Raw genomic sequence first — 228,461 nt, 5'->3', positions numbered from 1 at the left:
CCGCAGCCGGACGGTCCGACCATGACGATGAACTCGCCTTTTTGGACGGTGAGGTTCACGGACTTCAGCGCGTGGTAGCTGCCGTAGTATTTGTCCACATTGATCAATTGGACGTGGGTCATTTGGATCTGCTCCGAGTGATTTAGCGGACGGGTGAGGGCAACGATTGGTCAGCCCTTCACCGCGCCCATGGTCAGGCCGGCAATGAAGTGTTTCTGCATCAGGAAGAACATCACGACCGGCGGTATCGCCACGAACATCGTCGCAGCCGCCACGATGTTCCATGCCGAGGTCCATTCGCCGCGAAGATTGTTGAGGCCCGCTGTCACCGGTTTGACCGCATCGCTCTGGGTCAGCACGATCGCCCAGAAATAATCGTTCCAGATGAAAGTGAAGGTGAGGATAGCAAGTGCGGCAAGCGCCGGGCGCATCAACGGTACGACCACATGCCAGAGCGTCTGCCAGGGAGAGGCACCTTCCGAGCGCGCCGCCTGAAACAGGTCTCCCGGCAGTGCCGCGATGAAATTGCGCATGAACAAAGTCGCAAATCCGGTCTGGAAGGCGACATGAAAGATGATGAGGGCATAGAATGTGTCATAGAGATTGAGCCACACCATCAGGTCGCGGACCGGGATCATCATGATTTGTGCCGGCAAGAAGTTGCCGCCGACGAATAGCGCGAAGACCAGCCCGTTGCCTGGGAACGGATAGCGGGACAGCACGAAGCCGGTCAGCGTCGAGAGCAACAGCACCAGAGCGACCGAAGGAAGCGTGATGATCAGGCTGTTGATGAAGAAGCGGAACATCGCCGTCTGCTGGAACACGGCCGTGTAATTCTCGATCAGGCTGAATTTTTCCGGCCAGGACCAGTATTTTCCGGCCATGATCTCGTCAACAGATTTGATCGAGGTCAGCATCACCGCAAACAGCGGCAGCAGCCACAGGATCAGGATCAGGATGACGCCGGCCACGTAAAGTGCGCGCAGGCCGGGGCGGTCCTCCGGGATGGGACGAGGATACATCAGCCGGTCTCCCTTTCCATTTTGGCCATGACGCGCATGTACCAGGTTATGAACAGCGCCATGACGACGAACAGGACGGTGGCGATCGCCGCGCCATAGCCAAAGCGATAGGAGAATATGGATTGCTCATACATCTGGTATGCGAGCACGCTGGAGGATCCGAACGGTCCGCCCGAAGTCATGACGGCGATCATGTCGAAGGAGCGCAGAGCACCGATGACGGTGACCGCAAGCGCGATGAATCCCACTTGCGTCAATTGCGGCAACACGACATGCCGAAGCATCTGCCAGCCACGCGCGCCGTCCACCCGGCCCGCACCGATGAGGTCGGGGGAAAGATTGTTGAGCCCCGCAAGAAACAGCACCATGCAAAAGGCAATCTGGGGCCAGAGGCCGGCGACGACGATCGCGTAGGTGACATAAGTCTCATCCGAGAGCAGCGCGGGAGCCGTGGCTCCGAAAACCGAAAAAATCAGCGCTAGCAGCCCATAGTTGGGATCATAGACCCAGCCGAACACCACGCCGACAGTGACCGTGGCGAGCACCAGCGGAATGAAGAACATCGATTTGAGAAACCGCATGCCGCTGATCTGCTGGTTGACGAGCAGCGCAAGAGCGAGTCCGATCGGTGGCGCAGCCATGAAGAGCACGAGCCAGATCAGATTGTTCTTGAGCGAAACGTAGAATTGCGGGTCGTTGTAGAGCTCCACATAGTTCTGCAGCCCCACCCAGACCTTCGGCCCCATTCCGTCCCACTCGAAGAACGAGATCCACACCGTCTCGAAAGACGAGAGAATGATGATGACACCGAACAGGATCGCGCCAGGGACGATGAAGAAAAGCGGCGCCAACCAGTGCCTGTTCCTTCGCCAAACGGTTTTCATCGGGAAACCTTCCAAAAGCATAGGCTATGTCGCATCCCGACTCGACACCGGAGATGGCGATGAAGCGGTCGACGGAGCGAAACAGGCCGGATAGACCTGCCTGCCCCGCCAGTCCGCCCGGGAGAACTTACTTGAAGATGCGCTCGCGCGTCTTTTCGAGGCGGGCGAGGATCTGCTCGCGCCGTTCGGGTTTCACCGTGAACTCCTGGAAGCCCTTCATGCCTTCCTGAGCCATGTCGGGATCGGTATCGCGATCGTAATACTGCGACGTGCCTTGGACTTTCTTGAGTTCCTCGACGGCAATGTTGACGAGCGGATCCTTGCTCGGCGGGCAATCATTGCGCGGTGGGATCGCCCCTTCGGCTTCGAGAAAGGCGCCGAGATTGTCCGGCTGATAGAAATAGGCGAGGAAATCGCGGGCGCCCTGCTTGTTCTTGCCATTCTTGGGGATGTGGATGGAGTTGACCGCGAAGTCCTCGTAGCGAGCCATGCCGGGCACGATTTCCGGGAAGGGTGCATAGGCGAGTTGCGGCCGCTCGGCCTCCGGGACGGCGTATTTGATGAAGCCGCCGAGATCCATCATCGCCGCCTTTTTCTGCGCGAGTGCTGCGCCGGCCTGCTCCCAGCCGAAAGACGTGCCGTTCGGCGAGAAGAAGCCGGCATTGATCAGTTCTTCCCACTTGTCGAACACCGGCTTCAGCATCGGATCAGTATAGGACACCTTGCCGTCCATCAGCGCGATATGCTTCTCGAGCCCGTTGATACGCAGGTTCATGTGATCGAACCAGCCGCCAGTCGGCCACAACTCCTTCGTGCCCATGCTCATCGGGATCATGCCGGCCGATTTCGCGCTTTCGCCGAGCTTGACCATGTCGTCCCAGGTTTTCGGCGGGGTCCAGCCCTTTTCCTCGAATACGTCCTTGCGATAGAAAAGGCCCCAGAGCAGGCCGCCCATCGGCAAACCATATTGCTTGCCGTCGACCGTCACGGCCGTAATGGTGGCACCGAGCTTATCCTTCAGGCCTTCGCGCTCGACGAGGTCTGAAATGTCATCGAACATGTCACGGTTGACGAACGCCTTCATCCGGTTGCCCGAAAACCAGAAGCAGATATCCGGCGCACTGACGGCGAGGTAGCTGCGGATCGCCGTCTTGTGGGCTTCGTGATCCATGTTGTTGATCACGATCTTGGTGCCGGTCTTCTTCTCATATTCGGCTGCCAGCCGCGCCAGCACGGCGCGCTGATCGGCATTGCCGAGATCGGAGATGATCTGGACTTCGCCACCTGCGGCGATAGCCGGCGCAAAGAGGCCGCCCGACGCCGTCGCGGCGAGCGCACTTGCCGTCTGCTTCAGAAAGGTGCGACGCGTGGGCGCAAAAATAGCCGGAATGCGGGTGTGCATGATTGTCTCCTCCATCGATCAACCCTAGGGTCCTCTCCCCGTGATCTCGACAAAAACGCTAGCGTAATGTCCGCCGAAATGCAATAGTTAATTCACTAAATAAACTATCGAGGAATTATGACTCTTAAAGGCGACCAAAGCACCACCCGGGCACTCAACCGGCGCGTCTTGCTAAACCTCCTGCGTCGCGAGGGCCCGATGAGCCGTGCCGATCTTGCCGTGCGTATTGGGCTCAGCCCGGCGGCGGTCACCTCCGTATGTGCTGACCTCCTGGAGGAGGACATCATCATCGAGGGTGTGACGAGCAAGGGGACGAGCGGCCGCCGCCCCGTGCCGATCGACATCAATTATGCCGGCCGCTGGGCCATCGGCATCAAGCTGCACTTGGGCAGGATCGATTGCGTGCTGACCGATCTTGCGACCACTCCACTCGTCTCGCTGGAAGTGCCGGTGTCCGACACCAGCCCGGAAGGCATGCTGGACGCGATCACGGCAACGATACCCAGGCTTCTTGCCGAAGCCGATCGCCCGGAACGGGCGATCATGGGAATTGGCCTATCAATCCCCGGCGAAATAGACGCCCGCAACGGGATTTGCCTTCAGAGCCCTCGGTTTGGATGGCGGGACCTTCCGATCGCACAGCTGCTGGCCGAGCGCGTCCACGTTCCCGTGTGGATCGACGACGACGTCAACGCATTTGCAGTTGCGCAAAAATTGTTCGGAGCGGGTCGCAACCATCGCAACTTCGCGGCTCTGGCAGTTGGCGCGGGCATCGGCTGTTCGCTGGTGATCAACGGCGAAATTTACCACGGCAGCAAAGGTGTTGCCGGTAAGATAGGGCACACGATTTCCGTTCCGGGCGGACGGCTTTGCGAATGCGGCCGGCACGGATGCCTCATGGCACACGCCGCGGAACCGTTCATGCTGGAAGAGTGGCGAAAGAAAACTGGCACTGCAACGGCAACACGAGCCGATCTGGTCGCCGCCGTCCACGCCGGCCTGGAACCGGCCACGGCAATACTGACGGAAGCGGGATCGAGAATCGGGCGTCATCTTGCGGATCTGGTCAATCTTTTCGATCCGGAAATGATCGTTATCGGCGGTGAATCCGTGCAGTTCGGCGAGGCACTTTTCGGGCCCATTCGGAAGACGATGGAGGAATTCACGTTTTTCACGAAGCCGCCGCTTCTGCCAGACTGGGTGCCGGGTTCCTGGGCTCGCGGTGCCGCAGCACTCGCTACACAGAGGTTTTTCAACTTCGAGATTGCGGGATAGCAAACTAAGCATCAGTCATATGACCTTATCGTCCAAGACCTGGACGAGATCGTCCGACTGGGCGGTAAGGTATCAGGAGATCAACGGCATTGGTGAAAAAGGACGAACTGCAATCGGTTCAGGCAAGGTCCCTGCCGCCATTGAACGCGCTTCGCGCTTTCGACGCGCTTGCCCGGTCTGGAAGTCTGCGCGCTGCTGCGGGTGATCTCGGTGTGGTGCCCGGAGCTGTCCGGCAGCAGCTGGCAAGCCTTGAGGACTATTTCGGTTTTCCGCTTTCGACCAAGGATGCCGGCCGTGTCGCACTCAACCCGGCAGGGCGCCGATTGGCCGACGCGGTCGGCGTCGCATTCGCCATCGTGTCGCGCGCGGCTGAAGAGATTTCCTCCACCAGCCAAATGGTGCGCCTTCGGCTCGGTGTTCCCATGCCCATGGCCACGACCTGGTTCTTCCCACGATTGCCGCGCATACAAGCCGCGACACCGTCACTCGAGATCGATGTCGTCCCGGTGCCCGTAGCGCAATCCTTATCCGACATGCCGGACATAGACGCCATGATCGTCGGCGGCGAATACAAACCTTTGCCGGATATCGCTGCGACGACCTTCATGGCGGATGAATTCGGTCCGGTCGCTGCACCTCAAGCCATGAGCATCGTCGGCCCTGCCCCACCTCTCGGCAGCCTGGAAAATACCAATGCCTTGATCGCGCGCAACGTCCCTTATCTCTGGGACGACTGGTTCCGGGAAAGCGGGCATGCGCCCGTACGGTTCGGCAGGCGCATCGAGGTCGAGGACCTGACCCTGGCACTCAGCGCGGCCAAGGCAGGGCTCGGGATGACGATCGCGCCGCGCGCATCCATCGAAGCTGAGCTGGCATCCGGAGCTCTGTTGGCGCCCTTTGGTTTTGTAGCGCGACCGGCAGGCTACCGACTCTGTTGCCGGGTGGCGGACCGCAATCGCAAACCGATTGCGGCGTTGCGCGCGTGGCTTGTCGAGGAAGGAACCAAGCCGCTTGCACGGGAAGGAAAACTACCCGGATCATCAGTTTAATGTCCCTGTGCCGGGCAGGATCATCCCGTCTATCATGGACCTGAAAACTCCGGAGCATCAGGACCTGCCATGACGATCTCGCCTTCGCTTTCCCGTATCGACTGGGTCGGACACAGCTGCAGCCTGTTGCAGCAAACCGCTGCCGAATTCGAAAACACCCGTCCCTTCTCTGGCCTGACCATCGGCACGGCAATTCATCTCGAGCCGAAAACCGTGGCTTTGCTGATGACGCTGAAAGCGGGAGGCGCGCATCTCGTCGCCACCGGCAATCTCAACAGCACCCAGCCTGAAACGGTCGCCTATCTCAATGCCCACGACATCGAGGTCATCGGTGGGCAGACGACGGATGAAGTGGCACATCGCGGCTTCATCGATACATTGCTCGCCCGGCAGCCTGAGCTACTTCTCGACAATGGAGGCGATCTTTTTGCACGCGTGGCCGAGCGGCCCTACGGGAAACTGCTTGGCGGCACCGAGGAAACGACATCCGGGCGCACACGGCTCGAACCCATGCGCGCTGCAATCAATCTGCCGATTCTCGTCATCAACGATAGCCCGATCAAACAATTCGCCGAAAACCGCCATGCGGTCGGCCAGAGCCTGTTCGAAAGCTACATGCGCTTCACCAATCGCTCGACCAACGGCAAGCGGGTGACGGTTTTCGGTTATGGTGCCTGCGGAAAGGGCACCGCGGCATGCTTCAGAAATGCGCATAGCGTCGTCAGCGTGGTCGACATCGATCCGGTGACGACACTTGAGGCGCATCTCGACGGATTTTCCACGCCCCGGCGCAACGATGCAATAGGTGCGGCTGACATCATCATCACTGCGACAGGTTATCCGGACATCCTGACGACGGCCGACCTGGGGCTCCTCAAGGATGGCGTCGTCCTGATCAATGGTGGCCACTTCCCTCGCGAAATCGACGTCGCAGGCTTGCGGGCGGTTGCGTCCGTGACCAAGGTTGACAGATATGGAGATGACGGGATCGAGACGATCCACCTAAACGACGGACGTCGGATTCATGTGCTGGGCGGCGGCCATATGGCCAATCTCGCCGGGCCGCGACCGCTCGGAAATTCGGTGGAATCGATGGACCTCGGCTTCACCCTGCAGGCGCGATGCCTGGAACGCGTTGCAACCGGCAACCTCGATGCGTCGATGTGCGTGGTGCCCGTGCCGGACGACATCGATGCGCGGGTCGCCTCCGCATATCTCGATCTGCATCGATAAAAACAAGGCACCGCGATGCTACGCTGGGCAATCATCGGCACGGGCTTCATTTCTGACACCATGGCAGCGGCTATAACGGCCAGCGACCGTCGCCGCGCCTGTCGGATTCGCTTGAGATCATGGCCATGCTGACGACATGGGAAGAGCATTGCCGCGCGGCCCTTCCGCGCGCGGTCTGAGAGCTCTGACAAGGTTAGTGGAGAGTGGGATGAGAAAAGACGACATCATGAAGACGCTCGGCCTCGTGGGGCATTTCGAGGGCGGCTATTTCAAGGAAACGTTCCGCGCTGATCACCGGGACCGCGTGCAGACGCCGAGGGGGTTACGTTCCACCATGACGGCGATCTACTACATGCTGGCGAGCGATTCACCGATCGATGTCTTCCACACCAAGCACTCCGACGGCATCCAGTTCTACCATCTGGGTGCGCCGTTGACCTATCACCTGATCCATCCGGATGGTCGATATGAAAAGGTTGTGTTGGGGCCGGACATCACAGCGGGGCATCAGCTCCAATTGGCTGTGGCCGGCGGCACATGGAAGGCTGCGGAGCTAGAAACCGGAGAGTTCGGCCTTGTCAGCGAGGTCGTTGCGCCAGGCTGGGAAATGGAGGACATGATCCTCGCATCCCGCACCGAACTGGTGGCGCTGTTTCCGCAGCATACGATGTTGCTCACACGGCTTGCTTCAACAGCCGGCCACGCCTGAACAGGGCATCAGACTCCCCCGGCCTTCCTGCCCGTATCCGCGACAAGTGGCACGCGCCGCTCTTCGTTGCCTCATCGGCGCCCAGCACTATTCGAGAAACCGCCTCGCGACGCGCATCGCGCCTCTCAATTCCGCGAGCCCCTTCAGCCGGCCAATCAGTGAATAGCCCGGATTGATGCGCGACTTGCCGATGTCGTCGGCGAGAAGGTGGCCGTGATCCGGTCGCATGGGAATTCTCCAGTCGCTGCGTCCCGCCTGCTGACGGCGGATTTCCTCGCGTGTCAGCGCAATGACGACGGCCACCATGTCCGTCGACCCATCCAGATGATCGGCCTCGAAGAACGAGCCATCAGGCTCGAGCATCACGTTGCGCAGATGCGTGAAGTGAATGCGGTCGGCAAACTCCGTCACCATGGCTGGAAGGTCATTGTCCGGGCGCGCGCCGTAGGAGCCGGTGCAAAACGTCAGGCCGTTTTGAGGCAGATCGACTGCCGCCAGGATCGCTCGCGCATCCTCCGCCGTCGAGACGACACGCGGCAGGCCGAACAGCGAGAACGGCGGATCGTCAGGATGGATGCACATATTGACACCGCATTCCGCAGCGACAGGAATGATCTCGGAAAGAAAATAGAATAGATTGGCGCGCAAGGTGTCGGCATCGATACCGTCATAGTCAGCAAGCGCCTTGCGGAAGGCAGGCCGGTCATAGGCTCGCTCGGTGGCCGGCAGGCCGGCAATCAGATTCTTCTCGATCCTGGCCGCGGTCTCGGCATCCATCGCCTTGAAGCGCGCCTTCGCCTCGGCAACCTGTGCACCGGAATATGAATCGGCGGCATGCTGCCGCTCGAGGATGAAGATATCGTAGGCTGCGAAATCCACGGCATCGAAACGCAAGGCATAGCCGGTGGAAGGCAGTCGATACATCAGATCGGTGCGGGTCCAGTCGACCACAGGCATGAAATTGTAGCAGACGGTGCGGATACCGGCATCGCCGAGCGCGCGGATCGTTTGCGTGTACTGTTCGATGTAGCGCGATCGCTCGGCCGAACCGATCTTGATGGAATTGTGAACCGGAATGCTTTCGACGACCGACCATGTCAGTCCCGACGCTTCAATGCCCGCGCGGTAGGCGGCGATCTCATCTGCCGGCCACGCCGAGCCATCATAGATGTAATGCAGCGCCGAGACGATACCGGTTGCACCCGCCTGTCTGATGTGGTCGAGCGGCACCGGATCAGTCGGTCCATACCAGCGAAAGCACTCTTCCATCATTTCCTCCACTTTTCATTTGTTGGACCACAATTCGTCATGAATGACAATATCGACGTTGTGGGGACTCAGTGATTGACAAAATCGGCGATCTAGCCCAACAATTCACCGAATTGGGGGACCACGAGTAGCACGCATGGAAACTGTCGAAGCGGAGATATCGAAAAGCTCCCCGCGCGGCTCTGCCGTCGAGCGGCTTGTCGAACACGTCCAGACGATGATCGCGGAGCGCGGCCTGGCATTCGGCGACCCGCTGCCGACCGAGCGCGAACTCGGCCAGTTGTTCGGCAGCAGCCGCAACACCGTGCGCGAAGCATTGCAGTATCTTCGCGCCTACGGCGTCATCGACATCAAGCCCAAGACGGGCGCGGTTCTTGCCAATCGGCAAAATCATGCCGTATCGCAATTGATGACGCTGCATCACAAGATTTCGCCCGCCTCCTTTCGTGAGGTTCAGGGCTTCCGCAAGATCATCGAGATCGGCGCCGGCGACGCTGTGATGCTGACCCTGAGCGAAGAAGATCTGCAGAGGCTCGAAGAGACCAATCGGCACATCCTCTCGGCTCAGAATGTGACCGAAGCCGCCCAGCGAGATTTCGCCTTCCACGATCAACTGGTCGGCCTGGCCGGCAATAGCGTGCTGCTGGCGAGCTTTCGTTACCAGCGCGACGCGGTGATGGATATCATGACGCTCGGCAAGGAAGAACGGCCAATCAAGGAAGCGACGTTCACCGCACATCAGGAAATCATCGACGCGTTGAGAGCGCGCGACCGCATCGCCTATGCCTATCTGGTCGGCCGCCATCTGGATTATGGCATGCGGTTCGTGCCGGGAGCAGCGCTTTCTCGAGGAGGAATTGATGGGGGAGTTTGACGGCAAGGTGGCGCTGGTCACCGGCACATCGGGAATTGGCCGTGCGTCCGCGCTGGAACTAGCAAGAGCTGGTGCGCGTGTGCTTAGCCTGGGCATCGACGACAAATCCAACACTGAACTCAATGAGATTGCCGGCCGCGATCGGCTTGATATCGTGGTGCGCAAGACCGACGTGTCATTAGCGGACGAGATCAAGGCTGCGACCGATATGCTCGCCACCGAATTCGGCGGCCTCGACATTATCGTCAATTCGGCGGCTATCCACCCCTATGGCACAGTCGTGACGACCGAGTCGGACGTGTTTCTTCGCGCCTATGCTGTCAATGTCGGATCGATCCAACTGACGGCGCATTTCGGTATTCCGTTGATGGTGAAGCGCGGCGGCGGTGCCATCGTTAACATCGCCTCGGTCCAGGGACACGCATGCCAGAAGAATGTTGCCGCCTATGTAGCAACCAAGGGCGCAATCCATGCGCTGACGCGCGCAATGGCACTCGACCATGCCGGCGACAAGATCAGGGTCAATTCCATAAGCCCCGGTTCAGTGCGCACCCCAATACTCGAACTCGCTGCCCGCACGTTCGACGGCGAGAGTGCCGATGTCGATGATGTCTTCAAGCGATTTGGCGCCGCCCATCCGATCGGCCGCATCGGCGAGCCGGAAGAGGTCGCCGGTCTCGTGGCGTTCCTCGCCTCCGACCGCGCCGGTTTCATTACCGGTTCAGATTACAGAATAGATGGAGGCTTGCTGGCCGGACTTGGCGTTCAATAGCTCTCACCGATGTCGATGAAAGACGGCAAGCGCATTGCGTTTCTTTGCGCTTGTTTGCGTATATATGCATTTTTGTATTGACATACAGCACGAAAACGCTGACCAATATCTGCGCCAATGGCGTAGGAGGAAGCGTTGAAAAAACAGGAACGGCAGTTGCGTGTCGGCGTTCTCGGTTGCGGACCGATCGCGCAATTTGCGCATTTTGAATCGAGCGTTAAAGCGCGCAATGCCTGCCTCTACGCGATCTGCGACGCCGCCCCTGATCTGGCCGCCCGAATGGGCGCGACCTATCAGCCGGAGAAGATCTATCTCGATTACGATGAAATGCTGGCGGACCCGGCGCTGGAGGCGGTGATCATCGCCATATCGGATGCATTCCATGTCCCAACCGCCATCAAGGCACTGGAGGCGGGAAAACACGTGCTGTGCGAAAAGCCGATCGGCGTCAATGTCGAGGAAGTTGAGGCGCTTGCCGAGACGGTTCGAAAGACCGGCAAGGTGCTGCAGATCGGCAATATGAAGCGCTTCGACCCGGGCATCGAGGCTGCCAAGCAATTCATCGATGAGGAAATGGGCGCCCGGATGGCGCTTAAGGCATGGTATTGCGACAGCACCCATCGCTACACGATGACGGATGCCGTGCAGCCGCTGCCGATCCTCAGCAGGGCAGCGCTAAAGCCCGCCGGCAATCCGAAGGCCGACCTCAAGCGCTATTACATGCTGGCGCATGGCAGCCATCTGGTCGATCTGGCACGGCATCTCTGCGGCGAGATCGAGTGGGTGCGGGCCCGCCTGCTGGAGCGGTTCGGCGCCTATTGCTGGTTCGTGGAAACGGGTTTTTCCGACGGCACGCTCGGTCATCTCGATCTGACTGTCGCGGTGCGGATGGATTGGCACGAGGGCTTCCAGCTCTATGGCGAGAATGGCAGCGTGGTCGCCAAGACCTATAACCCCTGGTATTATCGCTCAAGCGACGTTGAGATCTTCCGTGAAAAGACGGCCACTTACGAACGCCCGCTGGGGGCCGATGGTCATTTCTATCGCCGCCAGCTCGAAGGTTTCGCCGACGTTATCCTGGATGGCGTGCCGATGCGCGGCGCCAATATCGACGATGGTCTGGCTTCAGTGAAGGCGATGGCCGCGATTGCCCGGTCCGTGGAAACCGGGCAGAGCATTGATGTCGCTGGTATGCAGGGTTCGGTGTGATGCGCGCAGGGATATTCGCCAAGACCTTTGCAGGAACGGATCCACAAGCCGTGTTGGCGCGCGCCGCAGCGTCCGGTTATGCCTGCGTGCAGTACAATTTCGCCTGCTCCGGGCTGCCTCCCATGCCGGATGCCGTCGAGGAATCGGCCATCCTCGCCATCGTTGCCGCCCGACAAGCAACCGGCGTCGAGATCGCAGCACTGTCCGCCACATACAACATGATCCATCCCGACAGGGCTGTCCGCGACGCCGGCATGAGGCGGCTCGAACTCTCCCTCAAGATCGCCGCTCGGCTGGCGATACCGCTGGTAACGCTCTGCACCGGGACACGCGATGCCGATGACCAATGGCGCCATCATCCAGACAATAGCAGCCCGCACGCGTGGCGAGACCTGGTGACGGAGATGGAAAGGGCGGCAGCCTTTGCCGAGGCTCACGGCATTTCTCTCGGCATCGAGCCCGAGCAGGCCAATGTGGTACAGGACGCCGACAGTGCACTGCGGCTGATGCGCGACGTGCCTTCCCGCGCCATCAGGATCGTGCTCGACCCCGCCAATCTCTTTGAACGGGCAACGCCGGCTGAAGCCCGCGATATCGTGGCGCGTTCGGTCGAGCGACTGGGCGACCGCATTTCCATGGCACACGCGAAGGATCGCGACGCCGATGGACAATTTGTCACGGCTGGACGTGGCGTCGTTGATTTTCCCGACTTCATCGACCGCCTGAGAGAAGTGGGATTTGACGGCGCAGTCGTCACTCACGGGTTGGAAGAGCGCGAGGCGCCGGATGTGGCGCGCTTCCTGGCCGGGCTGCTCGCATGAGTGAGACGTCTGTGCCTCTGCAGGACGGCACTCTGGTCAATGTCGTGGATCAGGGCCAAGGCTATCCGGTCGTTTTCCAGCATGGCCTGGGCGGCGATAGACATCAGGTGGCTGACAGTTTCCCGGACAATGTGCCTTGCCTGCGCATCACGGTGGAATGCCGTGGCCATGGGCTTTCGCCCCATGGATCGCGTGATCGATATTCGATTGGTGGATTTGCCGAAGACGTACTGGCCGTTGCGGACAGGCTCGGCGTATCGCACTTCGCTGTCGGCGGCATTTCCATGGGCGCGGCCATCGCGCTGAGGCTGGCCATCGCCTACCCCAAACGCATCTCGGCGCTCATGCTCGTGCGGCCAGCATGGATGACCCAACCGGCGCCGGACAACATGCGCCCTTTTGCCGAAGCCGCGCAGCTTTTGCGGAGATATGGACGGGATGGAAGGGAGATGTTTGCCAGCTCGCCAACCGGTCTCCGGCTCTCATCCGAGGCGCCAGACAATTTGGCATCGCTAGTAGGCTTTTTCGATCGTGATGATCCCACTCGACTTGCCGATCTCCTGGAAGCAATCGCGCTCGATGGGCCGGGGATCACCGAAACACAATTGCGCGCATTGGATATCCCGATTCTGATCGTCGGTCATGGCCATGACCTGGTGCACCCACTCGACCATGCCCGCCGTCTGGCCGAGATGATCCCTCATGCCCACCTCGCCGAGATCACACCCAAGGCTGTCGACAAGACCCGCTATACCGCGGAACTGCGTGCCACGATGGGCGCATTCCTGCGAAAATACGCCATCACTGAGGAACCCGCTCGATGAACACAGCTTCAAACCCGCAAGCCGCCTGGCTGCAAGCACTGCCCCGCGACCGGCTGCTCGGGGAGTTCTCGCTCTGGTCCGCCGATCTTGCAAATCTCGAAGGCGACATCAGTCGCGTCGATGAATTCGTCGATCTCTATCATGCCGACGTTGCCGATGGCCGGTTTGCACCGTCATTCCTGTTTTTTCCCGATCAGATGGCGCGCATCCGCAAGCTGACCAAGAAGCCGATCCATGTGCATTTGATGGTGGAGGGCGACATCGTGCTCAGCCAGGTCAGGCAATTTGCCGAGGCCGGCGCCGATCTGATCTCGGTCCATCCTGAAAATGGGCCAGTGACTGTCGAAGCACTGACGTTGATCAGGTCGCTTGGTCTTGAGGCGGGTGTCGTGTTGCGGATTGAAACGCCCGTGGAGACGATCCGGCCGCTGATCGATTGGCTGTCCTTCGTCACTTTGCTTGGCACTGCCATCGGCGTTAAGGGACAGGGATTGTCAGATAGCGCATGCGCACGCCTTCAGCAGGCTCGTCGCATTCTCAACGACGCGGGCCGCAAGGACATCGTGCTGGCCGCAGACGGCGGCATTCGCGACAATACCGTTCCCGCCCTTCGCAGCGCCGGCGCAGAAACGGTAGTACTCGGCTCGCTGGCCTTTGGAGATCCGGATCTGGCCGCGAGAATTGCCTGGCTTCGAGGTCTCTAGCAAACGATCAGTTGGGTTCCGGCCTTCTTGAGAGCCGTCACTATGGCGTCGGGCGGCCAGGCGTCCGTCACCACAAAGGTGATCTGGCTGAATGTCGCGATGCGGGCGAAGGCCGTGACATTGAATTTGCTTTGATCGAGCAGCGCGATCGTTCGCGAGGCAACCTTGATCATCGCGGTCGTTTCCGACGCTTCTTCCAGCCGGCCCATCGAAACCCCACCGGCGGATATGCCGGTGGCGCCGATCACGGCAGTGTCGGCGCTGATACCGGCGACTTCGGGAAAGCCGACTGGACCGATCGTCACCTGTGACACCGGCCAATAGGCCCCGCCCAGAATATGGACCGAGCGCAGGCAGCTTTCCGGCGTCACCGGTGGCAGGCGGAGATTGTTGGTGATAACAGTCAGATTCTGCCGGTCGCCGAGCGCGGCGGCGAAAAAACAAGTGCTCGAGCCGCCATTGATGATCAACGTCTCGCCATCGCGGATCAGGGCCGCAGCCGCCTTGCCCATCCTCTGCTTGGCAGATGTGAAAGCATCCATGCGCGAGCCGAGCGTGGTGTCGACCCGAACGAGCGTGTCATTGTAAATTGCACCGCCGTGTGTCCTCAGCAGCAGGCCCCTGCCCTCGAGCTGGTCGAGGTCGCGGCGTATCGTGTCGCGAGAAACCGAGAGCTGCTCGACCATCTCGTTGACGGTCATCTGGCCGTGCTCGCGCAGAAGCTCCACAAGCCGGTTGTGACGAACGGCTGGCATCGCGGCACTGCCCGATGTCTGCGATGGCGATCTGGCGCTATCAGACTGGTCTTCCATGGTCTCCCGTCACAACAGATAGAGGGCCGATCAACCGACCGACCCTTCTCTAACAGGCACGTATGTGGGTTGCCAAGGCGGAACCTCAGCCGCCGATCATCAGCTTGACGACTTCGTCATGTGTCGTCTCGGTAATCAATCTTTCACCGGCGACGACACCTCGCCGCAGCACCACGATCCTGTCGGATACCGCGAAAATATCCTGGAGATTATGGGAGATGAAGATGACCCCACGCCCTTGCGCCTTCAGCGACTTGATCAGCGAAATCACCTTGCGCTGCTCCGGCACGCCGAGCGCTGCCGTCGGCTCGTCCATAATCAGGATCTTGGCATTCCAATAGACGGCGCGGCCGATGGCAACTGCCTGACGCTGACCGCCGGAGAAATTGCTGACCGGCGCATCAAGGCGCTTCACATGGAAATCCAGAAGCGCCATCGTCTCGCCGGCTGCCTTGGCCATAGCCTTGCGGTCGATGACAGGCAGGAAGCCGAAAGCCTTGCGCATCGGTTCACGGCCGAGGAAAATGTTGGCGCCGATGGTGAGATTGTCGGCAAGCGCCAGATCCTGGTAGATCGTTTCGATGCCAAGCTCCCGTGCCTCCTGCGGCGAAGAGAAGGTCACCGGCTTGCCCTCAATCAGGATTTCGCCCGATGTCGGCGGATAGACGCCCGAGATGGCCTTGATCATCGTCGTCTTGCCAGCGCCGTTGTCACCGGCCAAGGCCACGACTTCACCCGGATGGACAACCAGCGAGCAATCATCGAGCGCACGCACCGCGCCGAAGTGACGGGACAGATTGCGGACCTCGAGAAGCGGGGTTTGACTATTCATCTTGCTTGCCTCCGCTGAAGCGGCGCTGGGCCTGGTCGATCAGCACGGAAATGATAATGACGACACCAACGGCAATGAATTGCCAGAAGGGTTCGACATCGAGAAACACCAGCCCATACTGGATGACCGCGATGACGAGCGCACCGGCAACGGTGCCGATGATCGAGCCCGAGCCGCCGAACAGGCTTGCGCCACCGATGACGACGGCCGCCACGCTATCGAGCAGCAGTGGTTCGCCGGCTTGTGCCGCGCCAGCCGTGAAGCGGGCAGCATAGAGCGCGCCACCCAGCCCCGCACACATTGCCGACAGGACGTAAAGCCGCAGGATATGCGCCTTGATGTCGATACCGGCGCGGCGTGCCGCCTGCACATTGGCGCCGATTGCGTAATTGTGCTGGCCGAACCGCGTCTGGCTGAGAAGATAGTGCATCAGCAACACGAAGATGCCGGTGACGATGACCAGATAGGGGATGCCGAAAAAGCGGCCGTTGCCGAGCGCGGCAAAATAGGAATTGGACACCGGAACTGTGGTGCCGCCGGCGAGCAGGAATGCCGCGCCGCGCGCCACACCGAACATGCCGAGCGTGCCAATGAACGGCGGCACCTTAAGCCGCGAGATCAGCAACCCATTGACGATGCCTGGAATGCCCGCGGCGAGGATCGCGCAGAAAATGCCAACGAGCATAGCGAAGGGCAGCGGCATATAGAGCCCGGCAATATTGGTGAGATGGGCCGCAACCACCGCCGCAAGCCCCATGATGAAGCCCGTGGAAAGGTCGATGCCGCCCGAAATGATGACGAAGGTCTGGCCGACGGCGATCAGCAGGGGCGCGACCGCAAAGACGGCGACCGATTGCCAGTTATAGGAAGAGAAAATGAATGTGCCGCCGAAATCGACGCGGGCCCATATTTCGAACGTCACCAGCAGGCCGGCGAGAAACAGCCATGCTCGCAATTGCGCGATGCGCTGGACCACGGACTTGGCCACTTCGCCGTGATCGGCCTGGGGCGCCACGTGTTTGGTCGCATCATCTAGGGATACTTGTTGTTCTGACATCACGGTTTCCGGACAGCGGGGCGCGGCTGAGCGACACGCCTCCGTCTGAAAGAGCCAAAAGAAAGAGGCATCCGGCACTAAGCCGGATGCCTGAGTCGTTGGGAGGACTTAGTCGGAATAGATGAACCGGGCGACGTTCGGGTCGGCCACATTGCTCTTGTCGATGACCGTAAAGCCGGTGCCGATCGCAGTTGGTACCGAATTGCCGGTCAGGTGGGCATAAGCGGCCATGACGCCGAAGTAGCCGATTTCGGCGGGATGCTGGGCAATCGCCAGGTCAACCAGGCCGGAATTGATATTGTCGACGATGCTGGTAGGCGCATCGAAGGCAACGACACGCACCTTGCCTGTCTGCCCAGCCTGCTGCACGCCATTGGCTGCGCCGAGCGCCGAGAACAGGTTGGCGCCGAACACGCCAGCGAGGTCGGGATTGCGCGCGAACACCGCCTGAAGCTGCGACGCTGCCTTGTTGGCATCGTCTTCGTTGAACTGGGTTTCCAGCACCTCGATGCCAGGATGCTTGGCCATTTCGCGCTTGAAGCCTTCTTCGCGCTGGTCGGTGGTGGAAATGCCAGGCTTGACGTTGGACACGTAGACCTTGCCCTTGTCGCCGATCGCGTTTGCCAGCGCGCGCGCAGCAATCTCGCCGCCAAGGATGTTGTCAGAGGCAATGTAGGAAAGCGGGAAGTCCGCATCGCCAGCGCCCGTCTGGTAGACGCCGGTGCCAATGAAGGTGTCGACGGTGAACACCGGGATACCGGCATCGGCAGCCTTCTTGAGCGGCTGGACGAGCTGGGTCTTATCGGTCGGCGCGATCAGGATCGCGTCGGGATGCTTGGCAATGACGGCATCGAGAACAGGAACCTGGGTTACCGGGTTGAAGTCCGGAGCGCCCTGGAAAACCAGATCAGCGCCCACGGCCTTGGCAGCGGCTTCGGCGCCCTTGCGCATGGTGATGTAGAATGCGTCGGTCGTCAGGCCGGGCACAAGTGCGATGGTGAATTTCTTGTCTGCAGCACTTGCATGACCTGCGGTCAATGCAGCCGAAGCTGCAATCGTCGCTGCTGCGGCAATCTTGAAGAATGAACGGCGCTCCATGGTCTCCTCCTTATGTGAGCTGGTTCCTCTATCGGTACCCGGTCAACTCCTCCAGGAACCGGTTGAAACCATATCACGCCGAGAATGCCTGTTCGTCAAGCGAAATATATTCCTGTAACGAATTTCTTGCGTTTTTTTGCGTTTATTGCAAATGGCCTAGCGGCCGCACAAAATTCAATTTCGTGGCGATGCCCGAACGATGTCCAGAATCGCCTGCGCAGTCGCGGTATCCGTCACCACGGCGTTGATCATGCCGGAACGCACGGCGCCGACGATCCCGGCCGCCTTCTCGACAGTCGCCGCGACACCGATCGAAAGCTTGGTGCGCCGCAGTTGATCCGGCGATGCAGCGATCATGCGCTGCTCACCGTCCCAATTGAGAATTGTGCCCTCAGCATCAACGTAGTGGCGGATGACATCGCCAACCGCACTGAGCGCTTGCTCGTTCAAGGTCGCGGCGCTGGCCTCCGGCGGATTGATCGCATGCGGCAGCCCGATGCCAACGATGCAACAGTCCATGCGATCCCAGAGCCCGGTCGTTTCCTGGACGAACGGATCACTGAGGAAAGCCTCCCGTAATTCGGTCGAAGACAGGTAGGGCGCATGCAGGAAGTGCGGTACGCCGCCCATCTGCTCGGCCGCCTGTCGGGCGAACTCGTTGATCTGAAAATGCGGCGCAGCCTGCTGCATGCCACCATTCAGCGGTACTGCGAGCACGCCGGGAATGCGCGGCAAGCCCGCCTCCAGCACTTCACGCACCGCGCGGCCCCAGCCAATGCCCAGAATGGATCCTGTGCCCAAGCCTTCTTCCTTCAGCAGATTGCCGAGCGGCGCAGCAAGCGCACCCAGAACACCCGAGGCCGGCGTGTCGATGACGGCAGCACGCCTGACACCCAGGGCTTCGACCAGATCGAGCACGATCTCCTCGGGTGACGCAAGGTCCAGCACCTCGATCCTGACGATGCCGACGGAACGCGCTTTCTGCAGCAGGCGGGAGACGGTTGCCGTCGACACACCCAGCTTCCGGGCAATATCCACCTGTGCCATATCGCCCTCATAATGCAGCTTGGCGACCATGTGCAGCATCGCCCGCGAAGCAGGTGTTTCCTGGGTGGGTTGCGGAGGCAGCTTGCAATTCCTTTCTGAAACGTGTTACATGAACGCGACTTGGAGGAGTTATCGCTGAAAAACAGCAAAATCGCAATGCGCTAAAGATGCCTAATTTCCGGCTTGTTCAGACGCGTCTCACATGAGGCCGCGAGGCGCTACGATATTGTCTTTTTTCCGAGCTCCGCCGGGCATTCGATCAACAGCCGCCAGATATCGGGCGGAGCAGGAGTATACACGATGGCAGCAATGACGACAGCGGAACGGCGCGGGTACCAACAGATCTGCGGCGCCAGCGGGGCAATGATGGTGATCGCCTGCGATCAACGCGGAGGCATGCGCACGCTTCTCGCCTCCACGCCGGAAGAACAGGCCAAGATCGGCAACGATGTGTTGGGCGACGTCAAGGCCGATATCACCCTGCACCTCGCCTCTCATGCCGGCTGCGTGCTGGTCGATCCGATGTGCGCGGTGCCCAAGCTCGTCGACGGCGACATCCTGCCCCGTGATACAGCGCTGCTGATCGGCATTGACGCCTCGGGTTGGGATACTTCGCCCGAAGGCTACCGCATTTCCAAGATGGTCGAGGGCGTCAATGCCCGCCGCGTTCGCGAACTCGGTGGCACCGGCGGCAAGATCATGGTCTACCTGCGCATGGACGTGCCGGAAGCCAATACCAAGAACCTGGAAACGCTGAAGAACAGCATCGAGGATTTCGCTCGCGAAGACCTGCTGCTCGTGGTCGAGTTCCTGACCTACCGTCTCGAAGGCGAGAGCGTCGAAGACTATGAAGCCAAGATCCCGATGCTGATCCAGGAAGGATCGCGCGCCTGCCTCGATCTCGGTTCCAAGGTGCTGAAGATCCCTTATCCCGGCTCGGAAGAATCCTGTGCCGAGATCACCCGCATCGCCGGCAACGTCCCATGGGCGGTCCTGTCCGCCGGCGTCGATCACCAGACCTTCCTCGGCCAGGTCGAGGCCGCCATGAAGAATGGCGCATCCGGCGTCATCGCCGGCCGTTCGCTGTGGAAGGATTGCATCTCGCTCGACCGTGAAGTTTCTGCCACGAAACTATCGACAATCGCGGTTTCCAGATTGCGGGATATTCAGGCGCTGATTGCGCGCTATTATCGCGCGAGCCATAGCAAGGCAGCATGAGGCCAAGCCGCACAGATGGAAACGCAACAATACACAATCGGCGTGGATATCGGCGGCACCAATATCCGCGCCGCGCGGATCTCCGCTGCCGGAGACATCATCTGCAAGAAGATCGTTGCCGGCAGCCGTGATCGCCAGACGGCGGTCGGTCTGATCTTCGATCTCATCGGCGAGATGGACGGACCGGACGCCATCGCCATCGGTATCGGCGTTCCGGGGCGGGTCGATGCCGTCACCGGCGCGGTTCTGTCCGGCGGATATCTCGACCTCTCCGGTTGCGATTTCAAGGCGCTGATCGAGAAGACCTTCGCCAGACCCGTCGCGCTTGCCAATGATTGCAGCATGGCACTGCTCGGCGAGACAGGCGTCGGCGCGGCACGCAGCGTCGAGAACGTCGTGATGCTGACGATCGGCACCGGCATCGGCGGCGCGGCGATGGAAAAAGGCAGGATCGTCAATGGCAAGCAAAGCGCCGGCCAGCTCGGTCACCTGATCGTCAACCACACCGGCCGCCTGTGCGTTTGCGGGCAACGCGGCTGCGTGGAAACAGAGTCTTCCGGCAGCGCCCTTCGCCGCCATCTCGACGAAGCCGGCTATTCCGAAAATACGCGCTTCGAGGACATCCTGCCGCTGGCCCGAGCCGGTGACGAGCGCGCGTTGGGCGTCATGCGGAACTGGGCCGCACCCTTGAGAGCGGCCATCGGCACCCTGTCTGCCACCTTCGACCCCGCGGTGCTCTTGCTCGGCGGAGGCATGGGACATGCGGCAATCGAGGCGCTTGGCTTTCTTCCTCCTCCCCAAGGCTGGTACTGCACAGAAGTGCGAGGGGCCGCTCTTGGCGACGATGCCGGCGTGATCGGTGCCGGTCTCGCCGCCTTTGACGCTGCAGGCCGTCAGCCTCGCACCCAAACGGCCGGCAAGCGTATCCTCATGGTCAACGGCATTCCCGCTTCGGGAAAGAGCCGGCTGTCACACGTGTTGTCGGAGCGCACGGGATGGCCGATCCTTGCGCTGGACACGGTCAAGAATCCGTTCCTTGAACATATCGAAGGCGTCGACCGGTTGTTCAATCGAACGCTGGGGAAGGCAAGCTACCAGGCAATCTTCTCCGTGGTCCGCGATGCGCCGGCCGGCTCGACCTTCATCGTCGACGCATGGTTTGGCTTCCAGCCGATCGAGTTGCTGCAGCAACATCTCGCCACCGCTGGCGTGACGGATATCGCCGAAATCTGGTGCCATGCGCCCGGAGAGGTCTTGGCAGAACGCTACGCCGCGCGGCTCGAACAGCGCCTGCCCGGCCATCCCGGTGCAGCCTATATTCCCGAACTTGTGGAACTCGCCGCACGGGCCTCGCCGGCGCGGCTCGGACCAGTCTATGATGTCGACACAACCCTGCCGCCGGCCGATGAGGCGGTCATCGCATGGGTAGGGAAGACATTGCCTGGAGAGACTGCATGAGCCAAGCCGAAAGACCCGCAATAGCACCGGAATCACTCGGCCCGGCGATCACAATCGGTGAAATCCTCGTCGAGATCATGGCCGATTTGCCTGGCGAGGGTTTTCTGGAACCTTTGGCGCTGAGGGGGCCATATCCCTCTGGCGCACCGGCAATCTTCATCGACCAGCTTGCCCGCACGGGTGCCTCGGCCGGGATCATTGCCTCGGTCGGTGCCGACGATTTCGGAGAGGTCAACATAAGGCGGCTGCAAGACGACGGCGTCGATGTATCGGCAATTGCAGTTGCTCCCAAACACCCCACAGGAACGGCTTTCGTGCGCTACAAACCGGATGGCGGCCGCGATTTCGTCTTTAACATTGCGCTCAGCGCCGCGGGCGAACTCCATCTCACCGAACAGGCCCGCGCATTGATCGACCGGGCCGGCCACCTGCATTTGATGGGGACGGCGTTGACGATCCCCAATGCCTGGCCGGTCATCAAGCATGCGATGGACGTCATCCGCGAGCGCGGCGGCAGCTTTTCCTTCGATCCGAATGTCCGCAAGGAATTGCTGGCCAGCCTGGACTTTCGTGAACGATTTGCCGCCGTCCTTGGCCGCGTCGATATATTGCTGCCATCGGGCGACGAATTGTTTGCCGCAGCGCCGACGAAGAGCGAAGCCGTTGCGGTCGACTATCTCCTCGGTCTCGGCATCAGCGAAATCGTCCTGAAGCGCGGTGCCGACGGAGCGACGGCGTTTACCAAGGCCGGCCGCATCGACGCACCGGGCTTTGCGGTGGACGAAGTGGATCCGACTGGCGCCGGTGACTGCTTCGGCGGCGCCTATGTGGCCTGCCGCAGGCTCGGACTGCCAATAGAGCAGGCACTTGAATACGCCAATGCTGCTGGCGCGCTGGCGGTTACGGTTCGCGGCCCAATGGAAGGTGCATCGACACTTCAGACGCTGGATGCCTTTATCGCTCAAGCCGGCAGGAGATGACATGCATCCCGCGTTGAAAAACCTGGCAGAAAGCCGACGCACTGGCGCACCACGCGGGATTACCTCAGTCTGCTCCGCCCATCCGCTAGTCATCCGGGCAGCCATCCGCCGCGGCGTGGCCACAGATACGGCGGTGCTGATCGAAGCGACCTGCAATCAGGTAAACCAGGAAGGTGGCTACACCGGAATGACACCGGCCGATTTCCGACGACTGGTGCTTGGAATTGCTGAAGAAGAGGGGCTGGATCCAGCAAACCTCATTCTCGGCGGCGACCATCTCGGGCCCAATCCCTGGAAGTCGCTCGCCCCCAAGGTCGCGCTCGAGAAAGCCGGAGCGATGATGCGCGCGTTCGTCGAGGCCGGCTTCGAAAAACTTCATCTCGATGCGAGCATGGGCTGCGCGGGCGAGCCAGCAGCACTCGAAGATGGCGTGGTTGCCGAGCGTGCCGCAGCGCTCGCGGCCATCGCCGAAAGATATGCATCGGATAACAGCCGCCTCGCCTATATCATCGGCACCGAAGTTCCTGTTCCGGGAGGTGCTGACCATGTACTGGATGTGGTTACGCCCACCAGTGCAGCGGCAGCGAGAGCGACGATCGGCATCCATCGCGAGGTGTTTCACAAAGCCAGGCTGGCCGATGCATTCTCCCGCGTGATCGCAGCCGTTGTCCAACCCGGCGTCGAGTTCGGCCATGAAAATGTCATCGCCTATCAACCGGGCAAGGCCGCAGCGTTGAGTGCGGTCCTCGACGAGAGCGATGGCCTGGTTTTCGAGGCGCATTCCACCGATTACCAGACAGTGGATGCGCTCTCGGCTTTGGTGCGCGATGGATATCCGATCCTGAAGGTTGGCCCGGGACTGACATTTGCGCTTCGAGAAGCGCTCTACGGGCTCGATATCATTGCCGGAGAGTTAGCAACTACTTACGGAGTGCGACCGTTAGCCCGAACCATGGAAGAAATCCTGCTCGTCGAGCCCGGCCACTGGCAGGGGCACTATCGGGGAGCTGAGGAGCAATTGCGCGTGCTGCGCCATTATTCCTATTCGGACCGGATCCGTTACTATTGGCCGCATGCCAAGGCACAGTCGGCGATCGCGCGGCTGACGGAGACTCTCAGGCACACAACAATTCCGGATACGTTGTTCAGCCAGTTTCTTCCCGGATTGCCAGCGGGATTGAACACCGCCTCGGTGGACGAGATCGTGATGGCGGCCGTTGACGAGGTGCTCGCGAACTATGCCGCAGCGACCTCGGTCAAGCTGTGACATTTTGCATCCAACGTTTCCGCATGTCCGATTGACGGGCTGCAGCCCGAACGCTATTGACCGAGCACCTGCCTGAGCAAAACCGGTTGCGTTCGACAGCCGGAACAGGCAGCAATGCTGCGCTTGGCTGACACTTACAAGGGAGACCGCCTTGCCCCTCTCGCCAGCCATGAACCGGCACCTGACGCATCCCGAACTCTTCGCAAAGCTGGAGGAGGTCGCCGATATCGGCGACAACTGGCAGGGACCCACATTCGACATCTTCAATCCCTCGACCGGCGAGTTGCTCGCGACGCTGCCCGATATGGGCGTTGCCGAGACAAGCCGGGCGATCGATCGCGCCGCAATTGCACAAGTCGAATGGGCGGCACTTCCCGCTAAGGACAAGAGCGAGATCATGCGCCGCTGGCATCAGCTGATCGTCGCTCACACCGCCGATCTCTCAGCAATCCTGACGGCGGAAATGGGCAAGCCGCTGGCCGAGGCGAAGTCCGAGGTCGCCCATGCGGCAGCCTATGTGCAGTGGTATGCGGAAGAAGCCAACCGCATTTACGGCGAGACGATTTCTGCACCTTCCAACGACCGGCGCATGCTCGTCATCAAGCAGCCGGTCGGTGTCGTCGGCACGATCACGCCGTGGAATTTCCCGGCATCGATGGTGGCACGCAAGATCTCGCCGGCACTTGCCGCCGGATGCACGATCATTCTCAAGCCGGCTGAGCAGACTCCACTTGTGGCAGGCGCCCTGTTTGCGCTCGCCGCGATGGCAGGTTTCCCTGCGGGCACACTCAACCTCATCTACGCGTCCGAGGGCAGCGCAGTCGGCCGAGAGCTCTGCAGCAATGCAAAGGTCCGCAAGATCAGCTTCACCGGCTCGACGGAAGTGGGTCGGCTGCTGATGCGGCAATGCTCCGACCAGATCAAGAAGGTCAGCCTCGAGCTCGGCGGCAATGCGCCGTTTATTGTCTTCGACGACGCCGATATCGATGAGGCAGTCGATGGTGCGATCCAGGCGAAATTCCGCAATGCCGGCCAGACCTGCGTATCGGCCAACCGCATTTATGTGCAGTCGGCCGTCCATGACGCATTTGCTGAAAAATTCGTCGCGCGCGTCGCCGAATTGAAAGTAGGAGACGGATTCGAGCCCGGCGCCACGATCGGCCCGATGATCGATAGCCATGCAATCCTCAAGGTCGAGGCCCACGTTGCCGACGCCAAAGCGAAAGGCGCCGAGATTCGTTGTGGAGGACGCCGCATCGGCGAGACCGGCACGTTCTTCGAACCGACCGTTTTGACCGGAATCTCTCACGATATGCGCGCAGCTCAGGAAGAGACGTTCGGCCCGATCGCACCGATCATCCGGTTTGACGACGCGGAGCAAGTCGTGCGCGAGGCCAACGACACGATCTATGGGCTGGCCGCCTATTTCTACGCCTCGAACCTGAAGCGTGTCTGGCGTGTCGCCGAAGCGCTGGAATATGGCATGGTCGGTATCAATACAGGTCGCATGTCATCGGAAGCCGCGCCATTCGGTGGCATCAAGCAATCCGGCATCGGTCGGGAAGGCTCTCGTCACGGCCTCGAAGATTACCTGGAGATGAAATATCTCTGCATGGGCGGGATATGATCAGACCATCTGAATTATGATCTCTTGGCGGCAAGGGGCTGTCAGGGTCGGCCAGCCAATTGCGCACAAGCTTCCCCGTCTCGGCGCGCTTAGCCCACTGGACAGTAGCGGGACTAATCGGCTGCCCGCAGCAAGGCCTCAGCCAACCGCGCAGCCTGGGCAACGTGCTCGCGGCAGGCTGCTGCGGCGGCCTCGGGGTCGTTGCGCTCAATTGCCGAGAAAATCTCGCGCAGTTGCGCCGGCCCGGAAACGCTGCGGTTGGTGGTGCTCAGCGTCATGACGCGCAGACGTGAGATACGGCTGTTAAGGCGTGAGACGATTTCCCAAGCGATATCATGGCCTGCAGCGGCAAAGATGATCTCGTAGAAGCGCGTCGTCACATCGAGGACAGTCGGCGGCTCGTTTTTCAACGAGTTCTGGTCGAGTTCATCGAGCACGGCCCGCAACTGGCTCTTCGTCGCCTCAGTCGCCATGCGGGCACAATCGGCAACCGCTGAAGATTCAAGCCCGGCACGAATATCGTAGATCTGCCGCGCGCCGTCCCAGTCCATGCTGGCAACGACGGGTCCTTGCTTGGATATATCCACCAATCCTTCGGCCTGGAGATGGCGGATGACCTCGCGGATAACGGAACGGCTGACGCCAAGCTGATCGCAGAGCGTGCGCTCCACAAGCCTCTGCCCCGGAGAAAACAAGCCAGAGATAATCGCATCGCGGATGCGCTCCAGCGCCATTTCACGCAGGGTCACGGGCGGGCTGACGATCTTGAGAGATTCGATATCTTGGACTGCTCTGTTCATGCGCCTTCATAAGCTCAGAAAAAGAAATTAACAAGAGCTTGACACGCGATATGTTGGTATACCATGATACCATCACTTAATTGGACAAGGACGTGCCTGATGTCGATCGCCATTCGCAAGACGCTGCTGACAGTGGAAAAGACCTTTATCGAGGGCGGCAAAGAAGCTCCCACGCCACTGACGCTCTATGCCGCGATGGCCGTCGTCACCAATCCCTGGGCGGGCCGCGGCTTTGTCGAAGACCTGAAGCCGGAGATCCACGCCGCTGCCCCGGTCCTCGGCAAGCTGTTGACATCAATGATCCTGGATGCGGTCGGCTCGGGCGAAGCTGTGGAGGCCTACGGCAAGGCCGCGGTGGTTGGCCTGTCCGGCGAAATCGAGCACGCCTCGGCACTGATCCACACGCTGCGCTTCGGAAATCACTACCGCGAGGCCGTTGGCGCCAAGTCCTATCTGGCATTCTGCAACACCCGTGGCCCAGCCAATGCGCCCGTCATGATCCCGCTGATGGACAAGAACGACGAGGGCCGTCGCTCGCATTATCTCACCATCCAGACGGCAATTTCCGATGCGCCCGCCGCCGACGAGATCGTTATCGCGCTCGGCGCCTCGGTCGGCGGCCGCCCACATCATCGCATCGGCAATCGCTACCAGGACCTCAAGGAACTCGGCCACAATGTCGACAATCCCGCAGCGGTCTAAGACCCGTCGAGGCAGCGCCTACATCGAGACCGGCTCTGGCGAACCGCTCGTGCTGATCCACGGCGTCGGCATGCGGCTGGAAGCCTGGGCGCCGCAGATTGCGGCACTGCAAGAAACACACCGCGTGATCGCGGTCGACATGCCCGGCCACGGCGCCAGCGAACGGATCCCATCCTCCTCCACGCTCGCTGATTTTGTCGCCTGGTTCGGTGCTTTCCTGGATGAACTCGAGATCGAGCATGCCAATGTGGCCGGGCATTCGATGGGCGCCCTGATCGCAGGTGGTGCTGCGGCAACATTTAGCAACACCATCCGTCGGGCAGCTCTCCTCAACGCTGTCTACAAGCGTGACCCTGCCGCCCGTGATGCGGTGATGCAGCGGGCGGCCCAGATCGAGAAGGGCGAAATGGACCCGACGGGACCGCTCAAGCGCTGGTTCTCCGAAGACGAGGCTGACGGCGAAGCCTATAGATTGACGGATTCCTGGCTCAGCCAAGTGGATCCGCAGGGCTATGCGACTGCCTATTCCGCGTTTGCCGGCGGTGACGCCACCTATGCCGACGCGTGGCCGCGGATTTCTTGCCCTGCCCTTTTCCTCACGGGAGAGGACGACCCGAATTCTACGGCTGAGATGACCGTCGCGATGGCAAAGGCGGCGCAACATGGCGTGGCCAAGGTCATTGCCGGCCACCGTCACATGGTCAACCTGACCGCCCCCAACGCGGTCAACGAAGTCCTTTCACAATGGCTTGCCAGGGAGGTGGTGCCATCATGAACGCGATGATCGATCCGAGAAACTTGCGAGATGCATTCGGTGCTTTCCTGACCGGCGTGACCGTGGTTACGACCAACAGCATCGAAAACGGCCCGGTCGGCTTCACCGCCAACTCCTTTGCCAGCGTCTCGCTCGATCCGCCATTGCTGCTGGTCTGTCTTGCTCGCACATCGCGCAATTTCGAGAATTTCACCAAGGCCGGTGGCTTTGCCATCAACATCCTGGCGGAACATCAGAAGGACATTTCCAACACCTTCGCCCGGCCCTCCGAAGATCGCTTCGCCAATCTGACCTGGAGGAACGGACCGCACGGCTCGCCGGTATTTGCAGATGTGGCGGCCTGGTTCGATTGCTCCACCCACAGTGTTGTCGACGGTGGCGACCATGTGATCCTGATCGGTAAGATCGAAGCTTTCGAAAACAACAAGGCCAACGGCCTGGGTTATGCACGCGGCGGCTATTTCACCCCCGCCCTTGCACAAAGGGCGTTGTCGGCAGCGGCATCCGATCTGCCGCTTGTGGTCAGCGCAGTCGCCGAGCAGGATGGCAAGGTGCTGTTGGTCCGTGACGCATCAGGCAAACTGACGCTACCCTCCTGCCCTTTGCTGGCTGGAGAGGGTCCCGATGTTCTTCAGTCCTATCTCTCCGAAGTCGCCGGATTGCCCGCATCGGTGGGCTTTATCTACTCGGTCTACGAGGATCGCGGCAATGGCACGCAGCACATCGTCTATCGCTCGACGCTGGGGCAAGGCGATGTTGTCGGCGGGCAGCTCTTCGCACTCGATGCCTTGCCGATGGAAGAAATTGCAAAGCCTGCCATCCTTGACGTGCTGAAGCGCTATGCGACCGAGAGTGTGCTCGGTAACTTCGGCGTCTACGTTGGCAACGAACATACCGGCAAGGTCCATCCTCTTGCCAGAAAGGCCTGACCCATGAAGTTCTCGCTGTTTGTCCATATGGAGCGGCTGACCGCGGAGCAGACACACGCGAGCCTCTATCACGAGTTCCTCGAACTCTGCAAGATCGCCGATCGTGGAGGCATGCATGCCATCTGGACGGGCGAGCATCACGGCATGGATTTCACCATCGCCCCCAATCCATTCATCAATCTCGCCGACCTTGCCGGCCGCATCAAGCAGGCTCGCCTCGGCACCGGCACGATCGTTGCGCCCTTCTGGAACCCTATCAAGCTGGCGGGCGAAGCCGCGATGACGGATATCATCACCGATGGACGGCTCGACATCGGGATTGCGCGCGGCGCCTATAACTTCGAATACCAGCGCCTGTCGCCCGGCCTCGACGCGTGGCATGCCGGCCAGCGGATGCGCGAGATGATCCCGGCGATCAAGGGTCTCTGGGCTGGCGACTATGCCCATGAGGGCGAATACTGGAATTTCCCCTCGACCACGTCGGCCCCCAAGCCGCTACAGCAGCCGCATCCGCCGATCTGGGTGGCGGCACGCGACCCCAACAGCCATGAATTCGCTGTCGCCAATGGCTGCAACGTACAGGTGACCCCGCTCTGGTTCGGCGACGAGGAAGTCGAAAGCCTGATGGGCCGCTTCAACGATGCCTGCGCCAAGTATCCGGAGACGCCGCGCCCGAAGATCATGGTTTTGCGCCACACCTATGTCGGCACTACGGAAGCCGATATCGAACAGGCGGCCCGCGAGATCAGCGTCTACTACAATTACTTCGGCGCCTGGTTCAAGAACGAGAAACCGATCACGCAAGGGCTGATCGAGCGCCTCACCGAAGAGGAAATGGCTGCCAATGCCATGTATGCGCCTGACGCCATGCGAAAGAACAACATCGTCGGCACGCCAGACGAGGTGATTGAGCGCGTCCGGAAGTACGAGGCGCTCGGCTACGACGAATATTCCTTCTGGATCGACACCGGCATGAGCTTCGAGCGCAAGAAAGCGTCGCTCGAACGCTTCATCGCTGACGTCATGCCGGCATTCGGGAGCTGATCACATGAGGCAATTCCAGCACTATATCGACAGCGCATTCGAGGATGGCGAGGCCCGTTTCCGGAGCGTGGATCCTGCAACGGGCGCGCCATGGGCGGAAATGCCGGAGGCCCGCGAAGCCGATGTGAACCGCGCGGTCGAGGCAGCCTATCGCGCGCTCCACAAGGGTCCGTGGCCTGCAATGACGGCAACCGCACGCGGCAAACTGCTCTACAAACTGGCGGATCTGGTGGCCGAAAACGCCCAGAAACTCGCCGAGATCGAAACCCGGGATACAGGCAAGATCATCCGCGAAACCTCCGCTCAGATCGCCTATGTCGCCGACTACTACCGCTATTATGCCGGCCTCGCCGACAAGATCGAAGGTGCGCACCTTTCGATCGACAAGCCCGACATGGACGTCTGGCTGCGCCGCGAGCCGATCGGCGTTGTCGCCGCGATCGTACCATGGAACAGCCAACTGTTTCTCGCAGCCGTCAAGATCGGCCCGGCGCTGGCGGCTGGTTGCACGCTGGTGGTCAAGGCATCGGAAGACGGCCCTGCTCCGCTGCTCGAGTTTGCACGCCTGATCCACGAGGCAGGCTTTCCGGCCGGTGTCGTCAATATCATCACCGGCTTCGGGGCCACCTGCGGCGCGACGCTGACCAAACATTCGAAGATCGCCCATGTCGCCTTCACAGGCGGCCCGGCGACGGCACGGCAGGTCGTGCGCAACTCGGCTGAAAATCTCGCCAGCACGTCGCTCGAACTCGGGGGTAAGTCACCCTTCATCGTCTTTGCCGACGCCGACCTCGAAAGTGCCGCCAATGCCCAGGTCGCCGGCATTTTCGCAGCCACCGGCCAAAGCTGCGTTGCCGGCTCCCGCCTGATCGTCGAAGCGTCGGTCAAGGATCGCTTCCTCGCTATCCTCAAGGCGAAGGCGGAAGCCGTGGCCATCGGCTCGCCGCTGGATCGCGCGACCGAGGTCGGGCCGCTGTGTACCGACCGCCAGCGCAAGCTGATCGAAACGGTCGTCGCGGACTCCGTCAGTGCAGGCGCGAAACTGATAACCGGCGGCAAGGCGCTCGATCGCGCCGGCTTCTATTACCCGCCGACCATCCTCGACTGCACCGGTGTCACCTCGCCTTCAGTGGAGACCGAACTGTTTGGTCCGGTGCTCTCGGTACTGACCTTCGAGACCGAGGAACAGGCGCTCGAACTCGCCAATGACACGCCCTTCGGACTGGCGTCCGGGCTGTTCACCCAGAACCTGACCCGCGCCCACCGCATGATCAAGCGCATCCATGCCGGCGTGGTCTGGGTCAACACCTACCGCGCCGTCTCGCCGATCGCGCCGTTCGGTGGCTATGGTCAGTCCGGGCAAGGTCGCGAAGGCGGGCTCGCCGCAGCACTCGACTACACCAAGACCAAGACGGTGTGGCTCAGGACATCGGACGACCCGATCCCCGACCCTTTCGTGATGCGGTGATGGCGATGTTCTACGAGATCCGCACCTACAGGCTCAAGAATGGCGCGATCCCTGAATATCTGCGCGTCGTCGAGGACGAAGGCATAGAGATCCAGAAAAGGCATCTCGGGACGCTGGTTGGATATTTCTCGTCCGAAATTGGTCCGATCAACGAAATCGTCCACATCTGGGCCTTCAAGAGCCTGGATGACCGCGCCGAACGCCGCGCCCGACTGATGGCGGATGCGCGTTGGCAGGCCTTCCTGCCGAAGATTCGCGATCTCATCGAGGTCGCTGAAAACAAGATCATGAAACCGGCAGCCTTCTCCCCGACCCATGGGTGATCTCTGCCTTTGAAATGATGCCAAACAAAAACAAGGAGAACGGGAACATGCGTAAATTCATTCTGACGGCGGTCGCATCGGTGACCATTGGCATGAGCGGTTCGGCAAGCGCTGCCGACCTGGTCTTTTCGAGCTGGGGCGGAACGACACAGGATGCCCAGAAGGCTTCCTGGGCCGAGGCTTTCACCAAGGCCACGGGCATCAACGTGCTCCAGGACGGCCCCACCGACTACGGCAAGATCAAAGCCATGGTGGATGCAGGCTCAACCACGTGGGATGTGGTCGACGTCGAAGGCGATTATGCTGTGCAGGCGGGCCAGGCCGGGTTGCTCGAAAAGCTCGATTTCTCCGTCATAGACAAGGACAAGCTCGATCCGCGCTTCGTCACCGACTACTCCGTCGGCAGCTTCTACTATTCCTTCGTCATCGGCTGCAACAAGGATGCCGCGGCGGCATGCCCGAAGACCTGGGCCGACCTGTTCGACACTGCAAAATTTCCGGGTAAGCGCGCCTTCTACAAGTGGTCGGCGCCGGGCGTCATAGAGGCGGCCTTGCTGGCTGACGGCGTGCCTGCCGACAAGCTCTATCCGCTCGATCTCGACCGTGCCTTCAAGAAGCTCGACACGATCAAATCAGACATCATCTGGTGGACAGGTGGCGCCCAGTCGCAGCAGTTGCTGGCTTCTGCCGAAACACCCTTCGGTTCATTCTGGAACGGCCGCCTGACCGCACTGACCGATACCGGCGTCAATGTCGAAACCTCGTGGGATCAGAACATCACAGCCGCCGATGCACTCGTCGTCCCCAAGGGTACGAAGAACAAGGAAGCGGCGATGAAGTTCATCGCCCAGGCCACTGGTGCCGTCGAGCAGGCGAGCTTCGCCATGGCGACCGGCTATGCGCCGATCAATCTGGAATCCGATACCATCCTCGATGAGAAGGCCCGCAACGCCCTGCCGGACAAGCAGTCTGCCAGCCAGGTCAACGCCGACATGACCTACTGGGCCGCCAATCGCGACGCCATCGGCGAGCGCTGGTATGCCTGGCAGGCAAAGTAACATTTGCACAAACATCCCGGCCGGCCAAACCCCGCCGGGATGCTCCATATCTCTCGACTACACCACGAGTTAACGACCTTGACCGACACGGCAATCGCATCTCCATACGCCACACGGCGCCCCAACGGCTTTGCCAACGCACTGCCGGCGCTGCTGCTTATTGCGCTGTTCTTCGTCGTGCCGGTCGTCTCGCTTCTGATGAGAAGTGTCATGGAGCCGCAGCCCGGCTTGCAGAATTATGCGGCGCTGCTGGGATCGTCGACCTACCTGAAGATTTTCCTCAACACATTCCTGGTCGCAGGCGTCGTCACCCTGCTCTCCGTGGTCATCGGCTTTCCGGTCGCCTGGACATTGGCGATCATGCCGGCCTTCTGGTCGAAGATCGTCTTTGCCATCATCCTGCTGTCGATGTGGACTAACCTCCTGGCCCGCACCTATGCATGGATGGTGCTTCTCCAGCGGACCGGCGTCATCAACAAGACTCTGATGGGACTGGGCCTGATCGACCAGCCGCTTGTCATGGTCAACAACCTTTTCGGCGTCACGGTCGGCATGACCTACATCATGCTGCCCTTCATCATACTTCCGCTGACCGGCGTGATCCGCGCTATCGATCCTGCCATATTGCAAGCCGCTGCCCTCTGCGGCGCCACTCGTTGGCAGGCACTCTGGCGCGTGCTGATCCCGCTGGCGCTGCCCGGCATGGCATCCGGCGGGCTGATGGTGTTTGTCATGTCGCTCGGCTACTTCGTCACGCCGGCGCTGCTCGGCGGCACGTCCAACATGATGCTCGCCGAGATGATCGCGCAGTTTGTCCAGTCGCTCGTCAACTGGGGTATGGGTGGCGCCGCAGCGTTCCTCCTGCTGGTCATCACCCTTTCACTCTACGCGTTGCAGCTGAGGCTGTTCGGCGCGAGAAAGCTGGGATAGTGCCATGCTGCTTGACTTCAATCGTCTCGGTGCGTGGAAATGGATCTTGGTTGGCGTGACCACGCTGGTGGCGATCTTCCTGCTGATGCCCATCGTCTTCATCGCTGCCCTTTCCTTCGGCTCGTCACAGTGGCTGATCTTTCCGCCGCCAAGCTGGACGCTGCGCTGGTACCAGGAATTGTTCGCCGATCCACGCTGGCTGGAATCAGCTCTGACGAGCGCCAAGGTGGCCGCCATCGTCACGGTCCTTTCCGTCGTCATCGGCCTGTTTGCCTCGCTGGCGCTGACGCGCGGCACGTTTCGCGGCAAGGAGACGCTGCGCGCGCTGTTCCTGACGCCGATGATCCTGCCGGTGGTCGTGCTCGCCGTCGGCCTCTACGCCTTCTTCCTCAAGATCGGCCTGAACGGCACGCTTACCGGCTTCGTCATCGCCCATCTCGTCATCGCCTTGCCCTTCTCGATTATTTCGATCGGCAATGCGCTTGAAGGCTTCGACAAGTCGATCGAGGACGCCGCCGTGCTGTGTGGCGCAAGTCCGTGGGAGGCGCGCCTGCGCGTGACGCTCCCGGCGATCAAGCACGGATTGTTCGCCGCCGCGATCTTCTCCTTCCTCGTCTCCTGGGACGAAGTCGTGCTGGCGATTTTCATGGCCAGCCCGACGCTGCAGACCCTGCCCGTCAAGATATGGGCGACACTCAGGCAGGACCTGACGCCCGTCGTGGCTGCGGCCTCCACCCTTCTCGTTCTTTTCACCATCGTGTTGATGCTGCTGGTCGCACTGGTGCGCAAAGGATTCAAGCAATGAACAAACCATTCCTGCAGATCCAGGGTATCCGCAAGCAATATGGCCCCGTGACCGCCGTCAGCGACGTGACCCTCGATGTTCGGCAAGGCGAGTTCCTGACCTTTCTCGGTCCATCTGGCTCGGGCAAGTCAACGACACTCTACATTCTCGCCGGTTTTCAAGATCCGACCGCGGGCGACATTCTGCTCGAAGGCAAGAGCCTGCTTTCCACACCTTCGCACAAGCGCAACATCGGCATGGTGTTCCAGCGCTACACGCTGTTTCCACACCTCTCGGTCGGCGAGAACGTCGCCTTCCCTCTTCGCGTCCGTCGTGAACCAAAGGCGGAAATCACGGCAAAAGTCCGCGAGGCGTTGCGGCTCGTTCGGCTTGAAGGCTATGAAGACCGGATGCCAACGCATATGTCCGGCGGTCAGCAGCAGCGTGTGGCATTGGCCCGGGCACTGGTCTACAATCCCCCTGTCCTGCTGATGGACGAGCCGCTCTCGGCGCTCGACAAGAAGCTGCGCGAGGAAATCCAGTACGAAATCCGCCGCATCCACCAGGAGACATCGGTGACGATCCTCTATGTCACCCACGACCAGGAGGAGGCGCTGCGGCTTTCCGACCGGATCGCCGTGTTCAGCAAGGGGGTCATCGACCAGATCGGCACAGGCCCCGAGCTCTACGCAAATCCGGCGACCCGCTTCGTGGCGGAGTTCATCGGCGACAGCAATTTTCTCGATGGCGAGATCATTTCCGTCGATGGCAAGCTCGCCGAGTTGAAGCTTGCGAATGGTGAATTGTTCAGCGGTATTCCCATTCACGGAAAAGCGGGCACTGGAGCACATGTATCGCTGATGCTGCGGCCGGAACGCATCGACCTTGCCCGCTCATCGCAGAACGATCGGCCGGCACTGTCGGGCAAGGTCAAGGACATCACTTTCCTTGGCAACAACACGCATGTGCTGGTCGAGGGAGCGGGACAGACTGCCCTTGCCGTGCGGGTTCCCTTCGGCAATCCCGAGCTTCAGGGATTGGCGAAGGGAGACGATGTCCTGTTGCGCTGGAAGGCAGAAACGGCACATGCCTTCTGCCGCTGACGTGCGCTAGCTTGCAACAAAACACCTCACGTCTCGTTCAAACGCCATCCCGCCAGAAGTTTGACCAGCCAATCGACGAAAACTCTAACCTTGTTGCTCAAGTGCCGGTTTGATGGATAGACGATGTACAAGGGTATCGGTTCGACATTCCACTTCGATAACACCTGCACCAGTTGGCCGCTGGCCAGTTCATCGGGAACCATGAAGCGGGGGAGTTGGGCGATGCCGAGGCCTGCACGTGCCGCGGCCACGTAGCTCCGGGCGTCGTTGACCGAGACGATATAGCGGCCGGAAGTCTCGATTGCCTGGCCATCCCTACTAAATTCGAACGGCAATGTCCTGTTGGTTTGGGCGCGGAAATAGTTCACGCAATAATGGTTTGTCTCGAGTTCCTCAGGAGATGCTGGCACACCGAATTTCTCGACATAGGTTGGCGAAACGCAGGTGATCAGGCCAACTTCGGAAACGCGTCGCGCGATCAGCGATTGGTCGCCGGGTGGTCCGCCGCGGAGCGCGCAGTCGACGTTTTCGGCCAGGTAGTCGACGGTACGGTCGCCGACCCCAAGGTCTATGCGGATATCGGGGAATTTCGTGTAGAAATCGCAGAGCGCCGGGATGACGATCCAGTCCGCGAATGCGCCCGCCATCTCGACCCTCAGCCGTCCGCTCGGATTGCTCTGCGAGTTGGAGAGGCTACCGTCGAGTTCCTCGACTTCGGACACGATGCGGGCTGCTCGCTCGTAGTAAAGGGCGCCGTCGGTGGTCACCACCACCCGCCGGGTCGTACGGTTGAGGAGCTGGGTGTGGAGATGTGCCTCGAGGCCCTGGATGAGATTGGTCACGGTCGCCTTGGGCATGCGAAGCGCGTCGGCGGCGCGTGTGAAGTTGCCCGTTTCAACGACGCGTATGAAGGCGCGCATGGCCGAAAGCTGGTCCATCGAAAATCACCCTGATTGCCGCAGTGCGGTATTGTTCGAAATTTCGAATAGTGTGATCGTATTTGGCTATCTTGTTCCGCCATGTGAACAACAATATGTTTTTCTCAGAGATTGCAAGCATTCTCGGCATGAGATGTGCTAATCGAGATATATGGACGCGAAGACGATGTCGGTAGAAGTGAAAGACATGATGCTGGATAAGGTGGCCATCGGCCCCGTATCCGCACGCGTCTATCAGGGCGCCGATTTTGGCAAGGGTCCGCCGATTGTGCTGTTCTTCGGTGGTGGCGCGTTTTTGGACGAGGGTCTGCGCGATTGCCCAGTGGCCGAGTGTCTGGCGAGCATCGGTGCGATCGTCGTGGTGCCTGACTATATCGCGCCGCTTGGCAATGCGTTCCCGAAACCGCTGGAAGTCGGGTTTTCGATTTTCTCATACCTTGCCAACAAGCGCGCAGGTCTTGGCGATCGCAAGTCGCTGTTGCTGGTTGGCGGCGAGGAGGCTGGTGGCAATGTTGCCGCAGCCGTGGCTCTGAAGGCGCGGGATCACTTTGCCAAGGAGCTTGATGGGCAAGTCCTGCTTTCGCCGCTGGTGGACCCATTCATGGGCGCGGCCTCGATGCGCGAGGCAGATGCAATCGGCATGCGTGAGCGCTGGGCCGACGGCTGGAGCCGCTATCTGAGCGCCGGCGTTTGCCACCCTTATGCCGCGCCGTGCCTCTGTTCGCGTGTCGCCGGTTTGGCCCCGACGCTGCTACTGACAGCAACTGACGATCCATTGCGCGATGAAGCGCTCGGCTATGCAGATCGCCTGCAACAGGCAGGCAACAAGGTTCGTCAACATGTCCTTCCCGCTGGGACAGGTTGGCCTTCGATTTATGGCGGGAAATCCGAGCATGCTCCGACGTGGCAAGACAGCGTTCGCTCCCAGTTCGCAAGCTTCGTCGGTGAAATCGGCATTCAGTAATTTGCATTGAAACAAGATTGATCATGCGCGTCCGCTTGGGACCGCAAGGAGATAGAACAATGACATCGAAAAGCAAACGCTGGGCCCTGCTGGGCGCCGGCCTGGGATTGGCTGCGTCTTTTGGTGCTGTGGCGATGTTCGTGGACCTGCCGACAAAAGCGGTCGCTGCGGCATCCGCGGCACCGGCAGCGGCACCCGCAATACCGGTGACGGTGGCCATGGTCACCAGCCGAAACATCACGACCTGGGAAGAATTTTCCGGGCGCCTCGAAGCGGTCGACAGGGTGCAGATACGGTCGCGCGTCGCCGGAGCCATCCAGGCCGTCAGTTTCCGCGAAGGTGCGCTGGTGAAGGCGGGCGACCTGTTGTTCACCATCGACCCGCAACCCTATCAGGCGGCCGTCGCCCAAGCAGAGGGTCAGCTCGCTTCCGCCAAAGCCAAGGTCAGTCTTGCCCAGCTGGAGCTGGACCGAGGCCTGAAGCTTTCCCAAAGCAACGCGATCTCCCAAAGCGACATGGATCAGCGGCAGAATGCCTTCACCGAGGCTGAGGCCGGCCTGCGCACCGCAGAGGCTGCCCTGCAGACGGTCAAGCTCGATCTCGGTTATACCCAGGTCCGCGCGCCTGTCGCCGGGCGGGTGGGCAAGGTGGAAATCACGGTCGGTAACCTCGTTGCTGCCGGCTCGACCTCGCCGGCACTGACGACGCTCGTGTCGGTCGACCCGATTTATGCCAGCTTCAGCGCGAGCGAGGAGATGGTGACCACGGCACTCGCGCAGCTTCCGGCTTCCACTAGCGCGACACCGGCCCTCGATCAAATTCCGGTCGAGATCGGTACGATTGCCGATAGCGGCACACCGATCAAGGGCAAGCTGCAGTTGATCGACAACCAGGTCGATGCGGCCAGCGGCACGATCGGCGTCCGCGCCGTGTTCGATAATCCGGGCGGCAGGCTGATCCCCGGCCAATTCGTCAAGGTCCGCATGGGCCAGCCGAAGGCAGAGGACAAGATCCTCGTCAGCGAGCGTGCGATCGGCACCGATCAGGACAAGAAGTTCGTCTTCGTGGTCGACGCCGAGAACAAGGTCGTCTACCGGCCGGTCCAGCTTGGGACGACCGCTGAAGGACAGCGCGTGGTCGAAGGCGGCCTGAAGGTCGGCGACAAGATCGTCGTCAACGGCCTGCAGCGCATCCGTCCCGGTGCGGTCGTCGCACCGCAACTGGAAGAGAAAGTCGCAGCCGCGCAGTAAGCAGCTGCATAGGCCTCCTCCCTTCCTCCAGGGGGAGGAGGCCTTGATAACCGAGACATGACCTGACCCACCGGCGGCATCCCAACCGCCGGAGAGGGTCTTTGCATCCCAATTTCATGCCGAAGAGGGCCTTGAAATGAATATTTCCAGATTCTTTATCGACCGCCCGGTGTTTGCCGGAGTTCTATCGGTCGTCATCGTGGTCGCCGGCCTGATCGGTATGCGATCGCTGCCGATTTCCGAGTACCCTGACGTCGTGCCCCCATCGATCGTCGTGCGCGCCGCCTATCCCGGCGCCAATCCGAAGGTGATTGCCGAGACCGTGGCGACGCCGCTCGAAGAGCAGATCAACGGCGTCGAGGGCATGCTCTACATGTCCAGCCAGGCGACGTCCGACGGAGTGATGACGCTGACCGTCACCTTCAAGCTCGGCACCGACCCTGACCAGGCGCAACAGCTTGTTCAGAACCGGGTCTCGCAGGCCGAACCACGCCTGCCGGAAGAGGTGAAGAATATCGGTGTCACCACGGTCAAGAGTTCGCCAGACCTGATGATGGTCGTCAACTTGACCTCGCCTGATAACCGCTACGACATTACCTATCTGCGCAACTACGGCGTCCTCAACATCAAGGACCGGCTGGCGCGCATCCAGGGGGTGGGCCAGGTGCAGGTCTTCGGCTCGGGCGATTATTCGATGCGCGTCTGGATCGATCCGCAGAAGGCGGCCGAGCATGGCCTTGCCGCAAGCGACATCACCAATGCCATCCGCCAGCAGAACGTTCAGGCCGCAGCCGGCATCATCGGCGCCTCGCCGAGCCTGCCGGGCGTTGACGTGCAGCTGAACGTCAATGCGCAGGGCCGCCTGCAGACGCCGGAGGAATTCGGCAACATCATCGTCAAGAGCGGCGCCGAGGGCGAGATCACCCGCCTGCGCGACGTTGCCCGCGTCGAGCTCGGTGCCGCCGACTATTCGCTTCGGTCGCTGCTCGACGGCAAAGCCGCAGTGGCAATTCCGGTTTTCCAGGCACCCGGCTCCAACGCCATCACCATCTCGGACGAGGTCGTCAAGACCATGAACGAGCTGCAACTGGCCATGCCCGAAGGCGTGAAATACGAGATCGTCTACGACACCACCAAGTTCGTCCGGTCCTCGATCGAAAAGGTCGTGGATACGCTGCTGGAAGCCATCGCGCTCGTCGTGCTCGTTGTCATTCTGTTCCTGCAGACGTGGCGGGCGTCGATCATTCCGCTGATCGCCGTGCCCGTATCGATCATTGGCACGTTCGGGGTGATGTATGCGTTTGGCTTCTCGATCAATGCGCTCAGTCTGTTCGGGCTGGTGCTGGCGATCGGCATCGTCGTCGATGACGCGATCGTCGTCGTCGAAAATGTCGAGCGCAATATCGAGAACGGGCTGTCTCCGCGGCAGGCGACCTATCGTGCCATGAAGGAAGTGTCCGGCCCGATCGTTGCGATCGCACTGGTGCTGGTTGCCGTTTTCGTGCCGCTGGCCTTTATCACCGGTCTCTCCGGCCAGTTCTATCGACAGTTCGCGCTGACGATCGCGATTTCGACCGTCATCTCCGCCATTAACTCGCTTACCCTGTCCCCGGCTTTGGCAGCGCTGCTGCTGAAGGACCATCATACGCCGAAGGATTGGCTGACGCGGGGCATGGACTTCGTCTTCGGCTGGTTCTTCCGTGGCTTCAACCGCGCCTTCGGCGCCAGCTCCAACGCCTACGGAAAGAGCGTCGGCGGGCTGCTGTCGCGCAAGAGCATCGTCATGGTGATCTACCTGGCGCTGGCCGGCGCCACTTACGGCGTGTTCAACACGGTGCCGGGCGGTTTCGTGCCGGCGCAGGACAAGCAATATCTGATCGGTTTTGCGCAGCTGCCGGATGCGGCCACGCTGGACCGGACCGAGGATGTCATCAAGCGCATGAGCGACATCGCGCTGGCTGAACCAGGCGTCGAGCATGCCATCGCATTCCCCGGCCTGTCGATCAACGGTTTTACCAACTCGTCGAATGCCGGCATCGTCTTCGTGACGCTGAAGGACTTCGACGAGCGCCGGACGCCGGATCTCTCCGGTGGCGCGATCGCCATGAAGCTGAACCAGAAGTTCGGCGCCATCCAGGATGCCTTTATCGCCATGTTCCCGCCGCCGCCCGTCCAGGGTCTCGGGACCACTGGCGGCTTCAAATTGCAGCTCGAAGACCGCGCCGGTCTCGGCTATCAGGCGCTTGACGAGGCCAACAAGGCATTCCTTGCCAAGGCCTATCAGACGCCGGAACTGGCAGGGCTGTTCTCCAGCTATCAGATCAACGTGCCGCAGCTCTATGCCGACCTCGATCGCGCCAAGGCCGAACAACTCGGCGTCTCGGTGACCGATGTGTTCGAGACGTTGCAGATCTATCTGGGCTCGCTCTATGTCAACGACTTCAATGCCTTCGGTCGCACCTACAGCGTCCGGGTGCAAGCCGACGCCAAGTTCCGCGCCACGGCGGATGACATCGGCCAGTTGAAAGTTCGCTCGGCATCGGGCCAGATGATCCCGCTGTCGGCCCTGCTGAAGGTCGATGCCACGACCGGTCCGGAGCGCACCAACCGCTACAACGGCTTCCTTGCCGCCGATATCAATGGCGGTCCGGCGCCGGGTTTCTCCTCCGGCCAAGCCCAGGCAGCCGTCGAAAGGATCGCAGCCGAGGTGCTACCAAAGGGCATCGGCTACGAATGGACGGATCTGACCTATCAGCAGATCCTTGCCGGAAGCTCGGGCATGCTGGTGTTCCCGCTGGCTCTGCTGCTGGTCTACCTCGTGCTGGCTGCCCAGTATGAAAGCCTGACGCTGCCGCTGGCGATCATCATGATCGTGCCGATGGGTGTTCTGGCGGCTCTGGCGGGCGTATGGCTGACCGGTGGAGACAACAATATCTTCACGCAGATCGGCCTGATCGTCCTTGTCGGGCTGTCGGCGAAGAACGCGATCCTGATCGTGGAGTTTGCCCGCGAGCTCGAATTCGAGGGCAGAACGCCGGTGCAGGCTGCGATTGAATCGAGCCGGCTGCGCCTGCGCCCGATCCTGATGACCTCCATGGCCTTCATCATGGGCGTCATTCCGCTGGTCATCTCGACTGGTGCGGGTGCGGAAATGCGTGCGGCGATGGGTGTCGCCGTGTTCTCCGGCATGATCGGCGTCACCTTCTTCGGCATCTTCATGACGCCGGTCTTCTATGTGTTGGCTCGCAAGCTGACGGGCAATCGCCCGCTGGTACAGCACAGCGAGGCGGCGCAAACAGGGAAGGACGCAGAAGCGATCGGCGTGGTTGCGGCACGCTAGCTGGTTGACCCAGCCCGATTGTCGCCGCTTGGATGGCGTTCCGCCGGAGTTTGGAGGGCGGCACGTCCATCTCTGCGAGCGAGCCTGCCAACTGTTCGGATCAACTCGCTCAAGCTGTCCGGCCCAAATCCACCGAGCCAAAGGCGACGGAGCGCATCGGGCAATGCGCTCCAGATGTGCTCGCTGCAACTCATTTGAGCCCGCTCATGGCAATGCCCGAGATGAACTGTTTCTGTGCCAGGAAGAATACAAGCACGATCGGGGCGATCGAGATCACCGAAGCGGCCATCATCAGCGTCCAATGGCCGGAATACTGGGTTTGGAACAGCGCCAGGCCCACCGTCAGCGTGGTCTTTTCGACATCCGACGGCAGATAAATCAGCGCCGAGAACAAGTCATTCCACGAGAACATGAAGGCGATGATGGCAAAGGCCGCCAACGCCGGCTTGGATAGCGGCAGGTAGATCGTGAAGAAAATCCGCGACAGCGAGGCACCATCGATCCGCGCCGCTTCGGCCAGTTCCAGCGGGATGGTCTGAAAATACTGGCGCATCAGGAATGTGCCGAAGGCCCCGCCCAGGAACGACGGAATGTAGAGCGGCGCCTGCGTGCCGTAGAGACCGAGATATTTGAAGATGATGAATTGCGGAATGACGGTGACTTGCGCCGGCACCATCAGCGTCAGGATAAGCAGCACGAACAGCGAGTTGCGGCCGGGAAACCGCACCACCGCGAAAATGAAGGCCGCCATCGAACAGGTCAGCAACTGGCCGAGCGTCGAGATGACGGAGATTTTCAGGCTGTTCCAGATCAACAGATGAAAGGGCATGATTTCGAACAATTTGACGTAGTTGCCAAGCGTCGGCGCACGCGGCAACAGCGTCATTTCGAACTGTTCGGCCATCGGTTTGAGGCTGGTCGACAGCAGCCAGATGAACGGCCCGACCATGGCAATCGCGCCGATCGCCAATGCCAGGAAGGCACCCCAGTCTGCGCGTCTTGAGCGGGTCATGCCTCACCCCATTTCTTTTGCAGCCGGAAATAGACGAGGGTGAGAATGAAAATCATCGCGGTCAACACCACAGCCTGCGCCGCCGCATCGCCCATCCGGAAGAAGCGGAAGCCGCTCCGATAGATCGAGAACACCAGCGTCGGCATGGTTGAATTGCCGCTGCCGCTGCGGGTAAGGACGTAGATGTAGTCAAAGGCCTGGAACGCATTGATCGTCGTCAGCACACTCTGGAAGAAGATGCTGGGCGCGAGCGCCGGAATGGTCACGTAGCGCAGCCTTTGCCAGGCGGTCGCGCCATCAAGCCGGGTGACTTCGTAGAATTCCCGCGGAATGGCCTGAAGGCCGGCCAGGAAGATGATCATGCCACCGCCGATCGCGCCCCAGACATTGACGATGACGATGGAGTAGAGCGCCATGCGCGGCCCCAGCCAGCTCACCGGCGTGACGCCAACGGCCGAAATCGCCGCATTCAGCACCCCATTGTCCGGCGCATAGATCCAGTTCCACAGCAGGCCGGTGGCTGTCGGCGAGCAGACAGCGGGCAGGAAATACATCACCCGGAACCAGCCGATGGCCCTAATCCTCCTGTTCAGCCCCATCGCCACCAGCAGCGACAGGATGACTGTCAGCGGCACATAGAGCGCCGAAAAGGCCAGCGTATTCCAAAGCGCCCTGGTGAACATGCGATCACCCGGAAGCGCCGCGTAGTTGCTGGCGCCGGCCCATTTGGGCGGCGTCAGCAGATCCCAGTCGGTAAAGCTCAGCCCGATCGTGGCGAAGATCGATCCGAAGGTCCCGAGCGCCAATCCCAGCAGGGTTGGCATCAGGAAAAGGACAACCCACCATCGTTCTGAGCCCATCGGCCGGAGCGAGCCCATGCTACTTGTTCCGCGCCAGCGCTTCGTCGCCGTTGGCGACAGCTTCGGCCAGTCCATCCGCGACCGACATTTCTCCCGACCAGACCATGTTCAGCGCATCACCCACGGCACTGGACCATTCGTCATAGCCCTTGAAGACGGGCTTCATATGCGCATAGTCGAGCGCCTTGACGTAGAGCGAATGATCGATCTTGGTCGCCTGATCGAGATAAGCCGGGCTTTCGGCGATCGACTTGCGCACCGGAATGGCCAGGCCCACCTTGGCAAGCTCGGCTTGCCCCTTGTCGCCAATGGCATATTTGACGAATTCCCAGGCCTCGTCAGGGTGCTTGCTGTCCTTGGCGATGACGAACCCTGCCGAGTTCACCGAAGTGGCGCGGCCCGCCGGTCCCTTCGGCATCGGCGCGATGTCCCATTTGAAGGTCTGCGGGGCATAATCCGGCACCGACCAATGGCCCGAAACCCCCATGGCCGAAATGCCCGCAAAGAACCCGTCGGTGCCATATTGCTGCAGCTGCAGGCTGGTCGGCAGGGATTTGTCGGTCAACCACATGTCGGAAAGGAATTGAAATGCAGCTGTCGCCTCAGGCGACGAAATCAGCGTCTTGCCGGCGTCGGCGTCAAGAACCTCGCCGCCGAAGGACCAGACCAACGCGCCCCAAAGCGGCTCCATGTCATAGGCTTCGGCCCAGAAACCCCATTGATCGGTCTTGCCGTCGCCGTTCTTGTCGAGCGTGAGCTTGGCAGCGGTCTTGCGCAGGTCGTCCCACGTCCAGCTGTCATTGGGATAGGCGACCTTGGCAGCGTCGAACATGTCCTTGTTGTAGTAGAGGACGATGGTCTGGAAATCGCGCGGCAGGCCGTAGTAGCCGTCGGCGGTCTCATAGGCTTTCAGCGTGATCGGGTAGACACCATGGAGCAGGCCGGGTGTCTTGTCGATAAACGGCTTGAGATTGAGCAGCACGCCGCGCGACTGCCAGTCCCGGTAAAGCGGTGCATCCATGGCGAACACATCCGGTGGCGAGCCACCCGCCATCTTGACCTTGAGTTTTTCCCAGTAGCTGTCCCAGTCGGAGACCTCAACCTTGACCTTGATGCCGGGGTGATCGGCCTCGAAAGACCGTGCGACAGCGTTCCAGGCACTGGCCTCCTGCGGGCTGCCCCAGAACTGATAGGTGATTTCGGTATCGGCGCGCGCAGCAGTGACCGAGAGCAGCACGGCAAGCAGGGTAGCGTTCAGCATTCTCATGGCAATGGTTCCCTTTTTCTGGTCCCGTGCCGCGGCCCTTTCCTCCGGACCGTGCCTGGGAGATGGATCGTTCCTTATGCTTTCCGGCGCTTCGGCTGATTATTCTTGTGCCTGAAGCTCCAAAATTCCGGTTCAGTCGATGCGGCCCCCGCTGGCTGCAGCGAAAACGTGCTGCTTGTCGGTGCGAGGCTTGAGATGAATGATGTCACCCTTGGACAGCCGGGGACGATCGGTAAACAGCGCGGTGACGGCAATGTCGTCCACCTTGCCCATGACGAAAGTGGCGTGGCCTGTGCCTTCCACCGCAGTCACCCGCAATCCGATCGCGCCTTCTGTTTCGGCAGGGACGAGATCGAGATGCTCCGGCCTCACACCCCAGACGACCGGCCCGCTGGCAGTAACCGGTAGCGGCACCGATAGCGTTGGCGAGAGGGAAATGCGGCCGTCTTGCGCTTGTCCCTTGAGCAGATTCATGGCCGGCGAGCCGATGAAGCCGGCAACGAAAACATTGGCCGGCCGGTCGTAGAGATCGAGCGGTGCACCGGCCTGTTCCAGCCGCCCTGCCCTCAGCACGACAATGCGATCGGCCATGGTCATCGCCTCGACCTGGTCGTGGGTCACGAAGATTGAGGTGGATTGCAGCCGGTCGTGCAATGCGCGGATCTCGGCGCGCATCTGCACGCGCAGCGCCGCGTCGAGATTGGACAACGGCTCGTCGAACAGGAACACGGCAGGCTGCCGCACGATCGCCCTGCCCATTGCTACACGCTGGCGCTGGCCACCCGACAATTGCTTCGGATAGCGGTCGAGATATTCGCCGAGGCCGAGAATGCCGGCCGCTTCGGCGACCCGCACATCGATCTCCGCCTTGGGCGAGCGGCGCAGTTTCAGCGAGAATCCCATGTTCTCACGCACCGTCATATGCGGGTAGAGCGCATAGTTCTGGAACACCATGGCGAGATCCCGTTCCTTGGGCTCGACGTCGTTGACGACCCTTCCAGCTATCGAGATAGTGCCGCCGCTGATGTCCTCGAGGCCAGCGACCATGCGCAGCAGCGTGGACTTTCCGCAGCCGGACGGCCCGACCAGTGCCACGAACTCGCCATCGGCGACCTCGATATCGACACCATGCATGACGGGCACGTTGCCGTAGGATTTCTTGAGATCGCGGAGTAATACCTGGGCCATGAATTTCCTCTCAGAGCATGCCGAGTGCGTTAGACAGCACTGGACCCGACTGCTCGGGGTGATGTGAAGCAAGAGTTGGCTGCAGGCTCCATCTTCTCCCCTCGGGGAGAAGATGTCCGCAGGACAGATGAGGGGGCGACGGTGTGGCATGGGAAGACGGCAATGAACGATGTGCCGTGCGGCACCCCCTCATCCGGCCCTCCGGGCCACCTTCTCCCCGCTGGGGAGAAGAGGGAGCCAGGCCATTCGCCCTGAATACAGCCGTAAAGACCATGCTCACACCTCCTTAGTGATAGGCGGGTAAGTAATTGCCGTGGGCGGCAATCAGCTTGTCGCAAAGGTCGCGGATTTCATCGAGCGACAGCTCTGCGCCAGTGTGCGGATCGAGTGCTGCGGCGTGATAGATGTGCTCGCGCTTGCCGGTCAGCGCTGCCTGCACCGTGAGTTCCTGCACATTCAGCGACATGCGCATGATGCCGGCGAGTTGCGGCGGCACCGAGCCGACCCGAACCGGCTGGATGCCGTTGCGATCGACGTGGCACGGCACTTCGACGGCAGCATTGCGCGGCAGGTTGTCGATCAGGCCATCGTTGCGGACATTGCCGTAGATCAAATAATTCGTGCCGGTAACCATGCCATGAATGATCGCAGAGGCATACTCGTTGGAACGGCAAACCTGGAGCGGCCTGCCGGCGTCTTCAAGCTCCTTGCGCAGCACATGCCAGTCGGCAATCTGCTCCTCGCAGCGGGTGATGTATTCATCGAGTGGCAGCTGGTACTGTTTGAGCAGGTCTTCGCGGCCGCGCTTGATGAACCATGGCGTATATTCGCTGAAATGGATCGAGCTTTCGGTGACGAAGTGGCCGAAATGCTTCATGGTCTCCCAGCGTACCGCCTCGTCCTTGTCGTAGGTGCCGCTTGCAGCCAGCGCGCGCAGGCGCGGATAGAGATCCTCGCGGCTGCCGTCCTTGTGGCGCTTCTCGAACTTGGTGAAGAAGGCGACATGGTTGAGACCGGCGCAACGGAAATCGACATCCGCGATATCCTCGCCCAGCGACCGTGCCAGATAGCCCGACGTTTCCTGCACGGAGTGGCACAGGCCGACATAGCGGATATCCGGAAATGCCTCTGCCATCGCCCAGGAATTCATCGCCATCGGATTGACGTAGTTCATCATCAGCGCATCCGGGCAAACGTCGCGCATGTCGCGGGCGATGTCGAAGATCACCGGAATGGTGCGCAAGGCGCGGAAAATGCCACCGACGCCCAAAGTGTCGGCGATCGTCTGCCGCAGGCCGAACTGCTTGGGAATCTCGAAGTCGACGACGGTCGCCGGCTTGTAGCCCCCGACCTGCATCATCAAGACAACGAAATCGGCATGCTTCATGGCCGCGCGTCGGTCGGTGTGGGAGGTGATCCTGAGATCTTTCAGTCCCAGCGTGTCGCCAATCCGTCGCGCCATGATCTCCGATGTCGACAGTCGTTCGGCATCGATATCCATCAGCGAAATCTCGCTGTCTGCGAGGTCAGGGTTGGACAGCACATCCGACAGGATGTTCTGGGCAAAGACGGTGCTGCCGGCACCAATAAGACTGATCTTGGCCATCGCTGGGCTCCCTCGTTATTGCAAAACGACCACTTTGCTCAGGTGGCGCGGCTGGGCGGTGTCCATGTTCTTCTGGTTGGCGACCCGCTCTCCCAGAATCTGCAGGGCGGGCAGGACTTCAAGCGCACGTGCGGCACCGGATTGCGAAAGCGGGATTGATAGGTCGCCGGGGCCGCCAAGCCCGATGACGTGCGCGCCCTTGGCCTGGACGTCGCGCGCCACCTTGCTCTCGTCTTCCAACGTCTTGGGCGAATAGAGGATAACGACGACGGATTTGTCATCGATCAGGCTGATGGGACCATGCCGGTATTCCAGGGGATGAAAGGCCTGGCTGAAGGTGATCGACATCTCTTGCAACTTGAGGCAGCCCTCGGTCGCCATGCCATAGAGTACGCCGGCACCGAGATAGACGAAGTGCGAGCGGTCCTTGATGAGGGGAACGGCCTGTTCGGCGGCGGCCAATGCAGCCTGCGCCTCGCCGACGGAGCCGAGCTTGACGCCCGCCATCCGCAATCCTGCCAGCAGCATGAGGGAGGCTGATGCGGTCATGACAATGCCCTCCTCCTTATGCGTTTCGAGATAGACGCCGGTATCGGCCGCGGCGAGGATCGTCGTGTCCGGCTCGCAGGAAATCGCGATCGTCTTCATGCCGGCTCTGGCCGAGGCCTGCACGGCCTGCACGGTTTCCGTGGTGGTGCCGGAACGCGAAATGCCGATGACGCAAATGTCGGATAGGTCGGCCAGATAATCGCCCGGCCGCACGGCCCATTCCGCCCCCGGAACGGCAATCGCCTGACGGCCATTCTGGTTGAAGGCGACGGCGATGCTTTGCGCGAGATAGAAGGATGTGCCGCAACCGACGACGACAACCGTCTTGCCCGGCACTGGGGGCAGTTCTTGGACAAGCGCCTTTTCCCAGAAGGGAAACTGTTCCTTGATGACTTTTTCGGTGAGGTTCATTGTATGCGTATCCTTTATTTGCTTGCGCCGGCCATCAGGCCTTGCACGAGGAAGCGGTTGAGGAAGATCACCAGCAGGATGGGCGGTACGATCGCCACGATCCCGGCCGCATTCATGAGGCCGTAATCCACGTAGTTGCGGGTGACGAATTCGGGGATGAGGACAGTAAGGGGTTTGGTGCTCAATGTCGGCGAAAACACCAGCGGCACCATGAACTGGCCCCAAGCGGACAGGAATGTCAGGATCGCAGTGGCCACCAGACCGGGGCCGGCAAGCGGCAGCACGATGCGAACCAGCGTGTAGAGTTTTGACGCCCCATCCAGCCATGCCGCCTCTTCCAGCGACAGTGGCATCGCTTGGTAGACGCTGCGCATCAACCAGAGTGCCAGCGGCAGGAATGCCGAGATATAGATGAGCGTCACGCCGAGATAGGTATCGACGAGACCGGCCCCGATCATGATCCGGTAAAGCGGGATCATCACCGTGTAGGCGGGAACGCCAAGCGTTGCGACGATCGCCACGAACATGATATCGCGTCCGGGAAAACGCAGGCGGACAAACGCCCATGCACCGAAGGCCGCGATGATCACCGTCAGCAACGTCGCCGCGAGCGAAGTCACGAGGCTGTTTACAAAGGCGCGCGAGAATTGCGGCCAGACCGACTGCACTTCATTGCCCTGGCTGGTCGAGGTCGAGCCGAACAGCTTGGCGTAGTGCTCGAGCGTCGCATGTTCAGGCCACAGGCGAAGCTCGTCGGTCACAAGCGCATTCGGCGGTGTGAACGAGGTGGCGAGCGACCAGTAGACCGGGCCGAGCGACCAGATCAGCAGCACCGCAACGGCGGCGTAAAATCCGAGACGGCGCATCAGTCGAACCTCGTCTCTTTGTAGACCCGAAGGACGTAGATCGCCGAGACGATCAGCGAGGCGATCATCGCCAGGATCGACAGAGCCATACCGAGCGAAAATTTCATGTTCTGGAACGCCATCATGTAGACCTGAACCATGAGGCTGCGTGTGCCGAGCGAACTGCCATTCAGGATCCAGGCTTCATCGAAAAGGTTGAACGCGAAAACTGTCGACTGGCTGAGCGCGATCGCCAGCCCGCCCGAAATCAGCGGCAGCGTAATCAGCGTGAACTGGCGCCACTTCGTCGCACCATCAAGCCTCGCGGCCTCATAGAGATTGGCGGGAATCGACTGCAACGCCGCGAGCAAGATGATCGCCGTTAGCGGCATCATCCGCCAGGCATGCACGATCGACACCAGCAGGAGACCCGTGAAGCGATCATTGAACCAGACATGATTTTCGGAAATGATCCCGACGGAGCGAAGCAGGCCGTTGAGCAGGCCGTAACTGGGATTGTAGATCCACAGCCAGATGATCGCATTGACCACCGGCGGCAGGCACCACGGCAGAATGACGGCGGCCAGCAGCCATCTTCGCCCGATCTTTGCCTTGTGCAGCACCAGCGCCGCGCCCAGCCCACCAACCGTCTCGATCGTCACCGCCAGCAGCACGTAAAGGAACGTGTTCTTCCAGCTCTCCAGCACGTTGCTGTCAAATATCAGGTTGATGTAGTTCTTCAACCCGACGAAGGGCGTACCCATCTTCATCGGCTCGATGCGGAAGAAGCTCTCGAAGAGAGTCACCATGAGCGGCAGGATGACCAGCCCGCCCATGATGAGGATGATCGGGGCGGAAAGCATCAACCCCAGCCGCGCCTCCCGCCCCAGCAGGAAGCGCTTCGAAATGAAGCCAGTGGTCATTACTGCTGCGCCTCGACAGCAGCGGCCGCGATTGCCTTGACTGCATCGTCCACGGACAGCTGCCCCTTGGCAGCGGCATTCAGATTTGTGGCGACGGCACTTGAAAACTCCGGATACCAGCCGGGCGTTCCGCCGGCAAACAATGGCTCCACCAGCGCGGCCTGTTCGATCAGAACATCGCCCTGCTTGAGCTTGCCGTCGTTGTTGAGCAGTGCCAGTACCGAAATGCGGGTCGGCAGATTGCCCAGCTTCTCATAGTTGTCGACCATTGTGTCGGGATCGAGCATCCAGTTGATGAAGGCATGCGCCGTTTCCTTGTCGGTGGCGGACACTGGAACGCCGAGCGCACCCGGCAGGCCGATAGTGCGCGAGGTACCGCTGACATTCGGAATGAGTGCCGCTGCCGCGTCCGCTGCCACCTGCGACTTCGCAGGATCGGTATAGACAGCGAGGTTGCCCGCCCAGCCGGCGACATCGAACGAGATCTTGCCGGACTTGAAAAGCTCCTGGATCTCGACGTCCTTGAGCGACGTCGAAGCCGGATCGATCAATCCATCCTTGAGTGCAGCAATTTCGAACGCCATCGCCTTGTAGCCGGCGCTGTCCGGCTCGATGAACAGCGGTTTGAAATCAGCATCGAACAAATCGCCGCCAAATGCCTTGGTGAGTAGATACCAAGCTGTAGCCGAACCCTCGGTGGCCGACAGTGGCAGGCCGATCGGATGCTCCGCGATGCCCTTTTCCTTGATCGCCTTGGCTGCGGCGAGCAATTCGTCCGGCGTCTTCGGAGCATTGGCGATCCCGGCCTTTGTCAGATGTGCCTTGTTGTAGATCAGCACGCGGAAATCGTTGTTGTAGGGTACGCCGATCAGCTTGCCGTCGAAGGTGAAGATCGTGGTGGTCGGCAGATCGGCTTTCAGCTCCTCGGACAGAATGCCCGACAGATCGTCGTACCAGCCGGCACTGCCGAACTGGCCGACCCAGGACCAATCCATTTCGGTTGCTGATGCGGGCGCCGTTTTGGCCATCATCGATGTGACGATCTTGGTTCGGATTTCGTCCCAGCCGAGCGTCTGGACATCGAGCGCACCGCCAGTCTTGGCGGTATATTTATCCGTCATTTCCTTGGGAAGCGTGACCCACGGCGGCAACAGGACAGCGAGCGCCTCGGCAGCGCGAACGCTGAACGGCTTGAGCGCGGTGCTGACCGTGAGAGCCATGGCGGCAGAAAGCAATGTACGACGTTTCATCTTATGTGTTCCCTTTTTTGGTCTTGAAATTCTGAAGCGAATTGGCGAGCGACGCGATAAACTGCGCGCCCGTATCCCAGCCCGCGAGCCTGGCCGCCCGCCAGAGCGCCCCGCCCACCGGCGGCAGTTTGGCGGCAACCGGCCGGCCGAGTAGCAGGGCGATTTCTTCACCAACGATGCGAGATTGGAAAACTCCGCCGGCATGAGACCAGGCAAGCGATGGCTGCCCGAGCCTTTGGCGCGCGGCCTCTCCATGATCGGCGAGCGATCGCGCCGCCGACCTCAAGAGATTGATCGCCGCCGCATCGCCAGCCTCCGCAAGCAAACTCACGCGTTCGGCCAAGGCGGCAAACCGCGCCCGCGCATTCGGTTGGTCGTAGGCCCAGGCGATCAGCCGAGGGGCATCAACACCGCAGGTGTCGAGTATTGCCGCTGCAAAGCCCGGTGCGTCTCTCCGCCCGTCAAGCGCTTGCGAGGTTAGCGACAACGCTGTTCGCCCTATCCAGAAGGCAGATCCCTCGTCGCCAAAAGCTTCACCCCAGCCGCCGACGCGCAGGCTTTTACCGCCGACCTTTGCCCAGGCCATGCTGCCAGTCCCGGCGAGCAGGAGAACCCCATCGTCGCCCGCAAAGGCGCCGTCACAGGCCACCTCGACATCGTTCAACACCAGATGCGGACAATCGAGAATGGCCTTTGCCGCCTCGCGCTGCGCCTCGCTGATGCTTGCGACCTCACCATGGCAAGGCAGACCAAGCACGGCAGCGGCAGGCAGAGTGCCGTTGCAAAGTTGACTGACGGCATCGGCAAGCTCGCCACGCCATCCCTCGCTGGCAATCGGGTCAAATCCCGGCCCGGTCCACTGGCTGAGAACTTGACCGCTCTCATCGACGATCGCGGCAAGCGTCTTGGTCCCTCCCGAATCCAGTCCGAGAACAAAGCTCATTGGGCGGCCCCATTCGGCAAATCCGCCTTGCGCAATCCCACGCCCAGGGACGCGATCCGCTCCATCCATTCCGCCGACAGGGCAGTATCGGTGACCACCGACTGCAAATCGGACAATGGCGCTACCCGATAGGTCAGACGCTGGCCGAACTTGCTCGCGTCTGCCAGCAGAATCCGTTGTTCCGACCGGGCAATCATTACCGAGTTCAGCCGAGCCTCGTTCTCGTCGATTGACGTCATGGCACCGTCATCGCCAATCGCACCGGCACCGAGAAACAACTGCTTGAACCACAAGCCTTGCAGCATCTCCTCGGCCAACGGCCCGACAACGGAAGAGTTTTCCTTGCGCAACTGGCCCCCAAGCAGCGTGACCTTCACTCCGGTGACATCGATCAGCATCTGCGCCGCAGGCAGGCAATTGGTGAAGACGTTGAGGGGCAGCGGATTGACGCGGATCTTGCGCGCAAGCTGCAGGACGGTGGTGCCGGAATCCAAAAACACCGAAGTACCCGGCTGCAGCATCTCGTAGGCAAGATCGCCGATTGCGCGCTTGGCCATAAGCGACTGTGCTTCACGTTGCTCGAAAGCCACCTCGACCTCAAACTGATCCGCGAGCCGGGCACCGCCATGGGTACGGACCACGACGCCCATATCTTCGAGCTCGACCAGATCCCGCCGCAAGGTTGGCACCGACGCCCCAACCGCTTGCGCGATAGCCGCAATCGACGATGACCCGTTCGAAAACAGAAACTGGCGGATGGCTTGGGCGCGGTCGTTTTTCATTTGGAAGCACATTCATTCGTTCACTATGGCGCAAACATTCCGCATAAAAGAATCATTGTCAATCATAAAAATGATCGTTATTGATCGTTTAGTTTCTCATTTGGAGGCAGAAAGTGTCCACGAACCTTCTTCTCACGCTCCCCCATCTCCATCGGCAGGGAAAGACGACCGGCATCACGTCGGTATGCTCGGCCCATCCCGACGTGATCCTCGCCGCGCTGACGCTTGGGCGGGACATGGGCCAACAGGTGCTGATCGAAGCGACCTGCAATCAGGTCAATCAAGACGGCGGCTACACCGGCATGACACCGGTCGATTTCCGGCGGTTCGTAGAGGGGATCGCCGCTGAAACCGGTTTCGATCCCCGCAAGATCACTCTCGGAGGCGATCACCTCGGACCCAATCCGTGGAAACATCTGCCGGCAGAACAGGCCATCGAGAAGGCGCGCACGATGGTCGCGGCCTATGCGGCGGCGGGCTTTGAGAAAATCCACCTCGATTGCTCGATGGGATGCGCGGGTGAGCCGATCGCACTCGACGACGAGACAACGGCACATCGCGCGGCAGACCTGGCCTCTATTGCCGAACGAAGCGCACACACACCGCCGGTTTACGTCATCGGCACCGAAGTCCCCATCCCAGGCGGCGCGCTCGAAGAGGTCGAGCATCTGCAGGTGACATCACCGGAGGCTGCCCGCGAGACGGTGGAAGTCCATGCCGCAGCCTTTGCCACCCGGAATTTGCAGAGCGCGTTCGAACGCGTCGTCGGACTGGTCGTGCAGCCGGGCGTCGAATTCGGCAACCAGAATGTCGTCGCCTATGAACCACAGGCAGCACATGCTCTGTCGCAAAGCCTGCATCTGCTCCCCCATCTGGTTTTCGAAGCCCATTCCACCGACTACCAGACGCCTGCAGCACTCAAGGCATTGGTTCAGGACGGGTTCTCAATCCTCAAGGTCGGACCGGGCCTGACATTCGCGCTGCGGGAGGCTCTTTATGGGCTGGATCTGATAGAAGCCGAGCTGAATGGCGGCGCCCCGCACCTGAAGCCGGCCATGGAAGCTCTCATGACAGCCGAGCCGCAACATTGGCAAAGGTACTATCCGGGCACGACGGACGAACAGCGAATCCAGCGCCATTTCAGCTACTCGGACCGGATTCGTTATTACTGGACTCATCCCACGGCGCAACAGGCCGTTGCAGGACTTCTGGCGCGGCTGGGCAACAAGCGCCTGCCAGAACCGTTGATCAGCCAATATCTCGGATCGGCCTGGCCGGAAGTGATGGAGGGAACGACCAAGCCAACGGCGCATGGCCTGCTTCAGGCCGCCATTACGCGAGTGCTCCGAAACTATGCGGCTGCCTGCGGATAGCGCATTGCGAGTCTCGTGCTCTAAAAACTCAAGGGCGGCTTCGACTCCAAAACGGCCAGCGCCGTCGCCTCGTCAGTGATCAGCACATTGACATACTTGGCGCGCAGGCAGGAAAGGATCGCATCGCGCTTGGCAAGCCCGGCGGCAACGCCAATCGAGAGCGTACGATTCCGGCAGGATTCCAAGCTGATGCCAATGGTTCGGGCGTCGAGTTCGGCATCGACGATCCTGCCTTCAGCGTCGATATAGCGGCTGAGGATATCCCCCACAGCACCCTTCTGCCTGAGTTGTTCATGCTCCTCCAGCGACACGTAACCGGACTGGATCAGCACCGAATCCGGCACCATGGCGCCGATACCGAAACATATGACCGGGACGCGCGCAGCGAAATCCAGTACGGCGGCAATGGTCGGATCATGCTCCAGCGCTTCTTTGGTGGCAGCATGGCCGAACATGGCGGGCACGGGCAGCAGCATCGCCGTGCCCTTGCCGGCACTGGCGAAAAGCTCGGCGACATTGTTGGTCTGCGGCCCCGAGGAACGGACATTCATGGAGCCGTTCAGCAGAACGACCTCGACGCCTTCATTCCAATAGGGAGGGAGGCGACGGGCGACCGCCGTCATTGTCCGCCCCCAGGAGACGCCGACGGCGGGGACATTGCCCAAGCCCGAGAGATATTGCCCGGCGGCGCGCGCGACGGCATCGAGCACCAGGGCCGCATCCTCATCACTGCTGCACGGGACGATGACCGCTTCCTTCAGCCCGAAGGCGGCTTCAAGCCGGCTTTCAAGCCCGGGCAAGCGCGGCGTATGCGGCACGATTTCGATCCGCACAAGCCCGATCTCCTTGGCTTCCGTGAGCAACCGGCTCGCCTGCCAGCGGGTCAGGCCCAGCTCGGCGGACAGGTCGCTCATCGTCATGTCGAGGTGATAATAGCGCTTGGCAACCTGGATCATCAATTGTTCGCGCTGCTCGGCGGAGAGCGAGCGAAACTGAATATCGCGTTCCAGCCGATCTGGCTTCATTGCGGCCTACCCCTCCAGCTGGCTGGTGGCCAGCCGCCGCGATTGCGGCATCAGCAGTTTTGTAGCCTCGAGATATTCGTCAAGCAAATGCTTGTAGATCACATGTGCGTCAAGATCCGGCTCGATGACGGTCGTTTCCTGCCGCACGGCGTCGGCGGCGGCAAACAGATCGCCTACCAGGCCCGAACCTGCGGCAGCCGCGGCCGCAGCACCGATAATGGTCAAATTTGCCTCGCGAGGCAATTCGACTGGAAGTCCAATGGCGTCAACGGTCGCCTGCAGCCACAGCCTGTTCTTGGCGTAGCCACCCGAACTGACGATGCGGTCGACGGGCACTTCCAACTCATGCACCCGCTTCAGCACATTGGCGGATGCCAGTGCAACACTCTCGATCGCCGACCTGTACATGCTCGCCCGATCGTGGCCGAGCGAAAGGCCGATGATCGCGCCGCGCAACAGCGGCTCGCGATAAGGCGTCCGGTTGCCCATGAAATAGTCGAGCGTCAGCAGGCCAGTGCCACCGACCGGAATGGCGGCGGCCTTCTCCCGCAGGGCTATGCGGCCCACCGCGTCGAGCTCGAACAGGTTCTTCTCGTACCAGGTAAGCACCGACCCGGCAGAGACCTGGCCTGCTTCGACCAGCCAGTGATCGTCGACCAGGGCATGCGGATAGGGACCCCAGAAGCCATCCATCGGCCGCTGGCGATCGAGCTGGAAAAGCTGGACGACCGAGGTGCCGCCGATCATCAGCATTTCCCCCGGCTTCATGGTTCCGGCGCCCAGCATGCCGATATGCGCATCGATGCCGCCCTGCGACAGGATGGGGCGATTGTCGAGGCCGAGATGGGCGGCAGCCGTCGCGCTGATCCGGTCGATCGGGGCGCCCACAGCGAAGATGTCGGGCGGCAGCTTGGCTTCAAGTCCGTCCACGCCGAACTCGGCGTAGAGTTCCGTGGGAAAGCGCTTCCGCACGGAATCATAATTCCACTTGCAGGTCGCGTTCATCCGCGAGCCAACCCACCGACCAGTCAGCATGTAATTGATGTAGTCTAGGCACTCGCAGATGATATCGGCTTCGGCATAGACTTGGCGTTCGTGGCCAGCGAGCCACATCGCTTTCGAGATCAGCCATTCCGACGCATTGGCGCCGCCAACATAATCCATGATCGAGTTCTTCGACTTGCCGCTGCGCTCCGCCTCCTCGGCGGCACGGCAATCCATCCACAAGAGCGCAGGCCGAAGCGGCGTGCCATCACTCTTGCAGGCCACAACGGTGGATGCCGTGGTGGCAACGCAAATTCCCGATATCTCCGGCGAACGGAGATCCTGCATCAGCGCTCGGCAGGTGCTACCCAGTGCGTCCCACCAATCGAGCGGGGATTGCTCGGCCCAGCCCGGACGCGGATAGGCGGTCTCGTATTGCTCCTCGCGCTCGCCCAGCATGGAGCGCGTTTCGAGATCGAAGACGCCAACGCGAATGCCGCCGGTGCCGAAATCCAGACCGAGGAGTTTGGCCATGCGAAGTGCTCCGATTCTCGGGATTTATGGGCGGAACATGATCTTCGAGAAGAATTCGGATTTGTTTTTGATTTTCTCGAACATCGCGGGCAGCTCCTCCAAGCCAAGCTCATGGGTGATCATGAATTCCCACTTGAGCCTTCCGCTCGCCAGGCTGTCAAGCGTCACCGTCCACTGCTTGCCGGGATAGGGCGCGCCGAAGGAATTCCAGGCGCCGTGCAGGGAAACTTCCTGGCGCAGGAAATGCTGGAAGGTCTTGTTTTCCAAGGTGATGTCGCCGACCGGAATGCCGATGAACACGACATGGCCGCCGGGTGCGGCAAGTTTTGCAGCGACGTTGATGGACGAATTGTGCCCGGCCGCCTCGATGATGATATCGCATTTGATCTCAGCCGGAATGGCATCGGTGACCAGGAATGTGTGATCGGCACCCGCTTCCCGCGCCTGGGCCAATTTTTCCTCCGACACATCGATGGCGACGACTTCCGAGCAGCCCATCAGCTTCATCCACTGAATGGCGAAAAGCCCGATCGGGCCGCAGCCGATGACAGCACCGCGCTGGCCGGCGGTCGGCGGTGCCTTCCAGATTGCATGCAAAGCGATCGAGGCGGGGTCTATCATCGCCGTTGCGCGGGGATCCATGCCCTTCGGTGTCCGCAGCAGGTTGCCGACCGGCACGGCGACGAATTCCGTATAGGCGCCGTCACGGCGCGAGCCGAAGTAATCATAGTCACGGCAGCGGGAGAAATTGCCGGTCATGCATTGGTCGCAGACGTAGCATGGCAGCATTGGCGGGACGCCCATCAACTCGCCAACCGAGAAGCCTTCGACGCCCTCTCCGATCTCGGTGATGTGGCCCGAAAATTCGTGGCCGCAGACGATCGGCATCTTGTGCGCACCCTTGATCAGCATGCGCGGAATGTCCGAGCCGCAGACGCCGACAGCGGCGACCCTGAGCATGACGTGACCTGGCTTGAGCTCGGGCTTGGGAATATCTTCGAGGCGAATATCGCCGGGCGAATACATGACGGCTGCGCGCATTTGTGTGGTCCTGTCTTTGGATGAATACTCAGCCTGGGAAGCTGCTGGTGAAGGCGTCGGTGGCGATGATCGCATCGCGGACAATCGGCACGGAAAGCGGCACTGCCACGTTCCAGGTCGGTGAGCCCTCAGCGAGTGCGGCTACCGCCACACGCTCCAGATCGGCCTTGCTGACGGTGGCAAGATTGAGATCGGCAAGCCGGGTCGGCAGGCCGAGACTGCGGCAGAACGCCGTCATTTCGCTGATCTCGGCGAGCGGCCTGCCTTCGAGCATCAATAGGCACAGCACGCCAAAGGCGACCTTCTCGCCGTGGAAGAAGGAATGAGTCTCGTCCAGCACGGTCAATCCGTCATGAATGCCGTGCGCGGCGGACACCCCGCAATTCTCGAAGCCGAGGCCCGACAGTAGCGTATTGGCCTCGATGATATTCTCGACGGCGGGGGTTAGCGCCCCCTTCTCGGCCGCAAATTTGGCTGCCAGGGCATCGCGCATCAGCACATCATGGCAGGCGCGGGCAATGGCAACGCCAGCGGCCGGCGGCAACATGTTGGGCCTGACCAGATTGGTGGAGTTCGAGTCGAGATTGGAACGCGCCTCGAACCAAGTGGAAAGCGCGTCGCCGATCCCCGACACCAGAAAGCGTACAGGTGCCCTGACGATCACCTCGCTGTCGACGATGACCATATCGGGATTGCGGCCCAGCGAATGCGCTTCCTGATAGACGCCATCGTCGGTGTAACGGACAGCGATGGCACTACAGGGTGCATCAGTCGAGGCGATGGTCGGAACGATGACGATCCGGCCGTCGGTTGCGATTGCCGCCATCTTGGCGGTGTCGGCCGTCTTGCCGCCGCCGATGCCGACGACCACGCCGGTTCCCGAACTCTTCACCAGCCCAGTGATACGATCGATCTCGCCGCTCGAACATTCGCCGTTGAAACGTTCCAACTGAAAGTCGAGGCCCGCCTTCTCCATGCTCTGCTTCAGCGCCGGACCATATTGATCGAGCACGAAGGGATCGGCGAGCAGGAACGCCCTCTCGCCGAGGCGCGAAATATGCTCGCCCAGCCGGGCCAGTTCGCCGGCGCGCTGGATGTACTTGTTCGGTCCGCCGAAGGAGCGTCCGCCTGAATTTTCCGTTGTCATGGCAAAATCCCTTTCGCACAATCGTGCATGAACTTTACATTTGTAGGCATCTGGACGCAGTTCTGCCCAAATGCCTCCTGCTTGCGGCTACCAGCCGCCGTTTACATAACCGCCATCGACGGGCAGCGTCGTACCGGTGACATAAGCTGCAGCCGGAGAGGCCAGGAACAGGCATGTGCCAACCAGGTCATCGACCGTGCCCCATCTTTTCAACGCCGTGCGATGTTCAATCTTGCCGGCCAGTTCCGGCACCGACCAAATATCCCGCGTCATCGCAGTCTTGTGATAGCCCGGCGCGATGGCGTTGACGCGGATGCCGTCCGGGCCAAACTTGTGAGCCAGCGCGCGCGTCAGGCCGACAATGCCGGTTTTCGAGGCGCAATAGGCAGGCACGCGGTCGTCGGCGAGATAGGAGAGCATCGACGCCGTGTTGATGATCGCGCCCCTGGACTGCTTGAGCAGCGGATGCGCCGCCATCGCCAGCCGCATGGCGCTGTTCATGTTGACGTCGATCACTTCCATATAGGCGTCTTCATTGAACTCCTCGTCCGGCTTGACGATGCCGGCGGCGTTGACCAGCACGGAAAGCGACCCGAGCGACGGCACGAATGTGTCGATCGCCGCCCGATCGCGAACATCAAGCTGCTCGAAGCGAATGCCAGCAAGCGCCGGGTCCTTGCGCGCCTTGTGGATCTTCGCCTCGGACGTGCCGGTCGCCACGACATCGGCTCCCATGCCGGCAAAACCCTGGGCAATTGCCAGTCCGATGCCGCTCGTGGCACCCGAGACCAATACCTTATGGCCGGCATAGAGATCCTTACGGAAGGTATCCAATATGGCTTTCATCAAACTCTCCCTTGTTTCCTAATGCCGGAGCAACTGATTGCACGGCGCTGATTGCCTGGCTCCCTCTTCTCCCCAGCGGGGAGAAGGTGGCCCGAAGGGTCGGATGAGGGGGCTTCCTGCGCCGTCATCGGTTGCCGTCCCCCTCATCGCCTCGCTCTGCTCGGCACTTCTCCCCGCTGGGGAGAAGAGGGAGCGAGTTGCAAACGCTCCTCTCCAACGTTCGATGCTCACAGACGTTCATCCCTCTCACCAGACCGTATAGCCGCCATCGGCGGCGACGATGGAACCGGTCATCAGGCTCGAGGCGTCCGACGCCAGGAACAGGATGACGGCGGCGATTTCCGGCGGCTGGCCCATGCGGTTCATCGGCGTGTTGCCGACCCAGTGCTTCATCATGTCCGGATCGTCATAGACATAGCGGGTCAGCTCGGTCTCGATATAGGTCGGCGCCACCGCATTGACGCGAACGTTGCGCGTCGCCCATTCCGCCGCCAGCGACCGCGTCAGGTGGTGAACGCCAGCCTTGGAGGCATTGTACTGCGACTGCTCCTGCGGCCGGTTGACGATGTCGGCCGACATCGAGCCGACATTGACGATGTTGCCGCCGCCCTGCTCCAGCATCGCCTTGCCAAACGTCCGGCAGCACCAGAAGACACCGTTGAGATTGACGTCGAGCACCTTCAGCCAGGTCGGATCGTCCATCGTTTCGGCCGGGCGATTGGAGATGGCGATGCCGGCATTGTTGACGAGGATATCGACGCGGCCATGTCGGGCCGTGATATCAGCATGCACCCCCTCCACCGCACGCGGGTCGGTGACATCCAGCACTTCGCTGAACACTTCGCGCCCCTTGGCACTGAGTTCGGCCGCTGCCTTGGCGGCGGCCTCGCCATTCATGTCCGTGATGATGACTTTGGCGCCGGCCTCGCTCAGCGCATCGGCCGTGGCAAAGCCGATGCCGCGCGCAGCCCCCGTGATAACCGCCGTCTTGCCCTTCAGGCTGAACAGTTCGAGATACATGGCTTCCTCATTCATTCCCGGATTCTGCGGCAGCCAGCGCGTCGAGATCGTCATAGAGGGACTGGCTGTTGAAATAGAGCTTGTCGAAAACCGGCTGCATGCGGCGGTACTTTTCCTGCCACGCCGGATCAGGCTTGATCTCGTCGGCATAGCGAACGAAGGCGGAGACCGCTTCACCGAGCGAGTTGAACCGGCCTGTTGCCACGGCACCCATTGCCGCGCAGCCGAGAATGCCGCATTCCTGCTCCTCCGGCACGACGATCGGCACGCCATAGACGCTTGCCTTGATGCGCAGCCAGAGCTCTGTCTTGGCCCCGCCGCCGGAGGCGATGACGCGCTCGATCTTCTGGCCGGACGCTTTTTCCATGATCCTGAGATGGCGTGCACCGGCGAAGGCGACGCCTTCGAGGACCGCCCGGTTCATATGCGAGAGTGTGTGGGCAGCGCCGAGCCCGAAGAATTGCGCCCGTGCATTGCGATGCGCGCCGAGACGCTCGCCGGTCAGGAACGGCAGGAAGAACAAGCCATCGGAACCGACAGGCGCATCTGCCGCGCGCGCCACCAGCTGATCATAGCTTTCACGGCCTTCATGCAGGGCGCGGCGGGCCCAGCGCATCGCATCACCACCGCTTTCGAGCAGCGCAAACGGCCCCCAATTGCCTTCGACCGTGGCGACATTGGAGATTTCCGGATCGAGAAGCGGTGCTGGCGCGATCAGCGTCAGAATGCAGGAAGTACCGGTGACATCCGAAACCAGCCCGGGCCGGCAAGTGCCCGAACCCAGCAGTGCTACGGGATAATCCGCACCGCCAACCAGCACCGGAGTACCGGAGGCAAGCCCCGTGTCCAGGGCCGCGGCCTCTGTGATATGGCCGAGGATTTCCAGCGGATTGCGGATCGGCGGCAGTTTCGTGCCATCAAGACCCAGTCGCTGGACCATAGCCGCAGACCATTGACGGGTGGCAGGGTTCATCAGGAACGAGCAGGATGCGTCACCCTCATCCATAGCGATTTCGCCAGTCAGCCGCAGATTGATGTAGTCCTTCGGCATGATGACATAGGCCGCGCGGGCATAAGCATCCGGATCATTATCGCGCAACCATGCGAGCTTGAAGCCCGGCCAGGCGGGCGTCGGCGGGTTGCCGCTTTCGGCGAGATAGGTTTCGGGTGCATTGGCGCGCTCGAAGTCGCGGACGAGGCCGATGGTGCGCTTGTCGTTCCAGAGCGGCACGAGGTCGCGGGTCAGCTTGCCCTTTTCATCGACCAGTACCGTGCCATGCATCTGACCGCAGGCGACCACCGCTGAGATGCGCGACTTGGCATCAGGGACATCAGCGAGCACCGTTCGGATCGAAACCACGACGCCAGTCCACCAGTCTTCCGGACGTTGTTCGGCCCAGCCGAAGCGCGGCACGATCTGGTCGTGCTCGCGTGCGGCGATGGTCACGATCCGGCCCGCGCCATCGACAAGGGCGGCGCGAACGCTTCCCGTGCCGACATCGATGGCAAGCGTGAGGGCATTGGTCATTTTCAGCCTGCCCCTGTTCAGCGCTTCAGCGAGCCGGTGCCGTATTGCAGAAGCATGGCAACGACGATGATTGCGCCCATATAGACCTGCTGGTGATAGCCCGGAACGCCGGCAAGGTTCATGATATTGGCGATGATGCCCATCACCAGCGCGCCCAACAGCGTGTTGATCACGCCCCCCTTGCCGCCCATGAGGCTGGCGCCGCCGATGACCACGGCCGCAATGACATTGAGCTCCGCGCCGACGCCAACCTGGGCCGAGCCGACGCCGGTGCGGCTGGCCGAGATAATGCCGGCCACTGCAGCCAGGACCCCGGAAATCACATAAACCGCCAGGATATAGCGCGGCACGGCGATACCGGAGAGACGCACGGCCTCTTCATTCGAGCCGATCGCCGTGATGACGCGGCCGAAGCGGGTGTAATTGAGCACGATGCCGCCGACGATAAACACAGCAAACATCAAGATGACCGGCTGCGGGATGCCGAACAGGAAGCCCGAACCGAACCGGCTGAACGCATCGCCGGCATCATCGAGCGGGATTGGCCGTCCCTCCGAAGTGATCAGCGAAAGGCCTCGCGCGATCGCCATCATCGCCAACGACATCACGAAGGAGGGCAGCCGGAGATAGGCGATGAAGCCTCCTGTCACCAAGCCGCAAACAGCGCCAGACAGCAGAACCAGCAGGATAGTCACGAACGTACCATAGCCCGATATGGCGCAGAAATAGCCCGTCAACACCGAACCCAACGCCATGACCGAGCCGACCGACAGATCGATGCCGCGCGTCAGGATCACGAAGAGCATGCCGACCGCCATGATGCCAGCGCTCGATGCCACCTGTCGCAGCACGTTGAGGATGTTGCCACGACTGAGGAAGCTGTCGGACCACAGGGTGGCGACGATAACGAGGACCAGGAAAATTGCGAGCGTTCCGAAGCGCTGGATGATCGAACGATAATCGACGGTGCGCTTTTCTTCCGGCTGTGTTGCAGTGTCTGTCGTGCTGGTCATGCCTGGATACCCTGATTTGCAGTTATGGTTCCGCCCGTCATCGACAGGCCAAGCAGGTTCTCTTCGCTGTAGTTGTCGGGCATCAGTTCGCCACGGATCTGCCCCTGCCCCATCGCGAGCACCCGATCACAGAGGCCGAACAGTTCCTGGTGTTCCGACGAAATCACCAAAACAGCCTTGCCATCCTCCGCGAGCTTGTTGACGAGCGCGTAGATCTCGGTTTTCGCGCCAACGTCGACGCCACGCGTCGGCTCATCGAGGATGATGACATCGCCATCGGCGTGAAACCACTTGGCCAGCACGACTTTCTGCTGGTTGCCGCCAGAGAGGCTGGATACCGGCGCATCGACGCTCGACGCCTTCAGCCGCAGGCTCTTGCCGAGCGCTGTGACATCGGCGCGCTCCTGGCTCCGCTTGAGGAAGCCGAACGCGTTTACCACCGAGGACATCCTGGCCATGGTGGAATTGACGCGGATCGGTTTGTCCAGAATGACACCCTGCTGTTTGCGGTCCTCCGGTACTAGGCCGATGCCGGCTTCAACCGCATCCTTCGGCGATCGGGGCTTCAGCACCTTGCCTCTGAGGGTAATCGTGCCGCTTTCGAGTGGATCGGCTCCGAAGATGACGCGCGCGACTTCGGTACGACCGGAACCGATCAGGCCACCGAGACCAACGATTTCTCCTGCCCTGACGGAAAAGCTGATGTCGCGCACCATGCGACCAGCATTCAGGTTTTCGACCTTGAGCAGTTCCGTGCCGATCACGCGCTTGGCGCGTTCGGGGAACATCGTTGCGATCGGCCGGCCGACCATCATGCGGATGATTTCGTCGACCTTGACGTCTCCCGTATTGACCGTGCCGACGGTCTGGCCATCCTTCATGACAGTCATGCGGTCGGCGATATCGAACACTTCGTCAAGGCGGTGGGAAATATAGACCACGCCGACACCGCGGTCGCGCAGGCCACGGATGATCTGGTGCAGCTTCATCGCATCCTGCGCGCCCAGCACAGCCGTGGGCTCGTCGAAGACGATGATCTTGATGTCCTGCGAAAGGGCCTTGGCGATCTCGACCACCTGCTGATGGGCGACCGCAAGTGTGCCGGCGATCCGGCCCGGATCGATCTTGAAGCCGAGGCGATCGATCAGCTCCCTTGCCCGCTTGCGCAGGCTGGAATGGGAAATAAGGCCCGGCAGTTCGCCGAGGAAGATGTTCTCCGCCACCGTCAGATCCGGCGCCAGCGCCAGTTCCTGGTGGATGACGACGATGCCAAGTGCCCGGGCATCGCGCGGATCGCGGAAATGGACCGGCTTGCCGTCAATGACGACTTCACCGTGGCTGGGTGTCATTTCGCCGCCAAGAACGCGCATGAGTGTGGATTTGCCTGCACCGTTCTCGCCGAGCAGCGCATGCACCTCACCCGGGCGCACGTCGAAATTCACCGATTTCAGTGCGTGGATACCTCCAAACGACTTGGAGATTGACTTGAGATTGACGAGTTCGGTCACCATGGCTCTCCGGACAGATGGCAATGAGGCGACGGAGGTTTGCCCCGCCGTCTCATCTCTACAGCTTTTCAGCCGTCTCGGGAGGAACAGTATTAAAAGACAGCGTCGGCGCGGTAGTACTTGTCGACGTTTTCCTTGGTAATGACCGCAGGCGTCGTCAGTTCGAGCTTCGGGAAGTCCTTGGGCAGCTCGCCCTTCATAGCCTTGAGACCGATGTCGACGGCCGTGCGGGCAACGAGATCGGGATCGTTCAGACCCGTAGCGCCGTACTTGCCTTCCTTGATCAGCGCGAGCGCTTCCTTCTGGCCGTCAGCGGCGGCGAGCGCCAGCACGTCGGTCTTGCCCTGAGCGTCGAGAGCCTTCATGGCGCCGAGCACCATCGAGTCATTCTCGCCGAGCACGACATTGGCATCGGGATGCGCCGTCAGCAGGTCTTCCATGGCAGCAAGACCGCCTTCATGGGCCCAGCCGCCCCAACCCTGGCCGACCACTTCGAAGCTGACCTTGCCGTCATTGACGAGCTGGCCTTCGACAAGACCCTTGAAGACGCCGAGGCGGCGGTCGCGGCCGACTTCATTGCCCTTGTCGCCGGAGAGCAGGATGATCTTCATCGGCTTGCCCTTCATGGTGTTGGCGAGCCACTGGCCGACGAGGTAACCATTCTGGTCGTTGGACGAACGAACCTGGGTGATGACATTGGCCTTGGTGCTGATCGACGAATCCATCACCACCACCTTGACGCCGGCAGCAGTCGCGGCATCGGCGGCGGCGACCAGGCCTTCCGGATCGCGCGGATTGAGGATCAGCAGGTTGACGCCCTTGGCGACCATGTCTTCGACGTCGGCGATCTGCTTGGCCATGTCGTTCTGGCCGTCAGCGCTGGTGACTTCGCAGCCCGCCTTCTTGGCCTGATCTTCTGCGGCGGCGACCTGTGCAGCGAAATAAGGTGCTCCAAGCGTATACATCGCAATGCCGACTTTGCAGTCAGCCGCATTCGCTGCGCCGAAAGACGCGACACTCATCGCGACAGCCAACACGCATCCTGAAAGTGTGATCTTCATGGGTTACTCCTCCGATTTCCATGACGTGGGAAGCATGTTTGGCTCCCATTCTTGTAGTTAAAATACATTTTCGGATGGCGGTCAAGGATTATTTCGTTCCCATATTTGCGATTAAGACACATTTGTAACGTACATTGCGCCGCAATGGACCCATGTTGCGCCGCAACGACGCTAGTGAGCCAGATTTTGACCCCTTCGCACTTGTGCTGGGCAAGCTTTTGTGTAGTATTACTACATTGATGAATCGCAGGGAGAATAGCAATGGCTTTGCTCGAACCGGGCGTCGGCTACGTCGACATCGCGGCCGGACAATTGAAAGGTGCGACCAACCGCTATGTGAAAACATTCCGGGATCTGGATGGTCTTTACGAAGATGCAGCGGCTTTCGCTGATCTGATCTCCGCCCGCGGCAGCGAGGTCGCCTATGAGGTCACCGACTACAAACCCTCTGCAAATTCGGGCGATATCATCATCGGCGTGACCCGCATGGAGCCTGGCAAGGTGGGTAACGAGTACTATATGACGCGCGGGCACATTCATGCGCGACCGAACCGGCCGGAAATGTATTATGGCGAAAGCGGCCTTGGCGTCATGCTGCTTGAAGCCCCCGACGGCCAGGTGCGTACGATCGAGATCGGCCCGAAGACGATGTGCTATGTGCCGCCCTTCTGGATTCACCGCTCGGTCAATGTCGGCAGCGAACCTCTGGTCATGACATTCTCCTACCCTGCTGATTCCGGCCAGGATTACGATATCATCGCCAAGGCTGGCGGCATGCGCAGCCGCATCATCGACGACGGCAAGGGCGGCTGGAAGGCTGTCGAAAACAAGAGCTATGTCGCCCGGCCAAAGGCTTTGGTCGATAGCATCATGGCGATGGTCGACTGAAGCAGCCGGGAGGAGAGGAAGAATGACGGATTATGCTCCGGCGGCCCAGCCGACGCTGTATTTCATCGGCGTCACAACTGGTAAAAGCTCGATCATGAAGGTGTTTCCTGCCTGGGCCAAGTATCTCGGGCTCGAAAATGCCGTCATCAAGGGCATCGATTTTCCCCTGCATGCGGAACCGGATGCCTATCGCCGCGCGGTCGCCTTCATCCGAGACGATCCGATGTCGCTGGGGGGCCTGGTGACCACCCACAAGATCGACCTCTTCAACGCGTGCAAGGACATGTTCGACGAGATCGACCCTCACGCGCAGCTGATGGATGAGACGAGCTGCATTTCCAAGCGCGACAGCAAACTTGTCTGTCATGCCAAGGACCCGATTTCCTCAGGCCTTGCACTGGATGCGTTCCTGCCGGACGGCTACTTTACACGCACAGGCGCAGAACTTTTCTCGATAGGTGCCGGCGGTTCGACCATCGCGCTGACCTGGCACATGATGCATGCGCGGCGCACAGGCGACCGGCCCTCCCGGATCGTGGTTTCCAACCGCAGCCAGCACCGACTGGACGAGATCAAGCGAATCCATGATGCGATGCACACGACGGTGCCGGTCGACTATCTGCTGGCGCCTCGGCCAACGGACAATGACGCCATCGTAGCATCCCTCAAGCCGGATTCCGTGGTGATCAACGCGACCGGTCTCGGCAAGGATGCGCCGGGCTCGCCACTGTCCGATGCGGTGCAATTTCCGCAAGGCGCTATCGTCTGGGATCTCAACTATCGCGGCGAGCTGATCTTTCTCGATCAGGCGCGGGCGCAAGAAGCGGCAAAGGAGCTGCAGATCGAGGATGGCTGGATCTACTTCATCCATGGCTGGACGCAGGTGATTGCGGAAGTCTTCCATATCGACATTCCCGCCAGCGGACCAAGATTCGATGAAATCTCCCGCATCGCGCAGCAAGTCTCGAAGGGTTGAACCATGGGTCACAAAGTGCTTGTCACGCCGCGCTCGCTGACGGAAGCGCCCCATCCCGCCGTCGAGGCAATGATCGGTCACGGGGTCGAGATTGTCTATGCGACACCGGGCAAGCTGCCGGATGAGGCCGAACTGCTGCGGCTGGTGCCCGAGGTCACAGGCTGGCTGGCCGGTGTCGAACCAGTCTCGCCGAAGGTCATTGCCGCTGCCACCAGACTAAGGGTCGTCAGCCGCAACGGCACAGGCCTTGATAACCTGCCGCTCGGCGAGATGAAGGCGCGAGGCATCACGGTGCGTACCGCCGATGGTGCCAATGCACGCGGAGTGGCGGAGCTGGCGATCGCGATGATCTTTTCGGCCATGCGCCACCTTCCCTATACCGATCAGGGCCTGAAGGTGGGCGGCTGGCCCCGCCGTCGCGGCATCGAGTTCTTCGGCCGCACCGTGGGCGTCATTGGCTGCGGCGCAGTTGGCGGCTCCGTGGCGCGGCTGGCCTCGGCGATGGGCGCGCATGTGTTAGCTTACGACCCGGCGCGACCGGAACTCGGGATCGACCCGGCACGATTCCGTTGGGCGGAGCATGCGGAGATTTTCCGCGAAACCGATATATTGACGCTGCATTGTCCACCGAGCCGGGATGGCAAGGCATTAATCAATGCCGACATGCTGAAGACCGTCAAACCCGGCCTGATACTCGTCAACACAGCAAGGGCGTCGCTTGTGGATGAAGCGGCTGTGATCACAGCGCTCGATGAAAGGCGACTGCAGACCTATTGCGTCGATGTGTTCGACCCCGAGCCCCCGACATATCCCGGCCTTGCCTCGCGACCGGATGTGATCGCCAGTTCCCATATCGGCGGCTATACCGAGGAAAGCGTCAATCGCGCCACCGAAATGGCAATCTTCAACCTGCTGGAATCACTCGGTCTCGAACAACGCGCCCTGACGGCGTAAGGCATGGCTGTGTCTCATCTCAACCCGATCTCCTTCGAAGAACCGCTCGCCCAGAAGCTCAGCATTGGGCCGGGCAATGGCATCTCGCTGTTCTGGCTGGGGCAGGCCGGCTTCGTTGTTGAAGCGCGTGGCCAGCGCATCGTCATTGATCCCTATCTCTCGGACTCGCTTGCCGACAAGTACCGCAGCACCCGCTACCCGCACGAGCGAATGGCGCCGGCGCCACTGACGCCGGATCAGCTGGGCAAGGTCGATCTGGTGCTCTGCACCCATCAGCATACCGACCATATGGATGCCGAGACGCTCAAGCCACTGGCAAACCGCCTGCCGTTGCTGAAATTCGTGGTACCCGCTGCATCGTGCGAACTGGCCATGCAGCGGATCGGCGTCAATAGCGACCGGCTGATTTTGGTCGATGCAGGGGAAAGAATACAGTTCAGTGGCTTCGAGCTCCATGTTCTACGCGCCGCGCATGAAACCCTGGAACAGGATGAAAGCGGCCACCACAGATTCCTTGGCTACGGGCTGGACTTTGGCTCCGCCCGCATCTTTCACTCGGGCGACACAATCCCGTTCGAAGGCCAGGATGAGGAAATCAGGGGGTTCGCCCCCGATCTGGCGCTACTGCCGGTCAATGGCCGTTCAGCGACCTTGAAGGCAGCCGGGTTTGCCGGAAATCTCACGATGTCTGAAGCGATCGCAGTTTGCCAGCGCTGCGGGATCGGCACCATGATTGCGCACCACTACGATATGTTCGCCTTCAACACGATATCGGCTACCGAGATCGAGCGCGCCGCGCGGGACGCTCCAATGGAGGTGCTGCGCGCCCGCTACCACACAGAGTTTCGCCTTGACGGTGGATAGCGGGCAATGGCAGGAATCGGCCATGGCGTATGAAGACATCTCAGCCCGGAATGCCGGGCAGAATATCCTCGAAATCGTGCGGCAGGCGCTGCCCGACCTTCGCAAGTCCGAGCGTAAGGTTGCCAATCGCGTGCTCGAAGACCCTAATCGGATCCTGAATGCGGCTCTGTCGGAGGCTGCAGCGCTTTCCGATGTCAGCGAACCCACCGTGATCCGCTTCTGCGTGGCAATAGGCTGCACCGGCTACCAGGAGTTCAAGCTCAGGCTCGCCCACAGCCTGGCGCTCGGCACGACTGCCACCCACTCCGTGCTCTCCAAGGATGACTCGACGGCCGAACTGGTCGAGAAAATTTTCGGCTACACGATGACCAGCCTCGACTGGGCGCGCAGCCACCTCGATACCGAGGCACTCGGACAGGCGATCGCACTGCTGAGCGAGGCCCGCAGCATCGAATTCTTCGGACTCGGTGCCTCCGGGATCGTGGCGCTGGACGCGCAGCAGAAGTTTCCCCTATTCGGTGTACCCTGTGGTGCGCAGGCCGACACGCACCAGCAATTGATGACAGCGTCGATGATGCAGGCGGGCGACGTCGCCGTGATCTTCTCCAATACCGGCCACACGATCGCAATGATTGAGGTCGCGGAAGTCGCGCGCAACGGCGGCGCCAAGGTCATCGGGGTCTCGGGCTCGCGCGCGCCGCTTCTCGACCATTGCGACGTTGCGATTCTCGTCGAGACGCTGGACAACACCGATATCTACACGCCGACGATTTCGCGTATTGCGGCCCTCGTGGTGGTCGACATCCTCTGCTCGGCAGTGGGTCTGCGCCGGGACGCCGAACACGGCCAACGCTTCGAGAACATGAAGCAACTGCTTCGAAACCAGCGCATCAACGGCCCCGCAAGGCCCCGCTAAACCAGCATGTCGTGACCTATGCGGCGTCCAGCGCGAGCGTCAGGTCGGCAATCAGGTCATCGGGGTGTTCGATGCCGATCGACAGGCGGATGGTCGATTCCAGCACGCCGATCCGCTGGCGGACACCCACAGGCACACCGGAATGGGTCATCGTCGCGGGGTGGCTGGCCAGCGACTCGGTGCCGCCGAGGCTGACGGCCAGCTTGAAGATCTGCAGCGCGTTCAGAAACCGGAACGAGGCGGGCTGGCCGCCGCGAATGTCGAATGAAAATGTCGATCCCGCGCCACTGCATTGAGCGGCAAATGTCCTGCCCAGCGGCGATTGGGCGTCGTGATAGGGAAGATAATGGATTTTCTCGACCTTGGGATGGTCGCGCAGGAAGTCGGCGACGGCATGCGCATTGCTGTCGGCCTTCTCCATGCGGATCGAAAGCGTCTCGAGCGACCGGCCGAGCATCCAGCACGAATGCGGGTCGAGCTGCGTGCCGATGGCGCCACGCAGGGCCTTGATCTGCTTCATCACCGATTTCGCGCCAAGCGCCGCCCCCGCGATCAGGTCGGAGTGGCCACCAACGTACTTCGTCAGCGAGTAAAGCGAGATGTCGGCGCCGTGTTCGATCGGCCGCTGGAAAACCGGGCCGAGCAGCGTGTTGTCACAAGCGACAACCGGTATGTGCCCCTGTTTCTCACCGATCGCGTCGGCGACCCTGCGGATCTTTGCCACGTCAACCAGGCTATTGGTCGGGTTGGCGGGCGTTTCGATCAGGACTACCGACACCCTGCCTTTGGCCATGGCCGCTTCCGCCGCTGCCTGGATGGAGGCTTCGTTGACGCCATCGGTAAAGCCGACAGCCGCGACGCCCATGTTGAGGAACGTCTTGGCGAGAAGCGTTTCCGTGCCGCCATAAAGCGGCTGCGAATGCAGGATCGCATCTCCCGGGCGGACGAAGGCGAGCAGCGTGGTGGCGATCGCCGACATGCCGGAGGAGAACAGCGCGCAGCTTTCCGTGCGTTCGTAGACGGCAAGCCGATCCTCGACGATCTCGCTGTTTGGGTGGTTGAAGCGGGAATAGACCAGTCCGGCGCCGGTGCCCGCAGGCGGTTCGCGCCGGCCAGAGACGAAATCGAAGAAATCGCGGCCTTCCTCGGCGGATTTGAAAACGAAGGTCGAGGTGAGGAAGACGGGCGGCTTGACGGCCCCCTCCGACAGTTCCGGATCATAGCCGTAATTCAGCATCAGCGTCTCGGGATGGAGCTTGTGGTTGCCGATATGGGTCTTGGATGGATGTGGAACGGTCATGACGAATCTCCTCGCATGATGACTGGTCTGCCTGAGGCAGATTACAACAAATTCGACGGTCCGTTGCCCGAATCGTTCACCGCGCCTGTTAGCGGAAGACGCTATTCATGACGAACCGGTAGCGCTCGGGGCGAACATAGAAGGTCGACCGCTCGGCCGGTGTGTTGTCGGTGAACCAGGATGTCCGCTCCATGGTGAGAAGTGCGGCGCCCTTGGGAATCTTCAGGATCGCTTCGAGATCGGGATCGGCGGTTTGCGCGCCGATGGTGACATGAGCGCGCTCGACATCGAGCCCGGCAAGGGCGGAAACGATCGCGTAGGTCGGGCGGCTTTCCATCTCCTCGCGAGACAAATCAGCCAATGCCGCCGGCAGGAAACTGCGCCCGAGCGCGATCGGCTCATTGTCGACGAGGTGAAGGCGCTCCAGAAACAGGCATGTCTCCCAGCCCGCGCCGAGCGCTGCGGCAATCCTGTCAGGCGTCCGCACCGTCTCCAAGGCAAGAATGCGCATCCCCGCATTCAGCCCCTGCAGCAGCAGCGATTCGTGGAAGCTCCTGAGCGTATCGAGCTCATGGCGCACCTCCTTGCCCGCGACATAGGTGCCCTTGCCTTTGCGCCGCTCGATCAGACCGCTTTTGGCAAGTTCTTCCAACGCCAACCGAACAGTGACCCGGCTGACAGCGAAGCGCGCACCGATCTCCGCCTCGGACGGCAGCCTGCCGGACGGTTCGAAGCGGCCGCCGGCGATTTCATCGCGCAGCCTCGCCGCGATCTGCCGGTAGAGCGAGGTGGCATTGTCCCTGACGATTGACATTCAACAACTTCGATCATGTGAGGAGTTCCAGCGTTTCATACAGGTCATTTTTTGCTCTGTCGATTCAGGGCTTGCGGTACTTGTATTAAAATGTATTATCAATCGCGTGTTTGTCTATGGAATTAGTCGTCAATGAAGATTATCAGCCCTCTCCGCTCGCCGCCAGTTCTCTCCGCAGATGCCGTCGGCTTTGCCTACAAGAACGGCCGCCAAGTGTTCCGAGACTTTTCGCTGACGGTGAAAAGGGGCGAGTTCACCGCCCTCCTCGGCCCCTCCGGCTGCGGCAAATCCACCATGCTCAATCTGCTGTCGGGCTTTCTCAAGCCGAGCAACGGGACGATACGCATCAACGGCCAGCCGGTGTTTCCGGAAATGCCGGCACTCGGCTATGTCTTTCAATCGCCGAACCTGTTTCCCTGGCTTTCGGTCGAGGACAATGTGCGCTTCGGCCTTAAAATGGCCGGCAAGACCAGCCCGGCCGAACAGCTCGAAAAAGCCCGCCATTATCTCGCGCTGGTCGGATTGGAGAAGTCGGCAACCGATCTTCCGCACCAGCTGTCCGGCGGCATGCGCCAGCGCGTGGCGCTGGCCCGTACGCTGGCGCTCGAGCCCGATATCCTGCTGATGGACGAACCGTTCGCGGCGCTCGACGCCATCACTCGCATCCACATGAACGAGGAATTGCTGCGGCTATGGTCGGATCTCGGCCAGACCATCGTCTTCATCACCCATGATATCGATGAAGCCGTGTTCCTCGCCGACCGCGTCGTGGTTCTCGGCCTTCCGCCGAATGGCATCGACAGCGAAACCCTCATCGACCTGCCACGCCCCCGCGACCGCCAGAAAACCCGCAGCTCGGCGCGGTTTGCCGACTACGGCGAACAACTGATGGGCCGGATCGGCGCAATCACTCAACCTGGACGGCCTGCGTCCCTCGAACAATCAGGAGCACGTCACTATGCAAGCGTTTAAGACGATGAAGGGTAGCATTCTGGCCGCAGCGATGGCGCTGATGGCCGCGGCCCCAGCCTTTGCCGAAGATCAGCATCCCCTCCGTATCGGCTGGGTTTCGGCGATGGCCAATGCCCCGGCTGTCATCGCCGACAAGAAGGGTTTCTTCAAGCAGGAAGGACTGAACGTCGAACTCAAGCCGTTCGGCGATGGTCCGGTGATCCAGCAGGCCGTGGCGTCGGGCGACGTCGATGTCGCCTATGTCGGTGCTCCGCCGGTCTATCAATGGTTCGCGCGCGGCCTCGACAGCGTCATCCTCGCCAAGGTCAATTTCGGCCAGGCGGCACTGGTCGCCAAGGCATCCGGCCCGATCCGCACGCTTGCCGATCTCAAGGGGCAGCGGCTGGCCGGCGTCAATCGCGGCAGCGGCATGGACGTGTTGCTGCGCGGCTATGTGCTTGGGGAGGTGGCCAAGCTCGACCCGGACGCCGATCTCCAGCTTTCCCAGATGCCGGCCGGCAACATGAATGCGGCACTCGACACGGGTGTCGTCGATGCGGTTTTCGAATGGGAACCCTTCGTCAGCCAGTCGGTGCTGCGCGGCGCGGGCCGGGTCGTCTTCGACGTCAACGAAGCCCTGCCGCGCTATCCCTGGTATGTCATCGCTGCGACGCGCAAGACCGTCGGCGCACGCCCGGATGATATCGTCAAGCTGTTGCGCGCCCATCGCAAGGCGATCGCCTTCCTGCACGATCATCCCGAAGAATCCGACCGGATCATCGCCGCGGCCTTCAAACTGCAAGCCGTCCAATCGCCTGATGGCAAGACGGTGCCGGCCGAAGCCATTGTTGCGGAAGCCCGCAAGCGGCTGGGCTGGTCCGATGCCATCGAAGACAGCGACCGCGCCTTCATCCAGCGGCTGATGGACTATTCCCTGGCGCTCGGTTTCCTGTCCAAGCCCCTGAAAGCCGATGATGTCATCGACACCAGCCTCTGGGTACGGGCAACCGGCGCGCAGAACTGAGCAGAGCTGAAATGTCCGCATTGATCACGTCACTGAAGCCCTCCTGGAGTTGGGCGTCGCTACCGGCCCTCCTAGTCGTCTGGTGCCTGGCCGCAAGCCAGGTCCCGTCCTATGTCCTGCCACAGCCGTGGGAGGTCGTGCTGGAGGCCGGGCACTGGATCCGTTCCGGCGATCTCTGGCACCAGATGGGGGCGAGCCTGCTGCGCGAGATCGGCGGCTTTTCGGCGGCGACGGTTGCCGCGCTGGCGCTCGGCACGGCCGGCGCGCTTTCCACCCGGTTTCGGGAATTTGCGAGCCCCCTCAACAGCCTGTTCATGGCGATACCGCCGATTGCCTGGGCGCCGCTGTCGATGATCTTCTTCGGTCTCGGCTATCTATCGATTGCCGTGGTGATCTTCATCGCCGCCGTGTTCCCGATGGCAGCGACGATCCAGGAAGGCGTGCTCGCCATCCAGGGTGGCGAAGTTCGCGCCGCAAGAACATTGGGCGCCAGCAGGTTTCAGCTCCTGCGGCATATCTACCTGCCGGCCTCGCTGCCGTTCATCACCACCGCTCTGCGCATCGGCTTTTCGCAAGCCTGGCGGGCTCTGGTGGCCGCCGAAATGATCGGCGCCTCCCAAGGCATCGGCTGGATGGTGGCGATGGGCGGCCAGACCGGCAATTCCAGCGAGGTGCTTCTCGGCGTCTCGTTGATTGGACTGATCGCCTGGCTCATGGAGAGCCTGGTTTTCCGACGTATCGAGCGCCGCTACGAAAGCTGGCGCGGACAGCAATGAGGTCACTATCCATGTTGACGAATTCGAGCGGCCTGCCCTCGGCAGTTGGCTCCGTTGCGCCCACCGGTCTGCATGCCCACATCAAGTCGTTACCGTTTCTCGGCCGACTGACGTGTGACCGCACGACACTGACGGCCGGCGAATGGACCGAACTGACGCTTACCTATGAGATCGGCGGGGTCGGGCTTGCCGATGGCGCATGGCTCAAACTCGCCTTCAAATTCTATTCGGACTGGGCACTGTTCCAGACTTCGGATCCCACGGGCGCCAATTATGTCTCGGCGGAATATCATGCGCGAGCGCTGCTGGCGGGCCAGGGTCCGTCGACCGTCAGGGCGCTGAAGGTGCGGTTCGACCAGAAGGGCCATGAACGTCCCTTCCAGAAAGCTGTGATCATCGACGTGGTTGATGGCTATCTCAATGCCGGTGACCGTATCGTCATCCGGCTTGGTGACCGGCGGCAAGGCGGCGCTGGCACGCGTGTGCAAACCTTCGTCGAGAAGAACTTCCGTTTCCGAATGTTCGTCGATCCGCTTGGCAGCTCCAAATTCGCCGAGGTTCCAGGCGATTGCGCCCTCGATATCGTTGCCGGCGCGCCGCATGCGGTCACCCTCATCGCCCCACGCCTGGCCGGCCCGGACCAGACGCTGCGGGTGCTCGCCCGCATTGACGACATTTGGGGTAATACCTGCCGTGACCGGCAGGTCGTCGGACAGCTTCTGTTGACCGGCCCGGATGGAAACGCCCGGAAAGAGCGTCTGACATTCGCATCGGACGGCTGGACGGCGACACAATTGCAGCTGTCGCTTGGGCAAAACGGCGAATGGCAACTGCAGGCGGAAGCCGATGGCATAGCGATCGAGCCGGCAACTGCCTATGTCCAGGTCGAGCCAACCGCGGGCGGTCTGCATTCTTATTATGCCGATCTTCACGTGCATTCCGAAGACACAGTCGGCACCAACGACACCTACTACAATCTCAGCTACGGCCGCGACATCGCCGGCCTCGATGTGGTCGGCTATACCGTCAACGACTTCAACATCACCGAAGCCAAGTGGAATGAAGCGGTCGGGTTGATCGGCGAACTGAACGAGCCCGGCCGCTTCGTCTGCTATCCCGGCACCGAATGGTGCGGCAATTCAGCCGCCGGCGGCGATCGCAATGTCGTCTTCCTGCGCGACGGCAAGCCCCGCTTTCCCTTCGACGAACAGGGGCGCTCCGTACGCTCCTTCGAATGGAACGAATTTACAGCCGGCACGATCCGGCCGGGCGTCTGGCCGGTGGACGAACTCTGGGCCGCCTATGAAAATGACCCCGAAGGCCATCTGCTGATCCCGCATGTCGGCGGCCGCCGCTGCATCTTCGACTGGCATCACCCCGAACTCGAACGCCTGACCGAAATCACCTCTGCCTGGGGGCAATTCCACTGGAACTACATCGATGCGCTAAGCCGCGGCCACCGGTTGGGCGCATCGGCCGCCAGCGACGAGCATCAGGGCCGCTGCGGCGGTGGCGCACCGGCCACCGCGGTGTTCGGCTCGCGCGGTGGGCTGACCGGCGTGTTCGCCGAAACGCTCGACCGCGCCTCTGTCGGCAAGGCTCTCAGGGCGCGGCGCACATTCGCCACGACAGGTGAACGCAGCTCTGCCAGCCTGCGACTGGGCGAGAGCTGGATGGGAGAGGTCGTCAACGCCGACCTCGCCCATCCGCTCGTCTACCGCTTGCTGGGCGACCGGGGTTGGGAGGAAGTCAGCCTCTACGATGCCGATCGCCTGATATGGACGCGTAATCTGCACAGTGAGGCAGGCTTTTCGAACCGGCGTGTACGCGTCAGGTTCGGCGGCGCGCGCGTCAAGGACCGCTATCGTGCCGCTTATTGGCAGGGCGAGATCTCGGTAACCGGGGCAGCACTCCTCGGCCATGACGGCATCGGGTTTGACCATCCCGAACAATGTGCTTGGCGAAAGGACGCGACGACTGTCGGGTTCAACTCCGCCACCCATGGCGATGTCGATGGCGTGGAACTATCGCTGTCGCAACTCGCCGGCAGCCGCATAGAGATCCGGACCGACCTCTACGGCTATGTCAAGGTCGGCGACCCCTTGCAGCCACCACCGCATGTCGATGCACCTACCGCTCGACTTGTCGTCTCCGGTGACGAACTGCTTGCCTCGGGAGCGGTCTCGCTCGACATTCCGGGGGTCGAACTCCGGCTTATAGTCGAGCAAATCACCGAAGCCGCACTCCCGCGTGATCTCGGCGGCGAGATCGACATCAGTGCCTTGAAGCTGGAAAAGGGACGTGAACACCCGCTGTTCATCACCGCCCGACAGATCGATCAGTCGCGCGTCTGGACGTCGCCGCTGTTTCTCAATCTGTGATCGGATAGCGACTTGTTGGGCGCGGCATTGCCGCGCCTCACCGTTCCGCGCTTTTAAGAAGAGGAAGCCTGTATACGGGGCCGCACCTTCCGATAGCACGGCCACTGCAACCAGACGAGCATGTTCATGGGATCGCGGCCAATTGTCATTTGGCCGGCGCGTCCGTCTTGGCAGCCAGGAGGTGAGCGAGCTCGATCGGGAACGGGAATATGATCGTTGAGCTGTTTTCTCCGGCAATGACATTCAACGTGCTCAAGTAGCGCAGTTGCATGGACAGAGGTTGCCTGGCCAGCATTTCGGCTGCTTCCACCAGCTTCGCCGCGGCCTGCTGCTCACCCTCGGCATTGATGATTTTCGCGCGCCGCTCACGTTCAGCCTCCGCCTGGCGGGCGATCGCACGGATCATCGATTCGTTGATGTCGACATGTTTGATCTCGACATTGGCAACTTTTATGCCCCACGCATCTGTTTGGGCATCGAGCATTCTCTGGATATCTTCGTTGAGCTTGTCGCGTTCCGCGAGCATCTCATCGAGATCGTGCTTACCGAGCACCGAGCGCAACGTCGTCTGGGCGAGTTGGCTCGTGGCTGCCATGAAATCCTCGACCTGAATCGTCGACTTCTCCGGATCGATGACCCTAAAGTAAATCACCGCGCTGACGCGAACCGAAACGTTGTCATGCGAGATGACATCCTGGCTGGGGACATCGAGCACGCGCGTGCGCAGGTCAATCCGCACCATTTGCTGCACGTAGGGAACGAGCAGGATCAATCCAGGCCCCTTCACGCCGGTAAATCGGCCAAGCGTGAAAACGACCGCCCGCTGATACTCCCGCAGAATCTTGATCGCGTTCGCCAGGATGACCAACAACAGGACAACCGCGACGATATAGAAGATGAAACCTCCGAGCATGGTCATGTGTGCTCCTCCCTGCCTTCCGAAGGTCGCCGATCCTTGCGGGCATCGCGGGCGACCTTGAGCGTTAGCCCATCCCTAGCAATCACCGTTACGTCGTCTCCGTCCGTGAGCGGTTCGGCGGAGACGGCGCTCCAGCGCTCTCCATGGGTGACAACGTAGCCGGTTGTGTCGGCCCAGCTGGAAACTTTACCTGAAATGCCGATCATCTGTTCCGCACCTGTCACGACGGCGCGCCGGCGGGCGGCGAATGCGAGTCGAACGACAATGAGGCTGAAGACGAGAGCCGAGATGCCGATGCCAACCAGGACTTGTCGGCTCACTTGCAGATCAGGCACATCCGTATCGAAAAGAATAGTTGCGCCCAGGACGAGCGCGACCGCGCCACCAAGGCCCAGGACCCCGAATGTCGGCGTATGCGCTTCCGCGACAAGCAGAGCAACCGCAAGCACGATGAGACCGACGCCGGCGTAGCTGACCGGCAGCATGGCCAGAGCATAAAGACCGAGCAGGAGGCATATACCGCCGACTGTCCCCGGTATCACCGCTCCCGGAGTAAGAAACTCGAATATCAGGCCGTAGATACCAATCATCATCAGGATGAGTGCGACGTTCGGGTCGGCGATGACCGACAGCAGCCGGGTTCTCCAGTCAGGCTCGATGTTCTGGACGACGAGACCGGTCGTATCGAGCCTTATGTCCGTCTCTCCTACTCGTACCGTGCGACCATTGGCTTGCGCCATCAGGTCATCAACAGTGGTTGCGGTGAAATCGATGACTTTTTCACGTACGGCAGCGGTCGATGAAAGGCTGGCTGCGTCGCGCACCGCCTTCTCTGCCCAGTCGGCATTGCGATTGCGCAGTTCGGCCAGCCCCCGAAGATAGGCAGCCGCGTCGTTCACTGCTTTGGCCTCTCCGGCGTTGCGCGGCTGTTGTTTCTTACTGTCGCGGCCTTGGTCGTTGTCTTCTCCGCCGCCGCCGAGAGCAATGGGCGTTGCGGCGCCCAGATTGGTGCCCGGCGCCATGGCGGCAATATGGCTGGCATAGAGAATGTAGGTGCCGGCGCTGGCCGCGCGAGCGCCGCTCGGGGCAACGTAGCTCGCGACGGGCACGGACGAGGCAAGGATTGCGCGAATGATGTCCCGCATTGACGTATCAAGGCCGCCGGGAGTGTCCATTTGCAGAACGACCAGCGCGACTTTACGCTCGTTGGCCAGCTGAATACCGCGTATCACATAGTCAGCGGAAGCCGGGCTGACGGCGCCATTCAAGCGCAGCAACAAAGCGACACGCTCCGAGCCCGTTGTCGGTACGACGGAAAACAGGAATATCGAACCCAAGATGAGTGCCAGAGCGAACATTCGGATTGCTTGTTGGCAAAACCTCCGGGGTCGCACGATCACCCGATTAATATTCATAATTCCAAATATACGCCAGAATTGCCAAAAGAATAAGAGAGAAGTTTCCTGGCCAGCTGCGGCTGTCGCAACGCACAAAGAGGACAAATCGTATAGGAACCAGTCTACGCTACTGGGTTGCGTAGATGCTGGGCCTGCAGCCGATGGATCAAATGGCTCTTGCCTCATCGGCCGTCAGCGCGCGCTCTCGCGTGCCGGAAACGATGATCTCCAGCACTTCATGCTCGTCCGTGTTCTTGACGTAGCGGTCGCCGACATACTCGCCGCGCTTGAGAACCATGACACGATCACCCACTGCAAAAATGTCGACAAGGCGGTGTGAGATGATGATTTGGGCAACACCTTGCTTCTTCAGCTCCAGCATGGTTTCGAGCAGCCGTTCGGTCGCCATTACGGAAAGGTTGGCGGTCGGTTCGTCGAGGATCACGACGCGCGGCTCGAACGAGATCGCGCGGGCAATCGCAACAGACTGCTGGCGGCCGCCCGACAGGCTTTCGACCTTCTGATAGACAGAGTTCACATCGACTTTGAGGCGTTTCAGCACGCTGTCGGCTTCCGTATACATCTTCCGCCGATTGACGAAGGGGCCTTTGAGCGGCCAGCGGCCAAGAAAAATGTTCTGGCCGACGTCCATGTTTCCGCAAAGCGCGAAATCCTGGTAGATCATCTCGATGCCAACGTCGCGGCTCTCGTGCGGGCTCTTGAAGCGCACCGGTTGCCCGGCAACCAGGATATCACCCGCATCGCGTTGATAAGCTCCGGTCAGGATCTTCATGAGTGTCGATTTGCCGGCCGAATTGTCGCCGACCAAGCCAAGAATTTCGCCTGGATAGAGCGTCAGATCGACATTACGAAGCGCCTGCACCGCTCCGAAGGCCTTTTGGATGCCTCGCATTTCCACTATCGGTTTGGACGAAGTCGCGTCAGCCATGGCCGCTGCCCAGTGTTGGCGCACCTCTTGCGAGGCGGGCACGTAGGAGTCCGAAAATGTTGGTCTGGCGCACCCATATGTCGATCAGCACCGCTACGATCAGGATGACGCCGACAAAGACATTGATCCAGTGCTGCGGCATGCTGAATCCCTGGACGTTAAGTTGCAGGAGCGCCCGCACGAGCGTAATGACGGCCGCACCCGCAAGCGCACCGATCATGGTGCCGTAGCCACCGAAGATCGACGCACCGCCTATGATCACGGAAGCGATGGCGTCAAGCTCACGAAATTGGCCGGCAACCGGGTTGAAGCTGCGAAAGTAAGCGACGTTGATAATCCCCGCCATGCTGGCGCAGAGCGCGGCCAACATCAGCGAGACGAACCGTACCCGATTGGTGTTGATGCCGGCATAGGCAGCAGCACGGACATTGCCGCCGGCAGCGCGGACCTTCCATCCGAACGGTGTATAGGCGAGCACGATGCCGGCGATCAGGGCGACGAAAAACATCCAGATCGTCTGGACGCTGACGACCTCGGCTACCGTACGAATGATCCCCGGTGGCAACGAAAGGCCAAAATGGAGGAGAACATCATTCACCTTGCGGCCCAGCAGGTTGTAGCCCTCGGGCCAGCCGGTCAGCTGTTGTCCTGCTACGAACCAGGCCGCGAGGCCCCGGGCAATGTAGAACATGCCGAGCGTTGCGATAAAGGCAGGCAGTTTGAAGCCGACTGTGACGATGGCGTTGACGAATCCGGCGGCCGTTCCTGCGAGCAGGCCCATCGCGACGGCGGTGAGCGGGTCGGCGCCGAGCACCTTCAGGAAATAGGCTGCTGTGCTACCGGCAAGGGCGAGCACCGCACCAACCGAGAGATCGATATCGCCGGCTGCGATGACATAGCTGAGGCCGACCGTAATGAGGGCCAGTTCCGTGTAATTGAGCAGGATGGCAAAGGTGTTGGACAGGTTCCACCAGTAGTCCGGCCTCAGAGCGAGGCCCGTCAGCCACAACACAGCCGTCAGGATGATGGCAAGTGCGTCGCGGCGGGCGAGAAACTTGCCGAGCCCCGTGGCCGACAGCGCCGTGTCGGTCACCATGGCCCCCTTGGTCTGCACGCCCTCAAGCGCCACACCGCCCATCTCGTAGGCTGGTGGCGATGGCCGGCCGCGCAGCCACGCCCAAAGCCGGGCCGCGACCTGGCGCCGGATGAGGAGAGGCTCGATGAGCACGGCGACGACGAGAAGGAGACCGAGGAAAACCAGCACGGCGCCCGCCGGCAGGGTGAACTTGGCGCCGACTGCAATGCTCTCACCGTCAATGACGACGATGCGTGTGATCGGCCAACCTTCCCGCAGCACCTTGTCGATCAGGACGACGACGGCAGCGCCAAGGCACGAGCCGATCACACGCCCGCGCCCGCCAAGGATCGATGCGCCACCGATAATGACGGATGCGATAACGGTAAGCTCCCAGCTGACACCGTAAAGAGGCGTCACACCCTTGTCCTGCGCAGCCGACAGGAGAGCCGCAAGAGTCGCGCAAAGCGATGACAGCAGATAGGCGCGAATACGCACCCAGCGTGTACGAATGCCGGCATAGGCTGCCGCCTGCTCATTTCCCCCGGTGGCGAAAGTCTCATAGCCCCAGCGGGTCTTGGCAAGCACATAGGCCCCGACTATGGCGACGAGGAAGAAGATCGCGATCTGGTTGTTGAAGCCGAGAGCATTCGTCTCGCCCAGGTGGAAGAAGAGCGGATAGTCTTTCGCCTTGTCGGAGTAATAGATTGCCTGCCCGTGTGTGAGCGCAAGCACGAAGCCGCGACCGATGAAAAGCATCGTCAGCGTGGCAATGAACGCCGGCACTTTCAGGATGGTGACAAGCACGCCGTTGACCAGACCAATCCCCGTACCTAGCAGCACGCAGAGGATCGCGGACGCAGTGATGCCGAAGTCGAGAAAGCTCGACGCAAAAAGCCTGGCGAAGACCACGGCGACCAGACCGTAAGTCGAACCGACCGAGAGGTCGAGATCCTTGTTGGCGATGACGAAAGTCATTCCGACCGCGATAATCCCCACACGGGATGTGTCACGCAGCAGCGCATGAAGGGCTTCCGTTGAACCGAAGAAGGCAGGATTGACGACGACCCCGCCGAAATAGAGCAACGCAAGGAATATTAGCAGTCCGGCCTCCCAGCCGCCGAAGAGCTGAGGCGGCGCACGGCCGAGCGATGTCGTCGTGGTAAGCGCCATGGGGTTCTACCGGTCGTTCCTTGCCCTTGCGATGCAGGAGGGCTCGCGCCCTCCTGCATCGATTCCAACCATTTCAAACGAAATCAGTTCTCGAAGCGCTTGCCGACATTTGCGACCGTATCCTTCGTCACGAGCTGGGCGCGCGTGTCGAGATTGGCAGCCGCGATGCCGCGATCGATCTGCAGATAAAGCTGCATGACAGGCCAGAAACCCTGCAAGAAGGGCTGCTGGCCGAGCGAACCGGTCAGGTTCCCGGAAGCGATGCCCTCCTGCTGTGCCGGACCGAGGTCGAAACCAAAGGCACAGAACTTGCCGGTCCGCCCCATCTGAGCGACCGCCTTAACGAGCGGCGGCGTAAAGACGTTGTTGGCCGTGAAGGCGCCGACAACGTCACCACGGGACTCGAAGAGCGAAACAAGTGCATTGACCGGGTCGTTCGGGTTGGTGTCGATACCAACATTCTCGGGGCCAGCGTCAACCTTGAAGGCGTCGATCTTGCCCGCGTCCTTCAACGTCTTGACGATTGCATTGAAGGCGGCGGTGACGCGGTTGTTCACCTCGATATTGCCCATCGCTGTGGAAGACGGCAGGACGATCGAGCCGCTGGTCGCACCACTGGCGAGCACGCAATTTGCGAGCGCTTCGCCGCCGATTGCCGCAGCAGATGCGTCCTGGCCGGTGTGGCTGATCGCGTTTCGGTGCAGTATTGTGCCGTCGAACGAGTTGGTCGTGGCGATCGGGATGCCAGCCGCTTCGGCGGCCTTGACGATGTCATTGTAGGCGCCGACCTGTGGCGTCGTCATGATGATCCCGTCGATGGTCGGGTCCTGAACGATCTGGTTCAGGATTTCGATTTCGCGGGCGGGATCATCCACCGGCGATTCCGAGCCGAGCAGCAGGATCTTGGCGCCGATCATGTTGCCGGCGACAGTCGCGCCGACATAGACAGGGTCAAAGAACCCGTTGCCCGCCGTGTGCGTCACGATCGCAAAGGTCAAATGGCCGTCAGCCGAATGGAAATCCTTCGTGCCGGGGGCTTCCTTTGCGGCTTCCTCGAAATTGTAACCGCCAACCGCTTTCTCGACGCTGCCCGATTGTGCGAATGCCTGTGGGATGCCGAGCGATAACGCCGCGGCCGATGCCACGTACAACAATATCCGCTTCATGATTGGTCCTCCCTTGAAACCAGGGACGAAAGCCATTCGAGCGCGATTTATCGAGAGTGGGGCCGAAGACTTCCTCCCATTCGCTAATAATCTGCGCAATTCTGGTTCAAGTAAACGGAAAACCACTCATACTTGCGAATTTGTTCGTTTTAAAAGCGTCCGATAACCGTTTTTTGAATGGCGGATACTGAGGCACAGCGTTGCATTCGTAATGTGGTCAACACCTCAATTGAGGCGCGCACGCAGGTCGGAGATGCCTTGTGCTTGGGCGGTGAGTACGTTCAATGCATCACCGAGGCCTTGCGGAGTAAGCCTTTGCAGAGGTTCACCATAGGCGACGCGGATGGTGCCGAAGGGATAGGGAAAGCGGAAGCTATCCCAGGTGTTGAAGGTTTTGCCGCGCGCCGGCCACGCCGCGCAGGGGATCAGTGGCAGGCGCGTCAGGCGGGCGATTTCGGTGGCGCCTTCCTTGGCAATGCGGGCGGGGCCGCGCGAGCCATCGGGTGTGATGTAAAGGGAATAGCCGTCACGTGCCGCCCGGACGAGCATGCGCGCACCTTCGATGCCGCCGCGACGGCTGGAGCCCTCCACAGCGCCGATGCCGAACCATGTGGCGATGGTGCGGATGAGGGCGCCTGCCCGGCTGGCAGCGATCAGGGCAAGCAGCTTCGGGGGATTCGGACGCGTCATGAGGGGCAGCATGAGGATCTGCTGGTGCCAACTGGCCAGTACAACCGGCCCATTGGTGAGCGGTACGGGCAGGGATGTGACCACGTGCACTCGGCTGGTGGCGAACACGAAGTGCATGTAGCCGGAAAGGACCGCAGCAAGCGCGCGGACGGTCGCCGGGTGGTGGAAAAGCTTCTTCATGCGAACACAACCTTCGTTGCCAAGCATTGCCCATTAATCGCCTTATTCTAAAATGGCAGCCTTTTCAATGTCAAATGGGTCAGCGGATGACCGCCTCGCGGCAAGCTGGGGGTCGGAAATGGTCGTAAAGGACAACCAGAAGCCGCAGACGCTATCCTGCAAAGAAACCTGTCAGGTTCGTTTAATATAATGAACTGGCCTTCCTGAGAGGAGAGGATCAGGACAGCCTCGCCCGGTGGGCCGCATCCGCCACCATGCACTGGCCGTCCATCCCTCGCCTGCGAACTCCTAACAGAAAAAGCCGCCCGGATTTTCATCCGGACGGCTCCTATTTTCTCGAATCATTCTACCCGTTAGCTGGGTTCGACGACACGCAACGCCTTGGCCTGGTCGAGTGCGGCCTGGCGGACGGCGTCCTGCACCTTCTCGAAGGCGCGGACCTCGATCTGCCGGACGCGTTCGCGGCTGATGTCGAATTCCGACGACAGCTCTTCGAGCGTTACCGGCTCTTCGCGCAGGCGGCGAGCCTCGAAGATGCGCTTTTCGCGATCGTTCAGCACCTTCAGCGCATTGTTGAGCAGCGCGCGGCGGGTGTCGAGCTCGTCCTGCTCGATCAGGATGGCTTCCTGGCTTTCGTGGTCATCGACGAGCCAGTCCTGCCACTGGCCGGCATCGCCGTCGGCAGCCTTGATCGGCGCGTTCAGCGAAGCATCACCGGACAGGCGACGGTTCATCGAAATCACTTCTTCCTCGCTGACCTTCAGCTTGGTGGCGATCTCGGCGACCTGCTCGGGCTTCAGATCGCCCTCTTCGATCGCCTGGATCTTGCCCTTCAACCGGCGAAGGTTGAAGAACAGCCGCTTCTGGTTGGCGGTGGTGCCCATCTTCACGAGAGACCATGAGCGCAGGATATACTCTTGAATTGCCGCCTTGATCCACCACATAGCATATGTGGCCAGGCGGAAACCCCGATCCGGCTCGAATTTCTTGACCGCCTGCATCAGGCCGACATTGCCTTCGGAAATCACTTCCCCGATCGGCAGGCCGTAACCGCGATAACCCATGGCGATCTTGGCAACCAGACGCAGATGGCTGGTCACCAGCTTATGCGCGGCACCACGATCCTCATGTTCGGCATAACGCTTGGCCAGCATGTACTCTTCCTGCGGCTCAAGCATTGGAAAACGGCGTATTTCGTCTAAATATCTGTTCAGGCCGCCTTCTCCGGCGGTCAACATCGGCAATGAACTACGGGCCATTAAGCACCCCTCTCTGTCGGCTTCCTGTGCGGCAAGCCTCTTGGCCGGGAGTCCCCCCGGCCCACATGTGTCATTTATGGTGTTGCTGCGGCGCTTTCAAGGCCGACAGTTCACATTTTCGTGAAATATAAGATCACCTTACTAATTTTTCTACAGGGGACGCTTCAGCGCCTCGACTAGCGCGATCATATCATCCGGCAAATCTGACTCGAAACGCATGACCTCGCCGCTGCGGGGATGCTCGAACTGCAGGAGATAGGCATGCAGCGCCTGGCGTGAAAAACCGGCAACCATTGCCTTGGTCTCTTCCGGCAGAAGGTTGACCTTGGTGCGGAACGCGCCGCCGTAATCGGGGTCGCCGATCAGCGGGTGATTGATATGAGCCATATGCACGCGGATCTGGTGGGTACGGCCGGTTTCGAGATGGCAATGGACGCTGGCGGCGAGCGCCGTCGCATCCGGTCTCTCATGATAACGCTCGACCACCTCATAATGGGTGATGGCGTGGCGCGCATCCGGCGCGGTCGACGAGGTTACGGAACGACGGATACGGTCCCCTGCCCGGCCAAGCGGCGCATCGATCGTGCCCTTGTACGGTCGCGGCAGGCCCCAGATCACCGCATGATACGCGCGTTCCAGTGCAGTCGTCTTGCCATGGTCGGCGAATTGCTCGGCCAGACCGCGATGGGCGATATCGTTTTTGGCGACGACCATGACACCGCTGGTTTCCTTGTCGAGCCGATGGACGATACCCGGGCGCTTGACGCCGCCAATACCCGAAAGGCTGTCGCCACAATGGTGGATCAGCGCATTGACCAGCGTGCCTGTCCAGTTGCCGGCGCCGGGATGCACGACCAGACCGGCAGGCTTGATGAGCACGATCAGGTCCGCATCCTCATAAAGGATGGTCAACGGGATATCCTCGCCCAATGGTTCCGGCGCATCCGGCTCCGGCAGGGTGATCTCGATCCGGTCGCCCGGCTGGACCTTGCGCTTGGGTTCGGTGACCGGCTTGCCGTTCAGCGTGACATCGCCACCCTCGATCAGCGCCTTGACGCGATTGCGCGAAAGCTCGCCGTCCAGCACCTGCGCCAGCCATGCGTCGAGCCGCCCGGAAGCCGCCTTATCAGCAACCAGGACTTTTCCGTTTGCATCGCTCGTATCGTCTCCATTAAAGGAAGCTGACATTCACCCATGATCCAGTTCAGGAATTGACATGACCAACCCGAATTTCCCCGATGACGTAGAAAAGCCGCTCGATCCGGCCGTGGAGAAAATCCGCCGGAAGATGGTGCGCCTGCTCGTCATTTCGAGTTCGGTGATCGTTTTGGCTCTTATGGCGGTCCTCGGCTCGATTGTCTACAAGGCCAAGAAGAATTCGGCCGCCGCCGAGGTCCCTGCGCCCGTCTCGCAGGCCGCCATCACACTGCCGCAGCAGACCATCACGCTGCCCAAGGGGTTCACGCTCGAATCCACCACCGTCGATGGCAATCGCGTCTGGTTCATGGGCACGGTCGAAGGCAAGCACCTGATGATCGTCCACGACATCGGCACCGGCAAGACGCTGACGGAAATCAGCGTGATTGCTCCATAGCCAATGCGCGACGACCGCTTCATCCGCATCACCGACCCCGCCGACCCGCGCATTGCAGGCTTTGCCAACATCCGGGAACGCGATCTCAGGCGCAATGAAAGCCGCTTCATTGCCGAAGGCACGGTCGTGCTGCGGATGCTGGCGGAAGCTGACAAGCGCCCACTCTCCGGCTTTTCCGCCGAAGCGGTGCTGGTGCTGGAAAACCGCCTGGATGGATTGAGCGACGTTCTCGGCGCCTTTCGTGGGGATGTGCCCGTCTATATCGCCGACAAGGCGGTCATGAATGCCATTGCCGGCTTCGACATTCACCGCGGCGTGCTGGCACTCGGCGTTCGATCGACAGAGCAGACAGCGCAGCAGCTCCTGGCATCGCTGCCCGAAAACGCGCTGGTCGTGGCAGCCGCCGGCATCGCCAATCATGACAATATCGGCTCCATTTTCCGCAATGCCGCAGCCTTCGGTGCCGACGCGGTTCTGCTCGATGGCGAATGCTGCGATCCGCTCTATCGCAAGGCGATCCGCGTATCGGTTGGCGCGGTGTTGAAGGTGCGTTATGCGATAACGCCTTCGACCGCGGATCTGATCGGAGCCCTGCATGGCAACGAGTTCGCCCTCTGGGGCCTCTCGCCGCGCGGCGAGACCGATCTCCGCAACATAGGGGCATCACCACGAATGGCGCTGCTGACTGGCACTGAAGGCGAAGGCCTGCCGCAAGACATCATGGCCTCGATCCACACCGCGCGCATCGCCCAGGCGCCCGGCCTCGACAGCCTGAATGCCGCGACTGCAACGGGAATTGCGCTGCATGCCATCGCCTCCGCTATGGGACGGATCTAAAGCATGCTGTGCAAAACTCGTTTGTCGTATTTTGTACGTTCGACGACAGTGATTGAGTTTGAGCACAGCCTCCGCAACCCTCATTCCTGTGCTTGTCACAGGAATCCAGCGCACTCAAGCCCTTGAGTGCAAAAGACTCTTTCGCGCCGCCGACGCGACGCTGCTGGATTCCCTGCATGAAGCAGGGAATGACGGAGGATAGATTTGCGCCTGAAAACAAACTGCGATTGCGGCTACCTGCCGGAGCCCTTCATGGCTAATCGACTATTCCTGGTGCAGGAGTTTGGAGGCGCGTTCGGAAAGTGACACGCGTCCACTCTGGCTCTGGCCCGGCTTACCCGAGATCATCGAACGAATGGGCGAGTTGGCACCCTCCTTCTGCGCGACGATAGCGATCATCTTGGCGGCGATGTCGGCGAGTTCGCCGCGCAACGCGTCGTCGTGCGCAGTGTCGTTCAGATTGACCAGCATGTCGGCGGCCGCAGTTGCCTGCCCGCGCACGTCATCGATGAGTTCGCTGACCCGCTCGTCGGTGATGATTGCGGTCGGCATGGGATGAGCCACGGCCTCGATGGTGCCATCTGAATTGGCTGCAGCATTGCGGATACGCGTCGAGGTCACCGGCTTTGGCGCATTGGCACGCATAGTGCGGCTCGCCTCGCGCGCTTCGGAGCTGACGCTCTTCAGCCGTTCCTTCAGCCGGTTGATCTCGCTGATCCGTCTCTCGATCACCGTATCCTTGTCGACGCTGCCGGACACTTCTGTGTTGAGCCGGTCTTCGAGCCGGACGGCGCGGTTTTCCTCGCGCGCCAGCTTCAGCTCGGCATCCTTGGCCCGTGTGGTCATTAGCTTGAGTTCGCCGCGTAGCGCCTCGCGCTCATCGCGGAGCGCGTTGATGCGGGCCCGGAAGCTCTCCGCCTCGGTGTCGCGTGTGACCAGGTCGATCTTGAGAGTATCGATATCCATGGTCACCTGCTGCAAGCGGTGCAGCAGTTCGTCGATACGGCTGTCCTTGAGCCGCTCGGAATGCTGGGTGGCGGACAGGTCCTCATGCAGCCTGCCGATCTTCATTTCCTCGCTGCGCAGGCTGGCGCGCATTTCGCCGGCCTGAATGGTCATCTCGTCCATCTCGTTGCGCAGGTCGACATTTTCGCCATAGAGCCGGCCAGCTTCCTGCGACAGCACATCGTGCTTGACGGAGAGATCGGCGGCCTTCTGCCGTTCCAGGCGGAGGTCGTGGCCGGTGCGGGCGACGGACGCGGCCATCTCGGCGCGCACCATGTCCTTCTGGGCCCTCAGTTCCTGGGGACTGACGGGCATCGTCGCCACGATCCGGGCTTCGGTGAACTTGACGATGCGGCGGTGGATGGCAGGTGCGAGGAGCAGACCCACCAGGATGGCGGTCAGAAATCCGAGCCCGAACAGCAAAGCATATTCTATCACGACAAACCTGCAGATCTAAGCACCGACAAGGAAACGCACGGGATGGCAGAAACGATGCTCGTTTGCACCAATATATCCTTGAGGCGTTAAAGCATGCAGCCGTGCCTGTCGCAAGTTACGTGGGGAACAGGCACGGTCAATTTTTGGATGTGTCGTTAATTTAGCAAATCTGACTATAGATCAGAAAGGGTTCCAGGTGGCGCGGCGGGTCATCTTGAGATAACCGACATTGACGCCCAGCCGGGCACCGACGCCGGTACGGATCGGCACGATCACCACATTGTGGCTCTTGAGAACCGTCATGCCGAAGCCGGCAACAACATAGGCCTGGCCGGAAATGCCGCCGAACCGCGAATAGGCAAGCTTCACATCGGGCAGGTTATAGACCAGCATCATCACGCGGCTGCCTTCGCCACCGTAATCGATGCCGAGCGATGGGCCTTGCCAGAACATCGAATGCTGGCCGGCATTCTTGGTATAAAGGTCGCCCTCGCCATAAGTCGCGCCGGCGATGAAAGCACCTGCGGCTTCCTGGCCGAGCACGTAGCCATTCGGCAAGCCGTATTGCTGGAATGCCTTCTCCACCACCTTGGCGAAGCCGCCGGTCGTCGAGCCGAAGAAGCCATGGCCGGCATCGACGATCTCTTGCATCGTGTATTGCGCATTTTCTGCTCGCGCAGGGCTGATCGCCGCGACCATGAGCCCGACAAAGGCGAGCGCGATTGCAAGGAATTTTGAAGCGAAGCTCGTGTTCACACGCATTTTCGGATCCACCCCGTAGCTTTTGGCGCTTGCAAGCCGATCACGGCATTGAAAAAGCCAACCAAACTGAATTAAGTGCATTGTGAGCCGATCCGATTAACAATCGGTTTACCAAATGTGGTGTCATTATGGCAACCATAGCATTCCCGACGCTTGCCGCGATTCTCGTGTCTCGCTGTCGTGATTTGCCCGTTTATGCAACGACACGTGCGCTGGCCGGACCGCCTTGTGGCCCGCGTCACCAGGAGGACTAAATGGCTAAGAACCCGAATCTGACCCTTGAAGGATCCGATCTCGCTGCATTGCTCTGCAGCCGGGTTTGCCATGACGTGATCTCGCCGGTCGGCGCCATCAACAATGGTCTGGAACTGCTCGACGAAGGCGGCTCCGATGCTGACGCGCTCGACCTGATCCGCACCTCGGCGCTCAATGCTTCGGTCCGCCTCAAGCTTGCCCGGCTCGCCTTCGGTGCGTCCGGCTCTGTCGGTGCCTCGATCGATACCGGCGAGGCCGAAAAGGCGCTGCGCGATTATGCCATCGCCGAAAAGAAGACCGAGATCACCTGGAGCGGCCCGCGCGCCATCATCGCCAAGAACCGCGTCAAGCTGCTGATGAACCTCTTTCTCGTTGCCTACGGCTCGATCCCGCGCGGCGGCTCGATGGATGTCATCCTCGAAAATCCGGAAACCGACGCAAAGTTCACGATCACCGCCAAGGGCCGCATCATGCGCCTGCCGCCGAAATTCCTCGAAATCAATTCCGGCCATATCGAGGAAGCCATCGATGCCCACACCATCCAGCCCTACTACACGGTGATGCTGGCAGACGAAGCGGGCTTCGTGCTGACGGCGACCCAGACCGACGAAGCGCTGGTCTATACGGCCGAACTCGGCGGTACCGAATAAGGACAATACCTCGCACGTTCTGAAACATTGAAGTACCACGTCGATACACGCGGTAAGAAACTGTTATGCTTTCTTCTTTACTTTGAAAGGGAGAGCAGAACGTGCCGCGATGCGGCAACGAGGACCAAATGCCCAACGTGCTTATTGTCGATCAGTCCGACGCCATCTGCAAGGTTTGCAGCCTGATCCTTGCCGAATTCGGTTTCACCGCCCGGGAAGCCTCGGGCACGCTGGATGCGCTCGTCCGATGCCAGGCAGAGATGCCCAATGTCGTCATCGTCGATTCGAGCCTCGATGGCTCGCTTGAGCTCGTGCAGAACCTGCGCATGCTGCCGAACAGCCAGTTCCTCAACATTCTCTACAGCGTCTCCAAGGCCGACCTGCGCACGCTGATGGCGGCGAAGAACGCCGGCGCCAACGACGTCGTGCTGAAACCTTTCGACCGCAAGGCGCTGCGCGAGGTCTTTTCCAGAATCAAGATCTCGGCCGCCGCCTGAAGCCACGGTTTCCACCGTCTGCACATGCAAAAAGTCCGCCCCAATCGGGACGGACTTTTTGATTTGGCGAGTTCGCCGCACTGTCGACGTATCACTTGGCGGTCGTCGCGGCCTTTTCGATCAGATCGGCAACGGCCTTCGGGTTCGAGACATAGATGGCATGGCTTCCGGGAACTTCGACCACGGTGGAACCGGCGCGCTTTGCCATCAGACGCTGCGCTGGCGGCGGGATCATGTGGTCATCAGCGGCGACGAGGTAGTAGCTCGGCTTGCTCTTCCAGGCCGGGTCGGTCACGGCACCGGTGAGCGCTTCGACACCCCAGGGAACCTGCGAGTCAGCCATGAAGGATGCGGTCTCGGCATCCACATCGCCAGCGAACGAGGCGGCGAACTTTGCCTTGTCCAGCATCAGGAAGCCATCGACCGGCGGCAGGATCGGCGGAACAGGCGCGCCGGCTGGCGGATTGGCGATCAGGGAAGAAACCGACTCTCCCTTGTCGGGGGCGAAGGCAGCGATGTAGACCACCGACTTGACCTTCTCATTGGTGCCGGCTTCGCTGACCACGACGCCGCCGTAGGAATGGCCGACGAGCACGACGGGGCCGTCGAGCTGGTCGATGGTGCGCTTGGTGACCGCAACGTCATCGGCAAGCGACGTCGTCGGGTTCTGGACGATGCTGACATTGTAGCCGTCGTTCTTCAGGATGTCGTAGACGCCCTTCCAGCCCGAGCCATCGACAAAGCCGCCGTGAACCAGGACGATATTCTTGACACCGGTCGGTTGGGCAGCGCCGGTGGTGGCACCGGTAGCGGCCATGACGATCGAGGCGGCGGCAGCGAGCAGGGAATTCTTGGTCATTTGCGTAACTCCTTTTGGGTTTGATTTCGCGATAATCATTATCGCGATATGCATTTGATAGGCGATATTTCGGCCGCTGTCTAGTTTTTTCTTATCGCAATAATCATTTTTGTGATAATATGCTGAAAACGTTGCAACATAATTTCGGAGAAAGCCATGCCAGACACCCCCACCTTGCCGCTCGACAGCCAATTGTGCTTCTCGATCTACTCGACCGCCATCGCGATCAACAGGGCCTACAAGCCATTACTCGATGACCTGGGGGTAACCTACACCCAGTATCTAGCATTGAGCACCCTCTGGGAACACGATGGACTGAGCATATCGGTAATCGCCGACCGCCTCGGGCTGGAGCCAAGCACCATCACTCCCGCCGTGAAACGGCTGGAGGCAGCCGGCTTCGTGATTAGAAGAAGAAGTGCTGTGGATGAGCGGCTTGTCGAGGTGTTTCTGAGCCAGCAGGGAAAGGAGCTGCATGCAAAGACAGGATGCCTCACCGACACACTTCTGCGCCGCTCGGGCTTCACGGTGCCCCAGATGATCGACCTTAATGAAAAGGTCCAGGCACTGCGGGATGGGTTGGCCGCGAACGGTAACCCTGGGTGACCCCAAAATGAAAAACCCGCCCCGATGGTTCGGAGCGGGTTCCTGCAGGTCTTGTCGAAGGCTAAAGGCTTACGCGGTTTCCATATATTCCGCTGTATCCGGCTCGCGAAGCACGTAACCGCGTCCCCACACGGTTTCGATGTAGTTCGCGCCACCGGCCGCTGCTGCCAACTTCTTGCGAAGCTTGCAGATAAACACGTCGATGATTTTCAGTTCAGGCTCGTCCATGCCACCATAGAGATGGTTGAGGAACATTTCCTTGGTAAGCGTGGTGCCCTTGCGGAGCGAGAGCAACTCCAGCATCTGGTATTCCTTGCCCGTCAGGTGAACGCGCTGACCGCCGATTTCGACAGTCTTGGCATCCAGGTTGACGATCAGGTCGCCGGTGATGATCACCGACTGGGCGTGACCCTTGGAGCGGCGCACGATCGCATGAATGCGCGCCACCAGTTCGTCCTTGTGGAACGGCTTGGTCATGTAGTCGTCGGCGCCGAAGCCGAGACCGCGAACCTTGTCCTCGATACCGGCCATGCCGGAAAGGATGAGGATCGGCGTCTTGACCTTGGACAGACGCAGGGTCCTGAGCACTTCGTAGCCCGACATGTCGGGCAGGTTAAGGTCCAACAGGATAATGTCGTAGTCATAGAGCTTGCCGAGGTCGACGCCTTCTTCACCGAGATCGGTGGTGTAGACATTGAAGCTCTCGGATTTGAGCATTAGTTCGATGCTCTGCGCTGTCGCGCTGTCATCTTCAATTAGTAGAACCCGCATAAATTCATCCCCTTTTCCGCCGCCTTGAAAGGTTGCAAACTCCCCATCCGGCCAGGATCCAGCTTTTGGCTGATTTGGAGGCTGCCATGGAATGGTTAACAAATTCTGATTCATCCTGGCAAGATGTATCGACTTTGTTAAATAATTTTTCCAGACAACTGTTTTTCATAGGTATTTTCACATTACCATTTTAATGTTTTACATTAACCAATGGCGCCAAATGACTCTCCGGACTCATTCTTAGTCAAATCGGCACGAACTGTTTCGCCATTTACCGACCTTTAAATGATCGTCGTTATCATTAACGATGCCCGTAAATGAAAGGTTACCGCCGTTATATAATTATTAACGTCGGTGAATTTTTTTTCGGTCCGTCATGAAGATGGGGTCGGAAACGGGATTATTCCTGTTAACCGGGGTCTCGCTATCCACGGAGTATTGCGTATGAAGTCGCGTGAGAGCCTAGTCCGTCTGAAGGAATTCCAGCTGAAGGAAAAACGCCGTCAGTTGAAACAGCTTCAGATGATGATGGCCGAATTTGAGCGTATGGCAAAGGATCTGGAGAACCAGATTCAATATGAAGAAAAGAAATCCGGCATCACTGATCCAAGCCATTTTGCCTATTCGACCTTTGCCAAGGCCGCTCGCCAGCGGTCCGATAATCTACAGGTCTCGATCAAGGAATTGAAAGTCCAGCAGGAGGGCGCGGAAGCGTTGGTGGATGAACTCCAGTCCGAGTTCGACAAGGCCTCGGCACTTGAGGAACGGGACCTGAGAATGCGCGCCTGACGGCGCACATCCGTTCGACACATCGATCAAGCCAAACCCAGGCCACGGCCGGGGTGTTCGACTGCGCCCTGGATTTGGCCAGCCGGATTGTGATCCGGCTATCGTTGTTTCAAAAGCAAAGGCCCCGCTGCGACAACGCAGCGGGGCCTTTCCGATTTTTAATGCTGTGAATGGATCAGCCGCGCGCGAGCAGCGCCTCGACCTCTTCGAGCTTCGGCATCGATGGCGCGGTGCCAGGACGGGTCACCGATATGCCGGCGACTGCGGAACCGAAGCGGACGGCATCGAGCGGCGTCATGCCTTTGGCGATGGCAGCGGCAAAGCCGCCATTGAATGCGTCCCCTGCCCCTGTCGTCTCGACCACGGGGCCTGCCCTGAAGACAGGAACGAGCACCGACTCCGTCTTGCTATGATACAACGCGCCTTGCGAGCCGAGCGTGATGATTGCCGTCTTGACACCCAGTTCCAGCAGCCTATCGGCCGCGACTTTGGCTTCATCGAGATTGGTGACCGGCAATCCCGTCAGGATTTCCGTCTCGGTCTCGTTGGGGGTCACATAATCGCAGAGTGCGAAGACGGAGGCATCCAGCTTCTGCGCCGGCGCCGGATTGAGCACGGTGATTGCGCCGCCCTTGCGAGCAATCTCCAATGCCCGCACCGCCGCATCGAGCGGCTGCTCGAGCTGGGTCACGAAGATCTTTGCCCCGCCGATCAAGTCCGCATTGGCGTCCATGTCGGCCGGGGAGATGGTTGCGGCAGCACCCGGCGAGACGATGATCGCGTTGTTGCCGGTGCCTTCCTCGACGAAGATATAGGCGGCACCGGTATAGCTCGAGGGATCGCGGGTGATGGCCGGATGGACGCCCGCCTCTTCCCAGGTCTTCATCGCCATGTCGGCGAAGGCATCGACGCCGAGCTTGGACAGGAACGCCGTGTCGCCGCCGGCGCGCGCCGCGGCCACTGCCTGGTTTGAACCCTTGCCGCCTGGCCCCAGCGCAAAACCGTTGCCGAGCAACGTCTCGCCCATCTTCGGTTGGCGGCTGGCGCGATAGGCCGTATCGGCCACGAACACACCGAGAATGACAATGTCATGCTTCATGATCGCACCGTTTACTTCGCATCCGGCGGGATAACGCCCTTGGTCAGCACGAAGCAGCCATAGAAACGGCGCTCACCGGTCTGGATAACGCAATAGGCGTTCTTGGCGACTTCGTAGAAGGCGAAGCGCTCGACTGGCACCAGTGGCCAATGCTTGCCTTCGGCCTTGTCGATCACCGACTGCACTTCCTTCTGCACTTCAGGGATTTCGCTGGGCGAACCGACGACTTCCATGCGCTGTGCAGCATTGTCGATGAAGCTGTCGAGCGGCATCAGCGACAGGATCGCTTCGGCGGCTTCGGCAGAGGTGGTGTTCTCCATCCTCAGCAGGCTGCCATAGGTGGTCTGCTGGGCGACGGAATCCGACGGAAAGTTGAGATCGGACAGGATCAGATAATCGCCGTGGCCCATGGCCTTGAGCGCGTAGAGAACATCCGCATTGAGAAGCGGCGAGATACCTTTAAGCATGGCTTTCCTCCAGAATGGCATTCGGCCCTCTTCCGCAAGGGCCATCAGTAGATTTGCGGTCAGACTCGCTTGCCGGTCGCGCTGTCGAAAATATGAGCTGCATCCTTGCGCGGCTTGAGCTTGATCGCCTGGCCCGGCGAGAACATATGCCGCTCGCGGAACAGCGCCAGGATATCGCGGCCACCGAGATGCACGAACACCATGGTTTCCGAACCCGTCGGCTCGACCACGCCGACCTTGCCCTCAAAGCCGTCCTCGGCAATCTCGAGATGCTCAGGGCGGATGCCGTAGGTCACGTCCTGCCCCTCGGTCACCTGGTGATGCGAGCCAGCCGGAAACAGCACGTTGCCGGCCTCGACGAAGATTTCGCCATTGATGATCCTCGCCTTGCCCTTGATGAGGTTCATCGACGGCGAACCGATGAAGGTCGCCACGAACAGGTTGGCGGGGTTGTCGTAGAGATCGAGCGGCGCGCCGATCTGTTCGACATTGCCGTCCTGCAGCACGACGATACGGTCAGCCATGGTCATCGCCTCGACCTGGTCGTGGGTGACATAGACTGTCGTCGTCTTGAGCCGCTGGTGCAGTTCCTTGATCTCCGTGCGCATCTGCACGCGCAGCTTGGCATCGAGGTTCGAGAGCGGCTCGTCGAACAGGAAGACCTGTGGATTGCGCACGATCGCCCGGCCCATGGCCACGCGCTGGCGTTGGCCGCCCGACAATTGTCGTGGATAACGGTCGAGATAAGGCGTCAGCCCGAGGATGCCGGCCGCCGATTTGACGCGCTCGTCGATCACCGCTGGCTCGGTCTTCTTCAACTTCAGGGAGAACGCCATGTTCTCCCGGACCTTCATATGCGGATAAAGCGCATAGGACTGGAACACCATGGCAATGTCGCGATCGGACGGCGGCACGTTGTTGACCACCCGTTCGCCGATGGCGATCTTGCCGCCCGTAATGCTCTCAAGCCCGGCGATCATGCGCAAAAGCGTTGATTTTCCACAGCCCGAGGGGCCAACGAGGACAACGAACTCGCCATCGGCGATGTTGATATCCACCCCGTGGATGACCTCCATCGTGCCATAGGCCTTGCGCACATCCTGAACCAGAACTTGAGACATCATCCCTCCCCGACTTGACGCTGCCCTGCAAACGCCCACCGCACTGCTGCTGGCGACGCACCGGTTGGTTGCAAAAATACCAATCCAATGGGCACCTGTCGCAGAAGTGCAAAGCGCTGCAATTTTGAAATCCTCTAACCGAGGCCTCCTGTGTTGTCCACTGATTTTGCTGTGGCGGCCGCTCGCGTTGCATCATACTAATATTGCAATGCAATATAATTACTTGAAAAATGCCGATTGACGCCAATCCTGCAAAGGTTTTATTTTCCATCGCATTAAATGGAAATAGTCCCGAAATACAAATGCGATCAGACGGCCTCGCTGTCCTTAATAATGGCGATAAAATACAATTTGCGTCCAATGTGACTGCTGTGCAAGATTGCGGCGCGAGGGCGGAGGTGTTGGGAGTAATATTTCCGTTTAAGTAACCATTGAGGGAGGATATGGCGTGAAAGTAGAACTCTACGAATTAATGGCCCAGCAGGCGATCAACCGCCGCAATCTGCTGAAGGGCGCAGCAGGCGTGAGCGCGATGGCGCTTGCCGGTCCCGCATTCATGGGCATGGCGGCAACGCCGGCATTTGCCGCGGACAACCTGCGTGCCGAAATCCTGAAAGTGCCGGGTGTTGGCAAGGGTTCCCCGACGGACGCCGATTGGCAGAAGGTCGGCGAGATGTGCCTCGGCGCCACCAAGGCTTCCGTGAAAGAAGGCGAGTTCAAGGGCGTCGAGCTCTCGTTCATGGGCCTCAACAACCAGAACCTTCACAACGTGCTGTTCCGCGGCCTGCTTTACGCCTGGGAACAGTATACCGGCGCCAAGATCAACTGGATCGACCTTGCGCAGGCTGACTATAATGCTCGCCTGCAGCAATCGATCGCCACCGGCACCGTCGACTTCGACATCCTTGAAATGGGCGCGCCGTTCGAAGGCGATGTCTGCGGCAAGGGCCTTGCATCGGTCATGCCGGACTGGGTCAAGACCCAGATCGAAATGGATGACTATGTCGGCTATCTGCATGCTCCGGTGGGCACCTGGGATGGCAAGACCTACCGCATCTCGGTCGATGGCGACTGCCATAACTTCAACTATCGCACCGATGTATTCGGCTCCGCCGACCTCGGCAAAGCCTGGAAGGACGAAGGCCATCAGGGCGAATGGGCCGTTCCGAAGACCTGGCAGCAGGTTCAGGAAGTCACCAAATTCCTCAAGGGCAAGCAGCTCGACGGCGCCGATCTCTATGGCTACCTCGACGCCCCCAAAGGCTGGGGCGGCTTCGGCTTCTACTTCCTGGCGTCCCGCGCAACGGCCTATGCCAAGCATCCCGATGACAAGGCCTGGCTGTTCGACACCGATACGATGAAGCCGCGCATCAACAATCCGGCCTGGGTCCGCACCATCCAGGACGTCATCGACGCGCTGCCCTCCGAACCGGCCGACCAGCTCAATGCCGACCCCGGCACGACTGCCTTCCAGCAGTTCCTCGCCGGCACCGGCTCGATGGTCTCCTGGTGGGGTGACGTCGGCTCTATGGCCAAGACCTCCGACAGCTCCGTTGTCGGCGAAACCGTGGGCTTCTCGATCCTGCCCGGCTCGGACGACGTCTACAATGCCAAGACCGGCGCTTGGGACAAGCTTGCTTCCGGTCCGAATTATGCACCGAACATGGCCTATATCGGCTGGGGCATCTATGTCATGGCCCGTGTCGATGCCGATCCGGTCAAGCAGAAGGCCGCCTGGTCTGCTGCTGCCCATCTCGGCGGCAAGGACATCTCGCTGTGGACGGCTGCTTACCCGTCAGGCATGCAGCCCTACCGGAACTCGCACTTCAACATTCCGGAATGGGTCGAAGCCGGCTATGACGAAGCCTTCATCACGTCCTATCTGAACTCGGAAAAAGACTCCTACAACCACCCGAACGCTGCCATCGAGCCGCGCATCCCGGGTATCTTCCAGTACTATTCGGTCGCGGAAGACGAGTTGGCGAAGATCTTTGCCGGTCAGATGACGGCGCAGGAAGGTGCCGACAAGATCGCCGCTGCCTGGGAAAAGCTGACCGACCAGATCGGTCGCGACAAGCAGATCGCGCTCTACCAGAGCTCGCTCGGCGCCTGAGCACCAACCGCTTGAACATGGGCTGGCGACGGCGTTACGTCGCCAGCCCATTTCTTGTATCTGCCATCGATTCGGCGCTACAAGAAGACTGAACGCACTGACAGGACCGTATCTGCATGGCCAAACAGACTGAAATGATGATCGACCGGCTCTACACGGTCAACACCGACGCCGAGATACCTGCCAGCAGGAGAACGCTAGGCCGCGTCATCTTGTGGGCGGCAAGCGCACTGGTCATTGTTTCGTTCCTTGTCGAGGGCCTCTTCAAGGCGGGCAAGACCTCGTTCGGCTTCGACAACTGGCAGCCGGTGCTCTACGCTGTTGTGCTGTGGTGCCTGGCGCTCGGCGTTTCGTTGGTCATGGCCCACGGCGAATCCGGCAAGAAGCTGCTGTTCGTGTTGCCGGCATTCCTGTTTACCGTATTCATGGTGATTTTTCCGACGCTGTTCGGGCTGTATATCGCCTTTACCGATTGGAACCTCTCAGCCTTCGCGGGTCAACATTTCAACGGCACCGATAACCTCGTGCAGATGTGGCATGATCCGTATTTCTGGAACGCCATCGTCAATATGATCTACTACAGCCTGGCGATCATCGTCGAATACGCGATCGCTTTCGGGCTTGCCCTGCTCTTGAATGCCGAGATCAAGGCACGCAAGTTCTTCCGCGTTGCCTTCCTGCTGCCCTTCATGCTTAGCCCGGTGGCCGTATCCTGGATGATCGGCAAATCGCTTGGCGAGTATCGCTTCGGCCCTCTGGCCACGCTGGCGCGCCATCTCGGCTGGAGTCAACCCGCCTTCTTTTCAACGCCGGGCCTTGCCCGCACCTCGATCATGATCATGGACGCCTGGACCTTTATCCCGTTCATGCTGATCATGCTGCTGGCCGGTTTACAGGCGATGCCGAAGGAAGTGCAGGAAGCCGCCCGCGTCGACGGCGCCACCGGCTGGCAGGCATTCTGGAAAATCACCTTCCCGCTGATGCTGCCGGTGTCGATCACCGCCGTCATTCTGCGCGTCATCTTCAAGCTCAAGCTTGCAGACATCGTCATTAACGTGACCGCCGGCGGACCGGGTGGCGCGACCGATACGGTGACCAGCTTCATTTTCCGCGAGTACCGGGAGCGATCCAATGTCGGCTACGGCACGATGCTGGCCTTCGTCTATCTGGTGCTGATCATCCTGTTCGTCACCGGACTTTTGAAACTCGCCAGCCGCTGGAACACCAGCGGCCAGGAATGAATGCGCATCGGACTGAAAGAGGATATCTGACATGACAACCCTATCAGAAACGATCCGCATCGCCGACGTCCCGCAAGAAAATGATACGTCGGCAAAGTTCTATTTCGGCCGATTCTTCATCTACGGCGCCTTGGCCCTCTGGACGATCATCTGCCTGTTTCCGATCTACTGGACGCTGACGACCACGTTCAAGGTCGCCAAGGACGTGCAAAAAGGCGCCATCGTGCCCTGGGTCGGCTACCAGCCCAATTGGCTCGGCTGGCGGTCGCTCGGCCTGTCGCCGGACACGATCTTTCGCCCGTCCACCGTCCGCGACGAATTCATCAAGCGCTTCTACAACAGCGTCATCACCTCGGTCAGCGCCTCGCTGCTGGCCGTGCTGATCGGTTCGCTGGCCGCTTATGGACTCAGCCGCTTTGCCTACAAGATCGGCTGGATGCGCAACAAGGACATTTCGTTCTTCTTCCTGTCGCAGCTGATCCTGCCGCCGGTGGTGCTGGCGCTGCCTTTCCTGGCGCTCTACAAGGAACTGGCGCTGCTCGATACCACCATCGGGCTGATCCTGCTCTATACGCTGATGGTGTTGCCGATCGTCATCTGGATCATGCGCGACCAGTTCGGCGGCATCCCGATCGAGCTTGAGGAAGCAGCGCTTGTCGATGGCCTGTCGATCTGGGGCGCGTTCTTCCGCATCGTCTTTCCGCTCGCAGCCCCCGGCATGGTCGCTGCCTTCATCCTGGCGCTGGTGCTGTGCTGGAACGAGTATTTCTTCGCGGCCCTGCTGACCTCCACGCATGCCACGACCATACCGGTCATGGTGGCGAGCCAGACCGGCTCGCAAGGCATCAACTGGTGGTCGATGGCCGCCCTTTCTACCGCCGCAATCGCGCCGCTTGTCATCATCGGGATTTTCCTCGAGCGCTATATCATCAAGGGCATGACTGCTGGCTCGGTGAAGTAAGGCCGCTTGCCTCGCTGCACCGGCCCCCTCATCCGACGCTACGCGCCACCTTCTCCCCGCTGGGGAGAAGAGGAAATGGACCGCAGTGCTCTTCATCTACCGGAAGCCCCGCATATGCGGGATATCCCTTTTTCTCAGGCGCTTCAGCAGGTTACTTCTTCTCCCCAGCGGGGAGAAGGTGGCCGAAGGCCGGATGAGGGGGTATTATCGTTCGGAGCCGGCTACTTATCCAGTTCCGCCATCAGATCCCTGGTCTGTAGATAAAGCCGTTTGAAAATCTCGTATTGTTTTTCATAGGCCTTGTCGCCCACAGCCGGCACTTCGCTGTCCACCGGATTCCAGCGCGCGATGTCCTCGCGCCGCACGTCGTCCACCGCCAGCGCCGCCAGGAACGCATTGCCATAGGATGCTCCGACTGTCTTTTCACACAGAATCTGCGGCAGGCCCGAAATGTCCGACGTTGCCTCCAGCCAGATGTGGTTCTTGGTGCCGCCGCCAACAGCCATCAGCCGCCGGGGCCGCGCATCGGCTTCCGCATAGGTCTCGAAAATATGGTTGGTGCCATAGGCAATACCCTCGATCAGCGCCCGGTAGATATCGCCGCGCGTATGCGTCAGGTTGAGCCCGAACAACATGCCTTTGGCATTGGTGTCGTGGATCGGCGTCCGCTCGCCGGAAAAATACGGCAGGAACACCAGACCGTTGGCGCCGGGCCGAGAGTCCGATGCTTCCTTCGCAAGCTCGCCAAAAGCCGTGACCGGATCAAGATCGCGCCCGAACTGGTCGCGAAACCAATGTGTCAGCGTGCCGGATGTCGCAAGCCCAGACATCGAGGCGTGTTCGCCGGGGAAGAACCAGGGCGCATACCAGAGGCGCGCATCACGCACCCGCTTCTCCGTCAGCAGGATGATGAAGATGGTCGAGCCATACATCACCATCATGTCGCCCGCATCCAGCACGCCCACGGAGAAAGCCTCAGCGGCAGCATCGATCGTACCGCAGATCACTGGCGTACCAACGGCAAGGCCAGTGGCGTGCGCAGCCGCCTGGGTGACGCCACCGGCAATCTCGGTGGTCCACAGCACTTCGGGCAGCTTGTCGAGCGGCAGGATTCCGGGATTGAGATCATCGGACCAGCGCTGTTCGTCAACCACATAAAGCGGCGAGAAGTTGGCCGCCGTGTAATGGTCGATGACGCAGCGACCCGTCAATTTCTGGATGATGAAGGTGGTCGAGGAAACGATCTTCGCCGCCTTCTCATAGATGTCGGGGCAGTTGTTCTTGAGCCACAGGATCTTCGGCCCGACGGATTGCGAGGTCAGCGCATTGCCGCAGCGGTCGAGGATCTTCTCCTCGCCGAGCGCAGCATTGAGATCGTCGATTTCCTTGGCTGCCCGTGTGTCGACGCCATAGAGTACGCCGTTCATCAACGCATTGCCCTCGGTGTCGACCGGCAGCATGCAGGGGCCGATGGCAGACGCGCCGACCGAACGGATATCCTTGGGGTCGATGTCGCTCTCGGCAAGCAGCTTGTTGGACAGGAAGCAGAAATCGCCCCACCAATCCTGCTCGGGATCATGTTCCGCCCAGCCCGCCTGCGGCACCAGCATCTTGTGTGGGCGGGCGGCCTGCGCCACGACCGCGCCCATCTCATCCACGAGCACGCCCTTGGATTCGAATGTGCCGATGTCGATGCCGAGATAGTATTTCATGGTTTACCCATTCTAAGCTCGGCGGATGACGAAGGATCAACCTTCGGACAACTATGGCCGGCGGACAACTTCTGTTTCCCATCCATCGTAATCTCCGCCCCTCTGTCGAGCATGGTCACCAAGAAGAACGGTTTCATTGTCGATGGCGGCTGGGGCCTGAACTTTCGAAAAAATGATAACCAGTTGCTCGGTACCCCTGGCGCTAACGTCCTCGCGTTCGACCTTATAGCCGCGCGAGGTGATGAATTCACGATAGCTATCTAATCCTTCGCACGTGGGGAAATAGGCATAGTGCTCGATTGGTCTTGGTGCTTTTCCCTTGTCTCCCTGCTGCCGCAGTGTGGCCCGGACAGCTTCGTTCTTCAGGAAGTCATCAACAGTGCTAGGCGAGAATCCCAGAAAACGACGCGGATCGAACCATTTTGGCGACATCGAGCTAATTTCCCTTCCGAGCAAATCTGATCTCAGAATTCCTATGGCTGTTCGAGGAACGGCAGTTCCATGTCATGCTCAGCCAAGGTCGATTTGTAGTGCGTTAAAAAGGCCCTGAGCGAATTCCTGAGTTCGTTAAGCTCGCTGAATCCTGGCGATCCTCGTTTGACACTCAGGCATGCAGCATCCGCCTGCTTACATAAGATATACAACGTATCTCCTTGTAGGAGCACGCCCGGGAAAGCTCGCCCTGGATGTCGCATGATGGCTGCATTGGTTCGATCGGAAAAAATCTCGACATTCTCAATATGCATCTGCCGCAATCCTATTGCTCAAAATCATCCCGATCCAGACTGAATCCCGGGCCGAGACTGCCGATCCCGGCCACCAGCAGCTTCGTCAGCCCCTCCAGATCCCCCAGATCACACAGTTCCAGCGACGAATGCGAATAGCGCATTGGGAACCCCATATCGATCGAAGCAACGCCTTGGCCAACCAGTTGCACATAGGACGAATCCGTCAGGCAGCCAATGTGGGCGCTTTTCTGCAGGTTGATGCTTTCAGCCGCAGCCGTCTTCTCGAACAAATCAACCATCGCCGGATGCGGGATCGTGCCGTTCAGGGTGCCGCGGCCATGAAACGAGAACATCGCCATGCCCGGCCCCTCGCCCAGCTTGACGTCGCCACGGCTGCCCATATCAGGCGTGTCGGCTGCCAGGATCAGGTCGATCTGGATGGCGATGTCCGGCTGCAGCATCTGCGCCGCCGTCACCGCGCCGCGCAGGTTGAACTCCTCCAGAGTCGAAAAGACGATATGCACCGTCGGCCGTTTGTCGGCCTTGGCCAGCGCCCGCGCCACCTCGACCACCACGGCACAGCCAGCCCGGTCGTCGACCGAGGTGCCGGCAATACGGTCGCCCGCCAACTCAACGATGTTCGGCTGATAGACGATTGGCGTGCCGACATCGATGCCCGCCGCCAGCACCTCTTCGGCGCTCGAAAAGCCAGCATCGATATAGAGGTCCGGATAGGCCACGACCTTGTATTTCTCGTCGGGCTGGGTGGCATGATGCGCCTTGTTGGCAATCACCCCAGGCACATCCCTGCCCTCGCCGATCGAGAACAGCACGGCCTGCGAGGCAAGCGCCCGCTCAGGCACCCCGCCCAGCCGCTCGACCCTGACATAGCCGTTCTTTTCGATCTTGCGCACCACCAGCCCCAGCTGGTCCATGTGGGTGAACAACATCACCGACGGCGCGCCCGCCTCGCCGTCGATCGTGGCGATCAGATTGCCCAGCCGATCGGTGCGGGTGCCAAGCCCCAGCGCCTGCATCTCGGCCTTGAGATAGCGCCGTACCCGGCCCTCGTAACCTGAAAGGCCGGGGATCAGCATCAGATCGGTCAGCAGCTTCCTCAGACGCGTTTTCATCCCGCGCTCCTTAGCGATCCATCTTGACCAGCCGCATGAATTCCTTGGCGCGCTCGGCATCGACCGCATTCCAGGTGTGGCCATCGACCTTCAGCGACGAGCCGACGATGACGCCATCGGCGACCTTCAGCGTATCGCGCACCGTAGCGTGCTTGACGCCGGTATTGGCAAAAACGTAAGTGTCGGGCAGCACCTTCTTGACCGCTTCGAGATCCCCCATCTCGGCCGCCTCGCCGGTGATGGTGCCGGACACCAGCACGGCGTCGGGAATCGAAGAGAACACCGCGCTGCGCGCCCGATCGGCAACGCTGCGCTGGTCGAGCGAATAGGCAAATTCCGCCGAGATATTGTAGAGCAGCGCCAGATCCTCGCGGCCCAGCCGGTCGCGGTAGCGCATCGCCTTGCCGGCATCCGGATTCCACGGCCCCATGTCGGACGCATAGGTACCGGTGAATATCTCGCGCACGAAGGATGCACCAGTTGCCGCGGCCAGCGCGATCGAGCTCTCCGGATCCCACAGGACATTGACGCCGAACGGAATAGTGATCTCGGAGCGCAGCTGCCCGATGACATAGGCCATGGTCGCGGTCGAAGCGACATCGACCTTGAATTCGTAGGGGCGGTCGTTCTCGTTGCCGAACATCACGGCATCGAAGCCGGCATCCTGCAGCGCATGCAGGTCGTTGCGGCAACCCGCGAGAAGCGCCTCGAGCCCGCCGGCTTTGTCATAGAGCGGTGCGCCCGGCAATGCGCCGAAATGCACCATGGCAATGACCGGCTTCCTGTCGCCGAAAATACGCTTCAACTTGGCACTCAACGCAAAATCCTCCATGCGAATAATTCGGTCGCACATTTGCATTTCGATTCTCGCTTGTCATCACTGAGCTTTTGAAATCGAATAAAAACAATTGCTTTCAACCGCCCGACTGTTTTTAATCCGGCCAAAATCATTCGACGGAATGGGGCGTTTCGCACCGCCGTCTTCGGGAGGAAACTACATGAAAATTCGTCACTGGGACCGCATCGGCAATGGTGGTCTTGACTTCAGCGAGCTGGGTTTCGGCTCTGCCCCGCTCGGCAATCTCTACAAGGCCATTTCCGACGACGACGCCTATCAGGTGGTCGAAGCCGCCTGGGAGAGCGGCAATCGCTACTTCGACACAGCACCCCTCTATGGACTGGGTCTTGCCGAAACCCGCATGGGTCGCTTCCTCAAGACCAAGAACCGCGACGACTATGTGCTGTCGACCAAGGTTGGCCGCTACCTGGAAGTCTGTGCGCCGGAAGAGCGCACCGCCATCGGCAAGTTCTTCGAAACCCCGACCCGCCGCCAAGTCTACGACTATTCCTATGACGGCGTCATGCGCTCGATCGAAGCATCGTTCGAGCGCACCGGCCTCGACCGCTTCGACATCCTCTATGTCCACGACCTCGACGTCTACACCCATGGCTCGCAGGAAGCCGCCTACGCCTATATCGATGCGTTCATGAAGAGCGGTTACTACGCCGTGCTGTCGCTGCGGGATCAGGGTGTCATCAAGGCTTTCGGCGGCGGCATCAACGAATGGGAGATCTGCGAGAGGCTGGCTGAGCGTGGCGACTTCGACCTCTTCCTGCTTGCCGGCCGCTATACGCTGCTCGAGCAGGAGGCGCTCACGAGCTTCCTGCCGTTCTGCCAGAAGCGCGGCATCGGCATCACCCTAGGTGGCCCCTACAATTCCGGCATCCTGGCGCGCGGCCCTTCGGAGACCGCGCAATACAATTATTCGAATGCCCCGCAGGAGGTCATCGACAAAGTCCGCAAGATCAATGACGTCTGCGAAAGCCATGGTGTGAAAATGATCGAGGCCGCGTTGAATTTCCCGCTGCTGCATCCCTCGGTGGTCTCGGTGATCCCGGGCGGCCAGAGCGTCGACGAGGTCAGTTCCAACCGCGCAATCCTGGACAAGGCCATTCCCGCCGCACTTTGGGCAGACCTCAAGGCGCAAGGCCTGATGCGCGAGGATGCACCGGTTTGAGACAAGCATTCCACTGAATGGGGTGCTTGATTGCAACCGCTTAAGCATATGGGACAGGATGGACACAACCTGTCCCAGAACAGGAAAAAATCATAGCCGGACTATCTTGTAACCGGCAAATTTTTCTGCCATTTGATTTGCATCGATTTTTTAAGGCCGAATGGCTTGGCTCCCCCACCGCCCGGTGCGCGGCCCAACGACCTCTCAGCAGACGAATATATCGATATAAACGTCAGCTATTTCGGCCGGCAAAGACAACGAATGCAAGTCCCTGAAAGGAATACCCAGATGAACACTGGCATCGTAAAATGGTTCAACTCGCAGAAGGGCTTCGGCTTCATTCAGCCTGACAACGGCGGCCCGGACGTTTTCGTCCACATCTCGGCTGTCGAGCGCGCTGGCATGACCACGCTCAATGAAGGCCAGAAGATTTCCTACGAAGTGCTCGCTGACCGTCGCACCGGCAAGTCTGCTGCTGGCAATCTCGCTGCTGCATAATATCGCTTTATAGCGATGATGATTTCGAGGGCTCGGAGCAATCCGGGCCCTTGGTCTTTTCGGGACGTTCCGCTTGTTGCACCCCTCACCCGGCCCTTGGGGCCACCTCCAAGGAGAAGGTGGCCGAAGGCCGGATGAGGGGCCTCGCGACGAACGCGACTTACCCCTGCCGAAAAATAAACTCCGGCTTGACGCTGTCGCTCATGACCAACCTGCCGTTCGGCAGGTCGTTCTCTTCCATCTTGAAGGCGAAATCCTCCGACGCCAGATCCTTCCAGCGCTCGGAGAGACGACGGCGAAGCTCTTCTTCCGGCACCGAGATCAGCACGGTCGTATCATAGTGCCGGTGCAGGTCGGCCCAGTCTCCCGTCCCGAGCAGGATGTAATTGCCCTCGACCACGATGTGGCGCACATGCTGCGGAATCATCCGGCCGCCAGCCCGCGCAATCTCGATCGTGCGGTCGAAGACGGGTACCGCGATTTCCTTGTCGCGATTCTCCCTAAGCCGCCCCAGCATGTGGGAAAAACCGAGAACGTCAAACGTCTCCGGCGCGCCCTTGCGTGGGCGCAGGCCCCGCGGGATCAGCACCAGATCGTCATAGTGAAAGCCATCCATGGGAAAGACCGCCGCCGAGCCCGGTTCGCGGGCATTGAGCGCGTAGACGATGTCTTCGGCAACAGTCGATTTCCCCGATCCCGGTGGTCCGGCGATCGCGGTGATCGAACGCCCCTCTGCACCGCGTTCGGCAATCACATGCGTCAAACTGTCGAGATCGATGTCCCTGCTCATGCTGCCTCCCGAACTTCTCTGTTCACTCAGTCAATTGCCCAGCGATAGAGCTTTTGCAAGACCTTGCCTTCAAATCTGAAGGCGATAAAGGTAGATCAACACTACAAGATTTGCTGGGAGGAACCATGCGTATTCTTTTCGACCCGGAACCGCGGGCAGCCGAAGATATCTTCAACGCTGAAGACCTCAAGGCATTCATGAGCACCTACGACGTCGTCGCCTGGAATGGCGAGGACCGAGAGGAATTCTACAAGCAGCACTTGCCCAACATCGATGTGCTGATCAGCCAGCAGGCTATGGAAAAGAACCGGCTGAACATCGCACCGAAGCTGCGGGCGATCGTCAATGTCGAGACCAATTTCCTGCCGAATGTTGATTACGAGGCCTGCTTCCAGCGTGGCATCCATGTCATCGCCCCAAGCTCGGTATTTGCGGCTCCGGTCGCCGAAATCGGCCTCGGCATGGCTCTGTCGCTCGCCCGTGGCATCCACACCGGCCATGCCGATTTCGTTGCCGGCAAGGAACTCTACGGCCTCGACGGCAACCACGAGGCCGAATTGCTGGCCGGCGCCGATGTCGGCTTCGTCGGCTTCGGAGATCTCGGCCGTGCCGTACACAAGCTGCTGGCCGGCTTCCAGCCGCGCATCCGCGCTTACGATCCATGGCTTTCGGACGGCGCGCTGCTCCGCCTTGGCGTCGAGCCGGCGTCGCTGGAGGACGTGCTGTCGAAAAGCCGCTTCGTCTTCGTGGTGGCGACGATCACCACCGACAACGCCCATCTCTTGAATGCCGAAAAGCTGTCGCTGATGCAGAAAGACGCCAAGCTGCTGTTGCTCAGCCGCGCAGCTGTGGCAGATTTTGCTGCGCTGAAGGAATTCGCAGAATCTGGCCGCATCCGGGTCGCGACCGATGTCTTTCCCGAAGAGCCGGTTCGAGCAGACGATCCGATCCGCAAGGTGCCGAACATCCTGTTCTCCGCACACCGGGCCGGCGCCCTGACATCGGCGCTGCAGAATATCGGTAAGCTGGTACTAGAGGATCTCGGCCAGATTTCCCGTCACCTGCCGCCCGTCGCCTGCAAACGCGCCGAGCGTGAAACCGTCAGCCGGCTGCGCAGCAAACCGATCGACAAGTCCTGAGGGAATAGCCCGACCTCAGATCACGCTTTTGAAATACTCGATCGTTCTGACAAGGCCTTCGCGGAGTGCAATTTTCGGCTCCCAACCGAGCACTTCCTTTGCCTTGGTGATATCCGGGCAGCGCTGCAGCGGGTCGTCCTGCGGCAGCGGCATGAACACCATCTTCGACTTCGAGCCCGTCAGCTCCAGCACGATCTCGGCAAGTTCGCGCATGGTAAATTCGCCGGGGTTGCCGATGTTGATGGGATAATTGATGCTGTCGGGCGCATCCATCAGCCTCATCATGCCATCGACGAGATCGTCGCGATAGCAGAACGAGCGGGTCTGGTTGCCGTCGCCGAAAATGGTGATGTCCTGGCCCTTCAGCGCCTGGACGATGAAGTTCGACACGACGCGGCCATCGGCCTTGTTCATGCCCGGACCGAAGGTGTTGAAGATACGCATGACGCGGATATTGACGCCGCGCATGCGATGATAATCATACATCAGCGTCTCGGCACCACGCTTGCCCTCGTCATAGCAGGAGCGAATGCCCATCGTGTTGACGTTGCCCCAGTAGGATTCCTTCTGCGGATGAATGAGCGGATCGCCGTAGATTTCCGAAGTCGAGGCCTGCAGGATCTTGGCGCCGGTCTTGGACGCCAGTTCCAAGAGGTTCATCATCCCAACGATGCTGGTCTTGAACGTGTAGATCGGATCGGTCTGATAGTGCACTGGCGACGCCGGGCAGGCCAGGTTGAAGATCTCGTCGAACTTCACGTCTACCGGATCGATGACCGACTGCTCGATCATCGCGAAATTGTTGTGGCCGCGCAGATGCGCGATGTTATCGACAGCGCCAGTGAAATAGTTATCGAGGCAGGTCACGAAATTGCCGCGCTCGAGCAGCCGGCTGCAAAGATGGGAGCCAAGGAAACCTGCGCCGCCCGTAACCAGAATTCTTTTCATTTGAAATCACGTCCTTGCAATCGAATCAGCCGCTTTTAAAGTGTACGGATTACGCGGGCCTTGCGGGTTTTACCTTGCGGTGATTCACCGCGATTCGGGAAGGTGCCTTTACTTTCGTTTTTTTCGTTCTATCGTGACCCCGATTTTCGCTGATGGATCGCACGAATGTTTCTCTCGCCTCGCCACAAGGAAATTCTCGATATCGCCAGGGTCCAGGGCAAGGTGCTCGTCGAGGAACTGGCGAACCGCTTCGAGATCACGCCGCAGACGATCCGTAAGGATCTCAATGACTTGTGCGAAAAGAAGCTGCTCAACCGCATCCACGGCGGCGCGATGTTCCCGTCGGGCATGGAGAACATGCAGTACGAGCAGCGCCGCCAGATCGCCTCGGCGGAAAAGGATGCTATCGGCCGCGCCGCCGCCAGGCTGATCCCCGACAATGCATCGCTGTTCGTCAATATCGGCACGACGACGGAATCCGTCAGCCAAGGGCTGCTTGACCACGGGCGGTTGATGATAATCACCAACAACATCAATGTTGCCAACAGGTTGCGCGTCTACCCACAGTTCGAGGTCGTCATTGCCGGCGGCGTCGTACGAGGCACCGATGGCGGCATCGTCGGCGAGGCCGCGGTCGATTTCATCCGCCAGTTCAAGGTGGATTATGCCGTGATCGGCGCCTCGGCCATCGACGACGACGGCGCCTTGCTCGACTATGACTTTCGCGAAGTGAAGGTGGCTCAGGCGATTATCGCTAATGCCAGGCATGTGATCCTGGTTTCGGATTCCACCAAGTTCGAACGCACCGCGCCCGTGCGTATCGCCCATATTTCCCAGGTTCACACGTTCGTGACCGACCGCTGTTTTCCGCCCAATATCCGCAGGATCTGTCGCGAGAACAATGTCGAACTGATCGAAACGTCACCCGAACCCTGACATGCCAGCGATTGTAGCCGCCCGCGTTTCGCGTTCTATCGAGGCAAGAACGCGCCTGGATTTGATTTTCGATTGACATTCGTTTTGTTTTCGTTTTGAATGCTTTTAGTTTCGAAATTGCGAGATATGCTGCATTGCGAAGGGGATTTGAACCAGTGACGGTGGATGTAGTCCACGACATTTTCATTGCGGGCGGCGGCATCAATGGCTGCGGCATTGCGCGTGATGCGGTCGGGCGCGGCTTTTCGGTTTTCCTCGCCGAGATGAAGGACCTGGCATCGGGAACCTCCTCGGGCTCGACCAAGCTCATCCATGGCGGCCTGCGCTATCTCGAGCATTATGAATTCCGTCTGGTGCGCGAAGCGCTGATGGAACGCGAAGTGCTGTGGTCGATGGCGCCGCACATCATCTGGCCGATGCGTTTCGTGCTGCCGCTGCACAAGGATATGCGCCCCGCCTGGCTGATCCGGCTCGGGCTGTTCCTCTATGACTATATCGGTGGCCGCAAGGCGCTGCCGGCGACCAAGGTGCTGAATCTCAAGCAGGACCCGGCCGGCAAGCCGCTCAAGGACCGCTTTGCCAAAGCCTTTGAATATTCCGATTGCTGGGTCAACGATGCCCGCCTCGTGGTTCTCAATGCCCGCGATGCCGCCGACCGCGGCGCCATCATCCGCACCCGAACGAAAGTGACATCGGCACGGCGCGAAAATGGCCTCTGGGCGATCACGATCGAGGATGTCGCCACCGGCCGTAGCGAAACGATCAGCGCCCGCCTGTTCGTCAATGCGGCGGGGCCCTGGGTGGACAAAGTGCTGCAACAGGCAGCCGGCAGCAACGCCCATAATGTCCGGCTCGTCCAGGGCAGCCATATCGTCATCAAGAAGAAGTTCACCGACCCGCGCGCCTATTTCTTCCAGAACAACGATGGCCGCATCTTCTTCGCCATCCCCTATGAGGAAGACTACACGCTGATCGGCACGACCGACCAGGATTACAAGGCCGATCCGGCCGGCGTCAAAATCACCGATGCCGAGATCGACTATCTTTGCGCCGGCGCCAGCGAATATTTCCGTGAACCGGTCCGCCGCGACGACGTCGTCTGGACCTATTCCGGTGTGCGCCCGCTCTATGACGACGGCGCCTCCAAGGCGCAGGAAGCCACGCGCGACTACGTTCTGAAGGCGGAAGGTGCCGAAGGCGAGCCGCAACTGATCAACGTATTCGGCGGCAAGATCACCACCTACCGCCGGCTCGCCGAATCCATGCTCGAAAAGATCGAGGAGGTGCTCGGTGCGCGCGGCAAGCCATGGACGCGCGGCGCGACGCTGCCCGGCGGCGATTTCGACAAATCGGGATTTGCCGGACTTCTGGCAAAGGTAAGCAAGGACTATCCTTTCCTTGGCGCCGCACACGCCAAGCGGCTCGTTCGCCTCTACGGCACCAACGCGATGACCATCCTCGGCAAGGCCAAGTCGATGGCCGATCTCGGCAAGTCGTTTGGCGCCGATCTGACCGAGGCCGAAATCACCTATCTCATGGACCAGGAATGGGCCGGTGCCGCCGAGGACATTCTCTGGCGCCGCACCAAGACGGGTCTGAAGGTCGACGCGGAGGGCGTCAAGGTCTTGGAAGAATTCTTGAAGGGCCGTCAGGCAGGCAACATGCAGCTGGCAGCACAGTAGACCGTCGGAAATAGTGGCTCACGGGAGCCAAGGCAGCGCAATTTCCGACTGGGAGGAGGAAGAATGCTGGAATTGAAGGACGTATCCAAACAGGTCGGCGCGGACATGCACATCCGCGACGTATCGCTGCGGCTCGAGAGAGGCAGCCTGAACGTCCTGCTTGGGCCAACGCTTTCCGGCAAGACATCGCTGATGAGGCTGATGGCCGGGCTCGACCGTCCGACCAAGGGCTCCGTCTGGTTCGATGGCAAGGACGTCACCGGCGTAGCTGTGCAGGCGCGCAACATCGCCATGGTCTACCAGCAATTCATCAATTACCCCGCCATGACCGTCTACGAGAACATCGCCTCACCGCTGCGGGTCGCAGGCACGGATAAGGCCGAGATTGACCGTCAGGTGATGAAGGCCGCCGACCTCCTGCGGCTCGGGCCCTATCTCAAGCGCTTGCCGCTCGAACTCTCCGGCGGTCAGCAGCAGCGCACCGCGCTCGCTCGCGCCATGGTCAAGAATGCAGGATTGGTGCTGCTCGACGAGCCGCTCGCCAATCTCGATTACAAGCTGCGTGAGGAACTGCGCGCCGAACTGCCGAAGATCTTTGCCGAAACCGGGGCGATCTTCGTCTATGCGACCACCGAGCCGTCCGAAGCACTGCTGCTCGGCGGCAATACGGCCACGCTGTCCGAGGGTACGGTCACGCAATTCGGGCTCACTGTCGATGTGTTCCGCAAGCCCGCCGACCTGATCACCGCCCAGACGTTTTCGGATCCGCCGCTCAATACCATCGACGCGGTAAAACGCGGAAACATCTTCGTATTCAACGGCGGTGCGGAAATCCCGGTGCCCGGGGATATGCAGGCGCTTGACGACGGCCCGCTGACGGTCGGCTTCCGGCCGCATCACCTGTCGCCCGCACAGCAAAGCAATGCGACCGCACAACTTCAGGCCAGGGTGACCGTCACGGAAATCACCGGTTCGGAAAGCTTCATCCACCTGGTTTACGGCAGCGACAAATGGGTGATGCTCGCCAAAGGCGTTCATAACCTGGCGCCCGACACCAGCATCACGGTCTATCTCGATACGCGTCATCTCCTCGCTTTTCGCGACGACGGGAGCAATGCATCCCGCCCGCTGAGCCGAGCGGCATAGGAGGAAGAGGCACAATGGCACGCATCAATCTCGACCATATCCGCCATTCCTACATGGCAAACCCCGAAAAGCCGTCCGACTACGCGCTGAAGGAAGTTGACCACGTCTTCGAGGACGGTGGCGCCTATGCGCTGCTTGGGCCCTCCGGCTGCGGCAAGACCACCCTTCTCAACATCATCTCGGGCCTGCTGACGCCCTCGCATGGCCAGTTGCTGTTCAACGGCAAAGACGTGACGCGGCTGTCGACGCAGGAACGCAACATCGCCCAGGTGTTCCAGTTCCCGGTGATCTACGACACCATGACCGTCTACGACAACCTGGCTTTCCCGCTGCGCAATCGCGGCATTCTGGAGCCTGACGTCGACCGCAAGGTACGCGAGACGCTTGATATCATCGACCTCGCCGACTGGGCCAACAAGAAGGCACGCAGGCTGACCGCCGACCAGAAGCAGAAGATCTCGCTCGGCCGCGGCCTGGTGCGCTCCGATGTCAACGCCATCCTGTTCGACGAGCCGCTGACGGTCATCGACCCGCATATGAAATGGCAGCTGCGGTCGCAGCTGAAGCTGCTGCACCGTCAGTTCGGCTACACCATGGTTTACGTTACCCATGACCAGACCGAGGCGCTGACCTTCGCCGATCAGGTCGTGGTCATGTATGACGGCGGCATCGTGCAGATCGGCACGCCCGCAGAATTGTTCGAGCGGCCAAAGCACACATTCGTCGGCTATTTCATCGGCTCGCCGGGCATGAACGTCCTGCCCGTAACCGTCGACGGCAGGATCGCCAGGCTCGGCTCGCAGGCGATCGCCTTGCCGGGTGCGCCTAAGGTGGCTGCCACTGGCGTCGAGCTTGGCATCCGCCCCGAATATGTACGCCTCGGCGCTACGGGCATGCCGGTCTCGATCAGCAAGATTGAAGATATCGGCCGCCACAAGGTCGTGCGCGCCAATCTCGAAGGTCGCGAGATCGCGGCAATTATCGGCGAGGATGAAAGCGTGCCGGCAGACCCGAAGCTCAGCTTCGATCCCGCGGGTATCAACATCTATGCCGATTCCTGGCGGGTCGATTTCGACCGCAGCAACGTGGAGGCCTGAGTCATGGACAGGACTTGGAACAACAGGGCCTGGTTTCTGGTATTGCCGGTGCTGGTGCTTGTCGCCTTCTCAGCGGTGATCCCGCTAATGACGGTGGTCAATTATTCCTTCCAGGACACTTTCGGTAACAACCAGTTCTTCTGGAACGGTGTCGACTGGTATCAGGAACTGCTGGCATCCGACCGTTTTTGGGCGTCGATGCTGCGCAACCTGATCTTTTCGGGCATCATCCTGGCCATCGAAGTGCCGCTCGGCGTCTTCATCGCGCTCAACATGCCGAAGAAGGGGTTGGGCGTACCCGTCTGCCTGGTGCTGATGGCGTTGCCGCTGTTGATACCCTGGAATGTCGTCGGCACCATCTGGCAGGTGTTCGGGCGCAACGATATCGGCCTGCTCGGCTACTACATCAACGCCATCGGCATCGATTTTAACTATGTACAGCACCCCCTCGATGCCTGGATCACGGTCATCATCATGGATGTCTGGCATTGGACCAGCCTTGTCGTGCTGCTTTCCTATGCCGGCCTGGTGTCGATCCCCGACGCCTTCTACCAGGCGGCCAAGATCGACGGCGCCTCGCGTTGGGCGGTGTTCCGCTTCATCCAGCTGCCGAAGATGAACCGCGTGCTGCTGATCGCCGTACTGCTGCGCTTCATGGATAGCTTCATGATCTATACCGAACCCTTCGTCGTCACCGGCGGCGGCCCGGGCAACTCGACGACGTTCCTGTCGATCGACCTCGTGAAGATGGCGCTCGGCGAGTTCAACCTTGGCCAGGCGGCAGCCATGTCGCTGGTCTACTTCCTGATCGTCCTGCTGCTGTCATGGGTGTTCTACACCGTGATGACCAATTACGACGCGGAGCGCTGAGATGACCGACACTTCAACAAGAACCGCGGACACGATGAACGGCGCAGGCACCGGCAAGATTGCAAGCAACCTGTCCCAGGACGAAATCACCCGCCGCATGCGCCGACGCGGCAGCGAATCCCGCTGGTGGTGGCTGGTGCCGACGATCTACATCATCGTCCTGCTCGTGCCGATCTACTGGCTGGTCAATATGAGCTTCAAGACCAACGAAGAGATCGTATCCGGGCTGACGCTCTATCCGCACAATCCGACGCTTGCCAACTATTATACGATCTTCACCCAGCAGGCTTGGTACTCCGGCTACATCAATTCGATCACCTATGTGGTGATGAACATGGTGATCTCGGTGAGCGTCGCCCTGCCGGCCGCCTACGCCTTCTCTCGCTACCGATTCCTCGGCGACAAGCACCTGTTCTTCTGGCTGCTGACCAACCGCATGGCACCACCCGCCGTCTTTGCGCTGCCGTTCTTCCAGCTCTATTCGGCCTTCGGCCTGATAGACACGCATATCGCGGTTGCGCTGGCGCACTGCCTGTTCAACGTGCCGCTCGCGGTATGGATCCTTGAAGGCTTCATGTCCGGCGTGCCGAAGGAAATCGACGAAACCGCCTATATCGACGGCTATTCCTTCCCGCGCTTCTTCGTGAAGATCTTCATGCCGCTGATCGCCTCCGGCATCGGCGTCGCCTGCTTCTTCTGCTTCATGTTCTCGTGGGTCGAACTGCTGATCGCCCGCACGCTGACCACCACAGATGCCAAGCCGATCGCTGCGACCATGACCCGCACGGTGTCGGCATCGGGCATGGACTGGGGCCTGCTGGCAGCCGCCGGCGTGCTGACCCTGATCCCCGGCGCGCTGGTGATCTACTTTGTCCGCAACTACATCGCCAAGGGCTTTGCCCTGGGCCGCGTTTAAGAAGGGGGAGGACACTATGAGCAGCTTTGCATGGATGGCATGGACATTGCCGACCACCCTCTTCTTCATCGTCATCCTGCTGCTGCTGGTCGGCATGGCGGTGTGGGAATATGCCTCGCCGGGCGGCAAACCGCGGGTGGGCATTCTGAGGTTCGAGACGACCAGGGGTGACCGTCTCTTCATATCGCTGCTTGGATCAGCGTACATTCACCTCGCATGGCTGGGGCTGATCGGCCCCAATCTGTGGTGGGCTCTTGGCCTGTCTGTCGTCTACGCCATCGGCGTCTTCAGGCTGGTCTAGGGTTCGGAAGGAATGAGCGATCCGGCTGCCACCGGACCGCTCCTATCGCAATCGCAAAACCCAGGGAGGATCATATGCGAAAGCAATTACTGACAACGACAGCGGTGATGCTGCTTGCCTTTACAGGCAGCGCATTCGCCGGAATGGATGAGGCCAAGCAGTTCCTTGACAAGGAAATCGGCGACCTGTCAACGCTTTCCCGCGCTGATCAGGAAAAGGAAATGCAGTGGTTCATCGATGCCGCAAAACCGTTCCAGGGCATGGAAATCAAGGTTGTGTCGGAAACGCTGACCACGCACCAATATGAATCACAGGTGCTGGCTCCGGCATTTACGGCCATCACCGGCATCAAGGTCACGCATGACCTCACCCAGGAAGGTGACGTCGTTGAAAAGATCCAGACCCAGATGCAGACCGGCCAGAACCTCTACGACGGCTGGGTCAATGACTCCGACCTGATTGGCACCCATTGGCGCTACCAGCAGGTGCGCAATCTGACGGACTGGATGGAAAACGAAGGCAAGGACGTGACCAATCCCGGTCTTGACCTCAAGGATTTCATCGGCACGTCGTTCACGACAGCACCGGACAAGAAGCTCTACCAGCTTCCAGACCAGCAGTTCGCCAACCTCTACTGGTTCCGGTACGACTGGTTCAACGACGAGAAGAACAAGGCCGACTTCAAGGCAAAATACGGCTACGATCTGGGCGTACCGGTGAACTGGTCGGCCTACGAGGACATCGCCGAGTTCTTCACCGGCCGCGAAGTCGACGGCAAGAAGGTCTATGGCCACATGGACTACGGCAAGAAGGACCCGTCGCTTGGTTGGCGGTTCACCGATGCCTGGCTGTCGATGGCCGGTAATGGCGACAAGGGCCTTCCGAACGGCCTGCCGGTCGACGAATGGGGTATCAAGGTCGATGCCAATTCCCGTCCGGTCGGTTCCTGCACCGAGCGCGGTGGCGACACCAACGGCCCGGCTTCGGTCTATTCGATCCAGAAATATCTCGATTGGCTCAAGGCCTATGCCCCTGCCTCTGCCCAGGGCATGACCTTCTCTGAATCCGGCCCGGTTCCGGCTCAGGGTGAAATTGCCCAGCAGATCTTCTGGTACACAGCCTTCACCGCCGACATGGTCAAGGATGGCCTGCCGGTCGTCAATGCGGACGGCACGCCGAAGTGGCGCATGGCCCCCTCGCCGCATGGCGTCTACTGGAAGGAAGGCATGAAGCTCGGCTATCAGGACGTGGGTTCCTGGACGCTGATGAAGTCGACGCCGGATGACCGCGCCAAGGCCGCATGGCTTTATGCGCAGTTCGTGACCTCCAAGACCGTCGATGTGAAGAAGAGCCATGTTGGCCTGACCTTCATCCGTGAATCGACCATCCAGGACAAGAGCTTCACGGAACGCGCTCCGAAGCTTGGCGGCCTGATCGAGTTCTATCGCTCGCCGGCCCGCGTCCAGTGGTCGCCGACGGGTACCAACGTGCCGGATTATCCGAAGCTGGCACAGCTCTGGTGGCAGGCGATCGGCGATGCCGCATCGGGTGCCAAGACTGCCCAGGAAGCCATGAACTCGCTCTGCGCCGAGCAGGAAAAGGTCATGGGCCGCATCGAAAAGTCGGGCATCCAGGGCGATATCGGCCCGAAACTGGCCGAAGAGCATGACATCAACTACTGGAACGCCGATGCCGTCAAGAACGGCCATCTCGCTCCGCAGTTGAAGATCGAGAACGAGAAAGAAAAGCCGCTGACCGTCAATTACGACGAACTGGTCAAGAGCTGGCAGAAATAAGAAGAAGCGTTGCACTTCTCTCCCACCGGGGCAGCGATGCCCCGGCTTTTTTTGTCGGTCGGGCGGTTTATCCGCCCGACCGGTCGCCTGACGGCAGCAACGGCGCTTATGCGAACAGGAAATCGCCGACGACGAGATCGGCCCTTTCATGGCCCTTGATGATCAGCACGTCCTCGCCCAATGTGATCCAGACGTCTGCACCGTGATTTCGGGCATGGCTGCGAACATCGCCGATATCCGCCATCCCCTTCCATCCAGAAAGATCGACCTTGTCGACACCGAGCTCCAGATCCGCAATCGTGTCCGTCCCACCCTTGGTGCCGAAGTGAAACGTATCGATGCCGGCAAGCCCGGTGAGCACGTTGTCGCCCCTATTGCCCTGAAGGCCGTCATAACCAATGGTTCCCGTGGCGTTGGCATTCTTAGCACCGATCAGCACGAGGTTCTCGACATTCGCGGAAAGCTTGTAGCTGACAGTCGACCGCACCGTGTCGGTTCCCTCGAGGCCCGACTCGACCAGCTTGTATTTTGCATTGTCGGTGACAAACGTGTCATTGCCTTCGCCGCCGTAAACCTTGCCCCTGAACACGCCGCCTATCGTGTTGAAGCTGTCATTCCCAGCTCCGAGCGCGACATGGCCGATGATCGTGCCATCGTTCGTCACCTTCTGCACACCATCGGCACCGAAAATAGCCGCACTTGCGCCGAGCGGCCCGCCGCTACCTTCCACCAGGACACGGATGGTGCCGTGATTGGCAATGGTTGCCTTGCCAGCAGCAGCGATGCCGGCGGCGTAGGCGAGGATCTCGCCCTTCGCGCCATTGATGACGGTCGCATCGGCTCCACCGACTGTCATCCCGACAAGCGCATCGATCGACCCGTTGTTGACGAGACGGATTCCATCCACTGCGGCCCCGCCGCTCAAATCTCCGCCCACCATGCCCCACATGCCGTCGATGATCTGGCCGTTGTTGGTCGCCACTGAATTTGCGCCCGTAAGGACAACGCCCACCGTTCCAGAAACCACACCGCCTTGCGCGATCGTAACCTTGCTGTGCTCTCCAGAAGCACTGATGGCACCAAGGCCAGCCGAGGGGCTACCGAGGAAAATACTGGCGGAGACGTGAGCATGTTTGCCGATGTTGATGGTGGCGTTGTCACCATAGGTCACCACACCGCCGTAAAGACCGCTGAGTCTGCCGTCGATATTGTAGGTATTGCCCTTGATGTGCGGCTTGTTCGTTATATCCTCCACAAGGGCGCGACCGAAAGTGGACGCATCGGGTGTCCCGGAGGCATCGCCACCACTGTAAATCACAGCGTCTTGAGTAACCGCAAATGTGGTGTTTGAAACGGACACAATAACGCTCTCGTAGTGCGTGCCGTCGATCGTCTTGGTGGTCATGCCTGTATCCTTCTGAAATTCAAAATTGAAAATGCTCAGCTGCATATGGGCAGATGTTTCAAGAGACACTGAAGAAGCGAGTCCTGACGAAACGTCGATCAGGACCAAAGTATCGGATTGTGTGCCGCAGTTGCCCCTCTGTACCCAAGCATGTTTCTGCGAGATTTCTGACGACGTGTCAAATTACCAAATACATCCAAACCCGGTTTATGCCGTCCTCCGCGAAAATACGGTCGACATAAGCTGAGTTCGCTAAATTCTTCTTGGGCAATCGGCTGGAGACTTAACAGGAGGCGCCCTGTCCGCGCCTCCCTTTCGAGAGAATCTTATCCCCGGAATGTATACTCTTCCCGAGATTCGGGCTTCATCTCGATCGAGAAACCCGGAGCTTTAGGCGGCATGTAGGCGGCATCCTTGATGATGCAGGGGTCGAGGAAATGCTCATGCAGATGGTCGACGAACTCGATCACCCGGCCTTCGATCGTACCCGAGATGGCGACATAGTCGATCATCGAGAGATGCTGGACATATTCGCAGAGGCCAACGCCGCCCGCGTGCGGCCAGACCGGCAGGCCGTATTTCGCCGCCATCAGCAGCACGGCCAGCACTTCGTTCAACCCGCCCATGCGGCAGGCATCGATCTGGACAATGTCGATCGCGCCACCGGCGATCATCTGCTTGAAGATGATGCGGTTCTGGCACATTTCGCCGGTCGCGACCTTGACCGGCGCGATGGCTTCGCGGATCGCCTTGTGGCCGAACACGTCGTCCGGGCTGGTCGGCTCCTCGATGAAGAACGGCTTGCAAAACTGCAGCTTCTTGACCCAATCCTTGGCTTGCTCGACTTCCCACACCTGGTTGGCGTCGATCATCAGGTAACGATCCGGGCCGATCACTTCGCGGGCGATGGTCAGGCGGCGGATATCGTCTTCGAGATCGCGGCCGACCTTCATCTTGATATGGTTGAAGCCCTCGTCGATCGCCTCCTGGCAGAGGCGGCGAAGCTTGTCATCGTCATAGCCGAGCCAGCCGGCCGACGTCGTATAGCAGGGATAACCCTTGGCATCGAGCTTGGCGATGCGCTCGGCCTTGCCGGGCTCGGCCTTCTTGAGGATAGCCAGCGCCTCGTCCTTGGTAATGGCGTCGGTGAGGTAGCGGAAATCGACGATCTCGACGATCTCTTCCGGGGTCATGTCGGCAACCAGCCGCCAGACCGGCTTGCCGGATTGCTTGGCCAGCAGGTCCCAGACAGCGTTGACCACGGCGCCGGTGGCGAGGTGGATGGCGCCCTTGTCAGGGCCGATCCAGCGCAACTGGCTGTCCGATGTCACATGCCGCCAGAAGCGGGCCGGGCTTTCGCGGATCCAGTCGAGGTCGAGACCGACCACGAGATGGCGCATGGCTTCGATCGCGGCACAGCAGATTTCATTGCCGCGACCGATGGTGAAGGTAAGGCCGTGACCCTCCAGTCCGCCCTTGTCCGTTCCGAGGATGACATAGGCGGCCGAGTAATCCGGATCCGGATTCATGGCATCCGAACCATCAAGGCTCTGCGATGTCGGAAAGCGGATGTCGAGCGTCCGGAGTTCAGTAATTTTCGTCAAGATAGCCTCACCAATGCTGCTAGGAATACCGATCAGATATCGGCTTTGAACGTCTGCTTCTGTGTGCCGAGGCCTTCGATGCCGAGTTCCACGACATCGCCGGACTTGAAGTAGCGCGGCGGCTTCATGCCCATGCCGACGCCCGGAGGCGTGCCGGTGGAAATGATATCACCCGGATGCAGGCTCATGAACTGGCTGAGATAGGAAACCAGGTATTTTACGCCGTAGACCATGGTGGCCGACGTGCCGTTCTGCATCTGCTCGCCATTGACCTTGAGCCACATGTTGAGGTTCTGCGGGTCGGTGACTTCGTCCTTGGTGACGAGCCACGGGCCGGTCGGGCCGAATGTGTCGCAAGACTTGCCCTTGGTCCACTGGCCGGAACGCTCGGTCTGGAAGGCACGCTCGGACACGTCGTGGGCGACAGCGTAGCCGGCGACATAATCGAGTGCATCCGCTTCCGAAACGTATTTGGCCGTCTTGCCGATCACCACGGCGAGCTCGACTTCCCAATCGGTCTTCTCAGAACCGCGCGGGATGAGAACGTCGTCGTTCGGGCCAACAATGGCCGACGTCGCCTTCATGAAGATCACCGGTTCCGGCGGCACGGCCATGCCGGATTCGGCGGCATGGTCGGAATAGTTGAGCCCGATGCAGATAAATTTGCCCGTGCCGGCGACGCAGGCGCCGATGCGCTGGTCGGCGGACAGAACCGGCAGCGAAGACGGGTCAATCGCCGCGATCTTCTTCAGTCCCTCGGGCGAAATGGCGGCGCCACCGATATCGGTGACATGGGCCGACAGGTCGCGGATCGTGCCATCGGCGGCAAGAATGGCTGGCTTTTCGGCGCCGGCGGCGCCCACTCGCATCAACTTCATAATCGTGTTCCTGGTTTGGTTTCGGTCAGATGGTCCAACCACCGTCGATAGCAATCGCCTGGCCGGTCGTATAGGTCGCGCCGGCCAGATAGAGCGCGAGATCGGCAATTTCATCCGGCGTACCAAGCCGGCCGATCGGCTGTCGGGCAATGAATGCAGCACGGGCAGCATCATAATCACCCTGGGCACGCATGCGGTCCTGTAGCGACGGGCTCTCGACAGTACCGGGGCAAATTGCATTGACGCGGATGTTCTTGGAGACGTAGTCGGCAGCGACCGACTTGGTCAGGCCGATCACGGCCGCCTTGGTGACACCATAGGCAAAGCGGTTCGGCACGCCCTTGATCGACGAGGCGACGGACGCGACGTTGACGATAGCGCCCTCGCCCTTTTCCAGCATGCCCGGCAGCACGGCGCGGATCGTGCGGATCATCGACTTGACGTTAAGGTCGAAGGCGAATTCCAGATCCGCATCCTTCATGTCCATGATCGAGCCGTTGTGGACGACGCCGGCGCTGTTGATCAGGATATCGAACGGCCCATGACCGGCGACGACCGCGTGCACGGCGTCGTCATCAAGCACGTTCAGCTTCTGCGTCTTGATACCGTCCCTGCCGTCGATCTCCTTGAGAATGGTTTCGTTGATATCGGTCGCCAGAACCTTGGCGCCGGCCTTGGCAAAACCGAGCGCGATCGCATTGCCGATACCCTGTGCGGCGGCGGTAACCAGCACCGACTTGCCCTGAAAATTCGCAGTCATGACGTCTGTCCTTCCAACATTCGCTTGCGTCCGGCCCGCGGGGTCAGACGGTTTTCACTCGCCTTTCGGCAATCAATATGTGATCGGCCGCCAGCACCACTTCGTTGCGCTGATTGAGCACTTCACAGCGCTCGATAACGCGGCCGGCATCGGCTCGTTTCGGGTCGTCTTCCTTCGCCGAGATCGTGACGCGGGTCTTGATCGTGTCGCCGATGAAGACGGGCCGAATGAACCGTAACTTGTCATAGCCATAGGAGAAAGCAACCGGATTGATCAGGCTTGCGGTCAGCCCGACGCCGATCGAGAAGATCATCGTGCCATGCGCGATGCGCTGGCCGAACGGCGTCGTCTTGGCAAATTCCGCGTCCATATGGTGCGGGAAAAAATCGCCGGTATGGCCGGCATGCACGACGAAATCGGTCTCGGTGATCGTCCGCCCGGTGGTGATGCGGATGTGGCCGAGCTCGTAGTCTTCGAAATAGATCGCCTTTTCCATTTTACGCTGGCCTCTGTTCGAGCGGGGTCGCGGGTTGGCTGGACGATTTGTAGCAGGCTTCCACCAACGCCATCGTGTTCCATCCGTCCTCGACGGAGCTGATCAACTCGCTGTCCTCGCCGGATGCAAAGCGCTGCAGGTTGGCCATGCGGCCGACAAAAGCGTCCGGGAACCATTCGCCCTGGAGCGGCACGGTGACCCACGAATCGCCGCCCTTGGGATAGATTTCCAGAATATCCGGCTCGCCATGCGGATAATTGAGATTGAGACCGAGCTGAAGGTAAGCCGCGCCTTCCGTGCCCGATACGCGAAACTCGCAAGCCTGATGCCGGCGGCCGAATTTGTGGTCGTGATTGATCGACAACGAGCAACGGACCTCATTGCCGTAATCGAGTATCGCCGACGTACGTGTCTGGGCCATTTCGTGATTGGGGTGGCCAATCGTCTTGGCGTGCACACCTTGGGGATCGCCGAGTATCTGGCGGATCACGTCGAGATAGTGGATCGAGTGCATGGTGATCTCGATGCGCGGCAAGCCGTTGAGAAATGCCCAGAGGCTCCACGGCGTGTCGACCGCCAGCAGCACGTCGATATCCACGACCCTGCCCAACAGGCCCTTGGCGATCGCATCCTTGAGTGCCAGCATCATCGGTGCAAAGCGCAGCTGGAAATTGCCGGCGGCCTTGAGGTTCTTGGCGCGGCAGACGTCGAGAACGGCGGTCGCACCGGCCAGATCGCTGCCCATCGGCTTCTGGATCAACACCGGCGAACCATCCGGCAATCCTTTGAGCACCGCAACATGTGCGCCCGGAGGCGTCGCCAGATCAAACACCGCACCGTCAACGGCAGCCGCTTCCTCGGCCGAACCATAGGCCTTCACGCCCCAGGCATCGGCGAGCTTCTCGGCCTTGGCCAGATCCGGGTCGTATAGACCCGCAACCGGAAAGCCAGCCTTCCTGTAGGCCGGGAAATGCGCATCGCCGACGATCGAGCCTGCTCCGAATGTCACGATCGGACGCGGATTGGCAGGCTTCGGCCAGGATTGTGAAAGGGAGGATGGGTCGAAGGTGGTCATGTTTGCCCCTCATCTGCCTGCCGGCATCTTCTCCCCGTTGAAACGGGGAGAAGGGACTCGCGGCAAGCGCGGAGCAGATTCCCTCGCCCCGCTTGCGGGGAGAGGGTTAGGGTGAGGGGCAACTTTGCAAGATCAATCAAGATGGAACACCTCTTCCATCCCGGCCCACCACTCACCTTCCTTGCGGCTTTCTAGTGGCTTCTGGCAAGGCATGCACACCGACCACCATTCTTGCGTCTTCGGATCGGCAGCCATCTTGGCCATGTCAGCGGCATAATCGGTGCCGTGATATTCGTAATAGGCGAACATCAGGTTCTCAGGCTCTTTGAGATAGATCGAGTAATTCCTGATGTTGCAGGCCGATATCATAGTGAGAATCTCGGGCCATACCGCAGCATGCAGCCGCTTGTACTCGGCCACCTTATCGGCGTTCAGGCCGATGATCTGTCCCATGCGCTGCATGATCACACCTCCCCTCGTGTCACGACGGAATTGAACTCGCTGATCGACCGGCGCTTGACCTCGTCCCAGTCCCAATCGATGCCGATGCCGGGCTCGGTGGGGGCAAGCGCATGACCGTTCTCGATCACCATATGCTTGCCGGTGATCTCGTCGAGTTGCGGAATGTATTCCACATATTTGCCGTTCGGGACAGCACAAGTAAGGCTGACATGCAATTCCATCAGGAAGTGCGGGCAGACCGGAATGTCGAAGGCCTCGGCCGCATGCGCGACCTTCAGCCAGGGCGTGATGCCGCCGATCCGACCGACATCGACCTGGACGATCGAGCAGGCGCCCTTCTGCATATATTCGCGAAAATGACGGATGGAGTAGAGCGATTCACCGACGGCAATCGGTGTCGAGGTGCTAGCCGAAAGCCGCGTGTGACCATCGATATCGTCGGCGGCCAACGGCTCCTCGATCCAGGCGAGATCGATATCCCTGAGGCGCGACGATCGGCGAATGGCCTCGTCCAGCTTGAAGCCCTGATTGGCGTCGGTCATGATTTCGTAGCCGTCGCCGACCGCCTTGCGGACCGCTTCGAGACGTTTGAAATCTTCCGAGCCGTGCGGCTTGCCGATCTTGACCTTGGAGCCGGTAAAGCCCTTGGCCTGTGCCGCAAGCGCGTCGTCGACCAGCGCCTGCTGCTCGATATGCAGCCAGCCGCCCTCTGTCGTATAAAGCGGGCAGCGATCCTTGGCACCGCCGGCCAGTTTCCAGAGCGGCAGACCAAATTTCTTGGCGCGGAGATCCCAGAGCGCCGTGTCGATCGCGGCAATGGCGATGGCCGTAATCGCACCGATTGTCGTGGCATGGGTAAAGAATTCGAGATCGTGCCAGATGCCTTCGATCATGTCGGCATCCCTACCGATGATGCGCGGTGCCAGATGATCCTTGAGCAGGCGCATGACGGAGGAGCCGCCCGTCCCGATCGTGTAGGAATAACCGGTGCCCACCGCGCCATCGCTGTCGGTTATGGTAACAATCGGCGTTTCCTGGCTGACGAAACTCTGGATCGCATCGGTGCGCTTGACCTTCGGAACAAGGTCGACCATCCGCAGTTCGACTTTCTCGATCTTAGCCATGGCCTTCAGCCCCTCAACGTCTTGCCGGTTGCCGCATCGAACAGATGCGCCTGCGACAGGTCGAAACTCATCTCGATCTTGTCGCCCATCTTCAGCGCATGTGGATTGAGCATGCGCGACACCCAGTCACGGCCGGTGAACTCGGCAAACACCAGCGTCTCGTTGCCGAGCGGTTCGGTGATCGACACTGTCAGTGTCGCCTGGTGCACTTCGGACGCCTCGCCCGAATTGATGCCGTGGCCGGTGGGGTAGATATCGTCGGGGCGCAGACCGAAGACGATCTTTTGCCCGGCGGAAACCTTGTCGCGGAATTGCTGCGGCACCGGCAGCGTATCGCCATTGGCGAAAGTCACCAGGCCATTGTCGATCGTGGCTTCCACCAGATTCATCGGCGGCGAGCCGATGAAGCCGGCGACGAAACGGGTCGCCGGCCGCTTGAACACTTCCTCCGGTGTGCCGACCTGCTCGATATAGCCGTCGCGCATGATGACGATGCGATCCGACAGCGTCATTGCCTCGACCTGGTCGTGGGTGACGTAGATCACCGTCGACTGCACCTTGGCATGCAGCTTCTTGATCTCGGTGCGCATCTGCGTCCTGAGCTTGGCATCGAGATTGGAAAGCGGCTCGTCGAACAGGAAGACTTCCGGATTGCGCACGATTGCGCGACCCATTGCGACGCGCTGGCGTTGCCCCCCGGAAAGCTGCGCCGGACGACGGTCGAGCAGTGCTTCGAGGTCGAGCGTCTTCGCCGCATCCGCGACCCGTGCTTCGATATCGGCCTGCGGACGTCCGGCGATCTTCAGCGAGAAGCCCATATTCTCCTTCACGGTCATATGCGGATAGAGCGCATAGGACTGGAAGACCATGGCCAGGTTGCGGGCGCGTGGCGGCAGGTCGTTGACGACGGTACCGCCGATGGCGATCTCGCCACCGGAAATGTCCTCGAGGCCGGCGATCATGCGCAGCGTCGTCGACTTGCCGCAACCCGATGGGCCGACCAACGCGATGAATTCGCGGTCCGCGACTTCAAGATTGATGCCATGGACGATCTCGAGCGCGCCGTAGCGCTTGACCAGATTTCTGAGTGAGACAGGTGCCATGTTTTACCCTTTGACCGCGCCGGAAGTCAGGCCGGAAACCAGATGCTTTTGAACGATGAAGGTGAGGATCAGCGCCGGGATGATCATCACCACGGCGAGTGCGCACATGCCCCGCCAATCGATGGTGAACTCGGCGGTGTAGTCGAGCAGCCCGACCGGCAGGGTCTTGGAATTGACCGAGCGCGTCAGGTTGGAAGCGAGCGCGAACTCGTTCCAGGATGTCAGGAAGGCGAAGATGCCGGACGATGCGATGCCCGGGCCGGCCAGCGGAAACTCCACTTGCCAGAACGCCTGCCACCGGGTGCATCCGTCGATCTGGGCGGCCTCGGCAAGATCCTTCGGCACCTGCCGGAAGAAGCCGTCGATCAGCCAGATCGTGAAGGGAACATTAAGCGCGACATAGGCGAGGATCAGGCCGAAATGCGTGTCGAGCAGGCCGAGCTTGGCATAGACAAAGAACAGTGGAAGCGACAAGGCGATGCCAGGCACGGTGCGGGTCAGCATCAGGCCAAGGAAGTAGCCGGACTTGCCGCGGAAACGATAGCGGGCAAACGCATAGCCGCCCGACATGCCAATACCGATGGCGATCAACGTCGAGGTAATCGAGACGATCAGCGAGTTGCGGAAATATTCGATGACCGGAATGCCGCCTTTGCCGACGCCGGAGAACATGGCGATGTAGGCATCGAACGAGATCTCGTTGGGGATCCAGACCGGCGGCTTGGCCATGATCTCGACCGTCGGGCGCAGCGAAGACAGCACGATCCAGAAGCCCGGCAGGCAGATGATGGTCATGGCCACAAACAGGCCGATGAAATGGCCGACCTTGAGGAGGCGACGGCGCAGGCGATGGGATTGGTTGATGTCCATGATTACCACTCCGCGCCGATCTGGGTTCTGGCCGCAGCAAGCTTGCGGTAGAAGTAGACAGTGAAGACGATCGACAGAAGGATCGAGAAATATGCCATGGCGTTGGCCATGCCCATCTTCGCATCGCCATAGGCGGTGCGCGAGACGAGCGTCCAGAGCAGCTCGGTGCGTTTTGCCGGCCCGCCATCGGTCATGATCTTGACGATGTCATAGGCGCGCGCCACGTCGAGCGAACGGATGGTCATGGCGATGAAGGCAAACGGCATAACGAACGGCCAGACGACATAGCGGAATGTCTGGAACGGCGTGCAGCCGTCGACGCGCGCCGCCTCGATCGGCTCCTTCGGCATGGCCAGCAGGCCGGCGAGGATGAGGATCGCGAAGACCGATGTCGAAGACCAGACTTCAGCAACGATGATCGAGAAGAAGGCGAGACGGCCGTCGATCAGCCAGGGGATTGCCGTATCGCTCAAACCGAGCGCCTGCAGCGCATTGTTGACCAGCCCGACATTGTCGTTGAACATGAACTTGAACTGGAAGCCGACCAGCAGCGGCGAAAACATCATGGGAAACATCATGATGGTGCGCAGGATGCGCTGGCCGCGGGTGGCCTTCTCGACCAGCATCGCAAGACCCAGGCCAAGCAGCATCTCGAGATTGAGCGCTATGGTCAGCAGCAATACGGTGCGACCGAAGGCCCACCAGAATTCCGCGTCGCCGAGCAGCTTGATGTAGTTCCGGAACCCGATGAAGATCCACAAGGTTTCGGGCTTGGTCAGACGGAAGGGCGTGAAGCTCGAATAGAGCGACAGAAGCAGCGGCACGATGACCACTGCGGCCAGGACCACGATGGCGGGCAGCAGCAGCAGAAACGGCGCTGGCGGTCTCCATCCTTTCATGCAGGGTACTCCGGTCATTCTAAGTGAGAAATGGGGCAGGCAGAATTAAGGGCGCGCCGCGTGCAGCGCGCCCTCTTTTATCACAGGATTTAGAGAGCCCCGGCTTCCTCGAGGATGTCATTGGCCTTCTTGGCCGCATCATCGAGTGCCTGCTTGGAGGTCTTGTCGCCAAGGATCGCAGCCTGCAGTTCGGGATAGACCGCATTGGAGATTTCGATCCAGAGCGGGGTCTGCGGAACCGGGAACGCATTCTGCGCGGCTTCCTGGAATGCCTTCAGCACCTCGGTGCGATAAGGATCGTTGGCAGCCTGCTTGATGTTGTATTCCCAGACGGCGGTACGCGTCGGCAGCGGGCCGGCGGCGGACTCAAGCTTCTGGCTGTCTTCGTTGGTCAGGAACCAGACGAGCGACGCAGCAGCTTCCTTGTTGGCGCAATTCTCGGTGACCGAGAAGCCGTGATGGCCGGACCAACCGGTGCGGATACCAGCCGAACCCTTTGGTTGCACCTTCACGCCGACATTGCCGGCAACCTTGGACGACTTCGGATCGTTGAAGAAGCCAGCCCAGCCGGGCCAATCGAGGTTGAGCGCCACGGTGCCGGAGGCGAAGCCCTGGCCGAGGTCATCCCAAAGATAGTTGGTCGTGCCGGCCGGCACAGCCTTGTTCTTGTACATCCGCACGAACCAGTCGAGCGCACGCACGCCTGCGTCGGAATTGAACACCGGCTTGCCTTCTGCGTCGAGATATTCGCCACCTTCTGCAACGACCATTTCATAGAAGCGGCCGTTGATGGCTTCTTCCTTGCCGGCAAACTGCGTGCCGTAGAAATCCGGCGGATTGGCGAAGAACTCTGCCTGGTCGGCAAGATCGGCCCAGGTGTCTGGCGGCACGAGATCGCGGCCATACTTGGCCTTGAACGCGGCCTTCTTGGCTTCGTCCTGGTAGAGGCTCTTCTGGTAGTAAAGCGCCGACACGTCGAACTGCGCGCGCGGCAGCATCACCAGCTTGCCGTCAAGCGTGGACGCCATGATCGTGGTCGGCACGAAGGCGTCGATTTCTTCCTTCGGCAGCAGCTTGTTCAGGTCCGTATAGATATCCGGATACTGTGGGGCGAAGGACGAATGGTTCGAACCCACGCACCAGGTGACGCTCGAAGACGCTATGTCGGACTTGATTTCCTTGTCGAGCTCGAAATGGTTCTTCTTGGAAAGCACGTTGACCTTGGCGCCGGTCAGCTTTTCCCATTCGGCGATGCGCGCATAAAGCGCTTCATACTGCTGACCGCCGATCAGCTTGGCATCGATGGTCACGCCATCGAACTTGCCCGGCAGATCCGCAGCCGAAGCCATGCCGCCGAACATCATAACAGAGATAACGCCAGCGGAGACGCTGGCCAAAAGACTTTTCATGGTTTCCTCCCAAGAGCGCCGCCGCCAAAAAGGGGCGGTAACGGATGCAAACTCTCACGGATGAGAGTTTCATTTATATATAAACAGCATCTTCACCGGAGCGTCAAGCGCAATTATCTTGCTTGCGAATCCATTATGCGTATATGAATACTGCACTTCACAGGAGGGAATGCGCTTGGATAATGACGACAATGACCGTTACCGCGCCCCGGCACTCGACAAGGGCCTCGACATTCTGGAGCTATTGGCGGGCATCGATGGCGGCCTGACGCAGGCGGAAATTGCCAAGCGCGTCGGCAAAAATGCCAACGAGTTCTACCGCATGCTCGACCGGCTGGTGAAGCGTGGATACGTCACCAAGCTGGATGGCGACCGCTACTCCCTGACGCTGAAACTCTTCGGCCTGGCACAGTTGCACGCGCCAGTGCGCAGGCTGGCATCCTATGCCACGCCGCTGATGCGCGAACTTGCCGAGCAGACGATGCAGGCCAACCAACTGGTGGTCTTCGATCGTGGCGCCGCCGTGGTCATCGCCCAGCAGGAAGCACCGGGATATTGGGGGATTTCGATCCGGGTCGGCTCGCATATCAGCCTGCTGAACACAGGCTCGGGTCATGTGCTGCTGGCCTTCCGCACACCGGAACAGCGCGCCATGATGATGCAAGAGTACGAGGAGCGCGGCGAAGCGCCACTGGAGCCGGCCTTGGATTTCACCGAGCGGCTCGACCAGATCCGCGAGCGGGGCTATGAGATGATGCCCAGCGTCCAGACCGCCGGCGTCGTCAACCTCTCCGCCCCGGTCATGGGACCGGATCAGAAGGCGATCGCGGCCTTGACGATTCCCTACATCACCATCATCAATTCTGCAGCCGCACCCAACATTTCGCAAACCATCCAGTTGCTGGTGAAAACCAGCGAGCAGTTGTCCAAATTGGCAGGACTGGATATCAAGATGACGGGCTGATTTTCTTATTTGAAGATATTATTTCTATTTGAATAATGGCCGCCTTGCTGTTAGGCTTTTGAAGAGGCATGGGAGGGAGGCGGCTTCCATTGCCAGAACGATCCGGGAGGAATGGGATGATTGTCGATACACATCTGCATATCGTGGACCAGGCGGCGCTGAACTATCCATGGCTCGCCAATGCCGGTCCGCTCAATCGCAACGCCTCCTATGAGGACTATGCGCGCGAGGCCCGACGCCTCGGCATTACCGCCACCCTGCACATGGAAGTCGACGTCGCCGCTGCCGATATCGAGAAGGAAACCGACTACGTTACCGCCGTTGCTGCACGCGAAGACAGCCTGCTGGTGGGCGCCATTGCCGCCTGCCGTCCGGAAGAAGATGGCTTCGCCGCCTATCTCGAGCGGATTGCCGACAAGAAGATCATTCGCGGCCTGCGCCGCATCCTGCATCAATCGCCGGACGAACTCTCGACTTCGGCACTCTTCCGCGAGAACATCAAGCGTCTTTCCGGCACCGGCCTGACCTTTGACCTCTGCGCCCTGCCGCACCAGTTGCCGATCGTCGCCAAGCTTGTTGATCTCGCACCAGACGTGCAATTCGTGCTCGACCATTGCGGCGTGCCGGACATCAAGGGCGGCGCTCTCGATCCGTGGCGGGCGAACATGACCGAGATCGCCAAGCGACCCAACATCGTCGGCAAGCTTTCTGGCATCGTCGCCTATACGGATACCGGCGCCTGGACAGTGGACACGATCCGCCCCTATGCCGAGCACACCATTTCGAGCTTCGGCTTCGACCGCATGATCTGGGGCAGCGACTGGCCCGTCTGCACGCTCGCCGGCACGCTCTCGACCTGGGTAGGTGCCACGCATACGCTGCTGGAAGGTTGCAGTGCCGACGAGAAGTCAGCGCTTCTCAGCCGCAACGCCATAAAACTCTGGAATTTGAAACTCGCCTAGGACCTATGCCATGACCGCAACTGTCGGCGTCTCATCGACGCATCCCAAGACCATGCCCGCCGACCACGCCGAAATCCCCGTCTGGAATTCGGAAAACTGGTTCTACGAGGATTTCGAGGTCGGCCACAAGATCCGCTCGCTCCGCCGCACCATCAGCGAAGGCGAATCCCAGCAGTTCAACGCGCTGGTGCTCGACATGCACCCCTATGTCAGCGACCAGATTTTCGCCGAAACCGAAGGCCTGTTCGGGCGTCGCCTGGTCGCCGGCGCCTTCGTCTTCTCCGCCGGCCTTGGCCTGGTGGCAACCAATTGCATCAACGCCTTCTCCTATGGCTACGACAAGCTGCGCTTCATCAAGCCGACCTTCATCGGCGACACGATCTACACGATCCGCACCAATCTCTCCAAGCAGCCGAAATATGACGAACTGGGCCTGATCCGCTCATCCTACGAGGTCTACAAGGGCGAAGGCGAACTGGTGCTGTATTGCGAGCATATCCAGACGGTGAAGTATCGCGACGGCAAGCCGAAAAACTAAGATCGGGTGGCAGGCTTTGCCTCGATAATATAAAAGGGAGAACGCGTCATGATCGGGCTTGGCTCCCCGAATCCAGCTTCCGCCAGCAGGGCGCCATATTCCGCGGTCGTTCGTTCCTTAGCACCGGGAAAGAGGACGAGCATCTGGATGTCCGAGAGGAAATTCAGCGCGAGGGATGCATCCGGATCGTCGGTCAGCACCCGCTCGATTATCAGCAGGCGCGAATTTGGATGCATCGCGCCGCGAATGTTTCGCAGGATCTGTAGGCAATGCGCGTCGTCCCAGTCGTGCAGGATCTGCGAGAGCGTATAGATATCGCCGCCCTCCGTAACCCAGTCGAAGAAGCTGCCGGCATCGATCGCGCAACGGTCGGTGACATCGCTGAGGACAGTTTCGGCACCCACGACGACATTTGGCTGGTCGAAGAGTACTCCGCGAACGGATGGATTTTTGGCCAGGATCGCGGCAAGCAACGCGCCATTGCCACCGCCGACATCCACGACGAGATGCGCGGATGCGAAATCGTAGGCCTCCGCCACCGCATTATGGCGGTCGTCCGGGCTGTTCTGCATGAATTTGTCGAAAATCTCGCCGTCTGCAGGATTGGCACGCAGATAGTCGAAAAGCGGTGCACCAAGCTTTTCCTCGAAGGCGGGCTTGCCCGTTCTGATCGAATATTCCAATCCGCTCCAGGCGAGCCAACTGCTTGGCAGTCCCCAATATCGTGAGGCATAATGTGCCGTTGGCGACGTGTCGGTCCGAAGTAGCCTTGATTTGGCGGTATGGCCGACAAGGCCTTGCGCATCGACGGAAAAGATTCCGAAGGCGGCAAGACCACGGCAAAGACGGAGCAGCGCTCCCTGATGCGCGACACAAAGGCGGGCAAGTTCCTCGATAGGTCGCGGCTCTTCATCGATGCTGTCCGCCAGCCCGAGCGAAGCAGCCACCTCGATCATCTTCGAAATCTGATTTGCTCGCACGAGAAAAGCCATCTCGCGATAGCTCTCGCGCCCGTCGCCCCCTACAACCATGAGACTGCCCTCGCAACAGAGGAAAATGAACTGCTCTATGGAAATGCGGCGAAGAATAGCACAAACAGTTGGCTTCGAAAGCCCCGCGCCTCTCGCACCGGGAACGGCCGGCGCACCTCTTGCTTTAAATCACGATGATCAGCCAAGGCTTTCGCGGAACATCCGATTGAGGTCGGCGATAACGACGGCACCGCTCTCTTTCGCTTTCAGCCCCGCATTGATCCGATCTGATGCCGCATTCTGGAACGTCATGTAGCCTTCATGCCGCGGACGCACCCAGGCGGCTTCCAGCGTGGCTCTTGTATTAGCGTAGAAATCGCCGGTGGCCTCGTTGACCGTCTCATCCTCCCAGGCGGCAGCATGGCCCGGCTGTCCGCCGGAAGAGGCATAGAGCCCCTTCTGGATATCGGCGCTTGCGATCCAGTAGGCGAAATCCACCGCCGCGTCGGTCGCCTTGGAGAAGGCTGAAACCGCGATACCTGTGCCGCCCAAGGCCGAGCCCGCCGGGCCGATAATGCCAGCTTCGGGAATGTCTGCAAAGGTCAGCACGTTCTTGCGGAAACCGTCCATCGCATAGTTCACGTAGCCGTAGATGAACGGCGAGCACGCAATCACGCTGCCTTCGTCGGCCATGCGCTCGAATACCGCGATCGGGTCCATATCGAAGCAGGCTGGCTCGACGAGTGCCGCCAGCTCGGCGATCATGTCGAAGACCTCGGCGCCAATCTCCGCGTCGACCAGCTTGTCACCGCCGGACGCACATGGCGCCATCAGGTTGGCACAGAGCGTATAGAAGGTCATCAACGAATGCGGCGGGCGAAGCGCCAGGGCCACGGCGCCCTGTTCGGCAAGTTCGATCACCTCGTCCCAGCTTTCGGCCGGATCGACCAGATCTTCGCGAAAAGCCTGCACCTGCGTTGCAGCATCGATCGGGAACGCCCATTGGCGCCCCTGCCAATTGTAGCTCGAAAAGGACTCGCCGACGCTGCCGGCGGCAAGCGCTTCGAATTCCGCGTCACGGCCATCGATATCGAGCGGCGCAAGGCAGCCTTCCTTGGTAATCTGGCCGACATGCGGATGGTCGATGACGATGAGGTCGTACTGGCGCGCCAGTTCCTCGACCGGGAAGGATTCGAAATCCTGCAGCGAGCGCTTGTCCCATTCGATCTCGACGCCGGTCTTCTGCTTGTAGAGTGCAGAGCACGCCACCATCGGGTCATAGCCGCGCGGATGGCTCCAGGTCATGCCCTTCAATTTCACGCTCATAGTCCGAACTCCGCCTTGATCCTGTCCGAGTGCTCGCCGATGCGAGGCGCTGCGCGATCGCCGTGCGGACGAACGCCGTTGACCCTTAGCGGCGAGCAGGTCGTGAGGATAGAGACATTGTCATCGCGCTCTACCTTTTGCAGCATATCGAGCGTCTTGAAGCCGTCATGCTCCATCAGCTCTTCCCAGTTCAGCACCTTGGCGCACCAGATGTCGGCAGGTTCCAGAACCGAGAGCCAGTGGTCGATCGTGCTGGTTTCAATCTTTGCGGCGATCAGCTTCTTGATTTCGTCGCGTGAAGTAAACCAGCTCGAGGGGTTGTCGCTATAGGTGGCGAGTTCCTCGATACTGAGCAGCGCCTGGATCTTGCCGAGCGGTGTCATGGCGATGGCGAGATAGCCGTCCTTGGCAGGATAAACGCCGTAGGGCGCAGAGAGATAGGCATGCGCACTACGGAAATCCGAACGCTTTGGCAGGCGGCGGCCATCGTTGAGATAGGTCGTCAGCACCTCGAACTGGAAGTCGACCAGCGCCTCGAGCAGGCTGGTTTCGATATGGCTGCCGGTGCCCTTGATGCCGCGCTTGACGAGTGCGGCCAGAATACCCTGGCAGCAAGCTGCGCCCGCCAGCATGTCACCAACGGCGAGGCCAAATGGTACCGGCCCCTGGTTCTCATCGCCATTCAGCCACATCAGGCCGGAGCGCGATTGTGCCAGCAGATCCTGGCCGGGGCGCTTGACCCACGGACCCTCCTCGCCATAGCCGGAAATCGAGGCATAGACGAGCTTCGGATTGATCTTTTTGACCGCCTCATAGTCGAGGCCCAATCGCTCGATGACGCCAGGACGGAAATTCTGGATCATCACATCGGCGCGTTCCAGGAGACTGCGCAATGCCTTCAGATCTGCCTCGCTCTTCAAGTCAATGGCCAGGCTTTCCTTGCCGCGGTTGATGGCGTGGAAGATGGTGGAGTCGCCGCCAATCTCGGTGTCGCTGAGATAAAGGCGGCGCGAAAGATCGCCGCCATCCGGCCGCTCGATCTTGATGACGCGGGCGCCGAGATCCATCAGCCTGAGCGAACAATAGGGTCCGGAAAGAAACTGGCTCATATCGACGACCAGCAGGCCGGCGAGCGGCAGTTCGTTGTCTTCAGTCATATCGTGTGCTTTTCCTTGAAATCTTCCTCGACCGCACCTTCCGGCACGGCGAATGAACCTGTTTTTGAGCGCTTAAGTGATCCGGTCGGCCATCCGCATTGCTGCGATTGTCCGATATAGATGTCGTTTTGCGCGCGATTTATGGGTTCACTCATTCCTCCCAGAAATTCTTATGTGAATAATATATTCAGATATGATCAGAACACAAGCGGAAACATGGCAGCGCGGCCCGCCGGTGCGCACGAAAACGCCTAGGCAGGGTCGCTACGAGAAGATGTGAAATTGAAAACTAGGCGTAGGCGCCGCGTCGCAACCCTTCGATCCAACTGCGGCAGATCTGGACGCCCTCTTCGGGCTTGAAGGCGGCGGGATTCAAGCACCATGCGAGCCAAAGCCCGTCGAGCAGCGCAGTAAACGCGATCGAGGTCAAACGGATATCGCCGACCGCAAACTTCTCCGCCTCTGAAAGGTCCCGGATCAGCCCCTCGACCGTACCGACATAATCGGAATACTCGCCCTGCTGGGAGGTACTCATGCGCGGCGAGTGCAGGATCAACCCCCAGAAAACCACCCAGACGCCGAGCACATCCCGGTCGAACAGGATCGGCGAGAAAGATGCCTCGATAAAAGCGTCAAGACGTGCGGTCGGGGTCCGCTCGGCTTCCTCGACGGCCTTGAGAATTGCCTGCAGCAACCCTGTCGACATGATGTCGAACGCATAGGCCACCAATTCGTTGATCTCTCCGAAATGATGCGTGATCAGCCCTTGGGTGACGCCCGCCTCCGCAGCGATCTGGCGCACCGACACACCCGCATTGCCATGCTTGACGATGCAGCGCAGCGCCGCCTCGCCCAGTTGCCGACGACGATCTTCCGGCGTCTCGCGGCGGAAACGTGCTCTTGTCTTTGTCACTTCGGTCCTGGCCAAATCACAAGCCCTCGTCCATGGCCTCACTCATGCGCGTGCCCGGCCGATATGAAAAGCCGATCCGGCAGATGGTAAGCGACAAAGCTGTTGATATCTTGCCTCATTCTCATAGTAAATACATGAAATAATTACCGTTTCAAGAGTTATTATACGATCTTATAATTTCTCTTGCGCAAAATTTTTTTCGTGCCTATCCTTCCCTTCAATGACCCGTCGAAAACAGGACGGGCGGGGAACTGAGGATAGAGCATGACGCGGGATTCCCGTTACGACGTGCTGTTCGAGCCTGTGCGGATTGGTCCGGTCACAGCGCCGAACCGCTTTTACCAGGTGCCACATGCCAGCGGCATGACCAATGCGTTGCCAAGGGTTCGCGCCGCTTTCCGCGAGACCAAGGCCGAGGGCGGCTGGGGCGTCATCTGCACTGGTGCCTGTTCCATCGACCCCACCTCGGACGATGCGCCGTTGCCGTTTGCGACAATGTGGGACAAGAACGATATCCGGGCACATGCGATGATGACCGAGGCCGTCCATCGGCACGGCGCTCTTGCCGGCGTGGAACTCTGGCATGGCGGCGCTTCCGTGATGAACCGCGCCAGCCGCCTGCCGCCTCTGTCGCCCTCGGGCATTCCGTGGATGGCGACCCATATCGGCTTCATGGGCAATCTGCGCCCCAAGACCATGGACAAATCCGATATCAAGGACGTGTTGCGCTGGCAGGCCGAAGGCGCGCGCAAGGCCCGAACCGCCGGCTTTGACATTGTCTACGTCTATGCCGGCATGGGCTATCTCGGCTATGAATTCCTGCTGCCGGAATACAACAAGCGGACGGACTGTTATGGTGGCTCAATCGCCAATCGCGTCCGCTTCGTCCGCGAAATGATCGAGGTCACCAAGGACGCGGTCGGCAAGGATTGCGGCGTCGCGCTTCGCGTCAGCCTCGAGGAACTGCGCGGCCGCCCCGGCCAGAACCAGCCGTCTGAAGCTCACGAATTGGTCGAACTGCTTTCGGATATCCCCGACCTCTTCGACGTGAAGATGGATTCCAGTCCGACGGACTGTTCCGCCTCCCGGTTCACTGGCGAAGGCAGCCACGAACCGGTGATCGATTTCGTCAAGAAGCTCACCACCAAACCGGTCGTCGGCGTCGGCCGGTTCACCTCGCCGGACACGATGGTCAGCCAGATCCGCCGAGGGGTACTCGACCTCATCGGCGGCGCACGGCCCTCGATCGCCGACCCCTTCCTGCCCAACAAGATCAAGGAAGGCCGCGCCGAGGAAATCCGCGAATGCATCGGCTGCAACATCTGCATTTCCAGCTGGCATGACAGCGTGCCGGTCCGTTGCACCCAGAACCCGACTGCGGGCGAAGAATGGCGCCGCGGCTGGCATCCCGAACGCGTCGAAGCGGCCAAGACCCGCGAGAAGGTGCTGATCATCGGCGGCGGACCTGCTGGCCTCGAATGCACGCTGACCACGGCGCGCCAGGGCCACGAAGTGACACTCGCTGACGCCGGCAAGTCCTGGGGCGGGCGGCTGACTTTTGAAAAGACCTTGCCCGGTCTCGCAGCCTGGAACCGCGTCGTCGACTATCGCCTCGGCCGGCTCAACGAACTCACCAATGTCGCGATGTATCTGGAGAGCACGCTCGGCGTCGACGAGATCATCGATCTCGCGCCCGATCACGTCGTGCTGGCAACGGGTGCCCGCTGGACCAACATGCTGTATTCCTCGATGGAAATCCCGGTCGGCCAACTCAACCACCCGGAAGTGTACACGCCCGATGATATCGCCGCCGGTCGCCTGCCCTCGGGGCCGACGCTGGTCTTCGATTTCGACAATTACTATTATGGCGGCGTGCTCACGGAGCATCTGGCAGCCCAAGGCATTCCCGTCTCCTATGTCACGCCCGCCGGCCAGGCCTCCGCCTGGACGATCATGACCAACGAACTACCGCTGGTGCACAAGGCGCTCGCCCGCCGCAACGTTCCGGTCACCACGCTGCAGATGCTGACTGCCTTTGATGGCGAGACGGCAACGCTGACACATCTCTTCAACGGCGAGCAGACCAAGGTGAGTTGTCGCTCGGTGCTGATCGTCGGCCTTCGCCTGCCGCGAACAGAATTGCCGGAGGCGCTCGAAGCGCGAGCTTCCGACATCGAGGCTGCCGGTATCAAGTCCATCACCACGATCGGCGACGCACTGGCACCGGGCGCCATCACTCACGCGGTACACAGCGGCCATAAGGCAGCCCGCGAAATGGGGATGAGCACAGGCCGCAAGCTGTTTTTGCGTGATACGCCGATCACCGACTGCGAACCTGGTTTCGACCAGGCCGTCGCGGCCGAATAGGGGAGCTGATGAGCGAAGCCCCGTCCATGTCCCGGTTTTCCATCGCTTCGCCTTTGGCGGGTGGCGCGCTGCATGCCGTGGGCTCGGGGCTGTTCCACACGCTTTTGCCGCTCCGGCTGGTGGCCGACGGATACGGTGCAGATGCGGTTGGTCTCGTGGTGGGGGCGGAGGGCGCGGGCTTCCTGATTGGCTGCATCGGCTCGGTTCGTCTGATCCGTTCGGTCGGCGAAGTCCGCGCCTATGCCGCGCTCTCTGCCACCTCCGCCGTGCTCATCCTGTCGCTAGGCACCCAGCCGCATCTCGCGGTGTTCATGATCATCCAGGCGGTGGTCGGTTTTGCCAATGCCGGCCAGGCGGTAGTGATCGAGAGCTGGATGAACGCCATGGTTTCCAACCAGAACCGTGGCCGCATATTGACTCTCTACGTCCTGCTGCTCGGCCTGTTCTATGGCCTCGGCCAGCTGCTCGCGACCAGCATCGACCCCGCCGGCCATCCGATGCTGATGATCGCCGCAGCCTTCTACGTCATCGCCCTGGTTCCCGTCACCGCCATCTGGGTTGGTGAGCCGGCGCTGCATGTGCCGATCGGCATCAAGCTATTCCGCACATTCCGGATCTCGCCGATCGGCGCTCTCGCCTGCCTGATGACCGGCCTGATCTCCTCGACCTTTGCCTCCATCGGGCCACTCTACGGGCTGGAACTGAAATTCTCGCAGCAGAATATCGTGCTGTTGATGGCGGCAACCCAGCTCGGAGCACTGTTCCTGCAATTCCCGCTCGGCTATCTCTCCGACCGACTCGACCGCCGCATGATGATGCTGTGGTTGTCGGTCGCGCTTGCCATCCTTTGTACCGCTCTCCTGTTTCTCGGGCCGACGACGCCATTCTGGCTGTTCCTGATCTTGTTCTCGATCTTCGGCGGCATATCCGAGATTTTTTACCCACTGGGCGTCGCCCACGCCAACGACCGCGCCGACCCCTCGGAATTCGTCACCCTGTCGTCCAACCTATTGCTGATCTGGGCGTTCGGCGGCACGATCGGCCCCGCCATCGTCACCGCCGGTGTCGAGCCCTTCGGCACCGCGATCTTCTTCTGGTATGCGACCGGCCTCTCGGTGCTGTTTGCCGCCTATGCGCTCTGGCGCCGCTATCGCCAGCCCATGGCCAAGTCTCGCGAGCAATTCGTCGCTTATCCGCAGACCTCGCCGGCGGTCTATGAATGGACGCCACATGACGATGCCGACGGCGGCGATACTGGAAAGGCCACACCATGACAAAGGTGGTCGATACATTCCCGCGCAACATCAAATGCCTCGATCCGGTCTTCATCACCATGAAGGACGGCGTGCGACTGGCCGCCACGATCTGGCTGCCGGAAGACGCCGAGGACAAGCCGGTACCGGCGATTCTCGAGCTCATTCCTTATCGCCGCCGTGACGGCACCGTCTTCCGCGACATGAAGATGCACCCCTATGTCGCGGGCCACGGCTTTGCCTGCTGCCGGGTGGATATCCGCGGCTCCGGTGATTCCGAAGGCATTCTCGCCGACGAATATACCGAGCAGGAGTTCAACGATGCCGAGGAGATCATCGCCTGGCTCGCCAGCCAGAGATGGTCGACGGGCGCAGTCGGCATGACCGGCATTTCCTGGGGCGGCTTTAACGCGCTGCAGGTCGCGGCCCGCCAGCCGCCGGCGCTGAAGGCAATTATCGCGCTCTGCTGCTCCGATGACCGCTATGCCGATGACGTCCATTACTTCGGCGGCGCTCTGCTGACTGAAGACGCCATGTGGTCCGCCTTCATCATGGCGCTTGGCACCTTGCCACCGGACCCGCAGATCGTCGGCGAGCGTTGGCGCTCGATGTGGCAGGAGCGACTCGAAGCGACGACCTGCTGGTCTTCGACATGGATGCGCCACCAGCGCCGTGACACCTATTGGCAGCGCGGCTCGGTCTGCGAGGATTTCTCCAGGATAAAAATTCCCGTCTATGCAATCAGCGGCTGGGACGACACCTATTCGAATGCCGTACCACGCCTGCTCGAAGGACTCAGCGGCCCACGCAAAGGCCTCGTCGGCCCGTGGACGCATGCCTATCCGTTCCTCGGCGCGCCGGGTCCGGCAATCGGCTATCTGCAGGAAGCCATCCGCTGGTGGCGGCATTGGCTGGAAGGCACAAATACCGGCATCATGGATGAGCCAGTCTATACGACCTGGATCAACGCACCGCATCTGCCGCAGCCGTCTTATCCCGATCATCCTGGTCGCTTCGTCGGCGAACCTTCGTGGCCATCGCCGAATATCGACCTGCGCGTGCTGCATCTCAACGAAGGCGGTCTCGCCGCACAGCCTGTTGGCGGAAACGCCATGCTTCTCTGTTCGCCAGTTACCGCCGGCCGCGATTGTGGCCGCTACGGCGGTTACGGCAGTGATGTGCCCGACATGGCGATCGACCAGCGGCGCGAGGACGGGCTGGGCCTCTGTTTCGACGGCCCGCCACTGATGGTCGATTTCGATATGCTGGGTGCACCCTCGGTCGATATCACGGCCACCAGCGATAGCGCCCATGGCCTTATCGTTGCCCGACTTTGCGAGGTCTGGCCGGACGGAACGTCGACACTGGTCACCTGGGGCGTGCTAAACCTCACGCATCGCAATAGCCACCTCAAACCAGAACCGCTGGTGCCCGGCGAAAGCTTCCGCGCCCGCGTCGAACTCAACCATGTCGGTCGCCGCTTTGCTGCGGGCAACCGCCTGCGGCTGGTATTGACCAACCAGCATTGGCCTGTGCTGTGGCCCACGCCCGGCATGCCGGTGTTGAGCATTGAAAGCGGCGCGTGCCGTCTGGCCTTGCCGGTGCGGGCGCACGTGGCTGGCGAACAGGATATCACCTTCGAACCCGCCGAGATCTCGCCACCCGTGCCGATGGAGGAATTGCGCGGCGAGGATCATCGTCGCGAGGTCTACATCGACGGCGCCAGCGGCCGCCAGGTCATCACGCTGACCAGCGACCACGGTCGCCAGCACCTCACCGACCGCGCCAACATCACCGATGCCGTAGTGATCGACCGCATGGAAATCACCGAGGGCGATCCTCTGTCGGCCCGCATCGACACCGGCTGGGAACTCGGCTTCCAGAGCGCCGACGCCGATGTCACGACCAAGTCGCTGGTGACGCTGACCTCCGACGTCACCCGGTTCCGGCTGAAATGGCGTCTTGAAGTCCGCGAACGCGGTGAACTGGCTTTCGAGAAGGAGGGAGACGAATGGATCGATCGCGATCATATCTAATGTCTCGCTCCGTAACACACCCCAAGACGCGCTCCGAAAATGGAGGCGGTCAGCTATGATCACCTTCCTCATCCGTCGCACCGCGCTTGCTGCCGTCATCCTGCTGATCGTCGCAATCCTGCTGTTTTCGATGATGCACCTGATCCCCGGCGATCCCACCGTGGTGGCGCTCGGGCCGCGTTCGACACCGGAGATGCGCGAAGCCTTCCGGCAGATGATGGGCCTGGACAAACCGATCCTTGAGCAACTCGGCATGTTCCTGCTGCGTCTGGGCCACGGCGATCTGGGCCTCGACGTCTGGAGCCGCCGCCCAGTCTTCACGATGATCGTGGAGGTCCTGCCCTATACGGTGACCCTGGCGCTGGCGAGTTTCGTCTGGGCCGTGGCGCTAGGCGTCTTGCTTGGTTGCGTTGCCGTCGTCCATCACGGAAAATGGGCGGATTGGCTGATCGGCATCGTCTCGATCGCCTTCGTCGCCGTACCTTCTTTCGTCGTGGCCCTTTATTCGCTGCTGATCTTCGCCGTCTGGCTCAACTGGCTGCCGGCCATCGGCGCTGGCGAACCCGGCGATTTTGGTGCCCAGTTCCGGGCGCTGATCCTGCCTTCGTTTGCAGTCGGCTTGGGCTGGGTAGGTTATGTCTCCCGCCTGGTCCGGGCCGCGATGATCGAGGCGATGGGCGAGGACTACATCCGCACGCTCCGATCCTATGGCGTCGGTGAAAGCCGGATCGTCTATCGCTATGCGTTGAAGCAGGCGCTGCTGGCCATCTTGGCGGTCATCGCCATCGGCTTTGGCGGGCTGCTGACCGGTTCGGTATTCGCAGAGATCGTCTTCACCCGGCCGGGCCTCGGCAAGATGACCTACGATGCCGTGATGTCGCGCAACTATCCCCTGGTCATGGGCACGGTATTGGTCACATCTTTCCTCTATGTCACCTGCATGATCCTCGCCGATGCAGTCACCGCATGGCTAGATCCGCGTGTCAGGAGTACCCTCTGACGTGGCGATGATCTCAACTACTCCGACGACGACCAAGACCGCACAGGAGCCCGGCATCCTTGCCCGCGCTGGCCACGTCTTTCGCCTGGTGTTCTCGACACCGCTCGGGGCCATAGGCTGTGTTCTGGTCGCAGTCATTATCCTTACCGCACTCTTCGCGCCCTATATCGCGCCCTATAGCCCAACGGCGATCAACGTAAAGGCGCGACTGGCAGACCCGTCGCTCAGCCATCTCCTCGGCACCGACCAGCTCGGCCGCGACCTGTTCTCACGCGTCGTGGTCGGCACGCGCACCGCGATGACCGTGGCACTGACCGCACTGACGACGGCGCTTGCCATTGCCTTGCCGCTCGGCCTGATTGCAGGCTACGGCCCACGCTGGCTCGATGCGATCATGATCCTGTTCTTCGACAGCGTCAGCTCGCTGCCGATGATCATGTTGGGGCTGGCGGTTGTCGTGCTGCTGGGCGCGGGCGTCTCCACCGTCATCCTCGTCATCGTGCTCTATTCCGTGCCGTCCTATGCCCGGCTCGTACGCACCCAGACGCTCAGCCTGAAGAGCCGCGACTTTATCAAGGCCGAGCAGGTGATGAATGCCGGCCTGCCCCGCATCCTGTTCAGGCACCTGCTGCCGAATGTCGTCGGGCCACTGCTGATCCTTGCCTGCCTCGATATCTCGACTGTCATCACCCTGGAGGCGGGCCTGTCGTTCCTTGGCCTCGGCGTCAAGCCGCAGATCCCCAGCTGGGGCAATATCCTCAGCGATGGTTTTGCCGTGATCCGCAACAGCGCCGTGCCAGTGATCGCGGGCGGTGCGCCACTGATCCTTGCGACCATCGGCTTCACCTTCTTCGGCGAGGCGATGCGCGATGCCCTCGACCCCAAGCTCAACCCGGAGCGCAAGCCATGAGTGAGCCGGTGCTGGAGATGCGCAATCTGTCGGTCACCTATGGTGGCCTGATCCGCGCTGTCGCCGACGTCGATCTCGTCATCAATCCCGGCGAGGTCGTCGGCATCATCGGCGAAAGCGGCTCCGGCAAGTCGACATTGGCCCATGCCGTGCTCGGTCTGCTGCCGCGTGTCGCCAGTGTCTCCGGTGATTGCTTCACATTGGCCGGCCACGAAATGCTGACTGCCGACCAAAGCCAGCTTGCAGCCTTGCGCGGTCCTGCAGCGGCAATGATCTTCCAGAACCCGATGACCGCCTTCAGCCCGATTCACACACTCGGACGACAGTTGACCGACCTGCTCTGGCGCGACAAGCACCAGACCTCGGCCGAGAAACGCCAGCGCATCGTTGCCGCCTTGCGGGAAGTCGGCATTCCCGACCCGATCGGCAAGCTCGATGCCTACCCCTTCCAGTTTTCCGGCGGCATGCTGCAGCGTGTGGCGATTGCCGCCGCCCTACTGATGAAGCCTTCGCTGCTGATCGCCGACGAGCCGACCACGGCGCTCGACGTCACTATGGAAGCCCAGATCCTGCATCTGATGCGGACGCTCAAGGACAGCGCCGGCATCGCCATCCTGATCATCTCGCACCATCTCGGCGTCATCGCCGAAATCTGCGATCGGGTCGCCGTCATGTATGCCGGCCGCATCGTCGAGGAAGGTCCGGTCGAAACCATCTTCCGCGATCCGCGCCACCCGTATACGCAGGCGCTGTTTGCCTGCGAGCCGGCGCTGATCCAGCCCGGAGCCACCCGCCTGCCGGTCATCGGCGGCGAGGTGCCACGACCGGGCGGCGCAGGCTGCGATTTCGCCAGCCGCTGTCAGCAGGTGGAAGACCGCTGCCTCAGCCTCACGCCGCCATGGGTGCAAGGGCAAGCCGATCCATCCCATCATTCCCGTTGCCACAGGAGCGCCTCATGAGCTCATCGCCGGCCCTGATCGAAGCAAACAGGCTTTCGGTTGCTGTGCCGGCGGCGATACTGCCGTTCTCGCGCGTAAAGCCGCTCAGCATCCTCGTCGATGTCTCCGTCGCCATTCACCCCGGCGAGATCGTCTGCATGGTCGGCGAAAGCGGCTCGGGCAAGACGACCTTCGGCCGCGCCCTTCTCGGCCTTATCAAACCTTCAGCTGGCGAGATCGTGCTCGATGGCGCCGCGCTGCCCGATCTTTCCAACCGCAGTTTTCGCGCCGTGCGGCGGCAGGCGGCGTTGCTGTTCCAGGATCCGCTAACCTCGTTCAATCCCCGCCAACGCATCGGCGCAATGATTGCCGAACCGCGCAGCATCACCGGCGCCGGTTCGACCCGCATGGATGATATCGCCGAACTCGCAGCCAAGGCCGGTCTCGGCCGGCAGTTCCTCAACCGCTTCCCGCACGCGCTCTCGGGCGGCCAAGCCCGCCGCGCCGCCGTGGCACGCGCGCTGTCGGTGGTGCCGAAGCTGATCGTCGCCGACGAACCGACTGCCGGCCTCGACGTCTCGGTGCAGGGCGGCGTGCTCAACCTCTTCCTCGACATCCGCGAGGAGCATCGCACCGCCTTCCTGCTGATCACCCACAATCTGTCGATTGCCCGCCACATCGCCGACCGCATCGTCATTCTCTATCTCGGCCGGGTGGTCGAAAGCGGCCCGACGGCCGAAATCTTCTGCGCACCGCGCCACCCCTATACGCGCGCGCTACTCGATTCCGAGCCGATCCCCGATCCCGCCCGCCGCCGTACCGAGCCGCCGGTCATTGGCGAGGTGCCGAGCATCACAGCGCGCCCGAGCGGATGCGAGTTTCATACGCGCTGTCGTTTTGCCCAGCAGCGCTGTCGGACGGAGGCGCCGGCGCTTTCAGCTGAAGCACACCAGGTCTCATGCCACTTTCCGCTGGCCACGCCGCCAGCAGCCGACGCCCGCCATCTCCGCCTCATATCGACATAACAAGACAAGAGAAGACCAAACCAAAAACCAGAGGGAAAATCATCATGAACGCGATTTCGATCAACAGAAGACATTTCCTGCTTGGTGCCGCCGCAGGCGCCACCGCGCTCGCCATGCGCCCCGGCCTTTCCTATGCGGTCGAAGGTGATACGCTCGTCATCCGCGGCGCCTCCGACATCGAAGTGCTCGACCCGGCCTTCCAGAACGGCTTGCTGGAAGAAGAAATCGGCCGCTGCCTGTTCGTCTCGCTTAACCGGCTCAACGATGTCCGCGAGGGCGTGGCCTGGAAGCCCTATGCCGCCAGCGAACTCACGCAGAAATCACCCACCGAGATCGAATTCAAGCTGCAGGATTGGTTGGTCTGGACCGGTGACTTCGGCCCGGTGACCGCCGAGGATGTCAAATACTCGTTCGAGCGCGTCGCCGATCCCAAGAACGCGTCGGCCTGGGCCTATGCCTTCGACGCCATGGACAAGGTCGAGGTCACCGGCGAAAAGACCGGCATCATTCATCTCAAGGCACCGTCCGCACCGTTCTGGGTGACCACCCTGCCCTATTACATGGGCCACATCGTCTGCAAGAAAGCAGTCGAGGCCGCCGGCGGCAAGTTCACCACTGAGGTTCCCGCCAGCGCCGGCCCCTATGTCATCGAGAAGTGGGTTCCGAAGCAGAGCCTGTCGCTGGCGCTCAATCCCAATTGGAAGGGCGAGGCGCCGGCTTTCGCCAAGGTGCAGTTCCAGATCGTCACCGACGACGAGGCCGCTGCTCTCGCCTACGAATCCAAGGCGATCGACTATGCCAAGATCAGCCTTAACACGCTCGCCACCTACAAGACCAAGCTGCCGGAAAAGACCTCGCTGATCCAGATGGACGGCAACCGCTTCGCGTGGCTGGCGATCAATGTGAAGAATCCGAAATTCGCCGATGAAAAGGTCCGCCGCGCCATCCAGTATGCCGTTGATGTCAGCCAGATCATGGAGGGCTCCTATTCTGGTCTGGCTTCCGCCGCCACCGGCGTCGTGCCGCCGGCGCTGGTCGGCCATCGCGACAAAATCCTCTATCCCGCCGACGCCGCCAAAGCGCAGGCGCTGCTGGAGGAAGCCGGCGTGTCGGGATTGACGGTTGAGTTGGCCGCCCAGAACGACAAGACCAGCCAGCTCACCTGCCAGATCATCCAGGCGTTGCTCGGCGCGGTCGGCATCACCGTCGACATCAAGAACTACGACGACGGCGTCTACTGGACTCTGGGCGACAAGAGTTCCGGCGAGAGCTGGAAGACGCTCGAACTGGTGCTGATGAATTTCGCCGGCGGCGTCGACCCCTCGGAAAACCTCACCTGGTTCCGCCCGTCGCAGATCGGCGTCTACAACTGGGCGCAGTTCGACAGCCCCGAATTCGAAAAGCTCTACCAGGAAGGCATGGCCGAGACCGATCAGGAAAAGCGCGGTATCATTTACCGAAAGATGCAGGACCTGATGGAGGAATCCGGCGGCTTCGTGTTCATCACCCACGAGACTTTCGCCGCCGTCGCCCGCGAGGGATTGAAGCCCTGCATTCTGGCCGATGGCTATCTCGACATGACGCGGTTTGTGAAGGCTTAGGGAAAAACAAGACCCCTCCCCACCCTCCCCACAAGGGGGAGGGCTTAAGGCGCGGCACCACCGGTGCTCAAAGCCATGCTCCCCGAAGTGAGGCGTAACTTCTTATGCGGAGGGTTCAACACGTTAAGCCCTCCCCCTTGTGGGGAGGGTTTGGGAGGGGAATTTTCCCGGCATAACGAACAATAAGGAACTCACACATGGCCCGCAGTTCGACAAACCGCCGCGAACGCCGTCTCGCGGAAGGCGCAAGTGTCCGGCAGATGCCATTCGGCAAGGCCGTGAACCGCTACCCGCCGATCCAGGTGGTCAGCGCCGACGAGATCGAGGCGATCCATCATGCTTCGCTGAAACTGCTGCGCGACACCGGCATGGAAATCATGCACACCGAAAGCCGCCACCTGTTCAAGGCAGCCGGGGCCGATGTCGATGAATCGACCCAGCGCGTGCGCTTCGATCCGGCTTTCATCGAGGAGAAGATCAGGACGGCACCCTCGAGCTTCACATTGCAGGCTCGCAATCCCGCCAAAAATCTCACGGTCGGCGATGGCAGCATGATCTTTGCCGCGACTGGTGGCCCAGCCTTTGTCAGCGATCTCGATCGCGGCCGCCGCGCCGGCAACTATGCTGACATGTGCGACTATATCCGCGTCATCCACAGCCTCAATGTCATCCATCAGGAGGGCGGGTGCCCCTGCGAACCGACCGACCTACCGCCCGACAGCCGCCATCTCGATTTCTACCACGCCGCCATCCGGCTGACCGACAAGAACTGGCAATGCTGGGCACTGGGCGGCTACCGCGTCGAGGATGCCATCGACATGCTGTCGATTACCCTCGGCCAGTCACGCGAGGAATTGAAGAAGAACCCGGCGACACTGACCATCATCAATTCCAATTCGCCGCTCAGGCTCGACATCCCCATGGGCGAAGGCCTCTGCGCCATGTCGCGCGCCGGCCAGCCGATCGCGCTGACGCCATTCACGCTGTCGGGCGCCATGAGTCCGATCACCATTGCCGGTGCGCTGACCCAACAGAACGCCGAGGCCCTGGCGCTGATCGCTCTTGCCCAGATCGTCAATCCCGGCGCCCCGGTGCTCTATGGTGGTTTCACCTCGAATGTCGATATGCGCACCGGGTCGCCCGCCTTCGGCACGCCGGAATATGCCAAGGCGCAGCTCGCCTCGGGCCAGCTGGCGCGGCGCTATCATCTGCCGTTCCGGTCCTCCAATGTCACAGCCTCCAACGCCGTCGACGTGCAGGCGGCCTATGAGGGTGGCATGTCGCTCTGGGGCACGATCATGGGCGGCGTCAATCTTATCGAACACGCTGCCGGCTGGCTCGAGGGCGGGCTGACGGCCTCGTTCGAGAAGCTGATCCTCGACGCCGAAATGCTGCAGATGATGCGCAGTTTCCTCGATCCGATCGCGGTGGACGAGGCGAGCATGGCGATCGAGACGATCGGCGAGGTCGGCCCCGGCGGGCATTTCTTCGGCACCAGCCACACGCTGGCCCGCTTCGAGAACGCGTTTTACGAGCCGATGCTGTCGGACTGGCGCAACTTCGAGAACTGGTCGGAAAGTGGCGCCAGGACTGGTACCGAGCGCGCCAACCTGATCTGGAAAGAGCTGCTGCGCACCTACGAGCAGCCGCCGCTCGATCCCGCCATCGACGAGGAACTCGAAGCCTTCGTGGCCCGCCGCAAGGAGGAGATCAGCCGCACGATGGGCTGACAAGAGTGCTCAGATCACGACGAAGTCGTTTCTCGTCAGGTTCAGCCCTGCATCGACCGTCGCGAAATGGATTGCCGCATCGCCGTTCTTGCCGTCTGGATCATAGCTGATCCAGCCATTGGCGGCGTTATAGATGATGTGGTCTGTACCATCGGCAGCACTCGCACCCTTGTGGAAGACGGCCGCGGACAGCGTGCCGGTACCGCCGAGATGCTTGAAGATGCTGCTCTCCAGCTCGATCGTGTCATTGGGGATCGAGAAGTCAGTGATTTTGTCGACGTTGGTATTGGCATCGAGTTTCGAGTTGAACACGAAACTATCCGCAGCGCCGCCGCCTGTAAGTTTATCGTTGCCTCGGCCGCCGTTGAGCTCGTCGGCGCCTGCCATGCCCTCGAGCTCATTGTTTCCCGAATTGCCGACAAACGTGTTGGCTAGCGCATTGCCTTTTCCGTCAAGATTGCCGTTGCCCTGCAGCTCGAGCCGTTCGAGATTGGCTCCCAGCGTCCGGCTGACCGAGCTGCGGACGGTATCCTCACCTTCGCTGGCAGCTTCGATGACCTTGTCGCTGGCCGTATCGACATAATAGACATCGTCGCCGTTGCGCCCGGTCATCGTGTCGCCATCGCCTCGCCCGTCAAGGATGTCACCGACCGAACCGCCAAACAGCGTATCCCTGTCCTTGTTGCCGATGAAATGGACTGTCCCGGCGAAAGCGGCATCCACAGACGCCCTGCCGCCAACAGAATCTTCGTCGGAGTTATCGACAAAGCCGAGAACACCGTTGCTTCCCTGAACGAACGATCCAGCCAGCAACAGGATGTCATCGGCGGCCCGCAACACCAGCTTCCCCGTGGTCAGCACCGCAACCCCCGCATTGACCATGATGTCGCTGCCGGCCTGGACGGTGAGATCGGTGACGTTGAGCGGCGTTATGCTGCTGGAAAACGTAACCTTCCCGGTGTTCGCGCCACCGATGAAGAGTTGGGGCGAGAATATGCGATCCAGTTCGGCATCCGACAATCCGAGCGCTACGGCGGAGTCGCTGGCAGTGCCGATGTCGATCCGTCGGCCTGATGTAGTCGGCCTGAGCGTCACTGTGCCGTTGAGCGCAGTGATCCCGGAATCGGTGGCGATGCTCATGTAATCCGCACTGGCGGTCACATCGCCGGAGTTGGAGAATATCGCAGTGGTGCCCACCCCCTGCAGCGAAAAAGTGCTGTTCGCCCCGGCCTTGAGGACGACATCGGCACCAGCCGTGCCGCCCGCCGAAAGGCTGGCATCCGAGCCCAAATTATCAAGGATGTAGATACCGGCGGCGGCGTTGATCTTGATGCCCTTGCCGGTATTGGCTGCAAAATCGTCGGAGGCGATATCTGTGAAGCCGTCAATATAGAAATAGCCACCTGCGGTAATTTCAATGCTTCCCTTGGCTCTCACATCGTTATCGAAATCGTTGCCACCTGTACCGAAAGTGACATTGCCGCCGGTACTCATGGTGATGTTGCCGCCGGCAGCAGTGATCGCATCATGATTGACCGAACTGAAAATCGATGCCCCCGCACCCTGAGCCTTGAGCACGACATTGCCACTGCTGCTGCCGCTCTGGATCGAAGCCAAACCATCGGTGTCCGTCAGCCCTATGGACCCGAAGGCAGTGAGATTGATGCTGCCGGATGTACCGACGGATAACCCCGAAACGTCGGCGGTCAGCCCGCCGACGTTAACGTTGCCGAGATTGACGATGTTGATGCCGCCCGTCGTGGTTTCCGCTTCAAGAGTGGAAACCTGGGTCTCGATTGCGTTGGACTGGCCGATGCCGGTACCAGCGCTCAACACCAGGCTCGCGGCCGTCACCTCAGCGGCAGCATCGCTGCCGCCTTCACTGATCTTCTTGGTTGCAACCATTGTCATTGCGGCGGTGGATTCGATGTTCCGGAGCGTCAGGGCATCCGGAGTGATCGCCGTGTTCGTCAGGCTTCCGATCGTGAAAGTCGCTGTCGTCAGGGAGTCGAGCAAGTTGATGACGAACGACTGCCCGGCGGCGCTTTGAATTGCCAGCGAATCGGCGGGATAGACGAATGGAGAGGTTGTCGTGCCCGCCCAGCGAATCTGGCCAGTGGCGTTGCCTGCAATACCGTCGTCCTCGAGAAACTGGGCTCCGGGACCCACAAGGGAAGTAATGATCGTCAATGGCATGCAGGCACTCCTTCAACGCTAAGGGACACCGAGTTCGTTCGATCCGCGATCATATGTCAGACAACGCCAAACGGAGAGTCCAGCGATGGCACGGCGCAAAACGGTATCATCGACGACGAGCAGGAAATGTAGGGAGGTGTGTGACCTGGGAATGGTAGCGGGAGTGCATACTGGTCATTGCAGCCGACAGCATGAACAAACAGAGATCGAATGGGGATCAAATCTGTCTTCCAGATCCTCGATTTTGAGCTTGATCGATGTCGCGTTAGATCTGGCATCCTCAAGTTCCCGATACAGCGTGCATCCATTTTCCCTATGCATGAGAAATGCGAAAGCCCACCGTAAACGAGGGCTGAGAATTGTTTGCAAAAAGCGCAAAGAAACCACCCCCAATGGTGGTAGGGGTGCACGGCAGCTCGCGCCGGAGACGTGGACCACTAGTGACCGCAAACAATTCTTCGGTAGGCTAGGGAACAGATAATGCGCTCCCGTGTTTTGTTTTCAGCGCACGAAGGAAGCCCAGTTTGCGGGTACCACGTTGCGTTGTCGAGCAAGCATCTGTGAATGGAGGCTAAAGTGAAACACCACACATTGGAGCAATTGCAGTCGATCGGCGCGACCGAGATAGATCTTTCGCGTCCGCTTCTCTCGCGCAATGAACGCCTTGAGCGTTGGGCCGAACTTCTAGAGCAGGTCGCGCATCATAGCCTGTCAACTCTTCATGAAACAGAGCATCAACCCGCTGCGATACGCGCCAGCATGCGCGCAAACGGGACGCCTATTTCGGTGGCGTTCAGAGATTCCATCTTGCAAGCCGAAGGCATGGGAAACGATACCTACGATGAAGCAAGACAATTCTTTGAAGTCAGCGATGGGCAACTGCACCGGATTGTATGCTATTGCGAATTCGGAAACACAGTGAGCGGCGCCGACGCTGCCCGTCGCGTTCGGGAAGTGCTTAATCCGAAGAACAGCGTTTTTGCGCGACTGCGTGCGTTCTTCGTCAGAGAGTGATTGATGAATTTGGCGTTGGGACGGTCAGAACGTTACACATAGGCCGCCGAGATCCGATCACGTCGGCCTCCCGAAGATATGTGGAAGCGCGGCATGGATCTTGGTCAGGGCCTCGGTGCGAATCTTCACCTTGAAGGCTTTCATCAGTCGACGGGTCTCGTCCTCGATCAATTGATCGGCATCCACGCCGATCTTGAAGAACTTACTGCGAAGCGCGATCGCTGCGCTTCCGTCTGGGCTGTAGCGATGACATGTGTTCGCCAATGCCTCTCGCCACCGTCAACCCAATAGGATTTTGGCGTCACACCTTCGACACGATGGACTAGGAATATTTCGCGAGCCAGATGGCTATCCCAGCCGCCGTCGGCAGCGGTGAACTGCTCTAGGCGTCATTTCCAAGAAGGTTGTTCAGTCTCTGGAAGGCCGATCAATATGAAATCAAGGGATGGCTGTCAGCCGTAGCCCGACCAGAGTTGTCGGCTGTTTTGATGGTAGCGGGAGGCAGAGTTGAACTGCCGACCTTGGGGTTATGAGTCCCACGCTCTAACCAACTGAGCTATCCCGCCATACCCACACGGGTTTTTCCGGCCAGATCAGCCGGGTTACCCTGTCGTGTGCGCGGCTTATAAAGGCGGGTCTGACATCCTGTCAAGCGATATCGGGCAAAAAGAAACGCACGCACAGCAAAAATCCGGATCGCGTGAAATCGGCGATCCGTTCAGAATTTTCAGGCTGCTTCGTGCATGGTCAGCAGCCGCTTGAGCAACAGTTCGGCAGATGAATCCTTCTCCGAACGCGAGATGAAACCGCCGCCATAGACGCGTGCATCCTCGCCCGGCGCAGAATAGAGCGCGCAGGCCTGGCCGGGTGCGACGCCGGGTTCGCCCTCTTCAAGCTCGATATACATGCCCTCGGGACCGACAAAGAATTTCGCCGGCTTCGGCGGCCGTGTCGAACGCACCTTGGCGAAACAATCAAAACCGCTCTCCGGCGTGCCGAGCAGGGCTTCGTCGCCGATCCAGTTGACGTCGCGCAGATAGATGCGGCGCGTGTCCAGCGCTTCCTTCGGCCCGACGATCACCCGCTTGCTGCGCGCATCGAGATGCACGACATAGAGCGGCTCGCCGGTGGCGACACCGATACCGCGGCGCTGGCCGATCGTATAATGCAGGATGCCCTCGTGCTGGCCGAGCACGCGGCCGTCGAGATGGACGATGTCGCCCGACATCGCTGCATCCGGCCGAAGCTTGTTGATAACATCGGAATACTTGCCCTGCGGCACGAAACAGATGTCCTGGCTGTCGGGCTTTGCGGCAACCACGAGACCCATTTCGGCAGCCAGCGCCCGCACTTCCGCCTTTGGCATGTCGCCAAGCGGAAAGCGCAGATAGTCGATCTGGTCCTGCGTCGAGGCAAACAGGAAATAGCTCTGGTCGCGTTCGGCATCGACGGGGCGATAAAGCGCCCGGCGTTCGGGATGCTCCGGCGACGGGTTCGGACGCGAGCGGATATAATGGCCGGTGGCCAGCGCATCGGCGCCGAGTTCCTTGGCGGTCACCAGCAGATCGGCGAACTTGACGGTCTGGTTGCACGAGACGCAGGGGATCGGCGTTTCGCCGGCAACGTAACTTTCCATGAACGGATTGATCACCGCATCCAGGAAGCGGCGCTCGTAGTCCAGCACGTAGTGAGGAATACCCAGCGTTTCACAGACCCGCCGCGCGTCATCAATGTCCTGGCCCGCGCAGCAGGAACCGGCGCGATGCGTGGCGGCGCCATGATCGTAAAGCTGCAGTGTGATGCCGATGACTTCGTAACCCTGGCGTTTCAGAAGGCCGGCCACGACGGAAGAATCGACGCCACCGGACATGGCGACGACCACGCGGGTGTCTTCAGGACGCTTGTCGAAATCGAGGCTGTTCACGGTCTTTTGCTTCTGTTGGATACTCAAAACTGGGCTGCGCTGCGAGGCTAACACGAATTTCAGTGCCGATATAGGAACTAATTTCCCGCGCAGCAAGCCGGGAATTGCACCCTTTTCGTGAGCAAATTACGGCACTCGACTGATTTGCCTAGGGTTTTGATAAATTTTTTCCGGAAGGCTTAGTCAATTTTTAAATGTGACGGACTATCGTCGCTGGATATGGTCTTTGTTTGTGTAGAGAGTCCAAATGACCGAAGCAATTCGTCCAAGAGTTAAATATGTCATCGGCCCTGATGGCAGTCCACTTACTATCGCTGATTTACCCCCTGCCAATACGCGGCGCTGGGTGATCAGAAGGAAGGCGGAAGTCGTTGCGGCCGTTCGCGGTGGCTTGTTGAGCCTCGAGGAAGCCTGCGATCGCTACACGCTGACCGTGGAAGAATTCCTGTCCTGGCAAAGCTCCATTTCCGATCATGGCCTTGCCGGCCTGCGCACCACGCGCATCCAGCAATACCGCCACTAGCTTAGTTCTAATGCAGACCATACAGGGCCGCCTTTGCGGCCTTTTTTCGTTTGGTTCACATGTCCCTCTTCGCCGGGAAGCCCCCCTCATCCGGCGCGACGCGCCACCTTCTCCCCAGGGGGAGAAGAGGGAACGAGAGCACTTCGCCAGATAGAGTCGATGTGGTGCAGCGAATTGATCTTCTCCCCTTGGGGAGAAGGTGGCGCCCGGCGCCGGATGAGGGGTCGTCACAATCGAAATCGCCAATATATTTCAAACCATTACCCATCAATATCCCCGCCCTCCCGCATGCCCTCATAATCGAACCCATCGTCAACCGGTTCATTTGAGGAACATCCGATGCCCGAACAGACCACCAATCTCCAACTGCCCTACATCCTCTCCTCGCAGGCCCAGAAGCACATCACCCACAACGAGGCGCTACAGCGTCTCGACGCCACCGTCCAGCTCGTCATTCAGGCAGCTCTGACCGCACCCCCCGCCTCGCCCAACGAGGGTGAATGCTACGCTGTGCTCGCCTCGCCTACCAGCGCCTGGACGGGCAAGGCGCAGAAGATCGCCTTCTACCAGGATGGCGCCTGGATCTTCATTTCCCCGCGTCAGGGCTGGATCGCCTGGTTCGTCGATGCCAGCCGCCAGAAGATCTGGAACGATGCATCGTGGCAAAACCTGACCGCTGCCAGCGAGGAATCTTTCTCTCTTCTGGGAGTCAATGCGTCAGCCGATTCCACCAACCGACTCAGTGTTTCCTCCCCCGCCAGCCTCTTCAATAATGAGGGCCATGGGCACCAGATGAAGCTCAACAAGGCCACGGCAGGCGATACCGGCTCGCTGCTTTTCCAGACGAACTGGTCCGGCCGTGCCGAAATGGGACTCGCCGGCACCGATAATTTCGAAATAAAGGTCTCTGCCGACGGCTCGACATGGAAATCGGCGCTGCAGGCACTCGGCAACGGCGCGGTGCTGTTTCCCAACCGGCCATTGGTCCGCGCGACCTATGGCGAAACCGCGATGACACCCACCTCGGGTACACTCACAGGATTCAACACGCTCTCACTCAATCAGGGCAATTTCTCGCTGGGTGCCGCCGTGCCTTCAGGCTCCGGCAACCGGTTGGTCGTGCCGGTGACGGGCTTTTATCTCGTGACGGTCAACGTCTCGTCGGCGGCCGCGGCAAGCTATTCGGTCAGTGCGGTGCAGAACGGTTCGGCATCGATCCTGACCATCCGCGACAGCGATACGGGATCTCAGAGCTACAGCCAGTCGGCCACCGCTCTCGCCTATCTCACCGCCGGAGACTGGATCGCACTCTCCCACACCGGCACTGCCGAATTCCAGTTCGGCTATGGCAAGACCGAGATCGTCATGGCGCTGATGTAGGAGAAGACGAGGTCGGTCACTTCCGGGCAGCTGCCAGCAATCGATCGCGCACGTCATCGATTTCCTTTTGCAGCGCCTCGATCCGGGCCTTGGGCATGTCGAGTGTGTCGGTCACGCAGGCCGGCACAGCGGCCGCGCGGGCACGCAGGGCGCGCCCTGCTTCGGTCAGCTTCACCCTGACCTGGCGCTCGTCCTGCGGATCGCGTGTCCTTGAGATAAGGCCGAGCCCCTCGATCCGCTGCAGCAGCGGCGTCAGTGTGTTAGACTCCAGAAACAGCGCTTTTCCAAGCTCCTTGACGGTCAGATCGTCACACGACCATAGCCTGACCATGCAAAGATATTGCGGATAGGTCAGGCCAATCTCCTCGAGCAGCGGCCTGTAGAACTGGTTGAAGGCATGGCTGACGGTATAGATCGAGAAACACAGAAACTGCTCCAGATCCAAACCATCATCGGACCTTTCGGCACCGGTCATCGCAACCATATTCATCTGTCTCCCTGCTGGCGTGGGCTACCCAGGAATATAAATCGCGCGCGAGATAATCGCAAGCGCTTGACATATCCAAAGCGAAGGGAGATACTAAAGATCGCGAACGATTTAATCGTGCACGATTAAATTATCGGCAGATCACCCATCATTTCGGCACTCCGCAGTGCCGGCGTCATTTTCAACCGAACCGAAGGAGACACGACATGAGCACGATCACCACCACGGACGGCACTCAAATCTTCTACAAGGACTGGGGACCTAGGGATGCCCAGGCCATCGTCTTCCATCACGGCTGGCCGTTGTCGTCGGACGACTGGGATGCCCAGATGATCTTCTTCCTCGAAAAGGGCTATCGCGTCATCGCCCACGACCGCCGTGGCCATGGTCGTTCGACCCAGACCGACACCGGCAATGAGATGGACACCTATGCCGCCGATGTCGCCGCCCTGACCGACAAGCTCGATCTCAAGAACGCGATCCATGTGGGTCACTCGACGGGCGGCGGCGAAGTCGCCCATTACGTCGCCCGCGCCAAGCCTGGCCGCGTCTCCAAGGCGGTGCTGATCGGTGCCGTGCCGCCGATCATGGTGAAGTCGGAGAAGAACCCCGGCGGCTTGCCGATCGAAGTGTTCGACGGTTTCCGTGCTGCACTCGTCGCCAACCGCGCGCAGTTCTTCCTCGATGTTCCTACCGGCCCGTTCTACGGCTTTAACCGCGAAGGTGCCACGGCTTCGGAAGGTGTGATCCGCAACTGGTGGCGGCAGGGCATGATGGGCGGCGCCAAGGCCCATTACGACTGCATCAAGGCCTTTTCCGAGACCGACTTCACCGACGACCTCAAGGCGATCGACGTGCCCACCTTCGTCATGCATGGCGAGGACGACCAGATCGTGCCGATCGCGGACTCCGCCCTGCTCGCAATCAATCTCCTTAAGAACGGCACGCTCAAGACCTACAAGGGTCTCCCGCACGGCATGGCGACCACGCATGCCGATGTGATCAATGCCGACCTGCTCGCATTCATCAAGGCTTGATCCACCCGGTGCCGAAAGCACCGATGCGTGAAAACAAAACAAAAAAGGGCGCGGCAGAACCGCGCCCTTTTCATCCTGGGAGGATGAACGTCAGTCGACGTTGAAGAACAGCGGCTTGGCGTGGCGAATTGCCGGGTTGGCCGCAAGTTTCGCCAGCACCTCTGCCTTCACCGGCTCATCGACATAGAGCAGCGCGATCGCATCGCCACCCTGCTTGTCGCGTCCGAGCTGGAAGTTGGCGATGTTGACGCCGCCCTCGCCGAGTGTCGTGCCCATGAAGCCGATCATGCCGGGGACGTCGGTGTTGGAGATGTAGATCATGTTGGCACCGACATCGGCGTCCATGTTGATGCCCTTGATCTGGATGAAGCGCGGCTTGCCGTCGGAGAACACCGTGCCCGCCACTGAACGTGTCTGCTTTTCGGTCGTCACCGTCAGCTTGATGTAGCCGTCATAGACGCCCGACTTGTCACGCTTGGCTTCGGACAGGATGATGCCCTTTTCCTTGATCATAACAGGCGCCGAAACCATGTTGACGTCGGCGACCTGGCTGCGGATGAGACCGGCCAGCAGCGCCGATGTCAGCGCCTTGGTGTTCATGGCTGCCGTGGAACCATCGTAAAGGATCTCGATTTCCTTGATCGCATGTTCCGTCACCTGGCCGACAAAGGCGCCGAGCACGTCGGCGAGCTTGATGAACGGCTTCAGGCGCGGGGCTTCCTCGGCGGTGATCGACGGCATGTTGATGGCGTTGGAAACGGCACCATAGATCAGGTAGTCCGACATCTGCTCAGCCACCTGCAACGCAACATTCTCCTGCGCCTCGGTGGTCGAGGCACCGAGATGCGGCGTGCAGACGACATTAGGCAGGCCGAACAGCGGGCTTTCGGTGGCGGGCTCTACTTCGAACACGTCGAAACCGGCACCGGCGACATGGCCGGACTTGATGGCGGCGGCGAGCGCGTGCTCGTCGACAAGGCCGCCGCGAGCGCAGTTGATGATCCGCACGCCCGGCTTGGTCTTGGCGAGCGCCTCGGCATTGAGGATGCCGCGCGTCTTGTCGGTCATCGGCACATGCAGCGTGATGAAATCGGCCTTGGCAAGCAGGTCGTCGAGCTCGACCTTGATGACACCCATTTCCTGGGCGCGTTCTGCCGAAAGGAAGGGGTCATAGGCCAGCACATGCATGCCGAGCCCGATGGCCTTTTTGCAGACGATACCGCCGATATTGCCGGCACCGATGACGCCGAGCGTCTTGCCGGTGATCTCGACGCCCATGAACTTCGACTTCTCCCACTTGCCGGCTTGGGTGGAGGTGTCGGCGGCAGGCAGCTGGCGGGCAACCGCAAACATCAACGCGATCGCGTGTTCGGCCGTGGTGATCGAGTTGCCGAACGGCGTGTTCATGACGATGATGCCGCGGCGCGAGGCAGCCGGGATATCGACATTGTCGACGCCGATGCCGGCGCGGCCGATAACCTTGAGGTTGGTAGCAGCGGCGATCAGCTTTTCCGTCGCCTTGGTGGCCGAGCGGATGGCGAGACCGTCGTAATTGCCGATGATTTCGGCGAGCTTTTCCTTGTCCTTGCCGAGCTTGGGCTGGAAATCGACTTCCACGCCATGGTCACGGAAAATCTGGACAGCAGTTTCTGAGAGTTCGTCGGATACGAGAACACGCGGTGCCATGAAGGCCTCCATTGGGATAGTCAGAGAATTGGGGACCCCTTCCGCTCATCGCGGAAGGGAAGAGATCACGCAGCCTTGGCGGAAAGCGCAGCCTTCTGCTTTTCAAAAGCATAGTTCAGCCACGGCGCCAGCGCCTCGAGATCGGAGGTCTCGATGGTCGCGCCGCACCAGATACGCAGGCCGGAAGGGGCATCGCGATAGGCGCCGATATCGACGGCAACGCCTTCCTTCTCGAGCGTCGCGGCGACGCCCTTGGCGAATGCTTCCTGTCCTGCGGCATCGAGCGCCGTGACAGCCGGATCGACGATCTTCAGGCACACCGATGTGTTGGAGCGGGTTTCCGGTTTTTCAGCCAGATTGGCCAGCCAGGGGTTGTTGTCGCAGAAATCGAACAGCACCTTGGCATTGGCATCGGCACGGGCCATCAAGCCCTTGAGGCCGCCGATCTGCTTGGCCCAGAGCAGCGCATCGATGTAGTCCTCGACGCAGAGCATGGACGGCGTGTTGATCGTCTCGCCCTGGAAGATGCCCTCGATGATCTTGCCGCCCTTGGTCATGCGGAAGATTTTTGGCAGCGGCCAGGCCGGGTTGTAGCTTTCCAGCCGCTCGACAGCGCGGGGCGAAAGGATGATGACGCCATGCGCGCCCTCGCCGCCCAGCACCTTCTGCCAGGAGAAGGTGACGACATCAAGCTTGGCGAAATCGAGGTTCTGCGCAAAGGCGGCAGACGTCGCGTCGCAGATCGTCAGGCCCTGGCGATTGGCCGGGATGAAATCAGCATTGGCGACACGCACGCCAGACGTCGTGCCGTTCCAGGTGAAGACGACATCGCGATCGAAATCGACCTCAGCGAAATCAACGAGCTTGCCGTAGTCGGCAGTGAACTTGCGGACGTCGGGGATCTTGAGTTCCTTGACGACATCGGAGACCCAGCCCGAGCCAAAGCTTTCCCAGGCGACCATGTCGACGCCACGCGCACCGAGCAGCGACCAGAGCGCCATCTCAACAGCGCCGGTGTCGGAAGCGGGAACGATGCCGATGCGATAATCGGCCGGCACGTCGAGAACTTCGCGAGTCAGGTCAATGGCCTGCTTGAGCTTGTTCTTGCCGATTTTGGAGCGGTGGGAGCGGCCTAGCGCTGCGTCTTTGAGCGCGTCGAGCGACCAATCGGGGCGCTTCGAGCAGGGGCCGGAAGAAAAATGCGAGTTTGCCGGACGCAGTGTCGGCAGAGCGGTATCAACCATTTTAAGCTACCCTTCCAGGTATATGGCCTCTCGTTGGGGAGAGGTGTCCCGCCGCCGTGAATATGGGAAGCGCCATTTCAAGTCAAGCATCTCTTGGCGCAAACAGGAGACTTTTTGACGCAGCTTTGCCCAAGCGCTAAGATATGTGCGGAACCAATATCGTCGACCGCCGTTGAATCCCGTTGTTCTGGCGTCTGTTCGGGGAGTATCAGCATGGCACCGCGTGCAAATTGGAAAGGTTACCTGAAATTCGGCGAAGTCACCTGTCCGGTCGCGCTATACACCGCCGCCTCGACCGCCGAGCGAATCGCCTTCCACACTCTCAATCGCGATACCGGAAACCGTGTGCGCCGAGAGTTCGTCGATAGCGAGACGGGCAAGCCGGTCGAGCGCGAAGACCAGGTCAAAGGCTACGAAGTCGGCAACAACGACTATATCGTGCTGGAGCCGGAAGAGGTCGCCGCCGCTGTCCCAGAAAGTGACAAGACGCTCGAGATCGACGCCTTTCTGGACTACGCGGAAATCGATGACGTCTATTTCGACAAGCCCTACTACCTCGCCCCGTCCGACAAGTTGGGCGAGGAAGCCTTTGCACTCATTCGCGAAGGAATGCGCAAGAAGGGCGTGGCGGGGCTCGCCAGCACGGTGCTCTTCCGCCGCGTTCGCACGCTGCTGATCCGCGCGCATGACGATGGGCTGATCGCGAACACACTGAATTTCGAATACCAGGTGCGCTCCGCCAAGGACGCCTTCGACGATGTGCCGGACATGAAGATCGAGGGCGAAATGCTCGACCTCGCCAATCACATCATCTCGACCAAGAAGGGCGAGTTCGACGTCTCGAAATTCGACGACCGCTATGACGCCGCCCTCGCCGAACTGATCAAGGCGAAGATGGAGGGCCGCAAGATCGAGGCACCCAGGCCGCCGAAGGAGACCAAGGTCAGCAGCCTCATGGAAGCGCTACGCCAGAGCGCCGTCGCAATCACAAAGAAAGCCAACGCCGCACCGGCAAAGAAGGCCAAGCAGGCGGCTGAGCCACGGCGCAAGGCAAGCTGAGTGATGGATCTCGAAACCTATAACCAGAAGCGCGATTTCAGCAGGACCGCGGAGCCCAAAGGCCGCAAGGCCGGGGCGAAGGGCAACAGCTTCGTTATCCAGAAGCATGACGCCACACGCCTGCACTACGATTTCCGGCTGGAGATGGATGGCGTCTTGAAAAGCTGGGCGGTGACCCGCGGCCCCAGCCTCGTGCCGGCCGAAAAACGTCTTGCGGTACACGTCGAGGATCACCCGCTCGAATATGGCGGCTTCGAAGGCACGATCCCCAAGGGCGAGTATGGCGGCGGCACCGTGCTGCTCTGGGACCGCGGCACCTGGGAGCCGATCGGCGATCCGGAAAAGGCCTATCGCAAGGGGCATATGGAATTTACCCTGTACGGCGAGAAGCTGGGCGGGCACTGGCATCTCGTGCGCATGCAGCACAAGCCGCGCGAAAAACACGAGAACTGGCTGCTGATCAAGGGCGACGACGCGTTTGCCCGTCCGGAAGGTGCTGACGACATTCTTGAAGAGCGCCCCGAATCCGTCAAGACCGGCCGCGACATCCCCGACATCGCCGGCGAGGAACCCGGCTGGTCATCGAAAACAGGCAAGATCGACAAGAGGAAGGCAAAGTCCGCCAAGGCCAAGAAAGCCGCCGAGCCGATACCGGTCGAAGCGCCGGATCTCGACCCTTCGCAGCTCACCGGTGCCCGCAAAGCGCCTCTGCCTGCCTTTGTCGAACCCACGCTGGCAACACTGGCCACCAAGCCACCACCCGGCGAGCGCTGGATCCACGAAATCAAGTTCGACGGTTATCGCCTTCAGGCACATATCACCGCCGGCCGCGTCAAGCTGCTCACCCGCAGCGGACTCGACTGGACCCAGAAGTTCGGCAAGGAGATCATAACAGCTTTGAAGGAGCTACCGGTCGGCAAAGCCTTGATTGATGGCGAGCTGGTAGTGGAATCAGCCAACGGCGCCTCGGACTTTTCCGCCCTGCAGGCCGATCTCAGTGACGGCCGCACCAGTCGCTTCATCTTCTACGCTTTCGATCTCCTCTACCTCGACGACTACGATCTGCGTGCGTCACCGCTTACGGAGCGAAAAGGATTGTTGCGCAAGCTGGTCGAGGCGCAACCGGGCAAGATTCGCTACAGCGATCATTTCGACGAGAACGGCGATATCATCCTCAAGCATGCATGCCGGCTTGGCCTCGAAGGTGTCGTCTCGAAGCTCGCGGGCGACTCCTATCGCTCTGGCCGCAGCAAGGGCTGGATCAAGTCGAAATGCTCGTCGCAGCAGGAGTTCGTCATCGGCGGCTTTGTGCCATCCAGCACCTCACGCAAGGCGGTCGGCTCGCTGGTGCTGGGCGTTTACGGCAAGCAAGGACTGGAACATGTCGGCCGCGTCGGCACCGGATTTTCCAACTCCGTCGCCGAAGATCTGTTTCAGCGCTTGACCAAGATAAGGACCGACGAAAGCCCCTTCGTCGGCAGGCTGACCGCCGAGGAAGCCCGGCAGGTACGTTATGTCAGGCCGGAATTGGTGGCCGAAGTGGAATTCCGCGCCTGGACTGGCGATGGACATTTGCGGCACGCTTCGTTTCGAGGCCTGCGCGAGGACAAGGACCCGAAGGACATCATGCGCGAAACGCCCAAGACACAAGCCGGCAAGGCCAGCACCGAAAAAGCGCCCGTAGAAGTCAGCCGCACCGTCAAGCTCAGCCATCCCGACCGCATCTATTGGCCCGCCGAAGGTGTGACCAAGGAAGGACTGGCGGACTACTACACCGAGGTCTGGCCCCATATCGCCCCCTTCATATCAGGCCGGCCGCTGGCGCTGCTGCGCTGCCCGACCGGCATCGATGGCGAGCAATTCTTCCAGAAGCACGCCTGGAAGGGCATCAACAAGAACATATCGACGGTCGTCGATCCCACCGACAAGGACGGCGAGCCACTGATTGCCATCAGCGATCTCGATGGCTTGATCGGCCTCGTGCAGGCCGCCGTGCTGGAAATCCACCCATGGGGCTCGAAGATCGGTGATTGGGAACGACCGGACATGATCATCATGGACCTCGATCCAGGTCCCGGTGTGGGCTGGGAAGCAATCATCTCGGCCGCCGAGGATGTGCGCCAGCGGTTGAGCGACGTCGGCCTCGCACCCTTCGTCAAGACATCCGGCGGCAAGGGACTGCATGTCTGCGCGCCGCTGAAGCCTAAGGCCGAATGGCCCGATATCAAGACATTCACCAAGGGGCTGGCCGACGCGATGGCCGCCGACAGTCCGGACAAATATGTCTCGACGATCACCAAGTCCAAGCGCCAGGGCAAGATCTTGATCGATTATCTCCGCAACCAGCGTGGCCAGACGGCCGTGGCCCCCTATTCCACCCGCGCCCGCCCCGGTGCCGCCGTGTCGATGCCGCTCGCCTGGGACGAGTTGAGTCCGGCCATCGGCCCGGCTTATTTCACGGTGCTGAATGCGCCGACCCGGCTTGCCTCGCTGAAATCGGATCCCTGGGCGGAACTTCGCTCGGCAGCTGTACCGCTGCCATCGCTGGCAGGGAAAAGGAGAAGCGCTTGACGGCGACCTGTGGTAATGTCCTCAGGCGTGCTATTCTTAGCATGAACGCGAAATTCATCTTGCATTCATAAAGGAAATGCTAATTTAATAGAAGCTCGAAGCAACCACAAATAACAGCATTCCCGAGCCGGGAGTATTGTATGACTGAAAAAGAAAAAACCTACTCTTTGTACTCGGCTTTCGTCGAGGACCATCGCGAATTCGGGTATCAATCACTCGAAGACGAGCCGGCTCTCGAACAGGAGTCGTCTCGCGAACTCCGCCAATCTCGCCTCACGGTGTCCACCAAAAAGGCGATAGCATGGCTTCGTCAGCACCTGTCGCGGCCGCATCTGCCACGTCACGGCTGATCGCGATCTAGCTGCACGTCGTGAATTCCATCAGGATTTCGCGCTAGCCCGACGGCTATCAACGCTTCTTGTTCGCCGCTTCGGTCTTCACGCTGCGCCTCAGCGCGTCCATAATGTTGATGACGTTGCTTGGCTGCCCCACCTCCTCGACCTTGGCCGGCGTCGGTCGCTTATGACCCTTCTTCTTCGCGGCAATGATATCGAGCAATCGCTCCTGTACCGGATCCTGCACCATTTTCGGATCCCAGGGCTTCTTGCGCTCGTCGATCAGCGTCTCCACCAGCGTCATCAACCCAGGCTCGACCTTTTCAGATTTGATGTGGCCGAAATAGTCCTCCGCGCCGCGCACTTCGTCGCCATAGCGTAGCGTCCAGACCACGATGCCCTTGTCGCGCGGCTCAAGCATCACGGCCCGCTCGCGCCGATACATCACCAGCCGCGAGATCCCCACCATCTTGCTGGATGCCATGGCGTCGCGGATCACCGAGAAAGCCTCCTCGCCGACCTGATCGTCCGGAACCAGATAATGCGGCTTGTCGAGCCAGATCCAGTCGATGCTGTCCTTCGGCACGAACATGTCGATGTCGATCGTCCGCGTGCTTTCGAGCGCTACCGCCTCGAGCTCGTCGTCTTCGAGCATGACATACTCGTTCTCACCACGCTCATAGCCCTTCACCTCGTCATCTTCGTCGACAGGTTTGCCGGTCACCGAGTCGACGTAGCGGCTGAGCACGCGGTTGTTGGTCTGGCGATTGAGGGTGTGGAAACGGACCTTCTCATCGTCGGTGGTCGCCGGCGACATCGACACCGGACATGTCACCAGCGATAGCTTGAGATAGCCCTTCCAGAAGGAGCGTGCTGCCATGACGAAAATCCCGTCCAACTCGAGTTGAAGTGCTTCAACTGGCTTGAACGGGATGGACGTGACTTGGTTCCAACGCGAGAAGATTTTAGGGCAATTACCAGTTCACCATGCGGATGCCGGTACGGAATTCGTGTCGCGTCAGGCCGCCATCCTTGCCCTTCATGCCAATGGCGCCGTAGTTCTTTTCATAGCCGTTGAAAGCAAACATGTCCCCATCAGCGATCTGCGAGAAGCGGTAGCCGAAGTCGACCTTGATCCGGTCTCCGACATCATAGGACATGCCTGCCATCAGCGCGTAGGTAAAGCGCCAGCTATCCGCGCCTTCGCGTTGAACGCTGATGGGATCTATGTCGCCGCAGCTGCCGACAGTGCAGCTCCCGACCTGACCTACGGCCCCCCACTTTACGTAACTCACGCCGGCGCCGGCGCCGACATAGGGCGTCAGCCCCCAATACGTACCGAGATCCACGTAACCATTGGCGAGCAGGCCAAGCGCGGTCATGTCCTGCTGACGATAAAAGCAATTTGCCCGGCTCGTAGCAGAAATTCCACAAGTGCCCAGATCTCCCAGGCCCTGCATCTTGGTGCCGAAATAATCGACCGTCAGATCGGAACGGAAGAAATCGTTGAATTGGTAACCCATGCCGGCATTCAGCGTGATGTCGTTGGAAAACCTGTTCTTGTCGAAGGTTACGCCCGAATAGGTTTTCAAGCCGAAATCAAAGTTGCGCGATGTCGGCTTGTCAGACTCCGTCGAGACATTGTAGCCAAGATCGCCACGAATGTACCAGCCATCCGTCGTCGACGCGATCGAACCGGTGTCGATTTCGGGCGCGTCGATCGGCGGCGGCATGTCGAACGCGGCAGCCTGGCTGGCGAGACCCATCGTGAGTACGGCGATTGCGAGGCCATGGCGGATCATTATGGCATTTCCTTCCGACATACCGGGACGAACCCGGTTTGAATATGCTTTCGGAAGACTATGCCAACCAGAGGTTAACCCGCGGTTAAGCATGTTTTGAAGTTAAAACTTTACCGAATTTGTTCAGGATTTGTTTACTGTCCAAATCGCAACCCACGTCGCCGATCCGTGGCCACAGATCGCAGGATCCTGTAAGAAACTCGCGGATCGTCACCAACAGTGAGCCATCACAATGGAACGGAAAAAGCCTCTGTATCGCACCGTAAATACGCGGACGCATGGTGTTAGGCATCGCAGTGGTGGAGACTTCGCTTGGGAGAGAACCACGAATCGGCAGCGGGAGAACCAGTCAGCCTTTGGCTCGATGCACGGCAAGGAACGCCGCGGCCTCGACTACACCCCATTGTTCAAGTTCCTTCTTTCAAAGATAGGAGAGGACTGGGCAAAGACGTACAGCGAGGCGGTCGCAAGGATAGATCGCCCCGACCCCGTTTTCTGGATCGTCGCCACAAACGAACTCAATCGCCAGTCCGTCGTCCGCATTGGTGAGAATACCTACTACAGCGGCCTATATGTCGATGAGAACGATACGCTTGCGGCCGTCGACCCAGGCGTCACCGAGCACGACTTGAATCCCACATGCGAGTGTTGCACCCATACATTTAATGGCAAGCGCTTCACGCGCCCCTATCAGTTCGGTGCCGACTACCCAGGGAAGTGACAGGAGCACCACGAAGGTCAATCAACTTATTGAATCTTATTACTTTTATTGAAATCTCGATTGTTGTTTACAACATTTACAAGCAAGCATGTTTGGCAGGGAATGATTTACCATGATTTGGCGGCGTTGCCGGAGGCGTGTTGCGACAAGGCTATATGTAAAGCGGAGCCATCCGGCGCCAGACGCCGGCGCGATGGGCGCGGCCATCCCAGAAATGCAGCTGATGGCGAACGCCCTTGTCCGCCAGCAGCCGGCTGAGATGGCGATTGTTGTCAAGGAAGGGATCGTCATTACCGATGGTCAGAATGATATCCAGTTGCCGCAGCTTTTCGAGTCGCCAGTCGCAGGCGAGCCCCGGAAGGAAATGCGTTGGCGTGTGGAAATAGACGGTGTCGTCATAGTAGCCGTCAAACAGGTCGTCGAAACTCTCCACCTTCATCGTCAGGTCATAGCGTCCTGAAAAGGCGACAAGCTTGCGAAACAGATGCGGATGGCGGAACGCGAGGCTGGCGGCCTGATAGGCGCCGAGGCTGCAGCCCTGGACGATGGTGCAATCATGCGGGTTCTTCTCGGCCATCAATGGCAGAACCTCGTTGAGCACATATTCCTCCAGCGCGGCGTGCCGTCGGATGCGCTCCGCCGGATGACGGCGAGATCCGTAGAACGTCTCGTTTGCCAGCCCATCGATGCAATAAAGCTGAAGCTGTCCTGCCTCGAGCTTTTCGGCGAGGCTGCCGACGATGCCGAGTTGTTCATATTCCCAGAAGCGGCCGTCCCGCGTCGGGAACATCAGGACCTTGGCGCCGGCATGGCCGAACACCAGAAGCTCCATGTCGCGATGAAGCCTATGACTGTACCAGCGGAAATATTCGCGGTTCATGGCACCTGAAGAAACCTTCGATCTTGTCACGGAGCAGCTTTTTCTGTGCTGCCTCGCCAGCGTAATCGAAATGACCGGCGTCGAGTATGAAGTTTTCGTTAAATTTCGTCAGCGCATTCGCGACAGCGAACTGGCAGGGCGGGGCCACCGCCGGGTCGAAAAGTGCCGGGGCCACCAACATCGGCACCGTGATGCACGCCGCAGCACTTGCCGCATCGAACAGGCGCAGGTTCTCGATAATGTTGGGATGGCGTTTTTGGTAGACTTGGGCGGATTGCGCACTGCCGGTGGTCTGCAGGGTTAGCCAGAGCGGCCTGTGGCCGAAGGTCGGCACCTCCAGGTATCCTCGGTCGATCCTGTTGTCGAAGGCAATGGCCAGTGCCCCGATGCCTCCGCCGAAGCTGATGCCGCTATAGCCGATATCACCGGATATTCCGGGAAACAGCCTGACGAGCGTCGAGACCGACAGCCACAGATCCTCGACACAGCCGCCGATGATGTAATCGTCGGGTCGGTCGATGCCGTGGAGCACATGCCACGCCGGATTCTGGGAAATCCCGGGCCGGGCACTGCGCGACAGCCCGCGGAAACAGGGAAACAGGATCGCCGTCTCTTCGACGGGAATGTTGAAATCGGGCTGCTCCCGTCCACCATAGCCGTGGCCAACCACAAGACCGCGCCGCACCTCTCCCTTGCGCGGCAGCAACAGCCAGCCACCAATCTCGAACGAACCGGTCGAGACATAGACGATATCGCTGACCTGCCAGTCGGGATGGCAGCTTGCGCTGGCGCTCAACGAAGGCCGCGGGTCCACTGCGCGCGCGCTCAGATAGCGCTCCGTCCAGAAGGCCTCGAATCCATCCGGCGCTTCCGGCGGCCTGATGGCAAGCAATTGTTCGAGCTGCATCCCATAGGTGGGATCAAAGGCGAAAGGATGCGTTGTAGGAATGCTCATGGGCAGCTTTTCACGAGAGATGGCAGGACTCGTCAATGTTCTTGTGTGTATTTGCCTGCACATGCAAGCATGTTCATTCGCCAACATTTACAGTGGTAGCCGCAATCGGCATCCTATTTAGACAGGCAAACAGGAGAAGAAGCGAATGGCGATTGCGCCGATCCCTGGTTCACTCAGTCGCAAGACGGGCGAGCAGGAGGTTCTGCCGAACTGGAGGAATGGGCATCGGGCGGCTGGGAGATATTGAATGTCGACACGACCTTTCTTGAAGATTTCTGCGCCACTCAACGGGCTGCTCGCTGCGATCGGGCTCGTTACGGTCGCTGCACTGACGACACCTGATATAGCAGGACGAACCAGGCTCACCCTGGAGGTCCTGCTCGCCGGCATCTGGGCCGCCTATGTCGTGCAACTGATCGAGACACTGATCATACAGCGGGCGAGAGACGTTCGGGACGGGATGCCGACAATCATCGTCGATGTGCTTGCCGTCCTGGTCCCTCTCGCCGCGTTCCTGTTTGTCGGCACGCGCGACTGGAGTCTCTACTGTGGCATCTGGCTGCTAAAGCCCCTGCGCGATTCGATCTTCTTCCGGCTCCTGGGCAGGGTCATGACCAACGAGGCGCGCAACCTGATCGGCGTCACCTCGATCTTCTGCATCGTTCTGTTCGGTGCGGCGCTTGCAGCCTATGTCATCGAGCGCGACATCCAGCCGGGCAAGTTCGGCAGCATCCCGCAGGCGATGTGGTGGGCGGTGGTCACGCTGTCGACCACCGGCTATGGCGACGAGATTCCGCAAACTTTCGCCGGCCGCGTCCTCGCCGGGCTGGTGATGATGAGCGGCATAGGCATCTTTGCGCTCTGGGCCGGCATCCTCGCCACCGGCTTCTACGAAGAAGTCCGTCGCAGGGACTTCGTGCGCAATTGGCAGTTGGTTGCGGCCGTGCCGTTATTCCAGAGGCTTGGCTCTAGCGCCCTGGTCGAGATCGTGCGGGCACTGAGGCCTCACGTCGTACCGGCCGGCACCGTAATCTGCCGCAAGGGCGAAACGGGCGACCAGATGTTCTTCATCGTCGAAGGCTGCGTCCGCGTCGCGACACCGAACCCGGTGGAGCTTGGCGCCGGCAGCTTCTTCGGCGAGATGGCGCTGATCAGCGGCGAGCCCCGCTCGGCGACCGTCAGCGCCGCGACTGACGTCTCACTACTGTCGCTGTATTCGGTGGATTTCCAGATCTTGTCCAGCAGCAACCCGGACATCGCAGATATTATCCGCAAGACCGCGCTCGAGCGGCGCGGCGCAACACCGAAGACTTGACGGGCCCGCATGCCCATTGGATCCTAACTCGAGCGCAAGCGCGCCATCGTCAAAATGGTCGACCACCCGACGGTTGCTCTTCGGGCACGGTGTCGAAGTGTTTTACCATGATTAGAGGTAATGGCCGGGCCGGTGGACAGAATTTGCGGGAATGGGAAACGCGAAGCAAACAAACGTTCAAACAGGAGAGGAAGCGAATGGCGCCTTTTAAAGTCGATCCGGACAAGGTGCACGAGTTCCCCGACGAACTGAGCTTCTACGCGTGGCTTGAAATGCATCACGACAGCGAAGATGAAGTCTGGATCAAGATCCATAAGCTGGATTCAGGCCTTAAGTCGATCACGCCCAAGCAGGCCATCGACGCGGTTCTCTGCTGGGGCTGGATCGATGCCATCCGCAAGGGATTTGACGACAAGAGCTACCTGCAGCGCTACACCCGGCGCACCAGGAAAAGCATCTGGAGCAAGATCAATGTCGACAACGTCGCCCGCTTGATCAAGGAAGGTCGAATGACCGAGCATGGCCTCAGGGAGGTCGAGGCGGCCAAGGCCGATGGGCGCTGGGACCGCGCCTATGGCAGTGGCCAAAGCATGAAGATTCCCGACGATCTTCAGGTCGCCATCGATGCCGAGCCCAAAGCCCGGGAGATGCTGGGCAAGCTCACTGAGCAGAACCGCTTCGCACTGGCCTTCCGCACCCACAATATGAAGACCGAAGCCGGACGGAAGAAGAAGATCGAAGCATTCGTCGATATGCTCAAGCGCGGCGAGACGATCTATCCGCAGCGGCAAAAATGAAACTTTGCCGAACGCTCGTTTGACACGAGCCTGCCTCCGTCGACGATTCCATCACTGCGAAAGTCTTGCGCTCGGCCATCGCGGTTCATACCTATAGGAGACGATGTACTTTCGGCTTCGATGATTGTTGGATCTTGAGCCGAAGTGCTGCGTTTGACGAGGATAAGAGTATGAAGATCGATGCCATTTTGCGGTCAATCGTGACCGTGCGTTCCTCCATCCCCGAAGATGCCTTTACGGCGACGACACTGGGCACCCTCAGGGAAGGTAGCGGCGTCGTCATCCGCGACAATGGGTTGGTGCTGACGATCGGCTATCTGATCACCGAGGCGGAAGAGGTGTGGCTGACGACCAGCGATGGTCGCGTCGTGCCGGGTCATGCGCTGGCCTATGATCAGGAAACCGGCTTCGGCCTCGTCCAGGCGCTTGGGGCCCTTGATCTGCCCGCTCTGGAATTCGGCGACGCATCCAGAGCCCAGATCGGCGACCCCGTTGTGCTTGCCGACGGCACCGGCCGATCGGTGCAGGCACATATCGTCGCCAAGCAGGAATTTGCCGGCTATTGGGAATATCTGCTGGATGAGGCGCTGTTCATCGCACCGGCGCATCCTTCCTGGGGCGGTGCGGCGCTTGTCGGCGCTGACGGCAGGCTACTGGGCATCGGATCGCTTCTGCTGCAAATGAGCCAGGGCGGCGAGGTCGCCGATATCAACATGGTCGTGCCGATCAACCTGCTGAGGCCAATCCTCGATGACCTGCTCACCCGTGGCCGGGTCAACAAGCCGCCGAGGCCGTGGCTTGGTGCCTTCTCAGCCGAAAGCAATGGCGATGTCGTTGTTATGAATGTCGCCGAGGGCAGCCCCGCCGCGCAAGCAGGCCTGCGTCAGGGCGATATCATCGCAGAAATCAGGGATGGAGAAGTCGACGGCCTCGCCGACTTCTACCGGAAAGTCTGGAGCAGCGGCCCAGCCGGTGCAGAAATCCCAATGCGGGTGCTGCGCGATGGCCGCGATGCTTGGCTGCGCGTCAAGACCGCCGACCGCCGCAGCTTTCTCAGAAAGCCGCATTTGCAGTAGGATGGCGCGCTCCGGCCCGCGGGTCCTGTGGAGTATCCGCAGAGTGTCGGATGACGCAGTTCACTCGTCCCAGGCCTGCACGACAGTCTGCTGGGCGATCAGGCCATCCTTCAAATCGAGGGTGGCGGCGCAGAACACCTTGGTACCATCAGGATAGGCACAAGCCTCGGTGAAGGCGAGCTTGTCGCCCTCGACGACGGTGGTATCGACCTTGTGGGTCATCGCCCGGCTGCAGATATCATCCCAGAACGTACCGATCGCGGCACGTCCGCGGATTTCACGCGGCTTGCTGGGCGGATTGTTGCGGTCGATCACCCGCACCAGCGCGTCGTCGGCATAGAAGCTTGCCAGCATCTTGCCGTCGCGGCCTTCGATTGCCTGCTTGATGGATGCAGGCGTTACAGTTTCCTTGGTCTGCAACATCTTGATCTCCGTTGGTTGGCCCGGGTATCGGGCGAGGTCAAAGGAACCCTGCCCCACGACCTGATAGGCAATCCGTACATCACCGCTGGACGCGTATCGGGTTTCGATCGGCCTCACATGAGTATTCCTCAGCCAGACGAATTCTTCCGCCCGCGCACCCTAGCAGAAAAGCTGTTCCGTTTACAGACACTCATGCTTGGCGCCGGGCAGAGGCCGCTGCCACTTCTTCATCCGGCAGGACAGAAGGAGAGTCGAAAAATGAGATTCACAGTCAACTATACTTCTGATGATTGTCTAACTCGAACCCGTATTTTATCAAATTGTGATTATGTGGCACAGAGGATTAATTTGACTTCACTAAAATAGAGTATTTAATCCGCCGTGGCAGCCAATTCTTCGACATGCCAATAGCAACAGGGAATCTGTTCTTCGCTCGGCATAGCGATTTGAACTGCTTGTTATAGGGAGAGCGTCATGCGTAAACTCATTAACGGAACCTCCAAAAGCGAACATATCGACGGTACGAGGTACTCGGATATCATTTATGGCAAGGGTGGTAACGACGGAATCGGCGGCCACCGCGGCGATGACTTCATATATGGTGATGCCGGCAACGATCACCTGAATGGCGGCCAGAACCACGACGAACTGACGGGCGGCGCGGGCGAAGATACATTTATCTTCCGTTCGTTCGCCGCAGCGGACAGTGACAAGGTCATGGATTTCAAGCACGGCACCGATTTGTTCGACCTGGACCGGCATATCTTCTCTGCGATTGACAAAGGTGCATTGTCGTCGAACGAGTTCGTCCTCGGCACGAAAGCGCTCGATGCCAACGATCACATCATCTACGACAAGGCCAGCGGCAAGCTTTACTATGACGACGATGGCGAGGGCGGCCACAAGCAACACCTGCTCGCCACGCTCGACAATCACGCCAAGCTGAGCGCCGACGACATCTTCATTCTCTAAGGCAGCTCGATTGACATCTCGAGAACGAGAAACCGCCCGTTTCCGGGCGGTTCTCGAAGTCTGGAATGAGGCGCTTGCTTACTTGTAGACCGGCTGCTGCGGCATTTCGGCCGGCGGCAGGTAGGCCTGCTGGCAATTGTCATCGCCGAAGCTGTAGCGCAGGCCGGCGCGGGCTTCATGGATGTCGAAGCCGTCGTCGCGACCCGGGCCACCGTTCAGCTTGCGGCCGAACATCGGGCCGTCGGACACGTGACGATAGCGGTAACCAACGTCAGCCTTGAGCTTGCAATTGATATCGATTGCGGTACCGGCCATCAGGCCGTAGGTGAAGCGCCAGCTTTCGCGGCCACTGTGAGTGACCGTGGGATCGCAGTCGCCAGTGGTTGTGCTGCACGATGTGTTCTTCAGGCCGTCCCATTTCACATGGGTGGCGCCGAGGCCGACACCGACATAGGGCGTCAGGATGCCATAGTGAGCGATATCGACATAGGCGTTGGCCATCAGGCTGTACGCTGTCAGCGACGAGCGGTCGCGTGATTTGCAGCCGTCGTCGCAAACGCTGCCGGTGTTGCCGCCGCTACCGGTCGTCGAGCCCCTGAAGTTGGCGCTGAACATGTAGTCGAACGTCTTGTCGAAGCGGACGTAGTCGTTGAGCTGATAGCCAACACCGATGCCGATATTGCCGGTATCGCTGAGATCTGCCTGCCCGAAGCTGGCATTCTCCCTGTTTACACCCTGCTGGAAGTTTGCGCCGCGCAGGTTCATGAAATCGTAGGAAACGTCGCCACGCAGGTACCAGCCGTTGGAGGCGACCGCGACGGGTTCCGCCGGCGGAGCCTCGACGGGTTCAGGCTGATAGAGATCGGCCGCGAAGGCCTGGCTGGACAGCGCCAGCACGAGGGAAGCTAATGCCAAAATTCTCTTCATAATCCATACTCCGCATAACACTCTGGCCGGCGCAATTCACCGGGAGGACAATTCTTGGTTATGTTGGATAATGAAGCGGAAAGGTTAAAACCCGCTTAACCACACCTGTTTACCATATGAATTAGCAAACAACTGAATAGGTTGAAGTTTTCTTAATAGAAAACGGGCTCCGCACTGCTGCGAAACCCGTTTTGTGACAAAGTATTCTGTTGCGCTCAGGCGGCGTTGCGGACCTTGCCGATCACGTCGACCAGGCCATTGACGATGCGCTCCAACTGTCCCTGGTCATCGCCTTCAGCCATGACGCGGATCAGCGGCTCGGTGCCAGAAGGGCGGATGACCAGCCGGCCGCGGCTCGAAAGCTCGCTTTCGGCATCGGCGATCGCGGCCTTGACGCCCTTGTCCTCAAGCGGCTTGCCACCTGAAAAGCGGACATTCTTGAGCAGTTGCGGCACCGGTTCGAAGCGCCGGCAGACTTCGCTGACGGTGCGATCGAGACGCTTGACCGCGACCAGCACCTGCAGTGCGGCCACCAGCCCGTCGCCGGTCGTGCCGAAGTCCGACAGCACGATATGGCCGGACTGCTCGCCGCCGACATTGAAATCATGCTCGCGCATATGCTCGACCACATAGCGGTCGCCCACCTTGGTACGGGCAAGCGTCATGCCCTTGTCTGTCATGAAGCGCTCGAGGCCGAGATTGGACATGATGGTGGCGACGATGCCGTTGCCGCGCAGCGAGCCCTCATTGGCCCAGGTCTCGCCGATCAGTGCCATCAGCTGGTCGCCATCGACAATAGTGCCCTTCTCGTCGACGATGATGACGCGGTCGGCGTCGCCATCGAGCGCAATGCCGATGTCGGCGCGCACTTCATGCACCTTCTTGACCAGCGCCTCGGGATGCATAGAGCCGCAATTCGAATTGATGTTGGTGCCATTCGGCTCGACACCGATGGAGACGACCTCTGCACCAAGCTCCCACAGCACGGCGGGCGCCACCTTGTAGGCCGCACCATTGGCGCAGTCGATCGCCACCCTCAGGCCCTTGAGCGTCACGTCGCGTGGCAGGGTGCGCTTGGCAAATTCGATGTAGCGGTCATGCACGCCATCGACGCGCTTGGCCCGGCCGATGCTGTCGGGATCGGCGAGCTGCGTGGCAATATCCTTGCCGAGCAAGTCCTCGATCTGGGATTCGATTGCATCGGAAAGCTTGTAGCCATCCGGGCCGAACAGCTTGATGCCGTTGTCCTGATAGGGATTGTGCGAGGCCGAGATCATCACGCCGATATCGCAGCGTAGCGAGCGCGTCAGCATCGCAACGGCAGGGGTCGGAATAGGGCCCAGTACGAAGGCATCGACGCCGGCCGCGGTGAAGCCGGCAACCAGCGCATTTTCCAGCATGTAGCCGGAGAGCCGCGTATCCTTGCCGATCACCACCCGGTGGCGGTGGGCGCCGTTGCGGAAGATCGTGCCCGCCGCAATGCCGACCCGCATGGCGAGATCGGGCGTCATGGGGAATACATTGGATTGGCCGCGAATGCCGTCGGTGCCGAAGTAGCGTCTTTTCATGATTTGTCCGGTTGTTCGAATAGCGATCGTATTGCCTGTAAACACGGTAATTTCATGCCACAAAAAGGGCCGTTTGCCACATCAATTTCGTTAAACCGAGCACACAAAGCTTTAGCGGCAGACTACCGAGCACGGAAATCCAACGAAAAAGCCCGCCGATCACATCGACGGACTCGTCGACCAGATCGGCGGGCTTCGCTAAGCCTGTTCGCTTCTTGCGATATCAGAAGGCGATCTTGTAGGAGCCGGTTGCAGCATAGGCCCAGTCGCCGGCTGCCGTCGCGTCGTAATCGGCGCCATCAGCAACGGACTGGCTGCCCGAGGTCATGTAGGTGATGCCGGCACCCAACACGAACTGGCCTGGGCCCGCGTTGATCGACGCACCTGCGCCAAGCGTCCAGTAGTCGGTCTGGATATCGGCACCCGTGCCGACGCCCTTGTCCCAGGTCAGGTTGATCGTGCCGGCAATCTTGTCGGTGAAGGAATGGCCGACACCTGCTTGCACCGTCCAGGCGTCCTTCCAGTTATAGATATCCTTCTGCGGACCGAGCACGTCGATCGTATAATCGAACGATTGGAGAACGCTCCAGTCCGTCCACATGACCGAACCGTAAACCAGCCAGCCCGGCGCAACGCCGGACTGCAAGCTGAGCTTGACGGATTGTGGCAGGGTGCCGGTGCCATAGGCATTGAGCGGGTCGGCGCCGACAACGGCAGCCAGTGCGTCGGGCGTGAAATCGCCATCCACCTTATGCTCGATCTTGGAGCGATACATCAACTGCGCGCGCATCGCATATTCGGGAATGTCATAGGCGACGCCCAGCCGGTAGCCAAGCGCGCTATCATCCTTGAGATGCAGCGTGCCAAACAGCGTTTCTTCGGTATAGTCGAAATCCTGCAGGAATATGCCGCCGAGGAAATGCGCCTTGCCCGGGCCGAGATCGAATTTCGCGTCGCACGTCGCGCCATATTCGTTGGTGGTGAATTCCTTGCGCTTCGTGTAGTTGCCGGTCATCGCGGCCTCGGCCATCCTTGCCTGGTCGCCATAGGTGGCGAGTGCACCGAACGGCTGCGTATAGGTCACGGCGCAGGCGAAGTTTTCCGAAACGTTGGCCTTGATGGCAAGGCTCGGCACGAAATAGGAATCGGAATATCTCCCGTCCACCCCATCGACGCCCATGATCGTGTCATATTTGCGCTGCGGCGACACATAAGTCACACCTGCACGCACCACCGCCTTGCCGTCTTCGAACAGGATATCCGTGTCGGCCTCGCCCCATGAAAATCCACCGGCATGTGCCGATGAACACAGGGCAGCAAAGGTGATGATGGCCGCCAGGCCGGTCTTTTTAATTGAAATGTCCACGTTGTCCTCCCTCGTGATATCGACATGATATTCAGCGAAAGATGATTTTCAACGCAGCCTTGCCGGCACCCTGCATCGCACGCCGTTGGCTAATTTACGTAAGAATTTCGCCGGACAGGTATCCCTCGCAGGAACGAGGAATGTTTTTGCGTCGAGCGGGAAAGCAGCGGCCATTTTTAGAACAGATTTGCCGACTGCAAAACCACTGTCACAAATCGGCAACAAAGCAGGTTTTCTGCGGCATCCCTCAGAAAGGGGATGAAAAACACGACAATCTGTCAGATATGACAAAACCCCGGCTTGTGACCGGGGTTTTGCAAATGCTGATTCTGCTGGCTTTGGGTCCTATTGCGCCTGCGGCTCGAAGCCTTCTTCGGCAGTCGGGCCGTCCTTGCGGGTGCCGGTTTTCGGCACCGACGAGCCGCGGCTCGCAGGTGTGTCGTCGCCGAGATCGCGGGCCGGCTTTTCGCCACGGATCAGCGCCTTGATCTCGTCGCCCGAGAGCGTTTCGTATTCGAGCAGGCCTTCGGCCAGCGCCACGAACTCGCTGTGCTTCTCGGTGATGATACGACGCGCTTCAGTATAGGCCTCGTCGATCAGGCGGCGAACTTCGGTATCGATCTTCTGGGCCGTGGATTCCGAGACATTCTTGGTCTGGGAAACGGAATGGCCGAGGAAGACTTCCTGCTGGTTCTCGCCATAGGAGACCTGGCCGAGCACGTCGGAGAAGCCCCACTGGGTGACCATGGCACGCGCAAGCTTGGTCGCCTGCTCGATGTCGGAGGATGCGCCGGAGGTGATGTTCTCCTTGCCGAAGGTAATTTCCTCGGCGACGCGACCGCCCATCATGATGGCGAGACGCGAGACCATCCACTTGTAGCTCATCGAGTAGCGGTCGCCTTCCGGCAGCTGCATGACCATGCCCAGCGAACGACCGCGCGGAATGATCGTCGCCTTGTGCAGCGGATCGGCGGCCGGCACGTTGAGCGCCAGGATCGCATGGCCGGCTTCGTGATACGCGGTCAGCTTCTTTTCGGCTTCGGTCATGGCGGACGAGCGGCGCTCGGCACCCATCATGATCTTGTCCTTGGCGTCCTCGAATTCGGCCATGGTGACCAGCCGCTTGTTGCGGCGGGCAGCCATCAGCGCGGATTCGTTGACGAGGTTCATCAGGTCTGCACCGGAGAAGCCGGGCGTACCACGCGCCAGAACCTTGAGATCGACATTCGGAGCCAGCGGCACGTTGCGGACGTGAACCTTGAGGATACGTTCGCGGCCAACGATGTCCGGATTCGGCACGACGACCTGGCGGTCGAAGCGGCCCGGACGCAGAAGCGCGGGATCGAGAACGTCGGGACGGTTGGTCGCCGCGATCAGGATGATACCTTCATTGGCTTCAAAACCGTCCATCTCGACCAGCAGCTGGTTGAGTGTCTGTTCGCGTTCGTCGTTACCACCGCCGAGACCGGCGCCACGATGGCGGCCGACGGCGTCGATTTCGTCGATGAAGATGATGCAGGGCGCATTCTTCTTGGCCTGCTCGAACATGTCGCGCACGCGGGATGCACCGACACCGACGAACATTTCAACGAAGTCCGAACCGGAAATGGTGAAGAACGGCACATTGGCTTCACCAGCGACGGAGCGCGCCAGCAGTGTCTTACCCGTGCCCGGAGGGCCAACGAGCAGCACGCCGCGCGGGATACGTCCACCAAGGCGCTGGAACTTCTGCGGGTCGCGCAGGAATTCGACGATTTCCTCGAGGTCCTGCTTGGCTTCGTCAACGCCGGCGACGTCGTCAAAGGTGACGCGGCCATGCGCTTCGGTCAGAAGCTTGGCCTTGGACTTGCCAAAACCCATGGCACCACGCGAGCCGCCCTGCATCTGGCGCATCAGGAACAGCCACACGCCGATGATCAGCAGGATCGGCAGCAGGTTGATCAGGTAGCCGAAGATGCCCGACGAACCGTCGGTCTCCGGCCGGATGGAAACCGTGACATTCTTGTCCTGCAGCCGCTGCACGAGAGCATCGTCGACCGTCGGGGAATAGGTCTGGAACACCGAGCCGGTATCGGCATAGACGCCGCGCACCTTGCTGCCGGTGAATTCGACCTGGCGCACCTTGCCGCCGTCGACAGCCTTGACGAAATCCGAATACGGGATCTCGCTCGAGCTGCCGGCGCGGTCGCCCTGAGTCTGGAACATGCTGAACAGCGCGACCAGGAGAACCGCGATAATGGCCCAAAGGGCGATGTTTCTGAAATTGGGATTCATTGACCTCACCGGATATGTACGACCGCCGGACTAATGCCCGATGACGGCCTTTTCAAGGTGTAACATAGGGATGCTTGGCAGTCTTGCCAAGCCGCGGCAAGCTCAAAAGCGACGGATCACCTTGTTGGTATGTCTGGAAAATGAGCCAATGCGACGAGTTTGGCAAGAACATTAGCAATCAAAAATATGTCAAAGGGCAAAAAGCGGTCGAGATTGGCAATGATGGGCTCGATTTTCAGGCTGGTTTCCCGGGCCTGGACCATCACAGGCTCGGTCTGCTGCACCAATTGCCGAACAGCGTTCGGCAGATCGGGAAGATCAGCGGACAGCAGTGGCGTCGAAGGCACGGCACCCCTCCTGACGGAGATGGTAACCGCATCCTTACCGGAATTGACGATCCGGAAGCGATTATCCCAGACGACCGTCCCTCCGGGCTGAACGACCAATTCCGGCAGCAGGCGGCGTTCGCGCACCAGATAGAGCGTCTGCTTGCGCCGATCGAACACCACCCGCTCGGCTGCAAGCCGTGTCTCGCCGCTCCGCAGAAATTCCAGGATCCGCGCCGTCGTCTCGCGCCCAGCTAAGTGGCTGCGCCCGCCGATAAAGGATGTGAGATAGAGCAGCGACTGCAAATGGGAGGGTTCATCGACATCGAAACGGGTGAGATCGAGTTCTGCCACGCGCGCGGAATGGATCACGGCATTGCTTTCCAGAAACCGCGCCGTCTCGGCGGCCAGCGCTCGCCGCGTCTTGGCGAGGGCATCGAAGTCAGCAACCGGAGCATCCTCCGCCCTCGCCTTGCGCACCCGCACTCGCTCGAATTTGAGATTGTCATTGCTGGGATCATCGACCCAGCCAATCCTGTGCGCCGAAAGGTAGTCACGGATATCGGCGCGCCGCACGCCGAGGAACGGCCGTACGACCCAGATCCGCCGGTCGAAGAGAACAGCTTGGGAAATGCCGCCCGACGAATCCGGATTGCGCGCCTGGCGCATCGCCGATGTCTCGATCTGGTCATCGAGCGTATGTCCCGTGATGATCAGGTCGGCGCCGATCTTGCGGGCATGATCGGCCAGCAGGCGATAGCGTGCCTCGCGGCCGGCCGCCTGAATGCCGGTCGTGGGCTTTTCGCCCTCCCAGCGCAACACCGCATGGGAAATGCCGAGGCCGCGGCAAAGCGCGCCTGCCTCGATTGCCTCCTCAGCCGACCCCGCACGCAAGCCATGATCCACGGTCGCGGCGGAAAGCGTGACAGCCATGTCATTCGATTTCAGGCACGTGGCCAGCGCCACCAGCAAGCCAGTCGAATCGCCGCCGCCGGAATAGGCCACCAGCAGGTGGCTCGGTGTTTTCAGCCGTTTGAGAAATTCGAGTGCTGCATCTTCAGGCGGAGCGGACCTGCCGGAATGCGGTGCGATCATCTCACAATCCGTTCAAGAATTCGCCAGGAGGCGGCGAAAATGGTGATTTCGAGAACCGAAGCGAAGCGTACATTTAAGTACGTGAGCGCCGGAAGCGCAGAAATTGCCATTTGCAGCCCGTCATGGCGCATTCTTGAATGGACTGTCAGCACGCAAGCCGCTTCTGCTCGCTCGCAACCTTGCTGATGATGGCGCGGGAGGCCTTGGGATAGGCCTTGGAAACCTGACGCAATGTCGCGCAGGCCGTATCGGTGCTGTCGAGCGCGGCAAGCGACATGGCTAGCTTCAGGAGCATTTCAGGCGCCTTGGCCGATTTGCCATAGGCCTTGTAGCCATTGAGGAAGGTCTTGGCCGCGTCGTTGAATTTGCCTTGGGAATATTGTGCCTCGCCGAGCCAGAAATTGGCGTCGGAAATCCGCTTGCTTTCGGGATGGGCGCTGATGAAGGCCGCAAAGCCCTGTTCTGCGTTCGCATAGTCGCCGGCCAACACCTGCTCGTAGGCTGACTGATATTGTGCGTCGTCGCCGGTCGGGGTCACCGCTGCGGTCTGCTGGGAAGAATCGTCGGTCGTTGATGTGTCCGGCGGCGGCAGGTTGGTACCGTTGATCGCATCCGGATTCTGGTCGTCGACACCGACAGGATTGCCGTTCTGGTCGATCTTCAGCTGGCCGAGATCGATGGCCGGCTTGCCCTTGTTGGGGTCGATATTCTCGCCCTGGATGTCGTCCATCGGCGGCTGGTCGAGCGTAGCCGTGTCGTCGGCGTTTGCTCCCGGCGTTGTCTCGCCGGAAGCATTTGCTGCATCGTTTGTGCTCGGCACGGTCTCGTTCGAGCTCTTCTTCTTTCCACCTTCCAGCTGCTGGAAGCGGAATTCATTGTCTTCCTGCGCCTTGCGGAGCGTCTCCTGCATCTGCAGGAGCTGGAAGCTCATTTCCTCGACGCGGCCGTTCAACTGCCGAAGCTGCTCCTGCAGCTGCTGCACCTGAACTTCGGCATCGCTCGCCTGGGCGAGGATCACGGGCGCATCACTGCGCGCATGCGTCTTTCCGATAAGTTCGCCAAGCGACATAGCGTTGGGCTGCGATACCAGAAGTACGCTGGCCGCAAGCGCGAGCATGCCGGCCATGACCTTGTTTCTCATTGTGACTATCCTGTTGATCCAAGAGTGTCGCGCGAAGCAGCGCAACAACTGGAGTTCTTTCAATTTTGGGACAAAAAAGCAACGGAGTCGGGCTAAAGTAAGATCGATTGGTGGCCGATAGCCACAGCCGCAAGAAAAAGGCAGCTCGAGCCTCAGCCGAGCCGCCGCTTCGCCATTTCTGCTTTTACAGCCTGATCTCTAAGCCGCGTGTGCTTCGGCCTTGATTTCCGCCGCCTTTCTCCTGCGCGTGCGCCAATCGCCGAGGAACAACAGGATCGGCGCCGCGATGAACACCGACGACGATGCCGCAATGAAGATGCCGAACACCATCGGCACCGCAAAGCTCTCCACCGCACTTCCGCCCCAGATCGCCATCGGCAGCAAGGCAAGGAATGCGGTGCCCGACGTATAGAGGCTTCGCGCCAGCGTCTCGTTGATCGACAGGTTGATCAGATCGCGGAACGGCATGGCCTTGTAGAGCCGCATGTTCTCGCGCATCCGGTCATAGACCACGACCTTGTCGTTGACTGAATAGCCCACCAGCGTCAGCAACGCCGCAATCGCGGTGAGGTTGAAGTCGAGCCCCGTCAATGCAAAGAAGCCGACCGTCTTGGTGACATCAAGCACAAGCGTCGCGATTGCTCCAACTGCGAACGGCCATTCGAACCGCACCCAGATATAGACGAGCATTGCGAGACTCGCGAGGAGGACAGACAGGAAGCCTGCCGTGGCCAACTCGCCACTCACCTTTGGCCCGACGACCTCGGTGCGTTCGATCTTCGATGTCGAATCGATCTTGGCGATCTCGGCCTTCAGCTTCTCGACCGCCACTGTCTGTGCCGTCTCCGGTCCGGGCTGGCGCTCCACGCGCAGCAGCAGATGGTTCTGGTCGCCGAACTCCTGCAGCGCCACCTCGCCCAGACCCAGTCCGTCAAGCCCCGACCGGAAGGCCGCCAAATCGGCAGGCTTCTGCGTCGATACCTCGATCTGGATACCGCCCTTGAAATCGACGCCATAGTTCAGACCCGGCGAGATGAACAGGATCACCGAGGAAATCGACAGGAAGGCCGAAACGCCGATGCCGAATAGGCGCGCCTTCATGAAGTCGATCGTGGTCCCGTCCGGGATCAGATTGAGCGGCAGAAGCGGCTTGATGTTGATCGTCTTCAGCTTTTGGCGCCGTGCAATGTAGATCATCACCACGCGAACCACCGACACTGCGGTAAACATCGAGATTGCAATGCCGAGGCCCATCGTCACCGCAAAGCCGCGCACCGGACCCGAGCCGAACCAGAACAGCAGCACGGTGGCGATCAGCGCCGTGACATTGCTGTCGATGATCGTCGAATAGGCCTTGTTGAAGCCGACATCGATGGCGGCAAAGGCGCCCCTGCCCTTACGCACTTCCTCGCGGATTCGCTCGTTGATCAGCACGTTGGCATCCACCGCCAGACCGATGCCGAGCACGATACCTGCAATGCCGGGCAGCGTAAGCGTCGCGCCGATCAATGTCAGGCCGGAGAATGTCAGGATAACATTCAGCGCAAGCGCCAGCACGGCAAGCAAGCCCCACGCGCCATAAAGCACGATGATAAAACCCACCACGAGAAGGAAGCCAGCGAGGCCGGTATAGAGGCCCATCTCGATCGCGTCGCTGCCGAGGTCGGCGCCCACGGTGCGCTCTTCGATGACCGTCAGCTTGGCGGGCAATGCGCCCGCGCGCAACAGTGCCGACAGCGTGTTGGCTTCGGTCACCGAGAAGGAGCCGGAAATCTGGCCGGAGCCTCCCGTGATTGGTTCCTGGATAGTCGGTGCGCTCAGCACCTTGCCATCCAGCACGATGGCAAACGGATTGCCGACATTCTGGCGGGTGATCTCAGCAAAGCGTGTCGCACCGGCATTGTCGAAACGGAAGCTGACGACCGGCTGATTGTTGTTGGGGTCGAAGCCGACACGCGCGTCCGTCAGGCGATCGCCGGAAAGCTGGACGCGATCCTCAACCGGATAGACGTTACCCTCTTCGTCCTTGAGCATGGTGACGCCGCGCTGGCCTTCCTGGCCGAGAAGATGAAAGCTCATCTTCGCCGTCGAGCCGAGCAATGCCCGAACATTCGACGGATCCTGCTCGCCCGGCAACTGGACGAGCACGCGATCGGATCCAACACGCTGGATGGTCGGTTCGGCGACGCCCACCTGGTCGATGCGCTGGCGAATGATTTCAAGGCTCTGGTCGACAGCACCGGTCATTCGGTGGGTGATGCCGGCCTCTGACGGGCGAACAGTGACGGCATTGGCGCCTTGTGGTGCAATGTCCAGATCCGCCGCCGGAGTTGCCATGCCCTGGGCGACCTGGTTGGTAAGTTTGCCCAGTTCCGTGATCGCCTGATCGCGCTTGGCCGGGTCCTTCAGCGTCACAACGATGGCGGCACCATCGCGCCGGACGGAGGTTGTTTCAACGCCAGTGCCGCGCAAAGCGTTGCGGCTGTCCTGGACAAGGTTTTGCAGCCACTCCTTTTCAACGTCGGCACGATCGACCTCGAGCACCAGATGCGAGCCGCCCCTGAGATCGAGGCCGAGCGACACTTTCTTGTCCGGCAGCCATGAGGGCCAGCGTTCCAATGTCGAGGTGGAGAGTATGTTCGGCAATGCCACGAGCATTCCGATGAGGATGATGGCCAGGTAGGCCCCCACCGTCCAGCGAGAGTTTTTCAAGATAGTATTCCTGGATGCACCGAACCCCACGCAGGCAAGCGCCGCGCAGGTTCGCATTGACCAATTCCGGAGCAAGCCCCGGAGCTAAGACATCAGCTGGTCAAGCGAGGTGGCGCGCGCGCCTGGAAGACGGAAGAATAGGTGTGACGGGGATGCTCAAACGATGCCCCGGGCAGCGGCATGCCGTTCGATGCGAGATGATTGGGCTCAGATACGGCCGGGATCACCGCGTCCGGAAGATCGTTCCAGCGCGATTTCGTGCCATGCCGCCGCTCGGCAGAAACCACCGCCCGGGCGGTGTCTTTCTTCAGCAGGAGCGCTGAATGTGATGGCTGTGTGACCGCCGACATGCCGGCCGTGGGGCTCGCCGCACTGCCATCCTGCAGGCTCGGTGCGACGAGGATCAGCGCGAAGAAAAGCGAGGCGACGAACTGCAGCGCCTGAAGCCTTGCGGCTTTGAAACGGAAATCCGCAACCCTGATTTTCTTCAATGTGCTGGAGATGGTTCGTCCTCGGTCTTAGTCAATCTACGAGATTCTTAGCTCATGCCTTAGCACAAGTTCCGGAAAATTGCATCCCGCCACCACGCGGCATTCCCATGAGCGCACTGGACAACAGCCAGCATCGAAAAACAAAACCACCCGCAGCGATCCGTTGCGGGTGGCCTTTGACGTCAGCCCCGCGAGGGAGCGATGATTGCGATATCAGCCGTTCGGGCCGCCGTTGAGAGCGGTGACCGCGCGACGGTTCTGCGACCAGCAGGAGATGTCGTCGCAAACCGCGACCGGCTTTTCCTTGCCGTAGGAGATCGTGCGCATGCGGTTGCCCTGGACGCCCTGCGATGCGAGGTAGTCGCGGGTGGCTTCAGCACGGCGGGCGCCGAGCGCCAGGTTATACTCGCGGGTGCCGCGTTCGTCGGCATGGCCTTCGACGGTGATCCGGTAGTTCGGATACTGGTTCAGCCACTGTGCCTGCTTGGAAAGCGTCTGCTGGGCATCGGCGCGGATCGACGAGGAGTCAGTGTCGAAGAAAATGCGGTCGCCGACATTGACGGTGAAATCCTGCGGCGAGCCCGGTGTTGCCGAGTTGGCGTTGAGGCCAAGGTCGTCGGCACTGTTGAGCTTGTTCTTCTTGGCGCAGCTTGCAAGCGCGACGCCGCAGATGAGCGCGATGACGAATGGGTTGCGTGCGAGCTTCGCCATGCGGCCGGGCTGATAGGTTGTGGTGTGGCTCATGGCCTGCTCCTAAGTCTTAAGAATTACGGTTTCCGAACTCTAACCCGATGGGGTTAATCACGATTCAAGATTCATGGTTAACAAACCGGAAATTAGGGGTTTCTGTATCATTTTTTGACAATGTAACCCCCTCTCCGGCTTGGTCCCACTATTCGAGAAGTGGCGACCATGCGGGGTCCGAGGCGAATGCCGGCGTGGCGACGCGCTGCTCGTTATAGCCCGTCAGGTCGATCGAGAACAGCGCCGGGCCGCCTGCACCTGCAGCCTGACGGAAGAACATGATCACCCGGCCGTTCGGCGCCCAGGTCGGGCCCTCATTGTGGAAGCCCGTGGTCAGGATGCGTTCGCCGGAACCATCCGGACGCATCACGCCGATCGAGAACTTGCCGCCCGACTGCTTGGTGAAGGCGATCAGATCGCCCTTCGGCGACCAGACCGGAGTGGAGTAAGCGCCGTCACCAAAGGAAACCCGGTTCTGGCCCGAACCATCGGCGTTCATGACATAAAGCTGCTGGCGGCCGCCGCGATCGCTTTCGAAGACGATCTTCTGGCCATCCGGCGAATAGGACGGCGAGGTATCGATCGCAGCCGTCGAGGTCAGCCGCGTCGTCGTGCGCGAGCGCAGGTCCATCGTGAAGATGTTGGCGTTGCCCTTTTCCTGCAGGCTCATGATCACCCGCTGGCCATCCGGCGAGAAGCGCGGCGAAAACGTCATGCCGGGGAAATTGCCGACCACTTCGCGCTGTCCGGTCTCCAGCTGCAGCAGGTAGACCCGCGGCTGGTCGCCTTCGAACGACATATAGGTGATTTCCTGCTGGTTCGGCGAGAAGCGCGGCGTCAGCACGATGGCCTTGGACTTGGTCAGAACCCGCACATTGGCGCCGTCCTGGTCCATGATCGCCAGCTGGCGGACGCGATCGATCTTCGAGCCGGTCTCCGAGACGAACACGATGCGGGTATCGAAATAGCCCTTTTCACCGGTCAGCTTTTCATAGACGGCGTCAGCGATGATATGAGCGACGCGACGCCAGTTTTCGGGACGGGTGAAGAACTGCTGGCCGATCAGCTGCGAGCCGCCATAGACGTCCCAGAGACGAAACTCGGCGCGCAGGCGGCCATCGGCCTCCTTGGTGACGCGACCGCTAACCAGTGCCTGGGCATTAATCGCCTTCCAGTCTTCAAAACGTGGCGCGGCATCCGGATTGGTAATCTTCTGGATGAAGGCAGCCTTGTCGATCGGCTTGAAGAAGCCGGAACGCTGCAGGTCGGCCGCGATCACTTGCGACACCTGGGCGCCGAGCGCATCGCCCGACTGCAGGTCGGTGATCGCAATCGGCATCGGCTCGACATTGCCCTTGCGGATATCGATGGTCACATCGGCGTTTGCCGGCGCAACCGACATCGCAATCAGCCCCGCGATCACGAAGAGTGCCTTGAAGATTGGGTGTTTCATCATCCTGTATCAGCCTTTCAGCCTACTTGTTCTTTGTTCATCCAGCGGAGATCGCCCCGCTACAGTTCGAATCCGGTCACATCATGTCACTGGGACTGAAATTCACTGTGACAACTTTCCATGTGTCGTATTTATCCTTCGGCAGCTTGTCGAACGGCTGCGATTTCATCACCGCACGCAGCGCGCCGCCTTCCAGCGCCCGCAGCGAAGACTCGTCGCCGCCGGTTCCCTTGACTTCGGGATCGCCGACAATCTCGCCACTCTCGTTCAGTTCGAACTTCACGGTGATGACGATGCCGCTGTCGGTGACCTGGCCAGGCATGATCGACCAGTTCTTTTCGATCATGCCGCGCAGCGCATTCATCTCGTCCTGGCTGAGTTTCTGGCCGCCCGTCGCCTTTTCGGCGCCAAAGGACTTGGTCTTCTTGTTGCGCTTGGCGCCGCCCGAATTGTTGTCGACCTTGTTGAGAACATCCGAAATTTCGTCGGCGTTGAAATCGGAATCCTTCTGGGTCGTCGATTTCGCCGTCTTCTTGTTCTTCTCGTCTTTCTTGCGGTCCTGCGTCTTGGCGGTCTTGGCCTCGGCGACCTCGACCTCCTTCTGCTTTTCCTTCTTTTCCTCGACCTTCTTCGGCTTCGGCTCTTCTTTCTTCTCTTCCTTCTTGGGCTCGGTCTTCTGGATCTCGGCCACTTCGGGTCGGGTCACAGGCACGGGCACATTGTCGGGAACAGGTTCTTCCTTGGCAACTTCGGCAGGCTTGTCCTCGGTCACGTCAGGCTTCGGATCCGGCTTGACCTCGACCTTGGGCTGCGCGTCCTTGGCGAGTTCCGTCGCCGGCTCGACCTGGGTCTCTTCCTTGATGATTTCCTGGACATCGACCGGGGTGACGTCCTTTTCCGGCAGATCTTTCTCCGATTTCTTCGGAGCGGCGGCCTTCTGGACGTTGTCGGGCTTGTCCATCGGCGTCGGCACGGATTTCAGGTCGAAATTGTTGTCGCCGGCATTGATGGCGTTGTCGACCTTGGGCTCGTTCTTGGTGACTTCGGTTGCCGACTCTTCCTTCTTCGGCGCTTCCTTGTCGCCCTGCTGCAGCTGGGTCATTTCCTCGATGGGTACGAGCTCGACGGGCAGCGCTTCGGATGCCGTCACCACGAAAGGTTCCGGCGAGCCGAAGGACACCAGCAGCCACACGAGCAAAAGCACGTGCAGCCCGATGGATGTGATGACGCTACCCTTCATCGCCTTCTCTTACCCGGCCCCTAGTTCTTTTCCGGCTGGGTCACCAGACCGATATTCTTGTAGCCGGCTGCCTGGATGCGGCCCATGACGCCCATGATCGCGCCGTATTCGGTTCCCGCATCGCCGCGCACGAAAATCCGTTCCTCGGTACCGGTCTTGGCAATCGCCTGCAGTTTCGGCACAACTTCGTCGATCGACACCGGAGCTTCGGTCTCTTCGCCGAAGAAAATCTGTCCAGTCTTGTCGATGGAGATCTGGATCGGCTTGGTGTCCGAATTCATTTCCTTGGCCTGCGTTTCCGGCAAGTCGATCGGCACGCCGGTCGTCATCAGCGGTGCAGCGACCATGAAGATGATCAGCAGCACCAGCATGACGTCGACCATCGGCGTGACGTTGATTTCGCTCATCGGCGGCTTCCTGCCGCCGCCCCTGCGCCGGCCGCGGCCGCCGGATGAACCACCCTTGGCGCCTGCTGACATTCCCATCGGTCGCCTCCCTTACTGCGCCGCAGCCGGGCGCGGCTGCAGTCTTTCATCGATCTGGCGCGAAAGAATGGCGGAGAATTCGTCGGCGAAAGCTTCCATGCGGGCCACCAGCTTGCCGGCGTCGCCCGAGAATTTGTTGTAGGCGATAACGGCCGGGATAGCGGCCACGAGACCGATCGCGGTGGCCAGCAGCGCTTCGGCGATACCGGGCGCGACAACGGCGAGATTGGTGGATTTCGAGGCGGCAATGCCCTGGAACGAGGTCATGATACCGACGACGGTGCCGAACAGACCGACGAAGGGTGCTGCCGAACCGATGGTGGCGAGCGAGGAAAGCCGCGCTTCCAGCGTTTCGGTCTCGCGCGCCAGCGTCACGTCCATGGCGCGGTCGATACGCATCTGCAGGCCGATCGGCGAACGGGCGCCGCGCTCGAAGCTCTTCTTCCATTCGCGCATCGCGCCAACGAAGATCGCCGCCATGCCCGAGACCTGTCGCTCGGCCAGTGTACGGTAAAGCTCTTCCAGCGACTGACCGGACCAGAATACCTGCTCGAAACTGTCGAGCTGCTTGCGCGCCTTGCGGTAGCTAACCAGCTTGTCGACGACCATCGCCCAGGTCCAGACCGAGGCACCGATAAGGCCGAGCATGACCAGCTTGACGACAAAGCCTGCCTGCATGAACAGCGACAGCAGCGTCACATCAGCGGTTGCAGCTGCTGCCAGATTTGCAGTTTCCATAATTTCAAAGTCCCCGAATCCAAACACCCGGCCTTGAGATCGCGATCCAAGCCGGGCGGCGTTCTTCAATTTGTCCGTCGCTAGTCGGCTGGATGTCCAACCTTTGGCCTTGACTGTTGCTAAAGCTCCGTATGCTAGCCTTCTTTACGCCAAATTTGGTGAAACGAAGGCGTGCACTGCACAAAATTTGAGTGACTTCAGTAAGACCTGATTATGGTTAAAAGAGTGTTAGCAAAATGCGATTGACGCTTTTTCCCCAACCACCGCGGTTCGGCTAACCCCGGCGATTCGCCGCCTGCGACATTGTTGAAAAATAATGAGGCGACGGCAACACGCCGTCGCCTCCATCCGCGGATCAGCCCTTTGACTGCATCTCGGCGACAAGCTCGACGAGATTGTCGAAGCCGGAATGCATGCCCTCCTTCATGCCCATTTTCAGATACTCGTCCTTGATCACAATCGTATCGAAGACGGTGGTTACGGTCAGCGTCGTGCGGCCCGCATGCTCTTCGAAGACCACCGTCACCAGCATGCGACCGCTGCCCGGTGCCTCAAAGCCTTGATCGTAGACGATCTTCCTGTTCGGCACGATCTCGCGATAGGTGCCGCCAAACGGCGGTCCCGCCTCGCCCTTGGGTCCGGTCATAGCGAAATGGAACCTGCCGCCGACCCGAAAATCCATCTCGCAGGTCGTGACCGGCCAGGTCTTCGGGCCAAACCATCGCTTGATATGCTCGGGCTTCGAATAGGCGAGAAACAGCAGGCTCGCCGGGGCGTCGAACACCCTCACGATCTCAAGAGTGCGGTCGGCGACCGGCTCGGTGGCTTTCACTGAAGTGTCCATTGCTCTTCTCCTCTCCTCTCCATCTGCGAGCGAGATCACGCCTTCAGCGTGGCCAACAGCTCTTCCATATTGTCGAGGCTCGATTCCGTGCCGACGATGTAACCCTGCTCGGTGTAGGATTCCTTCCGGGCAACGCTGTCAAACAGCGTGCTGATCGTCAGCGTCGTCTTGCCATCGGCCTCCACGAAGGTCACCGTCACCAGCATCCGGCCATCGTCGAACTCCTCGAAACCGTTGTCGTAAACGATCCGCTTGTAGGGTACGATCTCATGGTAGGTGCCACCGAACGGCGGTCCTTTTTCGCCCTCGGGACCGGTCATGGCGAAATGGAACTCGCCGCCGACCCGAAAATCCATCTCGCACTTGGTCACCGGCCACTCCTTGGGGCCGAACCATTTCATGATGTGTTCCGGCTTCGAATAAGCAAGAAACAACAGGCTCGCCGGGGCATCGAACACTCTGACGATGTCGAGCGTGCGCTCTGCAGCCGGCTCGGTAGTCTTGGCAAACATATCCATCACTTCACTCCCTTGTCCTGCAAAGTCTTCACATAGTCGGCGAGTTGATCGAGGCTTTCCTCCCAGAACTGCTGGTAGGTGCCAATCCAGCCCATCGCTTCCTTCAGCGGCGCGGCATTGAGCTTCACCGGCCGGAACTGCTGATCGCGCCCACGCGTCACCAGCCCCGCCCCCTCCAGCACCTTGAGATGCTTGGAGATCGTCGGCTGGCTCAGCGCAAACGGCTCGACAAGCTCATTGACGGTCGCCTGCCCCAGCGCCAGCCGCGAAAGAATGGCACGCCGGGTGGGGTCGGCAAGTGCCCCGAAGACCTGGTCGAGATGGGTAGATGTGGTGAGCATTATATTTCCATTTAGCTATATTGCTATTTGGCTATGTAATGGATGGAGGGACGGGAGTCAAGGGATTGCTTTCTGTCGCTGTGTCGGCCAAAACCCCTCACCAAGCGCGCCCAGGCGATCGGCTTTGCCTCTCGCGGGCTTGCTATCCTCTCCCACAAGGGGAGAGGTAAAGTCGGAGCAGCGCCGCACCTCTACTTCTCCCCTTGTGGGAGAAGAAGCAATTTCATCGGCTTAGCGATTGCGCCCGAAAAGGGTGCCCACAAATGGGACGGTGCGCGCAATCGCTAAACGATAGAAATTGCAGATGAGGGGCTCATGAGGCGGAGACAAACCAAGCCAGCAACCGTGTGAATCAAGATACACCAACATACTCAATGGCTTATCCACCAATATCCCCGCCCTCTCCAACCCACTTATACTGATTCCCGTCCCATCACGGATACACCATGAGGCGTCATGGCGAGGTGGGGCCGGTGCCCGGTTGGAGAGGAAGACGTAAATTCTCTTTCCGGGGGCCTGTGAGAAACGGAGACCTCTTCGGCGGTGCTCGAAAGAGCGCGACTGGCCGCGGACGTGCCTCAGAGGCACACATCTCCCCATCGGGCGCACTGTCGCGGTTGGGAAGCAGATCTCCAAGTTCGCAGGCAAAAACCACCGAAGCGGGGCGCATTATGCGCCACATATAAATTACTAAACGAGGCGACTGATGCGCCCCGGCCGGCCCTAGCGGGCCAGAGAATGGAAATGCCCCATGCCACGGACGGAAACCCGCCGCGTGAACGCTCTTTCACATCCTGAATATGCCTTTTGCTCAGCAAGTCAGAGGGGCGATATCTATCCTCCCTCGTGCTCGCCCTTGTGGCGGGCATCCAGCCGGCTTGCGTCGGCAAGCCGGAAAGACTCCTCCCGCGCGAAGGACTTCGCGCGACTGGATTACCTGCATGAAGCAGGTAATGACGGGGAATAGGTTTGCGCCCTGCGGAACAAGCGCCCAGGCCCCGTCATCCCTGCATCAGAATACTCGCCGCCTTCACCGCTGCCGAGGCGCGGTTTTCCACTCCGAGCTTCACATAGATCTGCTCGAGATGCTTATTGACCGTGCGCGACGACAGGCCGAGGATTTCACCGATGTCGCGGTTGGATTTACCCTTGGCGATCCACACCAGCACTTCCGACTCTCGCCCGGTCAGCGAAAAATGCTGCCGCAGGCGGTCGTCGTCTTTGGCCTGGGTCTGGCTGGTCAGCCGGAAGAGATGTTCGTCGGCGCCAATGGAGCCGAGAAACGACAATGACAAGGTCGCCTCGCCTGACGTCTCCACGGTGATGCCGGGATCGCGCGTCTGCCCGGTCAGCCGTCGCTCTTCCAACCACTGACCAACTTGTGCAGAGACGAGATCGAGTCCCTCGTCGCTGCCGGTCGCGGCATTCACCAGCCGCGTCGCCTGCGGTGTCGACCACAACAGCTTGCCGTTGCCGCGCACCGCCAGCAGATGCCGGCCGGCGGCATCCAGCGCCACCCGCGCACTTTGCGCCGAGCGCGCATTGGCAAGATGGACGCGGATGCGCGCTCTCAACTCGTCGATATTGATCGGCTTGGAGAGATAGTCGACCCCGCCCGCCTCCAGCGCCCGGACGATATGCTCGGTCTCGGTCAAGCCGGTCATGAAGATCACCGGCACCTGCGCCACCGAGCCCATCGCCTTCAGCCTCTGGCAGGTCTCGAAGCCGTCCATGCCGGGCATGACCGCATCCAGCAGCACAAGGTCTGGCGTGATCCGATCGACGATGGTCAGCGCCGAATTGCCCGATGTGGCGATCAGCACCGAAAAGCCGGATTGCTCCAGCGCGTCAGTCAGAAAAGCGAGCGAATCCGGGCTGTCATCGACCAGAAGCACGATGTCGCGCGGCCCCGGGGCGGCACTCATGGCGTTGCCTCCTCGCGCTCGAGTTTCCTCAGATCGGTGAGATAGGCATCGATGTCGAAGGCGCGGATGTGAGCGGTCATGATATCGGTGAAGTGCCTGTTTTCGCCGTGTTTTGCAAGGTCGTTGAGTTTCGCCTCGATGCCCCTGACATAGCCGATCTCGCCGAGCCGGATCAGTTCCTGCACATGGCTGGCGCCCGGACTCCTAATCTCGCCCTCCGGCTTCGGAAGCGTCTCCGGCTGCGGCACGGCATAGGACCATTCAAGTCCGAGCCATTTTGCCAGCTTGTCGTGCAACTGGCGGAAGTCCACCGGCTTGGGCAGCGTGTCGTTATGGTCGCCGCTGACCGGCGCGCCGGCCGCGCCGTCGCCGATATTGGCCGACAGCATGACGATGGGTGCCGTCTGGCCGATCTCGCGCAATTTCGCCGCAAGCTCCCAGCCATTCATCCCGGGCATGGAAATGTCGAGGAGGTAAATGTCTGGCCGCACGCCTTCGATCAGGGCCAGGCATTCCGGCGCCGAAGTGGCGGTCAGCACGACGAAATCGAGCGGCGCCAGCGCCTCTCGCATCAGCTCGCGGTGTTCCTCGTTGTCGTCGACGACCATGATCGTCCATCGCGGCCCGGAATAGCCCAGGATCTTGCGATCCGCAGGCGCGGCGGAGCGATTGAGGCCATAGAGCATCAGCCGCACCTTGAACTCCGTGCCGGCCCCGATCTCGCTTTCCACAGTGATCTCGCCGCCCAGCGTCTGGGTCAGCAGCCGGGTGATGGTCAGGCCAAGCCCCAGACCCGGCGCGAGCTTGGATTGCTCGCCGGCGCCACGCTGGAACGGCTCGAAGATGACAGGCAGGTCATCGGCCGGGATGCCGCTGCCGGTATCGCTCACCGTAAACGTCGCCACCTGGTTGCGATAGTGGATATCGAGCTGCACGCGACCGGCCGCCGTGTATTTGACCGCATTCGACAGCAGGTTGACGAGAATCTGCCTAAGCCGTCTCTCGTCGGTGCGCACATATTGCGGCAGGGCAGGATCGCGCAGCACGCTGAATTCCAGCCCCTTGGCTTCCGCTTGCGGGCTCATCATGCTGGTGATCTGCTCTAGGAAATCGAACAGGTTGATCTCGTTGGAATAGACCTGCAGCCGCCCCGCTTCGATCTTGGAAATATCGAGCAAGCCGTCGATCAGCCCGGAAAGATGGTCGGCGCTGCGCTTGATCACCCTTATTGCCGAGCGCTTGGAATCGGGGATGGCCTCGTCGCGGTCGAGCAGTTGCGCGTAACCGAGCACCGCATTGAGCGGCGTCCTGAGTTCGTGGGTCAGGCCGACGACATAGCGGCTCTTGGCGCGGTTGGCGGCTTCGGCGGTTTCCTTGGCATGCTGCAGCGCAGCATCGGTTTTCTTGTGGGCGGCGATTTCCTTCAGCAGCAGCGTGTTCTGCCGCGAGCTCTCCTCCTCGGCGACGACGCGGCTGTCATGCGCCAGCACGAAGAACCATGCGGCGATGCCGGTCAGCACCGCGAAAACGATGAACACCAGCACCACCGTTGCATTGACCACGGTCGCCGTTTCTGGCGAGACGCTGCCGGCGCGGAGCGCGATCATCCACAGGATGGCGCCGATGCCGGTCAGCGCAATCACCGTCGTCATGCTGTAGCGGCCGATGCGAGTGGACAGCTTCTCCATCACAGCCGTCGGCAGGAAGGTGCTGGCGACCTCGCGCACCTGATATTGCAGCCGTGCCTTTGGCTTGCAGAGATCGTGGCAGCGGCTGTCGAGCGAGCAGCACAGCGAACAGATCGGCGCTGCATAGGCGGGGCACCACGCCATGTCCTCCGGCTCGAACGGATGCTCGCAGATCGAGCAGGTGATCGTTGAGAGATTCTTCCACTGATGCCGGGGCTTGCGCGCGAGATAATACTTGCCCCTGGTCGCCCAGGCCAGCGCCGGCACGACGAGAAAGGCAACGATCGGCACGAGATAGATCGCCAGCGACCCGACATAGCTCCCGAACAGGCCGAAATGCGCCGCAAGCGCAACGGCCACCGTGATCGCCATGCCACCGAAGCCGACAGGGTTGATATCGTAGAGATGCGCCCGCTTGAACTCGATGCCCGGAGGCGCAAGTCCCAACGGCTTGTTGACAAACAGATCCGCAGAGATCGCGCAGAGCCAGGCCGAGGCCACGATCGAAAACACCCCGAGCGTTTCCTCGAGCAGCTTGTAGATGCCGAGTTCCATCAAAAGCAGCGCGATCGCCACATTGAAGAACAGCCAGACGACGCGGCCGGGATGGCTATGCGTCAGTCGCGAGAAAAAGTTCGACCAGGCAAGCGACCCGGCATAGGCATTCATGACGTTGATCTTGAGCTGCGAGACGATCACGAAGGCGGCAGTCACGAACAATGCCAGCATGTGATTGGGCATCATGTAGCCAAACGCCGTGACATACATATGCGCCGGATCGGCCGCCTGGCTGGCCGGAATGCCCGAGCTCAGCGCCAACACCACGAGAAACGAGCCGGCCAGCAGTTTGGGCGCACCGACCACCACCCAGCCAGGCCCGGCAAGAAACCGCATGATCCGCTGGCCCCAGCTCTGCGGCTTGCCGTCGGCGGGCAGGAAGCGCAGGAAGTCGACCTGCTCGCCGATCTGCGGCATCAGCGCCAGGATGACGGCGGAGGCCGCGCCGAACATGGCGAGATCGAAGGGCGCGATGGTGCCGAGTTCGCCGGATTGATGGCCCTTGCCGGCAAAGCTCAGCCAGAAATCGAACTTTTCCCAATCGGAAAAGGCGATGAAGATGAACGGCAGGATATTGAGCACGATCCAGATCGGCTGGGTCAGCAGCTGGAATTTCGAGATCAGGCGCACACCATGGGTGACCAGCGGGATCACCGCCACGGCACTGACGATGTAGCCCAGCCAGAGCGGAATGCCGAAGGTCAGCTCCAGCGCCCCGGTCATGATCGAGGCTTCGATGGCAAACAGGATGAAGGTGAAGCTCGCATAGATCAGCGACGTCACCGTAGAGCCAAGATAGCCGAAGCCCGCACCGCGTGTCAGCAGATCGATGTCGACGCCATGTTTGATCGCATATCGGCTGATCGGGATACCGATGATCAGCAACAGGATCGAGGCAACGATGATCGCGAGGATGGCATTGGTGGTGCCATAGGACAGCGTGATCGCCCCACCGACCGCCTCCAGCGCCAGGAACGAAATCGCCCCGATCGCCGTCTGCGAAATCCGAGAAGGCGAATATTGGCGGGCACTCTTGGCAGTGAATCGTAGGGCGTAATCTTCGAGCGTCTGGTTGGCGACCCATCTGTTGTAGTCGCGGCGGACGGGGATGATGCGCTGACGTGCGGCCATGCCTAAAAACTAGCGCCTCTAAAAAAATGATTACTTCGTGGGCACTTTTCAACAGAATATTGCGCTTGGCAAGGGCTTTTACGATCGACCCCGCTCTAAGCAGGCTGCCGCAGGATATCTCGCGATTTTCCAGCAGACCCGCGTGCTGGGTTTTATTGACGCGCACGGCGATGGTAGACTCACACGCCGGATGTATTTATTTGTCGATTTGCAATTTAAGGGGGTCCAATGAAAGTCCGAAAAGCCGTCTCTGCTGATGCGAACGAACTGAGCAATCTGCTGAATGAAATCATCCGCGCTGGCGGCACCACGGCCATCGAAACGCCGCTTTCCGCAGCCGAGTTTTCGGATTGGTTCATCCATGGCGAATTCCCCCTCACCTGCCATGTCGCCGAATCCGATGGAATGCTCGTCGGCTTCCAATCCTTGAGCATCTACGGAAACCCGCCCAACGGGACGGCGGATATTGCGACATTCGCGCGCATGAACCCCAAGACAAAAGGCGTAGGCACTGCTCTTTTCCCGGCAACGCGCATTGCGGCGGAAGCGCTTGGGCTTGAGCTCATCAACGCCACCATCCGGGCCGACAATGTGAGTGGCCTCGCCTACTACGAGAAAATGGGATTTGAAACATACGACCGACTTGTCCAGGTACCACTGCTGGATGGCGCTCCGGTAGACCGGATCAAGAAGCGGTTTGTAGTGAAGGGAAGGGCGGCGTAAACGAAGACTTCCGCCGGGGACCGATCGCCGTTCGCTGGGCGATGCCCTCGGTGAGCTCGCGCTACAGAACGCGGTATCAAATCCAGTCCAACTTGCCACGGACGAGGCGCATTTCATCTAAGGAAAGGATGACGGCACCGACAGAGCTGCATGCAGCCAAAACTTGATGCGCATGAGGCCGAAACATCATATGGTATGCATTAAACAGATAATGCCCGCACTGGATGAGGAGGACGAGCAAATGTTGAACGACAATCTTGCCCGACAATTTCTTTGGGCAGGCCGGGTTGGCTTCTGGACGCAAGTGGGAATTGGCTCAATATCGCTGGTGATGGCCATTTCTGCTTTCCTCCTGGACCGTAGGACGGGGGTGGGAACGCGCGGCGCCGTCGCTCTGATCCAATACCTCACCTTGGGCAGCTTGTTGTTGTTGGCATTTACCGCGATCTGGTCCTACCGATACATTTTGATTGGTAAACGTATGGCTGATTTTGGAATCCCAGAGGTTGCATCTCTATCGCGTACTGTGTGGATAGGGTTGGTGGCGAGCATTGTCGGCATCGTCTTCTCGATGCTTATCATGCTGTTCGAGGCGTTTCAGCTATTCCTCTATTTTCTTCGCGCCCCACAAGCGGGCGTTCCGGTCGTTCAGACGACCAGCGGGCCGACGAGTTGGGTGTCGGCGGGCGACGTCCTCAGCCTGACTGTCATTATTCTTACCACCTTCGTTGAAGTTCTGGTGCTGGCACTTGGCCTTTGGCTACTGTTCTCAACATTATCTCGCCGGACCCGCTAAGATGATCCGGCCTGCAGCAGGTCTTATGTAAAAGTCAACAGCCCCGCGTCCGTTGGTATCGCTGTCTGACGGTGGAGAAGACTTGTTCCTCCATTATCCTCCATTATCCTCCACGATCCGCGTAGGGGTTATCTTCGCCCGGCTTTGTCATGTCGACGAGCATCTCTTGCCTAAGGCGCTGTTTCAGCCTGCTGACCTGATCTTCACTCCATCCTTGAGTATCCGCGACCGCAATCCATGCATCGACATAGTGCTCCGGCGCATAAACATGCCCGTAGCCTATCGGCGTCGTTGTTGCCATCGCCATGTCAACCGCGAGTTGGAGCATGGTCACGACGGGATACCAGCCCAGATCAGCGGACACATCGGGACCTCGGGGCGCGGTCATCCAGTCTGGCCTGCGATATAGGTCACGATAGTCGAAGAAGGTCACAGGATCGCTCGCATACTGCAGGTAGACGATGCGCATAGCTCCCCACGGGGAATCCGTGGGCAAGCCTGACCCGTTCTGGTTCATAAAGCGGACAAAAGTACTATCGCGGTACTTGGGCAGCCAAGCCGGGGAATCGGGCCGCCTGCCATCGGTGATCGTGCGCCAAAGCTTGTTTTCAAAGGGGGGCCCGCTCCACAAAGCTCCATTGATTGGGTCACCTATTATTTGAAACAGCTCGAAGGATTTTTCGGAGTTCAATGAGCCGAGGCTGAGACCGTGCACGAAGAGCTTGGGCCTTTCTCCTTTCGGAAGCGTCGTCCAGTAGTTGTAAATTTCTGTGAATAGCGCGCGGGCCGTTTCAGCGCCACGCTCTGGCTCGATCATTAGCGACAGCGGGCTGGAAAAATACGAGTACTGAAGCGCCACGCTAGCGACATCGCCGTCATTCAAATACTCAACACTGTCAATCGCCGCCGGATCGATCCAGCCAGTGCCAGTCGGTGTAATGACAATGAGCGCGGAGCGATGGAATGCACCCGTGCGCTTCAGTTCCTCCAGGGCGAGCTTTACCCGCTGGGAGACTGTCTCAGCCGATCGAAGCCCGATGTAGACACGAATTGGCTCGAGTGCCTTGCGACCAGTGATGGAGCCAACATCGTCCGCCGTCGGTCCGGAGCTGACAAATTCGCGGCCGGCGCGTCCGAGTTCATCCCATTTGAGCAGTGAGGCTGTGCTTCCGGTCCTGAGGACGGATGTTGGCCGCGGTAGTCCCGGCTCGATCAAGGCATCATATTCCTTGAAGGAGGAATCGAGGGCATGGAAAACGACGCGGAAAAACACACCGTTTGCAACCGTCCAAAATAGAATGACCGCTGCGGCGAACCCGACGACCCGGGATACTCTTGGTGGTAGCAACCGGCTCGAAGTCGAGAATGCCAAACGAAACACAAATCGGAAGGCCCGCGCGAAAACCATCGTGACAAGAAAGGATGCCCCGGCGACCAGAAGGATTAAAAGCGGGTGCGCGCTCGTAACCGGGTCCAGCTTCATGGATAGGCGAAGAGTATTCTGCCACTCGGTTGACCACCACAGCGCCGCTATAGCAGCAAGAGCGCAGATGGTTGCGGCTGAGATTTTAGAGATATGCAGCAGTCTCTGTTGTGGTACCGGCAACTCCATGTAGTCCCACAGGCGGCGCCATAAAATCCCAATGCCGTAGCCGAAAGCCAGACATAAGCCGGACAGTATGCCCTGAGTCAAATAGGTTCGGGGAATCAGGGTCGAAGTGAGCGAAGCGATCAGAAACAACGTTCCGAGTATCAGCCCGCTGCCCGACAGGGACTGCGACAGCACCGCAAGCCAACTACCTTCAGCTTCATTTCTGCTTGTAGGTCCAATGGAAGTGGACGACATCAGCTATCTCCAATTGTCATGAAGTCGGCAGACCGCATACAACCGTCTCACACAATCCCGAGCGTCAACGTAGACATCAATACTCATCCAGTGCGTGCACACGCCATTGACTTTACCAGATGAAACGGAGCGGTAACAGGCGTTCTCCGGCTTTGTAAGAATCTGAAGCGCCTGATTTGCACCGTAGGGGATGGAGAGGCCCGGATCGGGCATTCGTGCCCATAGGACCAATTGCTCGGGCATTCGTTGCGGCTGGTGCTGAATGGATCTTCGGGCGCGGCACCGTCTACGGCTCTCGCGGCACCTTCGCGATTACATCAACAAAACCGGCCGAATAGGTCGAGACAGAAAGCGCCGGATAGAAAAGCTGCACATTTTGCCTCCTTTTCCCCCTCGTTCTACGTCAATTAACGTATATCGCATTGCACAATCTGGCCTGATTATCCCCTCAGACAACGGAATTTAACGATTTCTTAAACCGTTGCTCCACGCTCATAAGAGGGGAATTTACAATGAAGCTCAGGAACCTGGTAACCAGTGCCTTGCTTGCCGGCGCCATGTCGGTCTCGGCACTGCACGCATTTGCCGCCGACACGATCAAGGTCGGCGTCCTCCACTCCCTGTCGGGAACCATGGCCATCTCCGAGACCACGCTCAAGGACGCCATGCTGATGCTCATCGACGAGCAGAACAAGAAGGGCGGCCTTCTCGGCAAGAAGCTGGAAGCCGTCGTGGTCGACCCGGCTTCGGATTGGCCGCTGTTTGCGGAAAAAGCCCGCGAGCTGATCGAAAAGGACAAGGTTGCCGCCGTGTTCGGTTGCTGGACGTCCTCTTCGCGCAAATCGGTCCTGCCGGTTTTCGAAGAACTGAACTCCATCCTGTTCTATCCCGTGCAGTATGAAGGCGAAGAATCCTCGCGCAACATCTTCTACACCGGCGCCGCTCCGAACCAGCAGGCTATCCCGGCTGTCGATTACCTGATGGAAAAGGAAGGCGTCAAACGCTTCGTGCTCGAAGGCACCGACTACGTCTATCCCCGCACGACCAACAAGATCCTCGAAGCCTACCTGATTGCCAAGGGCATTCCCAAGGAAGACATCCTGATCAACTACACGCCGTTCGGCTTCTCCGATTGGCAGACCGAAGTTGCCAAGATCAAGGAATTCGGCTCGGCCGGCAAGAAGACCGCCGTGGTCTCCACCATCAACGGTGACGCCAACGTGCCGTTCTACAAGGAACTGGGCAACAAGGGCATCAAGGCAACCGACATCCCGGTCGTCGCCTTCTCGGTCGGCGAAGAAGAACTCGCTGGCCTTGACACCAAGCCGCTGGTCGGCCACCTCGCCGCCTGGAACTACTTCGAATCGGTCGAAAGCCCGGCCAACAAGAAGTTCATCAAGGAATGGCACGCCTTCACCAAGAACAAGAAGCGCGTGACCAATGACCCGATGGAAGCCGCCTATATCGGCTTCAATGCATGGGTCAAGGCTGTCCAAGCTGCCGGCACAACCGATACCGATGCCGTCCTCGACACCATCATCGGAACGACTGTTCCCAACCTCTCCGGCGGCTATGCCACTGTGATGCCGAACCATCACATCACCAAGCCGGTTCTGATCGGCGAAATCCAAGCCGATGGCCAGTTCGAAATCGTCCAGCAAACCCCAGCTGTGGTCGGCGACGAATGGTCTGACTACCTGCCTGACTCCAAAGATCTGATCTCTGATTGGCGCAAGCCGATGAACTGCGGCAACTTCAACGTTGCCACCGGCAAGTGCGGCGGCAAGGGTTCCTGATCCCCTCCGGCCACTTGACGCACAGAAGGCACTTCCGTCCGGACCAGGTCCGGGCGGAAGCCCCACTTAAACCGACGCCGCTCAGGCGGCAGGTTGCCATCCCGCCCGGATATCCAAGGGATGTTCAACGTTAAGCGAGGCGAGAAAGCCTATGTATCGCGCCATCCAGATTATTGTCGTTGCTTTATGTCTAGCCATTTCGGCCTCTGCGACCTCCGTCCGGGCCCAGGAAGATTTCCATACGCTGGTTGACGCGCTCGGCGTTGGCGGATTTCCGGAACGTGAAGTTGCCATCAAGGCGCTGGTCGCATCCAAGGATCCCAATGTCGGCAAGATCCTGCAGCAGTTGAGCGACGGCCAACTCTATGTCAGCGCGGACGGCGGCCCCGTGCTGCTGCAAGGCGGCGACGAAGACACGCCGACCTATTCCGATCCCATTTCCGGCGAAGCGGTCGCCGATATCGATCCCGACATGATGACCAAGGTCAAGGTCAACAATGCCTTGCGCGGCGTCATTGCCTCGCTGCAGAGCCAGTTGACCCTCTTGTCGCCGGATCGTACAGCCCGCCTGACCGCAGCCCAAGGCATTCTCAAGGACGCTGATCCTGCCAACCTCGAACTGCTCAACACGGCGCTTGCGCAGGAAAAGGACTCCGAGGTCAAGAAGACCATCGAGGCTGCCCGCGCCGTCATCCTGCTGAAGACCGATGCGAGCGTCGAGGACAAGAAGGCCGCCATCGACACGATCGCCGCACGTGGCGACCGCGACGCGCTGACGATCCTGATGGCGGCGATGCAAACCGCCTCCAACGACCTCAAGCCGGCCATCCAGACCGACATCAATTCGATCAACCGCAGCCTTGCGCTCTGGGATATCGCCCAGAACGTCTCCTATGGCATCTCGCTTGGCTCGGTACTGCTGCTCGCCGCTATCGGCCTTGCCATCACCTTCGGCGTCATGGGCGTCATCAACATGGCACATGGCGAAATGGTCATGCTTGGCGCCTACACCACCTACGTCGTCCAGGAGGCGGTCGTCACCTATGCGCCGGAACTCGGCAATTATTCGCTGGCGCTGTCGGTTCCCGTCGCCTTCCTGTTCACCGCGCTGGTGGGGCTGGTCATCGAGCGCAGCGTCATCCGCTTCCTCTATGGCCGGCCACTTGAAACCCTGCTTGCCACCTGGGGCATCTCGCTGATCCTCCAGCAGGCAATCCGCACGATCTTCGGGCCGACCAATCGCGAAGTCCGCAACCCCACCTGGATGTCCGGCTCCTTCGATCTTGGCGGGCTGACCTTCACCTGGAACCGTCTCTGGATCATCGTCTTCGCTCTGGCCGTATTCACCGCGCTGCTTTTCATCCTCAAGCGGACACCGATGGGCCTGCAGATGCGCGCGGTTACCCAGAACCGCCGCATGGCCTCGTCGATGGGCATCCGCACACCATGGGTGGATGCGGCCACCTTCGCGCTTGGCTCCGGCATCGCGGGTATCGCCGGCGTGGCGCTTTCGCAGATCGACAACGTCTCGCCCAATCTGGGCCAGGGCTACATCATCGACAGCTTCATGGTCGTGGTGTTCGGCGGCGTCGGCAATCTCTGGGGCACGTTCGTCGGCGCGTTCACGCTCGGCATTCTCAACAAGTTCCTGGAACCCTATGCCGGCGCGGTGCTCGGCAAGATCCTTGTCCTCGTGCTCATCATTCTCTTCATCCAGAAGCGGCCCCGTGGTCTCTTCGCACTCAAAGGAAGGTCGGTGGAAGCATGATAACGGCCTTTCTCCTCCGCTCGCTCGATCGCAGGATCGTCATCGCCGTCGTCATCCTGCTGGCGCTCGCGCTCCTGGTACCGGTGCTCAATCTCTTCACCAGCCCAGACAATCCGCTACATGTGCCGACCTACATCATGTCGCTGTTCGGCAAATACCTGACCTATGCGATGCTGGCGCTGGCGCTCGATCTCGTCTGGGGCTATTGCGGCATCCTCTCGCTTGGTCATGGCGCTTTCTTCGCGCTCGGCGGCTATGCGATGGGCATGTACCTGATGCGCCAGATCGGCCCGCGCGGCAGCTATGGCGACCCGATCCTGCCGGATTTCATGGTGTTCCTGAACTACAAATCGCTGCCGTGGTTCTGGCATGGCTTCGACATGTTCTGGTTCGCGGCGCTGATGGTGGTGGTCGTCCCCGGCCTGCTCGCCTTCATCTTCGGCTGGTTCGCCTTCCGCTCTCGCGTCAACGGCGTTTATCTCTCCATCATCACCCAGGCGATGACCTACGCGTTGCTGCTTGCCTTCTTCCGCAACGACATGGGTTTTGGCGGCAACAACGGCCTGACCGATTTCAAGGACATCCTCGGCTACAACATCCAGGCCGATGGCACCCGTGCGGCGCTGTTTGCGGCCACGGCGATCATGCTCGCTTTGGTGCTGCTGCTGGCATCGGGCATCGTCCGCTCCAAATACGGCAAGGTGCTGATCGGCGTGCGCGATGCTGAAAGCCGCGTGCGCTTCCTGGGCTTCCGTGTCGAACACATGAAGCTCTTCACCTTCGTGGTCTCGGCAATGATTGCCGGTATCGCAGGCGCGCTTTACGTGCCGCAGGTCGGCATCATCAATCCCGGCGAATTTGCCCCGGCCAACTCCATCGAAGTGGTGATCTGGACGGCGGTCGGCGGTCGCTCGACACTGATCGGCCCGATCATTGGCGCTATCCTCGTCAATGGCGGCAAGACCATCTTCACAGGCCTCTTCCCGGAATTCTGGCTGTTTGCGTTGGGTGGGCTGTTCGTGGCGTCAACCCTGTTCCTGCCCAAGGGCATCGTCGGCACAATCCAGCAGAGCTTCGCCACCCGCAAGTCCTACAGGACAGCGGCTGCGAGCGAGAAGACCCGCACCGAGAACCTCGCTGCCAATCCCAAGCCTGCGGAGTAGACGATATGACCGAACCGAAACCCCGCAGCATTCTCTATCTCAGTGGCGTCTCAGTCTCCTTCGACGGCTTCAAGGCCCTGAACTCACTGTCGATGGTCATCGAACCCGGCGAACTCAGGGCCATTATTGGCCCGAACGGCGCCGGCAAGACGACGATGATGGATATCATCACCGGCAAGACCCGCCCCGACGAGGGCGAGGTGTTTTTCAACAACGAGGTCGACCTGACCAAGCTGGACGAGGCGGAAATTGCCCAGCTTGGCATCGGCCGTAAGTTCCAGAAGCCGACAGTATTCGAAAGTCACACTGTCTGGGACAATCTCGAGCTGGCGCTCAACCGCAATCGCGGTGTGTTCGGCACGCTGTTCTATACGCTGACGCCGAAGGACAAAGCGCGCATCGAGGAGATCCTTGAGACCGTGCGCATGACCGCCCGCAAGGACGACTATGCCGCCAATCTTAGCCACGGCCAGAAGCAATGGCTGGAGATCGGCATGCTGCTCGCACAGGAGCCGAAACTGTTGCTGGTCGATGAGCCCGTGGCCGGAATGACCGATGCGGAGACATCCGAGACGGCAATCCTGCTCAAGGAGATCGCCAAGACCCGTTCGGTCGTTGTGGTCGAGCATGATATGGGCTTTATCCGCGACCTCGGCGTCAAGGTGACATGCCTTGCCGAAGGTTCGGTGCTGGCCGAGGGCTCGATCGATTTCGTCAGTTCCGATCCGAAAGTGATCGAGAACTATCTGGGACGCTAGGAAAATAGAGAAGGGCACTTGAACGTCTAGGAAAAGCTGGGTTTAACGTCGGCCAGTTTCTACTTTGGAGTTTAAGCGATGCCTTTTCTCGGTTTGATATTGATGGTGGCAGCAGGTGCGGCAGTCTGGTGGTGGCGATTGAAGATGGTGAAGGAAGCGGGAAGCGAGATCATCGATTCAGTCGAGCGGATGCGCGGCGCCTACAAGCGCAAGCAGTTCCGCAAGAAGGCCGAGGCTGCTCCGCTGGCAACGATCAAGGATCCGGCGATTGCCGCTGTGGCCTTCTTCCTCTGCCTCGCCAACGAAAAGCCGGTGCACAAGGATGTCGCCAAGGAGCTGATCGCCAGGCGCATGAAGGGTATCATCGCCGACAAGGATGTTGAGGAAGTGATCATCTTCGCTGACTGGGCCGCCAAGACCGTTGTCAATCCCGAAGACCCGATCCGCCGCTTCCGCGATCTCTGGCTTGAACATCTGAATATCGACGAACGCCAGGAACTGATCGGCATCGCCGAGGATGTCGCCAGCATCGGCGGCGATGCAACGACCGAACAGAAGAACGCATTGCAGGCTTTGAAACGAACATTGCTGAACTGAGGAACGCGAAACATGCTGACAGTCGAGAACGCCAATCTTCACTATGGTGCCGCCCAGGCGCTGCGCGGCGTCTCGCTGAAAGCCGAGATGGGCAAGATCACCTGCGTGCTCGGCCGCAACGGCGTCGGCAAATCCTCGCTGCTGCGAGCGGTGACCGGCCAGCATCCGCTGAGCGGCGGCAAGGCTACCTTCAACGACAAGGTCATGAACGGCATGGCGCCCTATGCCCGCGCCAAGCTCGGCATCGGCTACGTGCCGCAGGGCCGCGAAATCTTCCCGCTGTTGACCGTCAAGGAAAATCTGGAAAGCGGATACGCGCCGCTGAAGCGCGCCGACCGCTCTATCCCCGACGACATTTTCAGCCTGTTCCCCATCCTGCAATCCATGCTCGGCCGTCGCGGCGGCGACCTTTCGGGCGGCCAGCAGCAGCAACTCGCCATCGGCCGGGCTCTGGTGACGCGCCCCAAGATCCTCGTGCTCGACGAACCCACCGAAGGCATCCAGCCCTCGATCATCAAGGATATCGGCCGCGCCATCCAGTATCTCCGTGACTCCACGGGCATGGCAATTCTGCTTGTGGAACAATACCTTGATTTCTGCCGCGAACTCGCCGACCATGTCTACATCATGGATCGCGGCGAGATCGTGCATGAGGGCCCGGCCGAGACGCTGGACACATCAGAAGCACGGCGGCATTTGACGGTGTAATGGGATTTGGCGTTTGTTTGATGTGAGCTTCGGCCAACAGTCTCAATTCAAATCACTTGGAGAGTCTCCTCGGCTTGCAGACGCAAGCCGACTGGATTCCTGTGACAAGCACAGGAATGAGGGAGAGAATCGCTTCTGCATAGCCAATGAAATCACGCGCAGGGCCCAATTCATAGCTTCGACAGATGCGCTGGGAAACCGGCAGCCAAAACCAACTCCGTCATTCCTGTGCTTGTCACAGGAATCCAGCGCGGCGCGTCTGCGCCGCAAAAGGACTCTTCCCTTCTTTCACGAACACACTGGGGCCATGCATAATGCTCGCCCCTAACCCGGAAATCCTCCCGCAGCGCACCAAGGGCGTTGCCCGCCTCGCCACCAAATTCGCCCACGGTAAAACCCGCCTCGACGTCTTCTACCAGGAAAGCGCCGCCAAGATCCGCATGCCGGAATCTTATGACGGCCGCATGGAGGCAGTGCTGATCAACACGTCGGGCGGCCTGACCGGCGGCGACCGCATCGCTTGGCAGGTCGATGCCGGGGAAGGCTGTCACGTTACCGTCACCACCCAGGCCTGCGAGCGCATCTACAAATCCTCCGGCGGCCATGCCGAGGTCAATTCCCGGCTTAGTGTCGGCGAAAATGCCACGCTGCATTGGCTACCGCAGGAAACCATCCTCTTCGACCACGGCGCCCTGAAACGCACGCTCGACGTAGATCTGCACGAAACCGCCGAATTCATCGGCCTCGAGGCCGTGCTGCTTGGCCGCAAGGCAATGGGCGAGATCGTCCGTACCGGCATGTTTCGCGATCGGTGGCGCATTCGCCGTGGTGGCGCGTTGATCCATGCCGAGGACGTCTGCCTGTCCGGAGATATCGAGGCGCTGAAGGCCAAGTCGCCTGTTCTCGGCGGCAACCAGGCTTTCGCCACCATGGTCTACTGCGGATCGCGCGCCGAGGCGCTGGTACCCAGAATTCGCACCCTGCTGGGTGACACGATGGGCGGTGTCAGCCACTGGAACGGCAAGCTCGTCATCCGCCTGATCGCCAGCGAGGGCTACATACTCAGGAAAATACTGATCCCGGCTATTTCGCTCTTGCGAAATGGCGATCCTGCACCGAAAGTGTGGAGCATCTAGACACGCCCACCGTCATTTGCCGTATTGCGGCTAAGGGCGGGAAGGGTTGAATATTCAAAGACCTATTCGTTGCGGAGCCATCGATGAACCTCACTCCCCGTGAAAAAGACAAGCTTCTGATTTCAATGGCGGCGATGGTCGCACGCCGCAGGCTGGAGCGCGGCGTGAAACTCAACTACCCCGAAGCGATTGCACTGATCTCCGATTTCGTCGTCGAAGGTGCCCGCGATGGCCGCTCCGTTGCCGACCTGATGGAAGCCGGCGCCCATGTCATCAGCCGCGACCAGGTGATGGAAGGCATTGCCGAAATGATCCACGATGTCCAGGTAGAAGCCACATTCCCCGACGGCACCAAGCTGGTGACCGTCCACGAACCGATCCGCTGAGGCTACCATGCTGGAACTCCGCCCCAATTGCGAATGCTGTGACCGGGACCTGCCGCCCGAGAGCCGCGATGCGAGGATTTGCACATTCGAATGCACGTTCTGCGCCGATTGCGCCGAAAACACGCTCGAAGGAATTTGCCCGAACTGCGGCGGCGAGTTGGTTCGGCGGCCGATCCGCCCGGCGGCGAAACTCATCAACAATCCCGCCTCGACCAAGCGCGTGCTGAAAGCGGAGGGCTGCGCGCCCTCTAAAGCAGCCTGAGAAAGGAACCTCAATGATTCCCGGTGAACTCATTCCCGCCAAGGGCGAGATCGAACTCAATGTCGGCCTGCCGACGGTGACGATCGAGGTCGCCAATACCGGCGACCGCCCGATCCAGGTCGGCTCGCACTACCACTTCTTCGAGACCAATGCCGGCCTGGCCTTCGACCGTGAACAGGCCCGCGGCATGCGGCTCGATATTCCCTCGGGCACCGCGGTGCGGTTCGAGCCGGGTCAGAAGCGCTCGGTGCAGCTCATCCCGCTCTCCGGCAAGCGCGAAGTCTACGGCTTTCGCCAGCACGTGATGGGAAAGCTGTAAAGAGGCTTTCTTGTAAAGAGTCGCCGAATTCCTTACAATAAGATTGGTAAGGAATTGCAAGCGCGAAAGGAATTGACATGACGACGGTCTATGCGAAGTTGACATCGAAGGGGCAGATCACGCTTCCTATCTCGTTGCGCAACGCATGGGATCTGAAGCCGGGAGACCAGATTGCCTTCGACATCGAGGATGGTGCAAGGGCGTTCATCGCGCCGAGGAAGCGGCGGAGCATTCTGGATTCTATCGAGCACCTGACTATACGGTCCGGTCAAACGCTCTCCAACGCGGAACTCAAGGACGCTGTCGAGGAAGCTGCTGTGGAAAAATTCGAGCAGTCCCGGCGACAGGACCGCAGATGATCGGCATTGACACCAATATCCTGGTAAGAATTTTCGTTGCAGACGACGAGAGACAAATGCACGCGGCCAGGAATTTGATTGCAAGCCTAAACGACAACAAGGCATTCCTGTCCAACATCGTACTCGTCGAGTTCGTTTGGGTTCTGATACGCAGTTACAAGCAGCCGAAGCAATTCATCATCGATCTTCTCAACCAACTCGTGGCCTCTGACGATTTTGAGGTCGAGAACCTTCCCGCAGTTCTCCTTGCACTCGCCGTCTACACCAACGGGAAAGCCGACTTTTCGGACTGTTTGATCTTTGCAGTCGCCAAGCGCGCAGGTGCAAGCAAATTGTATAGCTTTGATCGTGCTGCAGCGAAATTCATACCGGATGTGTTGGATCTTATGGAGGAAAAGATTTGAAAAACACCCTCAAGATGGTTTTGGGATTCTCGGTGCTGGCGCTGTTTATCGGCACCGCTTGCGCCCAGGAAGACCCGCAGGTCGATTGCGCCAATGCCATGTCCCAGGCGGATATGAACTACTGCGCCAACCAGGATTTCGAAAAGGCCGACAAGGAGCTGAACGCAGTCTACAAGCAGGCACTGGAAAGCCAGGTCGAAGTGGACAAGCAGGCTGCCGAAATGGGCCCCAACTATGTTGGCGCGGTCAAGGCGCTCAAGAAGGCCCAGCGTGCCTGGATCGACTATCGCGACGGCCAGTGCGATGGCGTGGGCTATGAGGCCGTTGGCGGCTCGATGTCGCCTATGCTGGTCTCCGGATGCCTCGCGGGCCTGACGCAAAACCGCACCAGGGAACTCAACGACCTGATCAAAGGCCTAGGGAACTGATCGAATGACACGCAGCATCATGATCGTCGGCAATGGGGAAATCGAGGCAGGCCTTGCCGCTGTCATCGATGCAGCCGATCTGGTGATGCGCTTCAACGACTGCCGTTCGGTCGGTGCAGGCGGCAGCAAGACCGATATCGTCACGGTCTGCAACACCGGTCGCCCGGGCAAGAAGATGCTGGAAGAACCGGGCTGGAAGGACAACCCGGCCGTGCTCGCCGCATCCACGATCTGGTGCGTGCGCGATCCACTGAAATTTGTCGACATGCGTGCGCCGCTGACGCTGACGCATCCGGAGCTCGATGATTTCTGCGATGACTATACCGACGGTTTTCGCGCGTTCTGCGAGGGTACCGCCAAGGCGCTGCATGTCATCCCCGCAGCCACGCATGAGCAGCTTGATCGCGAACTCGCAGCCTATGATCCGCCGCCCTATGTCGTGCCGTCCACGGGCCTTGTCGCCATCGCCGAATTTCTCGCCCATTTCCGACAGGCCGGCGATCAGGTGTCTCTCGCCGGCTTTGGCCATCAGGGCTGGGAGTGGCATCCCTGGGCGGCCGAGCGGCAATGGATAGAAGCCCGGATTGCCGAAGGCCAAGTGAACCGCCTTTTCGAAGCCAGAATTAGAAGATCCGCCTCAGGAGTTTGATCCCATGTCCTACAAGATGTCCCGCGCGGCCTATGCCTCGATGTTCGGTCCCACCACTGGCGACAAGCTGCGGCTCGCCGATACCGAACTGTTCGTCGAGGTCGAGAAGGATTACACCACTTATGGCGAAGAGGTGAAATTCGGCGGCGGCAAGGTGATCCGCGACGGCATGGGCCAGAGCCAGGCGACCCGTGCCGAAGGCGCCGTCGATACCGTCATCACCAATGTGCTGATCATCGATCACTGGGGCATCGTCAAGGCGGATGTCGGCCTGAAGGATGGCCGAATTGCCGCCATCGGCAAGGCCGGCAATCCCGACACCCAGCCGGGTGTGACCATCATCGTCGGCCCGTCGACCGAAGCAATCGCCGGCGAAGGCAAGATCCTCACGGCGGGCGCCATGGACGCGCACATTCACTACATCTGCCCGCAGCAGATCGACGAAGCCCTGATGAGCGGCGTTACCACCATGCTCGGCGGCGGCACCGGCCCCGCCCATGGCACGCTGGCCACCACTTGCACCGGCGCCTGGCACATCGAACGGATGATCGAGAGCTTCGACGCCTTCCCCATGAACCTCGCACTCGCCGGCAAGGGCAACGCCTCGCTGCCGGCGCCACTGGTGGAAATGGTGCTCGCCGGCGCTTCGTCGCTGAAACTGCACGAGGATTGGGGCACGACGCCTGCCGCCATCGACAACTGCTTGTCGGTCGCCGACGAATACGACATCCAGGTGATGATCCACACCGATACGCTCAACGAATCCGGCTTCGTCGAGGACACGATCGACGCTATCAAGGGCCGCACCATTCACGCCTTTCACACCGAGGGCGCCGGTGGCGGCCACGCCCCCGACATCATCAAGGTCTGCGGATCGCTCAACGTCATCCCGTCCTCGACCAACCCGACGCGGCCCTATACGACCAACACGCTGGCCGAGCATCTCGACATGCTGATGGTCTGCCATCACCTCAGCCCGTCGATCCCGGAAGACATCGCCTTTGCTGAAAGCCGCATCCGCAAGGAGACCATTGCCGCCGAAGATATCCTGCACGATCTCGGCGCCTTCTCGATCATCTCGTCGGACAGCCAGGCGATGGGCCGCGTCGGCGAAGTGGCGATCCGCACCTGGCAGACCGCCGACAAAATGAAGCGCCAGCGTGGCGCTCTGAACGAAGAAACCGGCGACAACGACAACATGCGCGTCAAGCGCTACATCGCCAAATACACGATCAACCCGGCCATCGCCCAGGGCTTGAGCCATGAGATCGGCTCGGTCGCAGTCGGTAAGCGCGCCGACCTCGTCCTCTGGTCGCCGGCCTTCTTCGGCGTCAAGCCGGAAATGGTGCTGCTCGGCGGCTCGATCGCAGCCGCGCCGATGGGCGATCCCAACGCCTCGATCCCGACCCCGCAGCCCATGCATTACCGCCCGATGTTTGCAGCCTTTGGCAAGCTGCGCACCAATTCCTCGGTGACTTTCGTCTCCCAAGCGTCGCTCGATGCTGGTATTCAAAACAAGCTCGGCGTCGCCAAGAAACTGCTGGCGGTGAAAAACACGCGCGGCGGCATCAACAAAAAGTCGATGATCCACAACGCCCTGACCCCGCATATCGAAGTCGACCCGGAAACCTATGAAGTCCGTGCCGACGGCCTTCTGCTGACCTGCGAGCCGGCGACGGTGCTGCCGATGGCACAGCGCTATTTTCTGTTCTGAGCAAGGTTGCGCCCTATTTCGAGGGCTGGCTACGCGTGTACATTCGGGGAACTAGACAATGGGGCGTGCTAGACGATGGGTTCTCCGATCGATCATATTGATCGCACTGCTCGCTGCAGGCGGCACCCTTATTCCGCGCCCCCTCTGGCCCTCAGCCAAGGCGGCCGATCCGTCGGCCGGAACACGCCACATTCTGGTGCTCTCCAACCCGATCCACACCGATATCGCCATTCCCGTCGACGATGCCATCCGCAACCGCTTCGGTTTCCTCGCTGAAGCCGGCGTGCCGATCGACAATGCCGGTGTGCAGTACGTGATCGTCGGCTGGGGCGGCAGGTCCTTTTATCTGGAAACGCCGCATTGGGCCGACCTGAAGCCTCTGCCGGTATTCAGGGCACTGACCGTCGATCAATCGGTGATGCATGTCGATGTAGCGGGTTCGCTTTCCGAAAGCGATCCGGCGATCACGAGGTTCGATGTCGATGATCCCGGCTTCGAGCACATGCTGGCCTTCATCCAGTCGAGCTTCGCTGTCGACCAGCAGAAGCAAATCCCGATCCTCGGCAAAGGTTATGGCCGTTACGACGCCTTCTTCGAGGCCAATGGTTCTTTCAATGCGCTACTTGGCTGCAACACCTGGACGGCGCGGGCGCTCCGAGAAGGCGGGCTTCGCACTGGACTATGGAACCCGATACCCCAGACGCTCGGAATCTCAATGAAGCTTTACAATTGAGCAAGGAACTACGCCTTTGAGCCGATGGGCTCCACGTTTTTGCCCGATGCCAGCGACACCACAACAATGGCGGCGAAGATGATGGCGGCACCCGCCATGATTACCACGGAAGGGCGCTCGTTCAGGACGACAAAGGCGCCGACGGCCCCGAAGATGCTTTCCGCCGAGACCAGAACTGCAGCCTTCGACGCCGTGGTGAAACGCTGTGCATAGGTTTGCAGGCCAAAGGCGACGGCGGTCGTGCAAACACCGAGGATGAGCAAGTTGGGACCGGCGGCTACGACATCATCCAGCCGGGGGCTTTCAAATGTCAGGAACAGGGGCAATGCAGCCAGTGTTGCGACCAGGAACTGGAGGAAGGCCGAGGTAACCGGCAGGCCGTACTTTTGCGCGTGTTGCCCTAGCGCAATCATCCAGAATGCATAGAAGACTGCCGAAACGAGGCAGGCAATATCACCGCCGTTCATGGTGGCGATGCTGGTGGCCCCACCCGACATCAGGAAAATGCCGAGCAGTGTCAATCCTGCTGCTACCGCGCCGTGCCAGCCGGGATATTCCCTGAGGAGAAGCCAGGCGATGAGCGGCGTGAAGACGGTCGCCGTGTTCACAAGGAAACTGGCATTGACGACAGTAGCCTCCATATAGGCGATCTGCTGTATGGTCAGCGCCGTGGCAAAGGCCGAGGACACGATCATGACGCTCAGCCAATAGCCCGGCTTCCTCGTGCTTCGACGTTCCAGCCACACGAGGGGAAGGATGACGACTGCGGCTATGGAACATCGCAGGCATACGGCACCGAGCGGCCCCACATGCAGCAGGACAAGCTTTTGCGAGATATTGCCAAAGCCCCAGAATGCGGCCGCCAGCAACAAAGCAAGATGCGCTTGGGATCGGGACATAAGCCAGTATCCTTCGATCAGGAGCATGCTTTCGTCATTGAAGTCGTTCTGTCGCTGCAGATCTTTTCGTTGTGGCTGGCAGGCTCGCCGAAGCCGAGAATCGAGCACAGCGGAAGCTATCCCTTCAGGCCGGAACGATGTCCGCCTCGAATGATGCCTGGATGCCCTTATCTGCTTTGGCGGGCCATGGGACCCTCTTCACGGGCGACATCAGTCGCCCTCCTCGCATTCGCCACCTCTGCGCAAGCACAATTGGTTCCAGTGAATGGAAGCATGGCCTCGATGCGCTGCTGAATGCGGAAGATTGCTATACTAGCACGATCGCCATCCGGAGGTTGTCCCAATGTTGGTGTTATCTCGGATCTGGCCTGATATCCGAGCCATTGAGGCTCGCGCGCACTGCGCGATCCTTAGCCCACGGGAACGCCGGATCATGCGCACAGATCGACACGATCAAATCTGGCCGGTCTGCGAAGGCGTGAACCGCGCCACCAGTTCGTGGCTGCTGCCGAGGTAGGTGAGCCTGACATGGGTGATGAACACACCCAGCATCGAGGTGCGTCGTTCGACCACCAGGCAGGCGGAGCCAAGCGGCACCGATAGCGTCTCGGCAACCTGCTCGTCGGCGGCGACAGCCTTGATCTTGTGTTCGGCGGCACTCCAGGGCACTTGCTGCAGGAGCCATGTGCCCGGCGCGATCTTTTCGAATGTCTCCTCGGCCGCTTCGGGCACGGAGGCGAGATTGATCAGCCGCTCCTCGACACAGAACACACGCTCGCCAGCATAATGCAGCGCGCTGATTTCGATGACCTTGCCGGAGGCTGCAAGATCAAGCATCGTGCGATCATCGGCGTTTGCTTTGCGCATGTCGCGCGAGGCGCGCTTATAGCGATAGGCCTTTCCCAGCCCTTCGACTTCCTGCTTGATCTCGCTGATTTCCAGCACCGCCGATTGCGCATGCGGCTGGATGACGAAGCTGCCGGATTTCTTGCGGCGTTCGATCAGGCCGGTGCGCGCAAGTTGATTCATCGCCTTGTTCACGGTCATTCGCGAACATTGATAGGATTCGGCCATTTCCAGCTCAAAGGGCAGCCGGTAGCCGGGCGGCCACTCACCCGAGAGGATCTTGCCCTCGATATCGTTGACGATGCGCTGATGCAGAGAAAGATCTGCACTCAGTTCCGCATTGGTGGTGGAAGGTGCCATTCAGCCCTGCTCGCCAGAGTTCCCCGAAATCATCAAATCGCCGCTACAATCCTTCGGCCAGTTCGCGCATGGTTGATTTGAATCGCGCCGACAGCCTGTCCCGATGGACATGCCGGCCGCCATCCACGCACTTCTTCCCGCGCACCCAGACACAATCGATATCGGCTCCTCCAGAGAAAATAAAGCGATCAAGCAGCCTGTCATCACCAAATTCGACATCTCGGGCCGCAAGGGTGAAGAAATCGGCGGATTGGCCGACCGCGATGCCCGCCTCGACACCCAGGGCCTGCGCTCCACCCACAATCGCGCCGTCGAACAGCCGCCGCCCGGTCGAGGCATTCGGATGGGCGATGACATTACGCGCTCTGTGGAAAAGCCGCTGCGAATATTCGAGCTGGCGCAGCTCGTCCGGCATGCCGATCAGGATATTGGAGTCCGAGCCGACACCCCATTTGCCACCGGCATTGAGGAAACCCAGCGCCGGAAACGTGCCGTCGCCGAGATTGGCCTCGGTGATCGGGCAAAGACCCGCCACCGCGCCGCTCTGCGCCATGCCGCGCGCCTCATCGCCACTCATGTGCGTCGCATGGATCAGGCACCAGCGCTCGTTGACCGCCTGGTGGTCGAGCAGCCATTCGACCGGCCGCTGCCCGGACCAGGCAATGCAATCCTCGACTTCGAGCACCTGCTCGGAGATATGGATGTGAATCGGCCCATTGCCGGCGATCTTCACCGCGGCATCAAGTGTCTCCGGCGTCACGGCCCGCAGGCTGTGTGGCGCGACGCCGAGATTGGCGCCGTCAACTCCGCCAATGATCTTCTGACAGGCAGCATGCAGCTGCGCATAGCGATCGATCGAATTGATGAAGCGTCTCTGCCCTTCGGACGGCTCGGCACCGCCGAAGCCGGAATTGGCATAAAACACCGGCAACAGAGTCAGCCCGATGCCCGTCTCCACCGACGCCGCCCCGATCCGCGCCGCCATCTCGGCGATATCGGCATAAGGCTCGCCCGATTTGTCATGATGCAGATAATGGAACTCGCCGACCCGGGTAAAACCCGCTTCCAGCATTTCCATGTAAAGCTGGCCGGCGACGGCCTCGACCTGCTCCGGCGTCATCGACAGCGCGAAGCGGTACATGATGTTGCGCCAGCTCCAGAACGAATCGTCGCCAGGGCCCCGCGTCTCTGCCAACCCCGCCATAGCGCGCTGGAATGCGTGGCTATGCAGGTTGCCCATGCCCGGTAATATCGTAGAATGCCGCTCGTCGTCGGATTGTGCCTGGGCACCTGCGTCGAACGAAAGGATGCGCCCATCTTCTATCGCGATCCTGGCATTGTCGATCCAGCCCGAGGGACCCAGCATCCGGTCTGCGAATAAAGCCGCCATTGCAATTCGAACCTTTTCCTTTGCGAAACCACTTGCGTCGCCCGTCATTAAGTATATACATATTCCGCAACGACGGAAGATGCAATCGATATCAACAGGAACAGTCTCATGTCGAAACCGGTCCAGATCCTGACGAATGCATCGCTTGCGACTCTCGCCGCCGGCAGCGAAGGCCTTGGTATTATCGCAGATGGTGCGATTGCCTATGACAATGGTCGTATTCTTTTTGCGGGCGCGCAAGCGGACCTGCCAAATGAACTTGCCGATGGCGCCGATGTCACCGATCTCGGTGGCCGCTGGGTGACGCCCGGCCTCGTCGATTGCCACACCCACATCGTCCACGGCGGCAATCGCGCCAAGGAATTCGAAATGCGGCTGGCCGGCGCGTCCTACGAGGAAATCGCCCGCGCTGGCGGCGGTATCGTCTCCTCCGTCAAGGCGACGAACGCCATGAGCGTCGAGGAGCTGATGCTGGCGGCCTTGCCACGCCTCGATACACTGCTGGCCGAGGGTGTCACCACCATCGAGATCAAATCGGGCTATGGCCTGAATGTCGAGGCGGAACTGCGCATGCTGCGTGCTGCACGGGCGCTAGGCACCGTCCGCCCGGTTCGCGTGCTTACCTCCTATCTCGCTGCCCATGCGACGCCCGTCGAATTCAAGGGTCGCAATGCCGACTATATTGATCAGGTCGTGCTGCCAGGTCTCGAACGTGCGCATGCGGAAGACCTTGTTGATGCCGTCGATGGCTTCTGCGAAGGCATTGCCTTTTCGCCCGACGAGATCGCCCGCGTGTTCGACAAGGCCAAGGCGCTCAGCATTCCAATCAAGCTGCATGCCGAGCAGCTTTCCAATCTCGGCGGCGCCAAGCTGGCAGCATCCTATGGAGCGATCTCCGCCGATCATCTCGAATATCTCGATAATGAAGGCGTGGCCGCCATGGCCGAGGCAGGTACCACGGCCGTGCTGCTGCCCGGCGCATTCTATGCCATCCATGAAAAACAGGCGCCGCCGGTTGCCGCGCTCCGCAAGGCAGGCGTGCCGATCGCCATCGCCACCGATTGCAATCCCGGCACCTCGCCGCTGACCTCGCTGCTGCTGACCATGAACATGTCGGCGACCCTGTTCGGCCTGACGGTGTCCGAATGCATAGCCGGTGCGACCCGCGAGGCCGCCCACGCCCTTGGCCTGCTGGATGCCACCGGCACGCTGGAGCAGGGCAAATCAGCCGACTTCGCCATCTGGAATATCGAAAGCCCTGCCGAGCTGGTCTACCGCATCGGCTTCAACCCATTGCATGCCCGCATCTTCAAGGGCGAAAGGATCAATCGATGACCGTCACTCTGCATCCCGGCTCGGTTTCGCTGAACCAGCTGGAGACCATTTATTGGACCGGCGAGAGCGCAAGGCTCGATCCGGCTTTCGATGCCGGTATTCAAAAGGCCGCCGATCGCATTGCCGAGATCGCCGCCGGCAACGCCGCCGTCTACGGCATCAACACCGGCTTCGGCAAGCTGGCCTCGATCAAGATCGACAGCGCCGATACGGCCACACTGCAGCGTAACCTGATCCTGTCGCATTGCTGTGGTGTCGGCGCGCCGCTACCCGAAAACATCGTCCGCCTGATCATGGCGCTCAAACTCGTCTCGCTTGGCCGTGGCGCCTCAGGCGTTCGCCTCGATCTCGTGCGCCTGATCGAGGGCATGCTGGAAACGCGCGTCACGCCGGTCATCCCGGAAAAAGGCTCGGTCGGCGCCTCGGGGGATCTTGCACCACTGGCCCACCTCGCCGCCGTCATGATGGGCGAAGGGGAGGCCTTCTATAATGGTGAGCGGCTTTCCGGTGCCGATGCTCTGTCCAAGGCGGACCTGAAGCCGGTCGTACTGGCGGCCAAGGAAGGGCTGGCGCTGATCAACGGCACCCAGACCTCGACCGCTCTCGCTCTGGCCGGCCTGTTCCGCGCCCATCGCGCCGCCCAGGCTGCGCTGATCACAGGTGCGATGTCCACCGACGCGGCCATGGGTTCGTCCGCCCCGTTCCATCCCGATATCCACACTCTGCGCGGCCACAAAGGCCAGATCGATACTGCCGCCGCCCTGCGCGGGCTGTTGGCTGGCTCGGTGATCCGCGAAAGCCATCTCGAAGGCGACGAGCGCGTTCAGGACCCCTATTGCATCCGCTGCCAGCCACAGGTCGATGGCGCCTGCCTCGACCTGTTGCGCTCGGTCGGCCGAACGCTGGAAATCGAGGCCAATGCCGTGACCGATAATCCGCTGGTGCTGTCCGACAATTCCGTCGTCTCCGGCGGCAATTTCCACGCCGAGCCGGTAGCCTTCGCCGCCGACCAGATCGCACTCGCGGTCTGCGAAATCGGCGCGATCTCCCAGCGCCGCATCGCGCTCCTGGTCGACCCCGCCCTCTCATACGGCCTGCCGGCGTTCCTCGCCAAGAAGCCCGGCCTGAATTCCGGCCTGATGATCGCCGAAGTCACCTCCGCGGCTCTGATGAGCGAGAACAAGCAGATGTCGCACCCGGCATCGGTGGATTCGACCCCGACTTCGGCCAACCAGGAAGACCACGTGTCTATGGCCTGCCACGGCGCCCGCCGTCTGTTGCAGATGACCGAAAACCTGTTCGGCATTATCGGTATCGAGGCAATCACAGCAGCGCAGGGCGTGGATTTCCGCGCGCCGCTGACCACCAGCCCCGAATTGCAGAGTGCGATTGGCGCTTTGCGCGGGGTGGTGGCGACGCTCGAGATCGACCGCTACATGGCCAATGACCTGGCGGCAGCGGCAACGCTTGTGGCGTCGGGGGAGCTGAATGCGTCGGTCTCGACGGGTATATTGCCGGCGCTGGAGCGGTGAAGATGGCCCTCCCAAGAGTATTTGTAGCCCCCACCCCTCACCAAGCGCGTCCAGCGATCGGCTTTGCCTCTCGCGGACTTGCTATCCTCTCCCACAAGGGGAGAGGCAAAGATGAGGCATCGCCGCAACTCCACCTCTCCCCTTGTGGGAGAGGATACGCAGGCCGGGTGAGCGTAGTGAACCCATGGCCGAAGTTGGTGAGGGGTTAGAACATGACCTCACCCGTCTTCGAAGCCCGCCAGGGCACCTCCCCGATCATCCTCGGCTTCCCACACACCGGCACCGATGTGCCCGCCGACATCTGGGCGCGCCTCAGCGACAACGGCCGCATCCTCGCCGACACCGACTGGCACATCCACGATCTCTACGCAGGCCTGCTCGACAACGTCACCACCGTGCGCGCCACCTTCCATCGTTACGTCATCGATGCCAACCGCGATCCCAATGGCGCCAGCCTCTATCCCGGCCAGAACACCACGGGCCTGGTGCCCGACACCGATTTCGACGGCAAACCGATTTGGAAGGATGGTGAGGCCCCGACTGAGGCCGACATTGCCGCACGGCTGCGGGACTTCCACGCCCCCTATCACGCGGCACTCGCCACCGAGATCAAGCGGGTGAAGGCGATCCATGGCGTCGCCGTTCTCTATGACTGCCATTCGATCCGCTCGCATATCCCGTTCCTGTTCGACGGCAAGCTGCCGGATTTCAACATCGGCACCGATATGGGCAAGACCTGCGATCCCGCCATCGAGCAGGCTGCCGTCGAGGTCACCGCCGAGGCCGAGGGCTATAGCAGCATCCTCAACGGCCGCTTCAAGGGCGGCTGGACGACGCGCCATTACGGCAGGCCGGAAGCCGGCGTGCATGCGATCCAGATGGAACTCGCCCAATCCACCCATCTCGCCACCGAGGCGCCTCCATTCGCCTATGATCCCGCCAAGGCCGAACGCCTGCGGAGCCACCTCAAAACCATTCTGGAGCGCATCGAAAGCGTCGCGCTCGACCTCAAAACCAAGGGGAAATGACATGAATAACCCACGTCACAACATCCGCGACGTCCGCGCTGCTACTGGCTCCGAAATCACTGCCAAGAGCTGGATGACCGAAGCGCCGATGCGCATGCTGATGAACAATCTCGATCCCGACGTCGCCGAGCGTCCGCATGATCTCGTCGTCTATGGCGGCATCGGCCGCGCCGCTCGCACCTGGGCAGATTTCGACCAGATCGTAGCCTCGCTGAAGGATCTGAACGAGGACGAGACGCTGCTGGTGCAATCGGGCAAGCCGGTCGGCGTGTTCCGCACCCACAAGGATGCGCCGCGCGTGCTGATCGCCAATTCCAACCTCGTGCCGCATTGGGCAACCTGGGATCATTTCAACGAGCTGGATAAAAAGGGACTGGCCATGTACGGCCAGATGACTGCCGGCTCGTGGATCTATATCGGCACGCAGGGCATCGTCCAGGGCACGTACGAGACCTTCGTGGAGGCCGGACGCCAGCACTACGGCGGCAACCTCAAGGGCAAGTGGATCCTCACCGGCGGCCTCGGCGGCATGGGCGGCGCGCAGCCGCTGGCGGCAGTCATGGCCGGCGCTTGTTGCCTTGCCGTCGAGTGCGATGAGACCCGCGTCGATTTCAGGCTCCGTACCCGCTATGTCGATGCCAAGGCGCACACACTCGATGAAGCGCTTGCGATGATCGACCAGTGGACCAAGGCGGGCGAAGCCAAGTCCGTCGGCCTGATCGGCAATGCTGCCGACATCTTCCCGGAACTGGTCAAGCGCGGCATCAAGCCCGATATCGTCACCGACCAGACGTCGGCGCACGACCCGATCAACGGCTACCTGCCGCTTGGCTGGACAGTTGGCGAGTGGCGCGCCAAGCAGGAAAGCGACCCCAAGGCGGTCGAAAAAGCTGCCCGCGCCTCGATGAAGATCCACGTCGCCGCCATGGTCGACTTCTGGAATATGGGCGTGCCCACCCTCGACTACGGCAACAACATTCGCCAGGTCGCCAAGGAAGAGGGCCTCGAAAACGCATTCGCTTTTCCGGGTTTCGTGCCGGCCTATATCCGCCCGCTGTTCTGCCGCGGTATCGGCCCGTTCCGCTGGGCCGCCCTCTCAGGCAATCCCGAGGACATCTACAAGACCGACGCCAAGGTCAAGGAACTGACCCCCGGCAACACCCATCTGCATCGCTGGCTGGACATGGCGCGCGAGCGCATCTCATTCCAGGGCCTGCCGGCGCGCATCTGCTGGGTCGGTCTCGGCGACCGCCACCGCCTCGGCCTCGCCTTCAACGAAATGGTCCGCTCGGGTGAACTCTCGGCGCCCGTCGTCATCGGCCGCGACCATCTCGATTCCGGCTCGGTCGCCTCGCCCAACCGCGAGACCGAAGCGATGAAGGACGGGTCGGATGCCGTCTCCGACTGGCCGCTGCTGAATGCACTGCTCAACACGGCTTCGGGCGCCACCTGGGTATCGCTGCATCACGGCGGCGGCGTCGGCATGGGCTTTTCGCAGCATTCCGGCATGGTCATCTGCGCCGACGGCACCGACGATGCCGCCCGCCGTCTCGAACGCGTGCTGTGGAACGACCCGGCCACCGGCGTCATGCGTCATGCCGATGCAGGCTATGACATCGCCATCGACTGCGCCAAGGAAAAAGGCCTGCGCCTGCCCGGCATTCTGGGCAACTGATGCAGATTCTCAGGCATCAGGACTACATCAGCATGCCGTGGAAAAACGAGATGGGCATCACCGAAGAGGTGATGGCCTTCCCGCCTGCCAGCGATATCGGCACCTTCGGCTGGCGGCTTTCCATCGCCCACGTTGGTGCAGACGGACCGTTTTCCGTTTTCGCCGGCATCGACCGCACGATTGCACTGTTGGAGGGCGACGGCCTCTCTCTGGATTTCCCAGAAGGCCGGACCGTGGAATTGACGCCGCGATCCGAGCCCCTTGCCTTTTCCGGCGATCTCGAGATTTCCAGTCGCAACAAGTCGGGCAAGACGATCGACCTCAACATCATGACCCGTCGCGGCCAGTTCCGGCATCAGATGAAGCGCATCGGTTCGGGCGTGGCGGAGATCACCCAGCCCGGTACAATTCTGGTGTTCAACGGCGACGCCCAACTCAATGATGTGTCGATGCAACGCTTCGATGCCGCGATTGTCGAGCCCGAAGACGGCCCCCTGACGATTGAAGCCGCACGCGACGTGGCGATCTTTCTGATCGAACTTAGTGAGTGGCGCTGACCGTTTCCGCCATCAGCACATCCAGCCGGTCGAGATGTATCGTGGTGCCATGCTTACGCCCACCGCCATCTTCGAAGCCATCGAGATAAACCGCCTGTTCAGTATAGACGAGATGCGTGCCGCCATGGTCGGCCAGGAACTCGACGGTGGAAAGCGACACCGACAGCAGTCGCCCGCCACCGGACATCCGGTAGCCATATACCAACCGCTTGCCCGGCACCACGTCGTGATAGACTGCGTCATAGAGCGTGACATTGCCCTCGCCCCATACACCTTCCAGAATTTCGGTGCCGCCGATCCTGAGGTCGAGAACCCGACGAGTCTGCCGCCACGTCTCGCCGCCGCGAAACCAGATGGCCTTCACCTCCGGGTCGGCCCACGCAGCGTAAACTCTGGTTGGGCTAGCGCTGTAGCGCCGCTCCAGCACAAAGGTATCAGGAATGGCTCTGGTTTCTTCACTCATGATTGTCCTCCTTGCTGCTTGCGGCCTCAAGGCCATCCAGATAGGCGCCCAGACGATCGAGGTTCTTTTCCATCGTCGTCCGCCGTTCGCTGATCCACTGCTCTGCCGACCGCAAGACCTTGGTGTCCAGCTGGCAGATGCGGAACCGGCCGCTCTTGTGCGTAGTGATCAGCCCGCATCCTTCCAGCACGCCGAGATGCTGGACGACGGCGGGCAGCGACATGCTGAGCGGCTTGGCCAACTCGCCGACCGAGGCCGGGCCGTCCGACAGCCGCTCAAGCATCATGCGACGAGACGGATCGGCGAGCGCGTGGAAAATTCCGTCGAAGGGGCTCTGTTGGTTAAGCATGTACCTAAGTAATAAGGAAGGGTATTTTTGTCAACAAACTTACGCCCGCGCCTAACTATTTGAATTGGCAGGTTGCGCTGATGTCGCCTTGTGCGGCGTCTTTTTCCAGAAGAATGGATTGGTGCGCAGCTCAATCAAGGCCTGCCAAGCAGCGTAGGAAATCATCAGCCAGTAGACCGGCACCATCAGCCATTTCAGGCCGAGCCGCTTGCGCTCGTCGCGGGTCATCGCGCCCCGCCCGGCAAGCACAAAAACGATATAGGATCCGGCCGTCGTGACCCCATCCATGACGAACAGCATCTGGTCTAGCGGAGTGACATACAGCGAGTGCACCGCATGCCACGCCGAGATAGCGATGAAAGCGACGATCAACGGATGGCCGAGTGCCGACAGCAACATGCCGGTGATCATCACATGGAACACGATCGAGCCGAATAGGCCCAATTCGGCCGTCAACCGACGTGGATCGCGCATCAGAACCAGCCAAGTCTGCATCCAGCCCTTCAGCCAGCGTCCGCGCTGTCCGAGCCAGACGCGCTTTTCAGTCGGCGCATCCTCAAGCGTCGGCCGCGTGATCATCTCGGCGACATAGCCAAGTCTATAGAGGCGCAGCCCGAGATCGGCATCTTCCGTGACATTGAACGGATCCCAGGCACCGGCAGCACGCAGCACATCGATGCGGAAATGGTTCGAGGTTCCGCCCAGCGGCATCGGCATGCGCAAATCGCCAAGCAGTGGTAACAGCCTGCG

The 228,461-nt window shown here is 60.3% G+C and carries 214 protein-coding genes and 1 tRNA gene (2 of these 215 running past the window's edge); 105 read left to right on the top strand and 110 right to left on the bottom strand.

Annotated elements, in window-relative coordinates; all coding sequences use genetic code 11:
- The 4 genes from ACXHRN_RS02750 to ACXHRN_RS02735 form a co-directional block, all read right to left on the bottom strand.
- Positions 1-122, bottom strand: the beginning of a protein-coding gene (locus ACXHRN_RS02750; RefSeq protein ID WP_488639820.1) for an ABC transporter ATP-binding protein. The gene continues 1,030 nt to the left of window position 1, outside the view; only the first 122 of its 1,152 coding nucleotides appear in the window; it begins with the start codon at positions 120-122; the stop codon falls past the left edge of the window.
- A gap of 48 nt (positions 123-170) precedes the next feature.
- Positions 171-1,022 carry a carbohydrate ABC transporter permease gene (locus ACXHRN_RS02745; RefSeq protein ID WP_488639819.1) on the bottom strand — a complete coding sequence of 284 codons (852 nt, stop codon included), beginning with the start codon at positions 1,020-1,022 and terminating at the stop codon, positions 171-173.
- Positions 1,022-1,906 (bottom strand): carbohydrate ABC transporter permease, encoded by an 885-nt coding sequence (locus ACXHRN_RS02740; protein WP_488639818.1) that lies wholly within the window; start codon positions 1,904-1,906, stop codon positions 1,022-1,024. Before ACXHRN_RS02740 ends, ACXHRN_RS02745 begins: the two co-directional genes overlap by 1 nt.
- A 127-nt stretch (positions 1,907-2,033) precedes the next feature.
- Complete coding sequence (locus ACXHRN_RS02735; RefSeq protein WP_488639817.1) at positions 2,034-3,308, bottom strand: ABC transporter substrate-binding protein; 1,275 nt, start codon at positions 3,306-3,308, stop codon at positions 2,034-2,036.
- 117 nt (positions 3,309-3,425) lie between these two features.
- Between ACXHRN_RS02735 and ACXHRN_RS02730 the strand changes: the two genes are divergently transcribed.
- The 4 genes from ACXHRN_RS02730 to ACXHRN_RS02715 all read left to right on the top strand — a co-directional run bounded on the left by ACXHRN_RS02730 (position 3,426) and on the right by ACXHRN_RS02715 (position 7,574).
- Positions 3,426-4,583, top strand: coding sequence for an ROK family protein (locus ACXHRN_RS02730; protein WP_488639816.1), 1,158 nt, complete (start codon positions 3,426-3,428; stop codon positions 4,581-4,583).
- Between the two features lie 92 nt (positions 4,584-4,675).
- Positions 4,676-5,632 (top strand): LysR substrate-binding domain-containing protein, encoded by a 957-nt coding sequence (locus ACXHRN_RS02725; protein WP_488639815.1) that lies wholly within the window; start codon positions 4,676-4,678, stop codon positions 5,630-5,632.
- Positions 5,633-5,701: 69 nt separating this feature from the next.
- Positions 5,702-6,865 (top strand): adenosylhomocysteinase, encoded by a 1,164-nt coding sequence (locus tag ACXHRN_RS02720; protein WP_488639814.1) that lies wholly within the window; start codon positions 5,702-5,704, stop codon positions 6,863-6,865.
- Between the two features lie 208 nt (positions 6,866-7,073).
- Positions 7,074-7,574 carry a cupin domain-containing protein gene (locus tag ACXHRN_RS02715; RefSeq protein ID WP_488639813.1) on the top strand — a complete coding sequence of 167 codons (501 nt, stop codon included), beginning with the start codon at positions 7,074-7,076 and terminating at the stop codon, positions 7,572-7,574.
- An 87-nt stretch (positions 7,575-7,661) separates the two neighbouring features.
- On the opposite strand, the gene uxuA is transcribed toward ACXHRN_RS02715, so the two are convergent.
- Entirely contained in the window at positions 7,662-8,843 is a 1,182-nt protein-coding gene (gene uxuA / locus ACXHRN_RS02710) for a mannonate dehydratase (RefSeq protein WP_488641810.1), read from the bottom strand.
- Positions 8,844-8,979: 136 nt separating this feature from the next.
- Here uxuA and ACXHRN_RS02705 point away from each other — a divergent pair, with 136 nt between their 5' ends.
- The 6 genes from ACXHRN_RS02705 (at position 8,980) to ACXHRN_RS02680 (ending at position 14,047) form a co-directional block, all read left to right on the top strand.
- Positions 8,980-9,717 (top strand): FadR/GntR family transcriptional regulator, encoded by a 738-nt coding sequence (locus tag ACXHRN_RS02705; RefSeq protein WP_488639812.1) that lies wholly within the window; start codon positions 8,980-8,982, stop codon positions 9,715-9,717.
- On the top strand, positions 9,704-10,489 hold the full coding sequence (locus ACXHRN_RS02700; protein ID WP_488639811.1) for an SDR family NAD(P)-dependent oxidoreductase: 786 nt from the start codon (positions 9,704-9,706) through the stop codon (positions 10,487-10,489). The genes ACXHRN_RS02705 and ACXHRN_RS02700 overlap by 14 nt, the downstream gene beginning before the upstream one ends.
- A gap of 135 nt (positions 10,490-10,624) precedes the next feature.
- Positions 10,625-11,698 carry a Gfo/Idh/MocA family protein gene (locus ACXHRN_RS02695; protein WP_488639810.1) on the top strand — a complete coding sequence of 358 codons (1,074 nt, stop codon included), beginning with the start codon at positions 10,625-10,627 and terminating at the stop codon, positions 11,696-11,698.
- Positions 11,698-12,519, top strand: coding sequence for a sugar phosphate isomerase/epimerase family protein (locus tag ACXHRN_RS02690; protein ID WP_488639809.1), 822 nt, complete (start codon positions 11,698-11,700; stop codon positions 12,517-12,519). Before ACXHRN_RS02695 ends, ACXHRN_RS02690 begins: the two co-directional genes overlap by 1 nt.
- Positions 12,516-13,343 carry an alpha/beta fold hydrolase gene (locus ACXHRN_RS02685; RefSeq protein ID WP_488639808.1) on the top strand — a complete coding sequence of 276 codons (828 nt, stop codon included), beginning with the start codon at positions 12,516-12,518 and terminating at the stop codon, positions 13,341-13,343. Before ACXHRN_RS02690 ends, ACXHRN_RS02685 begins: the two co-directional genes overlap by 4 nt.
- Positions 13,340-14,047, top strand: coding sequence for a ribulose-phosphate 3-epimerase (locus ACXHRN_RS02680; protein ID WP_488639807.1), 708 nt, complete (start codon positions 13,340-13,342; stop codon positions 14,045-14,047). The genes ACXHRN_RS02685 and ACXHRN_RS02680 overlap by 4 nt, the downstream gene beginning before the upstream one ends.
- On the opposite strand, the gene ACXHRN_RS02675 is transcribed toward ACXHRN_RS02680, so the two are convergent.
- From ACXHRN_RS02675 to ACXHRN_RS02655, 5 genes are all read right to left on the bottom strand, one after another.
- On the bottom strand, positions 14,044-14,859 hold the full coding sequence (locus ACXHRN_RS02675) for a DeoR/GlpR family DNA-binding transcription regulator (RefSeq protein WP_488639806.1): 816 nt from the start codon (positions 14,857-14,859) through the stop codon (positions 14,044-14,046). The genes ACXHRN_RS02680 and ACXHRN_RS02675 overlap by 4 nt on opposite strands.
- Positions 14,860-14,944: 85 nt before the next feature.
- Positions 14,945-15,691, bottom strand: coding sequence for an ATP-binding cassette domain-containing protein (locus ACXHRN_RS02670; RefSeq protein ID WP_488639805.1), 747 nt, complete (start codon positions 15,689-15,691; stop codon positions 14,945-14,947).
- The gene (locus ACXHRN_RS02665; RefSeq protein ID WP_488639804.1) at positions 15,684-16,748 is read right to left on the bottom strand and encodes an ABC transporter permease subunit; all 1,065 of its coding nucleotides are present in this window, start codon (positions 16,746-16,748) and stop codon (positions 15,684-15,686) included. The genes ACXHRN_RS02670 and ACXHRN_RS02665 overlap by 8 nt, the downstream gene beginning before the upstream one ends.
- A gap of 108 nt (positions 16,749-16,856) precedes the next feature.
- Complete coding sequence (locus ACXHRN_RS02660) at positions 16,857-17,846, bottom strand: ABC transporter substrate-binding protein (RefSeq protein ID WP_488639803.1); 990 nt, start codon at positions 17,844-17,846, stop codon at positions 16,857-16,859.
- 174 nt (positions 17,847-18,020) lie between these two features.
- Positions 18,021-18,932: a sugar-binding transcriptional regulator gene (locus ACXHRN_RS02655; protein WP_488639802.1), complete on the bottom strand. Its 912-nt coding sequence runs from the start codon at positions 18,930-18,932 to the stop codon at positions 18,021-18,023.
- Positions 18,933-19,193: 261 nt separating this feature from the next.
- On the opposite strand from ACXHRN_RS02655, the gene ACXHRN_RS02650 reads away from it, so the two are divergent.
- The 5 genes from ACXHRN_RS02650 to ACXHRN_RS02630 all read left to right on the top strand — a co-directional run bounded on the left by ACXHRN_RS02650 (position 19,194) and on the right by ACXHRN_RS02630 (position 25,443).
- Positions 19,194-20,111: a tagatose-bisphosphate aldolase gene (locus ACXHRN_RS02650; protein WP_488639801.1), complete on the top strand. Its 918-nt coding sequence runs from the start codon at positions 19,194-19,196 to the stop codon at positions 20,109-20,111.
- Between the two features lie 15 nt (positions 20,112-20,126).
- On the top strand, positions 20,127-21,569 hold the full coding sequence (locus ACXHRN_RS02645) for an ROK family protein (protein ID WP_488639800.1): 1,443 nt from the start codon (positions 20,127-20,129) through the stop codon (positions 21,567-21,569).
- Entirely contained in the window at positions 21,566-22,549 is a 984-nt protein-coding gene (locus ACXHRN_RS02640; RefSeq protein WP_488639799.1) for a tagatose kinase, read from the top strand. The genes ACXHRN_RS02645 and ACXHRN_RS02640 overlap by 4 nt, the downstream gene beginning before the upstream one ends.
- A 1-nt stretch (position 22,550) precedes the next feature.
- The gene (locus tag ACXHRN_RS02635; RefSeq protein WP_488639798.1) at positions 22,551-23,816 is read left to right on the top strand and encodes a D-tagatose-bisphosphate aldolase, class II, non-catalytic subunit; all 1,266 of its coding nucleotides are present in this window, start codon (positions 22,551-22,553) and stop codon (positions 23,814-23,816) included.
- Between the two features lie 151 nt (positions 23,817-23,967).
- Positions 23,968-25,443, top strand: coding sequence for an NAD-dependent succinate-semialdehyde dehydrogenase (locus tag ACXHRN_RS02630; protein ID WP_488639797.1), 1,476 nt, complete (start codon positions 23,968-23,970; stop codon positions 25,441-25,443).
- 113 nt (positions 25,444-25,556) lie between these two features.
- Here ACXHRN_RS02630 and ACXHRN_RS02625 read toward each other — a convergent pair whose 3' ends face one another.
- Positions 25,557-26,243, bottom strand: a complete 687-nt coding sequence (locus ACXHRN_RS02625) for a GntR family transcriptional regulator (protein ID WP_488639796.1) — start codon at positions 26,241-26,243, stop codon at positions 25,557-25,559.
- Positions 26,244-26,342: 99 nt separating this feature from the next.
- Here ACXHRN_RS02625 and ACXHRN_RS02620 point away from each other — a divergent pair, with 99 nt between their 5' ends.
- From ACXHRN_RS02620 to ACXHRN_RS02575, 10 genes are read left to right on the top strand one after another with little or no spacing between them, the layout of a single operon-like run.
- The gene (locus ACXHRN_RS02620; RefSeq protein WP_488639795.1) at positions 26,343-26,945 is read left to right on the top strand and encodes an amino acid synthesis family protein; all 603 of its coding nucleotides are present in this window, start codon (positions 26,343-26,345) and stop codon (positions 26,943-26,945) included.
- On the top strand, positions 26,872-27,720 hold the full coding sequence (locus tag ACXHRN_RS02615; protein WP_488641809.1) for an alpha/beta fold hydrolase: 849 nt from the start codon (positions 26,872-26,874) through the stop codon (positions 27,718-27,720). The genes ACXHRN_RS02620 and ACXHRN_RS02615 overlap by 74 nt, the downstream gene beginning before the upstream one ends.
- On the top strand, positions 27,717-28,649 hold the full coding sequence (locus ACXHRN_RS02610) for a flavin reductase (protein WP_488639794.1): 933 nt from the start codon (positions 27,717-27,719) through the stop codon (positions 28,647-28,649). Before ACXHRN_RS02615 ends, ACXHRN_RS02610 begins: the two co-directional genes overlap by 4 nt.
- A 3-nt stretch (positions 28,650-28,652) precedes the next feature.
- Positions 28,653-29,693, top strand: a complete 1,041-nt coding sequence (locus ACXHRN_RS02605; protein WP_488639793.1) for an LLM class flavin-dependent oxidoreductase — start codon at positions 28,653-28,655, stop codon at positions 29,691-29,693.
- 4 nt (positions 29,694-29,697) lie between these two features.
- Positions 29,698-31,161 carry an aldehyde dehydrogenase gene (locus ACXHRN_RS02600; protein WP_488639792.1) on the top strand — a complete coding sequence of 488 codons (1,464 nt, stop codon included), beginning with the start codon at positions 29,698-29,700 and terminating at the stop codon, positions 31,159-31,161.
- Between the two features lie 5 nt (positions 31,162-31,166).
- Positions 31,167-31,484, top strand: a complete 318-nt coding sequence (locus tag ACXHRN_RS02595) for an NIPSNAP family protein (RefSeq protein ID WP_488641808.1) — start codon at positions 31,167-31,169, stop codon at positions 31,482-31,484.
- 47 nt (positions 31,485-31,531) lie between these two features.
- Complete coding sequence (locus ACXHRN_RS02590) at positions 31,532-32,542, top strand: ABC transporter substrate-binding protein (RefSeq protein WP_488639791.1); 1,011 nt, start codon at positions 31,532-31,534, stop codon at positions 32,540-32,542.
- 39 nt (positions 32,543-32,581) lie between these two features.
- Positions 32,582-33,472, top strand: a complete 891-nt coding sequence (locus ACXHRN_RS02585) for an ABC transporter permease (protein ID WP_488639790.1) — start codon at positions 32,582-32,584, stop codon at positions 33,470-33,472.
- A gap of 4 nt (positions 33,473-33,476) precedes the next feature.
- Complete coding sequence (locus ACXHRN_RS02580; protein ID WP_488639789.1) at positions 33,477-34,277, top strand: ABC transporter permease; 801 nt, start codon at positions 33,477-33,479, stop codon at positions 34,275-34,277.
- Positions 34,274-35,359, top strand: coding sequence for an ABC transporter ATP-binding protein (locus tag ACXHRN_RS02575; RefSeq protein WP_488639788.1), 1,086 nt, complete (start codon positions 34,274-34,276; stop codon positions 35,357-35,359). Before ACXHRN_RS02580 ends, ACXHRN_RS02575 begins: the two co-directional genes overlap by 4 nt.
- A gap of 26 nt (positions 35,360-35,385) precedes the next feature.
- On the opposite strand, the gene ACXHRN_RS02570 is transcribed toward ACXHRN_RS02575, so the two are convergent.
- Complete coding sequence (locus ACXHRN_RS02570) at positions 35,386-36,297, bottom strand: LysR family transcriptional regulator (protein WP_488639787.1); 912 nt, start codon at positions 36,295-36,297, stop codon at positions 35,386-35,388.
- 166 nt (positions 36,298-36,463) lie between these two features.
- Here ACXHRN_RS02570 and ACXHRN_RS02565 point away from each other — a divergent pair, with 166 nt between their 5' ends.
- The 3 genes from ACXHRN_RS02565 to ACXHRN_RS02555 all read left to right on the top strand — a co-directional run bounded on the left by ACXHRN_RS02565 (position 36,464) and on the right by ACXHRN_RS02555 (position 41,851).
- The gene (locus ACXHRN_RS02565) at positions 36,464-37,261 is read left to right on the top strand and encodes an alpha/beta hydrolase fold domain-containing protein (RefSeq protein WP_488639786.1); all 798 of its coding nucleotides are present in this window, start codon (positions 36,464-36,466) and stop codon (positions 37,259-37,261) included.
- Positions 37,262-37,320: 59 nt separating this feature from the next.
- Entirely contained in the window at positions 37,321-38,511 is a 1,191-nt protein-coding gene (locus ACXHRN_RS02560) for an efflux RND transporter periplasmic adaptor subunit (protein ID WP_488639785.1), read from the top strand.
- A gap of 136 nt (positions 38,512-38,647) precedes the next feature.
- Positions 38,648-41,851 carry an efflux RND transporter permease subunit gene (locus ACXHRN_RS02555; RefSeq protein WP_488639784.1) on the top strand — a complete coding sequence of 1,068 codons (3,204 nt, stop codon included), beginning with the start codon at positions 38,648-38,650 and terminating at the stop codon, positions 41,849-41,851.
- A 190-nt stretch (positions 41,852-42,041) separates the two neighbouring features.
- On the opposite strand, the gene ACXHRN_RS02550 is transcribed toward ACXHRN_RS02555, so the two are convergent.
- From ACXHRN_RS02550 to ACXHRN_RS02500, 11 genes are all read right to left on the bottom strand, one after another.
- On the bottom strand, positions 42,042-42,863 hold the full coding sequence (locus ACXHRN_RS02550; protein WP_488639783.1) for a carbohydrate ABC transporter permease: 822 nt from the start codon (positions 42,861-42,863) through the stop codon (positions 42,042-42,044).
- Complete coding sequence (locus tag ACXHRN_RS02545; protein WP_488639782.1) at positions 42,860-43,741, bottom strand: carbohydrate ABC transporter permease; 882 nt, start codon at positions 43,739-43,741, stop codon at positions 42,860-42,862. The genes ACXHRN_RS02550 and ACXHRN_RS02545 overlap by 4 nt, the downstream gene beginning before the upstream one ends.
- A gap of 1 nt (position 43,742) precedes the next feature.
- The gene (locus ACXHRN_RS02540; protein WP_488639781.1) at positions 43,743-44,990 is read right to left on the bottom strand and encodes an ABC transporter substrate-binding protein; all 1,248 of its coding nucleotides are present in this window, start codon (positions 44,988-44,990) and stop codon (positions 43,743-43,745) included.
- Between the two features lie 132 nt (positions 44,991-45,122).
- Entirely contained in the window at positions 45,123-46,178 is a 1,056-nt protein-coding gene (locus tag ACXHRN_RS02535) for an ABC transporter ATP-binding protein (protein WP_488639780.1), read from the bottom strand.
- Positions 46,179-46,464: 286 nt separating this feature from the next.
- Positions 46,465-47,784 (bottom strand): alpha-galactosidase, encoded by a 1,320-nt coding sequence (gene melA, locus ACXHRN_RS02530; RefSeq protein ID WP_488639779.1) that lies wholly within the window; start codon positions 47,782-47,784, stop codon positions 46,465-46,467.
- 15 nt (positions 47,785-47,799) lie between these two features.
- Positions 47,800-48,744, bottom strand: a complete 945-nt coding sequence (locus ACXHRN_RS02525) for an SIS domain-containing protein (RefSeq protein ID WP_488639778.1) — start codon at positions 48,742-48,744, stop codon at positions 47,800-47,802.
- Positions 48,745-48,758: 14 nt separating this feature from the next.
- Positions 48,759-49,610, bottom strand: coding sequence for a carbohydrate ABC transporter permease (locus ACXHRN_RS02520; RefSeq protein WP_488639777.1), 852 nt, complete (start codon positions 49,608-49,610; stop codon positions 48,759-48,761).
- The gene (locus ACXHRN_RS02515) at positions 49,610-50,512 is read right to left on the bottom strand and encodes a carbohydrate ABC transporter permease (RefSeq protein ID WP_488639776.1); all 903 of its coding nucleotides are present in this window, start codon (positions 50,510-50,512) and stop codon (positions 49,610-49,612) included. The genes ACXHRN_RS02520 and ACXHRN_RS02515 overlap by 1 nt, the downstream gene beginning before the upstream one ends.
- On the bottom strand, positions 50,512-51,762 hold the full coding sequence (locus tag ACXHRN_RS02510; RefSeq protein ID WP_488639775.1) for an ABC transporter substrate-binding protein: 1,251 nt from the start codon (positions 51,760-51,762) through the stop codon (positions 50,512-50,514). Before ACXHRN_RS02510 ends, ACXHRN_RS02515 begins: the two co-directional genes overlap by 1 nt.
- Position 51,763: 1 nt before the next feature.
- On the bottom strand, positions 51,764-52,705 hold the full coding sequence (locus ACXHRN_RS02505) for an N-acetylglucosamine kinase (protein ID WP_488639774.1): 942 nt from the start codon (positions 52,703-52,705) through the stop codon (positions 51,764-51,766).
- Entirely contained in the window at positions 52,702-53,487 is a 786-nt protein-coding gene (locus ACXHRN_RS02500) for a DeoR/GlpR family DNA-binding transcription regulator (protein ID WP_488639773.1), read from the bottom strand. Before ACXHRN_RS02500 ends, ACXHRN_RS02505 begins: the two co-directional genes overlap by 4 nt.
- Positions 53,488-53,600: 113 nt before the next feature.
- Between ACXHRN_RS02500 and ACXHRN_RS02495 the strand changes: the two genes are divergently transcribed.
- Positions 53,601-54,860 (top strand): D-tagatose-bisphosphate aldolase, class II, non-catalytic subunit, encoded by a 1,260-nt coding sequence (locus ACXHRN_RS02495; RefSeq protein ID WP_488639772.1) that lies wholly within the window; start codon positions 53,601-53,603, stop codon positions 54,858-54,860.
- A 20-nt stretch (positions 54,861-54,880) separates the two neighbouring features.
- Here ACXHRN_RS02495 and ACXHRN_RS02490 read toward each other — a convergent pair whose 3' ends face one another.
- From ACXHRN_RS02490 to ACXHRN_RS02445, 10 genes are all read right to left on the bottom strand, one after another.
- Positions 54,881-55,885, bottom strand: a complete 1,005-nt coding sequence (locus tag ACXHRN_RS02490; protein WP_488639771.1) for a sugar-binding transcriptional regulator — start codon at positions 55,883-55,885, stop codon at positions 54,881-54,883.
- Positions 55,886-55,891: 6 nt separating this feature from the next.
- Positions 55,892-57,403, bottom strand: coding sequence for an FGGY-family carbohydrate kinase (locus ACXHRN_RS02485; protein ID WP_488639770.1), 1,512 nt, complete (start codon positions 57,401-57,403; stop codon positions 55,892-55,894).
- 24 nt (positions 57,404-57,427) lie between these two features.
- A complete protein-coding gene (locus ACXHRN_RS02480) occupies positions 57,428-58,444 on the bottom strand; it encodes a galactitol-1-phosphate 5-dehydrogenase (protein WP_488639769.1) in 1,017 nt (338 codons plus the stop codon).
- Between the two features lie 28 nt (positions 58,445-58,472).
- Positions 58,473-59,591 (bottom strand): glycerol dehydrogenase, encoded by a 1,119-nt coding sequence (locus ACXHRN_RS02475; protein WP_488639768.1) that lies wholly within the window; start codon positions 59,589-59,591, stop codon positions 58,473-58,475.
- Positions 59,592-59,678: 87 nt separating this feature from the next.
- Positions 59,679-60,437 carry an SDR family NAD(P)-dependent oxidoreductase gene (locus tag ACXHRN_RS02470; protein WP_488639767.1) on the bottom strand — a complete coding sequence of 253 codons (759 nt, stop codon included), beginning with the start codon at positions 60,435-60,437 and terminating at the stop codon, positions 59,679-59,681.
- A gap of 246 nt (positions 60,438-60,683) precedes the next feature.
- The gene (locus ACXHRN_RS02465; protein WP_488641807.1) at positions 60,684-61,457 is read right to left on the bottom strand and encodes an SDR family NAD(P)-dependent oxidoreductase; all 774 of its coding nucleotides are present in this window, start codon (positions 61,455-61,457) and stop codon (positions 60,684-60,686) included.
- Positions 61,458-61,464: 7 nt separating this feature from the next.
- Positions 61,465-62,985: a xylulokinase gene (locus ACXHRN_RS02460; RefSeq protein WP_488639766.1), complete on the bottom strand. Its 1,521-nt coding sequence runs from the start codon at positions 62,983-62,985 to the stop codon at positions 61,465-61,467.
- 17 nt (positions 62,986-63,002) lie between these two features.
- A complete protein-coding gene (locus ACXHRN_RS02455; RefSeq protein ID WP_488639765.1) occupies positions 63,003-63,998 on the bottom strand; it encodes an ABC transporter permease in 996 nt (331 codons plus the stop codon).
- The gene (locus tag ACXHRN_RS02450) at positions 63,995-65,509 is read right to left on the bottom strand and encodes a sugar ABC transporter ATP-binding protein (protein WP_488639764.1); all 1,515 of its coding nucleotides are present in this window, start codon (positions 65,507-65,509) and stop codon (positions 63,995-63,997) included. Before ACXHRN_RS02450 ends, ACXHRN_RS02455 begins: the two co-directional genes overlap by 4 nt.
- 89 nt (positions 65,510-65,598) lie before the next feature.
- Positions 65,599-66,567, bottom strand: coding sequence for a sugar ABC transporter substrate-binding protein (locus tag ACXHRN_RS02445; RefSeq protein WP_488639763.1), 969 nt, complete (start codon positions 66,565-66,567; stop codon positions 65,599-65,601).
- 261 nt (positions 66,568-66,828) lie between these two features.
- Here ACXHRN_RS02445 and ACXHRN_RS02440 point away from each other — a divergent pair, with 261 nt between their 5' ends.
- From ACXHRN_RS02440 to ACXHRN_RS02420, 5 genes are read left to right on the top strand one after another with little or no spacing between them, the layout of a single operon-like run.
- Positions 66,829-67,455 carry a glucose-6-phosphate isomerase gene (locus tag ACXHRN_RS02440; RefSeq protein ID WP_488639762.1) on the top strand — a complete coding sequence of 209 codons (627 nt, stop codon included), beginning with the start codon at positions 66,829-66,831 and terminating at the stop codon, positions 67,453-67,455.
- A 22-nt stretch (positions 67,456-67,477) separates the two neighbouring features.
- On the top strand, positions 67,478-68,431 hold the full coding sequence (locus tag ACXHRN_RS02435) for a shikimate dehydrogenase family protein (RefSeq protein WP_488639761.1): 954 nt from the start codon (positions 67,478-67,480) through the stop codon (positions 68,429-68,431).
- 3 nt (positions 68,432-68,434) lie between these two features.
- Positions 68,435-69,385: a phosphoglycerate dehydrogenase gene (locus ACXHRN_RS02430; RefSeq protein ID WP_488639760.1), complete on the top strand. Its 951-nt coding sequence runs from the start codon at positions 68,435-68,437 to the stop codon at positions 69,383-69,385.
- Between the two features lie 3 nt (positions 69,386-69,388).
- Positions 69,389-70,249, top strand: a complete 861-nt coding sequence (locus ACXHRN_RS02425) for an MBL fold metallo-hydrolase (protein WP_488639759.1) — start codon at positions 69,389-69,391, stop codon at positions 70,247-70,249.
- Between the two features lie 22 nt (positions 70,250-70,271).
- On the top strand, positions 70,272-71,165 hold the full coding sequence (locus ACXHRN_RS02420) for an SIS domain-containing protein (protein WP_488639758.1): 894 nt from the start codon (positions 70,272-70,274) through the stop codon (positions 71,163-71,165).
- A gap of 16 nt (positions 71,166-71,181) precedes the next feature.
- On the opposite strand, the gene ACXHRN_RS02415 is transcribed toward ACXHRN_RS02420, so the two are convergent.
- Positions 71,182-72,465, bottom strand: a complete 1,284-nt coding sequence (locus ACXHRN_RS02415) for a cystathionine gamma-synthase family protein (protein ID WP_488639757.1) — start codon at positions 72,463-72,465, stop codon at positions 71,182-71,184.
- 88 nt (positions 72,466-72,553) lie between these two features.
- Positions 72,554-73,279 (bottom strand): GntR family transcriptional regulator, encoded by a 726-nt coding sequence (locus ACXHRN_RS02410; protein WP_488639756.1) that lies wholly within the window; start codon positions 73,277-73,279, stop codon positions 72,554-72,556.
- A 132-nt stretch (positions 73,280-73,411) separates the two neighbouring features.
- On the opposite strand from ACXHRN_RS02410, the gene ACXHRN_RS02405 reads away from it, so the two are divergent.
- The 4 genes from ACXHRN_RS02405 to ACXHRN_RS02390 are packed head-to-tail and all read left to right on the top strand — an operon-like array spanning position 73,412 to position 78,411.
- The gene (locus tag ACXHRN_RS02405; RefSeq protein ID WP_488639755.1) at positions 73,412-74,251 is read left to right on the top strand and encodes an ABC transporter ATP-binding protein; all 840 of its coding nucleotides are present in this window, start codon (positions 73,412-73,414) and stop codon (positions 74,249-74,251) included.
- The gene (locus tag ACXHRN_RS02400) at positions 74,238-75,254 is read left to right on the top strand and encodes an ABC transporter substrate-binding protein (protein WP_488639754.1); all 1,017 of its coding nucleotides are present in this window, start codon (positions 74,238-74,240) and stop codon (positions 75,252-75,254) included. Before ACXHRN_RS02405 ends, ACXHRN_RS02400 begins: the two co-directional genes overlap by 14 nt.
- An 11-nt stretch (positions 75,255-75,265) precedes the next feature.
- On the top strand, positions 75,266-76,030 hold the full coding sequence (locus ACXHRN_RS02395) for an ABC transporter permease (RefSeq protein WP_488639753.1): 765 nt from the start codon (positions 75,266-75,268) through the stop codon (positions 76,028-76,030).
- 11 nt (positions 76,031-76,041) lie between these two features.
- Positions 76,042-78,411, top strand: coding sequence for a hypothetical protein (locus ACXHRN_RS02390; protein ID WP_488639752.1), 2,370 nt, complete (start codon positions 76,042-76,044; stop codon positions 78,409-78,411).
- Between the two features lie 145 nt (positions 78,412-78,556).
- Here the strand turns inward: ACXHRN_RS02390 and ACXHRN_RS02385 are convergent, their stop codons facing one another.
- The 8 genes from ACXHRN_RS02385 to ACXHRN_RS02350 all read right to left on the bottom strand — a co-directional run bounded on the left by ACXHRN_RS02385 (position 78,557) and on the right by ACXHRN_RS02350 (position 88,407).
- Positions 78,557-79,330, bottom strand: coding sequence for a slipin family protein (locus ACXHRN_RS02385; RefSeq protein WP_488639751.1), 774 nt, complete (start codon positions 79,328-79,330; stop codon positions 78,557-78,559).
- On the bottom strand, positions 79,327-80,688 hold the full coding sequence (locus tag ACXHRN_RS02380; RefSeq protein WP_488639750.1) for an NfeD family protein: 1,362 nt from the start codon (positions 80,686-80,688) through the stop codon (positions 79,327-79,329). Before ACXHRN_RS02380 ends, ACXHRN_RS02385 begins: the two co-directional genes overlap by 4 nt.
- Before the next feature lie 205 nt (positions 80,689-80,893).
- Positions 80,894-81,676, bottom strand: a complete 783-nt coding sequence (locus ACXHRN_RS02375; RefSeq protein WP_488639749.1) for an ATP-binding cassette domain-containing protein — start codon at positions 81,674-81,676, stop codon at positions 80,894-80,896.
- Positions 81,669-83,924, bottom strand: a complete 2,256-nt coding sequence (locus ACXHRN_RS02370) for an ABC transporter permease (protein ID WP_488639748.1) — start codon at positions 83,922-83,924, stop codon at positions 81,669-81,671. The genes ACXHRN_RS02375 and ACXHRN_RS02370 overlap by 8 nt, the downstream gene beginning before the upstream one ends.
- A gap of 83 nt (positions 83,925-84,007) precedes the next feature.
- Positions 84,008-85,090 carry a substrate-binding domain-containing protein gene (locus tag ACXHRN_RS02365; protein ID WP_488639747.1) on the bottom strand — a complete coding sequence of 361 codons (1,083 nt, stop codon included), beginning with the start codon at positions 85,088-85,090 and terminating at the stop codon, positions 84,008-84,010.
- A 225-nt stretch (positions 85,091-85,315) separates the two neighbouring features.
- Positions 85,316-85,960 (bottom strand): lysophospholipid acyltransferase family protein, encoded by a 645-nt coding sequence (locus tag ACXHRN_RS02360; protein ID WP_488639746.1) that lies wholly within the window; start codon positions 85,958-85,960, stop codon positions 85,316-85,318.
- Positions 85,961-86,313: 353 nt separating this feature from the next.
- Positions 86,314-87,219 (bottom strand): RNA polymerase sigma factor RpoH, encoded by a 906-nt coding sequence (rpoH, locus tag ACXHRN_RS02355; protein WP_488639745.1) that lies wholly within the window; start codon positions 87,217-87,219, stop codon positions 86,314-86,316.
- 150 nt (positions 87,220-87,369) lie between these two features.
- Positions 87,370-88,407 carry an RluA family pseudouridine synthase gene (locus tag ACXHRN_RS02350; protein ID WP_488639744.1) on the bottom strand — a complete coding sequence of 346 codons (1,038 nt, stop codon included), beginning with the start codon at positions 88,405-88,407 and terminating at the stop codon, positions 87,370-87,372.
- Between the two features lie 28 nt (positions 88,408-88,435).
- Between ACXHRN_RS02350 and ACXHRN_RS02345 the strand changes: the two genes are divergently transcribed.
- On the top strand, positions 88,436-88,813 hold the full coding sequence (locus tag ACXHRN_RS02345; protein ID WP_488639743.1) for a hypothetical protein: 378 nt from the start codon (positions 88,436-88,438) through the stop codon (positions 88,811-88,813).
- Between the two features lie 3 nt (positions 88,814-88,816).
- Entirely contained in the window at positions 88,817-89,650 is an 834-nt protein-coding gene (locus tag ACXHRN_RS02340; protein ID WP_488639742.1) for a TrmH family RNA methyltransferase, read from the top strand.
- A gap of 264 nt (positions 89,651-89,914) precedes the next feature.
- Here the strand turns inward: ACXHRN_RS02340 and ACXHRN_RS02335 are convergent, their stop codons facing one another.
- On the bottom strand, positions 89,915-91,093 hold the full coding sequence (locus tag ACXHRN_RS02335; RefSeq protein WP_488639741.1) for a hypothetical protein: 1,179 nt from the start codon (positions 91,091-91,093) through the stop codon (positions 89,915-89,917).
- 180 nt (positions 91,094-91,273) lie between these two features.
- Entirely contained in the window at positions 91,274-91,855 is a 582-nt protein-coding gene (locus ACXHRN_RS02330) for a DUF1134 domain-containing protein (protein ID WP_488639740.1), read from the bottom strand.
- 254 nt (positions 91,856-92,109) lie between these two features.
- On the opposite strand from ACXHRN_RS02330, the gene chpT reads away from it, so the two are divergent.
- Positions 92,110-92,760 carry a histidine phosphotransferase ChpT gene (gene chpT, locus ACXHRN_RS02325; RefSeq protein ID WP_488639739.1) on the top strand — a complete coding sequence of 217 codons (651 nt, stop codon included), beginning with the start codon at positions 92,110-92,112 and terminating at the stop codon, positions 92,758-92,760.
- A 128-nt stretch (positions 92,761-92,888) separates the two neighbouring features.
- Positions 92,889-93,257, top strand: a complete 369-nt coding sequence (locus tag ACXHRN_RS02320) for a response regulator (RefSeq protein WP_488639738.1) — start codon at positions 92,889-92,891, stop codon at positions 93,255-93,257.
- Positions 93,258-93,348: 91 nt separating this feature from the next.
- Here ACXHRN_RS02320 and ACXHRN_RS02315 read toward each other — a convergent pair whose 3' ends face one another.
- Positions 93,349-94,074, bottom strand: coding sequence for an alpha/beta fold hydrolase (locus ACXHRN_RS02315; RefSeq protein WP_488641806.1), 726 nt, complete (start codon positions 94,072-94,074; stop codon positions 93,349-93,351).
- A gap of 198 nt (positions 94,075-94,272) precedes the next feature.
- Between ACXHRN_RS02315 and ACXHRN_RS02310 the strand changes: the two genes are divergently transcribed.
- Positions 94,273-94,722: a MarR family winged helix-turn-helix transcriptional regulator gene (locus ACXHRN_RS02310; RefSeq protein WP_488639737.1), complete on the top strand. Its 450-nt coding sequence runs from the start codon at positions 94,273-94,275 to the stop codon at positions 94,720-94,722.
- Between the two features lie 69 nt (positions 94,723-94,791).
- Here the strand turns inward: ACXHRN_RS02310 and ctrA are convergent, their stop codons facing one another.
- Entirely contained in the window at positions 94,792-95,493 is a 702-nt protein-coding gene (ctrA, locus tag ACXHRN_RS02305; RefSeq protein ID WP_488639736.1) for a response regulator transcription factor CtrA, read from the bottom strand.
- Positions 95,494-95,937: 444 nt separating this feature from the next.
- On the opposite strand from ctrA, the gene ACXHRN_RS02300 reads away from it, so the two are divergent.
- Positions 95,938-96,282, top strand: a complete 345-nt coding sequence (locus tag ACXHRN_RS02300; protein WP_488641805.1) for a flagellar export protein FliJ — start codon at positions 95,938-95,940, stop codon at positions 96,280-96,282.
- A gap of 175 nt (positions 96,283-96,457) precedes the next feature.
- Here ACXHRN_RS02300 and rbsK read toward each other — a convergent pair whose 3' ends face one another.
- Genes rbsK through ACXHRN_RS02285 form a run of 3 tightly spaced genes read right to left on the bottom strand, consistent with a single transcriptional unit; the run spans position 96,458 to position 98,969 of the window.
- Positions 96,458-97,381 (bottom strand): ribokinase, encoded by a 924-nt coding sequence (gene rbsK, locus ACXHRN_RS02295; RefSeq protein WP_488639735.1) that lies wholly within the window; start codon positions 97,379-97,381, stop codon positions 96,458-96,460.
- A gap of 11 nt (positions 97,382-97,392) precedes the next feature.
- Entirely contained in the window at positions 97,393-97,848 is a 456-nt protein-coding gene (locus tag ACXHRN_RS02290; RefSeq protein WP_488639734.1) for an RbsD/FucU family protein, read from the bottom strand.
- Between the two features lie 59 nt (positions 97,849-97,907).
- Complete coding sequence (locus ACXHRN_RS02285; protein WP_488641804.1) at positions 97,908-98,969, bottom strand: ABC transporter ATP-binding protein; 1,062 nt, start codon at positions 98,967-98,969, stop codon at positions 97,908-97,910.
- Positions 98,970-99,441: 472 nt separating this feature from the next.
- Here ACXHRN_RS02285 and ACXHRN_RS02280 point away from each other — a divergent pair, with 472 nt between their 5' ends.
- The 3 genes from ACXHRN_RS02280 to ACXHRN_RS02270 all read left to right on the top strand — a co-directional run bounded on the left by ACXHRN_RS02280 (position 99,442) and on the right by ACXHRN_RS02270 (position 103,284).
- Positions 99,442-101,082 (top strand): substrate-binding domain-containing protein, encoded by a 1,641-nt coding sequence (locus tag ACXHRN_RS02280; RefSeq protein WP_488641803.1) that lies wholly within the window; start codon positions 99,442-99,444, stop codon positions 101,080-101,082.
- A gap of 134 nt (positions 101,083-101,216) precedes the next feature.
- Positions 101,217-102,323 (top strand): carbohydrate ABC transporter permease, encoded by a 1,107-nt coding sequence (locus ACXHRN_RS02275; protein WP_488641802.1) that lies wholly within the window; start codon positions 101,217-101,219, stop codon positions 102,321-102,323.
- Between the two features lie 31 nt (positions 102,324-102,354).
- On the top strand, positions 102,355-103,284 hold the full coding sequence (locus ACXHRN_RS02270) for a carbohydrate ABC transporter permease (RefSeq protein ID WP_488639733.1): 930 nt from the start codon (positions 102,355-102,357) through the stop codon (positions 103,282-103,284).
- Positions 103,285-103,505: 221 nt separating this feature from the next.
- Here the strand turns inward: ACXHRN_RS02270 and ACXHRN_RS02265 are convergent, their stop codons facing one another.
- Genes ACXHRN_RS02265 through ACXHRN_RS02245 form a run of 5 tightly spaced genes read right to left on the bottom strand, consistent with a single transcriptional unit; the run spans position 103,506 to position 107,674 of the window.
- Positions 103,506-104,996: an FGGY-family carbohydrate kinase gene (locus ACXHRN_RS02265; protein ID WP_488639732.1), complete on the bottom strand. Its 1,491-nt coding sequence runs from the start codon at positions 104,994-104,996 to the stop codon at positions 103,506-103,508.
- A gap of 51 nt (positions 104,997-105,047) precedes the next feature.
- Positions 105,048-105,428 (bottom strand): ribonuclease E inhibitor RraB, encoded by a 381-nt coding sequence (locus tag ACXHRN_RS02260; protein ID WP_488639731.1) that lies wholly within the window; start codon positions 105,426-105,428, stop codon positions 105,048-105,050.
- A gap of 41 nt (positions 105,429-105,469) precedes the next feature.
- Positions 105,470-105,742: a DUF6959 family protein gene (locus tag ACXHRN_RS02255; RefSeq protein ID WP_488639730.1), complete on the bottom strand. Its 273-nt coding sequence runs from the start codon at positions 105,740-105,742 to the stop codon at positions 105,470-105,472.
- An 11-nt stretch (positions 105,743-105,753) separates the two neighbouring features.
- Positions 105,754-106,857, bottom strand: coding sequence for a M42 family metallopeptidase (locus ACXHRN_RS02250; RefSeq protein WP_488639729.1), 1,104 nt, complete (start codon positions 106,855-106,857; stop codon positions 105,754-105,756).
- A 10-nt stretch (positions 106,858-106,867) separates the two neighbouring features.
- On the bottom strand, positions 106,868-107,674 hold the full coding sequence (locus ACXHRN_RS02245; RefSeq protein WP_488639728.1) for a BtpA/SgcQ family protein: 807 nt from the start codon (positions 107,672-107,674) through the stop codon (positions 106,868-106,870).
- A gap of 181 nt (positions 107,675-107,855) precedes the next feature.
- On the opposite strand from ACXHRN_RS02245, the gene ACXHRN_RS02240 reads away from it, so the two are divergent.
- Positions 107,856-108,875 (top strand): aldo/keto reductase, encoded by a 1,020-nt coding sequence (locus tag ACXHRN_RS02240; protein WP_488639727.1) that lies wholly within the window; start codon positions 107,856-107,858, stop codon positions 108,873-108,875.
- Between the two features lie 288 nt (positions 108,876-109,163).
- Positions 109,164-109,373 carry a cold-shock protein gene (locus ACXHRN_RS02235; protein ID WP_488639726.1) on the top strand — a complete coding sequence of 70 codons (210 nt, stop codon included), beginning with the start codon at positions 109,164-109,166 and terminating at the stop codon, positions 109,371-109,373.
- Positions 109,374-109,533: 160 nt separating this feature from the next.
- On the opposite strand, the gene ACXHRN_RS02230 is transcribed toward ACXHRN_RS02235, so the two are convergent.
- Positions 109,534-110,163, bottom strand: coding sequence for a nucleoside/nucleotide kinase family protein (locus ACXHRN_RS02230; RefSeq protein ID WP_488639725.1), 630 nt, complete (start codon positions 110,161-110,163; stop codon positions 109,534-109,536).
- Positions 110,164-110,288: 125 nt separating this feature from the next.
- Here ACXHRN_RS02230 and ACXHRN_RS02225 point away from each other — a divergent pair, with 125 nt between their 5' ends.
- On the top strand, positions 110,289-111,302 hold the full coding sequence (locus ACXHRN_RS02225) for an NAD(P)-dependent oxidoreductase (protein ID WP_488639724.1): 1,014 nt from the start codon (positions 110,289-110,291) through the stop codon (positions 111,300-111,302).
- 15 nt (positions 111,303-111,317) lie between these two features.
- Here the strand turns inward: ACXHRN_RS02225 and ACXHRN_RS02220 are convergent, their stop codons facing one another.
- Positions 111,318-112,250, bottom strand: coding sequence for a UDP-glucuronic acid decarboxylase family protein (locus ACXHRN_RS02220; RefSeq protein ID WP_488639723.1), 933 nt, complete (start codon positions 112,248-112,250; stop codon positions 111,318-111,320).
- A 165-nt stretch (positions 112,251-112,415) separates the two neighbouring features.
- Here ACXHRN_RS02220 and ACXHRN_RS02215 point away from each other — a divergent pair, with 165 nt between their 5' ends.
- The 8 genes from ACXHRN_RS02215 (at position 112,416) to ACXHRN_RS02180 (ending at position 120,994) form a co-directional block, all read left to right on the top strand.
- Complete coding sequence (locus tag ACXHRN_RS02215) at positions 112,416-113,186, top strand: DeoR/GlpR family DNA-binding transcription regulator (RefSeq protein ID WP_488639722.1); 771 nt, start codon at positions 112,416-112,418, stop codon at positions 113,184-113,186.
- 155 nt (positions 113,187-113,341) lie between these two features.
- On the top strand, positions 113,342-114,868 hold the full coding sequence (gene glpD / locus ACXHRN_RS02210; RefSeq protein WP_488639721.1) for a glycerol-3-phosphate dehydrogenase: 1,527 nt from the start codon (positions 113,342-113,344) through the stop codon (positions 114,866-114,868).
- A 63-nt stretch (positions 114,869-114,931) separates the two neighbouring features.
- Positions 114,932-116,014, top strand: coding sequence for an ABC transporter ATP-binding protein (locus ACXHRN_RS02205; RefSeq protein ID WP_488639720.1), 1,083 nt, complete (start codon positions 114,932-114,934; stop codon positions 116,012-116,014).
- Between the two features lie 14 nt (positions 116,015-116,028).
- Positions 116,029-117,111, top strand: a complete 1,083-nt coding sequence (locus tag ACXHRN_RS02200; RefSeq protein ID WP_488639719.1) for an ABC transporter ATP-binding protein — start codon at positions 116,029-116,031, stop codon at positions 117,109-117,111.
- Between the two features lie 3 nt (positions 117,112-117,114).
- On the top strand, positions 117,115-117,981 hold the full coding sequence (locus ACXHRN_RS02195; RefSeq protein WP_488639718.1) for a carbohydrate ABC transporter permease: 867 nt from the start codon (positions 117,115-117,117) through the stop codon (positions 117,979-117,981).
- A 97-nt stretch (positions 117,982-118,078) separates the two neighbouring features.
- Positions 118,079-118,897 (top strand): carbohydrate ABC transporter permease, encoded by an 819-nt coding sequence (locus ACXHRN_RS02190; protein WP_488641801.1) that lies wholly within the window; start codon positions 118,079-118,081, stop codon positions 118,895-118,897.
- Between the two features lie 16 nt (positions 118,898-118,913).
- Entirely contained in the window at positions 118,914-119,198 is a 285-nt protein-coding gene (locus ACXHRN_RS02185) for a DUF2160 domain-containing protein (RefSeq protein ID WP_488639717.1), read from the top strand.
- A 74-nt stretch (positions 119,199-119,272) separates the two neighbouring features.
- On the top strand, positions 119,273-120,994 hold the full coding sequence (locus ACXHRN_RS02180; RefSeq protein ID WP_488639716.1) for an ABC transporter substrate-binding protein: 1,722 nt from the start codon (positions 119,273-119,275) through the stop codon (positions 120,992-120,994).
- A 106-nt stretch (positions 120,995-121,100) separates the two neighbouring features.
- Here the strand turns inward: ACXHRN_RS02180 and ACXHRN_RS02175 are convergent, their stop codons facing one another.
- The 12 genes from ACXHRN_RS02175 to ACXHRN_RS02120 all read right to left on the bottom strand — a co-directional run bounded on the left by ACXHRN_RS02175 (position 121,101) and on the right by ACXHRN_RS02120 (position 133,034).
- Entirely contained in the window at positions 121,101-122,399 is a 1,299-nt protein-coding gene (locus ACXHRN_RS02175; protein WP_488639715.1) for a calcium-binding protein, read from the bottom strand.
- Between the two features lie 326 nt (positions 122,400-122,725).
- Positions 122,726-124,003, bottom strand: a complete 1,278-nt coding sequence (locus ACXHRN_RS02170) for an L-fuconate dehydratase (RefSeq protein WP_488639714.1) — start codon at positions 124,001-124,003, stop codon at positions 122,726-122,728.
- A gap of 32 nt (positions 124,004-124,035) precedes the next feature.
- Positions 124,036-124,881, bottom strand: coding sequence for a fumarylacetoacetate hydrolase family protein (locus ACXHRN_RS02165; RefSeq protein ID WP_488639713.1), 846 nt, complete (start codon positions 124,879-124,881; stop codon positions 124,036-124,038).
- 25 nt (positions 124,882-124,906) lie between these two features.
- Positions 124,907-125,641: an SDR family oxidoreductase gene (locus ACXHRN_RS02160; RefSeq protein WP_488639712.1), complete on the bottom strand. Its 735-nt coding sequence runs from the start codon at positions 125,639-125,641 to the stop codon at positions 124,907-124,909.
- Between the two features lie 43 nt (positions 125,642-125,684).
- Positions 125,685-126,137, bottom strand: a complete 453-nt coding sequence (locus tag ACXHRN_RS02155) for a MaoC/PaaZ C-terminal domain-containing protein (RefSeq protein ID WP_488639711.1) — start codon at positions 126,135-126,137, stop codon at positions 125,685-125,687.
- A 1-nt stretch (position 126,138) separates the two neighbouring features.
- Positions 126,139-127,212: a Gfo/Idh/MocA family protein gene (locus ACXHRN_RS02150; protein ID WP_488639710.1), complete on the bottom strand. Its 1,074-nt coding sequence runs from the start codon at positions 127,210-127,212 to the stop codon at positions 126,139-126,141.
- Between the two features lie 132 nt (positions 127,213-127,344).
- A complete protein-coding gene (locus tag ACXHRN_RS02145) occupies positions 127,345-127,674 on the bottom strand; it encodes an L-rhamnose mutarotase (RefSeq protein WP_488639709.1) in 330 nt (109 codons plus the stop codon).
- 2 nt (positions 127,675-127,676) lie between these two features.
- The gene (locus tag ACXHRN_RS02140; protein ID WP_488639708.1) at positions 127,677-128,798 is read right to left on the bottom strand and encodes a mandelate racemase/muconate lactonizing enzyme family protein; all 1,122 of its coding nucleotides are present in this window, start codon (positions 128,796-128,798) and stop codon (positions 127,677-127,679) included.
- A 5-nt stretch (positions 128,799-128,803) separates the two neighbouring features.
- Positions 128,804-129,901: an ABC transporter ATP-binding protein gene (locus tag ACXHRN_RS02135; RefSeq protein ID WP_488639707.1), complete on the bottom strand. Its 1,098-nt coding sequence runs from the start codon at positions 129,899-129,901 to the stop codon at positions 128,804-128,806.
- 3 nt (positions 129,902-129,904) lie between these two features.
- Complete coding sequence (locus tag ACXHRN_RS02130) at positions 129,905-130,771, bottom strand: carbohydrate ABC transporter permease (protein WP_488639706.1); 867 nt, start codon at positions 130,769-130,771, stop codon at positions 129,905-129,907.
- Between the two features lie 2 nt (positions 130,772-130,773).
- Positions 130,774-131,670 (bottom strand): carbohydrate ABC transporter permease, encoded by an 897-nt coding sequence (locus tag ACXHRN_RS02125; RefSeq protein WP_488639705.1) that lies wholly within the window; start codon positions 131,668-131,670, stop codon positions 130,774-130,776.
- A gap of 89 nt (positions 131,671-131,759) precedes the next feature.
- Positions 131,760-133,034 carry an ABC transporter substrate-binding protein gene (locus ACXHRN_RS02120; RefSeq protein ID WP_488641800.1) on the bottom strand — a complete coding sequence of 425 codons (1,275 nt, stop codon included), beginning with the start codon at positions 133,032-133,034 and terminating at the stop codon, positions 131,760-131,762.
- Positions 133,035-133,254: 220 nt separating this feature from the next.
- On the opposite strand from ACXHRN_RS02120, the gene ACXHRN_RS02115 reads away from it, so the two are divergent.
- The 3 genes from ACXHRN_RS02115 to ACXHRN_RS02105 all read left to right on the top strand — a co-directional run bounded on the left by ACXHRN_RS02115 (position 133,255) and on the right by ACXHRN_RS02105 (position 135,543).
- Entirely contained in the window at positions 133,255-134,043 is a 789-nt protein-coding gene (locus tag ACXHRN_RS02115; RefSeq protein ID WP_488641799.1) for an IclR family transcriptional regulator, read from the top strand.
- Between the two features lie 116 nt (positions 134,044-134,159).
- Entirely contained in the window at positions 134,160-135,005 is an 846-nt protein-coding gene (locus ACXHRN_RS02110) for an amidohydrolase family protein (protein WP_488639704.1), read from the top strand.
- A 10-nt stretch (positions 135,006-135,015) separates the two neighbouring features.
- Positions 135,016-135,543: a MaoC family dehydratase gene (locus ACXHRN_RS02105; protein ID WP_488639703.1), complete on the top strand. Its 528-nt coding sequence runs from the start codon at positions 135,016-135,018 to the stop codon at positions 135,541-135,543.
- Here the strand turns inward: ACXHRN_RS02105 and ACXHRN_RS02100 are convergent.
- The 4 genes from ACXHRN_RS02100 to ACXHRN_RS02085 form a co-directional block, all read right to left on the bottom strand.
- On the bottom strand, positions 135,540-136,574 hold the full coding sequence (locus ACXHRN_RS02100; protein ID WP_488639702.1) for a methyltransferase: 1,035 nt from the start codon (positions 136,572-136,574) through the stop codon (positions 135,540-135,542). The two genes, ACXHRN_RS02105 and ACXHRN_RS02100, sit on opposite strands and share 4 nt — an antisense overlap.
- A gap of 138 nt (positions 136,575-136,712) precedes the next feature.
- Positions 136,713-137,840, bottom strand: a complete 1,128-nt coding sequence (locus ACXHRN_RS02095) for an extracellular solute-binding protein (RefSeq protein WP_488639701.1) — start codon at positions 137,838-137,840, stop codon at positions 136,713-136,715.
- Positions 137,837-138,997, bottom strand: a complete 1,161-nt coding sequence (locus ACXHRN_RS02090; protein ID WP_488639700.1) for a CaiB/BaiF CoA transferase family protein — start codon at positions 138,995-138,997, stop codon at positions 137,837-137,839. The genes ACXHRN_RS02095 and ACXHRN_RS02090 overlap by 4 nt, the downstream gene beginning before the upstream one ends.
- 289 nt (positions 138,998-139,286) lie before the next feature.
- Positions 139,287-139,910: a TetR/AcrR family transcriptional regulator gene (locus ACXHRN_RS02085; RefSeq protein ID WP_488639699.1), complete on the bottom strand. Its 624-nt coding sequence runs from the start codon at positions 139,908-139,910 to the stop codon at positions 139,287-139,289.
- Positions 139,911-140,174: 264 nt separating this feature from the next.
- Here ACXHRN_RS02085 and ACXHRN_RS02080 point away from each other — a divergent pair, with 264 nt between their 5' ends.
- From ACXHRN_RS02080 to ACXHRN_RS02040, 9 genes are all read left to right on the top strand, one after another.
- Complete coding sequence (locus tag ACXHRN_RS02080; RefSeq protein WP_488639698.1) at positions 140,175-142,277, top strand: oxidoreductase; 2,103 nt, start codon at positions 140,175-140,177, stop codon at positions 142,275-142,277.
- A gap of 8 nt (positions 142,278-142,285) precedes the next feature.
- A complete protein-coding gene (locus ACXHRN_RS02075) occupies positions 142,286-143,551 on the top strand; it encodes an MFS transporter (protein WP_488639697.1) in 1,266 nt (421 codons plus the stop codon).
- Positions 143,548-145,566 (top strand): CocE/NonD family hydrolase, encoded by a 2,019-nt coding sequence (locus ACXHRN_RS02070; RefSeq protein WP_488639696.1) that lies wholly within the window; start codon positions 143,548-143,550, stop codon positions 145,564-145,566. Before ACXHRN_RS02075 ends, ACXHRN_RS02070 begins: the two co-directional genes overlap by 4 nt.
- Positions 145,567-145,621: 55 nt before the next feature.
- Complete coding sequence (locus tag ACXHRN_RS02065) at positions 145,622-146,566, top strand: ABC transporter permease (protein ID WP_488639695.1); 945 nt, start codon at positions 145,622-145,624, stop codon at positions 146,564-146,566.
- A gap of 7 nt (positions 146,567-146,573) precedes the next feature.
- Complete coding sequence (locus ACXHRN_RS02060) at positions 146,574-147,476, top strand: ABC transporter permease (RefSeq protein ID WP_488641798.1); 903 nt, start codon at positions 146,574-146,576, stop codon at positions 147,474-147,476.
- A complete protein-coding gene (locus tag ACXHRN_RS02055; protein WP_488639694.1) occupies positions 147,473-148,435 on the top strand; it encodes an ABC transporter ATP-binding protein in 963 nt (320 codons plus the stop codon). Before ACXHRN_RS02060 ends, ACXHRN_RS02055 begins: the two co-directional genes overlap by 4 nt.
- A complete protein-coding gene (locus ACXHRN_RS02050; protein ID WP_488639693.1) occupies positions 148,432-149,439 on the top strand; it encodes an oligopeptide/dipeptide ABC transporter ATP-binding protein in 1,008 nt (335 codons plus the stop codon). Before ACXHRN_RS02055 ends, ACXHRN_RS02050 begins: the two co-directional genes overlap by 4 nt.
- Positions 149,440-149,483: 44 nt before the next feature.
- Positions 149,484-151,040 (top strand): ABC transporter substrate-binding protein, encoded by a 1,557-nt coding sequence (locus tag ACXHRN_RS02045; protein ID WP_488639692.1) that lies wholly within the window; start codon positions 149,484-149,486, stop codon positions 151,038-151,040.
- 197 nt (positions 151,041-151,237) lie between these two features.
- Positions 151,238-152,770 carry a trimethylamine methyltransferase family protein gene (locus ACXHRN_RS02040; RefSeq protein ID WP_488639691.1) on the top strand — a complete coding sequence of 511 codons (1,533 nt, stop codon included), beginning with the start codon at positions 151,238-151,240 and terminating at the stop codon, positions 152,768-152,770.
- 9 nt (positions 152,771-152,779) lie between these two features.
- On the opposite strand, the gene ACXHRN_RS02035 is transcribed toward ACXHRN_RS02040, so the two are convergent.
- Positions 152,780-154,966, bottom strand: coding sequence for a beta strand repeat-containing protein (locus ACXHRN_RS02035; protein ID WP_488639690.1), 2,187 nt, complete (start codon positions 154,964-154,966; stop codon positions 152,780-152,782).
- A gap of 576 nt (positions 154,967-155,542) precedes the next feature.
- Between ACXHRN_RS02035 and ACXHRN_RS02030 the strand changes: the two genes are divergently transcribed.
- Complete coding sequence (locus ACXHRN_RS02030; protein ID WP_488639689.1) at positions 155,543-155,980, top strand: hypothetical protein; 438 nt, start codon at positions 155,543-155,545, stop codon at positions 155,978-155,980.
- A gap of 57 nt (positions 155,981-156,037) precedes the next feature.
- Here the strand turns inward: ACXHRN_RS02030 and ACXHRN_RS02025 are convergent, their stop codons facing one another.
- The 3 genes from ACXHRN_RS02025 to mnmA all read right to left on the bottom strand — a co-directional run bounded on the left by ACXHRN_RS02025 (position 156,038) and on the right by mnmA (position 157,904).
- Positions 156,038-156,244 (bottom strand): hypothetical protein, encoded by a 207-nt coding sequence (locus tag ACXHRN_RS02025; protein WP_488639688.1) that lies wholly within the window; start codon positions 156,242-156,244, stop codon positions 156,038-156,040.
- A gap of 225 nt (positions 156,245-156,469) precedes the next feature.
- Positions 156,470-156,546: transfer RNA gene (locus ACXHRN_RS02020), tRNA-Met, on the bottom strand.
- A 161-nt stretch (positions 156,547-156,707) separates the two neighbouring features.
- The gene (mnmA, locus tag ACXHRN_RS02015) at positions 156,708-157,904 is read right to left on the bottom strand and encodes a tRNA 2-thiouridine(34) synthase MnmA (protein WP_488639687.1); all 1,197 of its coding nucleotides are present in this window, start codon (positions 157,902-157,904) and stop codon (positions 156,708-156,710) included.
- A 247-nt stretch (positions 157,905-158,151) separates the two neighbouring features.
- On the opposite strand from mnmA, the gene sciP reads away from it, so the two are divergent.
- Both sciP and ACXHRN_RS02005 read left to right on the top strand, forming a co-directional pair.
- Positions 158,152-158,427 carry a CtrA inhibitor SciP gene (gene sciP / locus ACXHRN_RS02010; protein ID WP_201657174.1) on the top strand — a complete coding sequence of 92 codons (276 nt, stop codon included), beginning with the start codon at positions 158,152-158,154 and terminating at the stop codon, positions 158,425-158,427.
- 339 nt (positions 158,428-158,766) lie between these two features.
- Positions 158,767-159,807: a DUF2793 domain-containing protein gene (locus ACXHRN_RS02005; RefSeq protein ID WP_488639686.1), complete on the top strand. Its 1,041-nt coding sequence runs from the start codon at positions 158,767-158,769 to the stop codon at positions 159,805-159,807.
- 16 nt (positions 159,808-159,823) lie between these two features.
- Here the strand turns inward: ACXHRN_RS02005 and ACXHRN_RS02000 are convergent, their stop codons facing one another.
- Positions 159,824-160,297 (bottom strand): MarR family winged helix-turn-helix transcriptional regulator, encoded by a 474-nt coding sequence (locus ACXHRN_RS02000; protein WP_488639685.1) that lies wholly within the window; start codon positions 160,295-160,297, stop codon positions 159,824-159,826.
- A gap of 203 nt (positions 160,298-160,500) precedes the next feature.
- Between ACXHRN_RS02000 and ACXHRN_RS01995 the strand changes: the two genes are divergently transcribed.
- A complete protein-coding gene (locus tag ACXHRN_RS01995; protein WP_488639684.1) occupies positions 160,501-161,331 on the top strand; it encodes an alpha/beta fold hydrolase in 831 nt (276 codons plus the stop codon).
- A 90-nt stretch (positions 161,332-161,421) separates the two neighbouring features.
- Here ACXHRN_RS01995 and serA read toward each other — a convergent pair whose 3' ends face one another.
- Both serA and ACXHRN_RS01985 read right to left on the bottom strand, forming a co-directional pair.
- The gene (gene serA, locus ACXHRN_RS01990; RefSeq protein ID WP_488639683.1) at positions 161,422-163,017 is read right to left on the bottom strand and encodes a phosphoglycerate dehydrogenase; all 1,596 of its coding nucleotides are present in this window, start codon (positions 163,015-163,017) and stop codon (positions 161,422-161,424) included.
- Positions 163,018-163,082: 65 nt separating this feature from the next.
- Positions 163,083-164,261 (bottom strand): phosphoserine transaminase, encoded by a 1,179-nt coding sequence (locus ACXHRN_RS01985; protein ID WP_488639682.1) that lies wholly within the window; start codon positions 164,259-164,261, stop codon positions 163,083-163,085.
- A gap of 207 nt (positions 164,262-164,468) precedes the next feature.
- Between ACXHRN_RS01985 and ku (ACXHRN_RS01980) the strand changes: the two genes are divergently transcribed.
- The 3 genes from ku (ACXHRN_RS01980) to ACXHRN_RS01970 all read left to right on the top strand — a co-directional run bounded on the left by ku (ACXHRN_RS01980) (position 164,469) and on the right by ACXHRN_RS01970 (position 168,241).
- Entirely contained in the window at positions 164,469-165,320 is an 852-nt protein-coding gene (gene ku, locus ACXHRN_RS01980; protein WP_488641797.1) for a non-homologous end joining protein Ku, read from the top strand.
- Between the two features lie 3 nt (positions 165,321-165,323).
- Positions 165,324-167,891 carry a DNA ligase D gene (gene ligD, locus ACXHRN_RS01975; RefSeq protein ID WP_488641796.1) on the top strand — a complete coding sequence of 856 codons (2,568 nt, stop codon included), beginning with the start codon at positions 165,324-165,326 and terminating at the stop codon, positions 167,889-167,891.
- Positions 167,892-168,031: 140 nt separating this feature from the next.
- Complete coding sequence (locus ACXHRN_RS01970) at positions 168,032-168,241, top strand: hypothetical protein (RefSeq protein ID WP_488639681.1); 210 nt, start codon at positions 168,032-168,034, stop codon at positions 168,239-168,241.
- A gap of 58 nt (positions 168,242-168,299) precedes the next feature.
- On the opposite strand, the gene ku (ACXHRN_RS01965) is transcribed toward ACXHRN_RS01970, so the two are convergent.
- Together ku (ACXHRN_RS01965) and ACXHRN_RS01960 are read right to left on the bottom strand one after the other, a co-directional pair.
- Positions 168,300-169,106 carry a non-homologous end joining protein Ku gene (gene ku, locus ACXHRN_RS01965; protein WP_488639680.1) on the bottom strand — a complete coding sequence of 269 codons (807 nt, stop codon included), beginning with the start codon at positions 169,104-169,106 and terminating at the stop codon, positions 168,300-168,302.
- A 94-nt stretch (positions 169,107-169,200) separates the two neighbouring features.
- Positions 169,201-170,028 (bottom strand): outer membrane protein, encoded by an 828-nt coding sequence (locus ACXHRN_RS01960; protein WP_488639679.1) that lies wholly within the window; start codon positions 170,026-170,028, stop codon positions 169,201-169,203.
- A 232-nt stretch (positions 170,029-170,260) separates the two neighbouring features.
- On the opposite strand from ACXHRN_RS01960, the gene ACXHRN_RS01955 reads away from it, so the two are divergent.
- A complete protein-coding gene (locus ACXHRN_RS01955; RefSeq protein WP_488639678.1) occupies positions 170,261-170,749 on the top strand; it encodes a hypothetical protein in 489 nt (162 codons plus the stop codon).
- 151 nt (positions 170,750-170,900) lie between these two features.
- On the opposite strand, the gene ACXHRN_RS01950 is transcribed toward ACXHRN_RS01955, so the two are convergent.
- Complete coding sequence (locus ACXHRN_RS01950) at positions 170,901-171,629, bottom strand: esterase family protein (RefSeq protein WP_488639677.1); 729 nt, start codon at positions 171,627-171,629, stop codon at positions 170,901-170,903.
- Positions 171,595-172,584 carry an acetylxylan esterase gene (locus ACXHRN_RS01945; RefSeq protein ID WP_488639676.1) on the bottom strand — a complete coding sequence of 330 codons (990 nt, stop codon included), beginning with the start codon at positions 172,582-172,584 and terminating at the stop codon, positions 171,595-171,597. The genes ACXHRN_RS01950 and ACXHRN_RS01945 overlap by 35 nt, the downstream gene beginning before the upstream one ends.
- Positions 172,585-172,831: 247 nt before the next feature.
- Between ACXHRN_RS01945 and ACXHRN_RS01940 the strand changes: the two genes are divergently transcribed.
- The 3 genes from ACXHRN_RS01940 (at position 172,832) to ACXHRN_RS01930 (ending at position 175,772) form a co-directional block, all read left to right on the top strand.
- On the top strand, positions 172,832-173,899 hold the full coding sequence (locus tag ACXHRN_RS01940; protein WP_488639675.1) for a cyclic nucleotide-gated ion channel: 1,068 nt from the start codon (positions 172,832-172,834) through the stop codon (positions 173,897-173,899).
- Positions 173,900-174,096: 197 nt separating this feature from the next.
- Positions 174,097-174,696, top strand: a complete 600-nt coding sequence (locus ACXHRN_RS01935) for a YdeI/OmpD-associated family protein (protein ID WP_488639674.1) — start codon at positions 174,097-174,099, stop codon at positions 174,694-174,696.
- A 170-nt stretch (positions 174,697-174,866) separates the two neighbouring features.
- On the top strand, positions 174,867-175,772 hold the full coding sequence (locus ACXHRN_RS01930) for a S1C family serine protease (protein ID WP_488639673.1): 906 nt from the start codon (positions 174,867-174,869) through the stop codon (positions 175,770-175,772).
- A 60-nt stretch (positions 175,773-175,832) separates the two neighbouring features.
- On the opposite strand, the gene ACXHRN_RS01925 is transcribed toward ACXHRN_RS01930, so the two are convergent.
- Entirely contained in the window at positions 175,833-176,195 is a 363-nt protein-coding gene (locus ACXHRN_RS01925) for a nuclear transport factor 2 family protein (protein ID WP_488639672.1), read from the bottom strand.
- A 474-nt stretch (positions 176,196-176,669) separates the two neighbouring features.
- On the opposite strand from ACXHRN_RS01925, the gene ACXHRN_RS01920 reads away from it, so the two are divergent.
- A complete protein-coding gene (locus ACXHRN_RS01920; protein WP_488639671.1) occupies positions 176,670-177,167 on the top strand; it encodes a hypothetical protein in 498 nt (165 codons plus the stop codon).
- A 78-nt stretch (positions 177,168-177,245) separates the two neighbouring features.
- Here ACXHRN_RS01920 and ACXHRN_RS01915 read toward each other — a convergent pair whose 3' ends face one another.
- From ACXHRN_RS01915 to ACXHRN_RS01830, 18 genes are all read right to left on the bottom strand, one after another.
- Complete coding sequence (locus tag ACXHRN_RS01915; protein WP_488639670.1) at positions 177,246-178,094, bottom strand: outer membrane protein; 849 nt, start codon at positions 178,092-178,094, stop codon at positions 177,246-177,248.
- Between the two features lie 215 nt (positions 178,095-178,309).
- On the bottom strand, positions 178,310-179,662 hold the full coding sequence (gene glmM, locus ACXHRN_RS01910) for a phosphoglucosamine mutase (protein ID WP_488639669.1): 1,353 nt from the start codon (positions 179,660-179,662) through the stop codon (positions 178,310-178,312).
- 223 nt (positions 179,663-179,885) lie between these two features.
- A complete protein-coding gene (locus ACXHRN_RS01905) occupies positions 179,886-181,028 on the bottom strand; it encodes an OmpP1/FadL family transporter (RefSeq protein WP_488639668.1) in 1,143 nt (380 codons plus the stop codon).
- 345 nt (positions 181,029-181,373) lie between these two features.
- Positions 181,374-183,302, bottom strand: a complete 1,929-nt coding sequence (gene ftsH, locus ACXHRN_RS01900; RefSeq protein ID WP_488639667.1) for an ATP-dependent zinc metalloprotease FtsH — start codon at positions 183,300-183,302, stop codon at positions 181,374-181,376.
- Positions 183,303-183,418: 116 nt separating this feature from the next.
- Positions 183,419-184,723: a tRNA lysidine(34) synthetase TilS gene (gene tilS / locus ACXHRN_RS01895; RefSeq protein WP_488639666.1), complete on the bottom strand. Its 1,305-nt coding sequence runs from the start codon at positions 184,721-184,723 to the stop codon at positions 183,419-183,421.
- A gap of 145 nt (positions 184,724-184,868) precedes the next feature.
- Entirely contained in the window at positions 184,869-185,864 is a 996-nt protein-coding gene (ybgF, locus tag ACXHRN_RS01890) for a tol-pal system protein YbgF (RefSeq protein ID WP_488639665.1), read from the bottom strand.
- 198 nt (positions 185,865-186,062) lie between these two features.
- A complete protein-coding gene (secD, locus tag ACXHRN_RS01885; RefSeq protein ID WP_488639664.1) occupies positions 186,063-188,576 on the bottom strand; it encodes a protein translocase subunit SecD in 2,514 nt (837 codons plus the stop codon).
- Between the two features lie 92 nt (positions 188,577-188,668).
- Positions 188,669-189,067, bottom strand: a complete 399-nt coding sequence (locus tag ACXHRN_RS01880; RefSeq protein ID WP_488639663.1) for a hypothetical protein — start codon at positions 189,065-189,067, stop codon at positions 188,669-188,671.
- Positions 189,068-189,280: 213 nt separating this feature from the next.
- On the bottom strand, positions 189,281-189,811 hold the full coding sequence (gene pal, locus ACXHRN_RS01875; protein WP_488639662.1) for a peptidoglycan-associated lipoprotein Pal: 531 nt from the start codon (positions 189,809-189,811) through the stop codon (positions 189,281-189,283).
- Between the two features lie 148 nt (positions 189,812-189,959).
- Positions 189,960-191,267 carry a Tol-Pal system beta propeller repeat protein TolB gene (gene tolB, locus ACXHRN_RS01870; RefSeq protein WP_488639661.1) on the bottom strand — a complete coding sequence of 436 codons (1,308 nt, stop codon included), beginning with the start codon at positions 191,265-191,267 and terminating at the stop codon, positions 189,960-189,962.
- A 73-nt stretch (positions 191,268-191,340) separates the two neighbouring features.
- A complete protein-coding gene (locus tag ACXHRN_RS01865; RefSeq protein WP_488639660.1) occupies positions 191,341-192,504 on the bottom strand; it encodes a hypothetical protein in 1,164 nt (387 codons plus the stop codon).
- A 20-nt stretch (positions 192,505-192,524) separates the two neighbouring features.
- The gene (gene tolR, locus ACXHRN_RS01860) at positions 192,525-192,989 is read right to left on the bottom strand and encodes a protein TolR (RefSeq protein ID WP_488639659.1); all 465 of its coding nucleotides are present in this window, start codon (positions 192,987-192,989) and stop codon (positions 192,525-192,527) included.
- Between the two features lie 12 nt (positions 192,990-193,001).
- Positions 193,002-193,727 carry a protein TolQ gene (gene tolQ / locus ACXHRN_RS01855; RefSeq protein ID WP_488639658.1) on the bottom strand — a complete coding sequence of 242 codons (726 nt, stop codon included), beginning with the start codon at positions 193,725-193,727 and terminating at the stop codon, positions 193,002-193,004.
- A gap of 355 nt (positions 193,728-194,082) precedes the next feature.
- On the bottom strand, positions 194,083-194,571 hold the full coding sequence (locus ACXHRN_RS01850; RefSeq protein ID WP_488639657.1) for an SRPBCC domain-containing protein: 489 nt from the start codon (positions 194,569-194,571) through the stop codon (positions 194,083-194,085).
- 35 nt (positions 194,572-194,606) lie between these two features.
- Positions 194,607-195,089 (bottom strand): SRPBCC domain-containing protein, encoded by a 483-nt coding sequence (locus tag ACXHRN_RS01845; RefSeq protein ID WP_488639656.1) that lies wholly within the window; start codon positions 195,087-195,089, stop codon positions 194,607-194,609.
- A complete protein-coding gene (locus tag ACXHRN_RS01840) occupies positions 195,089-195,430 on the bottom strand; it encodes an ArsR/SmtB family transcription factor (RefSeq protein WP_488639655.1) in 342 nt (113 codons plus the stop codon). Before ACXHRN_RS01840 ends, ACXHRN_RS01845 begins: the two co-directional genes overlap by 1 nt.
- A gap of 1,001 nt (positions 195,431-196,431) precedes the next feature.
- Positions 196,432-197,355 carry a response regulator gene (locus tag ACXHRN_RS01835; protein ID WP_488639654.1) on the bottom strand — a complete coding sequence of 308 codons (924 nt, stop codon included), beginning with the start codon at positions 197,353-197,355 and terminating at the stop codon, positions 196,432-196,434.
- Positions 197,352-200,732, bottom strand: coding sequence for a hybrid sensor histidine kinase/response regulator (locus ACXHRN_RS01830; RefSeq protein ID WP_488639653.1), 3,381 nt, complete (start codon positions 200,730-200,732; stop codon positions 197,352-197,354). Before ACXHRN_RS01830 ends, ACXHRN_RS01835 begins: the two co-directional genes overlap by 4 nt.
- Positions 200,733-200,960: 228 nt before the next feature.
- Here ACXHRN_RS01830 and ACXHRN_RS01825 point away from each other — a divergent pair, with 228 nt between their 5' ends.
- Both ACXHRN_RS01825 and ACXHRN_RS01820 read left to right on the top strand, forming a co-directional pair.
- A complete protein-coding gene (locus ACXHRN_RS01825; protein WP_488639652.1) occupies positions 200,961-201,455 on the top strand; it encodes a GNAT family N-acetyltransferase in 495 nt (164 codons plus the stop codon).
- 241 nt (positions 201,456-201,696) lie between these two features.
- Positions 201,697-202,251, top strand: coding sequence for a DUF3611 family protein (locus ACXHRN_RS01820; protein WP_488639651.1), 555 nt, complete (start codon positions 201,697-201,699; stop codon positions 202,249-202,251).
- Positions 202,252-202,354: 103 nt separating this feature from the next.
- Here ACXHRN_RS01820 and ACXHRN_RS01815 read toward each other — a convergent pair whose 3' ends face one another.
- Complete coding sequence (locus ACXHRN_RS01815) at positions 202,355-204,097, bottom strand: alpha/beta hydrolase (protein ID WP_488639650.1); 1,743 nt, start codon at positions 204,095-204,097, stop codon at positions 202,355-202,357.
- A 512-nt stretch (positions 204,098-204,609) separates the two neighbouring features.
- Here ACXHRN_RS01815 and urtA point away from each other — a divergent pair.
- From urtA to ACXHRN_RS01735, 16 genes are all read left to right on the top strand, one after another.
- Complete coding sequence (gene urtA, locus ACXHRN_RS01810) at positions 204,610-205,893, top strand: urea ABC transporter substrate-binding protein (protein WP_488639649.1); 1,284 nt, start codon at positions 204,610-204,612, stop codon at positions 205,891-205,893.
- Positions 205,894-206,044: 151 nt separating this feature from the next.
- The gene (gene urtB / locus ACXHRN_RS01805) at positions 206,045-207,661 is read left to right on the top strand and encodes an urea ABC transporter permease subunit UrtB (protein ID WP_488639648.1); all 1,617 of its coding nucleotides are present in this window, start codon (positions 206,045-206,047) and stop codon (positions 207,659-207,661) included.
- Complete coding sequence (gene urtC, locus ACXHRN_RS01800; protein WP_488639647.1) at positions 207,658-208,824, top strand: urea ABC transporter permease subunit UrtC; 1,167 nt, start codon at positions 207,658-207,660, stop codon at positions 208,822-208,824. The genes urtB and urtC overlap by 4 nt, the downstream gene beginning before the upstream one ends.
- Positions 208,825-208,829: 5 nt before the next feature.
- The gene (gene urtD, locus ACXHRN_RS01795; RefSeq protein WP_488639646.1) at positions 208,830-209,582 is read left to right on the top strand and encodes an urea ABC transporter ATP-binding protein UrtD; all 753 of its coding nucleotides are present in this window, start codon (positions 208,830-208,832) and stop codon (positions 209,580-209,582) included.
- 78 nt (positions 209,583-209,660) lie between these two features.
- Positions 209,661-210,179 carry a hypothetical protein gene (locus ACXHRN_RS01790; RefSeq protein ID WP_488639645.1) on the top strand — a complete coding sequence of 173 codons (519 nt, stop codon included), beginning with the start codon at positions 209,661-209,663 and terminating at the stop codon, positions 210,177-210,179.
- A 12-nt stretch (positions 210,180-210,191) separates the two neighbouring features.
- Complete coding sequence (gene urtE / locus ACXHRN_RS01785) at positions 210,192-210,887, top strand: urea ABC transporter ATP-binding subunit UrtE (protein WP_488639644.1); 696 nt, start codon at positions 210,192-210,194, stop codon at positions 210,885-210,887.
- A gap of 314 nt (positions 210,888-211,201) precedes the next feature.
- Entirely contained in the window at positions 211,202-212,023 is an 822-nt protein-coding gene (locus ACXHRN_RS01780; protein ID WP_488639643.1) for an urease accessory protein UreD, read from the top strand.
- Positions 212,024-212,106: 83 nt separating this feature from the next.
- Entirely contained in the window at positions 212,107-212,409 is a 303-nt protein-coding gene (locus ACXHRN_RS01775) for an urease subunit gamma (RefSeq protein WP_488639642.1), read from the top strand.
- A 7-nt stretch (positions 212,410-212,416) separates the two neighbouring features.
- Positions 212,417-212,671: a DUF1272 domain-containing protein gene (locus ACXHRN_RS01770; RefSeq protein ID WP_488639641.1), complete on the top strand. Its 255-nt coding sequence runs from the start codon at positions 212,417-212,419 to the stop codon at positions 212,669-212,671.
- Between the two features lie 13 nt (positions 212,672-212,684).
- The gene (locus tag ACXHRN_RS01765; protein ID WP_488639640.1) at positions 212,685-212,990 is read left to right on the top strand and encodes an urease subunit beta; all 306 of its coding nucleotides are present in this window, start codon (positions 212,685-212,687) and stop codon (positions 212,988-212,990) included.
- Positions 212,991-213,067: 77 nt separating this feature from the next.
- Positions 213,068-213,349, top strand: coding sequence for an AbrB/MazE/SpoVT family DNA-binding domain-containing protein (locus tag ACXHRN_RS01760; protein WP_488639639.1), 282 nt, complete (start codon positions 213,068-213,070; stop codon positions 213,347-213,349).
- Positions 213,346-213,753, top strand: a complete 408-nt coding sequence (locus ACXHRN_RS01755; RefSeq protein ID WP_488639638.1) for a type II toxin-antitoxin system VapC family toxin — start codon at positions 213,346-213,348, stop codon at positions 213,751-213,753. The genes ACXHRN_RS01760 and ACXHRN_RS01755 overlap by 4 nt, the downstream gene beginning before the upstream one ends.
- A gap of 14 nt (positions 213,754-213,767) precedes the next feature.
- Positions 213,768-214,181 carry a lysozyme inhibitor LprI family protein gene (locus tag ACXHRN_RS01750; protein WP_488641795.1) on the top strand — a complete coding sequence of 138 codons (414 nt, stop codon included), beginning with the start codon at positions 213,768-213,770 and terminating at the stop codon, positions 214,179-214,181.
- Positions 214,182-214,185: 4 nt separating this feature from the next.
- On the top strand, positions 214,186-214,830 hold the full coding sequence (locus tag ACXHRN_RS01745) for a glycosyltransferase family 29 protein (protein WP_488639637.1): 645 nt from the start codon (positions 214,186-214,188) through the stop codon (positions 214,828-214,830).
- Positions 214,831-214,834: 4 nt separating this feature from the next.
- Positions 214,835-216,544 carry an urease subunit alpha gene (ureC, locus tag ACXHRN_RS01740; RefSeq protein ID WP_488639636.1) on the top strand — a complete coding sequence of 570 codons (1,710 nt, stop codon included), beginning with the start codon at positions 214,835-214,837 and terminating at the stop codon, positions 216,542-216,544.
- Positions 216,545-216,602: 58 nt separating this feature from the next.
- Positions 216,603-217,277, top strand: a complete 675-nt coding sequence (locus ACXHRN_RS01735) for a TIGR02117 family protein (RefSeq protein WP_488639635.1) — start codon at positions 216,603-216,605, stop codon at positions 217,275-217,277.
- 8 nt (positions 217,278-217,285) lie between these two features.
- Here ACXHRN_RS01735 and ACXHRN_RS01730 read toward each other — a convergent pair whose 3' ends face one another.
- The 3 genes from ACXHRN_RS01730 to ACXHRN_RS01720 form a co-directional block, all read right to left on the bottom strand.
- Complete coding sequence (locus ACXHRN_RS01730) at positions 217,286-218,176, bottom strand: DMT family transporter (RefSeq protein WP_488639634.1); 891 nt, start codon at positions 218,174-218,176, stop codon at positions 217,286-217,288.
- A gap of 453 nt (positions 218,177-218,629) precedes the next feature.
- Entirely contained in the window at positions 218,630-219,382 is a 753-nt protein-coding gene (gene hutC / locus ACXHRN_RS01725; protein ID WP_488639633.1) for a histidine utilization transcriptional repressor HutC, read from the bottom strand.
- Between the two features lie 43 nt (positions 219,383-219,425).
- On the bottom strand, positions 219,426-220,772 hold the full coding sequence (locus ACXHRN_RS01720; RefSeq protein WP_488639632.1) for a formimidoylglutamate deiminase: 1,347 nt from the start codon (positions 220,770-220,772) through the stop codon (positions 219,426-219,428).
- 108 nt (positions 220,773-220,880) lie between these two features.
- Between ACXHRN_RS01720 and hutI the strand changes: the two genes are divergently transcribed.
- From hutI to ACXHRN_RS01695, 5 genes are all read left to right on the top strand, one after another.
- The gene (gene hutI / locus ACXHRN_RS01715) at positions 220,881-222,107 is read left to right on the top strand and encodes an imidazolonepropionase (RefSeq protein WP_488639631.1); all 1,227 of its coding nucleotides are present in this window, start codon (positions 220,881-220,883) and stop codon (positions 222,105-222,107) included.
- Positions 222,104-223,639, top strand: a complete 1,536-nt coding sequence (hutH, locus tag ACXHRN_RS01710) for a histidine ammonia-lyase (protein WP_488639630.1) — start codon at positions 222,104-222,106, stop codon at positions 223,637-223,639. Before hutI ends, hutH begins: the two co-directional genes overlap by 4 nt.
- A 212-nt stretch (positions 223,640-223,851) precedes the next feature.
- Positions 223,852-224,667, top strand: coding sequence for an N-formylglutamate deformylase (gene hutG / locus ACXHRN_RS01705; protein WP_488639629.1), 816 nt, complete (start codon positions 223,852-223,854; stop codon positions 224,665-224,667).
- Between the two features lies 1 nt (position 224,668).
- A complete protein-coding gene (gene hutU, locus ACXHRN_RS01700) occupies positions 224,669-226,342 on the top strand; it encodes a urocanate hydratase (RefSeq protein ID WP_488639628.1) in 1,674 nt (557 codons plus the stop codon).
- The gene (locus tag ACXHRN_RS01695) at positions 226,342-226,899 is read left to right on the top strand and encodes a HutD/Ves family protein (protein WP_488639627.1); all 558 of its coding nucleotides are present in this window, start codon (positions 226,342-226,344) and stop codon (positions 226,897-226,899) included. The genes hutU and ACXHRN_RS01695 overlap by 1 nt, the downstream gene beginning before the upstream one ends.
- On the opposite strand, the gene ACXHRN_RS01690 is transcribed toward ACXHRN_RS01695, so the two are convergent.
- The 3 genes in view from ACXHRN_RS01690 to ACXHRN_RS01680 are tightly spaced (at most 51 nt apart) and all read right to left on the bottom strand, a layout consistent with a single transcriptional unit that may run on beyond the window.
- A complete protein-coding gene (locus ACXHRN_RS01690) occupies positions 226,883-227,362 on the bottom strand; it encodes an SRPBCC family protein (protein WP_488639626.1) in 480 nt (159 codons plus the stop codon). The two genes, ACXHRN_RS01695 and ACXHRN_RS01690, sit on opposite strands and share 17 nt — an antisense overlap.
- Complete coding sequence (locus ACXHRN_RS01685) at positions 227,355-227,711, bottom strand: ArsR/SmtB family transcription factor (protein ID WP_488639625.1); 357 nt, start codon at positions 227,709-227,711, stop codon at positions 227,355-227,357. Before ACXHRN_RS01685 ends, ACXHRN_RS01690 begins: the two co-directional genes overlap by 8 nt.
- 51 nt (positions 227,712-227,762) lie before the next feature.
- On the bottom strand, positions 227,763-228,461 hold the final stretch of the coding sequence (locus ACXHRN_RS01680) for a glycosyltransferase family 2 protein (protein ID WP_488639624.1). 1,230 nt of this gene lie beyond the right edge of the window; only the last 699 of its 1,929 coding nucleotides appear in the window; its start codon lies beyond the right edge, outside the window; the stop codon is at positions 227,763-227,765.

It is taken from the genome of Shinella sp. OV683, from assembly GCF_057787725.1.
Note: the sequence above shows the minus strand (reverse complement) of the source record. Positions and strands in the feature narration are given on the sequence as shown.

What these genes read in the sequence shown, in the direction of transcription:
- ACXHRN_RS02745 (WP_488639819.1), bottom strand. Translation starts at nt 1,022, where the DNA reads ATGTATCCTCGTCCCATCCCGGAGGACCGCCCCGGCCTGCGCGCACTT.
- ACXHRN_RS02740 (WP_488639818.1), bottom strand. Translation starts at nt 1,906, where the DNA reads ATGAAAACCGTTTGGCGAAGGAACAGGCACTGGTTGGCGCCGCTTTTC.
- ACXHRN_RS02735 (WP_488639817.1), bottom strand. Translation starts at nt 3,308, where the DNA reads ATGCACACCCGCATTCCGGCTATTTTTGCGCCCACGCGTCGCACCTTT.
- ACXHRN_RS02730 (WP_488639816.1), top strand. Translation starts at nt 3,426, where the DNA reads ATGACTCTTAAAGGCGACCAAAGCACCACCCGGGCACTCAACCGGCGC.
- ACXHRN_RS02720 (WP_488639814.1), top strand. Translation starts at nt 5,702, where the DNA reads ATGACGATCTCGCCTTCGCTTTCCCGTATCGACTGGGTCGGACACAGC.
- ACXHRN_RS02715 (WP_488639813.1), top strand. Translation starts at nt 7,074, where the DNA reads ATGAGAAAAGACGACATCATGAAGACGCTCGGCCTCGTGGGGCATTTC.
- uxuA (WP_488641810.1), bottom strand. Translation starts at nt 8,843, where the DNA reads ATGGAAGAGTGCTTTCGCTGGTATGGACCGACTGATCCGGTGCCGCTC.
- ACXHRN_RS02705 (WP_488639812.1), top strand. Translation starts at nt 8,980, where the DNA reads ATGGAAACTGTCGAAGCGGAGATATCGAAAAGCTCCCCGCGCGGCTCT.
- ACXHRN_RS02700 (WP_488639811.1), top strand. Translation starts at nt 9,704, where the DNA reads ATGGGGGAGTTTGACGGCAAGGTGGCGCTGGTCACCGGCACATCGGGA.
- ACXHRN_RS02690 (WP_488639809.1), top strand. Translation starts at nt 11,698, where the DNA reads ATGCGCGCAGGGATATTCGCCAAGACCTTTGCAGGAACGGATCCACAA.
- ACXHRN_RS02685 (WP_488639808.1), top strand. Translation starts at nt 12,516, where the DNA reads ATGAGTGAGACGTCTGTGCCTCTGCAGGACGGCACTCTGGTCAATGTC.
- ACXHRN_RS02680 (WP_488639807.1), top strand. Translation starts at nt 13,340, where the DNA reads ATGAACACAGCTTCAAACCCGCAAGCCGCCTGGCTGCAAGCACTGCCC.
- ACXHRN_RS02675 (WP_488639806.1), bottom strand. Translation starts at nt 14,859, where the DNA reads ATGGAAGACCAGTCTGATAGCGCCAGATCGCCATCGCAGACATCGGGC.
- ACXHRN_RS02670 (WP_488639805.1), bottom strand. Translation starts at nt 15,691, where the DNA reads ATGAATAGTCAAACCCCGCTTCTCGAGGTCCGCAATCTGTCCCGTCAC.
- ACXHRN_RS02665 (WP_488639804.1), bottom strand. Translation starts at nt 16,748, where the DNA reads ATGTCAGAACAACAAGTATCCCTAGATGATGCGACCAAACACGTGGCG.
- ACXHRN_RS02660 (WP_488639803.1), bottom strand. Translation starts at nt 17,846, where the DNA reads ATGGAGCGCCGTTCATTCTTCAAGATTGCCGCAGCAGCGACGATTGCA.
- ACXHRN_RS02655 (WP_488639802.1), bottom strand. Translation starts at nt 18,932, where the DNA reads ATGCTGCACATGGTCGCCAAGCTGCATTATGAGGGCGATATGGCACAG.
- ACXHRN_RS02650 (WP_488639801.1), top strand. Translation starts at nt 19,194, where the DNA reads ATGGCAGCAATGACGACAGCGGAACGGCGCGGGTACCAACAGATCTGC.
- ACXHRN_RS02645 (WP_488639800.1), top strand. Translation starts at nt 20,127, where the DNA reads ATGGAAACGCAACAATACACAATCGGCGTGGATATCGGCGGCACCAAT.
- ACXHRN_RS02640 (WP_488639799.1), top strand. Translation starts at nt 21,566, where the DNA reads ATGAGCCAAGCCGAAAGACCCGCAATAGCACCGGAATCACTCGGCCCG.
- ACXHRN_RS02635 (WP_488639798.1), top strand. Translation starts at nt 22,551, where the DNA reads ATGCATCCCGCGTTGAAAAACCTGGCAGAAAGCCGACGCACTGGCGCA.
- ACXHRN_RS02625 (WP_488639796.1), bottom strand. Translation starts at nt 26,243, where the DNA reads ATGAACAGAGCAGTCCAAGATATCGAATCTCTCAAGATCGTCAGCCCG.
- ACXHRN_RS02620 (WP_488639795.1), top strand. Translation starts at nt 26,343, where the DNA reads ATGTCGATCGCCATTCGCAAGACGCTGCTGACAGTGGAAAAGACCTTT.
- ACXHRN_RS02610 (WP_488639794.1), top strand. Translation starts at nt 27,717, where the DNA reads ATGAACGCGATGATCGATCCGAGAAACTTGCGAGATGCATTCGGTGCT.
- ACXHRN_RS02605 (WP_488639793.1), top strand. Translation starts at nt 28,653, where the DNA reads ATGAAGTTCTCGCTGTTTGTCCATATGGAGCGGCTGACCGCGGAGCAG.
- ACXHRN_RS02600 (WP_488639792.1), top strand. Translation starts at nt 29,698, where the DNA reads ATGAGGCAATTCCAGCACTATATCGACAGCGCATTCGAGGATGGCGAG.
- ACXHRN_RS02595 (WP_488641808.1), top strand. Translation starts at nt 31,167, where the DNA reads ATGTTCTACGAGATCCGCACCTACAGGCTCAAGAATGGCGCGATCCCT.
- ACXHRN_RS02590 (WP_488639791.1), top strand. Translation starts at nt 31,532, where the DNA reads ATGCGTAAATTCATTCTGACGGCGGTCGCATCGGTGACCATTGGCATG.
- ACXHRN_RS02585 (WP_488639790.1), top strand. Translation starts at nt 32,582, where the DNA reads ATGCTCCATATCTCTCGACTACACCACGAGTTAACGACCTTGACCGAC.
- ACXHRN_RS02580 (WP_488639789.1), top strand. Translation starts at nt 33,477, where the DNA reads ATGCTGCTTGACTTCAATCGTCTCGGTGCGTGGAAATGGATCTTGGTT.
- ACXHRN_RS02575 (WP_488639788.1), top strand. Translation starts at nt 34,274, where the DNA reads ATGAACAAACCATTCCTGCAGATCCAGGGTATCCGCAAGCAATATGGC.
- ACXHRN_RS02570 (WP_488639787.1), bottom strand. Translation starts at nt 36,297, where the DNA reads ATGGACCAGCTTTCGGCCATGCGCGCCTTCATACGCGTCGTTGAAACG.
- ACXHRN_RS02565 (WP_488639786.1), top strand. Translation starts at nt 36,464, where the DNA reads ATGTCGGTAGAAGTGAAAGACATGATGCTGGATAAGGTGGCCATCGGC.
- ACXHRN_RS02560 (WP_488639785.1), top strand. Translation starts at nt 37,321, where the DNA reads ATGACATCGAAAAGCAAACGCTGGGCCCTGCTGGGCGCCGGCCTGGGA.
- ACXHRN_RS02555 (WP_488639784.1), top strand. Translation starts at nt 38,648, where the DNA reads ATGAATATTTCCAGATTCTTTATCGACCGCCCGGTGTTTGCCGGAGTT.
- ACXHRN_RS02550 (WP_488639783.1), bottom strand. Translation starts at nt 42,863, where the DNA reads ATGACCCGCTCAAGACGCGCAGACTGGGGTGCCTTCCTGGCATTGGCG.
- ACXHRN_RS02545 (WP_488639782.1), bottom strand. Translation starts at nt 43,741, where the DNA reads ATGGGCTCGCTCCGGCCGATGGGCTCAGAACGATGGTGGGTTGTCCTT.
- ACXHRN_RS02540 (WP_488639781.1), bottom strand. Translation starts at nt 44,990, where the DNA reads ATGAGAATGCTGAACGCTACCCTGCTTGCCGTGCTGCTCTCGGTCACT.
- ACXHRN_RS02535 (WP_488639780.1), bottom strand. Translation starts at nt 46,178, where the DNA reads ATGGCCCAGGTATTACTCCGCGATCTCAAGAAATCCTACGGCAACGTG.
- melA (WP_488639779.1), bottom strand. Translation starts at nt 47,784, where the DNA reads ATGGCCAAGATCAGTCTTATTGGTGCCGGCAGCACCGTCTTTGCCCAG.
- ACXHRN_RS02525 (WP_488639778.1), bottom strand. Translation starts at nt 48,744, where the DNA reads ATGAACCTCACCGAAAAAGTCATCAAGGAACAGTTTCCCTTCTGGGAA.
- ACXHRN_RS02520 (WP_488639777.1), bottom strand. Translation starts at nt 49,610, where the DNA reads ATGCGCCGTCTCGGATTTTACGCCGCCGTTGCGGTGCTGCTGATCTGG.
- ACXHRN_RS02515 (WP_488639776.1), bottom strand. Translation starts at nt 50,512, where the DNA reads ATGACCACTGGCTTCATTTCGAAGCGCTTCCTGCTGGGGCGGGAGGCG.
- ACXHRN_RS02510 (WP_488639775.1), bottom strand. Translation starts at nt 51,762, where the DNA reads ATGAAACGTCGTACATTGCTTTCTGCCGCCATGGCTCTCACGGTCAGC.
- ACXHRN_RS02505 (WP_488639774.1), bottom strand. Translation starts at nt 52,705, where the DNA reads ATGAGCTTTGTTCTCGGACTGGATTCGGGAGGGACCAAGACGCTTGCC.
- ACXHRN_RS02500 (WP_488639773.1), bottom strand. Translation starts at nt 53,487, where the DNA reads ATGAAAAACGACCGCGCCCAAGCCATCCGCCAGTTTCTGTTTTCGAAC.
- ACXHRN_RS02490 (WP_488639771.1), bottom strand. Translation starts at nt 55,885, where the DNA reads ATGAAGCCAGATCGGCTGGAACGCGATATTCAGTTTCGCTCGCTCTCC.
- ACXHRN_RS02485 (WP_488639770.1), bottom strand. Translation starts at nt 57,403, where the DNA reads ATGGCCAAACTCCTCGGTCTGGATTTCGGCACCGGCGGCATTCGCGTT.
- ACXHRN_RS02480 (WP_488639769.1), bottom strand. Translation starts at nt 58,444, where the DNA reads ATGCGCGCAGCCGTCATGTATTCGCCCGGCGATATTCGCCTCGAAGAT.
- ACXHRN_RS02475 (WP_488639768.1), bottom strand. Translation starts at nt 59,591, where the DNA reads ATGACAACGGAAAATTCAGGCGGACGCTCCTTCGGCGGACCGAACAAG.
- ACXHRN_RS02470 (WP_488639767.1), bottom strand. Translation starts at nt 60,437, where the DNA reads ATGAAAGCCATATTGGATACCTTCCGTAAGGATCTCTATGCCGGCCAT.
- ACXHRN_RS02465 (WP_488641807.1), bottom strand. Translation starts at nt 61,457, where the DNA reads ATGTATCTCGAACTGTTCAGCCTGAAGGGCAAGACGGCGGTTATCACG.
- ACXHRN_RS02460 (WP_488639766.1), bottom strand. Translation starts at nt 62,985, where the DNA reads ATGACCAATGCCCTCACGCTTGCCATCGATGTCGGCACGGGAAGCGTT.
- ACXHRN_RS02455 (WP_488639765.1), bottom strand. Translation starts at nt 63,998, where the DNA reads ATGACCAGCACGACAGACACTGCAACACAGCCGGAAGAAAAGCGCACC.
- ACXHRN_RS02450 (WP_488639764.1), bottom strand. Translation starts at nt 65,509, where the DNA reads ATGGTGACCGAACTCGTCAATCTCAAGTCAATCTCCAAGTCGTTTGGA.
- ACXHRN_RS02445 (WP_488639763.1), bottom strand. Translation starts at nt 66,567, where the DNA reads ATGAAGATCACACTTTCAGGATGCGTGTTGGCTGTCGCGATGAGTGTC.
- ACXHRN_RS02440 (WP_488639762.1), top strand. Translation starts at nt 66,829, where the DNA reads ATGGCTTTGCTCGAACCGGGCGTCGGCTACGTCGACATCGCGGCCGGA.
- ACXHRN_RS02435 (WP_488639761.1), top strand. Translation starts at nt 67,478, where the DNA reads ATGACGGATTATGCTCCGGCGGCCCAGCCGACGCTGTATTTCATCGGC.
- ACXHRN_RS02430 (WP_488639760.1), top strand. Translation starts at nt 68,435, where the DNA reads ATGGGTCACAAAGTGCTTGTCACGCCGCGCTCGCTGACGGAAGCGCCC.
- ACXHRN_RS02425 (WP_488639759.1), top strand. Translation starts at nt 69,389, where the DNA reads ATGGCTGTGTCTCATCTCAACCCGATCTCCTTCGAAGAACCGCTCGCC.
- ACXHRN_RS02420 (WP_488639758.1), top strand. Translation starts at nt 70,272, where the DNA reads ATGGCGTATGAAGACATCTCAGCCCGGAATGCCGGGCAGAATATCCTC.
- ACXHRN_RS02415 (WP_488639757.1), bottom strand. Translation starts at nt 72,465, where the DNA reads ATGACCGTTCCACATCCATCCAAGACCCATATCGGCAACCACAAGCTC.
- ACXHRN_RS02410 (WP_488639756.1), bottom strand. Translation starts at nt 73,279, where the DNA reads ATGTCAATCGTCAGGGACAATGCCACCTCGCTCTACCGGCAGATCGCG.
- ACXHRN_RS02405 (WP_488639755.1), top strand. Translation starts at nt 73,412, where the DNA reads ATGAAGATTATCAGCCCTCTCCGCTCGCCGCCAGTTCTCTCCGCAGAT.
- ACXHRN_RS02400 (WP_488639754.1), top strand. Translation starts at nt 74,238, where the DNA reads ATGCAAGCGTTTAAGACGATGAAGGGTAGCATTCTGGCCGCAGCGATG.
- ACXHRN_RS02395 (WP_488639753.1), top strand. Translation starts at nt 75,266, where the DNA reads ATGTCCGCATTGATCACGTCACTGAAGCCCTCCTGGAGTTGGGCGTCG.
- ACXHRN_RS02390 (WP_488639752.1), top strand. Translation starts at nt 76,042, where the DNA reads ATGTTGACGAATTCGAGCGGCCTGCCCTCGGCAGTTGGCTCCGTTGCG.
- ACXHRN_RS02385 (WP_488639751.1), bottom strand. Translation starts at nt 79,330, where the DNA reads ATGACCATGCTCGGAGGTTTCATCTTCTATATCGTCGCGGTTGTCCTG.
- ACXHRN_RS02380 (WP_488639750.1), bottom strand. Translation starts at nt 80,688, where the DNA reads ATGTTCGCTCTGGCACTCATCTTGGGTTCGATATTCCTGTTTTCCGTC.
- ACXHRN_RS02375 (WP_488639749.1), bottom strand. Translation starts at nt 81,676, where the DNA reads ATGGCTGACGCGACTTCGTCCAAACCGATAGTGGAAATGCGAGGCATC.
- ACXHRN_RS02370 (WP_488639748.1), bottom strand. Translation starts at nt 83,924, where the DNA reads ATGGCGCTTACCACGACGACATCGCTCGGCCGTGCGCCGCCTCAGCTC.
- ACXHRN_RS02365 (WP_488639747.1), bottom strand. Translation starts at nt 85,090, where the DNA reads ATGAAGCGGATATTGTTGTACGTGGCATCGGCCGCGGCGTTATCGCTC.
- ACXHRN_RS02360 (WP_488639746.1), bottom strand. Translation starts at nt 85,960, where the DNA reads ATGAAGAAGCTTTTCCACCACCCGGCGACCGTCCGCGCGCTTGCTGCG.
- rpoH (WP_488639745.1), bottom strand. Translation starts at nt 87,219, where the DNA reads ATGGCCCGTAGTTCATTGCCGATGTTGACCGCCGGAGAAGGCGGCCTG.
- ACXHRN_RS02350 (WP_488639744.1), bottom strand. Translation starts at nt 88,407, where the DNA reads ATGTCAGCTTCCTTTAATGGAGACGATACGAGCGATGCAAACGGAAAA.
- ACXHRN_RS02345 (WP_488639743.1), top strand. Translation starts at nt 88,436, where the DNA reads ATGACCAACCCGAATTTCCCCGATGACGTAGAAAAGCCGCTCGATCCG.
- ACXHRN_RS02340 (WP_488639742.1), top strand. Translation starts at nt 88,817, where the DNA reads ATGCGCGACGACCGCTTCATCCGCATCACCGACCCCGCCGACCCGCGC.
- ACXHRN_RS02330 (WP_488639740.1), bottom strand. Translation starts at nt 91,855, where the DNA reads ATGCGTGTGAACACGAGCTTCGCTTCAAAATTCCTTGCAATCGCGCTC.
- chpT (WP_488639739.1), top strand. Translation starts at nt 92,110, where the DNA reads ATGGCTAAGAACCCGAATCTGACCCTTGAAGGATCCGATCTCGCTGCA.
- ACXHRN_RS02320 (WP_488639738.1), top strand. Translation starts at nt 92,889, where the DNA reads ATGCCCAACGTGCTTATTGTCGATCAGTCCGACGCCATCTGCAAGGTT.
- ACXHRN_RS02315 (WP_488641806.1), bottom strand. Translation starts at nt 94,074, where the DNA reads ATGGCCGCTACCGGTGCCACCACCGGCGCTGCCCAACCGACCGGTGTC.
- ACXHRN_RS02310 (WP_488639737.1), top strand. Translation starts at nt 94,273, where the DNA reads ATGCCAGACACCCCCACCTTGCCGCTCGACAGCCAATTGTGCTTCTCG.
- ctrA (WP_488639736.1), bottom strand. Translation starts at nt 95,493, where the DNA reads ATGCGGGTTCTACTAATTGAAGATGACAGCGCGACAGCGCAGAGCATC.
- ACXHRN_RS02300 (WP_488641805.1), top strand. Translation starts at nt 95,938, where the DNA reads ATGAAGTCGCGTGAGAGCCTAGTCCGTCTGAAGGAATTCCAGCTGAAG.
- rbsK (WP_488639735.1), bottom strand. Translation starts at nt 97,381, where the DNA reads ATGAAGCATGACATTGTCATTCTCGGTGTGTTCGTGGCCGATACGGCC.
- ACXHRN_RS02290 (WP_488639734.1), bottom strand. Translation starts at nt 97,848, where the DNA reads ATGCTTAAAGGTATCTCGCCGCTTCTCAATGCGGATGTTCTCTACGCG.
- ACXHRN_RS02285 (WP_488641804.1), bottom strand. Translation starts at nt 98,969, where the DNA reads ATGTCTCAAGTTCTGGTTCAGGATGTGCGCAAGGCCTATGGCACGATG.
- ACXHRN_RS02280 (WP_488641803.1), top strand. Translation starts at nt 99,442, where the DNA reads ATGGCCCAGCAGGCGATCAACCGCCGCAATCTGCTGAAGGGCGCAGCA.
- ACXHRN_RS02275 (WP_488641802.1), top strand. Translation starts at nt 101,217, where the DNA reads ATGATGATCGACCGGCTCTACACGGTCAACACCGACGCCGAGATACCT.
- ACXHRN_RS02270 (WP_488639733.1), top strand. Translation starts at nt 102,355, where the DNA reads ATGACAACCCTATCAGAAACGATCCGCATCGCCGACGTCCCGCAAGAA.
- ACXHRN_RS02265 (WP_488639732.1), bottom strand. Translation starts at nt 104,996, where the DNA reads ATGAAATACTATCTCGGCATCGACATCGGCACATTCGAATCCAAGGGC.
- ACXHRN_RS02260 (WP_488639731.1), bottom strand. Translation starts at nt 105,428, where the DNA reads ATGTCGCCAAAATGGTTCGATCCGCGTCGTTTTCTGGGATTCTCGCCT.
- ACXHRN_RS02255 (WP_488639730.1), bottom strand. Translation starts at nt 105,742, where the DNA reads ATGCATATTGAGAATGTCGAGATTTTTTCCGATCGAACCAATGCAGCC.
- ACXHRN_RS02250 (WP_488639729.1), bottom strand. Translation starts at nt 106,857, where the DNA reads ATGAAAACGCGTCTGAGGAAGCTGCTGACCGATCTGATGCTGATCCCC.
- ACXHRN_RS02240 (WP_488639727.1), top strand. Translation starts at nt 107,856, where the DNA reads ATGAAAATTCGTCACTGGGACCGCATCGGCAATGGTGGTCTTGACTTC.
- ACXHRN_RS02235 (WP_488639726.1), top strand. Translation starts at nt 109,164, where the DNA reads ATGAACACTGGCATCGTAAAATGGTTCAACTCGCAGAAGGGCTTCGGC.
- ACXHRN_RS02230 (WP_488639725.1), bottom strand. Translation starts at nt 110,163, where the DNA reads ATGAGCAGGGACATCGATCTCGACAGTTTGACGCATGTGATTGCCGAA.
- ACXHRN_RS02225 (WP_488639724.1), top strand. Translation starts at nt 110,289, where the DNA reads ATGCGTATTCTTTTCGACCCGGAACCGCGGGCAGCCGAAGATATCTTC.
- ACXHRN_RS02220 (WP_488639723.1), bottom strand. Translation starts at nt 112,250, where the DNA reads ATGAAAAGAATTCTGGTTACGGGCGGCGCAGGTTTCCTTGGCTCCCAT.
- ACXHRN_RS02215 (WP_488639722.1), top strand. Translation starts at nt 112,416, where the DNA reads ATGTTTCTCTCGCCTCGCCACAAGGAAATTCTCGATATCGCCAGGGTC.
- ACXHRN_RS02205 (WP_488639720.1), top strand. Translation starts at nt 114,932, where the DNA reads ATGCTGGAATTGAAGGACGTATCCAAACAGGTCGGCGCGGACATGCAC.
- ACXHRN_RS02200 (WP_488639719.1), top strand. Translation starts at nt 116,029, where the DNA reads ATGGCACGCATCAATCTCGACCATATCCGCCATTCCTACATGGCAAAC.
- ACXHRN_RS02195 (WP_488639718.1), top strand. Translation starts at nt 117,115, where the DNA reads ATGGACAGGACTTGGAACAACAGGGCCTGGTTTCTGGTATTGCCGGTG.
- ACXHRN_RS02190 (WP_488641801.1), top strand. Translation starts at nt 118,079, where the DNA reads ATGCGCCGACGCGGCAGCGAATCCCGCTGGTGGTGGCTGGTGCCGACG.
- ACXHRN_RS02185 (WP_488639717.1), top strand. Translation starts at nt 118,914, where the DNA reads ATGAGCAGCTTTGCATGGATGGCATGGACATTGCCGACCACCCTCTTC.
- ACXHRN_RS02180 (WP_488639716.1), top strand. Translation starts at nt 119,273, where the DNA reads ATGCGAAAGCAATTACTGACAACGACAGCGGTGATGCTGCTTGCCTTT.
- ACXHRN_RS02175 (WP_488639715.1), bottom strand. Translation starts at nt 122,399, where the DNA reads ATGACCACCAAGACGATCGACGGCACGCACTACGAGAGCGTTATTGTG.
- ACXHRN_RS02165 (WP_488639713.1), bottom strand. Translation starts at nt 124,881, where the DNA reads ATGAAGTTGATGCGAGTGGGCGCCGCCGGCGCCGAAAAGCCAGCCATT.
- ACXHRN_RS02160 (WP_488639712.1), bottom strand. Translation starts at nt 125,641, where the DNA reads ATGACTGCGAATTTTCAGGGCAAGTCGGTGCTGGTTACCGCCGCCGCA.
- ACXHRN_RS02155 (WP_488639711.1), bottom strand. Translation starts at nt 126,137, where the DNA reads ATGGAAAAGGCGATCTATTTCGAAGACTACGAGCTCGGCCACATCCGC.
- ACXHRN_RS02150 (WP_488639710.1), bottom strand. Translation starts at nt 127,212, where the DNA reads ATGACCACCTTCGACCCATCCTCCCTTTCACAATCCTGGCCGAAGCCT.
- ACXHRN_RS02145 (WP_488639709.1), bottom strand. Translation starts at nt 127,674, where the DNA reads ATGCAGCGCATGGGACAGATCATCGGCCTGAACGCCGATAAGGTGGCC.
- ACXHRN_RS02140 (WP_488639708.1), bottom strand. Translation starts at nt 128,798, where the DNA reads ATGGCTAAGATCGAGAAAGTCGAACTGCGGATGGTCGACCTTGTTCCG.
- ACXHRN_RS02135 (WP_488639707.1), bottom strand. Translation starts at nt 129,901, where the DNA reads ATGGCACCTGTCTCACTCAGAAATCTGGTCAAGCGCTACGGCGCGCTC.
- ACXHRN_RS02130 (WP_488639706.1), bottom strand. Translation starts at nt 130,771, where the DNA reads ATGGACATCAACCAATCCCATCGCCTGCGCCGTCGCCTCCTCAAGGTC.
- ACXHRN_RS02125 (WP_488639705.1), bottom strand. Translation starts at nt 131,670, where the DNA reads ATGAAAGGATGGAGACCGCCAGCGCCGTTTCTGCTGCTGCTGCCCGCC.
- ACXHRN_RS02120 (WP_488641800.1), bottom strand. Translation starts at nt 133,034, where the DNA reads ATGATGTTCGGCGGCATGGCTTCGGCTGCGGATCTGCCGGGCAAGTTC.
- ACXHRN_RS02110 (WP_488639704.1), top strand. Translation starts at nt 134,160, where the DNA reads ATGATTGTCGATACACATCTGCATATCGTGGACCAGGCGGCGCTGAAC.
- ACXHRN_RS02105 (WP_488639703.1), top strand. Translation starts at nt 135,016, where the DNA reads ATGACCGCAACTGTCGGCGTCTCATCGACGCATCCCAAGACCATGCCC.
- ACXHRN_RS02100 (WP_488639702.1), bottom strand. Translation starts at nt 136,574, where the DNA reads ATGGTTGTAGGGGGCGACGGGCGCGAGAGCTATCGCGAGATGGCTTTT.
- ACXHRN_RS02095 (WP_488639701.1), bottom strand. Translation starts at nt 137,840, where the DNA reads ATGAGCGTGAAATTGAAGGGCATGACCTGGAGCCATCCGCGCGGCTAT.
- ACXHRN_RS02090 (WP_488639700.1), bottom strand. Translation starts at nt 138,997, where the DNA reads ATGACTGAAGACAACGAACTGCCGCTCGCCGGCCTGCTGGTCGTCGAT.
- ACXHRN_RS02080 (WP_488639698.1), top strand. Translation starts at nt 140,175, where the DNA reads ATGACGCGGGATTCCCGTTACGACGTGCTGTTCGAGCCTGTGCGGATT.
- ACXHRN_RS02075 (WP_488639697.1), top strand. Translation starts at nt 142,286, where the DNA reads ATGAGCGAAGCCCCGTCCATGTCCCGGTTTTCCATCGCTTCGCCTTTG.
- ACXHRN_RS02070 (WP_488639696.1), top strand. Translation starts at nt 143,548, where the DNA reads ATGACAAAGGTGGTCGATACATTCCCGCGCAACATCAAATGCCTCGAT.
- ACXHRN_RS02065 (WP_488639695.1), top strand. Translation starts at nt 145,622, where the DNA reads ATGATCACCTTCCTCATCCGTCGCACCGCGCTTGCTGCCGTCATCCTG.
- ACXHRN_RS02060 (WP_488641798.1), top strand. Translation starts at nt 146,574, where the DNA reads ATGATCTCAACTACTCCGACGACGACCAAGACCGCACAGGAGCCCGGC.
- ACXHRN_RS02055 (WP_488639694.1), top strand. Translation starts at nt 147,473, where the DNA reads ATGAGTGAGCCGGTGCTGGAGATGCGCAATCTGTCGGTCACCTATGGT.
- ACXHRN_RS02050 (WP_488639693.1), top strand. Translation starts at nt 148,432, where the DNA reads ATGAGCTCATCGCCGGCCCTGATCGAAGCAAACAGGCTTTCGGTTGCT.
- ACXHRN_RS02045 (WP_488639692.1), top strand. Translation starts at nt 149,484, where the DNA reads ATGAACGCGATTTCGATCAACAGAAGACATTTCCTGCTTGGTGCCGCC.
- ACXHRN_RS02040 (WP_488639691.1), top strand. Translation starts at nt 151,238, where the DNA reads ATGGCCCGCAGTTCGACAAACCGCCGCGAACGCCGTCTCGCGGAAGGC.
- ACXHRN_RS02035 (WP_488639690.1), bottom strand. Translation starts at nt 154,966, where the DNA reads ATGCCATTGACGATCATTACTTCCCTTGTGGGTCCCGGAGCCCAGTTT.
- sciP (WP_201657174.1), top strand. Translation starts at nt 158,152, where the DNA reads ATGACCGAAGCAATTCGTCCAAGAGTTAAATATGTCATCGGCCCTGAT.
- ACXHRN_RS02005 (WP_488639686.1), top strand. Translation starts at nt 158,767, where the DNA reads ATGCCCGAACAGACCACCAATCTCCAACTGCCCTACATCCTCTCCTCG.
- ACXHRN_RS02000 (WP_488639685.1), bottom strand. Translation starts at nt 160,297, where the DNA reads ATGAATATGGTTGCGATGACCGGTGCCGAAAGGTCCGATGATGGTTTG.
- ACXHRN_RS01995 (WP_488639684.1), top strand. Translation starts at nt 160,501, where the DNA reads ATGAGCACGATCACCACCACGGACGGCACTCAAATCTTCTACAAGGAC.
- serA (WP_488639683.1), bottom strand. Translation starts at nt 163,017, where the DNA reads ATGGCACCGCGTGTTCTCGTATCCGACGAACTCTCAGAAACTGCTGTC.
- ACXHRN_RS01985 (WP_488639682.1), bottom strand. Translation starts at nt 164,261, where the DNA reads ATGGTTGATACCGCTCTGCCGACACTGCGTCCGGCAAACTCGCATTTT.
- ligD (WP_488641796.1), top strand. Translation starts at nt 165,324, where the DNA reads ATGGATCTCGAAACCTATAACCAGAAGCGCGATTTCAGCAGGACCGCG.
- ACXHRN_RS01970 (WP_488639681.1), top strand. Translation starts at nt 168,032, where the DNA reads ATGACTGAAAAAGAAAAAACCTACTCTTTGTACTCGGCTTTCGTCGAG.
- ku (WP_488639680.1), bottom strand. Translation starts at nt 169,106, where the DNA reads ATGGCAGCACGCTCCTTCTGGAAGGGCTATCTCAAGCTATCGCTGGTG.
- ACXHRN_RS01960 (WP_488639679.1), bottom strand. Translation starts at nt 170,028, where the DNA reads ATGATCCGCCATGGCCTCGCAATCGCCGTACTCACGATGGGTCTCGCC.
- ACXHRN_RS01955 (WP_488639678.1), top strand. Translation starts at nt 170,261, where the DNA reads ATGGAACGGAAAAAGCCTCTGTATCGCACCGTAAATACGCGGACGCAT.
- ACXHRN_RS01950 (WP_488639677.1), bottom strand. Translation starts at nt 171,629, where the DNA reads ATGAACCGCGAATATTTCCGCTGGTACAGTCATAGGCTTCATCGCGAC.
- ACXHRN_RS01945 (WP_488639676.1), bottom strand. Translation starts at nt 172,584, where the DNA reads ATGAGCATTCCTACAACGCATCCTTTCGCCTTTGATCCCACCTATGGG.
- ACXHRN_RS01940 (WP_488639675.1), top strand. Translation starts at nt 172,832, where the DNA reads ATGTCGACACGACCTTTCTTGAAGATTTCTGCGCCACTCAACGGGCTG.
- ACXHRN_RS01935 (WP_488639674.1), top strand. Translation starts at nt 174,097, where the DNA reads ATGGCGCCTTTTAAAGTCGATCCGGACAAGGTGCACGAGTTCCCCGAC.
- ACXHRN_RS01930 (WP_488639673.1), top strand. Translation starts at nt 174,867, where the DNA reads ATGAAGATCGATGCCATTTTGCGGTCAATCGTGACCGTGCGTTCCTCC.
- ACXHRN_RS01925 (WP_488639672.1), bottom strand. Translation starts at nt 176,195, where the DNA reads ATGTTGCAGACCAAGGAAACTGTAACGCCTGCATCCATCAAGCAGGCA.
- ACXHRN_RS01920 (WP_488639671.1), top strand. Translation starts at nt 176,670, where the DNA reads ATGCGTAAACTCATTAACGGAACCTCCAAAAGCGAACATATCGACGGT.
- ACXHRN_RS01915 (WP_488639670.1), bottom strand. Translation starts at nt 178,094, where the DNA reads ATGAAGAGAATTTTGGCATTAGCTTCCCTCGTGCTGGCGCTGTCCAGC.
- glmM (WP_488639669.1), bottom strand. Translation starts at nt 179,662, where the DNA reads ATGAAAAGACGCTACTTCGGCACCGACGGCATTCGCGGCCAATCCAAT.
- ftsH (WP_488639667.1), bottom strand. Translation starts at nt 183,302, where the DNA reads ATGAATCCCAATTTCAGAAACATCGCCCTTTGGGCCATTATCGCGGTT.
- tilS (WP_488639666.1), bottom strand. Translation starts at nt 184,723, where the DNA reads ATGATCGCACCGCATTCCGGCAGGTCCGCTCCGCCTGAAGATGCAGCA.
- ybgF (WP_488639665.1), bottom strand. Translation starts at nt 185,864, where the DNA reads ATGAGAAACAAGGTCATGGCCGGCATGCTCGCGCTTGCGGCCAGCGTA.
- pal (WP_488639662.1), bottom strand. Translation starts at nt 189,811, where the DNA reads ATGAGCCACACCACAACCTATCAGCCCGGCCGCATGGCGAAGCTCGCA.
- tolB (WP_488639661.1), bottom strand. Translation starts at nt 191,267, where the DNA reads ATGATGAAACACCCAATCTTCAAGGCACTCTTCGTGATCGCGGGGCTG.
- ACXHRN_RS01865 (WP_488639660.1), bottom strand. Translation starts at nt 192,504, where the DNA reads ATGAAGGGTAGCGTCATCACATCCATCGGGCTGCACGTGCTTTTGCTC.
- tolR (WP_488639659.1), bottom strand. Translation starts at nt 192,989, where the DNA reads ATGGGAATGTCAGCAGGCGCCAAGGGTGGTTCATCCGGCGGCCGCGGC.
- tolQ (WP_488639658.1), bottom strand. Translation starts at nt 193,727, where the DNA reads ATGGAAACTGCAAATCTGGCAGCAGCTGCAACCGCTGATGTGACGCTG.
- ACXHRN_RS01850 (WP_488639657.1), bottom strand. Translation starts at nt 194,571, where the DNA reads ATGGACACTTCAGTGAAAGCCACCGAGCCGGTCGCCGACCGCACTCTT.
- ACXHRN_RS01845 (WP_488639656.1), bottom strand. Translation starts at nt 195,089, where the DNA reads ATGGATATGTTTGCCAAGACTACCGAGCCGGCTGCAGAGCGCACGCTC.
- ACXHRN_RS01840 (WP_488639655.1), bottom strand. Translation starts at nt 195,430, where the DNA reads ATGCTCACCACATCTACCCATCTCGACCAGGTCTTCGGGGCACTTGCC.
- ACXHRN_RS01835 (WP_488639654.1), bottom strand. Translation starts at nt 197,355, where the DNA reads ATGAGTGCCGCCCCGGGGCCGCGCGACATCGTGCTTCTGGTCGATGAC.
- ACXHRN_RS01830 (WP_488639653.1), bottom strand. Translation starts at nt 200,732, where the DNA reads ATGGCCGCACGTCAGCGCATCATCCCCGTCCGCCGCGACTACAACAGA.
- ACXHRN_RS01825 (WP_488639652.1), top strand. Translation starts at nt 200,961, where the DNA reads ATGAAAGTCCGAAAAGCCGTCTCTGCTGATGCGAACGAACTGAGCAAT.
- ACXHRN_RS01820 (WP_488639651.1), top strand. Translation starts at nt 201,697, where the DNA reads ATGTTGAACGACAATCTTGCCCGACAATTTCTTTGGGCAGGCCGGGTT.
- ACXHRN_RS01815 (WP_488639650.1), bottom strand. Translation starts at nt 204,097, where the DNA reads ATGTCGTCCACTTCCATTGGACCTACAAGCAGAAATGAAGCTGAAGGT.
- urtA (WP_488639649.1), top strand. Translation starts at nt 204,610, where the DNA reads ATGAAGCTCAGGAACCTGGTAACCAGTGCCTTGCTTGCCGGCGCCATG.
- urtB (WP_488639648.1), top strand. Translation starts at nt 206,045, where the DNA reads ATGTATCGCGCCATCCAGATTATTGTCGTTGCTTTATGTCTAGCCATT.
- urtC (WP_488639647.1), top strand. Translation starts at nt 207,658, where the DNA reads ATGATAACGGCCTTTCTCCTCCGCTCGCTCGATCGCAGGATCGTCATC.
- urtD (WP_488639646.1), top strand. Translation starts at nt 208,830, where the DNA reads ATGACCGAACCGAAACCCCGCAGCATTCTCTATCTCAGTGGCGTCTCA.
- ACXHRN_RS01790 (WP_488639645.1), top strand. Translation starts at nt 209,661, where the DNA reads ATGCCTTTTCTCGGTTTGATATTGATGGTGGCAGCAGGTGCGGCAGTC.
- urtE (WP_488639644.1), top strand. Translation starts at nt 210,192, where the DNA reads ATGCTGACAGTCGAGAACGCCAATCTTCACTATGGTGCCGCCCAGGCG.
- ACXHRN_RS01780 (WP_488639643.1), top strand. Translation starts at nt 211,202, where the DNA reads ATGCTCGCCCCTAACCCGGAAATCCTCCCGCAGCGCACCAAGGGCGTT.
- ACXHRN_RS01775 (WP_488639642.1), top strand. Translation starts at nt 212,107, where the DNA reads ATGAACCTCACTCCCCGTGAAAAAGACAAGCTTCTGATTTCAATGGCG.
- ACXHRN_RS01770 (WP_488639641.1), top strand. Translation starts at nt 212,417, where the DNA reads ATGCTGGAACTCCGCCCCAATTGCGAATGCTGTGACCGGGACCTGCCG.
- ACXHRN_RS01765 (WP_488639640.1), top strand. Translation starts at nt 212,685, where the DNA reads ATGATTCCCGGTGAACTCATTCCCGCCAAGGGCGAGATCGAACTCAAT.
- ACXHRN_RS01760 (WP_488639639.1), top strand. Translation starts at nt 213,068, where the DNA reads ATGACGACGGTCTATGCGAAGTTGACATCGAAGGGGCAGATCACGCTT.
- ACXHRN_RS01755 (WP_488639638.1), top strand. Translation starts at nt 213,346, where the DNA reads ATGATCGGCATTGACACCAATATCCTGGTAAGAATTTTCGTTGCAGAC.
- ACXHRN_RS01750 (WP_488641795.1), top strand. Translation starts at nt 213,768, where the DNA reads ATGGTTTTGGGATTCTCGGTGCTGGCGCTGTTTATCGGCACCGCTTGC.
- ACXHRN_RS01745 (WP_488639637.1), top strand. Translation starts at nt 214,186, where the DNA reads ATGACACGCAGCATCATGATCGTCGGCAATGGGGAAATCGAGGCAGGC.
- ureC (WP_488639636.1), top strand. Translation starts at nt 214,835, where the DNA reads ATGTCCTACAAGATGTCCCGCGCGGCCTATGCCTCGATGTTCGGTCCC.
- ACXHRN_RS01735 (WP_488639635.1), top strand. Translation starts at nt 216,603, where the DNA reads ATGGGGCGTGCTAGACGATGGGTTCTCCGATCGATCATATTGATCGCA.
- ACXHRN_RS01730 (WP_488639634.1), bottom strand. Translation starts at nt 218,176, where the DNA reads ATGTCCCGATCCCAAGCGCATCTTGCTTTGTTGCTGGCGGCCGCATTC.
- hutC (WP_488639633.1), bottom strand. Translation starts at nt 219,382, where the DNA reads ATGGCACCTTCCACCACCAATGCGGAACTGAGTGCAGATCTTTCTCTG.
- ACXHRN_RS01720 (WP_488639632.1), bottom strand. Translation starts at nt 220,772, where the DNA reads ATGGCGGCTTTATTCGCAGACCGGATGCTGGGTCCCTCGGGCTGGATC.
- hutI (WP_488639631.1), top strand. Translation starts at nt 220,881, where the DNA reads ATGTCGAAACCGGTCCAGATCCTGACGAATGCATCGCTTGCGACTCTC.
- hutH (WP_488639630.1), top strand. Translation starts at nt 222,104, where the DNA reads ATGACCGTCACTCTGCATCCCGGCTCGGTTTCGCTGAACCAGCTGGAG.
- hutG (WP_488639629.1), top strand. Translation starts at nt 223,852, where the DNA reads ATGACCTCACCCGTCTTCGAAGCCCGCCAGGGCACCTCCCCGATCATC.
- hutU (WP_488639628.1), top strand. Translation starts at nt 224,669, where the DNA reads ATGAATAACCCACGTCACAACATCCGCGACGTCCGCGCTGCTACTGGC.
- ACXHRN_RS01695 (WP_488639627.1), top strand. Translation starts at nt 226,342, where the DNA reads ATGCAGATTCTCAGGCATCAGGACTACATCAGCATGCCGTGGAAAAAC.
- ACXHRN_RS01690 (WP_488639626.1), bottom strand. Translation starts at nt 227,362, where the DNA reads ATGAGTGAAGAAACCAGAGCCATTCCTGATACCTTTGTGCTGGAGCGG.
- ACXHRN_RS01685 (WP_488639625.1), bottom strand. Translation starts at nt 227,711, where the DNA reads ATGCTTAACCAACAGAGCCCCTTCGACGGAATTTTCCACGCGCTCGCC.